The 230,686-nt window shown below is 45.6% G+C and carries 179 protein-coding genes, 2 tRNA genes, 1 other RNA gene and 2 pseudogenes (2 of these 184 only partly in view); 96 read left to right on the top strand and 88 right to left on the bottom strand.

Features of this window, described 5'->3' with window-relative positions:
* Both BQ9893_RS06355 and BQ9893_RS06350 read left to right on the top strand, forming a co-directional pair.
* On the top strand, positions 1-3 hold the final stretch of the coding sequence (locus tag BQ9893_RS06355) for a porin family protein (protein WP_075965234.1). 1,221 nt of this gene lie to the left of the window's left edge; the window shows 3 of its 1,224 coding nt (coding positions 1,222-1,224); its start codon lies off the left edge, out of view; the stop codon is at positions 1-3.
* A 49-nt stretch (positions 4-52) separates the two neighbouring features.
* Entirely contained in the window at positions 53-820 is a 768-nt protein-coding gene (locus BQ9893_RS06350) for a hypothetical protein (RefSeq protein WP_075965233.1), read from the top strand.
* Between the two features lie 68 nt (positions 821-888).
* Here the strand turns inward: BQ9893_RS06350 and BQ9893_RS06345 are convergent, their stop codons facing one another.
* Together BQ9893_RS06345 and BQ9893_RS06340 are read right to left on the bottom strand one after the other, a co-directional pair.
* Complete coding sequence (locus tag BQ9893_RS06345; protein WP_075965232.1) at positions 889-2,469, bottom strand: Rne/Rng family ribonuclease; 1,581 nt, start codon at positions 2,467-2,469, stop codon at positions 889-891.
* 228 nt (positions 2,470-2,697) lie between these two features.
* A complete protein-coding gene (locus BQ9893_RS06340) occupies positions 2,698-2,970 on the bottom strand; it encodes an HU family DNA-binding protein (protein ID WP_008148996.1) in 273 nt (90 codons plus the stop codon).
* Between the two features lie 193 nt (positions 2,971-3,163).
* Between BQ9893_RS06340 and mutY the strand changes: the two genes are divergently transcribed.
* From mutY to BQ9893_RS06315, 5 genes are read left to right on the top strand one after another with little or no spacing between them, the layout of a single operon-like run.
* On the top strand, positions 3,164-4,249 hold the full coding sequence (mutY, locus tag BQ9893_RS06335; RefSeq protein ID WP_075965231.1) for an A/G-specific adenine glycosylase: 1,086 nt from the start codon (positions 3,164-3,166) through the stop codon (positions 4,247-4,249).
* 43 nt (positions 4,250-4,292) lie between these two features.
* The gene (locus tag BQ9893_RS06330) at positions 4,293-4,793 is read left to right on the top strand and encodes a single-stranded DNA-binding protein (protein WP_075965230.1); all 501 of its coding nucleotides are present in this window, start codon (positions 4,293-4,295) and stop codon (positions 4,791-4,793) included.
* A 25-nt stretch (positions 4,794-4,818) separates the two neighbouring features.
* Positions 4,819-6,168, top strand: a complete 1,350-nt coding sequence (gene gldE, locus BQ9893_RS06325; protein WP_075965229.1) for a gliding motility-associated protein GldE — start codon at positions 4,819-4,821, stop codon at positions 6,166-6,168.
* A complete protein-coding gene (gene gldD, locus BQ9893_RS06320; protein WP_075965228.1) occupies positions 6,168-6,743 on the top strand; it encodes a gliding motility lipoprotein GldD in 576 nt (191 codons plus the stop codon). The genes gldE and gldD overlap by 1 nt, the downstream gene beginning before the upstream one ends.
* Positions 6,743-7,360 carry a 4'-phosphopantetheinyl transferase family protein gene (locus BQ9893_RS06315; RefSeq protein WP_075965227.1) on the top strand — a complete coding sequence of 206 codons (618 nt, stop codon included), beginning with the start codon at positions 6,743-6,745 and terminating at the stop codon, positions 7,358-7,360. The genes gldD and BQ9893_RS06315 overlap by 1 nt, the downstream gene beginning before the upstream one ends.
* A gap of 86 nt (positions 7,361-7,446) precedes the next feature.
* Here BQ9893_RS06315 and BQ9893_RS06310 read toward each other — a convergent pair whose 3' ends face one another.
* From BQ9893_RS06310 to BQ9893_RS06285, 6 genes are all read right to left on the bottom strand, one after another.
* Positions 7,447-8,187: a shikimate dehydrogenase family protein gene (locus tag BQ9893_RS06310; protein ID WP_075965226.1), complete on the bottom strand. Its 741-nt coding sequence runs from the start codon at positions 8,185-8,187 to the stop codon at positions 7,447-7,449.
* Between the two features lie 26 nt (positions 8,188-8,213).
* On the bottom strand, positions 8,214-8,954 hold the full coding sequence (gene ubiE, locus BQ9893_RS06305; protein ID WP_075965225.1) for a bifunctional demethylmenaquinone methyltransferase/2-methoxy-6-polyprenyl-1,4-benzoquinol methylase UbiE: 741 nt from the start codon (positions 8,952-8,954) through the stop codon (positions 8,214-8,216).
* Positions 8,955-8,966: 12 nt separating this feature from the next.
* Positions 8,967-9,914: a phosphoribosylaminoimidazolesuccinocarboxamide synthase gene (locus tag BQ9893_RS06300; protein WP_075965224.1), complete on the bottom strand. Its 948-nt coding sequence runs from the start codon at positions 9,912-9,914 to the stop codon at positions 8,967-8,969.
* Between the two features lie 23 nt (positions 9,915-9,937).
* Positions 9,938-10,960 carry a PhoH family protein gene (locus BQ9893_RS06295; protein ID WP_075965223.1) on the bottom strand — a complete coding sequence of 341 codons (1,023 nt, stop codon included), beginning with the start codon at positions 10,958-10,960 and terminating at the stop codon, positions 9,938-9,940.
* 123 nt (positions 10,961-11,083) lie between these two features.
* The gene (locus BQ9893_RS06290; RefSeq protein WP_075965222.1) at positions 11,084-11,398 is read right to left on the bottom strand and encodes a type II toxin-antitoxin system RelE/ParE family toxin; all 315 of its coding nucleotides are present in this window, start codon (positions 11,396-11,398) and stop codon (positions 11,084-11,086) included.
* Entirely contained in the window at positions 11,389-11,631 is a 243-nt protein-coding gene (locus BQ9893_RS06285) for a hypothetical protein (RefSeq protein ID WP_075965221.1), read from the bottom strand. The genes BQ9893_RS06290 and BQ9893_RS06285 overlap by 10 nt, the downstream gene beginning before the upstream one ends.
* 99 nt (positions 11,632-11,730) lie before the next feature.
* Here BQ9893_RS06285 and BQ9893_RS06280 point away from each other — a divergent pair, with 99 nt between their 5' ends.
* From BQ9893_RS06280 to BQ9893_RS06245, 8 genes are all read left to right on the top strand, one after another.
* On the top strand, positions 11,731-12,399 hold the full coding sequence (locus BQ9893_RS06280) for a DUF5715 family protein (protein WP_075965220.1): 669 nt from the start codon (positions 11,731-11,733) through the stop codon (positions 12,397-12,399).
* A gap of 30 nt (positions 12,400-12,429) precedes the next feature.
* Positions 12,430-15,918 carry an AAA domain-containing protein gene (locus BQ9893_RS06275; protein ID WP_075965219.1) on the top strand — a complete coding sequence of 1,163 codons (3,489 nt, stop codon included), beginning with the start codon at positions 12,430-12,432 and terminating at the stop codon, positions 15,916-15,918.
* A 137-nt stretch (positions 15,919-16,055) separates the two neighbouring features.
* Positions 16,056-16,640 carry an RNA polymerase sigma-70 factor gene (locus BQ9893_RS06270; protein ID WP_075965440.1) on the top strand — a complete coding sequence of 195 codons (585 nt, stop codon included), beginning with the start codon at positions 16,056-16,058 and terminating at the stop codon, positions 16,638-16,640.
* Positions 16,641-16,888: 248 nt separating this feature from the next.
* Entirely contained in the window at positions 16,889-17,911 is a 1,023-nt protein-coding gene (locus BQ9893_RS06265) for a FecR family protein (RefSeq protein ID WP_075965218.1), read from the top strand.
* A gap of 247 nt (positions 17,912-18,158) precedes the next feature.
* Positions 18,159-21,425: a SusC/RagA family TonB-linked outer membrane protein gene (locus BQ9893_RS06260; RefSeq protein ID WP_244155068.1), complete on the top strand. Its 3,267-nt coding sequence runs from the start codon at positions 18,159-18,161 to the stop codon at positions 21,423-21,425.
* 12 nt (positions 21,426-21,437) lie between these two features.
* Positions 21,438-23,141, top strand: coding sequence for a RagB/SusD family nutrient uptake outer membrane protein (locus tag BQ9893_RS06255; protein WP_075965216.1), 1,704 nt, complete (start codon positions 21,438-21,440; stop codon positions 23,139-23,141).
* Between the two features lie 38 nt (positions 23,142-23,179).
* On the top strand, positions 23,180-24,031 hold the full coding sequence (locus BQ9893_RS06250) for a sugar phosphate isomerase/epimerase family protein (RefSeq protein WP_075965215.1): 852 nt from the start codon (positions 23,180-23,182) through the stop codon (positions 24,029-24,031).
* Positions 24,032-24,062: 31 nt separating this feature from the next.
* Positions 24,063-25,496 (top strand): Gfo/Idh/MocA family oxidoreductase, encoded by a 1,434-nt coding sequence (locus BQ9893_RS06245; RefSeq protein ID WP_075965214.1) that lies wholly within the window; start codon positions 24,063-24,065, stop codon positions 25,494-25,496.
* Between the two features lie 166 nt (positions 25,497-25,662).
* Here BQ9893_RS06245 and BQ9893_RS06240 read toward each other — a convergent pair whose 3' ends face one another.
* Positions 25,663-27,156 (bottom strand): IMP dehydrogenase, encoded by a 1,494-nt coding sequence (locus BQ9893_RS06240; RefSeq protein WP_075965213.1) that lies wholly within the window; start codon positions 27,154-27,156, stop codon positions 25,663-25,665.
* A gap of 488 nt (positions 27,157-27,644) precedes the next feature.
* Positions 27,645-28,277, bottom strand: coding sequence for a transposase (locus BQ9893_RS06235; protein ID WP_244155011.1), 633 nt, complete (start codon positions 28,275-28,277; stop codon positions 27,645-27,647).
* Positions 28,278-28,910: 633 nt separating this feature from the next.
* Between BQ9893_RS06235 and BQ9893_RS06230 the strand changes: the two genes are divergently transcribed.
* The 4 genes from BQ9893_RS06230 to BQ9893_RS06215 all read left to right on the top strand — a co-directional run bounded on the left by BQ9893_RS06230 (position 28,911) and on the right by BQ9893_RS06215 (position 37,028).
* Positions 28,911-31,949, top strand: a complete 3,039-nt coding sequence (locus BQ9893_RS06230; protein WP_075965212.1) for a SusC/RagA family TonB-linked outer membrane protein — start codon at positions 28,911-28,913, stop codon at positions 31,947-31,949.
* 12 nt (positions 31,950-31,961) lie between these two features.
* Positions 31,962-33,683 (top strand): RagB/SusD family nutrient uptake outer membrane protein, encoded by a 1,722-nt coding sequence (locus tag BQ9893_RS06225; RefSeq protein ID WP_075965211.1) that lies wholly within the window; start codon positions 31,962-31,964, stop codon positions 33,681-33,683.
* Between the two features lie 117 nt (positions 33,684-33,800).
* On the top strand, positions 33,801-35,573 hold the full coding sequence (locus BQ9893_RS06220; RefSeq protein WP_075965210.1) for a DUF6057 family protein: 1,773 nt from the start codon (positions 33,801-33,803) through the stop codon (positions 35,571-35,573).
* A 3-nt stretch (positions 35,574-35,576) separates the two neighbouring features.
* Positions 35,577-37,028 carry a TolB family protein gene (locus BQ9893_RS06215; protein WP_075965209.1) on the top strand — a complete coding sequence of 484 codons (1,452 nt, stop codon included), beginning with the start codon at positions 35,577-35,579 and terminating at the stop codon, positions 37,026-37,028.
* 6 nt (positions 37,029-37,034) lie between these two features.
* On the opposite strand, the gene BQ9893_RS06210 is transcribed toward BQ9893_RS06215, so the two are convergent.
* The 4 genes from BQ9893_RS06210 to BQ9893_RS06195 form a co-directional block, all read right to left on the bottom strand.
* On the bottom strand, positions 37,035-38,252 hold the full coding sequence (locus BQ9893_RS06210) for a TIGR04157 family glycosyltransferase (RefSeq protein WP_075965208.1): 1,218 nt from the start codon (positions 38,250-38,252) through the stop codon (positions 37,035-37,037).
* Complete coding sequence (locus BQ9893_RS06205; protein ID WP_394333232.1) at positions 38,249-38,848, bottom strand: glycoside hydrolase family protein; 600 nt, start codon at positions 38,846-38,848, stop codon at positions 38,249-38,251. Before BQ9893_RS06205 ends, BQ9893_RS06210 begins: the two co-directional genes overlap by 4 nt.
* Before the next feature lie 286 nt (positions 38,849-39,134).
* Positions 39,135-40,418: a M64 family metallopeptidase gene (locus BQ9893_RS06200; RefSeq protein WP_075965206.1), complete on the bottom strand. Its 1,284-nt coding sequence runs from the start codon at positions 40,416-40,418 to the stop codon at positions 39,135-39,137.
* 193 nt (positions 40,419-40,611) lie between these two features.
* Positions 40,612-41,244 (bottom strand): peroxiredoxin, encoded by a 633-nt coding sequence (locus tag BQ9893_RS06195; protein WP_075965439.1) that lies wholly within the window; start codon positions 41,242-41,244, stop codon positions 40,612-40,614.
* A 194-nt stretch (positions 41,245-41,438) separates the two neighbouring features.
* Here BQ9893_RS06195 and BQ9893_RS06190 point away from each other — a divergent pair, with 194 nt between their 5' ends.
* The gene (locus BQ9893_RS06190; protein WP_075965205.1) at positions 41,439-43,286 is read left to right on the top strand and encodes a PAS domain-containing sensor histidine kinase; all 1,848 of its coding nucleotides are present in this window, start codon (positions 41,439-41,441) and stop codon (positions 43,284-43,286) included.
* A 95-nt stretch (positions 43,287-43,381) separates the two neighbouring features.
* Entirely contained in the window at positions 43,382-44,158 is a 777-nt protein-coding gene (locus BQ9893_RS06185) for an SGNH/GDSL hydrolase family protein (protein WP_075965204.1), read from the top strand.
* Between the two features lie 61 nt (positions 44,159-44,219).
* Here BQ9893_RS06185 and BQ9893_RS06180 read toward each other — a convergent pair whose 3' ends face one another.
* Positions 44,220-44,702, bottom strand: a complete 483-nt coding sequence (locus BQ9893_RS06180; RefSeq protein ID WP_075965203.1) for a ferritin — start codon at positions 44,700-44,702, stop codon at positions 44,220-44,222.
* A gap of 151 nt (positions 44,703-44,853) precedes the next feature.
* On the bottom strand, positions 44,854-45,282 hold the full coding sequence (locus BQ9893_RS06175; RefSeq protein WP_075965202.1) for an Hsp20/alpha crystallin family protein: 429 nt from the start codon (positions 45,280-45,282) through the stop codon (positions 44,854-44,856).
* A 339-nt stretch (positions 45,283-45,621) separates the two neighbouring features.
* Between BQ9893_RS06175 and BQ9893_RS06170 the strand changes: the two genes are divergently transcribed.
* The 5 genes from BQ9893_RS06170 (at position 45,622) to BQ9893_RS06150 (ending at position 53,207) form a co-directional block, all read left to right on the top strand.
* Complete coding sequence (locus BQ9893_RS06170; protein ID WP_075965201.1) at positions 45,622-47,115, top strand: DUF4153 domain-containing protein; 1,494 nt, start codon at positions 45,622-45,624, stop codon at positions 47,113-47,115.
* Positions 47,116-47,120: 5 nt separating this feature from the next.
* A complete protein-coding gene (locus tag BQ9893_RS06165; RefSeq protein ID WP_075965200.1) occupies positions 47,121-48,353 on the top strand; it encodes a sugar MFS transporter in 1,233 nt (410 codons plus the stop codon).
* Between the two features lie 301 nt (positions 48,354-48,654).
* The gene (nagA, locus tag BQ9893_RS06160) at positions 48,655-49,821 is read left to right on the top strand and encodes an N-acetylglucosamine-6-phosphate deacetylase (RefSeq protein WP_075965199.1); all 1,167 of its coding nucleotides are present in this window, start codon (positions 48,655-48,657) and stop codon (positions 49,819-49,821) included.
* 3 nt (positions 49,822-49,824) lie between these two features.
* The gene (gene nagA, locus BQ9893_RS06155) at positions 49,825-50,985 is read left to right on the top strand and encodes an N-acetylglucosamine-6-phosphate deacetylase (protein ID WP_075965198.1); all 1,161 of its coding nucleotides are present in this window, start codon (positions 49,825-49,827) and stop codon (positions 50,983-50,985) included.
* A 236-nt stretch (positions 50,986-51,221) separates the two neighbouring features.
* Positions 51,222-53,207, top strand: a complete 1,986-nt coding sequence (locus BQ9893_RS06150; protein WP_075965197.1) for a glucosamine-6-phosphate deaminase — start codon at positions 51,222-51,224, stop codon at positions 53,205-53,207.
* Between the two features lie 79 nt (positions 53,208-53,286).
* Here the strand turns inward: BQ9893_RS06150 and BQ9893_RS06145 are convergent, their stop codons facing one another.
* Positions 53,287-53,880, bottom strand: coding sequence for a DUF4251 domain-containing protein (locus tag BQ9893_RS06145; protein WP_075965196.1), 594 nt, complete (start codon positions 53,878-53,880; stop codon positions 53,287-53,289).
* A gap of 105 nt (positions 53,881-53,985) precedes the next feature.
* Here BQ9893_RS06145 and BQ9893_RS06140 point away from each other — a divergent pair, with 105 nt between their 5' ends.
* Positions 53,986-54,699, top strand: a complete 714-nt coding sequence (locus tag BQ9893_RS06140; protein ID WP_075965195.1) for a 2-phosphosulfolactate phosphatase — start codon at positions 53,986-53,988, stop codon at positions 54,697-54,699.
* 6 nt (positions 54,700-54,705) lie between these two features.
* Positions 54,706-55,746: a Gfo/Idh/MocA family protein gene (locus BQ9893_RS06135; protein WP_075965194.1), complete on the top strand. Its 1,041-nt coding sequence runs from the start codon at positions 54,706-54,708 to the stop codon at positions 55,744-55,746.
* A 437-nt stretch (positions 55,747-56,183) separates the two neighbouring features.
* On the opposite strand, the gene BQ9893_RS06130 is transcribed toward BQ9893_RS06135, so the two are convergent.
* From BQ9893_RS06130 to BQ9893_RS06120, 3 genes are all read right to left on the bottom strand, one after another.
* Complete coding sequence (locus BQ9893_RS06130; RefSeq protein ID WP_075965193.1) at positions 56,184-57,431, bottom strand: DUF3843 family protein; 1,248 nt, start codon at positions 57,429-57,431, stop codon at positions 56,184-56,186.
* A gap of 187 nt (positions 57,432-57,618) precedes the next feature.
* A complete protein-coding gene (locus BQ9893_RS06125) occupies positions 57,619-61,533 on the bottom strand; it encodes a beta strand repeat-containing protein (RefSeq protein WP_139322566.1) in 3,915 nt (1,304 codons plus the stop codon).
* Between the two features lie 229 nt (positions 61,534-61,762).
* Positions 61,763-62,971: an AraC family transcriptional regulator gene (locus BQ9893_RS06120; protein ID WP_244155066.1), complete on the bottom strand. Its 1,209-nt coding sequence runs from the start codon at positions 62,969-62,971 to the stop codon at positions 61,763-61,765.
* 247 nt (positions 62,972-63,218) lie between these two features.
* On the opposite strand from BQ9893_RS06120, the gene BQ9893_RS06115 reads away from it, so the two are divergent.
* From BQ9893_RS06115 to BQ9893_RS06105, 3 genes are read left to right on the top strand one after another with little or no spacing between them, the layout of a single operon-like run.
* A complete protein-coding gene (locus tag BQ9893_RS06115; protein WP_075965191.1) occupies positions 63,219-66,017 on the top strand; it encodes a TonB-dependent receptor in 2,799 nt (932 codons plus the stop codon).
* Positions 66,018-66,061: 44 nt separating this feature from the next.
* A complete protein-coding gene (locus BQ9893_RS06110; protein ID WP_075965190.1) occupies positions 66,062-67,702 on the top strand; it encodes an Ig-like domain-containing protein in 1,641 nt (546 codons plus the stop codon).
* A 5-nt stretch (positions 67,703-67,707) separates the two neighbouring features.
* Positions 67,708-68,184 carry a toxin-antitoxin system YwqK family antitoxin gene (locus BQ9893_RS06105; RefSeq protein ID WP_075965189.1) on the top strand — a complete coding sequence of 159 codons (477 nt, stop codon included), beginning with the start codon at positions 67,708-67,710 and terminating at the stop codon, positions 68,182-68,184.
* Between the two features lie 35 nt (positions 68,185-68,219).
* Here the strand turns inward: BQ9893_RS06105 and BQ9893_RS06100 are convergent, their stop codons facing one another.
* Both BQ9893_RS06100 and BQ9893_RS06095 read right to left on the bottom strand, forming a co-directional pair.
* Positions 68,220-70,097, bottom strand: coding sequence for an LTA synthase family protein (locus BQ9893_RS06100; protein WP_075965188.1), 1,878 nt, complete (start codon positions 70,095-70,097; stop codon positions 68,220-68,222).
* Between the two features lie 4 nt (positions 70,098-70,101).
* Positions 70,102-71,715, bottom strand: coding sequence for an ABC-F family ATP-binding cassette domain-containing protein (locus BQ9893_RS06095; protein WP_075965187.1), 1,614 nt, complete (start codon positions 71,713-71,715; stop codon positions 70,102-70,104).
* 330 nt (positions 71,716-72,045) lie between these two features.
* Here BQ9893_RS06095 and BQ9893_RS06090 point away from each other — a divergent pair, with 330 nt between their 5' ends.
* The 7 genes from BQ9893_RS06090 to BQ9893_RS06060 all read left to right on the top strand — a co-directional run bounded on the left by BQ9893_RS06090 (position 72,046) and on the right by BQ9893_RS06060 (position 80,561).
* A complete protein-coding gene (locus BQ9893_RS06090; RefSeq protein ID WP_075965186.1) occupies positions 72,046-72,393 on the top strand; it encodes a hypothetical protein in 348 nt (115 codons plus the stop codon).
* Between the two features lie 152 nt (positions 72,394-72,545).
* Positions 72,546-73,655: an efflux RND transporter periplasmic adaptor subunit gene (locus BQ9893_RS06085; protein WP_075965437.1), complete on the top strand. Its 1,110-nt coding sequence runs from the start codon at positions 72,546-72,548 to the stop codon at positions 73,653-73,655.
* Positions 73,656-73,660: 5 nt separating this feature from the next.
* Positions 73,661-76,786 (top strand): efflux RND transporter permease subunit, encoded by a 3,126-nt coding sequence (locus BQ9893_RS06080; RefSeq protein ID WP_075965185.1) that lies wholly within the window; start codon positions 73,661-73,663, stop codon positions 76,784-76,786.
* 28 nt (positions 76,787-76,814) lie between these two features.
* A complete protein-coding gene (locus BQ9893_RS06075) occupies positions 76,815-78,071 on the top strand; it encodes a TolC family protein (RefSeq protein ID WP_075965184.1) in 1,257 nt (418 codons plus the stop codon).
* 93 nt (positions 78,072-78,164) lie between these two features.
* Complete coding sequence (locus BQ9893_RS06070) at positions 78,165-78,938, top strand: EFR1 family ferrodoxin (protein ID WP_075965183.1); 774 nt, start codon at positions 78,165-78,167, stop codon at positions 78,936-78,938.
* Between the two features lie 18 nt (positions 78,939-78,956).
* The gene (locus tag BQ9893_RS06065; RefSeq protein ID WP_075965182.1) at positions 78,957-79,940 is read left to right on the top strand and encodes a TlpA disulfide reductase family protein; all 984 of its coding nucleotides are present in this window, start codon (positions 78,957-78,959) and stop codon (positions 79,938-79,940) included.
* Positions 79,941-79,943: 3 nt separating this feature from the next.
* On the top strand, positions 79,944-80,561 hold the full coding sequence (locus tag BQ9893_RS06060) for a hypothetical protein (protein WP_075965181.1): 618 nt from the start codon (positions 79,944-79,946) through the stop codon (positions 80,559-80,561).
* A gap of 9 nt (positions 80,562-80,570) precedes the next feature.
* On the opposite strand, the gene BQ9893_RS06055 is transcribed toward BQ9893_RS06060, so the two are convergent.
* The 12 genes from BQ9893_RS06055 to BQ9893_RS06000 all read right to left on the bottom strand — a co-directional run bounded on the left by BQ9893_RS06055 (position 80,571) and on the right by BQ9893_RS06000 (position 92,539).
* Complete coding sequence (locus BQ9893_RS06055; protein ID WP_075965180.1) at positions 80,571-81,005, bottom strand: RNA-binding S4 domain-containing protein; 435 nt, start codon at positions 81,003-81,005, stop codon at positions 80,571-80,573.
* A gap of 28 nt (positions 81,006-81,033) precedes the next feature.
* Positions 81,034-81,597, bottom strand: coding sequence for an aminoacyl-tRNA hydrolase (gene pth, locus BQ9893_RS06050; protein WP_075965179.1), 564 nt, complete (start codon positions 81,595-81,597; stop codon positions 81,034-81,036).
* 85 nt (positions 81,598-81,682) lie between these two features.
* Complete coding sequence (locus BQ9893_RS06045; RefSeq protein WP_075965178.1) at positions 81,683-82,267, bottom strand: 50S ribosomal protein L25/general stress protein Ctc; 585 nt, start codon at positions 82,265-82,267, stop codon at positions 81,683-81,685.
* 159 nt (positions 82,268-82,426) lie between these two features.
* Entirely contained in the window at positions 82,427-83,278 is an 852-nt protein-coding gene (locus BQ9893_RS06040) for an SDR family oxidoreductase (RefSeq protein WP_075965177.1), read from the bottom strand.
* A complete protein-coding gene (locus tag BQ9893_RS06035) occupies positions 83,278-84,504 on the bottom strand; it encodes an NADH:flavin oxidoreductase (protein WP_075965176.1) in 1,227 nt (408 codons plus the stop codon). Before BQ9893_RS06035 ends, BQ9893_RS06040 begins: the two co-directional genes overlap by 1 nt.
* A gap of 20 nt (positions 84,505-84,524) precedes the next feature.
* Complete coding sequence (locus BQ9893_RS06030; RefSeq protein ID WP_075965175.1) at positions 84,525-85,286, bottom strand: DUF1295 domain-containing protein; 762 nt, start codon at positions 85,284-85,286, stop codon at positions 84,525-84,527.
* Positions 85,276-85,977, bottom strand: a complete 702-nt coding sequence (locus tag BQ9893_RS06025; RefSeq protein ID WP_075965174.1) for a response regulator transcription factor — start codon at positions 85,975-85,977, stop codon at positions 85,276-85,278. Before BQ9893_RS06025 ends, BQ9893_RS06030 begins: the two co-directional genes overlap by 11 nt.
* A gap of 7 nt (positions 85,978-85,984) precedes the next feature.
* The gene (locus BQ9893_RS06020) at positions 85,985-86,278 is read right to left on the bottom strand and encodes a PG0541 family transporter-associated protein (RefSeq protein WP_075965173.1); all 294 of its coding nucleotides are present in this window, start codon (positions 86,276-86,278) and stop codon (positions 85,985-85,987) included.
* 44 nt (positions 86,279-86,322) lie between these two features.
* Complete coding sequence (locus BQ9893_RS06015) at positions 86,323-89,430, bottom strand: efflux RND transporter permease subunit (protein WP_075965172.1); 3,108 nt, start codon at positions 89,428-89,430, stop codon at positions 86,323-86,325.
* A gap of 12 nt (positions 89,431-89,442) precedes the next feature.
* Positions 89,443-90,468, bottom strand: a complete 1,026-nt coding sequence (locus tag BQ9893_RS06010; protein WP_075965171.1) for an efflux RND transporter periplasmic adaptor subunit — start codon at positions 90,466-90,468, stop codon at positions 89,443-89,445.
* A 37-nt stretch (positions 90,469-90,505) separates the two neighbouring features.
* Positions 90,506-91,861, bottom strand: coding sequence for a TolC family protein (locus BQ9893_RS06005; RefSeq protein WP_394333228.1), 1,356 nt, complete (start codon positions 91,859-91,861; stop codon positions 90,506-90,508).
* Positions 91,862-91,927: 66 nt separating this feature from the next.
* Positions 91,928-92,539 (bottom strand): TetR/AcrR family transcriptional regulator, encoded by a 612-nt coding sequence (locus tag BQ9893_RS06000; RefSeq protein ID WP_075965169.1) that lies wholly within the window; start codon positions 92,537-92,539, stop codon positions 91,928-91,930.
* Between the two features lie 220 nt (positions 92,540-92,759).
* On the opposite strand from BQ9893_RS06000, the gene BQ9893_RS05995 reads away from it, so the two are divergent.
* A complete protein-coding gene (locus BQ9893_RS05995; protein WP_075965168.1) occupies positions 92,760-93,668 on the top strand; it encodes a helix-turn-helix domain-containing protein in 909 nt (302 codons plus the stop codon).
* A 23-nt stretch (positions 93,669-93,691) separates the two neighbouring features.
* Here BQ9893_RS05995 and BQ9893_RS05990 read toward each other — a convergent pair whose 3' ends face one another.
* Positions 93,692-94,210, bottom strand: a complete 519-nt coding sequence (locus BQ9893_RS05990) for an HdeD family acid-resistance protein (RefSeq protein WP_075965167.1) — start codon at positions 94,208-94,210, stop codon at positions 93,692-93,694.
* Between the two features lie 329 nt (positions 94,211-94,539).
* On the opposite strand from BQ9893_RS05990, the gene BQ9893_RS05985 reads away from it, so the two are divergent.
* Together BQ9893_RS05985 and yidC are read left to right on the top strand one after the other, a co-directional pair.
* Positions 94,540-96,147 (top strand): CTP synthase, encoded by a 1,608-nt coding sequence (locus BQ9893_RS05985; RefSeq protein WP_075965166.1) that lies wholly within the window; start codon positions 94,540-94,542, stop codon positions 96,145-96,147.
* Positions 96,148-96,156: 9 nt separating this feature from the next.
* The gene (gene yidC, locus BQ9893_RS05980; protein WP_075965165.1) at positions 96,157-98,061 is read left to right on the top strand and encodes a membrane protein insertase YidC; all 1,905 of its coding nucleotides are present in this window, start codon (positions 96,157-96,159) and stop codon (positions 98,059-98,061) included.
* Positions 98,062-98,150: 89 nt separating this feature from the next.
* Here yidC and kdsB read toward each other — a convergent pair whose 3' ends face one another.
* Positions 98,151-98,915: a 3-deoxy-manno-octulosonate cytidylyltransferase gene (gene kdsB / locus BQ9893_RS05975; protein WP_075965164.1), complete on the bottom strand. Its 765-nt coding sequence runs from the start codon at positions 98,913-98,915 to the stop codon at positions 98,151-98,153.
* Positions 98,916-98,943: 28 nt separating this feature from the next.
* Complete coding sequence (locus BQ9893_RS05970; RefSeq protein WP_075965163.1) at positions 98,944-101,211, bottom strand: monovalent cation:proton antiporter family protein; 2,268 nt, start codon at positions 101,209-101,211, stop codon at positions 98,944-98,946.
* A 71-nt stretch (positions 101,212-101,282) separates the two neighbouring features.
* On the opposite strand from BQ9893_RS05970, the gene BQ9893_RS05965 reads away from it, so the two are divergent.
* Positions 101,283-101,921 carry an AlbA family DNA-binding domain-containing protein gene (locus tag BQ9893_RS05965; RefSeq protein ID WP_075965162.1) on the top strand — a complete coding sequence of 213 codons (639 nt, stop codon included), beginning with the start codon at positions 101,283-101,285 and terminating at the stop codon, positions 101,919-101,921.
* Between the two features lie 31 nt (positions 101,922-101,952).
* Here the strand turns inward: BQ9893_RS05965 and BQ9893_RS05960 are convergent, their stop codons facing one another.
* Positions 101,953-103,335 carry an NfeD family protein gene (locus tag BQ9893_RS05960; protein ID WP_075965161.1) on the bottom strand — a complete coding sequence of 461 codons (1,383 nt, stop codon included), beginning with the start codon at positions 103,333-103,335 and terminating at the stop codon, positions 101,953-101,955.
* Positions 103,336-103,593: 258 nt separating this feature from the next.
* Here BQ9893_RS05960 and BQ9893_RS05955 point away from each other — a divergent pair, with 258 nt between their 5' ends.
* Positions 103,594-104,103 carry an RNA polymerase sigma factor gene (locus BQ9893_RS05955; RefSeq protein ID WP_075965436.1) on the top strand — a complete coding sequence of 170 codons (510 nt, stop codon included), beginning with the start codon at positions 103,594-103,596 and terminating at the stop codon, positions 104,101-104,103.
* Positions 104,104-104,379: 276 nt separating this feature from the next.
* Here the strand turns inward: BQ9893_RS05955 and BQ9893_RS05950 are convergent, their stop codons facing one another.
* The 3 genes and pseudogenes from BQ9893_RS05950 to BQ9893_RS05940 all read right to left on the bottom strand — a co-directional run bounded on the left by BQ9893_RS05950 (position 104,380) and on the right by BQ9893_RS05940 (position 107,327).
* Positions 104,380-105,465, bottom strand: coding sequence for an alpha/beta hydrolase (locus BQ9893_RS05950; RefSeq protein WP_167369844.1), 1,086 nt, complete (start codon positions 105,463-105,465; stop codon positions 104,380-104,382).
* 10 nt (positions 105,466-105,475) lie between these two features.
* A pseudogene (locus BQ9893_RS05945) lies at positions 105,476-105,994 on the bottom strand (zinc-binding dehydrogenase); the annotation flags it as partial.
* A 70-nt stretch (positions 105,995-106,064) separates the two neighbouring features.
* Entirely contained in the window at positions 106,065-107,327 is a 1,263-nt protein-coding gene (locus BQ9893_RS05940) for a DUF418 domain-containing protein (protein ID WP_244155065.1), read from the bottom strand.
* Positions 107,328-107,655: 328 nt separating this feature from the next.
* Here BQ9893_RS05940 and BQ9893_RS05935 point away from each other — a divergent pair, with 328 nt between their 5' ends.
* From BQ9893_RS05935 to BQ9893_RS05910, 6 genes are all read left to right on the top strand, one after another.
* Entirely contained in the window at positions 107,656-108,483 is an 828-nt protein-coding gene (locus BQ9893_RS05935) for a helix-turn-helix domain-containing protein (RefSeq protein ID WP_075965157.1), read from the top strand.
* A 149-nt stretch (positions 108,484-108,632) separates the two neighbouring features.
* Complete coding sequence (locus BQ9893_RS05930; protein WP_075965156.1) at positions 108,633-109,676, top strand: threonine aldolase family protein; 1,044 nt, start codon at positions 108,633-108,635, stop codon at positions 109,674-109,676.
* 99 nt (positions 109,677-109,775) lie between these two features.
* Positions 109,776-111,644, top strand: coding sequence for an endonuclease/exonuclease/phosphatase family protein (locus tag BQ9893_RS05925; RefSeq protein WP_075965435.1), 1,869 nt, complete (start codon positions 109,776-109,778; stop codon positions 111,642-111,644).
* A 15-nt stretch (positions 111,645-111,659) separates the two neighbouring features.
* Positions 111,660-113,030 (top strand): nucleobase:cation symporter-2 family protein, encoded by a 1,371-nt coding sequence (locus BQ9893_RS05920; RefSeq protein WP_075965155.1) that lies wholly within the window; start codon positions 111,660-111,662, stop codon positions 113,028-113,030.
* Between the two features lie 2 nt (positions 113,031-113,032).
* Positions 113,033-113,599: a xanthine phosphoribosyltransferase gene (gene xpt, locus BQ9893_RS05915; protein WP_075965154.1), complete on the top strand. Its 567-nt coding sequence runs from the start codon at positions 113,033-113,035 to the stop codon at positions 113,597-113,599.
* A gap of 28 nt (positions 113,600-113,627) precedes the next feature.
* Complete coding sequence (locus BQ9893_RS05910) at positions 113,628-114,041, top strand: PaaI family thioesterase (protein ID WP_075965153.1); 414 nt, start codon at positions 113,628-113,630, stop codon at positions 114,039-114,041.
* Between the two features lie 34 nt (positions 114,042-114,075).
* Here the strand turns inward: BQ9893_RS05910 and BQ9893_RS05905 are convergent, their stop codons facing one another.
* Positions 114,076-114,600, bottom strand: coding sequence for a histidine phosphatase family protein (locus tag BQ9893_RS05905; RefSeq protein WP_075965152.1), 525 nt, complete (start codon positions 114,598-114,600; stop codon positions 114,076-114,078).
* Between the two features lie 13 nt (positions 114,601-114,613).
* Between BQ9893_RS05905 and BQ9893_RS05900 the strand changes: the two genes are divergently transcribed.
* Positions 114,614-114,844 carry a hypothetical protein gene (locus BQ9893_RS05900; protein WP_139322565.1) on the top strand — a complete coding sequence of 77 codons (231 nt, stop codon included), beginning with the start codon at positions 114,614-114,616 and terminating at the stop codon, positions 114,842-114,844.
* Positions 114,845-115,023: 179 nt separating this feature from the next.
* Here BQ9893_RS05900 and BQ9893_RS05895 read toward each other — a convergent pair.
* The 4 genes from BQ9893_RS05895 to BQ9893_RS05880 all read right to left on the bottom strand — a co-directional run bounded on the left by BQ9893_RS05895 (position 115,024) and on the right by BQ9893_RS05880 (position 116,701).
* Positions 115,024-115,095 (bottom strand) — tRNA-Met (locus BQ9893_RS05895).
* A gap of 135 nt (positions 115,096-115,230) precedes the next feature.
* Positions 115,231-115,548, bottom strand: coding sequence for a chaperone modulator CbpM (locus BQ9893_RS05890; protein ID WP_075965150.1), 318 nt, complete (start codon positions 115,546-115,548; stop codon positions 115,231-115,233).
* A gap of 14 nt (positions 115,549-115,562) precedes the next feature.
* Positions 115,563-116,468 (bottom strand): DnaJ C-terminal domain-containing protein, encoded by a 906-nt coding sequence (locus BQ9893_RS05885; protein ID WP_075965149.1) that lies wholly within the window; start codon positions 116,466-116,468, stop codon positions 115,563-115,565.
* Positions 116,469-116,629: 161 nt separating this feature from the next.
* Positions 116,630-116,701, bottom strand: a tRNA-Met gene (locus tag BQ9893_RS05880).
* A 277-nt stretch (positions 116,702-116,978) separates the two neighbouring features.
* Here BQ9893_RS05880 and BQ9893_RS05875 point away from each other — a divergent pair.
* From BQ9893_RS05875 to BQ9893_RS05860, 4 genes are all read left to right on the top strand, one after another.
* The gene (locus BQ9893_RS05875) at positions 116,979-117,572 is read left to right on the top strand and encodes a TetR/AcrR family transcriptional regulator (protein ID WP_005641117.1); all 594 of its coding nucleotides are present in this window, start codon (positions 116,979-116,981) and stop codon (positions 117,570-117,572) included.
* Positions 117,573-117,586: 14 nt separating this feature from the next.
* On the top strand, positions 117,587-118,531 hold the full coding sequence (locus BQ9893_RS05870) for a 3-oxoacyl-ACP synthase III family protein (protein ID WP_075965148.1): 945 nt from the start codon (positions 117,587-117,589) through the stop codon (positions 118,529-118,531).
* A gap of 18 nt (positions 118,532-118,549) precedes the next feature.
* The gene (gene fabG / locus BQ9893_RS05865) at positions 118,550-119,296 is read left to right on the top strand and encodes a 3-oxoacyl-[acyl-carrier-protein] reductase (RefSeq protein WP_075965147.1); all 747 of its coding nucleotides are present in this window, start codon (positions 118,550-118,552) and stop codon (positions 119,294-119,296) included.
* Positions 119,297-119,381: 85 nt separating this feature from the next.
* A complete protein-coding gene (locus BQ9893_RS05860; protein ID WP_075965146.1) occupies positions 119,382-120,065 on the top strand; it encodes an RluA family pseudouridine synthase in 684 nt (227 codons plus the stop codon).
* A 49-nt stretch (positions 120,066-120,114) separates the two neighbouring features.
* Here BQ9893_RS05860 and BQ9893_RS05855 read toward each other — a convergent pair whose 3' ends face one another.
* Complete coding sequence (locus BQ9893_RS05855; protein ID WP_075965145.1) at positions 120,115-121,044, bottom strand: DMT family transporter; 930 nt, start codon at positions 121,042-121,044, stop codon at positions 120,115-120,117.
* A 191-nt stretch (positions 121,045-121,235) separates the two neighbouring features.
* Here BQ9893_RS05855 and BQ9893_RS05850 point away from each other — a divergent pair, with 191 nt between their 5' ends.
* Genes BQ9893_RS05850 through BQ9893_RS05825 form a run of 6 tightly spaced genes read left to right on the top strand, consistent with a single transcriptional unit; the run spans position 121,236 to position 128,290 of the window.
* Complete coding sequence (locus tag BQ9893_RS05850) at positions 121,236-121,973, top strand: copper homeostasis protein CutC (RefSeq protein WP_075965144.1); 738 nt, start codon at positions 121,236-121,238, stop codon at positions 121,971-121,973.
* A gap of 30 nt (positions 121,974-122,003) precedes the next feature.
* Complete coding sequence (locus tag BQ9893_RS05845) at positions 122,004-124,082, top strand: alpha-galactosidase (protein WP_075965143.1); 2,079 nt, start codon at positions 122,004-122,006, stop codon at positions 124,080-124,082.
* Between the two features lie 50 nt (positions 124,083-124,132).
* The gene (locus tag BQ9893_RS05840; protein ID WP_075965142.1) at positions 124,133-124,327 is read left to right on the top strand and encodes a PspC domain-containing protein; all 195 of its coding nucleotides are present in this window, start codon (positions 124,133-124,135) and stop codon (positions 124,325-124,327) included.
* 16 nt (positions 124,328-124,343) lie between these two features.
* Positions 124,344-125,363, top strand: a complete 1,020-nt coding sequence (locus BQ9893_RS05835) for a hypothetical protein (RefSeq protein WP_075965141.1) — start codon at positions 124,344-124,346, stop codon at positions 125,361-125,363.
* 54 nt (positions 125,364-125,417) lie between these two features.
* Complete coding sequence (uvrB, locus tag BQ9893_RS05830; protein WP_075965140.1) at positions 125,418-127,445, top strand: excinuclease ABC subunit UvrB; 2,028 nt, start codon at positions 125,418-125,420, stop codon at positions 127,443-127,445.
* Positions 127,446-127,459: 14 nt separating this feature from the next.
* Positions 127,460-128,290, top strand: a complete 831-nt coding sequence (locus tag BQ9893_RS05825) for an N-acetylmuramoyl-L-alanine amidase-like domain-containing protein (RefSeq protein ID WP_075965434.1) — start codon at positions 127,460-127,462, stop codon at positions 128,288-128,290.
* A 2-nt stretch (positions 128,291-128,292) separates the two neighbouring features.
* On the opposite strand, the gene BQ9893_RS05820 is transcribed toward BQ9893_RS05825, so the two are convergent.
* Positions 128,293-130,470, bottom strand: a complete 2,178-nt coding sequence (locus BQ9893_RS05820) for a DUF5686 family protein (protein ID WP_244155064.1) — start codon at positions 130,468-130,470, stop codon at positions 128,293-128,295.
* A 163-nt stretch (positions 130,471-130,633) separates the two neighbouring features.
* Between BQ9893_RS05820 and BQ9893_RS05815 the strand changes: the two genes are divergently transcribed.
* Positions 130,634-131,335 (top strand): Crp/Fnr family transcriptional regulator, encoded by a 702-nt coding sequence (locus BQ9893_RS05815; protein WP_075965138.1) that lies wholly within the window; start codon positions 130,634-130,636, stop codon positions 131,333-131,335.
* A gap of 63 nt (positions 131,336-131,398) precedes the next feature.
* Here BQ9893_RS05815 and kdsA read toward each other — a convergent pair whose 3' ends face one another.
* From kdsA to prmA, 7 genes are all read right to left on the bottom strand, one after another.
* Positions 131,399-132,208: a 3-deoxy-8-phosphooctulonate synthase gene (gene kdsA, locus BQ9893_RS05810; RefSeq protein ID WP_075965137.1), complete on the bottom strand. Its 810-nt coding sequence runs from the start codon at positions 132,206-132,208 to the stop codon at positions 131,399-131,401.
* A gap of 230 nt (positions 132,209-132,438) precedes the next feature.
* Entirely contained in the window at positions 132,439-133,356 is a 918-nt protein-coding gene (miaA, locus tag BQ9893_RS05805; protein ID WP_075965136.1) for a tRNA (adenosine(37)-N6)-dimethylallyltransferase MiaA, read from the bottom strand.
* 73 nt (positions 133,357-133,429) lie between these two features.
* Positions 133,430-134,440 carry a type I glyceraldehyde-3-phosphate dehydrogenase gene (gene gap, locus BQ9893_RS05800; RefSeq protein WP_075965135.1) on the bottom strand — a complete coding sequence of 337 codons (1,011 nt, stop codon included), beginning with the start codon at positions 134,438-134,440 and terminating at the stop codon, positions 133,430-133,432.
* Positions 134,441-134,624: 184 nt separating this feature from the next.
* Entirely contained in the window at positions 134,625-135,002 is a 378-nt protein-coding gene (locus tag BQ9893_RS05795) for a hypothetical protein (RefSeq protein WP_075965134.1), read from the bottom strand.
* Positions 134,959-135,369, bottom strand: a complete 411-nt coding sequence (locus BQ9893_RS05790; protein ID WP_075965133.1) for a phage holin family protein — start codon at positions 135,367-135,369, stop codon at positions 134,959-134,961. Before BQ9893_RS05790 ends, BQ9893_RS05795 begins: the two co-directional genes overlap by 44 nt.
* A 6-nt stretch (positions 135,370-135,375) precedes the next feature.
* Complete coding sequence (locus BQ9893_RS05785) at positions 135,376-135,597, bottom strand: YtxH domain-containing protein (protein WP_005641080.1); 222 nt, start codon at positions 135,595-135,597, stop codon at positions 135,376-135,378.
* A gap of 90 nt (positions 135,598-135,687) precedes the next feature.
* Positions 135,688-136,539 (bottom strand): 50S ribosomal protein L11 methyltransferase, encoded by an 852-nt coding sequence (prmA, locus tag BQ9893_RS05780; protein WP_075965433.1) that lies wholly within the window; start codon positions 136,537-136,539, stop codon positions 135,688-135,690.
* Between the two features lie 386 nt (positions 136,540-136,925).
* Between prmA and BQ9893_RS05770 the strand changes: the two genes are divergently transcribed.
* The 3 genes from BQ9893_RS05770 (at position 136,926) to rpmA (ending at position 140,398) form a co-directional block, all read left to right on the top strand.
* A complete protein-coding gene (locus BQ9893_RS05770) occupies positions 136,926-139,661 on the top strand; it encodes an alpha-L-rhamnosidase (RefSeq protein ID WP_075965131.1) in 2,736 nt (911 codons plus the stop codon).
* A gap of 130 nt (positions 139,662-139,791) precedes the next feature.
* Positions 139,792-140,109: a 50S ribosomal protein L21 gene (rplU, locus tag BQ9893_RS05765; RefSeq protein ID WP_075965130.1), complete on the top strand. Its 318-nt coding sequence runs from the start codon at positions 139,792-139,794 to the stop codon at positions 140,107-140,109.
* A 22-nt stretch (positions 140,110-140,131) separates the two neighbouring features.
* Positions 140,132-140,398: a 50S ribosomal protein L27 gene (gene rpmA / locus BQ9893_RS05760; protein ID WP_005641071.1), complete on the top strand. Its 267-nt coding sequence runs from the start codon at positions 140,132-140,134 to the stop codon at positions 140,396-140,398.
* A gap of 80 nt (positions 140,399-140,478) precedes the next feature.
* Here the strand turns inward: rpmA and BQ9893_RS05755 are convergent, their stop codons facing one another.
* A complete protein-coding gene (locus tag BQ9893_RS05755; RefSeq protein WP_075965129.1) occupies positions 140,479-141,348 on the bottom strand; it encodes a helix-turn-helix domain-containing protein in 870 nt (289 codons plus the stop codon).
* Between the two features lie 149 nt (positions 141,349-141,497).
* Between BQ9893_RS05755 and BQ9893_RS05750 the strand changes: the two genes are divergently transcribed.
* The 8 genes from BQ9893_RS05750 to BQ9893_RS05715 all read left to right on the top strand — a co-directional run bounded on the left by BQ9893_RS05750 (position 141,498) and on the right by BQ9893_RS05715 (position 154,553).
* The gene (locus BQ9893_RS05750; protein ID WP_075965128.1) at positions 141,498-144,821 is read left to right on the top strand and encodes an SUMF1/EgtB/PvdO family nonheme iron enzyme; all 3,324 of its coding nucleotides are present in this window, start codon (positions 141,498-141,500) and stop codon (positions 144,819-144,821) included.
* 2 nt (positions 144,822-144,823) lie between these two features.
* Complete coding sequence (locus tag BQ9893_RS05745; protein ID WP_244155063.1) at positions 144,824-145,753, top strand: beta-propeller domain-containing protein; 930 nt, start codon at positions 144,824-144,826, stop codon at positions 145,751-145,753.
* Between the two features lie 51 nt (positions 145,754-145,804).
* Positions 145,805-146,353: a C40 family peptidase gene (locus BQ9893_RS05740; RefSeq protein ID WP_075965127.1), complete on the top strand. Its 549-nt coding sequence runs from the start codon at positions 145,805-145,807 to the stop codon at positions 146,351-146,353.
* A gap of 98 nt (positions 146,354-146,451) precedes the next feature.
* On the top strand, positions 146,452-147,726 hold the full coding sequence (gene serS, locus BQ9893_RS05735) for a serine--tRNA ligase (RefSeq protein ID WP_075965126.1): 1,275 nt from the start codon (positions 146,452-146,454) through the stop codon (positions 147,724-147,726).
* A gap of 785 nt (positions 147,727-148,511) precedes the next feature.
* Positions 148,512-151,712, top strand: a complete 3,201-nt coding sequence (locus BQ9893_RS05730; RefSeq protein ID WP_244155062.1) for a SusC/RagA family TonB-linked outer membrane protein — start codon at positions 148,512-148,514, stop codon at positions 151,710-151,712.
* 19 nt (positions 151,713-151,731) lie between these two features.
* Entirely contained in the window at positions 151,732-153,726 is a 1,995-nt protein-coding gene (locus BQ9893_RS05725) for a RagB/SusD family nutrient uptake outer membrane protein (protein WP_075965124.1), read from the top strand.
* 17 nt (positions 153,727-153,743) lie between these two features.
* The gene (locus BQ9893_RS05720; protein WP_244155061.1) at positions 153,744-154,025 is read left to right on the top strand and encodes a hypothetical protein; all 282 of its coding nucleotides are present in this window, start codon (positions 153,744-153,746) and stop codon (positions 154,023-154,025) included.
* Between the two features lie 294 nt (positions 154,026-154,319).
* Positions 154,320-154,553 carry a hypothetical protein gene (locus BQ9893_RS05715; RefSeq protein WP_075965123.1) on the top strand — a complete coding sequence of 78 codons (234 nt, stop codon included), beginning with the start codon at positions 154,320-154,322 and terminating at the stop codon, positions 154,551-154,553.
* Positions 154,554-155,015: 462 nt separating this feature from the next.
* Here the strand turns inward: BQ9893_RS05715 and BQ9893_RS05710 are convergent, their stop codons facing one another.
* Complete coding sequence (locus BQ9893_RS05710) at positions 155,016-155,411, bottom strand: hypothetical protein (RefSeq protein ID WP_008778294.1); 396 nt, start codon at positions 155,409-155,411, stop codon at positions 155,016-155,018.
* A gap of 144 nt (positions 155,412-155,555) precedes the next feature.
* Between BQ9893_RS05710 and BQ9893_RS05705 the strand changes: the two genes are divergently transcribed.
* Genes BQ9893_RS05705 through BQ9893_RS05685 form a run of 5 tightly spaced genes read left to right on the top strand, consistent with a single transcriptional unit; the run spans position 155,556 to position 159,341 of the window.
* Positions 155,556-155,762 (top strand): hypothetical protein, encoded by a 207-nt coding sequence (locus BQ9893_RS05705; protein ID WP_008620891.1) that lies wholly within the window; start codon positions 155,556-155,558, stop codon positions 155,760-155,762.
* Positions 155,763-155,769: 7 nt separating this feature from the next.
* The gene (locus BQ9893_RS05700) at positions 155,770-156,132 is read left to right on the top strand and encodes a hypothetical protein (RefSeq protein WP_075965122.1); all 363 of its coding nucleotides are present in this window, start codon (positions 155,770-155,772) and stop codon (positions 156,130-156,132) included.
* Positions 156,133-156,144: 12 nt separating this feature from the next.
* Positions 156,145-158,157, top strand: coding sequence for a hypothetical protein (locus tag BQ9893_RS05695; RefSeq protein ID WP_075965121.1), 2,013 nt, complete (start codon positions 156,145-156,147; stop codon positions 158,155-158,157).
* A 38-nt stretch (positions 158,158-158,195) separates the two neighbouring features.
* Positions 158,196-159,068, top strand: coding sequence for an AAA family ATPase (locus tag BQ9893_RS05690; protein WP_075965120.1), 873 nt, complete (start codon positions 158,196-158,198; stop codon positions 159,066-159,068).
* 3 nt (positions 159,069-159,071) lie between these two features.
* Positions 159,072-159,341 (top strand): hypothetical protein, encoded by a 270-nt coding sequence (locus BQ9893_RS05685; protein WP_075965119.1) that lies wholly within the window; start codon positions 159,072-159,074, stop codon positions 159,339-159,341.
* A 476-nt stretch (positions 159,342-159,817) separates the two neighbouring features.
* Here the strand turns inward: BQ9893_RS05685 and BQ9893_RS05680 are convergent, their stop codons facing one another.
* Together BQ9893_RS05680 and BQ9893_RS05670 are read right to left on the bottom strand one after the other, a co-directional pair.
* Positions 159,818-160,678: a sigma-70 family RNA polymerase sigma factor gene (locus tag BQ9893_RS05680; RefSeq protein ID WP_005641668.1), complete on the bottom strand. Its 861-nt coding sequence runs from the start codon at positions 160,676-160,678 to the stop codon at positions 159,818-159,820.
* A gap of 143 nt (positions 160,679-160,821) precedes the next feature.
* Complete coding sequence (locus tag BQ9893_RS05670; protein WP_075965118.1) at positions 160,822-162,393, bottom strand: Do family serine endopeptidase; 1,572 nt, start codon at positions 162,391-162,393, stop codon at positions 160,822-160,824.
* Positions 162,394-162,862: 469 nt separating this feature from the next.
* Between BQ9893_RS05670 and rnpB the strand changes: the two genes are divergently transcribed.
* The 3 genes from rnpB to BQ9893_RS05655 all read left to right on the top strand — a co-directional run bounded on the left by rnpB (position 162,863) and on the right by BQ9893_RS05655 (position 166,085).
* Positions 162,863-163,221, top strand: an RNA gene (rnpB, locus tag BQ9893_RS05665) — RNase P RNA component class A.
* A gap of 98 nt (positions 163,222-163,319) precedes the next feature.
* Entirely contained in the window at positions 163,320-164,678 is a 1,359-nt protein-coding gene (locus BQ9893_RS05660; protein ID WP_075965117.1) for a YihY/virulence factor BrkB family protein, read from the top strand.
* 42 nt (positions 164,679-164,720) lie between these two features.
* Positions 164,721-166,085, top strand: coding sequence for an MATE family efflux transporter (locus tag BQ9893_RS05655; RefSeq protein ID WP_075965116.1), 1,365 nt, complete (start codon positions 164,721-164,723; stop codon positions 166,083-166,085).
* 44 nt (positions 166,086-166,129) lie between these two features.
* Here BQ9893_RS05655 and BQ9893_RS05650 read toward each other — a convergent pair whose 3' ends face one another.
* From BQ9893_RS05650 to BQ9893_RS05595, 12 genes are all read right to left on the bottom strand, one after another.
* On the bottom strand, positions 166,130-166,675 hold the full coding sequence (locus BQ9893_RS05650; protein WP_075965115.1) for a nitroreductase family protein: 546 nt from the start codon (positions 166,673-166,675) through the stop codon (positions 166,130-166,132).
* Entirely contained in the window at positions 166,672-167,274 is a 603-nt protein-coding gene (locus BQ9893_RS05645) for a riboflavin synthase (RefSeq protein WP_075965114.1), read from the bottom strand. Before BQ9893_RS05645 ends, BQ9893_RS05650 begins: the two co-directional genes overlap by 4 nt.
* 174 nt (positions 167,275-167,448) lie before the next feature.
* On the bottom strand, positions 167,449-169,095 hold the full coding sequence (locus tag BQ9893_RS05640; protein ID WP_075965113.1) for a diphosphate--fructose-6-phosphate 1-phosphotransferase: 1,647 nt from the start codon (positions 169,093-169,095) through the stop codon (positions 167,449-167,451).
* A gap of 63 nt (positions 169,096-169,158) precedes the next feature.
* Positions 169,159-171,471 carry a GH92 family glycosyl hydrolase gene (locus BQ9893_RS05635; RefSeq protein WP_075965112.1) on the bottom strand — a complete coding sequence of 771 codons (2,313 nt, stop codon included), beginning with the start codon at positions 171,469-171,471 and terminating at the stop codon, positions 169,159-169,161.
* Between the two features lie 148 nt (positions 171,472-171,619).
* Positions 171,620-173,908, bottom strand: a complete 2,289-nt coding sequence (locus BQ9893_RS05630; protein WP_075965111.1) for a GH92 family glycosyl hydrolase — start codon at positions 173,906-173,908, stop codon at positions 171,620-171,622.
* Between the two features lie 17 nt (positions 173,909-173,925).
* Positions 173,926-176,253: a GH92 family glycosyl hydrolase gene (locus tag BQ9893_RS05625; protein ID WP_075965110.1), complete on the bottom strand. Its 2,328-nt coding sequence runs from the start codon at positions 176,251-176,253 to the stop codon at positions 173,926-173,928.
* Positions 176,254-176,268: 15 nt separating this feature from the next.
* Positions 176,269-177,375, bottom strand: a complete 1,107-nt coding sequence (locus BQ9893_RS05620) for a basic secretory protein-like protein (RefSeq protein ID WP_075965109.1) — start codon at positions 177,373-177,375, stop codon at positions 176,269-176,271.
* 410 nt (positions 177,376-177,785) lie between these two features.
* Positions 177,786-179,579 (bottom strand): RagB/SusD family nutrient uptake outer membrane protein, encoded by a 1,794-nt coding sequence (locus tag BQ9893_RS05615; protein ID WP_075965108.1) that lies wholly within the window; start codon positions 179,577-179,579, stop codon positions 177,786-177,788.
* A 19-nt stretch (positions 179,580-179,598) separates the two neighbouring features.
* On the bottom strand, positions 179,599-182,595 hold the full coding sequence (locus tag BQ9893_RS05610) for a SusC/RagA family TonB-linked outer membrane protein (RefSeq protein ID WP_244155060.1): 2,997 nt from the start codon (positions 182,593-182,595) through the stop codon (positions 179,599-179,601).
* 571 nt (positions 182,596-183,166) lie between these two features.
* Positions 183,167-184,960, bottom strand: coding sequence for a RagB/SusD family nutrient uptake outer membrane protein (locus BQ9893_RS05605; protein ID WP_075965106.1), 1,794 nt, complete (start codon positions 184,958-184,960; stop codon positions 183,167-183,169).
* A 19-nt stretch (positions 184,961-184,979) separates the two neighbouring features.
* Positions 184,980-187,973 (bottom strand): SusC/RagA family TonB-linked outer membrane protein, encoded by a 2,994-nt coding sequence (locus BQ9893_RS05600; protein WP_075965105.1) that lies wholly within the window; start codon positions 187,971-187,973, stop codon positions 184,980-184,982.
* Between the two features lie 360 nt (positions 187,974-188,333).
* On the bottom strand, positions 188,334-192,401 hold the full coding sequence (locus tag BQ9893_RS05595) for a response regulator (protein WP_075965104.1): 4,068 nt from the start codon (positions 192,399-192,401) through the stop codon (positions 188,334-188,336).
* A gap of 112 nt (positions 192,402-192,513) precedes the next feature.
* Here BQ9893_RS05595 and BQ9893_RS05590 point away from each other — a divergent pair, with 112 nt between their 5' ends.
* The 7 genes and pseudogenes from BQ9893_RS05590 (at position 192,514) to istB (ending at position 198,767) form a co-directional block, all read left to right on the top strand.
* A complete protein-coding gene (locus BQ9893_RS05590) occupies positions 192,514-193,632 on the top strand; it encodes a TlpA disulfide reductase family protein (protein ID WP_075965103.1) in 1,119 nt (372 codons plus the stop codon).
* 119 nt (positions 193,633-193,751) lie between these two features.
* The gene (locus BQ9893_RS05585; RefSeq protein ID WP_075965102.1) at positions 193,752-194,444 is read left to right on the top strand and encodes an iron-sulfur cluster assembly scaffold protein; all 693 of its coding nucleotides are present in this window, start codon (positions 193,752-193,754) and stop codon (positions 194,442-194,444) included.
* Positions 194,437-194,628, top strand: coding sequence for a hypothetical protein (locus BQ9893_RS05580; protein WP_075965101.1), 192 nt, complete (start codon positions 194,437-194,439; stop codon positions 194,626-194,628). The genes BQ9893_RS05585 and BQ9893_RS05580 overlap by 8 nt, the downstream gene beginning before the upstream one ends.
* A 9-nt stretch (positions 194,629-194,637) precedes the next feature.
* Complete coding sequence (locus tag BQ9893_RS05575; protein WP_075965100.1) at positions 194,638-195,639, top strand: GGGtGRT protein; 1,002 nt, start codon at positions 194,638-194,640, stop codon at positions 195,637-195,639.
* A gap of 372 nt (positions 195,640-196,011) precedes the next feature.
* Complete coding sequence (locus tag BQ9893_RS05570) at positions 196,012-196,413, top strand: Arm DNA-binding domain-containing protein (RefSeq protein ID WP_075965099.1); 402 nt, start codon at positions 196,012-196,014, stop codon at positions 196,411-196,413.
* A 303-nt stretch (positions 196,414-196,716) separates the two neighbouring features.
* Positions 196,717-198,081: an IS21 family transposase gene (gene istA, locus BQ9893_RS05565; protein ID WP_075965098.1), complete on the top strand. Its 1,365-nt coding sequence runs from the start codon at positions 196,717-196,719 to the stop codon at positions 198,079-198,081.
* An 11-nt stretch (positions 198,082-198,092) separates the two neighbouring features.
* Positions 198,093-198,767: pseudogene (gene istB / locus BQ9893_RS05560) on the top strand (IS21-like element helper ATPase IstB).
* Between the two features lie 742 nt (positions 198,768-199,509).
* On the opposite strand, the gene BQ9893_RS05555 reads toward istB, so the two are convergent.
* The 13 genes from BQ9893_RS05555 to BQ9893_RS05490 form a co-directional block, all read right to left on the bottom strand.
* Entirely contained in the window at positions 199,510-199,944 is a 435-nt protein-coding gene (locus tag BQ9893_RS05555) for a hypothetical protein (RefSeq protein WP_075965431.1), read from the bottom strand.
* Between the two features lie 9 nt (positions 199,945-199,953).
* A complete protein-coding gene (locus BQ9893_RS05550; RefSeq protein WP_075965097.1) occupies positions 199,954-201,681 on the bottom strand; it encodes a serine protease in 1,728 nt (575 codons plus the stop codon).
* 70 nt (positions 201,682-201,751) lie between these two features.
* Positions 201,752-202,936, bottom strand: a complete 1,185-nt coding sequence (locus BQ9893_RS05545; protein WP_075965096.1) for an ABC transporter permease — start codon at positions 202,934-202,936, stop codon at positions 201,752-201,754.
* 11 nt (positions 202,937-202,947) lie between these two features.
* Positions 202,948-204,168 (bottom strand): ABC transporter permease, encoded by a 1,221-nt coding sequence (locus BQ9893_RS05540; RefSeq protein WP_075965095.1) that lies wholly within the window; start codon positions 204,166-204,168, stop codon positions 202,948-202,950.
* Positions 204,169-204,170: 2 nt separating this feature from the next.
* Complete coding sequence (locus tag BQ9893_RS05535; RefSeq protein WP_075965094.1) at positions 204,171-205,166, bottom strand: HlyD family secretion protein; 996 nt, start codon at positions 205,164-205,166, stop codon at positions 204,171-204,173.
* A gap of 18 nt (positions 205,167-205,184) precedes the next feature.
* Positions 205,185-206,618, bottom strand: coding sequence for a TolC family protein (locus BQ9893_RS05530; RefSeq protein WP_075965093.1), 1,434 nt, complete (start codon positions 206,616-206,618; stop codon positions 205,185-205,187).
* Between the two features lie 453 nt (positions 206,619-207,071).
* A complete protein-coding gene (locus BQ9893_RS05525) occupies positions 207,072-207,605 on the bottom strand; it encodes an FHA domain-containing protein (RefSeq protein ID WP_075965092.1) in 534 nt (177 codons plus the stop codon).
* A gap of 253 nt (positions 207,606-207,858) precedes the next feature.
* Positions 207,859-209,661 carry a RagB/SusD family nutrient uptake outer membrane protein gene (locus BQ9893_RS05520; RefSeq protein ID WP_081415374.1) on the bottom strand — a complete coding sequence of 601 codons (1,803 nt, stop codon included), beginning with the start codon at positions 209,659-209,661 and terminating at the stop codon, positions 207,859-207,861.
* A 21-nt stretch (positions 209,662-209,682) separates the two neighbouring features.
* Positions 209,683-213,024, bottom strand: coding sequence for a TonB-dependent receptor (locus tag BQ9893_RS05515; protein ID WP_075965091.1), 3,342 nt, complete (start codon positions 213,022-213,024; stop codon positions 209,683-209,685).
* Between the two features lie 86 nt (positions 213,025-213,110).
* Entirely contained in the window at positions 213,111-214,097 is a 987-nt protein-coding gene (locus BQ9893_RS05510; RefSeq protein ID WP_075965090.1) for a FecR family protein, read from the bottom strand.
* 228 nt (positions 214,098-214,325) lie between these two features.
* Positions 214,326-214,901, bottom strand: a complete 576-nt coding sequence (locus BQ9893_RS05505) for an RNA polymerase sigma factor (protein ID WP_075965089.1) — start codon at positions 214,899-214,901, stop codon at positions 214,326-214,328.
* A gap of 336 nt (positions 214,902-215,237) precedes the next feature.
* A complete protein-coding gene (locus tag BQ9893_RS05495) occupies positions 215,238-216,116 on the bottom strand; it encodes an NAD kinase (protein WP_075965087.1) in 879 nt (292 codons plus the stop codon).
* A 24-nt stretch (positions 216,117-216,140) separates the two neighbouring features.
* Positions 216,141-216,800 carry a CBS domain-containing protein gene (locus BQ9893_RS05490; RefSeq protein ID WP_075965086.1) on the bottom strand — a complete coding sequence of 220 codons (660 nt, stop codon included), beginning with the start codon at positions 216,798-216,800 and terminating at the stop codon, positions 216,141-216,143.
* An 85-nt stretch (positions 216,801-216,885) separates the two neighbouring features.
* On the opposite strand from BQ9893_RS05490, the gene BQ9893_RS05485 reads away from it, so the two are divergent.
* The 5 genes from BQ9893_RS05485 to BQ9893_RS05465 all read left to right on the top strand — a co-directional run bounded on the left by BQ9893_RS05485 (position 216,886) and on the right by BQ9893_RS05465 (position 220,432).
* Positions 216,886-217,602 carry a pyridoxine 5'-phosphate synthase gene (locus tag BQ9893_RS05485; RefSeq protein WP_075965085.1) on the top strand — a complete coding sequence of 239 codons (717 nt, stop codon included), beginning with the start codon at positions 216,886-216,888 and terminating at the stop codon, positions 217,600-217,602.
* A gap of 71 nt (positions 217,603-217,673) precedes the next feature.
* Positions 217,674-218,384: a MotA/TolQ/ExbB proton channel family protein gene (locus BQ9893_RS05480; RefSeq protein WP_075965084.1), complete on the top strand. Its 711-nt coding sequence runs from the start codon at positions 217,674-217,676 to the stop codon at positions 218,382-218,384.
* Between the two features lie 69 nt (positions 218,385-218,453).
* Positions 218,454-218,864 carry an ExbD/TolR family protein gene (locus BQ9893_RS05475; protein ID WP_075965083.1) on the top strand — a complete coding sequence of 137 codons (411 nt, stop codon included), beginning with the start codon at positions 218,454-218,456 and terminating at the stop codon, positions 218,862-218,864.
* A 90-nt stretch (positions 218,865-218,954) separates the two neighbouring features.
* Positions 218,955-219,809 carry an energy transducer TonB family protein gene (locus BQ9893_RS05470; protein ID WP_075965082.1) on the top strand — a complete coding sequence of 285 codons (855 nt, stop codon included), beginning with the start codon at positions 218,955-218,957 and terminating at the stop codon, positions 219,807-219,809.
* A 77-nt stretch (positions 219,810-219,886) separates the two neighbouring features.
* Positions 219,887-220,432, top strand: a complete 546-nt coding sequence (locus BQ9893_RS05465) for a DJ-1 family glyoxalase III (protein WP_075965081.1) — start codon at positions 219,887-219,889, stop codon at positions 220,430-220,432.
* A gap of 162 nt (positions 220,433-220,594) precedes the next feature.
* Here the strand turns inward: BQ9893_RS05465 and BQ9893_RS05460 are convergent, their stop codons facing one another.
* The 3 genes from BQ9893_RS05460 to BQ9893_RS05450 form a co-directional block, all read right to left on the bottom strand.
* Positions 220,595-222,619, bottom strand: a complete 2,025-nt coding sequence (locus BQ9893_RS05460; RefSeq protein WP_075965080.1) for a RagB/SusD family nutrient uptake outer membrane protein — start codon at positions 222,617-222,619, stop codon at positions 220,595-220,597.
* Between the two features lie 11 nt (positions 222,620-222,630).
* Positions 222,631-225,876, bottom strand: a complete 3,246-nt coding sequence (locus BQ9893_RS05455) for a SusC/RagA family TonB-linked outer membrane protein (protein ID WP_075965079.1) — start codon at positions 225,874-225,876, stop codon at positions 222,631-222,633.
* Between the two features lie 462 nt (positions 225,877-226,338).
* A complete protein-coding gene (locus tag BQ9893_RS05450; RefSeq protein WP_075965078.1) occupies positions 226,339-227,238 on the bottom strand; it encodes a 1,4-dihydroxy-2-naphthoate polyprenyltransferase in 900 nt (299 codons plus the stop codon).
* An 89-nt stretch (positions 227,239-227,327) separates the two neighbouring features.
* Between BQ9893_RS05450 and BQ9893_RS05445 the strand changes: the two genes are divergently transcribed.
* The 4 genes from BQ9893_RS05445 (at position 227,328) to BQ9893_RS05430 (ending at position 229,440) form a co-directional block, all read left to right on the top strand.
* Positions 227,328-227,732, top strand: coding sequence for a hypothetical protein (locus tag BQ9893_RS05445; protein ID WP_075965077.1), 405 nt, complete (start codon positions 227,328-227,330; stop codon positions 227,730-227,732).
* A gap of 111 nt (positions 227,733-227,843) precedes the next feature.
* Positions 227,844-228,050, top strand: a complete 207-nt coding sequence (locus tag BQ9893_RS05440; RefSeq protein WP_075965429.1) for a hypothetical protein — start codon at positions 227,844-227,846, stop codon at positions 228,048-228,050.
* Positions 228,051-228,081: 31 nt separating this feature from the next.
* Complete coding sequence (locus BQ9893_RS05435) at positions 228,082-228,291, top strand: hypothetical protein (RefSeq protein ID WP_075965076.1); 210 nt, start codon at positions 228,082-228,084, stop codon at positions 228,289-228,291.
* A gap of 210 nt (positions 228,292-228,501) precedes the next feature.
* Positions 228,502-229,440: a calcium/sodium antiporter gene (locus BQ9893_RS05430; RefSeq protein ID WP_075965075.1), complete on the top strand. Its 939-nt coding sequence runs from the start codon at positions 228,502-228,504 to the stop codon at positions 229,438-229,440.
* A 6-nt stretch (positions 229,441-229,446) separates the two neighbouring features.
* Here the strand turns inward: BQ9893_RS05430 and BQ9893_RS05425 are convergent, their stop codons facing one another.
* Positions 229,447-230,686 carry the 3' portion of an NCS2 family permease gene (locus tag BQ9893_RS05425; protein WP_075965074.1) on the bottom strand. It continues 56 nt past the right edge of the window, so only the last 1,240 of its 1,296 coding nucleotides appear in the window; the start codon falls outside the window, past its right edge; its stop codon occupies positions 229,447-229,449.

Raw genomic sequence — 230,686 nt, 5'->3', positions numbered from 1 at the left:
TGAGCAAGAACAAATAAATAATAAACAATATAAAATTAAAGAACAATAAAAAATGAAGAAACTTAAAGCTTTAGGATTGGCAGCAATGGCTGCAGGTATGTTTTCGTTAACTTCTTGTTTGGATGGCGGCGGTAATACACAAAGTGGGTCGGCATTAGGATATGCTACCTTTAACATGGATGCTGGTGGAATTGTCGTGACAGATGATTTTGGCAGTGTTGTTGCTTCAAGTACATTCAACACTCAATTGTCCGGAGGTGAATATGTCGCTTATGCTTATTCTGTGGATTGGGATTCTCAAACTTCTAATAAATATACGGTCGCGACTGTTTCCGGAATAAACAAATTTACAGAAGTCTATACACAAAGTTCGATAACAGATACGACTGCTTTATTATCCAATGAATTGCCAGTGCAAAAGTTGGCGGTTCAGATGTATTCGGTCGATTATGCTTTTACAGCCAATAATCATATTTTTATGTCTGTCTATCATGAAGATGTCCCTTCCGATATGAAAACTCTATATGAATTATCGTATGATTCAAGTGCCGATCCGGTCATTGTTGGAGGAAAGAGGGTGTATGACTTTTATTTGCGTGCGATGAAAATCGCTGATGGTGAAAAGGTAAAAGAGAATGTTCCTTTTACGAATGTATATGATTTAAGTCAATTTTTGTCGCGGATGCGTTCTGTAGAGAAAGCGGCTGGAAATACTTCTGTTAATATCCGTATTAATTATATTAATAAATTAGGAGATGACTATTCAAGTTCAAAAAAGGAACAATCTGATGTTATTTCATTCATAATACCTAATGAATAAGCTTCTTGATAAGCTTTTCTATTTATAAAAAAGTCCCCGGACCTCTAAAGGTTCGGGGACTTTTTTGTTTACTTGATTTCTTTTTCTTCCATCATGTCCAGTTCGTTCTTGTCGGAGTCTATGAATTTATACTCCAGAAAACCCAGACTTTGATTCGGAATCACTTTAATACCGATCGAGTATTTCAGTTTCCATTTCCAACTGAGCGGGAATTTGCCGCTCTTGATAAATGCTGCAACATAAGGATGTACGTGCAGGGCGAATTTCTTCACATTGTGCTTGTTGACCAGGCAGTCGATCTTACCTTCCAGGCTGTCGGTAAACAGGATAGAGGGTTTGATGGTGCCTGTTCCGAAGCAGGTCGGACAGGCTTCGGATGTATCGACATCCATTGCCGGACGGACACGTTGGCGGGTGATCTGCATCAGCCCGAACTTGCTCAGTGGCAAAATATTATGTTTTGCCCGATCGCCGGCCATCGCTTTCGTCATGTGTTCGAACAGTTTCTGCCGGTTGGCAGCTTCAGCCATATCGATAAAGTCGACAACAATAATACCACCCATATCGCGCAAGCGTAATTGACGGGCAATTTCGTCTGCTGCTGCCATGTTCACATCGATCGCCGTTTTTTCTTGGGCATCACTGCCTTTGGATCGGTTTCCGCTGTTCACGTCGATCACGTGCATGGCTTCCGTGTGTTCGATAATCAAATAGGCTCCACTTTTGTATGTGACGGTGCGTCCGAATAAAGACTTGATCTGTTTTGTGATTGCAAAGTTGTCGAAGATGGGAAGTTCACCGGTGTACCGCTGTACGATCTCTTCCCGTCCGGGGGCAATCAAGCTGACATAATCACGGATGTTGTGATAGATGTCTGCATCGTTCACATAAATGTTCTGAAAAGAGGGGTTGAAAATGTCGCGCAACAAAGCCACTGCCCTTGCCGTCTCTTCGTAGATGAGCGCAGGGGCTTTTACTTTGGTGATCTTAGGAATGTTCTCTTCCCAACGTTTCAGTAATGTCTTCAATTCATGATCGAGTTCGGCAACGCGCTTTCCTTCCGAAGAGGTGCGTACGATTACACTGAAGTTCTTCGGCTTGATACTTTGAATGAGTTGGCGTAGACGGGCACGCTCTTCGCTCGATTTAATTTTTGTGGAAACCGATACTTTATCGGCAAACGGTATCAGCACGATGTATCTTCCGGCAAAGGAAAGCTCGGAAGTCAGTCTGGGACCTTTTGTTGAAATCGGCTCTTTGGCGATCTGCACCAGCACTTCCTGTCCGACTTTGAGCACGTTGCTGATACTCCCGTCTTTTTCGATTTCGGGAAGCAACTGCATTTTAGAGATGGTGGGGATTTTTTTTTCTCCTTTCTGTTCTCCTAATGCTTGCTTGAGGAATTTCTGCTGAGTGTTAAAATTAGGACCTAAGTCCAGATAGTGAAGAAATGCATCCTTTTTATAACCTACATCAATGAAAGCAGCGTTCAACCCCGGCATCAGTTTCTTAACCTTACCCAGATATATGTCGCCGACGGCAAAAGAAACGTTGCGAGCTTCTTTTTGGAGCTCGACAAGGTTCTTATCCTCCAGAACGGCTATGGATACCTCTTTGGGTTGTACATCAACTACTAATTCACTAATCACTATAAAAAGAGGTGTTTAAAATGTGAGACCTTATTAAATACGCAAAGAACAAACTTAAAAGGTCTCTTATTAAGTTTGTTCTTCAGAGTTGCTTAAATAGACTTATTTTTTCTTATGTCTATTCTTCTTTAGTCTCTTTTTGCGCTTGTGCGTAGACATCTTATGTCTTTTTCTTTTCTTTCCGCTAGGCATTGTTTTAAAATTTTAAATTAAACTATAATAACTAAATTACTTTACTTCGTTCAAGAAAGTTTTAGCCGGCTTGAATGACGGAATGTTATGTTCCGGGATGATGATCGTAGTATTCTTTGAAATATTACGAGCAGTCTTCTGGGCTCTCTTTTTAATAACGAAACTTCCAAAACCTCTCAGGTATACATTTTCGCCCTGAGACAATGAACTTTTAACGATATCCATAAAAGACTCTACACTGCTCAACACTGTCTGCTTGTCAATGCCAGTGCTTTTTGAAATTTCGCTAACAATATCTGCTTTAGTCATGTCTATAAATTAATTAAATAATTGATTTGGACCTATTAATTTTTTGGAATGCAAATATATAGCTTTTTATTTAAGTGAAAAAAGAATTGTCAGTCAAATTTTAAGAAAAAAGTTTCCTTGTAATTCGTCATAACTGCGTATGTTTGCAGTAATCAATTAGTTGCAAGTCTATAGAAGACTAAAAAAGAACTGTATGTCACAGATAGAAAACGATTTGGGAACCAGTCGTTTGTTGCGCGACTGGTATCGAATGCATAGAAGAGAGTTGCCTTGGCGGGAGTCTTCCGATCCTTATATCATCTGGATATCCGAGATAATCCTTCAACAAACGCGGGTAGCGCAAGGGATGGACTATTTCCTTCGTTTTACCGAACGATTTCCGGATGTGGCCTCGCTGGCTTCGGCAGAGGAAGACGAGGTGTTGAAATACTGGCAGGGCCTCGGCTATTACAGTCGTGCCCGTAATCTGCATGCCGCGGCGAAAGATATCATGGAGCGTTTCAGCGGAGTCTTTCCAGATCGCTATGAAGATGTGATCTCTTTGAAAGGGATAGGAGAGTATACGGCGGCAGCCATCGTTTCCTTTGTGTGGAACCGGCCGTATCCGGTTGTGGACGGGAATGTCTTCCGGGTACTTTCGCGTCTGTTTGCGGTAGACACTCCGATTGATACGCCCAAAGGGAAAAAGGCCTTTACGGAGTTGGCCGGCCTGGTAATGGATCCTCGGTACGCCGGACAACACAACCAGGCGATAATGGAATTGGGTGCCTTGCAATGCGTGCCGCAAAATCCGGATTGCGAAACTTGTCCGCTGAAGGGGCGCTGTACGGCCTATGGGACGGGCAATGTGCGAGCTTATCCGGTGAAACGGAATAAGGCCAAGACGCGTGACCGCTATTTTCATTATTTATACATTATATGTAAGGGGAAAACCTGGTTGTCACGCCGGAAAGGAAAAGATATTTGGGAAGGACTTTATGAGTTTCCGCTTATCGAAACGGACAGGGCTATGGATTTTACTGAGTTGCAGGCGACGGATGCCTTTCACCGATTGTTGGAAGGGGCAGGCCGACTGAATGTTTCGGTTGATTTGCAAGAGGTGAAACATGTCTTGTCCCATCAGACCCTGTATGCCACTTTCTATCGGATAGAGATAGAACGGGAAAACGATGCTCTGAAAGCTTTCCTTTCTGTGGCGACGAGAGATGTGGAGAAATATGCGGTTCCCCGCTTGATACATATTTATTTGGAGAAATTAAAAGGAAACTTGTCAGAATGATTGAATTTATGTTTCTTTGTAGACAAATAAAAAGAATAGAGCTATGTCATTGAATAAAGTAATATTGATCGGTAACGTCGGACGTGATCCGGAAGTACGTTACTTCGATAGTGGCGCTGCTGTTGCCAACTTTCCGCTTGCTACATCGGAGAGAGGTTATACGTTGGCCAATGGTACGGTTGTTCCGGAACGTACGGAATGGCACAATGTGGTTGTTCGCCGTGATTTGGTCTCCTTTGTGGAAAAATGGGTGAAGAAAGGTTCCGGACTCTATGTGGAAGGTAAGATCCGTACACGCAGTTACGATGATCAGGCCGGCGTGAAACGATATGTGACGGAAATTCATGCAGACCGTGTCGAGTTTTACAGTACAGGCTCGGGCAATCGTGATAATACAGCCGGAACAGGTATCGCCGGAGGACAGTCGCAGACCACTGCACAACCGGCAGGCGGATATCAGCAGCCGGCAGGTTTCCAGCAACCCGTATCCGGACAGCCGGACACTTCTCTTGATTCCAACAGTGCGGACGATCTTCCGTTCTGATATTGTTTAACTAATACTGTTCCCCTTGGACTCAGACTATTATTTATCGGGCTTATTCGATCAGGTTACCATACAGGCGCTCACAGCAGGCCCTGTAATAGCGTTAAGCCTTGCAATCCTTCTGCTGTTGGTTTCCGGCTTCGTGTCGGCTTCCGAAGTGGCGTTTTTCTCGTTAACCCCGGGTGATATTAACGACATCCGGGAGGAGAATTCGCCTTCCGATCCATTGATCCTGCGCCTGTTGGACCGTTCCGAGTACCTGCTCGCCACTATTCTGATAGCCAATAATTTTGTGAATGTGGCTGTCGTTATGCTTTGTACTTACGGTATCAACGCGATCGTCGATTTCTCTTCGGCCCCGATGGTGGGCTTTATTCTGGAAACGGTTGTCCTGACTTTCCTCCTTTTGTTGTTCGGCGAGATCATGCCGAAGATTTACGCACAGAAAAACTCGCTGCGGGTCGTGCGCAGTTCGGCTCCCGTGCTGAATGTCGTGGAGCGTATCTGCCGGCCGCTTTCGAAGATATTGGTCACGTCGACCAGTGTTATCAATAAGGCATTGGTCAAGAAGAAGTATGATCTTTCGGTCGATGAACTGTCCAAAGCATTGGAACTTACTTCTACCGAAATGCCGGAAGAGAAGGAGATGCTTTCGGAGATCATCAAGTTCTACAACAAAACCGCTGACGAGATCATGACGCCCCGTCTGGATATGGAGGATATCGATATCAAGACAAGTTTCCGCACCGTGATCGATTTCATCATCCAATCCGGTTATTCCCGCATTCCGGTCTATGCCGATTCGGAAGATAATATCAAGGGAATCCTGTATATCAAAGACCTTTTGCCGTATGTGGAGAAGCCTGATACGTTCCGTTGGCAGAGCTTGATCCGTCCGGCCTACTTTGTGCCTGAGACAAAGAAGATAGACGATCTGTTGGAAGAGTTCCGTACCAGTAAGATACACATGGCGATCGTGGTGGACGAGTTTGGCGGCACTTCCGGTATCGTGACGATGGAGGATATCCTGGAGGAAATTGTCGGCGAGATCTCCGATGAATATGACGAAGATGAAAAGTTGTTCATCCGCCTGGCGGACGGCAGCCTTATTTTTGAGGCCAAGATATTACTGACCGACTTCTTCCGTGTGATCGAGGCCGATCCTGCCGAATTCGGCAAACTGACAGAGGAGGTCGAAACCCTTGCCGGTCTTTTGTTGGAGATAAAGGGAGACTTCCCGCGTCGTCGCGAGATTATCGAATATAACGACTACCGCTTCCAGATCCTGGAGATCGATAACCGCCGTATCCTGAAAGTCAAGTTCAACCGTATATCGGATCAGCGAAAGGACCGACAGGACCGACAGGAGGAGTAATGCGTACGTCGGCCGTCATAGTATGTGGGGGGCTGTTGGCCTTGTGTGTTTCCTGTACGGAATATACACCGAAGCCACGTGGCTATTTCCGTATCGAACCGCCTGCCCCTTCCTATCAGGCTCTTGCGGTGAAGGATTTGCCTTATACATTCCGGCTTTCCAGATGGGCGGAGGTGGAACTGCCTCCGGCAGGGAGTCCGGCGGGATGGATCAACCTTTCTTATCCGCAGTTGAACGTGAAGCTCTATTGCAGCTATCTTCCTGTCACTTCGGCTACGTTGGGCAGGGCGGAAGAAGAATGCCGTGCGTTGGTCGTTCGGCAAGCGAAATATCCGGACCAGATCAAAGTGCAGACCTATAGCAACCCGGAGGCTTCGGTGTATGGCTCGCTTTTCATGTTGGATGGTGAATCCGCTTCGCCACTGCAGTTTATGTTGACCGACAGTGTCTCCCGCTTTTTCCGGGGAGCTTTGTATTACGACTGTATCCCGAATGCCGATTCGCTGGCTCCCGTCACCCGATACCTGAAACAGGATATCGTAGAACTGATCCAATCTTTTAAGTGGAAGAAATAATGTCTCTCCTGATGAAACATACCGGCCCGTTGTGGGGAGTCTGGAAGATAGAGGAATCTTCCGAGGTCCTTCTTTCCCTTTTGCGGAACAGGGAAGAATATCTGCCGCAGTTAGAACTGATCCGTATAGAGCAACGCCGTCGGGAATGGCTTGCCTGCCGTGTGCTTTTGCAGGAACTTACGGATGCTCCTGTCCGCATCGCCTACCGTCCGAGCGGTGCGCCTTACCTGCCGGACTCGTTTTTGCATATCAGCATCTCCCATACGAAAGGTTATGCAGCTGTTCTGTTGCAGGACCGTCCTGCCGTCGGCATCGACATCGAATACCGTTCCGAAAGGGTGTCGAAGATACGCAGTCGCTTTATGAATCCGGAAGAAGAGGCGGGTATCGACAAAGAGCACGAGACGGAGCACTTGTTACTTCATTGGTGTGCGAAAGAGACGCTTTTCAAGATGATCGGCCGGGAAGAGGTCGACTTCCTTCACCATCTGCATGTCTGTCCGTTTCCCTATGCGGAAGAAGGAAGTTTCACCGTCTATGAAACCCGTACGGAAGAAGGGGCGGTTTACCGGTTGGACTACCTTGTCACCCCCGATTTCGTATTAACCCGGAGTTGAATCGTTTTTTCAGTATCGGTATATATATCCTAACCCATAGGGTTACGCCTTCTAAAGCTATGGGTTAGGAGTCGTAAAGCAATGCTTTATTTCTGCCAGATTTCCCAAGCGGCGAATGCTTGAAGCAGGAGCATCTCGAGACCGTTTTTGACGACGGCTCCTTTTTCTTTCCCTTTCTTCATGAAGAGGGTTTCATCCGGGTTGTACAAGAGGTCGTACAACAGATGGTTGGGGGTGAGCAGGTCGTAGGGAATGTCGGGGCAGGCGTTGATGTTCGGGAACATGCCTAACGGAGTCGTGTTGACGATGACGGTGTACTGTTCCATCGTTTTCGGAGTGATCTCTTCGTAGGTGATACAGAAATCTTTCGGTTTGCGAGAAACCAGCGTGGCACCGACACCCAATTGTTTCAATCCTTGGAAGACGGCTTTCGAAGCACCTCCCGTTCCCAGGATCAAGGCTTTGCGATGTGTCTCGTTTAGGAGTGGCTCGATTGAGCGTTTGAAGCCTATGATGTCGGAGTTGTAGCCTTTCAGCTTTTTGCCGAAGAGTCCTTTGGTGAATTTGATGACATTGACAGCTCCGATCAGGCGGGCGTCTTCGTCCAGATCATCCAGATAAGGGATGACTTGCTCCTTGTAGGGGATGGTGACGTTCAGGCCGTTCAATTCCGGGTTCTCTTTCAATACAGTCTTCAGATCTTTGATGTTCGGGATCTCGAAGTTCAGATAAGTGGCATCGATTTTCTCAGATTCGAACTTCTGGTTGAAGTAGTTCTTCGAAAAAGAGTGTCCGAGGGGATATCCTATTAAACCATATTTTTGCATGATCGGTGAATTAAGATGATTAATGTTTATTTACTGCCCGTGTATAGCGAACAAATACCGAAAGTGAAAGTGCGCGAACGGGCTTCGCTGAAACCGACCCGGCTGAGCAGGTCGGTCATGACCTTCCCTTGCGGAACGACTTTGATAGAGGCCGGCAGGTAACTGTAGGCTGTATGCTCTTTTGAAAACAAGTGTCCGACGGTAGGGATCACGGCTTTCGAATAGATGGCATAGAGCTGCTTCATCGGGAAATGTTCCGGTGAGGAAAGTTCCAGGATCATCAGATGGCCTCCCGGTTTCAGCACCCGGTACATTTCGCTGATTCCTTGCTCTATGTTTTCGAAATTCCGTACTCCGAATGCAGCGGTGACGGCGTCGAACGAGTTGTCCGGATAGGTCAGTGCCGTGCAGTCCTGGTATTCGAACGAGATGTGGTCCGACAATCCCGCATCGGCGACTTTCCGGCGTCCGATATCCATCATGCCCTCCGAGATGTCGGCTCCGATGATGCGGTCGGCCTTCAGACGACGGTACATGGAGATTGCGAGATCTCCTGTGCCGGTGGCGATATCGAGAATCGAGACAGGAGAAAAAGGGCGCAGGAAGGCAATCCCTTTCCTACGCCATATTTTGTCGATACCCAGTGAAAGCGTATGGTTCAGCTGATCGTATGTACCGGCGATGGAGTCAAACATGCGCCTGACCTGTGTTGCTTTACGCTCCTCGTTGTTGTAAGGTAGAATCTGTTCTGAACCGTACTTCGCCATATCCGTTTATCTTTATTTGTTGAGATATTCGGTTACATTCTTTTCGATACGTGAAAGCAGGTTGTCCGTATCGCTTTTTTCGAACTTTTCGCCTGTAATGTGTTCATACAATTCGATGTAGCGTTCGCTGATACCTTCTACGATCGCCGGAGTCATTTCGGGAACCTTCTGGCCTGCCTTGCCTTGGAAACCGTTGTCCATCAGCCATTCGCGGACAAACTCTTTGGAGAGCTGCTTCTGTGGTTCGCCTTTGGCAAATCGTTCTTCGTAGCCTTCGCTGTAGAAATAGCGGGAAGAGTCCGGTGTATGGATTTCGTCCATCAGGTATATCTTGCCGTCATGTTTGCCGAATTCGTACTTTGTGTCGACAAGGATCAGGCCGCGTTCGGCAGCGATTTCCGTACCGCGTTTGAAGAGGGCGAGCGTGTATTTCTCCAACAGTTCGTATTCTTCGGGAGTGGCCAGGCCTTTAGCCAGGATTTCTTCTTTGGAAATATCGGCATCGTGTTCGCCGATCTCGGCTTTTGTCGTCGGGGTTATGATCGGTTCGGGGAAACGTTCGTTTTCACGCATACCTTCCGGCAGCTTTACACCGCAGATTTCGCGTACGCCGCTCTTATAAGCACGCCATGCGCTTCCGCAGAGGTAACCGCGTACAATCATTTCAACGGGGAATCCCTGGCACATTACGCCTACGGTCACCATCGGATCGGGAGTCGCCAGCTTCCAGTTCGGGCAAATGTCGGTAGTCGCATCCAGGAATTTGGCCGCGATCTGGTTCAGCATCTGTCCTTTGTAGGGAATACCTTCCGGCAAGATTACGTCGAATGCCGAGATACGGTCTGTTGCGATCATCACCAATACGTCGTCGTTGATGTTGTACACATCGCGTACTTTACCATGATAGACACTCTTCTGTCCCGGAAAGTTGAAGTCTGTTTTTGTTAATGCCTTCTTCATACCTTTGTTTTTATGAGGGGCGCTTATGGGGCGTCCTGAATGTTATTAATATTGTTCTTTATTTCTTCTTGTTGCTCCTTGGAAGCGGTTCGCGAACTGCCTTTGCTGTGTTTGCTGTCGAATTTGTCGTAGGCGTCGACGATACGCTGGACGAGCTTATGGCGGACAATGTCTTTTTTCTCGAATTCGACCTTGCCGATTCCCTTTACGCCTTTCAGGATTTGCATGGCCTGTATGAGTCCGGAGGTCGCAGTCGGCGGCAGGTCGATCTGTGTCACGTCTCCGGTAATGATCATCTTGGCGTTCATCCCAAGGCGGGTGAGGAACATCTTGATCTGGTGTGTCGTCGTGTTTTGGGCTTCATCGAGGATGATGACCGCATCGTTCAGCGTTCGTCCGCGCATAAAAGCGAGCGGGGCGATCTGGATCACGTTGTTCTCCATGTATTCCTTCAGCTTGGCTCCCGGAACCATGTCTTGCAGGGCGTCATACAGAGGTTGGAGGTACGGATCGAGTTTATCTTTCATTTCGCCAGGGAGGAATCCTAATTTCTCACCGGCCTCTACTGCCGGACGGCTCAGGATAATCTTGCGGATTTCCTTGTTTTTTAGCGCTTTTACGGCGAGGGCTATGGCAATAAATGTCTTACCTGTACCGGCGGGGCCTGTGGCAAAGACGAGGTCGTTTTCTTCAAATGCTTTGACAAGACGTTGCTGGTTTTCCGTGCGGGCGACGATCGGTTTGCCGTTCATCCCGTGGATGATCAGGTTCTCTTGTTTGGTGATCACCGGGGCTTTGCCTTTGATGATGTCCAGTATGATATCTTCGCTTAGCGAGTTGAATTCTTCGCAGTATTTTTCTACCTCGCGAATTTTCTTGAGAAAGAGTTCCGACTCATCTTCATCTCCGATCACTTTCATCACATTACCCCTTGCCACTATACGCAACTTGGGAAACAATGTCTTGATCAACTGCATGTTGACATTGTTTACTCCGTAGAATATAACCGGGTCTACGCTCTCAAGAATATAAATTCGTTCAATCATTCAATTCTTTTTAGTTCTGCCTTTGTCGCGAATTTTTACCATTTTCGTTCAGGCAGACAAAATTAGTAATATTCTTTATGTAAAAATAAATTGTGAGATATTTTTGTTGCCTTTTCAAGAAGATTATTTGAACATTTCTTGCAGACGCCATCCTTCCTGGCGGCAATCCCATACGGCATGGATTTCGATCAGTTCGTCCGTAAATGTATAAATCAACTTGTAATGTTTTTCGACGACAAGGGAGCGAAATTCGCAATCATATCCTTTCAATAGCGGTTCGATAGGACCTGCTTGCGGAAAAACGCGTAAAGGTTCTGCAGAATCCAATAGTTTGTTGTATAAACGGATAGCTGCGGTCTGGCTCTTTTCTCTGTAGAAACTGTAGATGTTGTCAAGTAAGGCAATGGATTGAGGTAACCACTTTATTATTATTCGCATAGTGGGTGTCGTTTACGTAACTCTTCCGTTGTCATACCTAATCCTTTTTTGGATTCTTCTCTCGATTTCTTCAACACTTCCTTCAATTCCTCCAGCGTCATCTGTGCCGGATAGCGCGTTTCTTTCTTATCTGTTGCTATGTTGATCAAATTTTTGATCTGTGTCAACAGCTTTACATCGTCGATCGTTTTCAGTTGTTCGATAAGTGACAGTTTTAATTCCAATGCGTCCATACAATTAACTATTTGGTTTATATTCAGAATTCACAAAAATAGTCATTAATATTTTGAAATCAGTGAATCTTGGTTACTTTTGTTTTCACTAAAAGAAAAATGATGAAAAAGATAGTATTTAGTATTTGGTTGATAGTGGCAGCTTGCTCGGTGGTAATGATATGTTCGTCTTGTGGAAAAAAGGAAAAACGCGGAGAGTTGAAACGTATTTGGTATGACGGAAGCTATAACCGTGATTTCAGAGATATGAACGATGTGCATCTGGCCGAAGCTGAACGTATCGGCATTAAGCCTGCATCGAACCGTGAGGAAGCGGAGAAAGTGAAAAAGGAGATGGAAGAGATCGAAACCAACGAATATTATGAAGTGGAAAAGTTGACACATTCCATCCCGTATTTGATTCCTTCGGCAGCACAGTTGCTGGAAGATATCGGACATAATTTCCAGGATTCCTTACGCAATCTGAATGCATCGATCTACAAAGTCAAAGTGACCAGTGTCACCCGTACGGTCGATGATGTCAAGAACCTGAAAAAAAGAAATACCAATTCCTCCCAAAACTCGGCCCACCGCTACGGAACGACCTTCGATGTCTCCTGGGTCCGCTATACCAAAGTGGACGAAAGCGATACCCTGAATATCGACAAAGACCGGTTGAAGATGGTGTTGGCAATGGTCTTGCGCGATTTGAAGCGGGAAGAACGTTGCTATGTCAAGCACGAACGCAAGCAAGGCTGTTTCCATATAACCGTCCGCGAAAAGAAATAGAAAGAGACTACGTAACAGCTTACTGATCGGATGGACAGAAAACTGCTGAAATACTGGAAAAACTGCCTGCTGGATGCCGAACGAAGGAGCAGGTCACTAAAGAAAGAAGCGCGAGTTACATTGCGGATAGGTGACAAGGTGCCGGAATTTATACTTCGCAAAGACATTCCCCTGCTTTTCCCGAAAGGGAAGCAAAAGGCGGATGACGAGAAACGTAAAATACAGATTGCCCCTTGTGTCTTTCTTCCTGAGTACGAAAACGGGTGGACTTCCGGACAGAATACTCCGGAATACCCCTTCCTGATTTCCGCGACATTGTTGCCGGACGGCACTTTTCAGGTCTGCGACAACAAGTCTGAACGTATTCCGGTTTTTGTCCGTAAGTTTTTGTCTCCAAATGCGCGTAATGACAGAACTGTTGCATCCCTTTCGAAAGTGGACCGGCTTTTGAGTGAGTTCGATACCGAAGAGACGGACTGGAAGAAATATTGGAGTGCTTGCGAAAACCTGTTCCAGAATGCGACCGGCTTGACTTTTCGGGAAATGAATTATGCCGACAAGCCTGAAATCATTGTCGTGAAAGCTCCCGGACGAGGAATGGCACAAAAGATCATCAACCTGTATGACAAATTGTTGGAAAGTAAATCTTCCCATCCGTTATTGGAACTCCTGATCCGTAAAAAGCTGGAAACATTGCTGCCTGTGCCGGATAGACAGCAAGTTTATTGCAATAAAGACCATTGGGCACAGATGAGTGGCGAGTTTCCGTTGTCCGTCTCCCAGCGTGAGACGCTTGCCATGTATACGGACCCGGACAGTTCCGATATCTTTGCCGTTAACGGACCTCCGGGAACAGGCAAGACCACCTTTTTACAGACGGTGATTGCCAACCGGATCGTCCATGCCGTACTGGAGCATCCTGATGATCCGGATATCATCGTAGCCAGTTCCGCCAATAACCAGGCGATTACCAATATCCTGAAAGATTTCAAGATTGAACAGCCTTCAGGTGATAAGCCTGCAAACCTGTTGACTCTCCGTTGGTTGCCCGGTTTGGATACGTTGGGATTGTATCTGTCAGGCAAAGACGAACAAAAGGATCAGTACAAAATGATGTTCAATACGAAAGGTGAAGGCTTTCCGAATGATTATGACGATCCTGCCCGGTTGGAAGAATATCGCGGGTTCTATCTGGAACATTTCAATCGTTTCTTTCAGACATCTTGCCGGGATGAAGTTGCATGCCAACGTTTCCTTCGCAGGCAAATGAGGAAGATGCGGGATGAGATTGGAACCTGCTTGAATGTTGCCAGTCTCAAACAATATGGAAAAGAGATGACGGATAAAGGTTTTCTGAGTAAACTGCTCCGTAAATTTCAAAAACTTCCAAGCTATGAAGATATGATATGCGGCTGGGAGCAGACGGAAGATTTTAAGGCACGCTATGACAAGTTGGTTGCCAATCCGGAATACAATGCCCTCCCTTATACGGAAGATATGGCGGTGCGGCTGGATATCAGTTACCGCTATCTTTTGTTCTGGTATGCCATCCATGACCGGGAAGCCGAGTTTATCCGCCGCTTGGCCGGATGCGACAAAGAGGGGGAGACGCGTGGCCGTGAAGATTATACCGAACGTTTGAAACGTTTGGCCTGTGTGATGCCTGTTTTTATTTCGACTTTCCATTCCTTGCCGAAATACATGGTTTGTGCGGACAACGGGGAGTGGGATGCCCCGCTCTATGATGCGATCGATTTGCTGATTGTGGATGAATCGGGGCAGGTCTCTCCCGAACTGGCTATTCCCTCTTTCAGCCTTGCCAAGCAAGCCATTTTAGTGGGAGACGTGGAACAGATCGAACCGATATGGTCCATCTCGGACGAATATTCCAGTATCAATCTGAAACGTTTTGGCTTAGTATCCTCCGAGTCTGATGATCGGTATGCGTTTCTGCATGAAAACGGTTTCCTGTCCTCGTCCGGAAGCATCATGAAGATGGCGCGGAAGAGTTGCAGTTTCGAAGTCGCCGGCGAAAGAGGCGCTTTCTTGACCGAACACAGGCGTTGTCTCGATCCTATCATTGCTTATTGCAACGACTATGTGTATCACGGCCGTTTGCTGCCGAAGAAAGGAAACAAGGTGAAGTATAAAGACTTGCCGCCTAAAGGATATGTCCATGTAAACGGAGTCAGTGAAAAAGGGGCGACGGGCAGTGTCTTGAACAGAGCAGAAGCAGCAGCAATCGTTTCTTGGCTGGAAACGGAAAAAGAGAAGTTGGAAAGTGCTTACAAGGAGCCGATCCGTAAAATAGTGGCTGTAGTCACCCCATTTAAGGCGCAGGAAGAGATCATCCGTAGTCTTGCGGAACAGTCGCCGGAGGCGGAAGCGTTTGCCGGTATGACGATCGGCACCGTTCATTCTTTGCAGGGAGCGCAGTGTCCGGTCGTGATCTTTTCATCGGTCAATTCTCCCGGTGATGCTTCTTATTTTATGGAGCAAGGTGGAAAGTACAATATGCTCAACGTGGCAGTTTCGCGTGCGCAGTATCATTTCCTTGTGTTCGGGAATATGAATATATTCCATCCCGAACGAAATACGCCCGTCGGCAACCTGGCAAAATGGTTGTTTGACGATCCTGCGAACGAAGTGTCCGGCAATTTCATCTATCGGCAAAAGGAACCGCTTTGCCGCTACCAACCGGCCGAACGTTTATCGACATTGGAGGAACACACCGGTTTGTTGCGGCAAGCCTTTAAAGATGCGACAAAAAGGTTGCTGATCGTATCTCCTTTTATATCGATCCAGGCGATTGAACATGATAATCTTATTCCCTTGATGCGGGAGGCGGTGGAGCGGGGTGTGGAAGTCGTGGTGTATTCGGATTTCCGCTTGGATTATGACAAACAAACCGGTTTGTTGCGGAAGGAGGCCGTTGCCGGGCGGAAGGCTTTAACCGAAAACGGTATTAAGTTGATTCTGTTGAAAGGCATTCATAACAAATCGCTTGCGATTGATGATTCGGTATTGGTGGAAGGTTCCTTTAACTGGCTTTCTGCATGTAGAAATGGGAGTTATTCCCGTCATGAATGTTCTGTGAAACTGATTTCTCCAGAAGCAACGAAGCATATTTCAAACTTAAGGAAGGAGTTAGATGCAATAGAACCGGAATCAGTTCTTTTCGAACCTATTCCTGTCTCAGTAACGAATCAGGTTCAGGTCGAGAATAAAATTTGTCCGGGTTTCTTTGATGCCGATCCGGTAAACAACTGTACGGATGAAGATTTGGCCGGTTTCAAAGAGCGTATCCGGCAATTGGGAATCAAGAAAACGGACGTATCCGAGTCGATAATGAGAGTTCGTAAGCAATATCCCCGTCATTATGAAACATGGTCGGATGAGGAATGCCGGATATTACAGGAGTTCATGCAAAAGACGAATGATCTGGATCTGTTTTGTTCCTGCTTCCAACGGACTCCAGGGTCGATCCGTATAAAAGTAGAAGGCAAGAATCAGAATTAGCGTTTGGCTCCTATTTCCAATATGTAAATGGTTGCATTGTGAATGGCGATATCACTTATTGAGTTATCAATATCCCCCCTTTAGCTAATGTAAAACAAAAAATATCCGTATTTTTGTATTGCTAAATGAAGAAGCACATGTCATCAGGAGTATATGTTCAAGATTTTACGGCGTTGGAGGTTTTGTTCAAACGGTTTTATAAACCCTTGCGTGCGTATGCTTTCCGTTTTGTTAACGACAAAGATATGTCGGAAGATATCGTGCAGGATGTCTTTTTTGAACTTTGGCAACGGCGTGAAAGCATTCGCTTTGAAGACGCTGCTGTGAAGTCCTATCTTTTCAGGGCGGTTTATACGCATGCCCTGAATGCGCTGAATAAAAAGCAGCAGGATGTATATACCTTGGAACCGGCAAGGGAGGCAGACATTTTGGATCAATATGTCACTTCTTATATGCAAAATTCCGAGCAGAGCCTGTTGTTGAAAGAACTGGAAGAAGAAATCTTGTCTTACATAAACACGCTTCCTCCTCAATGTCATAAGATATTTATGCTAAGCCGGAGCTATGGCTTGAAAAACCGCGAGATTGCGGAACAGTTGGATATTAGCGTCAAAGCGGTAGAAAAGCAGATAAGCAAAGCCCTTGCGGGGTTAAAGGAGCATCTTGTCCAAAAAGACTTATACCCTCTGTTGGTGTTGGCTGTCACTTGCCTTTCCCGTTAGGCCTTGGCGAGGAAAGTAAAAAATTTTCAGCAGTTTCATTTACGTGAAAATAAATTTTCTATGGCAGGAAAATTTATTTTCTACCGGTGGAAACAAAATTTTCCATAGGTGGAAACAAAAACTTCATCAGGGGAAACCAATCCCAAATGTCTGAATCGGGAGTTATTCCTTATTATTTTTTTTTAAAATTGTCAGGAAGAGGTAGGGTAAAACCTCCTTTTTTTGTATTACTAACAAACGATTCCATAATGAAAGAAGAAACAAACGATATCAACGAATTGATAATCCGTTATCTGGATGGTTCGGCTGAGCTGGAAGAAAAGGTGTTATTGCTTCAGTGGCTGAAACAATCGGATGATAATCGGGATGATTTTATTGCAACTCGCGACTTGTGGTTGTCTTGCAATGCCGTTGCCGGAAACGAATTGGAGGTCGATATCGCTTTGGCGAAGCTGAAAGACCGCATTTTGCAGGAACAAGGTCGGATGGAGAGGAAATCACGAACGGAAAGAAAAACATTATCGCTTGTTTGGCGTTGGACGCAAGCTGCTGCCGTGTTGTTGCTTTTGTTGGGAATCGGTTATGGTATCGGCAGGCGGAGTGAATATTCCGCCTCTGAGGTCATCGTGCAAAACCAATTGATAACGGCCAAAGGTAGCAAAGGCAAGTTCACGTTGCCGGACGGATCGGTGGTTTGGTTGAATTCGGAAACCAAACTGACTTATCCGGATCAGTTTACCGGTGACAAACGGTCCGTTTCTCTGGAAGGAGAAGCGTATTTCGAAGTGGCGAAAGATGCGAAAAAACCTTTTGTCGTGCAGGCGGGAGAGATAGATGTCGAAGTTTTGGGAACCCGTTTCGATCTCGATAGCTATTCTTCCGGCGAATTTGTGCAGACCGCCTTGCTGGACGGCAGTGTGAAGATATCGGGAAAAGCCATGAAAGAACCTGTTTTCCTGAAACCGAATGAACTATTCAGATACCGCAAGTCGGATCAGGTTGCTACTGTCGAAGACGCGAAAGTAGGTTTGTATGCCGACTGGATCAAGGACCGTCTGGTATTCGACAACGACTGCTTGGCTGATATCCTGATCAGTATGGGAGGACGTTATAATATAGATATCGAATGTCCGAAACAGTTTGCTGCATCCACCCGCCTCTCTTTTACGATCCGGCAGGAGAATATCGACGAGGTGATGGAGGCGATAAGTCTCATAGCGCCAATCAGATATGAAATGAAGAACGGGAAAGTATATATTATACCGAAATAATGTAAAAACGAAGTATTAACCTTAAAAAGTCATGAAAAATATGGGGAAGGAGGAATGATGTAAATATTATAGTAAAAAAATAGGTGAATGCTGGAACATCCACCTATTCAAGAATTCTATTAACCAATCGCTTCTCTTGGCGGAGTTCGGCGATAAAGTCTAACAAAAAAATCCATGTAAAAGTATGAATAATTTTAATAGGAAGGATGCCCTACACCCTTTCTTTGCACACAAAAATGTTCGGATTATGAAATTAGTCCTGATTATGTTGACCGTTATGCTATTTAGGGTTTCAGCTACAGAGTCTTATGCACAAAGCACTCGGATAAACCTCAGCATGGAAAACTCAACAGTAAAAGAAGTTCTGAAAGGAATAGAAAGTAGAAGTGAGTTTACTTTTTATTATAATGACAAGGTCATTAACACGAATAAGCGAGTCTCAGTGAATGCCGAAGATAAGAATATATCGGAGATATTGGCATTGATTTTACCGGATTGTGATTTTAAGATTTATAACAAGAATATTATAATCACAGAAAAAGAGGTTGGGGAAACAAAAGCTACTCAACAGGGAAAAAAGATCACAGGTGTTATTATGGATGCATTCGGCCCGGTGATCGGAGCGAACATTGTAGAAAAAGGCACAATGAACGGTGTGATTTCCGATTCGGAAGGACAATTTGTCCTTAACGTTGCACCGGGTGCAACGTTGGTCGTCTCTTATATCGGCTATGTCACTCAGGAAGTAAAGATTACAGACCAGGCCTCTTATACCATCACTCTTAAGGAAGACACGGAGACATTGGAAGAAGTGGTCGTGGTTGGTTATGGTACCATGAAAAAGAAAGACTTGACGGGAGCTGTGAAAAGAGTGAACTTGGAAAGTGCGCCGACTGTCGCTAACACCAATTTATCTCAGGCTCTTGTAGGATCTACAGCCGGTGTCAATACCGCTCAGAACGGATATGCCGGAGAGGATGTAAGTCTGAGTATCCGTGGTACGAACTCGTTTTCCGCTTCTCAAAATCCCTTGATCGTTTTGGACGGTATCATCTATAACGGAGCCATGTCTGACATCAACGTGAACGATATCAGCAGCATCGATATCTTGAAAGACGCAAGTGCAGCGGCTGTCTATGGTGCTCGTTCGGCCAATGGTGTCATTCTGGTAACGACCAAAAAAGGAAAAACGGATAAACCGACAGTTTCGTTCAATATGTCGATCGGAAGCCAATCCGCTTCTAACCACAAGGCAAAGTATATGAATGCGGAAGAATACACCATGCGTTTGGCTGACTATGCTTATCAGCAGGATCTGCACAAATGGTATCAAACGAAACCGACGAGCGAAGCCGGTCGTCCTACCTATCCGGATGTTTCGACAAGAGAGGCGAGAGCTTATTTTTTGAGATCGCAGGAAGAAAAAGATAACTATATGTTGGGTACGGATATCGATTGGATCGACAAAGTGATGCGTACCGGTTTGACACAGGATTATAACATCGGTGTCGGAGGAAGCTCTGAGAATGTCAATTATTATTTGTCGGGCGCTTATCATGATGAAGAAGGTCTCTTGCTCAACGACCAGTTCAAACGTTATACTTTCAATGCGAAAGTGGATACGAAAGTAACGGATTGGTTGAAGATCGGTGCAAACGTCAATTTCTCACACCGTGATTATTCAGGTATTCCGGCAAGTTTTGATTATGCAACCAAAGCAACGCCGATGGCTACCTATGATTTTGATACGCCGGGATATTACCGGATGGAGTTTGCCAACGAATCGGCCATGAAAGACCCGTTGCAGTATCTGGCAATCGACAATTCCGATTTGCGGAACACGCTCTTCCTGACATTGACCGGACGTGTGGATGTTCCTTTCATCAAAGGTTTGTCTTATGATTTCAACTATTCGACGACCCGCTATCACCGGGACAATAATACGTTCTATCCGGCAGATGTGGATGGTGGTTTTATCAATAACGGAAAAGCGGTGAAAGAACCGGAAAATGAAAATGCCTACTTGTTCAACCATATTTTCGCTTACCAAAGAGAGTTTGGCGATCATTCGGTGAATGCTACATTTGTTTATACGACGGAAAAGAGATGGGGAGATAAGACTACGGCTACAGCCGAATCGTTCGATACGGACAATTTGGGATATAACAACTTGGGTATTGGAACCTTGTTTACCGAAGCAAGCACGGCTTGGCAGGAATCTAATGTCGGTCTGATGGGACGTATCAATTACAGCTATAAGAATCGTTATTTGTTGACAGGTACGGTTCGTCGGGACGGTTATTCCGGTTTCGGTAGCAATAACAAATATGTGACGCTTCCTTCCGCTTCTATCGGTTGGGTGATTTCGGAAGAAGATTTCAATCCGTTTGAAGATACTTACCTGAAGCTGCGTCTTTCTTACGGACAGAACGGAAACCAGGGTATCGGCCGTTATGCTTCGCTTGCCAAGTTAGGATTAGGCGCTTACAATTATAATGACGACAAAGTGATCTCTTTGTATCCTTCTGCGATGGCTAACAAGGATTTGAAATGGGAACGCACCTCTTCTTGGAACTTAGGTATCGATTTCGGACTTTTCAACCAGCGTCTGAACGGTTCGTTAGAAGTGTATAAATCCAAAACGTCTGATGTGTTGGTTAAGCGTACGTTGCCGAATGTCACCGGATATAGTTGGGTTTGGGCCAACTTAGGCGGTGTGGAAAATAAAGGTGTGGAAGTCGAACTTAATTCCGTAAACATCCAGAACAGTAATTTCTCTTGGACCTCTGGTTTGACTTTCTCTTTGAACCGTGATAAGATTACGGAACTCTATGGTGACGGTGCAACACAGGATTTGACGAATGGTTGGTTTGTCGGCGAATCGATCGGAGCTATCTATTCGTATGAAATGATCGGCGTTTGGCAGGAAGAAGATTTGTATTCCGGTAAGATCTACGATGGTTGGTATCCGGGACAACAGAAATATGCCGACCTGAACGGTGATGGAAAGATCGATGCTGAACATGACCGTAAGATCGTCGGTAACAAGAATCCGAGCTGCCGTTTAAGCTTTAACAACACATTGACATGGAAAAACTGGTCTTTGTACTTTATGCTGAACTCTATGTTGGGCGGCGGTGGCTATTATATGGGTGGTAATGGCCTTTTGGCTCCGAATAATAGTTCTGACTATGTAATCCGTCTGAACCAGCCTTCCACTCGCGAGTATTGGACACCGGAAAACCGTACGAATGAAAGTGTCGCTTTGTTCAGAAACCAGCAGATTGCGACCGATATCTATCAGAGTAGAGGTTTTGTCCGCCTGCAGGATGTTTCTTTAATGTATACATTTGATAAGAAGTTATTGCAGAAAACGGGAGTCATCGGTCAGTTACAATTGTTCCTGACAGGAAAGAATCTTTATACATTTACCGGTTGGGAAGGCTGGGATCCTGAATATACGACATTCCCGTTGACCCGTAGTTTGCAATTTGGAATCAAGTTATCACTTTAATTATATAGAATCATGAAACACAATTTTATATCAAATACGATCTTTTCTAAATTGGTGGCCGTGACACACCTTTTGGGGGGTCTGTTTGGATGTAATGACGATTTCTTGGAAGAGAAACCGTTGGACTTTCTGTCACCGGAGAATACATATACCGAGGCATCGGGTATTAAGTTAGGAATAAACGGACTTCACAGTTATCTGCGTGATGCGTTGTTCTATGGAGATGATGCTATTGTCTATTTTTATAGTTCGATGGCTGATGTCAGCTATAACGGGGAAAACCCCGGCGGGGTGACGTATGAAGTGTTAACTCCGACTAACAGCTTGTTCTATAAATTATGGAAGAATATGTATATGCTGATCAGCCGTTCCAACGAATTGCTGTTCTATATCGACAATGATGCAACGACAGGCTGGGAAAGTTCGGAACAACAGGCGATGTACAAAGGAGAGGCTCTTTTCTTCCGTGCGTATGCTTATCGTTTGCTTACTTCATTCTACGGAGATGTTCCTTTGGTGACAGAGGCGGTGAGTACGCCTAAGACAGACTTTGTCCGTACTCCTTTGAAAGAGGTATATGCTCAGATAGAAAACGATTTGATTTTTGCAACCCAGCATCTTCCTGAACCTGGCAAGGAGGATGAAAAAGGACGTGTCACGAAAGGTGCTGCTTATCAGCTGTTGTCTGAAGTCTATTTGCAAGCCGGCGAATATCAGAAAGCGGTTGATGCTTCTACGCATGTGATTGAAGATTTTGGTTATCAGTTGATGACCGAACGTTTCGGTTCGACCAACGATGTGTTTGGCACGGGTGATGTCTTCTTGGATCTGTTTGCTTATGGAAATCAGAATTTGAATGAAAACAAAGAAGCCATTTGGGTGGCTCAGTTTGCAGCCAACTTGTCGGATGGAGGCGGACAAAATAACGGTCCTCGCCGTCATGGTCCTCGTTATTACTCTTTAGGAAATGACCCGGCCGGATATACTTGTATATTGGGTGAATTGATCAACGGTAAATATACCGGTTATACGGATACGTTGAGCCGTCCGGTTTCTTGGTCTCGTCCGACTTATTATGTCACAAATAGAGTATGGGAATCGGATTGGAACAATGATATCCGGAATGCTCCTCATAACATCAAACGAACCTTCTATTTCCAAAATCCGGAATCTCCTTACAACGGACAAGTGATCGACTTCAGCTTGTGGGGCAGCTATGAAACGAACGGACGCAACCGGATGAAGGATACATGTAACTATATTTATCCTTATTGGATCGGAAAGGTCGGCGATCCCTGCCATGTCCAGGCCGAACCTCTTCGTAGTGGTGCCGGATATACATGGAAAGATTGCTATTTCATGCGGTTGGCGGAAACTTATCTGGACCGTGCTGAAGCATATATCCAGTTAGGTGAAATGCAAAAAGCGGCAGATGACATCAATAAGGTCCGTGCGCGTGCGAATGCCAAACCGGTTGCGGCAAGTGAAGTTTCGATCGATTATCTATTGGACGAACGTGTTCGTGAATTATATACGGAAGAATTCCGCGAAGTGGTTTTGCGTCGTACAGGCAAATTCCTGGAATATCTGCGGAAGTATAACGATAACCCGCAGGCTCCGGCGATGAATGTGAAAGACTATAACGTCTTGTGGCCGATTCCTCAAACCGAAATCGATGCAACCGGAGGCGCATTGACTCAAAATCCGGGTTATTAATTGATGAATTCATGTCAATGACTTGTAAAAATAATCTGATGGAAAAATCAAGAAGATCATTTATACAAAAAGGATTGGCAGGAGCTATGCTTATTGCCACTCCGGGTTTAGTGAAAGCCAATGTAGCGGATATGGCTAAACCCGGTGTGGCGAAAGCTGCGAATCCTTTTCATTTGGGTATGGCAGGCTTTACGTTTGTGAAGTTTGATTTGGAAACCACGTTGAAAACGTTACAACGTTTGGATATTCATTATCTCTGTATTAAGGACTTTCATTTGCCTTATGATTGTACGGATGCACAGATAGAAGAATTGCACGCTAAATGTGCTTCCTATAACGTGAAAGGATATGCTGTCGGTCCGATTAACATGAAAACAGAAGCGGAAATAGACCATGCGTTTGAGTATGCGAGACGGGTAGGAGTAAAGACTATAGTCGGTGTTCCTACGTATGAACTGTTGGCATACGTGGATAAAAAAGTGAAAGAGTATGATTTCCACTATGCAATTCATTTGCATGGACCGGATCTGCCGGTTTTCCAGGATGCCAAGGATGTCTGGGAACATACTAAAGATCTGGATCCGCGTATTGGGATGTGTTTGGATATAGGCCATGACTTGCGCAACGGCCGTGATCCTGTCGCTGATTTGAAAAAATATCATACTCGCGTGTTCGATATGCATATTAAAGATGTGACAGATTCGACAAAGGCTGGACATAGTGTCGAATTAGGTCGTGGAAAGATTGATTTCCGGGCTTTAGTGCAAATGATGCGCAAAGTGAACTATACAGGAATGTGTAGCTTGGAATATGAAAAAGACAGGAATGACCCATTTATGGGAATTGCTGAATCGATCGGTTATTTCAAGGCTGTTAGCAAAATTGTTTAATTGATGTTTAATTTGAATCGAACTAAAAATAATGAAGTCAGATAATATTTCACGTCGTTCGTTTTTTAAGCAGGCATTGGCTCTTTCGGCTGTATCGGCAATGCCCGCATTTTGGATTCCTGGAGCAAAAGCTGCTTCGGGAGCTCCCCGTGTGAGTGCGAATGATAAAGTGAGAATTGCTTTTATAGGTATCGGTAACCGGGGTGCTGATATTTCACAACGCATGTTTAAGACCGGTCTGTGTGAAGTTGTCGCCCTTTGTGATGTCGATATGGGAGCTCCGCATACACAGAAGATTATTTCCATGTTCCCGGATGTTCCTCGTTTTCAGGATTTTCGCCAGATGTTTGATAAGATGGCGGATAAGATAGATGCAGTTACGGTTTGTACTCCGGACCATTCTCATTTCCCGATCACCATTGAGGCAATGGCACATGGGAAACATGTTTATGTGGAAAAGCCGATGGCGCGAACTTTCCAGGAAGTAGAACTGATGATGCGGGCTGAAAAGAAATTCGGTGTGGTGACCCAGATGGGAAATCAGGGACATTCGGAAGGAAATTATTTTCAGTTTAAAGCCTGGAAAGAGGCCGGATTGATAAAAGATGTCACGGCGATTACTGCTCACATGAATAACCCTCGCCGTTGGCATGGTTGGAATCCGAATATTAAGCATTTGCCGATGGGCGAACCTGTTCCTGAATCTTTGGATTGGGACACTTGGCTTGGCGTACGTCCTTATCATGAATATAATCATGATTATCATTTGGGACAATGGCGTTGCTGGTATGATTTCGGAATGGGAACTTTAGGCGACTGGGGTGCGCATCTTTTGGATACGGCTCATGAATTCCTTGATTTAGGTTTGCCTAATGAAATAAATCCGTTGTATCTGAAAGACCATAACCCGTTCTTTTATCCGATGTCGTCTACGATCTTATTTAAATTTCCTGAACGGAAAGATATGCCGGCAGTAGACGTAACCTGGTATGACGGTTTGGATAATATTCCTGCAGTTCCTGAAAATTATGGCACGTCGGAGGTCGATCCGAATATCCCGCCGGTAAATGGAGGTAAATTGCAGTTGGTGAATTTGAATCCCGGTAAAGAAATTTATACGAAAACATTGACGTTTAAGGGAGGATCTCATGGTAGTACATTGTCCGTTATTCCGGATAAAATAGCCAAGGAGATGAATCCTGTTTTGCCGGAATATGAAAAGAGCCCGTCCGATCACTATGCAAACTTCTTGTTGGCCTGCCAGGGAAAAGAAAAGACGCGTTCTCCTTTTTCTGTGGCTGGACCGCTGAGCCAGGTCTTTTGTCTTGGAGTACTGGCGCAACGTCTGAATAGGAAGTTGGTTTTTGACCGTGAATCAAAACAAATCAGCAATGATCCGGTTGCCAACCAAATGTTGATAGGCGAACAACCGCGTAAGGAGTGGGAACAATATTATAAGATATAAATCTTTTGTTTCTGAAGCTTCATGTGCGGGTTTGTCTAACGCATAGCTTTACGAGTGCTAACCCTATGCTTTATGATGGCTAAAGCATAGGGTTAGCTATCCTCAAATAAAAAGAGCGTATCCGGCTTTTGCCGGATACGCTCTTTTTATTTGAATGGTCTGTCTCTTAGTTCTGTTCCTTCAAGATCACGTCATGCGCTCCGCCTTCCACGATACTGGTTGAAGAAACCAATGTGATTTTGGCGTTCTTCTGCAGATCAGGGATAGTGATGGCACCACAACTGCACATCGTGGCGATTATTTTGCCCAGTGTGAGGTTGAGGTTGTCTTTCATCTTGCCGGCATAGGGAACATAGCTGTCGACGCCTTCTTCGAACTTGAGGGCTTCGCTGCCGCCCATGTCATAACGTTGCCAGTTCTTGGCGCGGTTCGAACCTTCGCCCCAATATTCCTTTACAAAATTGTTTCCGATCTTCATCTTCTTCGTAGGAGATTCGTCGAAACGGGCAAAATAACGTCCCATCATAAGGAAGTCCGCACCCATTGCCAAAGCAAGAACCATGTGGTAGTCATGCACCAGACCGCCGTCGCTGCAAATAGGCACATAGATGCCTGTCTTTTTCATATATTCGTCGCGTGCCTGTGCCACATCGATCAATGCGGTAGCCTGTCCGCGGCCGATACCCTTCTGTTCACGGGTGATACAGATGGAACCGCCACCGATACCTACCTTGATGAAATCGGCTCCGGCTTCGACCAGGTAGTCGAAACCTTCCTTGTCGACAACATTTCCGGCACCGACCAGCACTTTGTCGCCATAGTTCTGTTTGATCCATTGCAGTGTTGCCTGTTGCCATTCGGAGTAGCCGTCGGACGAGTCGATACACAATACGTCGACACCTGCTTCAACCAGCGCAGGAACGCGTTCCATATAATCGCGCGTGTTGATTCCCGCGCCTACAAGCAGTTTCTTATCGCTGCCGGACAACTCTTTCGGATTGTCGCGGTGGTTGTCGTAGTCTTTGCGGAAAACGAAATATTGCAAGTTCTGTTCCTTGTCGATGATTGGCAACGTGTTCAGTTTGTGATCCCAGATGATCTGGTTGGCTTCGCTCAACGTCATGCCCAGTTCGCCGACGATCAGTTTGGAGAACGGGGTCATGAATTCTTTCACCTTCTTGTCGGGCGAATCCTTTTCTGCACGATAGTCGCGACTGGTCACCATTCCCAGCAATTTACCGTTAGGAGTACCGTCGTCCGTCACGCCGATCGTAGAGTGTTCGGTGCGCTGTACCAGAGCGATTACATCTGCCAGCGTGTTATCGGGAGTCAGATTGGAGTCGCTGATTACAAAACCGGCTTTAAACTTCTTTACTTTCCGGACCATTTCAGCCTGGCTGTCGATAGGTTGCGAACCGAAGATGAAAGACAATCCTCCGTTGCGGGCCAGTTCGATAGCCAGCTTGGGGCCGGACACGGATTGCATGATCGCTGATACGAAAGGAATGTTTAATTCGATCGCAGGCTTTTCACCTACTTTGTGCTTCACAAGCGGAGTCTTTAGCGAAACGTTGGTTGGCACACATTGTTTGGTGGTTAAACCGGGAATAAGCAAGTATTCACCGAATGTTCTTGATACATCGTTTAAGTAAACTGCCATAGTGTTTATATTTACTGGATGATTTTTTATTAGGGTACAAAAGTACTTAATTCTCTTGTATCATGTATTGCCAGGGCTAAAGAAAATTATGTTTTTGCCGATTTTCCTTTCGTAGGGCGATTTTTTGAAAGATAAACTATGGTTCGGATAGGTTCAAATACTGAGTACTTAGAGAACTACGCGGATATTAAGGTTATTCCTGTTAAATTACGAGAAAGTATCAGTTTGTAGATGTTAATGCAGATAAATGTTTTATAACACTTTTTCTGTGGCAACTTGTTATTTATCAAAGGCTTATTAAACTCGAATCTTCCAATATCTTAATATTATGGTATTTTTTTATTTGATATTAATATTTTTTATTTACATTTGTATCCTGTACAAGATAAATCTAAAAAAAGATACGTTTTGTATTAAGACATTTATATGTGTTTTTACAAATGATTTATTTATAATGCGAATCAGCAGTTGGCTTTCTGATTCAAAAATTAAAAATTAACAAATGTAAGTAGAGCAATAGCCAACTTTCCAAAGGTATGTACCAACAGCCCTTTGGTAGCTCTTACTTTAGATGCTCTTTGAATTTCTGTTTTTTCATTCAGCCAGTTGAAAAAGGATTCGATAGGTTGTCTGACTTTAGAAACGGCTTGCGAGAAAAGGTCTCTTGCAGCTTTCTCCCTCTGTTTGAGAACTTCCGGTTCCCCTTTAATCTCTTTATGCGGAGTAAGCACTTTAACCGGATTGTTCTCATTAAAGAAAGAGAAATCGCTGTAAATCTTGTCTGCAAGCACCGTCTTTCCGGATAGGTATGGCACGCATTCGCTTTTGAATACGGTCAGGTCGTTGTCCGAAGCCGGTGTCAGAGTTATCATTTCCGGAAAAGGTAAGGTTCCCTCCCTACGCTGTCCTACCATATGCAGTTTCATGCCATAGTAGTACATGTTCTTAGTGGAGCAATACCCTTTTGATGTTATCTCCGTAGCTACTTTCCCCTCTCGGTTTTTCCCTTTACAGGTCACTATCGGCATAGAATCGACAATGGATATAATGGAGTCGCAATCCTTGGGCTTGAATGATTGTATCATGGTTTCCACCAGCACCTTAAATGTTTCTGAAAGCATATTTAGGCGTACGCAAAACGTTTGATAAGACGGCAATTTTGGAAACCATGATGACAGATACTCCTTAGCGAAGGTATGTATCTCCTTGATGTTGAAGTATCTCTGGCAGTACCCGCAGAACAGATAGATGGTAAGAACCTCCTCATCCGTAAACTCAGGATTGGAATTGTTACTGAATCTCTGGCAGTGGAAACGCAGAGAAGACTTATGGACATCACAGATATACATATACAAACCTATTAGTATTAACTTTTTCTCCTTGGGAATCATAATTAGAAAAATGAGTGGTTTTATTCTTCTAATTTACTGATTTTCAAGGAGATTACAAAATAAAATAATGAGATAATTAACTGAATTACAAACTTTTAAATCAAGAATCTGAAGATGTTTTCAACTGCTGATTCGCATTTATAATGTTTTATACATTATGCGAATGAACGTAGTTCTCTAAGAACTATAGCCTTGTTGGCTGGAAGAATTTGTTTGAAAATCAATATGGATAATTAAAATCTGTTAGCCTATGGAGTGAGATGTAAAATGTTTAAAATGAGTTTCTTAACCTTGGTGTTGATCTGATACAGATTATGGCTTAAATCTATTTATTATTAACCTTTTTATGATAATACAATAAAGATGCGAAAAAAACAGAATTGTGGCCTTCCCATAAGTTGGAACGGTTCAATATCTCGAATGACGAAAATCACCTGTGGATTGCTTTTCTGCTTGACAACAGGTGCATTTGCGACCAGTGAAAATGTAGAGTTGTTAACCTCGAATCGGATTGAAAGTGCAGTTCCTGATCAAGTAGGGAAAACAGTCACTATTACGGTTCAAGATGAAATGGGGCCGGTTGTTGGTGCCAATGTCGTAGTGAAAGGAACTACAAACGGTAACATCTCCGATATGGATGGTAAAGTTATCCTTCAGAACGTCCCGACCAATGCGACACTCGTTGTATCCTATATCGGGTATATTACCCAGGAAGTAAAAGTCGGAAATCTGGCAACAATCAATGTGAAACTGGTAGAAGACGCCAAGGCATTGGAAGAAGTCGTGGTGATCGGCTACGGCTCTTTGGACAAAAAACAGGTGACCAGTGCAATCACCTCGTTGAAGGCCGATGACCTGATGATCGGTGTGAGCGGTGCGGATATTACGACCTCCTTACAAGGTAAGATCAGTGGTTTGGTGATGAATAATTTGGGTAGTGCCAACTCCGGAACGACGATCCAGTTACGTGGTATGACCTCCATCAATTCCGGTAAAGCTCCGCTTATCGTGATCGATGGTTTCCCCGGAGGTGATATCCGTTCGCTGACACAGGAAGATATCAAGTCTATCGACGTCTTGAAAGACGGTTCGGCTGCTGCCATTTATGGTACACGTGCGGCCTCCGGTGTGATCTTGATCACAACGAAGAGCGGTTCCGACACAAGCGGAAAAGTGAAATTGAGTTATAGCAACGAGTTTTCGAAGAAACAAAACTATAATGCTCCGGAGATGTTGACCGGCCGCGAATATGCCGAACACAAAATCGGTACGGACTACGGATCGGACACGGACTGGTGGGATGAATTGCTCAACAAAGACAACTTCTCTCAGAAACACCATTTGGCATTGGAAATGGGTACGGAAAAGGCTCAGTTGTATACCTCTTTCTTCTATGAAAAAAATCAAGGTATTGCCAAGCAAGACGAACGTCAGGATTATGGAGGACGTGTGAATGCAATGTTCAAATTGTTCGACGATTGGTTGGAAGTCCGTCCGGCTGTAGATTATCGCCAGGCAAAGCGTAACAACCACTTCCCTAATTTCCAGCAGGCTATGCGTAACAACCCGACCCGTTCTCCGTATGATCCGGATAGCGAAACCGGTTATAACGTATGGACAAATGAGTCTTTGGATTATAACGTGGTGGCTGATGCAATGTTAGAAGATTATTTCGGATTGGATAAATGGTTTAAGCCGGAAGTAAACTTGAAATTGAATATCAAGCCGATCGAAGGATTGTCTTATCAGCAGATCGTCGGTTACGAAAACCGGCAGTGGGAAATTCACCAGTATTGGCCAAGTACACATCGTTCTGAAATCGAAGAATCTCGCAAAGGACAAGGATATTTAGGTTTCAGCAAGACAGAAAACCTGACTTCCGAAGGGTATTTCTCTTATGTAAAAGAATTAAAAGGCGGCCACAGCTTGAACGCAACAGCCGGTTATTCTTATTTCGAAACAAATGGAGAAGGTTTCAATATGCGTAACTATAACTTCTCTGTAGACGGTATCAAGTATTGGGATATGGGCCAAGGCAGCTATCTGTCGGATGGTAAAGCCAGCATGAGTTCCAGTAAGAATGTTACGGAACGTCTGTTCTCTTTGTTTGCCCGTGCCAATTATTCTTATCAGGATAAATATATGGCTTCTGCTGCTATCCGTCATGAGGGTTCTTCCAAATTTGCGTCAGACAATCGTTGGGCTAACTTCTGGTCTGCAACGGCAGGTTGGCGTATCTCGAACGAAGAGTTCATGAAAGATTTCGACTGGTTGGACGACTTGAAGTTCCGTTTCGGTTATGGTGTGACCGGTAATAACGACTTTAGTGCGACTTACATGGCCAATATGTTAGGTTCTGACACGAACTGGATGATGCCGAACGGGTCATGGGCTTATTCGTACGGAAAGTCTCAAAATGTCAATCCGAATTTAGGATGGGAAGAAAAGAAGGAATGGAACATAGGTGCCGATTACTCTTTCTTCAACGGCCGTCTGTATGGTAAGTTTGACTATTACCGTCGCAAGGTGGATAACCTGCTGTTTAGCGTGAAAGTTCCGCAGCCTCCTTATACGCAAGGCAGCCAGATGCAGAACATCGGTTCGATGGAAAGCAAAGGTTGGGAATTCGAAGTTGGTGGCGATATTATCCGTACGAAAGATTTTATTTGGTCTACCAATATAAACTTGAGCCATAATACAGGAAAGATCCTGACTCTGGAAGGCGATAACTCCTATCATAACGGGAATGGTTTCGTAGCTCCGGGTAGTCCGGGTGATGCCGCCCGTATAGAGGCAGGTTCGACAATCGGTTCTTTCTATATGTGGAAGTTTGCCGGATTCGACGATGAAGGCAGTTTCTTGTTGTATAACAAGGACGGTGAAGTGATCCCGGCTGCACAAAAAACGGAAAATGACAAACAGTTTATAGGCAACTATACTCCGAAACTGATCGTCGGATGGAGCCATACGCTGACATATAAGAATTTTGATTTGGGTATCAACCTGCGTAGTTGGATCGATTTCGATGTGTATAATACGATTAATATGTATTACGGTATTCAGGGACAAGGCAACTTGAACGTGTTGAAAGATGCGTACGGGAAGTTCAACCATATCAAGGGTGAAAAGCAAATCTGCGATTATTACCTGGAAGATGGTACGTTCTTGAAGATTGATGCCATCACATTGGGCTATACGCTTCCGATGAAGAAATACACGAATAACCTGATCGATCGGATCCGTATTTACGGTACAGTCGGTAATGTTTGTACGATCACCGGCTATAGCGGTATGAATCCGGAAGTCAATATCACCGGCTGGGATCAAGGTACGGAAAGATTCTGGAGCGATTTCTATCCGGTCGTTCGTACTTGGACATTAGGTATGCAGTTTAACTTCTAAACAGATTCTAAGATGAAAAAGAAAAATATATTCCGATTGTTTTTATCCGGAGTGATCTGCCTGCTGTGCGCAACATCTTGTAGTGTTGAACCTGATTTTTATTCGCAGGTGGTCCCGGAGACATTTTATAGTTCACAAGATGCTGTATGGCAGCGTTTCAATCGCCCGTTTACTCACTGGCGTTGGTACATAGCCCATGATGAACCCCGGTGGGCGTTGCAGGAATTGGGAACCGACGAGTATTGCTTGCCGACACGCGGTAGCGACTGGTATGACGGGGCAAACTATCAGAAGTTCCATCATCATGAATATACGGAAGACATGACCCGTGTGGAAACAGGCTGGACCAACTTTGCGATGGGTGTCGCTTTGGCTTGGGATGCATTGGAAGATTTGGAAAAGGTGGATTTCGATGCGTTGGGATTTCCGGAAGGTACACGTGAATCCATGTTGAACCAGCAGCGTGCATTGGCAGCGTCATTCTATATTGATGGTTTGGATTTCTTCGGAGGAGTGCCTCTGTATACGACAACGCAGAGCGAGGTGAAAGGACGTGCGACGGATGTTGAAACATTCAACTTCATCGACTCTTTGCTGAAGATTTCCATTCCTAACCTTCCGATCAAGGAAACATTGGGAGGAATGGAAACGGGTGCGATCAATCGTGCAGCCGGTGCTGCTTTACAGGCTCGTTTGTATTTCAATGCAAAATCTTACATCGGCAAGGAGATGTTTACGGAAGCGGCTCAGATTTGCCAGGATATCATCGACGGCAAATACGGTCAGTATGCATTGGATCCGGATTGGACGAATATTTTCGGGTTCGACAACGAACGTTGTCCGGAGATTATCTGGTCCGTACCGAGCCAGAACGCAAAGACCGAGACGGATGCCATGTATTGGACATGGCAGGTTCCTTACAACTATAAGAATTATTTAGGCGGTTTGGAAGGTTCCGGTTCCAATAACGGTATCGGTCTGATTCCGAGTTTGGACCCGACCGGCAAGCGTTATCCGTATAAATTGGGCGGAGCGTATGCCAAATTTAACGACAAGGATATCCGTAAGCAGCCGTATGTATACGAGGGCAATGGCAAATATCGCGGTATGTTTATCGTCGGAAAGCTGGTTAACCCATTGAATCCTGAATGGGTATGTACCGGTACGCGCGAGTATGCCGGAGAAGTGATCACGGTTGTTGACCAGGTGGCTTATTTTTCAAAAGTAGGGAAAGACCCGCAATACCCGGATTTGGCCTCCTTGCCATCGACGATTGCAACCGCAGAAGAAAATTCCTGTGTGCGTGTGACAAAACGCAGTCCGCGTCCTACTCAGGAAGAATTCAAGCGTAAAGGAGATCCAGACTGTCCGGTGATTCGTTTGGCCGAAATCTATTACATGCTGGCCGAATGCAAGATGCGTGCCGGTGACAAGCAGGGAGCAGCCGACCTGATCAATACGGTCCGCAAACGTTACTTCGAAGGCGGAGTCGATCCCGATCCTGTAACAGCAGCAAATCTGGATAAATACCGTATGCTGGACGAATGGCAATTGGAATTCTTGGCCGAAGGACGCCGCCGTACGGATTTGGTCCGTTGGGATGCTTATGTGACGGAAGACTGGTGGGACCATAAGGCAACGAATAATCCGAATTTCAATCGTTTCCCGATCCACTACAGTCTGATCGGAGCAAATAACCTGTTGGAACAGAACCCGGGTTATGGCGGAAAGTAGAAGAAAAAACGATGAAGTATAAATTCACTCTTTAGACCGGGGAGAGAGGAATAGCCACCGTAAGGTGAATTCCTCTCTTCTTTTGTTTCATTTCTCATTAATAAAAGCAATAGAATTATGAAAGGAAGGAAGCTTGTATTCTGGCTGTTCGTGTTTGCAGGACTCTGGGCTTTTTTTTGGTCGTTTGGCACTTCCACGTTCCAGCGGCAGGAAGAGGTGCAGCTGTTTATACCCGAATGGTCGGTTGTCCGGGATATGTTGTCTGTTCCCGGTGGTTTTTGTACGGTGTGCGGACAGGCCTTGGTTCAATATTATGCCTCCTCCCTGTTTGTCTTGTGTGTTAACAGTACTTTCCTGTGCATGGCGGGCTTCTTGTGTTATCTGCTTTTGCAGGAAATCGCCCCACGCGGATATAATCTATTGCTTTCCTTGTTTCCGGTTTTAGGATTGTTGAAGGCTCATACGAGCCCTTTTTATGTGTTGGACGGAACGGTCGGGCTTTTCCTGCTCCTGCTGTTTACTTATGTTTTTATCTGTATCCGGCGAACGGCGGTGCGGTCGCTTTATGGCGTGGCGAGTGTTGTCCTCCTCTATGGTTTGGCCGGGCAGTTGGCGGCGCTTTACGGCTTGGTCGTGGTTTTCATGAGTCTTTTGTGCCGGAGGAAAAAATGGTATGCTTCGCTTGCTGTATGTTTGACAGGGCTGCTTTTGACTTATATCGGCATTCGTTTGGCCACCGGCATACCGTTGACAGACGGGATTTACTCGGAAAGATATCAGGAGTCCCAGTTGCAGCCGGACTCTTATATGTATTATATCTGGATTCGTTTTGTTGTCTTGCTTTTGATTCTATTCGCAACGGCTTTTGTAATGAAAATTTTTCCCTGGGGAAAACGTCCGGTAAAAGTACTTGTTGCAGGCGGCTTGTTTGTCGTTCTGTTTTGTTTTTCCGCATTTTGCTTGCCCGGGCCGTATGAGGTACGGAACAACCGGATGAACGAGTTATCCGTTTTAGGGCAAAGAAACGATTGGGACACGATTATCCGTGAACACCCCAAGGAAGGGGTGTCGGATTATGCCGGCCTTAACTATCTGAATATGGCTTTGGCCCAGAAAGGCGTATTGGGCGACCGGTTGTTCCATTACGACCAGAAAGGACCGCAGAGTCTTTTGGCCTCCTGGGACCGTACATATTATATGAGCTGCCTGTTAAGCGATATCCATTATATGATCGGAGATATCAGCCTTTCGGAAGGATATGCGATGGAAGGGCTTACGCTTGCCAAGAGGGGAGGAAGCCCCCGTATGCTTCAACGCCTGGTTAAGATCAGCCTGATACGGAGAGACTATGCTTTGGCAGATAAATACGTAGGCCTGCTCGGCCGGTTGCCTGGCTACCGTCGTTGGGCGGAAAAGTATGCCGGCTATGTTCGTCATCCCGAAAGGATCGGACAGGATGAAGAGCTTGCCTCGAAGACGATGCCGGCCTTTCAGCCGGACAACTTGCTTTGCCTGATCGACATCGACAGCCTTTGGACGGGACATCTTTCGGAACCCGGCGTAAACCGGATAGCATGGGAATATTTAGGTTGTTCTTATCTGTTGGCGAAGGAAATGGAGAAGTTCAAGACATTCCTGTCGCGTTCCGGCACGTTTTTGTCAGGACTGCCACTCCCTGTCCATTTTCAGGAGGCGGCATTGGTATTGGCGGTAGAGAACCATTCTGTCCTTGACAAGGTTTCCGTCCGGCCAGAAATAGCAGGGCGGTATAAACAGTTCCAAAAAGATATATTGAAGATCAAGAATAGCAGTGACGGGCTTTCCTGGCTTTACCGGCAATATGGAGATACTTTCTGGTTTTATTATTATTGTAAAAAAGTGAAAGGATAGTCTATGAAGTATTTATATTACCTGTTGTGGTCTTGTATGGTGTCCTTCTTATCATGCAACGAAGTGTTGTCCGGAGCGGAGGATGCGGATGAAGAAATAGAAATCTTTCCTGATTATAAAGAGGTCGCGGTCCCCTGCAATATCGCCCCGCTGAACTTTAAGTTGAAGGTTCCTTGCGAAGCGACAGCCCTTTTCACCGGCAAGGGTTTGCAGGTGCGTGTGGATTCGGACAACGGTTCTTTCCAAATCCCGAAGAAGAAGTGGCGCCGGCTGTTGGACGCATCGGCAGGAGGAACCCTTACGGTCGGAATCTATATCCGTAAAGACGGCAGGTGGTTTCGATATCCTCCTTTTTCCATCCGGGTAGCCAAAGATAAAATCGATCCCTATTTGGTTTATCGCCGTATCGCGCCGGGCTACCGTATGTGGAACAGGATGGGGATCTACCAGCGTTGTTTGGAAGATTTTACGGAAGAGACATTTCTCGACAATAAGTTGACGAACAATAATTGCATGAACTGCCATTCCTTCTGCATGCAGAATCCGGACCGGATGCTTTTCCATCAACGTGCGCTACACGCCGGGACCTACCTGCTGACGGACGGCCATATAGAGAAACTGGATACGGAGACGGGACAGACAGTTTCCGCTTTGGTCTATCCCGCCTGGCACCCGTCCGGACGGTATGTCGCATTCTCGACAAACGATACGAAACAGGATTTCCACCTTTCGGATGCGAACCGGGTGGAGGTGTTCGACAACCGGTCGGATGTAGTGGTCTATGATGTAGAGAAGCACGAAATCATAACGGCTCCCCACTTGTCTTCGGAAGAGAATATGGAAACTTATCCAGCCTTTTCACCGGACGGCAGGCGGTTGTATTTCTGTTCCGCCCAGGCGAAGCTGATGCCTGAATCGTACCGGGAAATCCGCTACAACCTTCAAAGCATAGCTTTCGATCCTGAAAAACGTAGTTTCGGCCAGACGATAGATACGCTTTACAACGCGGAGAAAGAAGGACGAAGCGCGAAATTCCCGCGGGTATCGCCCGATGGCCGTTTCCTGATGTACACGGTTTCGGACTATGGCAACTTCTCGATCTGGCACAAAGATGCAGATTTGCGATTGTTGGATATGCTGGCGCGTAAGACGGATTTCCTTCTTCAGGTGAACAGCGACGATGTGGAAAGCTATCATTCCTGGAGCAGCAACAGCCGGTGGTTCGTTTTCAGCAGCCGGCGGGATGACGGCCTGTATACGCGGCCTTACATTTGTTATCTGGATGCGAATGGAGTACCTGGGAAACCCTTCCTGTTGCCTCAGGAAGAGACGGACTATTATGATCGTTCTCTCTTCTCATTCAATATCCCCGAACTTATTCGTGGAAAAATCAAGATCGATACTTCAGATTTGATCGACATCAGCAAAAATGGTGAAGCGGTCCGTTTGAAGTAATCTGTCTTATAAAGAGTTGTACAATGCAAGCATTTGTTTTTCGAAAAATCTTATATTGTAGTGGCTGTTTAATTTATTCCGGGCCTTTTCTCCGATGTTTTTTCTAATGTCCGGATTTTCTATTAAATAAATGATTTTGTCTACTAATTCCTTGCATGTGGTTTGACGGGAATGAATATGAACTTTGAATCCATTGATGCCGTCATCGATGAGCTCGGAAAGGCCGGTAGTATTATTGGCTATGATTGGAATCTTATGGTTCATCATCTCGATTGCCACATAACCGAACTCTTCATGTAACGACGGTATGATGCCGATATCGGCAATCGTGTATAATTCTTGCAGGCTCTTTGGAGAAAGAAAACCCGTGAATGTGATTTGGGTCCAAAGGGGGGATGATGCAGATAAGTATTTACTGAAATCTCCCTCTCCGGCGACAATAAGACGTAAGTCGGGATATCTTTTTATTAAATGTTTGACCGTATTGATTAGGAGATCGAGGCCTTTGACAATGTCTAACCTCCCGACAAAAAGGAGTATGATTTCATTGGGTGCTATCAACAGTTTTTTTCTGGTCTTCTCCCTTTTCTCATCGCTTGTAATACGGGATCTTTTTAAAGCGTTATTTATGAGTGTTATTTTTCTTTTGTCGACTTTATGAATTTGGATCAGGTCCCGATAAGAATGCTGGGATATTGCAACAACTTTGTCGCAGATGGCCAATAACTCTTTTTCTTGTGCCAGATTGCTTAAGATTGTTTGAGATCGGAGATCAAGTTCTTTGCCTTCTTTTCTTAGAATCTGTCGTAGCAGGGAACGGTTACCGGATAAAGATAAACTCCAATCCGTATAATGGACCGTTAAGATTATGGAACAGCCGGTGAATAATGAGCGGAGATATTGGGCGAGATATTTATCTCCCATGTAATTCAGATGAAAAATATTCTGTTCGTTTGGGGCTACGTATGGATATAGAATGAAAGGAATGCTTTTTTCAAATCCTTCATTGTTCAACCTCTTTTTAGGGATGATAGGGGCCGGTATTGAAATATATCTGATCGAATCCTTTAGGCAGATATCAAATTCGATATCTTGATAAATAATGTTGACAACGGTGACATTATACGCTGTTCGTCTTAAGACATCGACTAATTGCTTTATGTATGTCCCGATCCCATAATAGGCACCTCGGGCCGAAGAGTTGAATATGTAGACGTGTTTCATCTTGCCATGTTTTTTAAAATGAATCCGGTCAGCCCGTTATGAATACCTAAAGGATAGTTCGAAACCTTGTCTATTTGTTCCGGTATTATGCCAAATAGAAAATCCGGAAGGGTGGCCGGTGTATTGTAATCAATCTGGCCAGCCATCATCTTTTTGAAATCGTTTATGTTTTGGTGGAATAAGCGGTCTGTTGTGATTAGCGTATCTATTTTTGTTTTTAGCTCTGTCAAATACCGGAGATCGAAAGGCATTTCTCTTTTATAGGATTTGATTCTTGCGTTTACATAAAGCAAAATGCCTCCCAATCCGTTCTCCATGCTGTAATCATAGATTCTTAAAGGAGCTCTTTCCATTATTTTCCGGTCGATATTCATGAGTATTTCGTCGGAGTTCCCATTTACCAATTTGTTTTGAAGCAGATATTCGATTCCCCATCCGATACCGCATAAGCCTGTTTCGAAGTCAATGGGAATTTCTTCATTTATGTTATTGTAGATGTCTTCCATCAACATCTCGGCATACTCTTCGTAAATGTCGTTTCTTGTATAACGTGCATACAGGAAAAAGAATAGCACTCCTCCCATTTTGCCGTGCATTAAACCTATTCCGGAAGCATAGCTGTAATTTGTAAGGAGAAATGCTAATATTTTTTCTGTCAAATGGATTTTCCCCATAGATGATGATATTGCAAATCAAATTTGATTAATCATATTCCATCAGAAGCCATGTCGTTGGAAGAGGCAAAAAATAACTGTAAGTGTTATCGGAGGAAATATTATGGATGTACGCATATCCACCGTAATGTTTTTCTTGAATGTCTTTTGTCTCTTCTTTGTTGTGTTTACAAGAGTTGAACTCGATTTTCTTAAATGTTTTCATGTATTATTCCTTATCCGTCAGAAAATCGATCATCTGAAGAATGGCCCGTGAGCAGGCCGGGCAGAACGGGGCGTAATCGCGCATCATGCAATGATCCATCGGGCGATAAATGCCTTTGGACAAGTAGCCGCCTCCTTCGAACACTCCGGCTTTGTCCTTATGTCCGGCATCGAGCGGGGTAGGAACAGGAGTGCCCGTGGGCAACAAGTCTTTCCATTTGCTGTCGAAGTCGATCAGAGTCGTGATATTCGGTTCCCATGGTTCGTACTTCAGGTTATAGAAATCCTGGTAAGCGACTTCAGAAGAGAAATATTCGTCTGCCAGGCCGGCGAAACTATGTCCGAACTCGTGCGTAAAGACGACCGGTGTCCGCGGGTTGTCGGCTGTCCCGCAAGCATAGAAGTTATACATACCGCCACCGCCATACATATCTGTGTTTATCAGTAGGAAAATTGCATCACAAGGTACGTTCCAGACGGCATCGCGTATCGATTTCATATCCGGTGTTGTCAGATAGCGGTCCACGCCGAATGTATAATAACCGGAATTGAGAGCTGTGTTCTTGAAGATCCCTTTGCCCGAAACGTCCGTACCCGATTCTTCCGATACCAGGCAGACAGCCCATACGTTGAAGTCGTTGCGACGTGTCGTATAGGGAGGAGTTGCGAACAAGGCTTCTGTAAACCGTTTTGCATCAGCTACGAATTTTTCTTGTTCGTCTGCCGTGTATCCTTCTGCAATGAAAACAAGATCCACCTTTTCCGACGAATCTCCGTTGTTCTGTATCTGATGCACTTTATTGTCTTTCAGCTTGCCCCGGTCGATGAAGATACTTTTGGGGTCGACCTCCTGTTTCAGCAACGGGTGGAATTGCATGTCTGCCTTGTCTCGTGCCGTGATCTCGATATAGACAGGTGTTTTCGGGAAAGGAACGGAAGCACTGTTTGTCCAGGACTGTGTTTCTGTCTTGGCTTGTTCCGTCGAACGCCATTCTTCGAACAACGTATTGAAGCCGCGTGAATAAATAAGCTTATTCGTAGCCTTGTCATATACATTTATATAGTAGCCGCCGTAGCCCGACTTATCGATCAGGTTTTTGACCGGACCTCCCCATACCGGTTCTTCCCGTAGTTGTTGGATAGCAGCCGATTGTGATTTTAGGTTGCCACTCAAGGCAAAATCCACCCGGAGGCTTTTCTTTTCGAAATACTTATCGAAGTCACTCTGGGCAAATACGGAGAAGTTGCAGAGAACGGCAAGAAGCAATAGTGAAATCTTTATTTTCATATTAGTATGCGTTATTATGTGTGTAATTCTTATTCGCAAATATAAGACTTTTTGTAGATTAGCCGGGCAGTATCGTTAAATATATAGCAGTATGTTTTGTAAAATAAGAGAAAAAGACCGGATATTAAGCATACCAAAACAGAATATGCCCGATGAACGCCCGACTATCTACTGTTTTCTTATGAATGGAGGATTAATGCCTGCTCAAATAGCCGGAAACACCTTCGTTGGTCGCTTTCATGGCGTCTTTGCCTTTTGACCAGTTTGCCGGACATACTTCGCCGAACTCTTCGAAGTGTTGTAATGCGTCTACCATGCGGATCGCCTCGTCAACATTGCGTCCCAATGGCAAGTCGTTGATTACATAATGGCGGATTTTCCCCTCTTTATCAATCAGGAACAGGGCACGATAAGCTACAGGAGTCCCGGTTGCAACAACTTCGCCCTCTTCGTTAGTCAGATAATCGGCTGCCAATACACCGTAGTTTTCGGCAATTGTTTTTGAAAAGTCTGCAACAATGGGATATTTGACACCGTGAATTCCCCCTTTGTTCTTATCTTGGTTCAGCCAGGCGAAGTGTGAATATACGGAATCGACGGAGCAACCTACTATGGCTACGTCACGTTTTTCAAATTCGCTCAACTTCTCCTGGAAAGCATGCAGTTCTGTCGGGCAGACAAATGTAAAGTCCATCGGGTAGAAGAACATTACGACATGTTTTTTACCTAAGTATTGTTCCAAAGAGAAATCTTCGACAATCTGGTTTCCGTTGATTACGGCAGGGGCATGGAACTCCGGCGCTTTTTTACCAATTAATGCTTTCATATTATTATTCAGTTTTTGTTTTATTACTATCATAACAAAGTAATCCATCCCTTTGTTCCTTCCGTATTTTCAATTGTTGTACGGGAACAGATAAATTCAGGACATATCCCGGAATGTTATTTTATCACAATATGTACTCTTTATCCCAAACTTTGATTTACTTTGCATAAAATCCCTATAAGTCAAAAGATATCATGAATGAAGAATCAGTGAAACGAATACTTTTAACGGACTTTTTTTCTTACTATCCGGCTGGCGGTGCCTTGTATGACGAATCGGGGGCTCTGCTGGAGATGAATCGGGCTTTGTGTGAAAAATTTGGGGTGAAGGATCAGCATGATTTTATACTGAATAACTTGTTTGATACCGATTACTTGTCTGATTTGCAAAAGAACCATTTAAAGAACGGAAGTGTCTTGGTTGATAGCCTTCCGATAGGATATACGATTGTCCCGGGATTTGATAAGAAAGGAAATATCATTGGTTATACATTGTTGCTGACTGATAGTGATTTGTCGGACCAGTGTATGATCCGGTATGATAAAAAAATGCGGGAACTGAAAGATATTTCGGATAAGGTTGTTCAATCTGTCCCCGATACGATTCTTTTGATAAACAGCGCATTGGTTGTCGAACGTATTATTACCTATGCTTCCGAGACATGTATTACGCCGGCGGCTTTGAACTGCCGGATCGATGAGCTGCCGGGTTTTATTTATCCAGACCCTGTTAAAAGGAAGGTAACTTCGGTTGTGCAGGAAAGTTTGGATACTTCGGAGACCGTTAATGTCGAATTTTCTATTCCCGGACATAATGCGTCGGTTGTCTATTTTAAATTGAGGCTGGTACCGATTCATCATAAATATGTGGTCGCTTATATCCGTAATGTTTCGGATCTCGTAGAGAAAGAGAATGAAAATCGGAACTTATCTCATCAGTTGTCCGAAAGCCGCAGCATGATGGAACTTGCTTTGCATAATAGCCATATAGCGACTTACTCTTTCAATTTCAGATTGTTCCGTACGTGTGATAAAGAACATTGTAATCATTGTTTTCAATTCTACGGTGTGAATAATCATCTTCTGGAACGTAATCGTTATATCTGTCGTTCTCTATCTGTCTTGCGCCATCCTGAGGACCGGCAGGATTTCTTTCTTTTATTTAATGAGATCCGGGATAAGGACTTGAGAGAACATTCGGTTAATTTTCGCTTAAAAGATGATGATGGGAAGTACCGGAGTTATGAGGTTATAGGCAAAGCATTCGAAAAAGATAAAGACGGTAAAACGAATTTGATTGTTGGTTGTGTGATCGATAATCAGAAGTATGTGGAGTATGAAGAGTCGCTTATAAAGGCAAAAGAGAAAGCAGAGAATGCCGATCTGCTCAAATCGACTTTCCTTGCCAATGTGACGCATGAAATCCGGACTCCGTTGAATGCGATCGTAGGCTTTTCCGATCTTCTGAGCCTGGAAGAGGATCCCGAGCTTCGGGAATCATACATGAGCCTGATTAAAGCGAATAATGAATTATTGCTTAATCTGATTAATGATATCCTGGATATATCCAAAATTGAATCGGATATGCTGACTTTCAATAATGTAGATAATCATCTGCCATCGGTGATGCACGGTATATATAAAACCATGCAGTTTCGTGTACCCGAACATGTCACGCTGGTATTGGATCCTTGTCCCGAAATAGTCCTGAATATGGATAAGAACCGGATGATGCAGGTGCTTATTAATTTATTGACTAATGCAGCCAAATATACCGAAAAGGGTAGTATCCGTTTTGGTTGTGGAATCCGGGATCGTTTTGTCCGTTTTTATGTGACAGATACCGGTAGCGGAATACCGGAATCGGAGCTGGAAAATATTTTTGGCCGTTTTGTCCAGTTAAAAGGCTATAAACAAGGCATCGGTTTGGGATTAGCCATCTGTAAAGGTTTGGTTACGAAAATGGGTGGGACGATTTCTGCAACGTCTAAAGTCGGGAGGGGTTCTACTTTTAGTTTTACGTTACCTCTTTATCACGAATAATCGACCCAATCTTAGTTGTTATAAATTGGGGGGCGAACATCCGGAAGTAAATGAATTTTTTCCTACCTTTGCAGAAGGTAAGAAAAAAATGAATTATGAAAAATATCCGAAAAGTTATAGGCCTGTTGTTCTGTATGACAATCTGTTGTTATATGGCAGGAGAAGAAAAGAAGAATCTGAATATCGTATTTATCGGGAACAGCATAACGCAAGGGGCTTTGTTGGAAAATCCGCAACATGACGCACCTCCTGTGAAAGCAGCTTTATATTTGCGCAAGCAACCGGCTGTCGGAACTGTCCGCTATTCCAACCAAGGGGTAAGCGGAAGTACGACGACTGATTTCCTTCCCCAGACGGAGTCTCTTTTCCCGAAGGTAGTCCGGGTTGCCGATGAGTTTAAAGATGAAACCTGGGCGACTTTGATCTTTTCCATTATGCTTGGAACGAACGACAGTGCCATAACCGGGCCGAACGGTGCTCCGGTCTCTCCCGCCACGTATCATGAGAATATGAAAACGATTATCGATAAGTTGTTGGTGCTCTATCCGAACTGTAAGATCGTATTGCACCGGCCAGTATGGTACAGCCCGAATACATACAACGGAGCCAAATATTTGGAAGAGGGGTTGAATCGCCTGCAAAGTTATTATCCTGAATTGCAAGCATTGGTTCTCGATTATTCCAAACGCTTTCCCGGACAGGTCTTTATGGGAGATACGAATGGTTTCGATTATTTCAAGGCGCATTATAAAGACGAATACTTTCCCGAAGAGGGATATGCCGGAACTTTCTATTTGCATCCTAACAAAAAAGGAACTTCAGTCTTGGGAGAGTTGTGGGGAAAAGCGATACTTAATGTAATAGACAATTGACAATTAATAAAAATGCGTCAGAACTAATTGTCAATTGTCCATTATCAATTGTCAGTTGTTTTTATCTTTTGCCCAATTTGTGGTCAAGGATGCCGACATGACATTCACCGTAGTTCTTTAATTGTTCTACGATTTCTTTGGCAGTAGATTCTTCTTCAACCTGTTCACGGACGAACCCGAAGAGGAAGTCTCTTGATGCATGATCTTTTTCTTCTTCTGCGATATCGACCATTTTGTCAATCAATTCGGAGACGTAGCATTCGTGTTTGTAAACGTGTTCGAATAATTCTGTAACGCTTCCCCAAGCGGTAGGAACGACATTGATCTGGCCGATTGTGATGTCGCCGCCACGATCGATTGTGTAGTCGATCATTTTGTGGGCGTGTTCCATTTCTTCTTCAGCTTGTTTTTTCATCCAGTGGGCAAAACCGTTTAATCCTAATTTCTGGAAATGAACGGACATGGACAAGTACAAGTTGGATGACCACATTTCTGCATTTACCTGTGCGTTAAATGCTTCAGATAATTTCTTGCTTAAAATCATAATTCTGTTTCCTTTCTATCAATTAGATTTATAATACAAATTTTATATAGGCAAAGATAGAGATAAAAAAAATAATGGTTTGCTTTAACCGGTTATTATTTTCCCAATAAAACAAACCATTATAGCCTTTAGTTTATAAAGGACAAACAGATTATTTGATCTCAATAATCTTTTCAGCTTTCTTGGCTGCTTCCTCGCTCATTTTCGGGATGATGATGTTCAACACTCCGTGTTCGACTTTTGCTTCGATTTTATCTTTCTCAGCATTTTCAGGAAGAACCATTGTCTGCTGGAATTTGCTATAAGAGAATTCGCGTCTCAGATAGCGTCCTTCTTTTTTGTCTTCGTTCTTTTCATCTTTTTTCTCCATCGATACGACCAGATTGTCGTTCTCGTCAATACGGATGTTGAAATCGTCTTTTGTCATGCCCGGAGCAGCAACTTCTACTCGATAGTCCTTTTCCGATTCAATCACATTGATGGCTGGAGCTGTAGAGTTTGCTTTAATCATCCAGTCGTTGTCAAATAAATCATTGAATACATACGGTAACCAATTTTGACTTCTTCTCATCGGTGTCATAATACAGTCCTCCAATTATTTAGTTAAACATTTATTGTTCTTTTTCGCTCTCGTCTTTTCTAATCCGAAAGCACCATACCTACTTCAAAAGATATGCCAGAACGGCCCGGTGTGCGTTAATATGGATAAAGGATGATAAACGAAGTTGAAATTCCTCTCGAAAACGATGGTTTTAGTAGAAAAGGCTTACTCTAATCTCTTTTTTGATAGATGAAACAGCATAGCTAAGAGAGGGAAACTGTAAGATAATTTGGCAGAAAATGGACTATTTTGGCATGTAAATAGTGACAGAAATGTAATAACGCTTATCTTTATGGCCAAATCATAATTTTCAAAGGTATGAAAAAGAAAATAGAGGCTCTTCTGAAACGTCTGCAAGTGGCGGTGCGGTACAATCCGGCAGAGGTGTTTTTGTCTGTTTTATTTTGTTGTTTCGGTTGTGCATTGTACGAGATTTCTTGTGCAAGCCTGGCTGTTGTCGTTTATTATTTCCCGGTCTTATTTCTGATTACCTGTACCTTGAATTCGATGACGGGAGGAACACGTTGGCGGTTTGCCTATTATCTGTCTGTATTGTTTTTTATTCCGTTTTTCTGGAAGGATAAAGATTTTTGGTCTGTTTTCTATTGTGTGACGCTTGTTGTGGTGCAACTGTTGTATCTGGTATGTGACTGGAGACGGGATAACAATAGGTTTGTCAGGAAAGGGCTTTGTTATCTTCGGGCAATACTTTCTGCCGGATTGCTGGCTGGGATTGCTTGGCTGCTTTCTGTCTCCATCTATTTTTCTGTCCAGTATATTTTTGAGATATGGCAATATGGAGAACGGCGGTTTATGGCTTATTCGTCCAGTATTGCCTTTGCAGGAATATTACCGTTGTTGTTCCTTTTGTTTAACCGGGAGGAAGAGAAGGAGGCGGGTGTGAACAAATTGTTCAATGTATTGCTGAATTACGTGCTTTCACCGGCCTTGCTGATATATGCGGTTATTTTGTATCTTTATTTTGTCAAAGTGACCGTTTTGTGGTCCTTGCCCAAAGGAGCGGTTGCTTATATTGTCGTCAGCTTTATTTCGGCTACATTCATTCTGAAAAGTTGCCAACCGTTCTTGGAGAGAAGATATTATGAATGGTTTTATCGCTATTCCAGTTGGATTGTACTTCCGGCGTTGGCTATGTATTGGGTAGGGACTTTCTACCGGATTAATCAGTACGGATATACGGAAGCACGGGTGTATCTGGTGGTGGTCGGTGCTATCCTGACGGGGACTGTCCTGTTGTTCTTTTTCCGACGGACAGCTCATTATTTGTATGCAGTTGTGCTTGCAGTCGTTTTGTTGTCCTCTGTTACGTATATACCAGGCATAACGGCGAGAGATATAGAACGGATCTCGCAGGAAAAGCGGGGTAACTATCCGATATCGGAAAGTCAGGATAATTATTATGAATATGTAACTCTTACCGATTATTCGCCTTTAGATGTTACGGGATATGAAATGCTTCAGACTGTCGGGAGCTATGACGAAGGTGGCGTGAACAGCATGATGCGGATGGATACATTCTATTTATGCGATAAAAAACAACACGTTATTTTTGAAGCAAAGACAGACTCCTTGCTTTTCCGCCAGATGGAAAAGCAAGGGTTAGCACCTACCGATTCAATACCGAAAAGTTTGTATCCGGAAATACTCCGGTTGGATCTGGATTCAGCCTTGTATGTGTTCGGTGAGATTTCCGCTTATCGCAGTTCACCGGATTCGACTTATACGGTCTCTTATATGGGAGGAGGTTATTATCTGAAAAAAAGAGTATCTTTACAGGCTCGTAACAAATAGCAAGTATGAAAAAGAAGAATCAGAAAACGTTGTTTTCCGCTCCTGACGGGAAATCTTATCTTATCCCGTTTATATTGATCACCAGCCTGTTCCTGTTGTGGGGGTTCGCACATGGTTTGCTGGACGTGTTGAATAAACATTTTCAAGGTGTTTTTACGATGACGAAGGCGGAGAGCGGCCTTGTGCAGTTCTCTACTTATATCGCTTATTTTCTGATGGCTCTTCCTGCCGGATTGTTCATGAAGAGGTTCGGATATAAGAAAGGAATTATTTTAGGGTTATGCCTGTTTGCCGTTGGTGCGTTTGCCTTTATTCCGGCAGCCTATTTGCATTCGGCATTCCCGTTCCTGGTCGCCCTTTTTGTTATTGCCAGTGGACTTTGCATCCTGGAAACGGCGGCTAACCCTTATTCCACTATTTTGGGACCGGAAGAATCGGGGGCACAACGCCTGAACTTATCCCAATCGTTTAACGGGTTAGGTTGGATATTGGGGCCGTTGGTAGGAGGAATGTTGATTTTCGGAGGGGCGGAAGATGATCCGTTTACATTGACGAAGCCTTATATATTGGTTGGTTCGGTTGTTTTGCTGGTAGCCGTGCTTTTCTTTTTTACTAAACTGCCGGAAGTGCAAATGGAGGAAGAAGCAGACCGAGATGAAGGAGGAAATGTATCTGTGCCCGATACCGTTTCTATGTGGAGGCACCCGCAGTTTGTCAGGGCTATCATTGCACAGTTTTGCTATTGTGCCGCCCAGACGGGAATTTTCAGTTTCTTTATTAATTATGTGACGGAAGCCGATGCTTCCATGACGAATATCGAGGCCTCGCGTATCTTGGCTTTCGGAGGAATGGCTTTGTTTATGATCGGTCGCTTGTCCGGCAGTTTTACGATGAAATGGATGTCTCCATCCCGTCTTCTGACATGGTTTGCTCTGGCGGATGTGGTCTGCATGGCGTTGGTTGTCATTTCTGTCGGCACGATCTCTTTGTATGCGCTCTATCTTTCTTTTTTCTTTATGTCCATCATGTTCCCGACAATCTTTGCACTTGGCTTGGAAGGTATGGGACCTTATACGAAGAAAGCCTCTTCCTATATTGTTATGGGAGTGGCAGGCGGAGCTTTTGCCCCCATGCTGATGGGATATATCGGAGCCGATAACATGGCGGTCGGGTTTGTGATTCCGTTGTTGGCTTTTCTGTATATCCTGTATTTTGCTTTGAGGTGCAAGAGTGAATGATGCTTTTCGTGCCCCGGCTCATTTGCCGGTGGAGGCAACTGGAATAGGTGAAGGCACTTTTATCCTTTGGGTTCACCCGTTATAGTCTTATAATTAAACCACTATACGTAAAGGTAATGGCACTTCTCGGATTATGACGAAAAAATAATTTAGCCGGTTCTATGTTTTATTTTTAAAATCGCGGTGAAAATTTACCGAAGTATTGAGTAAATATTAACGCTTGAATTTTAACCCTCTTTGGATTTTCTTCCTACCTTTGCCTCTTCAAAAACTAAAAAAACACAAACTTAATTCTTGCGCTATGTTAACTCAGATTATAAATGGCAAGATCCTTACCCCACAGGGTTGGTTGAAAAACGGCTCTGTTCTGATAAGCGATAACAAGATTTTGGAAGTGACTAACTGCGATCTGGCAGTGGTAGGAGCCACTTTGGTAGACGCTAAAGGCATGTATATCGTGCCGGGCGGAGTTGAAATCCATGTTCATGGCGGTGGAGGCCGTGACTTTATGGAAGGTACCGAAGACGCCTTCAGGGCAGCAGTAGCCGCACATATGCAACATGGTACGACCAGTATTTTTCCCACGTTATCTTCTTCTACCATCCCGATGATCCGGGCAGCGGCGGCAACGACTGAAAAGCTGATGGCGGAAAAAGACAGTCCTGTCTTAGGGCTTCATCTGGAAGGGCATTACTTCAATATGAAGATGGCCGGAGGCCAGTTGCCGGAAAATATCAAGAATCCGGATCCTGAAGAATACATTCCCCTGTTGGAAGAAACACATTGTATCAAACGTTGGGATGCCGCTCCTGAATTACCGGGTGCCATGCAGTTCGGCAAATACATCACATCGAAAGGCGTATTGGCATCTGTAGGTCATACACAGGCAGAATATGAAGATATCCAGACAGCCTATGAAGTCGGATATACACATGCGACTCACTTCTACAACGCGATGCCCGGTTTCCATAAACGTCGTGAATATAAGTACGAAGGTACGGTTGAAAGTATTTACCTGATCGACGATATGACGGTCGAGGTGGTGGCTGACGGTATCCATGTGCCTCCGACGATCCTCCGTCTGGTTTATAAGATCAAAGGCGTGGAACGCACTTGTCTGATCACTGACGCGTTGGCGTGTGCCGCAAGTGACAGCCAGACGGCGTTTGACCCGCGTGTAATCATCGAAGACGGTGTTTGCAAGTTGGCTGACCGTTCAGCTCTTGCCGGTAGCATTGCGACGATGGACCGCCTGATCCGTACGATGGTTCAGAAAGCGGAGATCCCGTTGGAAGATGCCGTTCGCATGGCCTCCGAAACTCCGGCTCGTATCATGGGAGTTTACGATCGTAAAGGTTCTTTGCAACGAGGCAAGGATGCGGATATCCTGATCTTGGATAAAGACTTGAATGTCCGTGCTGTTTGGGCGATGGGTAAATTAGTGGAAGGAACGAATAAACTGTTTTGATTTATGCTGACACAAATAATAAATGGCCAGATCCTCACTCCGCAGGGATGGTTGAAGGATGGCTCTGTCTTGATTAGCGATGGGAAAATTTTAGAAGTGACAAACAGCGATTTGGCTGTTATCGGCGCTAAAGTGGTAGATGCAAAGGGTATGTATATTATTCCCGGTTTCGTAGCCATGAACGTTCACGGTGGTGGTGGCCATGATTTCAGGGAATGTACGGAAGAGGCTTTCCGGAGTGCGATTGCCGCCCACATGAAACATGGTGCGACCACTCTTTTCCCCACGTTGTCATCTTCTCCTAAAGAGTCGATCTGTAACGCTGCCTCCATTTGTGAAAAACTGATGGCGGAAAAGGACGGTCCCGTATTGGGACTGCATGTGGAAGGACCGTATCTGAATGCCAAGATGGCCGGTAACCTTTATGATGTGAAAAATCCGGATAAGGAAGAGTATGTCTCTATATTGGAAAGCACGAACTGCATCAAGCGTTGGGATGCCAGTCCTGAATTGCCGGGTGCGCATGATTTCGCTCGTTATCTCAGATCGAAAGGAATCTTGGCGGCCATTACGCATACGGAAGCCGAGTTCGGAGACATCAAAGAGGCTTATGCTGCAGGATTTACTCATGCGGCACAGTTCTACAATGCAATGCCCGGTTTCCACAAACGTCGTGAATATAAATACGAAGGAACGGTGGAAAGTGTTTACCTGATGGATGGTATGACAGTGGAAGTGATAGCCGATGGTAAACATTTGCCTTCCACGATCCTTCGTTTAGTGTATAAGCTGAAAGGTGTGGAACGTACGTGTCTGGTAACCGATGCGTTGTCTTATGCCGCGAGCGATGTGAAACCGACCGAAGGTTCACGTATTATCATTGAAGACGGCGTTTGCAAGTTGGCCGACCATTCTTCGCTCGCAGGAAGTATCGCTACGATGGACGTACTGGTTCGTACGATGGTTCAGAAAGCCAATATCCCATTGGCAGATGCCGTTCGCATGGCTTCCGAAACTCCGGCACGCTTGATGGGGGTATCCGACCGTACGGGTACGTTGCAGCGCGGAAAAGATGCTGACATCATCATCATGGACCGTAGCTTGACTGTCCGTGCCGTTTGGTCGATGGGACATCTGGTACCGGATGCCAATACGCTGTTTTAAGAATATTTGAACCGTAAATCATTATTTATCGGTATATAGGCGATCTGTAGGGGCGGGGTTCTACTCCGCCCATGCAATCAACATCCTCCTATTGGATACCAATGGGCAGAGCAGAGTCCTGCCCCTACGAAACGACAATCATTGATTTTTTTAAATGGTCTGTAACGTCTGAAATCGTTTATTAATTGTTATATTTGTGATTCAAGTTATGATAATTACTAAATCAAGAAGTAAACATGAAAACAGACCTTAGTTCGCAGATTACCCTGACACGAATACCGCAGCGGTATTATCGTCCGGAGAATGCTTTTGAGCATTCAGTTTTAACCCGTCTGGAAAAGATTCCGACAAACATCTACGAATCGGCCGATGAAGGTTCGTTTGCTATCGCTAAGGAGATAGCGGATCAGATTCGCAAGAAACAGAAAATCGGTGAAAACTTTGTGATGGCTATTCCCGGAGGCCGTTCTCCGTTGAGCGTATATAAGGAATTGGTCCGTATGCATAAGGAAGAACAATTGAGTTTCCGTAACGTGGTTCTCTTTGTCGAATATGAATTCTTCCCACTTGTTTCTCCTTCCGCCGGCAACGTGGCACAGCTGAAAGAGGCTTTGCTGGACCATATCGATATTGCCCCTGAGAATATTTATGCTCCCGATGGATGTATGCCGAAAGATGCCATCATCGATTTCTGCCGGATGTACGAAGAAAACATCCAGAAGGCTGGCGGTTTGGATTACATCCTGTTAGGTGTGGGACATGCGAGCAATATTATGTTCAATGGCGTAGGTGCGACTCTGAGTTCACGCACCCGTCTGGTCTTGCTGGAAGGGGCAGCCCGTAAAGAAGCTTCTCGTACATTCCCGTCACTGGACAATGTGCCGGCGGGAGTTATCACGATGGGTATCGCTACCATGATGAAAGCACGTAATGTGATCTTGATGGCATGGGGTGAAGATAAAGCGAAGATTATTGCAAAAACAGTGGAAGGCAAAGTGAGCGATGCCGTCCCTTCTTCTTACCTGCAGAATCATACGAATGCGAAAGTCGTTGTCGATTTGTCGGCCGCATATGATCTGACACGTATCAGCCATCCTTGGCTGGTTACCAATTGCGAATGGGATAACAAACTGATCCGTCGCGCAATCGTCTGGTTGTGCCAGTTGACTGGTAAACCGATCTTGAAACTGACAAACAAGGATTATGGCGAAAACGGGCTGGGTGAACTGCTTGCTCTGTATGGTTCGGCCTATAATGTGAATATTAGAGTATTCAACGATATCCAGCACACGATTACCGGATGGCCGGGCGGCAAGCCGAATGCCGACGACTCAAACCGTCCCGAACGTGCAACTCCGTATCCGAAGAAAGTCATTATCTTCAGTCCGCATCCGGATGACGATGTCATCTCGATGGGCGGTACATTCCATCGTTTGTGCGAACAGCATCACGATGTGCATGTCGCTTACGAAACTTCCGGCAATATCGCTGTGGGCGATGAAGAAGTAATCCGTTACTGCGAATATCTGCGTGACGTTTGTGCCAAATATACGGAAGACGAAACGGTTAAGAAGAAAGCTGAAGAAATCATACATTTCCTCCGTTATGAAAAGGTGGAAGGTGAAGCTGAAAAGCGCGATGTACTCTTTATGAAAGGTACGATCCGGCGGGAAGAGGCCCGTGCAGGTGCCCGTTACAGCGGAATCAAGAGTGACGATCATATTCACTTCCTCGACCTGCCTTTCTACGAAACAGGTTTGGTGAAGAAGAACGACCTGGGTGAAGCGGATATTGCCATCGTGAAGCAGTTGTTGACGGAAGTGAAACCCGATGAGATGTTTGTTGCCGGTGACCTTGCCGACCCGCATGGAACTCACCGTGTATGTCTGAATGCCGTTCTGGCGGCAATCGACGAACTGAAGGATGAAGAATGGTTGAAGAACTGCCGTATCTGGATGTACCGCGGAGCTTGGGCCGAATGGGAAATGGACCATGTGGAAATGGCTGTTCCTATCTCTCCCGAAGAATTGCGCCATAAGAGAAATGCGATCCTGAAACACCAGTCGCAGGCAGAAAGTGCACCGTTCCTTGGCGATGACGAACGTTTGTTCTGGCAGCGTGCCGAAGACCGTAACCGTGCTACTGCCGAACTGTATCATCAGTTAGGCCTTGCTTCTTATGAAGCGATGGAAGCATTCGTACAATATGTCCCGGTTCGATAAAGTAATCCCAAACTGTCATAAAAAAGTGAGGGCGGCTCGATCATCGGGCCGCCCTTTCTTGTTGTTTAATATATATGAATTAGTAAGTGGTTCCCTGGAAAACGTTAGATTCGGAATAAGGAAGTAATGTTCCGTTCATCGTCAGGTCGTTTCCGGAGAAGTTCGGGTCTACAGTAACCATTGCATTGTTGCTTCCACTGTATAATACCAGGTTTACGGTTGCAGAGATAAAGATGCCTTGTACGCTCATGGACAGATATACGTTCCCGTTATTTTCCTGTTTAACCTGTATATTGGATGCCGAACCTTGTACGGTGATACCGCCTAATCCGTTCGGGCCGGGATAAGGTGAGTTGGATGCGATCTGGACCATGGCCTGTCCGTCATTCAACGAAACGAAGTTCGTGTTTGAGTTTACATAGTAAACACGTCCGCTCAACGGTTGTACGGAGTTGGCTTCGAGTACGAACGACTGGTTTGTGATAGCCTGCATGGCATTGTTGAATGCTTCTTCGCCCATAATAGCGTCCTTAGCTAACCTTTCTTCTCTTTTCTCTTTTCTTTCCTGCTTTTTTTCAGCTTTTTCTGCGGCTTTACTTGTTTGAGCCTGCACATGTGTCATGCCACCCAACAGAAGGGTGAGGATCACCATCATAGATACAATTCTTTTCATACGACTTAGTTTAAAACGTTTATTCAAAAATGTACTAAAAGAACAAGCTGATGTGGGAAATGTTTAAAATCTCCCGTATTTTTGTAGTGATAATAATCGTTTGATATGAATATAGATGTTTGTTTTTCTCCGGCATTATATCCGGTCTATCATAATCCGGAAGCAATCGTGGTGGTCGTGGATGTGTTCCGTGCAACGACGACAATGGCTGCCGCTTTTAGTAATGGGGTTCGCAGTATCCGCCCGGTCGCTACCGTCGAAAAAGCCGAGGAATATAAGGCCAAAGGCTGGCTGGTTGGAGCGGAACGGAATGTGAAGCGATGTGAGTTTGCCGATTTTGGGAATTCCCCATTCGACTATACGCCGGAAAAGGTTTCCGGGAAAGATGTTGTGTTCACCACGACCAACGGTACGCGTGCGATCACGATTGCCAAGTCCGCTTTCCGGGTGATAACGGGCGCTTTCATCAATCTGCAGGCGGTGGCCGGTTACTGTGTCCGTCATAAGCGGGATGTGGTCGTGCTCTGTTCCGGCTGGCAGGATAAGGTGAATATAGAAGATACGCTTTTTGGAGGAGCTTTGACGGATGCGTTACTGAATACCGGTTTGTATGAGGCAGGCAGTGATGCAGCCGTGATTGCCCGTGATATGTGGACGGGCAACAAGGCGGACTTGCTTGCCTATCTGGACACGACGGACCATATGGGACGCTTGAAAGCAAACCATCTTGAAGATGCCGTTCCCTATTGCCTGACTTTGAGTATTACGGACAAGGTCCCTGAACTTTCGATAGAGGGAGATACATTAATATTACGCTGACAAGAAATGGAATATATGGAAAAACATACCGGAAAAGTACGTTTTGGAGTGGTCGGAACCAATTTCATAACCGACTGGGTGATTGCCGGGGCACGACAGGATGACCGTTTTGAACTGGTTGCTGTTTATTCCCGCAAGCAGGAGACGGCGGATGCCTTTGCCGCCAAACATCAGATACCTTATACTTTTACCTCTCTGGAAGAGATGGCAAAAAGCCCGTTGATCGATGCCGTGTATATCGCATCGCCTAATTTCCTTCATGCAGAGCAGAGTATCTTGTGCATGAAGCAGGGAAAGCATGTGCTTTGTGAGAAACCTTTTGCTTCGAACGCACGGGAAGTGAGGGAGATGATTGCTGCCTCGGCAGAATATGACGTTACGCTGATGGAGGCGATGAAACCGACTCTTACCCCGAATTTCCGGTCTGTGCAGCAAAACTTAGGACGCTTGGGGACGATACGGCGTTATTTCTCCTGCTATTGCCAGTATTCTTCCCGTTACGATAAGTTTAAGGAAGGGATCGTGTTGAATGCGTTCAAGCCGGAGCTGTCGAACGGGGCAATGATGGATATTGGGATTTATACCGTTTATCCGATGGTCGTTTTGTTCGGACGTCCGAAAAAGATCGATGCTTCCGGTATTGTCCTTTCGTCCGGTGCAGACGGACAGGGAGCCGTCAATTTCGAATACGAGGGAATGAATGCGACCGTTCTCTATTCCAAGATAGCCAATTCATCCCTGCCCACGGAGATACAGGGGGAAGAGGGAAACATAACGCTCGACCGGATCAATATAATCAGAGAGGTTAAATATACTCCCCGCCTGGTCGCCACTTCCGGTAAAGGCCCCTCTGCCGAACCGCAGGATATAAGTGCGGTGACAGATAATGATGAATATTATTATGAAGTGGCGGAGTTTATCGACCTGGTTCTGTCGGGTAAGCGGCAATCCGTGATCAACAGCCACGAGCACTCCCTGATCACGTTGGAAATCATCGATGAGGTACGCAGGCAGTTGGGGATTCGGTATCCGGCGGATCAATACTGATATTGTTACTTTTCTCTTGAAAGAAAAGTAACCAAAAGTTCAAGGCTTAAGCTGACTCGCTACTTCATTCCCTTCGTTCGCTGTCGTGTCTGAAACTCGCTTCGCTCAAACAACAGACACTCCGGGCGCTCACTGCGGTCTCTGCGCTTAACGCTCGCCAGCTTAGGCCGGATATAGAGCCTGACGACTCTTTGTGAATTGCCGATACCGACACTTATATGGCAGGCGGTATCGGCAATCCCAAGAGAAAGCGTAGCTTTTTAGGAAAGGCCTAAGCGGACGGTCGTCAAGCGGAGGGTAAAGGCGGAGCGTCCGGAGCCTGCGCTGTTTGAGCGAAGCGAGTTTCGCCGGCGACAGCGCAGCCTTTGCCCGGAGTAGACCGGACGGTTAAGCCTTGATTTTTTGGTTACTTTTGGATCAAGCCAAAAGTAACAATATCAATATTCTCGGAGGAAATACCGCATCAAAAACTCCCAGTTCTCGTGAACGATCGCTTTGCTGCGTTCCTCGCCGACCAGGCTTTTCGCCTGTGCATCGGCTAACATGCCTTTTTCTTCCAATATTCTCAGCAGATATGGGCTGCATTGCCGGATCATGAAGAAAGACAAAGCTTGGTCTTTGGCTTTTGCCTGGTCGTAGAAAGGATTATTTTCATCTTTGATATACTCGACACCGGTAGTCAGGACTTGCAAACCTTCTGTTGGAGTGGCATAAACGGCAAATTTCCGGGGGACGGTGTCGCCTGTCACTCCTTCCGTCTCGATACCGATCTTCGTCAGGAAATCCAGGAATTCCTGTTTGTTTTGGAAATAAAGGAGTGCTTTGCCTTCTGCTGCAGCCGTGAATTTTTCGAAATGCTCGGCCAGCTTTTTCTCGCTCTCTTCGGATATCGGTTCTTTGAATGCCTGTGACTTTTCACCTTCTTCAACGAACAGGCTGTGATCCGGATGGTCTGCCGGAAGGATCAACGAGAGCCATTTGGGGGAGGTGTAGGCCAGGAATGCACTTTTGGAAATATGTGCCAGTGAGTCGTGGATGACCATGATAAACTGTTCATCCTTATTTTCTGCCTGTTTCCAATATTCCTTGACTGTTTCCGTCAGTTCTTGTTGTGAGTCGGTAAACAGGTAGCATTGGTAATGGAACCAGTGGAGCAATTCATTGTATTTTTTGACATCCTCATAGCGGGTTTCCGGGGCGAAGAGCTGTTGCATGCGTTCGTTTTCCGGTGCAGTTGTCCATTCGTCGCAGAACATCCGGTAGATCAAGCTGGCTGTGTCGCCGTTCGCCGCATTGTCGGGACTGACGAATGTCCCTTTGCGAAAGCCGTGGTACTGTTGTGTGTAATGCCAGAGTAAAAACCGGATGTCTTCGTAGTTGACCTCGTCATCATAATAATGGTCGTCCGGTGTGTAAAACGGCAGGAATTTACCATACAAGGCTTTGTGTTCCGTGATGAACGAGCGCCAGATATTCAGGCCGGAAATCACATCCTCAAAATAAGCAGCCATGCGCATACTGATCTGCTTGACCTCATCCTTCTCAAAAGAATAGGCAAGGTGTGTCTCTTCCAGCATATCGTAAATACGGTTTGCGATATTTGTATAATAGAGATCTGTTGAATCTGACTGTTTATAGGGGTGTAGCAGCAACCATTCTTTAGGATAGATTTTAATGTTCTTCATACTATAAGATTATTTGTGCTCAATTAAGCAACCGTTTTAAGACTACAAATGTAAAAAATATTTTATAATTTGAGTAGTCCGTGTAAACGGCTATAATAAAATATCCCCCTCTCCAACGTGATAGTAGAGAGGGGGATTTCTTGTAAGGACGGTCCGCGGTCGTCCCGTTTCGCATATAATAAAAAGATTATAGGACTATTTTCTGCACTGTTTTCTCGGAGAGGCGGATGATGTAGACGCCTGCCGGCAGACCTTCGAGCCGTGTGTCGCCTGCCGGAATTTTACGGTAGAGGACTGTACTGCCGGTGAGGTTTACCACCTGCACTTGTTGTGGGGAAGAGGTGCGAATGAAGAGCGTGCCGTTGGCAGCCCATATCTTCATGTCCGTTTCGACAGCTTCGATGCCTGTCGGAAGATTCTTTACAATGCCGGAGATGGAGACGACGATGTCTTCCGTCACGTTGCCGATCTCGTATCTTCCGGATACGTCCGGGGTGATCGTCTCGCCACGGTCGGTGGTAACGATGGGAACTGATTCGCTGTAGCCTTCATCCAGGGTGATGGTGAAGGTAAAACTGTAGCCTTCCTCGACCGTATGATCACCAACTTTCTTGCTGAACGTCGCACCTTCCACAGATGGGAGAGTGACGGTGTAGTAGGAGGTTACCGGCGGAATATACGGCGGGTTATACTTGAAGGAGGCCGCGATGCTGATTGCCGCTGTTTCTATTGTATAACCGGCGTTGTTAGCGATATCTGTAGCGCTGCCGTTTTCGGATGTTACGGTTATCTTCTCCAACGAATAATTGGCAGCAGGTGTGGCGGTAAGCGTCAATGAGGTATTCTCTGTTACTTTGTCGCCGGATGCAATGGTGATGTTGCCTGCTTTTACGGTGAGGGTATTGCCGTTGTCCGGGGACGTGATCGTAACGCTTAGCAGGTCGCTTCCTCCGCTTGTACTGTTGCTGACATTCGAACCTTTCCGGGCAACGACTGTGCCGCCGGTGGCATTGTTGATCCCTGACGTTGTGAGGGTCGAACCATCTGTGAGGAGCAGTGTCGCTCCGTCGGAGACACTAATACCTTTGGTGTTATCGCTGGAATTTATTGCCGTAATGTTTGTATCGGTAGTTGTCGTGATACTACCGTTGTTGGCAATGGCAGGAGCTGTGCTGTCGGATGTTTTCGCTTCCAACGAACCTTTGATCCCGATATCAGTTCCTAAGGCTATCGTGATTGCCGTACCGGTACTGCCAGCATCTACTTTGACGTTATCGAAGGTCAGTTCGCCTTTGGCAGCTCCATCGATCAGGATGGTTTTGTTGTTGGGCAATGTCCCAGTTACAATTCCATTGAAATCTGTCAGGCCTGTGCTTTTCAAGTCTGATGCGAGGTATTGCCATTGGTCGCCTGTTTTGCTGATGGTTATGTCGGTAGTCTGGCTTGCGAGGTCAAGACCTCCGTCAATTGAGACTGTGAGGTTCACATCAGCTGTGACAGTGAGTACTCCATTCTCGACCGGAGTCCCATTGTTCTTGACTGTCAATGTGTTTCCCGTGGTGGTAGTCGTGACCGTCAATTCTGCCCCGTCAGGTATCTGGTCTCCGTTTTCCAATACTGTTTCATCCCATTTGACGGTCAGGGTTCCGATGATGGCCTCCGGTGTTTGGATGTTTACCCTATGGAGCGTGTTGTTGCCAGGATAGCGATAGGTCGGACCGGCTTTGTAGAGCGTCTTATTGTCTGTCTTGTGTATGAAACTGTATGTTCCCGACAGCTCTGGAGCACGGATAATAGTCTGATTGTCGGCTATTATCCCGCTCAGATTGATTATATGGAAGTCTCCGGTGAGTCCGTTTCCTTCTATTTCCATTGTTTCTTTATTTCCTATGTCGATACGGAAAGCTGTTTTAGAATCCTTTTCTTTGATAAAGGAATTATCCAAGGTGACTTTATCGATGGACCACAATTCGGAAATCGGGTAGGGGGTATCGGCTGTCCCGCAGTTTTTGTAGGTTAGATGCGTTTTGTGTTCGCCACTGCTGTCTATCTCATCAATGGAAGCATTACTTCCCTCTACGGTAATCCATACTGTCCTGTCGTAGGTGGGGGTAGGGGAGTCTGCGCTTAAGCCGCTCTGGATTCCGCCTATTCTTCTAATCTCCCCTCCTTTCACGTTTATGTCGATTTTCCCCCCGACAGCCGATGAGCTGCCAAACAGGTTTTGAGTGATTTTGCCGTTCAGGATAGTGACATTGACATCTCCCGTTACTTCCCCGTGCACTGTATTATTATAGTTTATACCTGCTCCATGTACTTCCTCGATGGGATTGTTCACGGATGTGTTAACCGTCACATTCGTGTTGCCTACCGTGCCGTTCCCTTCCGTACTTCCGAAGATAAAACCATTAACAGCCGTGTTTTCGCCGGAGACGCTCGTTGTTGCTGTTCCGGTGACATTTCCGCTCCAGCCGCCTCCGTAGACATTATTTACCACGGTACCGCCTGATATGTTTACTTTGGCTGTCTCTGTAACATAGCCTGCATTACCGCCACCGTATACCCAGCCGATTGTCCCGCCTTCGACGACTACTTCCGTGTTCCCGCAAGCAGCACCCGTATTCCATCCTCCGGCTCCTCCATATACGGTTTTATTGATGGTTCCGCTTTTGACGGTTACTTTGGCTAAACCGATGACACCTCCTTCTTCGCCACCACCGTACACCCAAGTGTTATTACCTAATGAGACGTTGGATAAGGTCATGTCCGTATTTCCGCACGTAGCGGAAGCATTTAATCCTCCACCGCATATGCTTCCGGCGTATGTTCCGCCGGATATATTCGTTTTGGCTGTTTCTGTTACCGGGCCGTTACCGCCTCCGCCATATACCCATTTATAGAATATCCCGCCGGTGATGGTTAGTGATGTGTTTTGGGTGGTTGCTTTGACATCGTTGCCACCGCATGCCAGGAAACCATTGAAAGTACCTCTCGAAATAAGCATCGTGATGGTTCCGGTTACCGGAGCGAGGTTACTGCCTCCGTAAACCCAATTGTTGGAACCAAGATAGAATGTTCCACCGGATATATTAACATTTATGTCCTTAACGGTAGCCTCTTCTGCCGAACTGCCACCGAATACATGCCCGTTGAATATGGCATTATCCGAAATCGACAGGTTGGCAGTTCCTTGTACCGAACCGCGTAAACAGGCTCCGAAAACATTCCCGTTAAATGTTCCGCCACTGATGGCGACTTCCGTATTTCCGGGTATGGCTTTGGCATCCGCATGACTGTTGCCGCCATAGATATCGTTGAATGTCCCGCCTTCTATCTTTACATACGTTGAGCCGGTGATCTCTCCGTCGGAACTTCCTCCGTATATATTAAAAAACGCTCCGCTTTTGATGGTTATGTGTGTGTTTTCAATAACATAGTCTTCCCGTCCGTTGATTGTGTGTCCTTCGTTACGATACTCTCCGCCCCAGACACTGTAGTTGCCGGATAGGGTTATGTCGCTTTCGAATACCACTTTGTGGCCCCAGGCAATCAGCCCGTCGAATAGTTTGATATTCTTGAACGTGATATCGGCATCGAGCACGAGTGTTTTCTCTGTTCCGTTTTGAGTGTAATGAAGTTCGTATCCGTTACCGTCTATCGTGCAGTCTTCGGCAGGTAGTACATGCACGGTGTTTGTCAGTGTGACATTCTGGTACAAGTGGATTTCTTCTCCCGGTTGTATCTGGTTGAAAGCTGTGTTCCATCCGACAGGATCGGATGTCGTGCCTTCTGTCGGATTATGGATTTTCACAAGGCTGTCGGGGGATATGCTTATTCCCGTATCGCCTGTTTTTGTCAGCAGGGTTGTACTTCCTTTCGTCAGCATGACATTGGGGATGTTTGCTGCCTGTACAGAAGACGACCGTAAGGCAGCCGTGCTTTGCAGGTCGTTTGGTGTTGTAGCCGAACTTCGCGTCCCAGGATCATTACCGAATTGTGGGTTTTGTGCCCATCCTTTTTGTACCGGCGTTAGCATCATGATGCTAACCAATACGGCAAGCACTTGCCGTATTGTCTTTTTACGTAATAAATCTCTTTTCATATACATATAATTATTAGAATTGTTTTTTCTTCGTTGGGCATGATGGTAATGTATTAGTGCCCGGTGGTAAGCCGGACGTTAACCGTTCGACGGCAAAGATGTGGGGAAAAGAGTGGAAAGGATGCCTAAAATCCGTAAAGTTATGGTCGAAATCCGCGAAAGATGCGCAGGGTGAGTCTTTTTCCCGAATGGATAGAGGTGTTTCTATCAGGAGACAGGGGTATTCCTATCAGAGGCGGTTCCGGAACAGAGAAGGAGTTGTTTTCATTAGTTTCATGAAATTCCGGTTATAGGTACTTGTAGACTGGAAACCGGAGGAGAAAGCGATGTCTTCGATCTTACGGTCGGCATTTTCGGGCAGTAACAGCAAGTCTGCAGAATGGCGGATACGGATGCGAAGTACATAATCCTGGACTGTCAGCCCTGTAGCGCGGCCAACGGCGGTCGATAGCTTGTGCGGGTTTGCACCGATTGCTTTGGGTAGGTCGGATATTTTGAAGTTCGGATCCAGATGGGGTTGCTCCTTCTTGAAGTAGGCTTCTATGTCTTTGAAGAGACGGTTGTTGTCGTCATCCGGTTGCAGGTAGCAGATCAATTCATCCATGTCTGCTTCAGCGGGAGGAGAAAAGAGAGTATTTTGTTCACGGATGCGAGTCCGGACATTCTGGTATGTGGAACTGAAATTCGCGTAGAAGATTCCGAAAGCAAAATAGAAGACAGCGAACAGGAAGGTCACGAAGATTTCGTGTGGCAAATGCGGATTCAAGGCGAGGCTCAGCGCACAAAGACCGATACCGGCTGCGAGGAAGAACGCGTTGGTCACCTGTCCGAGCTTGAGCCACCTGTCTTCGGGTTTCACTTCTCCCAAGAGGGAGAGGTAGATGTGCCGTTCGCGTAGGAACAGTTTCGTATAGAAGCCTAACTGGATGATATACGTCAGTAGATAGAGTGAGCGGATTAGGAAAGGCGGATTTATAACCAATGATTCCCATCCCTGATATATATAGACGGGATGATCCTTCCAGATCAAGGATGCGCCGATGTAAGCCAAGGTGAAGAGAAGGGAAGGGGCAGCGTACAGTAGGATTCGCCGCCGGGTGACATATTGCCCATTGAACAGCAGGATCAACGAAAAAGTGAACAACAGGGCTTGCGAAGAGGCGATCAGAACGACGGGAAACGAGGCGATGTCCAACACGACGGGTTGCCATTTTCTGACGGTAAGCGAGACGATGTGACCGGCAGCTACGAGGAAGGTCGCAAGTGCGAGGATGCGTCGTGCCTTCAAATAGACAGGGTTGGTCTCGATGTTTCCGTGGTTCAGGAACAGCAGGATGACACAACTGCCCAGGCATGAAGTGATGCTGGTGGCATACGCGATGATATATAAGATATGTATGTCCATTCTGCCGTTGATGCTATGTGTCTCATTCTTCACATAGCCATCTTACGATATTAATTGTTTCCAAAGATACTATAAAATAGCTTCTCGACTGTTCTTTTTTATTCAAATCTGTTATGGGGGAGGAGAGAAATGTTTTCGGTCGATGAAGGGATTATTTCTTTTTTTGTTGTAAACGGTTTGTAATAATCGTTTTTATAATGTAATCTCGTTTACATCATCCTGCAATACGTTCCGTCTACTTTTGCCAACGAATAAATGAATGTAACAAGTATTAAGAGGAATGGAAAACAAGTGTGAAACAGGAAATGTGAAGAGGTTCTTTCTTTTGTTGTTGGGAAGTTTTCTCTCACTGTCAGTCTGGGCGCAGACGGGCGTTATCTGCGGAACGGTGTCGGATGCCAAATTCAAAGATGCGCTGATCGGCGCTTCTGTCGTGATCGAAGGGACTACGGTGGGAGCGATTGCCGATGTGGAGGGAAACTTCCGTATAGAGAATGTCAAACCGGGAAAATATACGATTATCGCTTCTTATGTCTCTTATAAATCGGAAACCATCCAGGATGTCGTGGTGAAAGCACACCAGGAATCGGTGTTGAGGATCGAACTGTCCGATGCAGACCTGCAACTTCAGAACGTAGTGGTCGTGGCACAGCGGAAATTAGGAACAGAAACCGCTATAATCAATACGGTGCGGAAAAGTTTGCCGGTCGTAAGCGGCATTTCCGCCCAACAGATCAGCAAGACGCAGGATAGTGATGCTGCCGAGGTGTTGCGCCGTATTCCGGGCCTTACGATTGTGGATGATCGGTTTGTGGTGGTCCGAGGTTTGGCGCAACGATATAATAATGTATGGCTGAACAATGCGACCACTCCTTCAAGCGAGACGGACAGCCGGGCTTTCTCATTCGATGTGCTCCCTTCTTCGTTGATCGACAATATGATGGTCTATAAAAGTCCGTCAGCCAAATTGCCTGCTGATTTCTCAGGAGGATTTGTGCAAGTGATGACTAAGAATATACCGGACGGGAACACTTTCAATGTCTCTTATCAAATGGGATTCAATACAAATGCTACTTTCCAAAGTTTTCGGCTGACAGACGGGAGTTGGAAAGATTACTTTGGGTTTGGAGCCGGCGCACGGAGTCTGCCATCATCTTTCCCCTCTCATTTAGGGGATTATTCGATAGAGGAAGCCGCTGCCTTTACGCGCCGGATCAACCAGCGATGGGAGATCAATCGTTTTACGGCTATTCCGGACCAAAAGATATCGCTCACTTCGCATCGTTCGTATGATACTGGCGACTGGAAAATCGGAAATATTACGAATGTAAACTGGAGTACCGGCTACGATTATTCGGAAACGGTGAATAACAACTATATTGCCTATGATGTGGCGAACGATGTCTCACGTCCTCGCTTTGAATATAATGATGTTCGCTATAAGAATACTTCTAAGTTAGGAGCCCTGTTCAACTGGTCGTTTATGAAAGGTGGCCATAAGTATGAGTTCCGTAACTTTTTCAGTCAGCGTGGAGTTTCTGCTTTGACACAACGGGCTGGGATGAACTATTACTCCGACAAGGATATTCGCAAGTGGGAATCCCTTTATACCGGACGCACGACCTACTCAGGACAGCTCAGTGGCACACATACGTTGCAAGAGAATATCAACAAAGTAGACTGGACTGCCGGTTATGCCTTTGCATCCTATCGGGAGCCGGACCGTAAGATCGTGAATTCTATCCTCGATGAGACAAAGACAGACTTACCGAACTACTATGTCTCCGATCCGATGCGCTACTATCAAGACCTGAAGGATCACAGTGCTTCGCTTGCCGCTAATTATGAACATAAGTTTACGGTCTCCGATAAGTTCACTCCTGTGCTTAATGGGGGTGCCTACGGAGAATATAAGAACCGTACGTTTGATGCCCGCCGGTTCGGTTACAATCTGTTGGGCAAAGGATATGACCGGTATGCCGACTGGGATTATACAGGGTTGTTCTGCGATGAAAACATTTCGGCAGACCGGATATGGATGCGTGAGACGACGACAAACAGTGATTCCTATACATCCGAAAATATCTTGGGAGCAGCTTATGTCTCTGCCAAGTTGAACTACGGAGAGGCTCTGAATGCCAATATCGGTGTCCGCATGGAATACTATAACCTGAAAATGGATGGTTATAGTTCGGACGGTACGACTCCGGTCCACCTGGATAACCGGACGACCGATTTCTTCCCTTCCATCAATGTCTCTTACAACCTGTCTGCGAAACACCTTATGCGTGCTGCTTATGGTCGCTCGGTCAACCGGCCGGAGTTTCGTGAGGTAGTGCCATATGTGTATTTTAATTTCGAGCGAGATGCGAATATCGTCGGTAATACCGAATTGAAGAACGCCTATGCTGACAACCTGGAGGTACGTTATGAATTCTATCCGGCATCCGGCGAGATGATAACGGTCGGAGCTTTCTACAAACGATTTAAGGATCCGATAGAGGAAACCTATAACGAGGCGGGTTCCGGTTTGCAATATACCTATCACAATGCTAAGAATGCCGAGACGTTCGGTCTTGAGCTGGATGTGAAGAAAAAACTCGACTTTATCGGATTGAGAGGGTTGAGCCTGGTTTGCAATGCCGCCTATATCCATAGCCGTGTTCGCTTTGAGGATGGAGCGCCTGAACGTGACCGGCCGTTGGCGGGGCAATCTCCTTATCTGGTGAATGCCGGTCTGTTTTATCAACATGACGACAAAGGAATCTCAGCCTCGCTGCTTTACAACCGTATCGGGAAACGTATCGAGTCGGTCGGTGTTCCAATGCAGAACCAGAATGAAGATATTCCCGACATATATGAGATGCCTCGTAACTCTCTGGACCTGACCTTCTCGAAGAAGATAGGCAAGGTTGTCGAGATCAAGGCGGGAATCCAGGATATGCTGAACTCCAAAATCGAATACAAGCAGTTCGTGAAGCTGACGGACGAGAATGGAGGCAAGCGTGAACGGGAACAGTTGGTACGCAGCTATCGTCCGGGAGTGGATATTAATATCGGTGTTTCCCTTAAGTTTTAAAGTGAATCAGAATATATCTCTATTACAAACAAAATGTTTTTATTATGAACAGATTTCTATTGAAAAGTTTGGCCTCTGTATGTGCATTGGCCGTTATGTTTGGAACTGTATCTTGTAGTGAAGATGACAAGCCCGATGGTTCTATAGCAGTGTCGGCTGTTGCCGTAAGCCCTACGACTGCAACTGTCAAGGTGGGTGAGTCTGTGATATTGTCCGCCACGATTACTCCGGACGATGCAACAGATAAAACGATAATATGGAGTTCATCCGATGAAAAGGTGGCAACAGTAGATGCCGGTAAGGTGGTTGGGGTTGCTGAGGGTGCTGCAACGATCACCGCTACGACAAAAGACGGCAATAAGACAGCTACTTGCGCCGTGACTATTTCAAAAGATGCTCCGTCTTTCCATGAGGTGATTCTGGAGGGTGAGATCACATCCGATCTTACGTTGAATGCTGCAGATAAGAACTATCTGAAAGGTTTTGTTTATGTAAAGTCGGGGGCTACCTTGACAATCGAAGCAGGAACGATTATCAAGGGTATATCTGTTGCTCCCGGTGAAAAAGCTGCATCTTTGATTATCGAACCTGGAGCGAAGATCATGGCTGAGGGAACGGTTGACAAACCGATTGTCTTTACTTCCGATAAAGAACCGGGTAAACGTGTGACGGGAGATTGGGGAGGCTTGATTATTTGTGGCAATGCCCGTGTAAACCAAACTAAAAGACCGGTTATTGAAGGTGGACCGGGAACGGAATATGGCAATACGACCTCCGATGAATTTAACGGTGAAAGTTCAGGAAAGTTGAAATATGTCCGCATTGAGTTTGCCGGCTATCCTTTGGAACCGGACAAAGAGATCAACGGTCTGACATTCGGAGGAGTCGGTAGCGGTACGGAAGTGGAATTCATACAGGTGTCTTATTCCAATGACGATTCGTATGAATGGTTCGGAGGAACGGTCAATGCCAAACACCTGGTGGCATACAAGGGTTGGGACGATGATTTCGATACCGATTATGGCTATACCGGTAACTTGCAGTTCTTGTTGAGCGTACGTGACAAGGATATCGCCGATACTTCCGACTCTAACGGTTTCGAATCCGATAATGACGGAAGTGGTTCTTCCAACACTCCGCTTACGAAACCTGTCTTTTCAAACGTGACCTTGATCGGTCCGTTCTACGGAAAAGTATCCGATATGACACAAGCCGAGGTTGAAGCAAAGACAGCCGATGCCGCCAATGGTGCTAAAGGAGGTAAATTTCAAGCAGCTATGCACTTACGCCGTAATTCGAGCCTGAACGTCTATAACTCTGTATTCACAGGATGGCCTTACGGACTTCGTGCAACGGATAAGAAAGGTACGGCTAACGACGGTATCGCCGTGAAGAATGTAATCTTTGCCGGTATGTGGAAGAATTTCTATGATGATGAAAAGGTTAGCGAGAACTTCTTCAACCGCGCCGGCAACAATACGATTTTGGCAACAACCAACGAGATTATCTCAAAAGATGGCGATTATTCTTCTGTCGTTGCTTCTGTCGTACAAGGTGCCGAATTTGTTGATGAAGTTTTGAACAACGGATTCTTCGAAAAAGTAACCTACAAAGGAGCTTTTGACGGAACGAACGATTGGACAGCAGGTTGGACAAACTGGGATCCGCAGAACACTGAATATTAAAAAGGATGATAAAGAGATTATTATTAACATCGACATTGTTGGCAAGTTCTGCCCTGGTGATCCAGGCGCAGGACTTGTTCCTTAGCGAAGGCCAGTATTATACGGACAAGTCTCAAACAACTCCTTACACCGGCCGTTATACCGAGTTTTATGATGACGGTATGTTGAAGATGGAGCTTTTCCTCAAAGACGGCCGTCCCGAAGGAACTTATGTGATTTATTATCCTGACGGTAAGATTGCGGAAGTCCGTTCTTACTATCATGGCATCTTTCATGGAGAGTGGCGTACTTATAACGAAGCCGGACAACTGACAGGTATCGCTTCCTATAAAGAGGGGCTGAAAGACGGTCCTTGGCGGGTGTGGAACGATAAAGGCGTTCTCCGCTTCGAGATGTTTTATACCAAAGGAAGAAAAAGTGGTGTTTGGCGTACCTGGGATGATGATGGCACACTGTTGACGGAAGAGAAACAAGAGGAATAGGCGTGAGTCGCTATTGCAGAGAGTAATAGGAAAGGTTATCGGTTCCCTAAATCGTCGTACAGGGTTTGCAGGAGCGCCTTTCCTTTGCGGAGTCGCAGGTCACTGCCTTCGCGAGGCGTTTCGATCAGCGGTTTGTTCCCTTCGTTGTCATAGACGGAGATACCGGTGCTGTCGATAAACCCGAACCCGTTGGAATAAGTATAGAAAGCATATTCCGGATAATCGGGGCTTAGGATGTTCCGGCTGAAAGTGAATGCGTCGTGATCGATTCCTAACTGGTTCAACAAGGTGGCGGCAAGATCCGTCTGGTTGGCTAATTTGTCAATCACGACAGGTTCTTTCACCGCACCGCCGATCCAGAGCATCGGAATATGGTAGCGGCGAGGTTCATAGTTGACCACATCTTTCGGGTAAGGATATCCGTGGTCGGAAACAAAAATGACCAGTGTATTCTCCCATACCGGCAGCTCTTTCAGTTTGTCAATAAAGTTGCCGATACAACTGTCCGTGAAAGCAACCGAGTTCGGATACAGCCCCATTTCGTCTAACCGGTGGTAGGGTACTTCAAATGGCTCATGGCTGCTTAACGTCAGGAAGGTACTGAGCCAGGGTGCTTGGTTGTCCCGGTTTTTGATGTCTTCATACAGGTGGCGGAACGTCACATCGTCGTTCGCTCCCCATTTACTCAGGCGGCTGGTAAGAGGAAAATCACGGTCAGCCGTGATCCGGCTGTAACCGGAACTGAAGAAATAACTCTGCATATTAGTGAAGTTGATGTCTCCGCCATACAGCATGTCGGCAACATATCCTTCGTTTGTCAGGCTCTTGGCAATGGAAGGGAGCGTTTGGCTTTTTGCCGGATACTTCATGATGGAAGTAGTCGGCTGAGCCAGATATCCGTTCAGCACCGAAACGATTCCTCTGTCTGTTCGGAACGAATTGGCATACATGTTTGTGAAAAGTACTCCTTCCCGGCTCAACCGGTTCAGGTTAGGCGTAATGACGGAATCTCCGCCTACCGCTCCGATCGCGTTTGCCGAGAAACTTTCCATCAGGATAATCAATATATTCGGACGAGAGGTATTGAGAAGGGCTTGCGGAGGCTCTTGCCGTGAATCTGCATCTGTGGGGTTTGTCCCTTTGCCACTCCGTATCGGGTACGGGGACAAGGTTCCCATTATTTCCTTTCTTTCCTCCTCCGGGAAGAAATTGAATTGTGATGCAAAATCCTGTTGCTTGCTAAGTGAAGCAATCAGGCTGAAGCAAGGATTGATTGCCGAATGGTTGAGGAACTGGTTTTGGCTGAAATAGACCATCCCCACGTTTGCCGTCGAAGTCGTTACCCCTCCTCGTATCGGGATGAAGAGTATTCCTCCCGCCAGGATAATGATAAGACTTCCTACTAACCGTTTCCGTACCGGTGTTTTAGGAAAGAGCGGTACGATAAACCTCTTCAACGCCCCGTATATCCCGAAAGCATATACGGCAAACATCAGCAACTGGGCAAAGAACTGTCCCACCGGTACGCTTGCCATCGCATCGGCGGGTGATTGAAGATAGAAGAAAAGCGTCGCATCCAGCCTGAATCCCCAATAGCCGTATAAAGCCACATCCACGGAGAAGATCGCTGCGATCAATGTTGCCATGATCCCGAAATATCCTTTCAGCAGTTTCCTGTAAAAAGTTCCCGGCAACCAAACCGAAACCAACGTCATCAGCAAAGGTAACGCCGTCAGATAGCCCGCCATCGTGCAGTCCAACAACAACCCGTGTGTAATTACCTTCAGGTAATCGATTAGCGAGCATCCGCTCGCTAAGGTCTGATGGTACAACATAAACACAGGCTTCTGGATCGCCAGTAGCGGCAGCCACAAGCAATATAGGGCAAGGAGGAAGAGGATTCTTTTCTTCATTACATTATTTGTAAAGCTTTTCTCTCAGTTCGGCAACCATCGGATCGGTAATATAATCGTCATATTCCATCATCCGGTCGATTATGCCGTTCGGAGTCAGCTCGATGATGCGGTTGGCAACCGTCTGGATGAACTCGTGGTCATGGCTGGAGAACAGGATGTTTCCTTTGAATGACTGCAACGTGTTGTTGAATGCCTGAATGGATTCCAGGTCCAGGTGGTTGGTCGGCGTGTCGAGGATGATGCAGTTGGCATCTGTCAACATCATGCGGGAGATCATGCAACGCATCTTCTCTCCTCCGGAAAGTACGCTCACTTTCTTCAACAGTTCTTCGCCGGAAAACAGCATACGTCCGAGGAAGCCTTTCAGGAAGACTTCGTTCGTGTCGGGCGAGAACTGGCTCAGCCAGTCGATCAGGTTGTAATCCGAGTTGAAATACTTGGAGTTGTCGAGCGGCAGATAGGTTGTCGTGATGGTTTGTCCCCACTGATACGTTCCGGCATCGGCCTTTTCTTCTCCGTTGATGATCTGGAAAAGAGCGGTCATCGCACGCGGATCGTGACTGATGAATACGATCTTGTCGTCTTTCTCCACGTTGAAGTTCAGATCCCGGAACAGGACTTTTCCGTCGATGGACTTCGTCAGCCCTTTTACTTCCAATATCTGGTTGCCCGGTTCGCGGTTCGGTGTGAACAGGATACCCGGATAACGTCGTGAAGAAGGCTTGATCTCTTCGATGTTCAGTTTCTCCAACATCTTCTTGCGGCTGGTCGTCTGTTTGGACTTCGCTACGTTGGCGCTGAAACGGCGAATGAACTCTTCCAATTCTTTCTTCTTTTCTTCCGCTTTCTTATTCTGGTTCTGTTGCTGGCGGAGTGCTAACTGGCTGGATTCGTACCAGAAGCTGTAGTTGCCGGCGAACATCTGCAGTTTGCCGAAATCGATATCTACCGTATGCGTACAGACAGAGTCGAGGAAGTGACGGTCGTGGCTGACAACCAACACGGTGTGTTCGAAGTTAGCCAGATAGTTTTCAAGCCACATAACGGTTTCGAGGTCGAGGTCGTTGGTCGGCTCGTCCAGCAACAAGTTGTCGGGTTGTCCGAAGAGGGCACGTGCCAGCAGGACACGTACTTTCTGCTTACCGCTCATGTCTTTCATCAGCGTGTAGTGGAATTCTTCCGCGATACCCAAGCCGCTCAACAGGGCGGCAGCGTCGCTTTCGGCATTCCAACCTTCCATCTCGGCGAACTTCTCTTCCAGTTCCGATACGCGGATACCGTCGGCATCGTTGAAATCGGGCTTTGCATACAGGGCGTTTTTCTCGCTCATCACCTCCCAAAGGGTCGTGTGCCCCATCAACACCGTGTCCATTACGGTATATTCGTCGAATGCGAAGTGATCCTGGCTCAATACGGAAAGACGTTCACCCGGTCCTAAAGACACGCTTCCGCGTGTAGGGTCCAGCTGTTTGCTGATAACACGTAGAAATGTTGATTTACCGGCACCGTTGGCTCCGATGATACCGTAGCAATTGCCCGGTGTGAACTTCATATTGACATCCTGGAACAGGATACGTTTTCCGAACTGTACGTCCAGATTGTTAACCGTTATCATATCTTATATACCTAATTAATTTGCGATTGAGTTTGCAAAGGTACAAAAAATATCGAAATGATCTTGAGCTACAGTGAAAGTCTTGGCAAGACGAAGCCGTCTGACTGTTTGGTGAGCGGGCCGCCTCCGGAACCGAATGGGCAGCCATGCAAGCCATCGCTGCCCAGATAAAAAACTCTTTTCATATTATGTGTGTTATGGTGATGTAAATTAAGATATAAAAAAGTTTGTGTTTCAAGTGAATTTCAGCTAAATATCCGGTAAACGAGACGGATTTATATCTCGATAACGGAAATAAATAAATATCTTTGCAGGCAAAATTTTGGACAAGTGAGCGTGTTTCGCAATTCCATATTGAAATATCTGTTAGTGGTGCTTTTTATCAGCTACTACACAGGAAGTGTTGCCTTTACCCACGTCCACCATTTTCCTACCTACACGATTATCCACTCACATCCCTATCTGCCCGGACAGGACGGGCAACCCCAGCATACCCATAGTACTGCGGCTTTCGAGACGATCAATCTGCTGAATGATATTGTCCTGGAAGATACTCCTGTTTTTATATTGGGTATTGTTTGGGTCCTGCTTGCTACATTTCTGTTACAACGCGATTATACATTTGTTCTTCGGGTCATCCGTAGCAGAAATCTGCGTGCTCCTCCTGCATTCATATAATAGAAGTATACGGACGTATTTCTTTACGTCCTTCCTCGTGTCTGAAAGTTTCACCGTTGAAACGATTAAGAAGATGCGAAAAATATAAAAAAGCTTCCTGTGCTTTGCGAAAGATGCAGGGAGCATTGCCAAACACTATAAATACATATTATATGAAACGAATATTGTTACTATTGCTTCCGGCAATGGTATTGGGTGCTTGTCATGCCAACAAACAGGATGACGAGGTGTCTGTCACTGTCACTTTAAAAGGAGATACCATACAAATCGGTGCGAACTCGCCGATCCTGTCCCGTCTGAAAACGGAGAAAGTCGTACGTGAACCCTATTGTATGGAGTTCAGTACATCCGGGGTTGTAAAGGCGATTCCGGCTAACTATGCGGAGATCGCTTCTCCGTTTGCCGGACGTATCAGCAAGTCATTCGTCCGCCTCGGACAGAAAGTGGTACCGGGCAGCCCGGTTTTCGAGATCAGTTCCCCTTCGTTTTTCGAGACAGGAAAAGCTTACTACCAGGCAAAACAGGAGATGGAGTTGGCTTTGAAGAGCCTGAAGCGCGAGAAAGACTTGATCCGGAACCGGGTCGGTGTTCAGAAGGAGCTGGAAGAGGCTGAGGTGAATTATGAATTGAAGAAGAAAGACTATGAAAATGCCGAAGCTGCTTTGAAAGTTTTCCTGATCAATCCGGACGAACTGGTATTGGGACAGCCGCTTGTCGTCCGTTCCCCGATAGCAGGAGAGATCGTAAAGGATAATATTGTGATCGGTCAATATATGAAAGAAGATGCTGATCCGGTTGCGGTTATTGCCGACCTGAATAAAGTATGGGTGGCAGCTCATGTGAAGGAGAAGGATATGAACCTGGTGCAGGCACTCGACGATGTGGAGATCCGTCTGGTTGCCCTGCCAGAACAGCCGTTTACTGGAAAAATTTATCATATCAGCGAAATGCTGGACGAAGATACGCGTTCGGTGGAGGTGCTGATCGAATGCGACAACAGTGCGCGACTGATGAAACCTGCCATGTACGGCACGGTAAAGTTGAGCGATAAGGCCGCCGAGGTAATCCGTATTCCGACATCCGCGATTCTGCAGGAAGAAGATGACTGCTACGTGCTTGTTGCGCTGGGCAATAATAATTACCGGAAACAAAAGATCTCGACAGGTATTAACGATGGGAAGAAAACCGTTGTACAGTCGGGTTTGGCTCCCGGAGAGGAGATTGTCGTCGCCGGAGCTTTTTACTTAATTGATGTACGGTAAACGCTATGAAAAGGATTATTTATCTGGCGATACATCGGCGAGGACTGATGTTCGTCCTGTTCTTGTTTCTGGCAGTTGTCGGTTATTATTCATGGACAAAGTTGGCGATCGATGCTTATCCAGACATTGCCGATACGACTGTCCAGATTGTTACCCAGGTTCCGGGGCTGGCAGCCGAAGAGATAGAGCAACAGATCAGTATCCCGATCGAAAGGGCGATGAACGGGATGCCGGGACTGAACGTGATGCGCAGTAAGAATACGTTCGGACTTTCTACGGTCGTACTCGTTTTCGATGATGGCATAGAGGATTATTGGGCACGCCAGCGTGTACAGGAACGGCTTGTCGATGTGGAGCTGCCTTATGATGCAGTTCCGGGGCTGAACCCGCTGACTTCACCGACGGGGGAAATCTTCCGCTATGTGTTGGAAAGCGACCGCTTGGACCGCCGCGAATTGACAGACCTGCATAAATGGGTGATTATTCCGCGTCTGAAACAGGTGACCGGTGTTGCCGACGTCAGTAACTATGGCGGGATCACGACCCAATATCAGATAGAAGTGGACCCGCATAAGTTAGACCAATATGACGTGACGCTGGGTGATATCACCGAGAAGATCGAAAAGAACAACGTGAATGCTGGAGGTAGCATGTTGAGTCGGGGCGATCTTAGCTATGTAATCCGCGGGATCGGGCTGGTGAAGGATTTGGAAGACTTGGGGCGGATCGTGATCAAGACGGAAAATGGCGTACCGGTCTACCTGAATGATATAGGGCGTTTGAAATATGGAAATCTGGAACGTAAAGGCGTGTTGGGCTTTACGGACGGTGTACGAGATATATCCGACGGTGTTGAAGGAATCGTGCAAATGTTACGGGGAGAGAACCCTTCGCAAGTCTTGGAAGGTGTGCATGCTGCCGTTGAGGAACTGAACAACGAGACTTTGCCGGAAGGAACCCGCATCCATGTGTTTATGGATCGTACCGATCTGGTGAACACGACCTTACATACGGTGTCGCACACGCTTTTCGAAGGAATGGTGCTGGTCGTGCTGGTTCTGATCCTGTTTCTTGGAAGCTGGCGGGGTGCGTTGCTGGTGGCTTTGACGATCCCGTTATCCCTGTTGATCGCTTTTATCCTGATGCATATTACCGATATTCCGGCCAACTTGTTGTCGTTGGGGGCGATCGACTTCGGTATCCTGGTCGATGGGGCGATCGTGATGATGGAAACGGTGTTGAAAAAACGCGAGCAGAATTCGGACGAAATCTTGACAGAAGAATCCATACTGCGCCGTACAACTGAAGTTGCGCGGCCGATCTTCTTTTCCACCTTGATTATTATTACGGCTTATCTTCCGCTTTTTGCTTTCGAGCATATCGAGAAAAAACTGTTTACACCAATGGCCTATACGGTGGGATATGCTTTGATCGGGGCTTTGTGTGTGGCCTTATTGTTGATTCCGGGATTGGCCTTCTTTGCTTATTGCAAGCCACGTAAGCTCTATCATAACCGTTGGCTCGAAAAACTTTCGGAAGGATACAACAGGCAGATAACGACTCTGTTGGAAAAGCCGAAACGGGTTCTGATGCCGTTGGTCCTAATCCTGGTCGGCGCAGGTGTGCTGAGTTATACCGTCGGCAAGGATTTTCTGCCGCCTTTGGATGAAGGGGCGATCTGGATACAGGTGCAGCTGCCTCCGGGTATTTCTATCGAGAAGTCGAAAGAAATGGGAGCCGAGTTGCGCAAGACGTTGAAGCAGTTTGATGAAGTGTCGTATGTCATGACGCAGGTTGGGCGTGACGATGAAGGTGCGGAGGCGTTTTCTCTGTCTCATATCGAATGTGGCGTCGGCCTTAAACCTTACAGCACATGGAAATATGGAAAGACGAAAGCCGATCTGATCGAGGAAATGTCTGAAAAGCTTTCTACCATGCCGGGCTACTCCGTCGGTTTCTCCCAGCCGATCATCGACATGGTGATGGACCAGATTGCCGGTGCGCATAGCGACCTGGCTTTGAAAATCTATGGAGATGATGTTACCGAAACACGCCACATCGCCGAAAAGGTAGCCAATGTCTTGAAGACGATTCCGGGAGCGGCCGATGTCGCCGTGGACCAGGAACCGCCTCTTCCCCAGCTTCAGATTATTGCCAACCGCGACCGTATTGCACAGTATGGTTTGAATGTGTCGGATGTGGCGGACCTGATCGAGTTGGCAATCGGCGGGGAAGCAATCTCCCCGATTTTTTTTGGCAGCAAGAGCTATGATGTGATCTGTCGTTTCGACGATGCCAGCCGCAACTCACCCGAACGGATCGGGAATCTGTTGCTCACGACGGATGCGGGAACGAAGATACCGCTTTCGCAGGTTGCCGATATCAAGATGACAACCGGAGCCAGCACTATTACCCGCGAGATGAACAAGCGTCATCTGACGGTTCGTGTAAACTTGCGTGGAGTCGACCTGACTGCCTTTTTGAATAAGGCGAATAAGATAATTGACCGGGATGTGAAGTACGATCACGAACAGATGCATCTCAAATGGGCCGGACAATTCGAAAACCAGTATCGTGCCTATAGCCGTTTGGCCGCTGTCGTGCCGTTGGCTTTGGGAATTATGTTGTTGCTCTTGTTTGCCGCCTGTGGCAAGTTTCGGCAGGCGGCCTTGATGATGTGTGTCGTTCCGTTGGCCCTGTTTGGTGGTATGCTGGCGTTGAATGTGCGAGGAATGACGTTGAACGTCTCATCTGCGGTCGGTTTTATCGCTCTGATCGGAGTCGCCATCCAGAACGGAGTCATAATGATTTCGCATATCAACAACCTCCGTACGCGTGGACGCGATTTCAAGGAATCGGTTATTACTGGGACCAAGCATCGTTTTCGTCCGATCCTCATGACTGCTACGGTTGCCGTTCTCGGTTTGCTACCTGCATCCCTCAGTACCGGCATCGGGTCGGATGTGCAGCGCCCGTTGGCAACTGTTATTGTATATGGCTTGCTGTTCGCAACCGTTATTACTTTGTATGTGCTTCCTGCCCTATATTATATGGTAGAGAAGCGTTATCTCGACAAAGAGCCGCTTCGGGAAGTGGATAAAAGTATCGGAAGCGGGGAGTCGTTGTTATAAATTGAATAATCAATAAGATAGAATCGTAATGAAATTATATTTGTCTATAATCGGTTTATGTGGCACTTTGTCGCTTTCTGCCCAGCAAATCGTTCCTCTTTCTTATCGTCAATATATGGAGAAGGTTGTAGAAGGCAACCTGGAGTACGCCGCAGAGCGTCTGAACGTGAACGTATCGGAGGCTGAAGTGACGGCAGCCAAAGTTTTCAACGATCCGAACTTGTCCGTTTCCTATTTTAATAATGAGAATAACAGCCTCCAAATGGGTGAGGGGGTGGAAGTCGAGTTAAGCAAGACGTTTACTTTTGGCAAACGTAGTGCCGGCATAGCTCTTGCTCGCAGTGAAAATGAACTGACGAAAGCATTACTTGCCGATTATTTCCGCAATCTGCGTTCGGAAGCTACCGTTTCCTATCTGGAGGCATTGAAACAATACGAATTGTATAAAGTAAAGGAGAATGCTTACGAAAATATCCGGCAGTTGGCGGAAAGTGACAGTGTCCGCCATTCTTTAGGTAAAATCATGGAGATCGATGCTACGCAGAGTCGTCTGGAAGCCGGAATACTACATAACGAACTGTTGCAGGCTGATGCCGAGTTGCAGAATGCTTTCTCCAATCTGAACTTGCTGACCGGTACATTTGCACATGACACTCTTTTTCAGCCACAAGCTGACTTGCGTATATCATCCCGCGATTTCATAATGGCGGATCTGCTTTCTAATGCCGTGGAGAATCGTGCCGACCTGGTGGCAGCCCTAAAGAATAAGGAGGTCGCTTCTCGTGCCTTGAAGGTCGCCCGACGTGAACGGAATACGGATGTGGACCTGTCTGTTGCGGTCAGCCGTAATGCTCGCGTGTATAACGAAGAAGCGCCTGCTCCTCCTTTCACGGGAGTAACAGCCGGCATTGCCGTCCCCTTGAAGTTTTCCAACTTCAACAAGGGGGCTGTCCGTGCTGCCCGTTTCCGTGAACAGCAGGCCGAAACCCAATATCAGCAGGCGTTGCTACAGGTTCAGACAGAAGTTATGCAGGCATATCGTAGTTATCAATCTTTCTCCAAGCAGGTGGAGCATTATGAAAAAGGTATGCTCAGCCAGGCACGTGAAGTGATAGATGGTAAGATATACAGCTACAACCGAGGAGAAGTATCTTTACTGGAAGTTCTTGACGCACAACGAACTTACGATGAAGTACAAGCCCAGTACATCGAAACCTTGTTTAATTACAGCACGGCTTTGGTGGAATTGGAAAAGAGTGCCGGAATCTGGGATGTGGAATTGTAGTCATAACGTTGTTATTTAGGTTTCTTAATAAGGTAGAAGCAAGAGATATTCTTGATTTATCCGTATTTTTGTACGTCAAACAAGAATAGGAATATGATATTTTACTTTACCGGAACGGGAAACTCTCTTTGGGTGGCAAAGGCTCTGAGTGAGGCGTTAGGAGAACCGCTGATTTCTATCGCGGATGAACTGCATAAGGAAAAGAAAGACTTGATTTATCAGGTTCGTCCGGATGAAAAGATATTGTTCGTCTATCCCGTGCATTCCTGGGGGCCGGCAGTGCCTGTTACCCGTTTTATCTCCCGTCTGACTTTAAACGGATATGCCGGGCAACCGGTCTGTTCTGTTTCTACCTGTGGGGATGAATGTGGATATACGGATCGGCTGATCGGAAAGGCTTTAGGAAAAAGGGCGATATCGCTTACGGCTGCATACTCTGTCATTATGCCGAACAACTATATCTTGCTGCCTGGTTTCGATGTGGATGACAAAGAAGTGGAGGAGCGAAAATTGCAAGAAGCCCCAGTGCGTGTGGCGGGGATTATCGATGCAATTCGGGAACATCGGCCGGACGCTTTGTATCATACAGGAAGTATGCCCGGTTTGAAAAGCTACTGGATTTATCCTCTTTTTGCACATCTGGCTATCGGAAGTAATTCTTTTCGGGTGACGGATGCATGTGTTTCCTGTGGGTTATGCGAACGGATCTGTCCGACCGGAACGATCAGCATGCAGGCAGGGAAGCCTGTTTGGGCGGATACTTGTGTGCAGTGTGTCGCTTGCATCCACCGCTGTCCGGTTCGTGCGATCGAATATGGAAAGGGAACGCAGAAAAAGGGACGGTATCATCATCCTGAGATTAAATAATAAACAAAACAGATAGAAATGAAACGATTAGTAGCGACAGCCCTGGTGGCACTGACGTTGGCGAGTTGTCAGGAAGCACCGAAAGGTTATGTGATAAATGGCGAAGTGACCGGTAGGACGGATGGAAAAATCTATCTCAAGTCTTTCCGGAATAAGATGTTTTTTGATGTCGATACGGCAGAAGTGAAAGAGGGTAAGTTTACTTTTAAAGGAGAAGTCGACCAGCCGTTATTGTTTGGTCTGGCAACAGAAGATATGAATTATCCGGTTCAGCTCTTTGTCGAAAATACAAATATGGATGTGCAGATAAGTAATGACGGCGAAACGATTACGGTCCGGAACTCTCCTGTCAATGCTATCTTTCAGGAAAATGCCGGAAAGGTTTTTGAAGAAGGATATGACATAGACAGTCTGGTCACCAAGTATCCGGCTTCGCCTGCCGCTGCTTTTTTCCTGTATCGTTACTTCACTTATCAACTGCCGTTGGATGAACTGAAAGCGACTCGTGCCAAGATTTCTCCCGAACTGGCCGATTGCCCGTATGTGAAAGATTTGGATGGCATTATCAAGCAATTGGAAAATGTGCAGATAGGGAAGGTGGCTCCTGGATTTGCGTTACCGGATACAGCGGGAGTATCCGTGTCACTGTCTGACTTCAGAGGTAAATATGTATTGCTGGATTTCTGGGCTTCCTGGTGTCCTCCTTGTCGTCGCGAGAATCCGAATGTGGTGAAGGCATTTAATGAATATAAGGATAAGAACTTTACGATTGTGGGAATATCGTTGGATAAGGATAAGAGCAAGTGGCTGAAAGCAATTGCCGACGACAATCTGACTTGGACGCACCTTTCCGATTTGAAATATTGGGATTCGGAAATACCGGCTCTTTATGGTGTCCGTGGGATTCCGTCCAATGTCCTGTTAGATCCGGATGGAGTGATAATCGCTAAAAACATAACTGGCGAGGATTTGCATAAGAAACTAAAAGAAGTAATTAGATAAGCAATGCGGAAATACAGTTTTCTGACTTTATTCCTTCTTTTCTGTCTTTGTCTTTCAGCGACAGAAACAGAAAAGAAGGATTTCGAAAAAGCGGTGCGTGATGCCGTCTCCCGGCAGATGCAAACCTATCCGAAATCTACCTTGAAAGACTTATACAAAAATTTCTTTCAGGATAAATTCGGTCCCGGACATATCATCAGCGACACGACAGCTGCCGGCAACTACTTGCGTCGCGAACTTGCCTCCTATACGGAGTGTGCCGGAGATGTTGCGGAGCCGACCGGTTGGGAGGGTAACTTTCTCAGGGTAAACCTATCGGTTATCAAAAACGGCCGGATCTCTTATCAAACATTCTTTGATGCATTTGTCCGGAGCGTGAACGGTATCCGGCCTGTTACGGTTGCCGAGTGGCAAAAAGAATGGCTTCGGATAGAGTCTGTTATCCGTTCGATGGGACTTTCCCTGCCCGATTACGAAGCCGACCGCAAAGAAATAGAAGAGCGTTTGGACCGAGGTGAATATGTAGGGCATCACAGCCAGGTTTTCGAAGAATCCTATTCGCCGCATTATCGTATAATCAGCAGGCAGATATTCGAAAAGGAGCTACAACCTTTGTTGTGAGAAACGGGCCTATTCTTCATCTTCCGGATCCTCGAAGTCGAAATCGAAATCGAATCCGTCGTCCATCATTCCCGGATCGGTAAACTGTTCCAGTTCGCGACGGTCTTTCTTGGTCGGACGACCTAAACCTCGTGCACGGTCTACGAATCCGGATATGCGGTTCATTTCCAATATCTCGTATTGGTCGGGAGTCGTAACGTTTTCCAGATAATCGGGCACCAGTTTGGCTCCCATACGGCGCTCTGTTAAATCGAGCACCTTGAAGGAAAAGGTGACAGGCGGCTTTCGTACCTGAATCACTTCTCCGACCTTGATCATGCGGGAAGGTTTTACGTTGACCCCGTTTATCATCACCCTGTTTTTCTTGCAAGCCTCGGCTGCTATGGTACGTGTTTTGAATATGCGGGTGGCCCACATCCATTTGTCTATACGAACTTCATTCATAAACTTTTGACAAGAAACAATTGTCCTTTTATTTATTATTGTATTGGTTCATTGTATTCTGTACGCCGGCCAGGCAGAAGCTTTTGATGATTTCTACCGCCCGTTTTATCTTTTCCGGCATCTCCCGGAGTTCTTCCGGCGGAAACTTGCCAAGCACATAGTTGATTTGTCCTCCACGCGGGAAATCGCTGCCGATACCGAAACGAAGACGGCTGTATTCTTGAGTGCCTAACAACTGTTGGATATTTTTCAGTCCGTTGTGTCCGGCATCGCTGCCTTTCGGTTTCAGACGGAGTGTTCCGAAGGGGAGTGCCAGGTCGTCCACTACGACTAACAGGTTCTCAACCGGAATGTTTTCTTTCTGCAACCAGTAGCGGACGGCATTGCCGCTCAGGTTCATGAATGTGTTAGGCTTCAGTACGATCAGCTCACAGTTCTTGACACGCATCCGTGCGATTGCACCATAACGTTCTTCCGTGAAAGAGACGCCGGCATCTTCAGCCAATGCGTTTACAACGCGGAATCCGATGTTATGACGGGTCCCTAAATATTCGGAGCCGATATTTCCAAGTCCTGTTATCAGATATTTCATCGTTATGTTGTTTTTAGTATATAACAAAGGGAAGAATACTCTGCTGAATATTCTCCCCTTACATTATTTAGGAATAATAATTTTATTATGCCTTAGCCTGAGCACCACGAGCGGCACGAGTCAACTGAACGGCGCAAACAACAGCGTTCTTAGCGTTCATCAGTTCAAGACCGTCGAAGTGTAATGCGCCAACCTGCATAGTCTTACCTAATCCCAGGTGATCGACGTTGATGTGTAATTTCTCAGGAATTGCTGTGTAAAGGGCTTTTACTTTCAGCTTTCTCATCTGTAAGTTCAGTTTACCACCGGCTTTAACACCTTCGGCGTGACCTTCCAAAACAACCGGAACTTCCATTACTACCGGTTTGCTTTCTGATACTTCCATGAAGTCCATGTGCAGGATAGCGTCGGTTACAGGCTGGAACTGGATGTCTTTAACGATGGCCATTGTCTTCTTGCCGTCGATTGTCAGTTCTACAACAAAGATTTCAGGGCTGTAAACCAAGTTACGGACACTGTCTTTTGCGATAGTGAAATGAGATACTTTTTCACCGCCGTACAGTACAGCAGGAATTTCGTCGTTCTTACGCATAGCCTTCAAGGCTCTCTTCTGGTCTGCAGAAGTAGCGGCTACTTCTCTAGACTTTCCTTCTAATTGAAATGTCTTCATTTTGTTTTAATTTTTGTGTTACTCAAAATTAGATGTTTATGCTTTCTAATTTCCCATCACACGTACGGGGGTTAAAAGCGGTGCAAAGGTACGATTTATATTTATATCTGCAAAATCTTGCCTGCATGAATTTTTAGTTTCATAAAAGAACATGCCGGTTCAGAACCGGAATCCTTTTTGTCGGAGCCAGGTTTCCGTATCGTCCCAGAGTTGTTTTTGCTGTACATGATGCCGGATGCGTTCCGAGACATTCCTTTTTTTGCAGTTGGCGTAGCAACAACCGTTTTTATCTTTCGCTTCATCCGAAAGAGCCAGATGGATGGCGGTTGCCGCACCTTGCTCCGGTGTTTTGATAAAGGGGCGGAACAGGATGTCGGTAAGCGGGTCGAACCAGGCCTGCATCGTGATCATGTTCGTACTGACAATTCCCGGGTCTGATGCATTTATGGTGATATCTTTGTCTTGGAGCCGTTCGGCAAGTTCTTGGGTGAATAATAGCAGCGCCAGTTTGGTATTGCTGTATACCGGGATACGGAAAAAGCGTCCGTTTCTTCCTTTTTCAAAGAAATCCGGTTCGATCCGGCCGATAGCATACGTGCAGGACACCGTGTTTACAATGCGGCAACCCGGTTGCATCAAAGGCAATAACTGGCGGGTGAGCATGTAAGGAGCCATATAATTGACACTTACGATTGTCTCCAACCCGTCTTCGGTTCTGCGTACCGGTGTCGTCAGGATTCCTGCATTGTTCATCAGACGGCTGATGGGACGCCCTTCTTTTAGTAATTGACCGGTAAAATTGTTTACGGACGAGAGGGAAGCGAGATCGATTGCTCGTACTTCAATCTGCGTGTTGCCGGTTTCTTGCTGAATCCGGGTGCATACGGGTGCGGCTTTTTCCGGATCGAGGCATGCCATAATCACCGGATAGCCCGCTTTAGCGAGGGCTGCCGTGATTACTTGTCCCATGCCTCCGTCGGCACCGGTTATGATGGCTAATCCTTTTTCCATTACTTATATTCTAACTTTTCTATTTCTTTGACAATACTCTTGGGTAAATTCTGAATATGTTTGTGGCATGCCATTTCGATGGAATACATGCGGGCAATGCAATAGTTGCTATGTCCGCAATCGCAACGGGCATGTTCGTCTTCTTTCATCTTGTTTACGAATGACGGATCGTTCAGCAAGGCGCGTGCCATGCTCACGAATTCGAAACCGTCGTTCAAGACTTCGTCTATCTTCTCGCGTGAGATCAGACCGCCTACATAGACAAGCGGCATTTTTAAAGCCGCCCTGAACTTCAGGGCATCTTCCAGGAAGTAAGCCTCTTTGAACGGCACGGACGGGATCATGAACCGTCCCGCCATTTTGACACCGATCGGCAACCAACCGAAAGGCATATAATGAGTCAGTGCATGGATCGGCATGGAACCCCGCATCACGTACATCGGGGCACGGCTGACAAAGCCCCCGCTGAGTATCAAAGCCTGTGCTCCACATTCGTCCTGCAGGGTACGGGCCACTTCGAGTGTCTCATCAAGTTCCATTCCGCCTTTGAAACCGTCGCGCATATTCATCTTTACCAACACGGCCATATCCTGTCCGGCTGCTTTCATCACTTCGTCCATGCACATTTTCATAAAGCGCATCCGGTTTTGCAAACTGCCGCCATATTCGTCCTTCCTGTGGTTGGTATAGGGAGAAAGGAACTGGCTGATCAGATAACCGTGGCCGGCATGTATTTCCACAGCATCCATCCCTGCTTCGCGTGCCAAATGAACTGCTTGTCCGAAAGCTTTTGCCATAGCCACGATTTCGGATGGCTTCATTCCTCGTACAAGAGTGGGAGAATAGATGTTGAAACCGCTGGATGCAGAGATTGGCGTGCATCCGCAGATGTTTTTGTGGGACATGTTTCCGCAATGTCCGAGTTGTATGGAGGCGGCCGCGCCTTCTTTATGGATGGCGTCGGTGATACGTTTTACTCCGGGAATGATATCCGGGCGCATCCAAAGTTGGCGTTCGAAAGAAAGCCCGCTTTGCGTAACAGCCGCATAGGCCAAAGTCGTCATGCCGATCCCGCCGGCGGCAACCGATTTGTGGTAGTCGTACAACATGTCGGAAGGTGCGTTCCCGGGGCACATGCTTTCAAATGCAGCTGCCCGTATCGTCCGGTTTCTTAGGGTCAACGGCCCGATTTTACCGGGCGTGAACAGTACAGATTCTTTTTCCATTATCTATATGAGTTTTTCATTCAATATATAAAAGGGATAATCCGTTTCCGGTTTCCCAGCTCGTTGCCAAACATCGCTTTGTATTTATGATAGATGGTGTTTGCGCGAGGTACAAGGTTTGCAAATGTCCACCATGCGAAAATAGCTCCGCTTGCACTCCAGGTCAGGATTGCAAATCCGCACCATTCCACGATCTCCCCGAAATAGTTGGCTGACGTCACATATTTGAACAGGCCTTTTTTAGGTAGATAATGGTTCGTGTCGCCGGGTTTTCTGAGGTGGCGGACAATATGGTCCGACTGGATGTTGATTGCCATTCCTGTGAAAAACAAGATTGTCCCGATAATGAATTGAGGGCTGTACAACCAGCTTTCCGTATACATATCCTGCGGTGCCAGGTGAAAAATCCATTCTCCCTGCATATAGCCGTTCAGGAGATTGAAAGTGATTCCCATAAGCATGATACCTGCCGGCATTTTACTTTTGCCTTTTATCAGCAAAGGAAAAATAAAAGACCGTTGGAAATAGTGCAGCTCGAAGAACAAGAATATCAGGAGCGGTACTGTCTCGAACTGGCGTTCCGATCCGTTCCATAATAAAAACATGACGATAAAAACCGGCGCTTCCATACAGATCCAAGCAATCTTGTTCGGTATCGGAAATCCCCATTTTTTATCGAACAACATTCCATAACCGGCTTCAACGAAGTAAAGGGCTATGAAGACAATGGCGGCGATCACAGCCATTACGATTAGAAATAAGGTAAAATGTTCAGTTGCCATCTTCGTGTGTTGATAATTTATAACCTCTCCCGTGGACGTTTATAATTTTGATGGTAGGATCGTCTTGCAATAATTTGCGTAGCTTGGTGATATAAACATCCATACTTCGGGCACTGAAGTAATTGTCGCTTTTCCATATGACTTGCAGGGCATACATCCTCTCTATCATATTGTTTGCGTGTTGACATAGCAACGTCAGCAAATCGGCTTCTTTGGTTGTCAGTTTGGTTGTTTTGTCTTCTATGGACAAGAGTTGTTTGGACAAGTCGAATTTGAATTTTCCGAAAAGATAGATTTTTACCTCTTTTTTGTTTTGAGGGCGGTAACGATTCTGTATCGCCTTAATCCGGGCTTGCAATATCTCGGCGTCAAGAGGTTTGCGTATCACATCATCCGCATGGAATGAAAATAGTAAGGCTATTTCTTCTCTCGTCGGATGTTCACACAGAAAGATGACAGGGATGATGTTCTCCGAACTTTTGATCATAGCAGCCAATGTCCGCGTTTCTTTCCTGTCCATATCGTGGTCGATGATACAGAGGGTGAAATTTCTGGAAAGGAAACCCTCATACGCCGCTTCTTCCTGGTCGAATACTTGTGAGTCGTATCCGGCAGCTTTTATAGAGTCTTGAATGGTAGTACCCTGATTATAGTCCTTGCTAAAAATAAGAATATTAAAAGAATCGTTCATTATGTTTTTAAATTGTTTTTTCGATGTTCCAGACAAAAGCGCGTAATCCTTGCGCTTCTGTCTTCTGATCCATCTGATGAAGTATCTCCAGGAAATGGTCGACTTTTTCGTCATCAACCATTGCCAGGATTGCTGAGTTCAGTGTAGGCCAGGCATGATTTCCATAATGCGGCTCTCCGGTCTTGCTTCCACGTCCCTGAACTTCATCCCAATATGTGAAGCCCCGGATGTTATTCCGGTCCATCGCATTCAGGATCATTTCGTAATATGCTTGATTAAATGATACAAATATAGCTTTCATATTAACTTATTTCTATTTGTTGTTTATTTTTTTTGGAAAATATATTATTTTTTTACCATTTTGCGATGTTTGCGTCGGACTCCGTTCCCGGCAAACACACTGTACACGACCGGTACGATGACCAAAGTGATCAAAGTAGACACTGAAAGTCCCCATGCGACTGTCATACCCATCGAACGCCACATTTCCGAACCTTCTCCCGTCCCGACAGCCATCGGGATCATGCCCAATACGGTAGTCAGCGTGGTCATCAATACCGGACGAAGACGGGATTTTCCGGCTGTCACTACTGCGGTCAGGATTCCCATCCCTCTTTCCCGGCAAAGGATCGTGTAGTCGATCAGCACGATACCATTCTTGACAACGATTCCCATCAACATGATCAGGCCGATCAGCGCCATAACGCCCAATGGTGTCTGCGTGATTGCCAGTCCCAAGATTATACCGGTGAAGGCAAAGGGGATGGAGAACATGATTACAAACGGATCAGTCAGTGATTCGAACTGGGCGGCCATTACGATAAACACCAAAATGATGATCAGGATCATCAGAATTGTCAAGTCGAAGAAGGTGTCCATCTGGTCTTCGTATGTCCCGCCTAACTGCCAACTGACATCCGATGGTATGTCCATCTCCTTCAGTTGGTTCCGGGTGGCTGTTACAATATCGCTCATGGCTGCTCCTTTCCCGACAACCGCCGATACGGTAATGACGCGTTCGCGGTCTTTACGTTCGATGGTCGGAGGTGTCATTCGTTCTACTACTTTGCCCAGGTCGCGGATACGGATTCCTTGACCGGCACTGTTGTAGACCAGGATATTTTCGATATCTTCGACAGACTGGCGGAATTCAGGGGCGTAGCGTACCTTTATGTCATATTCGTCACCGTCTTCACGATACTTGGATGCGGTCGAGCCATTGATGCGGTTACGCAAAGCCATGGCAGCCGTTGTGATATTCAATCCGTTGATCGCCAGCTTTTCTCGGTCGAAATCGACTTGATATTCTGGTATGTAGTCCTCGCGACTGATGTTAACCTGTGAACAACCTTTCACCCGGCGCATCCTTTCGGCCAGTTCGGCTGCTACGGCATCGGTCCGGCCGAAGTCGAAACCATAGATTTCGATGTCGACGGCGTTCTGTCCGCCCATACCTTCTTCCTGTCCGCCTTCGATGACCTTGAATGTTTTGATCTCCGGATATTTAGCCAGATCCTTACGCATCTCTTCGCAGATTTCAACCATGCCGCGTTCGCGATCGCCGACGCTCAGCATATTGATATAATAGTCGATGATATGTGTCCCGTTGTTGCTCAGTTGTGCCCAGGTATTATCGGAGTCGGCCTGCCCTTCGGTGAAGTTGCTGGTCTTTATTTCCGGATATTTCTGTCGGAACAGTTCATCGATTTCCAATGCCAGTTTACGGGTAATGTCTTGACGGGTCCCGACCGGCAATTCGATGTGGACACTGATCTGCGCGTTATCCTGTGTAGGGAAGAATTCCGTCTTGATGGTCGGAATCAACAACATGCTTCCAGCAAAGATCAAAGTTGCACCGAATATGACTGTTTTGCGGTGGCGTACCGCCCAGTAAAGGAAACGGGAGTAGCCATGATCCAAAGCATCCAGGGCCTTTTCAATCGGTGTGAAGAACAAAATGTACAAACGGCCTTTTTTAGGGTTTTGCTTGAGTAATTGCGAACTCAACATCGGAGTCAGTGTCAGTGCTCCGACCGTCGAAACAATCATGATGATACTGACGATCCAACCTAACTGTTTGAACAAAATACCCGCCATACCCGTCACCATGGTCAAAGGCAGGAATACGGCCAACATGGTCAGAGTCGAGGCAATGACGGAGATAGCCACCTCGTTTGTCGCGTGTACGGCAGCCTGTTTCGGCGCACTGCCTTTTTCGATATGGGTCGTAATGTTTTCCAATACTACGATCGCGTCATCCACGACCATGCCGATAGCTATGGAAAGTGAACTCAGCGAGATAATGTTCAGAGTATTGCCGGATGCAAGCAGGTATGCGAAGGAGGCTATCAACGAGATCGGGATGGTCAGGATGATGATAAACGTCGCTCTCCATCGTCCGAGAAACACGAACACCACCAGCATAACGATGATGAAGGTGATGAAAATGGTCTCCTTCAGGCTGTCGATCGTATTCAAGATGTTAGTGGAGGTATCCAGAATTACCCCTAACTTGACATCCGAAGGCAGGCTTTCCTGGATTTCAGGCAGTTTCTGGTGGACCTTTTTGGCTATATTCACCGAGTTGGCTCCCGATTGCTTCTGGATAACGATCATACCGCCTTTCTTGCCGTTGTTGTAAGTCTCTTGGGCACGTTCTTCGATGCTGTCTTCTATACGGGCAATATCACGCAGGTAGATGGTCTTGTTATCTTTATGGCCGACCACGAGATTATCCATCTGGTGTGCATCCGTAAACTCACCCTGTACGCGAAGCGCATAAGAATTGGAACCGATATCCACGCTGCCACCCGGAGTGTTCCGGTTTTCCTGTGCGATGATAGCGGATATTCCTTCGATTGAAATCCCGTATGCTTCCAGTTTGTACGGGTCGCAATAGACCTGTATTTCACGTGTCGGCGTGCCGGAAATGGAAACCGCTCCTACGCCGCTGATACGCGCAAGCGGGTTCGAGACCTTGTCGTCCAGAATCTTGTACAGGGCGTTCGTGCTCTCTTCCGCCGTAACCGACAGGATGATGATCGGAATATCGTTTGTGCCGAATTTGAAAATGATGGGATTGTCCACATCATCCGGCAACATCGGCTCGGCGACGTCCAGTTTGTCGCGCACGTCGTTTGTCGCCACGTCGATGTCCGTGCCATAGTCGAATTCGAGTGTGATGATCGAGATGTTTTCACGCGACTGTGACGTGATGTGCTTCAGGTCGCTGACGCTGTTCAACACGTTCTCCAACGGCTTGGAGACGTTCATTTCGATATCCGCAGCGCTGGCGCCGGCATAGGAGGTCATGACCATGATCGTGTTTGTCTCGATCTCCGGCAGCAAGTCTACTGATAATCTGGTTAATGAAAAAAGACCGAAGATCACGATCGCCACAAAGACAAGGGCTGTCGTAATCGGTTTTTTTACCGCTGTTGCATATAAGCTCATAATGTTTGTCTCTTACTTTTCGATTTCTACTTCCATTCCGTTGTTCAAGCGGCTCTGGCCGGATACTACTACCTGGTCGCCGTTGTTTACACCCGAAATGACTTCATATTTGTTTCCCATGCGACGTCCGAGTTCCACTTTTTCGTAAGAGACTTTGCCGTCTTTATATACATATATATAACGATCCCCTGCACCGGACTGTTTTACGATTGCGAGGTCCGGGGCGACCACATGGTTTTGTGTGCCGAAACCGATCGTCACGCGGGCAAACATCCCCGGGCGGACCCGTTCATCGCTGTTGTCGATTTTGATTTCGACAGGGAATGTGCGTGTATTCGGATCGATAGTCGGGTAAACCAGGCTGACTTTTCCTTTGAACACTTCGTCTCCATATACATCCAGCCGGATGTCGACATCTTTTCCTTTTTTTACTTTCGTGAAGAGGCTTTCGGATACGTTGATCAGCAGTTTGACCGGACGGATCTGTTCTACGGTGAAAATCGGCGAGCCTCCGCTATACATATCGCCGCTATCGTAGTTACGGGCAGTTACGATACCGGCGACCGGACTCAGCAGCTGTGTGTTCTCCTGTAAGTTCTTGTAGGCGGCACGGCTTATGTCCAGCTGTGTTTTCTGTGCATCCCAGGCTGATTTGGATGCACCGCCGACTTTGTATAGCTCGTCGATACGTTTGAATTCCAGTTCCTGGTTGTCCAATTGTATTTTTGCCTGTTTGAGATTCGTTTCGTCCATCTTGACCAAGAGTTGTCCTGTTTTTACATGGTCGCCGACTTCCGCAAACAACGTCTCTATGCGTACCGGAGTTTGCGGTGCGATATTGTTGGAAATGTTGGCTTCGACAGTTGCTGTAAATTCACTGAGTTGCTCTACCTCTTGTGCAGAAACAGTTTCTACTCTCACTAAGACTTTATTGCTGACGCTTTCCGTTTGTGCCGGATCTTTCTTTTCTCCTGAACAGGACAGCAATAATGGTAGAATGAGGAGTGATATGAAGTGTTGTCTTTTATTTGTTTCCATCTTGTGATAATTTTATTCTATGTCTATTTTCTGTTCTTTAAAATTCTTGCTGGCCTAACACCTTTTCCAGGTCAGCCTTTGCAACCATATAGTCGTAGATGGCCTGGTTGAAATTCAGTTTGGCCTGTGTCAGTGCCAATTCCGAATCGTTCATTTCGAGTAGGGTCCCGGCGCCTGTGTCGTAACGTTTCTGTGAGATCATATATCCTCGTTCGGCTTGTTCCACTCCCTTCTGTGAAGCGTCGAACCGTTTGACGCAGGTATTCATATTGTCTATGTATTGCTTGATTGCCAGTTGCAGGTTCCGCTGTGTATCCTCTCTTTGCAGGTTCAACTGTTCGAGCGAATTTCTTGTTTGTTTGATCTTATAGAACTTGCTGCCGCCGGAAAAGATCGGAATGGAGAGTGAGACGCCGACCATGGAGTAGGGGTTCCACCGATAGTCTTTGAACTTGAAATCGTTGTTCATAGCCGTCCACTGATATAGCCCTGTGAGCGACAGTGTCGGCAAATAATCAAACTTTTGCATGGTCAGTGTATTTTCCAATTGCTTGGCCTGCAAATCCATCTGCTTCAGGTCTGTATTGTTGGCCAGTGTTGTGTCTGTCGAAAGAAAATCGCCGAATAAATCCTTTTCAAAGTCGGTCAGTTGTCCTTTACATTCGATATTTATGTCCAGATCCATGCCCAACAGTGCTTTCAATTGCCATTTGGCAAGGACCAATGCGTTTTCTGCCTGCAACATATTGGGTTCGCTGTTTTTTACGGTGACATTGGCGCGTATCAGGTCATATTCGGCAACAATTCCCTGTTCGAACTTGCGCTTGATATCCAGGTAATTTTCCATCGCGTTGTCATAGCTCTCCTTAAATACGCGGTATGAATCGCTTGCAAGAAGTACGCCGTAATATCCTTTTTTTACTTGGTTGACCATCGCTATTTTAGACGAACGAGCCTGTTCGATAGCCAGTTCCACGTCGATGGCCGAGATGCTCAAGCTTTTCCAGAGGGTGGCATTGACAATCGGCATCGAGGCGTTGAAACCGAGGTTCCAGTTGTTGTCACGTCCCACTTCGATTCCTTCGTCCATATTCGGCATGTCTTCCATGCCGGGGATTTCGGTGCTTCCCATGTCGAAGCCATCCATATACATCACCTGTTTTTTCAAGGTCCGGTTGTAGTCGGCTGCAAAACTGACTTGGGGGAATAGAGCGGCATATGAACCTTTTTGCGCATATTTTTTCTTCTGGATTTCCTTATTTGCCACTTTTACAGTAGGATTTTCACTTAGCGCGATTTCAAGGGCTTTCCCTATATCGAGAACGAGTGTGTCCTGAGCTTTAGCAGAGGGGAAGGGTAAAGATGGAAGTAGCGCTATTACTATCCATATCATCTTTTTTGTCATTAAGAATAGTTTCATTTAAAATAGGTAAATTTGATTTCTAATAAAATTGTTTGTTCAAACAAATTGTTTCTGTGTATATTTCAATAAATAACGGTCTAAAATGGCAATGCCTTTTTCCGTAGAGATTCCCCGAAGGAAGGCATAAAGAATCGTATTGGACACTTCAGCCACGGAGTGATTGGAGAGAGCTTTGGACGGGCAAACCATCTTCATCTGCTCTTTTGCCAACAAAGCGACAATCTCGAAGTTGATATTCGGTTGAAAGACACCTTCTTTTACTCCTCGTGACAGCAGTTTTATGCATTTCTTCAAAAAGCGGGATTTCTCATCTTCTGTTTTTTGCAATGCTTTCGGATAACGTTTCAGGTCATCATAGAATTTGCGGTTAAACCAACGAGGGCGTCTCATGAGTTCTTCATAGAAAAGCAACGCAACCTCAAGGGCTGTTATCGGCTCGGATTCGAAATGCTTCATGGATAACTTCATTTGGGTATAACTCAGGTTTATGCATTCTGTTAGCAACGTTTCCTTATCCTCAAAAAGTTCGTAAAGGGTCCGCTTAGATATACTCGCGTTATGGGCGATGTCATCCATGCTGACATTCTTAATCCCGTGTTCGGAAAACAAGTCGAATGCCGTTAACATTATTTGTTCTTTTGTGACCATCTGTTTTAGTGATTGCTGTTTATATGATCTGATGTTGCAAAGGTCTGTCTAATTTGGAAAACTAAAAAGGTTTATTCTGTTACGGAATTAGTCGGAAACGAATAAAAATAACCTTTTATATTCCTGAAAAACCGTTATTCATTGGTAAAAAATGAAACATTTTTCCGTTTATTGAAAAAATATATACCTTTGCAAATACACGATTAGTAAATATGTAAAGATGGAGAAGCTTCCTTTAGTTGAATTGGCGGAGTTAAATAAGAGTATTATTTTCCGTGATAGTTTTCAGGATATTTTTTCGATCGCAGATCTTGACGGAGGTATGGATATCGGGGATCCCGACTCGCCGGAGCATTTTGTCCCGATGCGGTTGAATGCGCTTTTGATGGTGTTGACTTTGGAGGGAACGCTTGAAATACAGTTGGATTATGTCTCTTATACGGTCAAACCGAATAGCTTTATAACGATCATGCCTACTCATGCGCTCCAGCTTGATAAAATCAGTAAGGATTTTAAAGGCCGCTTGCTGATTGCGGCCAAAGAGTTTTTGGACGATTGCAATCCCGGTGGAGGCAACCGGACTCAGGCGATTGCGAACTATATGGAACTTCGTAAGAATCCTTGTACGGAATTGGAACCGGAAGAAACTGTAAAGCTGGCCGATTGCATGCAGTTTATGCGGAATAAGATGAGAGAACGTACCCATTTCTATCAGAAAGAGCTGGTGCAGAACGCCTTTATTGGTTTCTTGTTGGAGTTGGGGAATATATTCTTGAATAAGAAAGACCGTTTGATCCGGCCGACGCTTTCCCGTAAGGAAGAATTGTTCGAACAGTTTCTGCAATTGTTGTTTGAACATTGCAAGGAACAACATGTGGTTACTTTTTATGCTGAAAAGTTATTTATCACGCCACAGTATCTGTCGTTGATCCTGAAGGAACTGACGGGCAAATCCGCTAACAAGTGGATAGACGATGCCCTGATCGTCGAGGCAAAAATCCTTTTAAAAGCCCCGCAAGCAACCGTCCAACAGGTGGCGGATGTCCTTCATTTCTCCGATCAGTCGACTTTCGGGAAATTCTTTAAGAAACATATGGGGATTTCTCCGATGGAGTACCGTAAGTCCTGAAACAGGCGGTACTCCGGGCTCTCTTATCTTTTACTGAACTTATACCAGTTGATCAATTCGGACAGGCCGTAGATCAGACAGGCGACTCCGAAAATCACAAATGTGTTGGCCGCTGCTCCGAACGGGTAGGCGAGGATCATAACTCCTGTTATCAGGATCAAGGACGGTATGATATAGAATCCGTAGGGAACCGTACACCATTTGCGGGCGGAAATCAGGGAAATCAACTGTTGCACACCTGCAATAACCAGTAAAGCTCCTAAAATATACATGAGTATGCTGACAAAAAACTGAGGCATGATCACTAACCATGCTCCGAACAAGATGCTGCCCGCTCCGTCGATCGGAAACATTGGACTCGGCTCGCCTTCCACTTTCTCACGGGTGAAATAATTTAAGAGCGAGAATAAGCCGGGTATGATAAAACAGATACCGATCGTTATCACGAGGTAAGTAACGGCCGCTTCCGGCCAAAGAACCAAGACAAGCCCCAAAACGATTGCAAATATGCAACGCAGGACTGAACCATTTAAACTTTTCATCTTATGTGTATTTTATATCTTTCTTTTATAACAACGAAGATACGTTATTTTCTTTGGAATGAAAATAAAAATGAAAGATATGCCTCTTTTTCGATTGACAAAATGCTACAGTCCTATCCTGAAAATCTATTTTCTACCCCATGAAAATGAAATTACTATCACGGGTAATATTTTTTAACATATCTATATGGAGAGGATCAACCCTCTTTTGCTGTCAAAAAGACAAAAGATGTTTTTTCTTTCCTCCCTTGTTATATGAATGAAATTGTGTAACTTTGCAGTTTTGAAATGCGAGTGTGCAATTAAAAGATAATTAAAATATTACTATCGTGGCAGATACAAAGTACATCTTCGTTACGGGCGGCGTGGTCTCTTCTTTAGGTAAGGGAATTATTGCCGCATCATTGGGTAAACTGCTTCAGGCAAGAGGCTACAAGGTTACCATTCAGAAATTTGACCCCTATATTAATATCGATCCGGGAACGTTGAACCCGTACGAGCATGGGGAATGCTATGTTACCGTAGACGGACATGAAGCGGATTTGGACCTCGGACATTACGAACGTTTCCTGAATGTTCAGACAACCCGCGCAAATAACATCACTACAGGGCGCATCTATCAGAGCGTTATTAACAAAGAACGTAAAGGGGATTACCTGGGAAAGACTGTCCAGGTGGTGCCTCATATCACGGACGAGATCAAACGCAATGTGAAATTGCTGGGAAATAAATACAAGTTTGATTTCGTGATCACAGAGATCGGTGGTACGGTTGGCGATATCGAATCTCTTCCGTTTATCGAAAGCGTACGTCAGCTGAAATGGGAATTGGGTAAGAATTGTATATGCGTACATCTTACTTATGTGCCTTATATCGCGGCTGCAAAAGAATATAAGACAAAACCGACACAGCATTCCGTAAAACAACTGCAGGAGTTGGGTATTCAGCCGGATGTCCTGGTGTTGCGTACCGAACATGAGTTGAGCGCTAATATATTAAGTAAGGTAGCCCTTTTCTGTAATGTGGCGCAGGATGCCGTCATACAGTCGATCGACGTCCCGACGATCTACGAAGTACCGCTGGTATTGCAGCGCCAGAAGATGGACGAAGTGATCTTGCGCAAAGTCGGGCTGGAAGTCGGGCCGACACCGGAAATGAAACCTTGGCATCAATTCTTGCAGCGTAAGGCTGACGCTACCGAAACAGTCAAGATAGGGTTGGTCGGTAAATATGTCGAACTGCAGGATGCTTATAAGTCGATCGACGAATCTCTGTTGCAGGCCGCTATTTATAATGATCGTAAGTTGGATTTGCATTTGTTCCATTCCGAAAAACTGAATGACGGCAATGCTGCCGAATTGTTGAAAGATATGGACGGAATCCTGATTGCTCCGGGATTCGGACAGCGTGGTATTGAAGGTAAATTTGCCGCATTGAAGTATGCCCGTGAAAACGATGTCCCTTGTCTGGGTATCTGTTTGGGTATGCAGTGCATGGTGATCGAATTTGCCCGCGATGTAATGGGACTGAAGGATGCCAATTCGACAGAAATGGAACCGAACACTCCGTATAAGGTGATCGACCTGATGGAAGAGCAGAAGAACGTAACCAATATGGGCGGTTCTATGCGTTTGGGCGCATACGACTGTGTTCTGAAGAAAGGTTCTAAGGTTTATGAAGCATATGGACAGACGCATATTCAGGAACGCCATCGCCATCGTTTTGAATTCAACAGCGAATATCGCGATAAGTTTGAAGCTGCCGGTATGATGTGCGTAGGCGAAAATCCGGAATCGAACTTGGTTGAAGTCGTTGAGATACCGGCCTTGAAATGGTTTGTTGGCGTTCAGTTCCATCCGGAATATAACAGTACGGTCGTTAATCCGAACCCGCTTTTCGTCAGCTTTGTTAAAGCTGCAGTTGAAAATAAAAAATAAGAATCATAGATGGATAAAAACACGATAATAGGTTTCCTGCTTATTGGACTTGTCTTAATTGTATTTACCTGGTTGAACAGACCTACACCGGAGCAGATAGAAGCACAACGCCGGATGCAGGATTCGATAGCCCAGATAGAATACGCAAAGCAGCTGGAGCAGCAGAAAGAGTTGAATAAAGAAGCAAAAGCGGACGATGAACTGGCCGGTTTGCCCGATTCCGTACGGCTTGCCCGTTTACAAAGCACATTTGGTGTTTTCGCCGATGCAATGACAGGTGAGGATGGTTCCACTGTTTTGGAAAACGAACTGATTGAAGTCCGTTTGGATAATAAGGGAGGACGTATCGGGTATGTCCGCCTGAAAGAGTACGATAATTATAAAGGCGAACCTTTAGTGCTTTTTGATGAAAAGGATTCGAAGTTCGATTTCACATTGGTAACGGCCGATAACCGGGTGGTGAGTACCGGCGATTTGTATTTTACCCCTGTAAAAGGAAATGATCCGAACAGCATCACCATGCGTCTGAATACAGGCGAGGGCAGCCATCTGGATTTTATGTATACCTTGAAACCGGACGATTATATGTTGCAGTTCTCCATTAAGGGAACTGGTTTGAATGGTGTCCTGTCACCGGGTACGACTGCTTTGGACCTGTTGTGGCAGCAAAAAATAACCCAGCAGGAGAAAGGCCGTAAGTTTGAAGACCGTTATGCAACGGTGTACTATAAATTTATGGCTGACGATGTGGAATACTTGAGCGAGACCAAGAGCGACAGCAAGCAATTGTCTAACCGGTTGAAATGGATCGCTTATAAAGACATGTATTTTTCTTCTATCCTGATTGCCGGGAACGAAGGATTCGAGTCGACGACTATCGATTCGAAGATGCTGTCCGAAGACGGTCCTTTCCTGAAAGAGTATAAGACGACGACTTCCGTTCCTTTCGACTTGAAGGGGAATGAAGCGACGGATATGCGCTTCTATTTTGGTCCCAACCTGTTCCCTCTGTTGAAATCTTACGATGAAGGAGTGGAAAAGGCCGGCCAGTTGGATCTGGAAAAGATCGTTCCGCTGGGATGGGGCATTTTCCGTTGGGTGAACCAGTATTTCGTCATTCCGTTGTTTAACTTCCTCGGGCAGTTCATCCATAGCTACGGTTTGTTGATCTTCCTGCTGACGGTTATCGTAAAGCTGATCCTGTTCCCGTTGACGTATAAGTCTTATATGTCATCAGCCAAGATGCGTGTGTTGCGTCCGCAGGTGGAAGAGCTCAATGCCAAATATCCGGGACAGGATAAGGCCGTAGAGCGCCAACGTGCGACAATGGAGCTGTATAGCCGTGCCGGGGTGAGCCCGATGGCAGGATGTGTTCCGATGTTGTTGCAGATGCCGATTCTGGTCGCCCTGTTCATGTTCTTCCCGTCGGCAATCGAATTGCGTCATCAGAGTTTCCTTTGGGCGCACGACTTGTCTACCTATGATGCGATTGTGAGCTGGAATACATATATTCCTATAATCACACCGTACTTCGGCAATCACATCAGTTTGTTCTGTTTGTTGATGACCGTAACGAACATTATATATACGAAGTTCAATATGGATCAGACCAACACCGGGCAGCAGCAGATGCCGGGAATGAAGGCGATGATGTACATGATGCCGCTGATGATGTTGGTATTCTTCAACCAGTATGCATCCGGTTTGACCTACTATTACTTCATCTCTACATTGATCACGATCTTACAGACGGTGATCTTCCGTTATACGATTAACGAAGATAAGCTGTTGGCCAAGTTGGAAGAGAATAAAAAGAAACCGATGAAGAAATCCGGTTTCATGAAGCGTCTGGAAGAGGCTCAGAAAGCACAACAGGCCCAATTGGAAAGACAAAAACAGCAAAGAAAGAGGTAAGATTACATTTCTTGAAATAGTTTGATAATAGAGATATGACAGGCAAGGAACGAATTTGCGTTCTTTGCCTGTTTTCATATACGGAGAATTTATTTTGCAGCATGCTGGTTTTTAAGGAAAGCCAATGCCTTTTCCATATCTTCCGGTGTGTCGATTCCGATTGTTTCCTGTTGGGTAATTCCGACTTTAATCTTGTAGCCGTTTTCCAACCAGCGCAGTTGTTCCAGGCTTTCTGCCAGTTCCAGAGGGGACTGGGGAAGATGTGTGATCTCTTTTAATGTGTCGGCACGGTAAGCATATAGTCCGATATGCTTGTAGTAGGTGTGGTTCGGCAACCATTCGGTGTATTTCCTGCCTCTCATATAAGGAATAATCGAACGGCTGAAATACAGGGCTTCATTATTCTTGTTCAAGACTACTTTCGGCGAATTGGCGTTGAATAGGGTTGTTTCGAAATCGTCATCCGGGCGGAAAGGTTTTACCAGAGTGGCGATTTGGACGCTGTCATCGATGAAACATGCTTTTAATGTTTCGATCTGTTCCGGTTGGATGAAAGGTTCGTCGCCTTGTATGTTGACAACCACGTCGTATCCGTCTCCTATTTTACAATACGCTTCATAGCAGCGATCCGTACCACTCTTGTGTTGGTCGGAGGTCATGACGACATTTCCTCCGAAAGCCCGGACGGCTGTTTCTATGCGGCTGTCGTCCGTAGCCACACAAACAGCATCAAGTACGTTTTGGACTTGTTCGTATACCCGTCGGATCATCGGTTTGCCTGCCATATCGGCAAGTGGTTTCCCCGGAAAGCGGGTAGAGGCGTAACGCGCTGGAATAATACCTATAAACTTCATGATTTATGATTTATGAATTATGAATTTGTCAATTGCTCACCGTTTTCCCTTCACTCAACCGAAGAACTTTCTCATGTTCTCCGACAATCCATACAATATCCCCCTCCTCAAAAACAGTTGATGGAGATGGGTTCTTGATAGAAGACGAACCTCGTTCGATACCGATGACCAGACAGGCAGACTTATCTCGTATACCGGATTCCAGGATTGTCCGTCCGATCAGGTGAGAGCCTTCGGCGATGGTGAATTGCTCCATGTTGACTTCGTGTGTCTTCTGCTCCTTGTTGGTTTCGGCCTTTTTGTATCGTTCGACCAGATATTGGCGGAAATGTTCGAGATCGTCATCCGCACCGACTACGACCAGTTTGTCAAACGGATAGAGGCGCTCTTCTCCTCCGGGAATATTAATCCGCTGTTCTCCTCGGATAATAGTCACGATGTTGACATTACATTTTTGGCGGAAATTGAGTTCTTTCAAAGTTTTTCCCATGCTGGGAGAATTCTGCTTCACTTCAAAATCGGCCAAGTGAAGGTCGCGTTCCAACAGGTGGTTGGCAAACCGTTGGTTGATCGGGGCTTTCCGTTCGTTTTCCAATTCGCGTGCGGACAGGTTGCTGAAGAAATGCCGTTCCATCAGGATAGACTGTCTTTTCAGCCGTTTGGACAAAATGACAATAACGATGACTGTGGCTGCGATCGCCAATACGATACCGACTGCGGCATTTAGCAAATGAGCGACAGGCAGCATGACCAGGCCTATACATAATATAATACGTAGAATAAACAGCGAAACCAATGGGCCTCGGTTGTATTTACTGTCCAGCCATAATTGTTGGAATTCGGCTGAATGATTCTTCTTCATCATGATCGCACGCAACATGGGGGCTATTATTAGCAGAATCAGCACGAGTGAGATACCGGCTCCCCGTATGCCGGGGAGTTCCTTCATGATAAAAGGTGCTACGAACTGAAGCCAGATGAAGATCAGGACAAGGGTGACGGCTGTATAAGTGCCGACTATACGGAGCAGGGCTTTCAATAATTTATTCCAGGCGCTTTTCTGATGTATGGTGTTGGAGCCGGAGGAATAGCGTTCGAGAAACTTCATCCATGACTTCGGGATAACCCGGTCGGCAATCCGGCATGCCGGTTCTGCCATGCGAATCATGTAAGGCGTAAAGAAAGTCGTAACGACCGAAACCGCCACGACAATGGGATAAAGGAATTTGTCGGTTACCCCTAATGAGAGTCCTAATGATGCGATAATAAAAGCGAATTCACCTATTTGGGCGAGTGAGAAACCGGACTGTATGGCTATTTTGACCGGTTGGCCGGAAAGCAATACGCCAAAGCTGGCAAATAATATCTGTCCGACTATAACGACCAATGTGAGGATCAGGATCGGAATTTTGTATTCCCACAGCAAGGCCGGATCGATCAGCATTCCCACGGAGACAAAGAATATGGCTCCGAAAAGATCCTTTACCGGTTTAATAATGTGTTCGATATGTTCCGCATCGATGGTTTCTGCCAGAATAGATCCCATGACGAAAGCTCCCAAAGCGGATGAAAAGCCTGCCTTCGTAGCTATGATAACCATGCCGAGGCATAGTCCCAGACTGACGATCAACAAAGTCTCGTCATTCAGGAAAGTCCTGGCTTTTTTCAAAAAAGAGGGAATCAGATAAATGCCGATAACGAAACAGAAAAGCAGAAAAACACCCAATTTGATCACACTGTTGAGCAGCTCTATTCCCTCTACGTGCTTGCTGACTGCCAATGTTGATAGCAAAACCATCAGCAAAACGGCAAACAAGTCTTCGACAACGAGGATTCCGAATACAACCCCCGCAAACCGTTGGTTGCGCAGTCCCATATCGTCGAATGCTTTAAAGATAATCGTTGTGGACGACATGGAAAGCATTCCTCCGAGGAAAAGACTGTTCATATGCCCCCAACCTAAAGACAATCCGGTAATATAGCCGAGTGTCATCATGCCTATCACGATGGTGATAGCCCCGATCACTGCTGTTCCGCCGACTTTCATCAGCTTTTTGAAACTGAAGTCGAGCCCTAAAGCGAACAAAAGGAAGATAACGCCTATATCCGCCCAGATACGGATACTTTCTACATTCGTGACGGTAGGAATCAGTGTGATGGACGGGCCGGCAAGAATTCCGGCAACAATATATCCAAGTACGACCGGTTGCTTTAATCTTTTGAAAAGCAAGGTAATCAATCCTGCTGAAATCAGTATGACAGCAAGGTCCGATATAAGTGATGGTATTTGAGACATGCTTTCATTGTTTTTTCCGTTGGCAAAGTTATGTATTTATTTTAATTTTGCCGACCTAAAAAATTGCCAAAATGAAGAAGAAACATCCGATAGAAGCGTTGATAGAGCAGGGGGAACACCAGCAACTTGATTTTAAGTTCGAAGTGAGCGACAGTAAAAAAATTGCGCGTACGCTGAGTGCTTTTGCCAATACAGACGGCGGGCGTCTTTTGATCGGAGTGAAAGATAACGGGAATATCTCCGGTGTCCGTAGCGAAGAAGAATATTATATGATTGAAGCTGCCTCCAGGATGTACACCCGGCCGGAAGTGCCTTTTGAGGCGACACGTTGGGAGGTGAATGGCAAGACGGTTCTTGAAGTATACATTGCTCCCAGTCCGGATAAACCGTATACCGCTCCCGATAAGGATGATAAGTTTAAAGCCTACATAAGGGTCGCCGATGAAAATATATTGGCAAATGAAGTGCTGGTACTTGCCTGGCAGAAAAAACATGAACCGGACGGGACTTTATTGAAGATAAGCAAACCCGTAGAACGTTTGTTTGCCTATCTTGATAATCATCCTCATATCAATATCAGCCAGTTTTGCCGGATCGGGCGGATCAATTATTATACAGCGAAAAACATCCTGAGCGATCTCCTGGCCATGGACGCCTTACAGTATGTCGTAATCGACAAGCATATCTTATACAGGCGCGTCCTGGCGTAGGTGGGGCGTCAAAAAAACTTGTACCCGTGGCTTAAAGTTTTTCCACATACACTTGTGCATTCTCGAAGCGAACGACCTTGACCTTGTCCCCTTTTTCTATAAAGCCCGATTCGGAAACTCCGTCATAATATTCTCCGTCGATCGAAACTTTTCCGGAAGGACGCAATACGGTAGCGGCTATTCCCTCTTTCCCGGTCAGCGAAGATAAGTCTGGAGAGGATATCGCGTCTTTCAAATCTGTATTCAGTGCGACTTTCCGGAACATTCCCCGGTGTCCGATTTTATTGGAGAGCCAAATCATCAGACCGAAACCGGCCACTAATCCTACCAAGACTGTCAACGTCGCTTCTCCTATCTCTTTTCCGCTGACTCTTTCGAAATCGAAGTTGTCATTGTTCAGCAAACCCATGACCAAGCCGCCGATAACCAAAATAATGCCGCTTATTCCGGCAACCCCGAATCCCGGAATGATAAATATTTCCACCGCAAGTAATAGAATGCCGGTAATGAAGATCAAAATTTCCCAGTTTGCCGCTAATCCGTCTATATAGAGTGGTGCAAAGTAGAGGATTGCCGCCAGTAATGCAGCTGCAGAGGGAAAGCCCAGTCCTGGTGTTTGCATTTCAAAGTAAATGCCACCGATGATAATAATGATCAGGATAGACTGAAAAATAGGGTTCATCAAAAATCCTTTTAAATCATCCTGCCAACTGGGGGTATAACTTTTCATTTCGTAGTCTTTATATCCCAAATATTGCGTGATTACTTCATCCGGATTTTCGGCAATGCCGTCGCAATACCCCCATTTTTGAGCTTCCTGCGCGGTGAAAGTAAGGACTTTTCCTGTATCTATCAGGTTCGGAATGGCAACCCGTTCGTCTACCATAGCTTCGGCAATTAGCGGATCTCGCTTCCATTTGTATAGGGTGTCGTTTTTTTGTATGATCGTATCCTGTCCGTGTGCCTCGGCTGTCGAGCGCATCATGGAACGCATATAGGATTGGTATTTGTCCGGCATTGCCGCTCCTGTTTGGTTCACGACGGTGGCTGCCCCGATATTAGCGCCCTTTCGCATATAAATTTTCTTGCAGGCGATGGAAATGAGCGCCCCGGCAGAAGCTGCATTGTTGTCGATGAAGACATATACAGGGATAGGGCTGTACAGAATGGCCGTACGCATCGAGTCGGCCGCATCCACTTGGCCGCCGTATGTGTTCATATGGATCAGGACGGCTTCTGCTCCTAAAGCGTTGGCTTCCGCTAAACCATTGCTAAGATACAGGCGCGTGGTGCTGCTGATTTCTTTTTTTATGTCGATTTTATATACTAACGGGTGTGAGGAACCTGCCGCCGATATGAGTGGTGTTATCTGAATTAATATGACAGTTAAAAAAAGTCCTAATTTTTTTTTCATTTATATTATTCTCCCTTTCTTTTACATGTTGTACGAATTTGTAACAAACATGTCGTGAATTTTGTATTTTAATCGCTCGGAAACTTATAAATACTGCTCATTTTCAATACAGTTTGTTATAAATGTATTAAGTTACGATTTTTAATATTAATAATCATCAAACTGCATTGTATTTAAAATATTATTCCTACATTTGTAATGTCCTTCAATGCTGAGGATAGTGCCAAACCGGTATTAAACATTAAAAAAACAAGTAATATGAATGCGTTGCAATTTCAGAAAAAATTATTGAGCATGCAAGAAAATATGATGAATTTTGCATTAATGCTCACCGCAAATAGGGATGACGCCCAAGATTTGATGCAAGACACAACGCTGAAAGTTTTAGACAATCAGGAAAAGTTTGTAGATAATATTAATTTTAAAGGGTGGGTCTTAACTGTGATGCGTAATATCTTTATTAATAATTACCATAAAATCGTTCGTACACAGACAGTCGTCGACCAAGGGGTCGACTTGTATAATCTGGATGTTGTGAATGACTCAGGTTTTGACTCTCCTGACGGTGCTTATCAAATTAAAGAAATCACAAAAGCAATAAATGCTTTGAATGACGAGTTGAAAGTTCCTTTCTCTATGTTTTTGAGTGGCTATAAGTATAATGAGATTGCAGAAAAGCTTTGTGTACCCTTAGGAACGGTAAAAAGTCGTATCTTTTTTGCCCGTCAGGAATTACAGAAAGTATTGAAAGATTTTCATCAGAGTTGAGTGAAGTTTAAAATAAACACATAGCAAAAAAGTAAATTTGGGAAAAGCGTAGCGAATTGGCTGATACAGCGTTCGTTACGCTTTGTTTTTTATGGGACAGAGCCAATGGAATACTACCTCGAAGCTAAACGGTAACCAGCCTTTGATGTGCCGTATCACGGTGGAGTTCCCCCATGCTTGTGGGACGTGAAGAACAGCCGTGCTTTGGTCCCCGAAAAGTTAAGGCAGAACATGCGCCGACCTATACAACCGCAAAGGAAAGGCAAGGGATTCAGGTTATAAATTGTAATGGTCACCCCTCGCCACTTGCTTTCCCGTAGCAAAGGTGTTGTTGGAAATTTCCGAAGGCTCGTCAGTCGGAGGAAACAGATGTGGCAGGATGGCATAGAAATAGTCCGTCACCCAGTCGTAATTGTGCTGCCCTCCTTGTGCCAGCAGGAAGTAGAGATTTCCCACAGACGGGCGGTAATCATAGGCGAACATATCCGTCAGTCGCTGCATAGCTTCTATGTGGGTGTGCAACGGATAGGCGATGTCGTTTGTACCTGTGGCAGCGAAGATGAAGAAATCGTCTTTTGTGTAGCCTTGGTCGATGACGCTTTGGCGCATTAGTCCGGCAGTAGCATCGGCAAGTTCTTCCTCCGCCATGTGTCCCAATGCCCAGCTTGTGCCGCTTATCGGGATGAACGTGCGGAAGTATGCCAAATCAAATTCAAACACGTTCCATGTGGTTGTGCTCCCCATCGAGAAGCCTCCGAAGGCGCGGTGGTCGCGTGATGCTATCAGATCTTCGGGCGATGTGCTCTGGGCGTAGGTGGAATATCTGCCCTCCACGGCAGGGATGATGTCCTCGCGCAGTTCTTTCGGGAATTGTGTCCAGTTTTCCTCAGTCTGATAATTCGTGATAGTCGGGGTCACTACTATCATCGGGCGCATCCTGCCATTGGCAATGAGGTGGTCTACTACGTTTTGCAGCTTGCGCCTGTTGGTCGTTCCCTCGAATATGGTGCGTATTCCTCCGCCATAGCCGTGCATCAGATAAAGTACTTCGTATTGCTTGCCACTGTCATAGCCGTAGGGCAGGTACACGCGGCATTGCTTGTCTCTCGGCGAACCGTCGGCATCGTGCGCCACGTAATCCAGCGTCTCAATCGTCCCGGCTTCTGTGCAGGTTGTCCTATACTCGTCGGGAACGGGGGCATATGTTGGTGCTCCGTCCTGCTCTCCCGTGTCGTTCGGGGTATCGTCCGGCGTAACAGGTGTCCCCTGTTCCATAAGAGGCTTTTCGTTCTCTTGTGTTGTGCAAGAGGCTGTCCCGAACAGGGGGACAGCCGTCAGAATGGTAAGTAATAAATGAGTCATCTTTTCCATTTTATTTTAACGTTGACATATCTATCACATAGCGGAACTTCACTTCTCCGGCAGCCACCTTACGGTAGGCTTCGTCGATGGCAAGCTCGCCGTCCTTCTTGAGCATGGAGACGTACATCAGCGGCTCGTAACGGGCAGGGATAGTGCTAATGATGAAGTCCATCGTGTTGTTCAATCCTTTCAGTTCTTCTGGATTGTTCACGTTCACATAGCGGGCTGCCCCCATGCGCAGGGCATCCTCTCGCTTCTCTTCCGTGACGTCGAACACGGTAACATCCGTCCCGAGCGATACGGCGTACTGCACCGCCATGTGTCCCAATCCTCCGAAACCTGCCACGCCCACCTTGTCGCCTTTCTTCACGTGGCTGAACATGATGGGCGAATAGGTGATGATTCCGGCGCAAAGCAGCGGGGCTATACGCTTCAGGTCAGCCCCTTCGGGAATCTTCACAGCGAAATGCTCGTCCACCACGATGTTGTTCGAGTAGCCGCCCATCGTTATCTCCCCACCGTGGAACAATAGACAATATGTCAAATAAGGTTTTAGAACGTTGAAAATAAGCACTCCTATTCCTTATTCTGTATAAATTTTAATGTGTTTTGCTGGATTTTTTTAACGGCTGTCTTTGTAAATAGGTTGCCGAACGCCATAGCCATTCCAACGGACCATACAGAAAGGATCTTAGCCAGTACCTGCTAATTACTATTTGCAAAATATAAATGCTCAATCCCAGTAGGAAGACCTCCGTTGCTCCCCAATTACCGAAGACAGTACCGAACGCCCACGGAGAGAATACAAGACAACCCGTGATGTTTTGCAATTCATAGTTGGTTAACCCCATTCGTCCGTAAGGTGATAATACATTCAAATATTTCCCGATACCGTTCAGATGATAACAGATAATAAATCCCATGACCAACGCTCCGGAAAATAACACGGTACTAATGTCACCCAACATTGCCACCATTAGTAATGACGGCGTTACTTCCACATTCGGCATCATAAAAGTGAAATAGCCTACATTATGTGCGGGGAATAATTTAATAAGCCCATCTATCAGCAACGTTCCTAACGTAAATCCTATGAATAATAAAACATTTCTCTTTTTCCGCTCATGTACTGTTTCAAAGAAACGGAAACGTCCTGCTATCAAACCTAAGATGAAAAGAGCCATCGTGAGATAGCCACGACCATATTTCCCGAATTGGATATTCATTTTCATCTCCAAGCCATTAGTCAGGTTGTTTTTGGCTGAATTGATGAACGATGGTTTCTCCATTTGCATAGATGGTCTGACGGACGGACGCTCCTCTGATGTTCTTTGTATGCCGTTTTGCACCAACTCTGTTTGGTTTAATCGGTCATATCCTACCATCAACAATCTCGGAGTACCCAGCAACAGCAATGCTGTTATTACGACTAATACCTGATTCTTGAATCTTGACAAAAAAACAAGGACTATTCCGAGTATCGCATAAATGGGTAAAATATCCGCTGTATAAAAACAGTTACCAACGATACCAATCACAAACAGGATAATCATCCTCCAAACAAATCGTTTATGAAAATCTATCCCCTTTCTCTTAGCTCTGTCTATTTGGATGAAAAAACTCAATCCGAAAAGGAAAGAGAAGATATTAATGAAACGTCCGGACAAGACATTCGCTGTAAGCCATCGGACAAACTCGTCAAAAGCGGGGGATAATGGTTCGCTCATCCCTCTGTTCGAGAAAGAAAAGATGCCATAATGCTGCGTCATGTGTACAAGCACAACGCCCAACAAGGCAAATCCGCGCAATGCGTCAATGACCGTAATACGACCTAATGGTGTGGATAATGATACTTTTTCCATGATTCATCGTTTTATTATTGTTAAATATTTCATAATACTCACAGGTAATGTGCCTAAAATTTTTCTCGTTTCCTTTGTTTGTCGGTGGCAAAGTTAGGGCGAATAGGAGGAAAGGATTTTCCTGTCAAGTCCATTGTTTTTTTCTGTGAAGCTCAAATGACTTGTGAACTTCTTAAACAACAAAAATGAACTGCACAGTCAAGCCTCATTGGTTTCTGGTCGCTAAATTTGCAGTATCACAATAAGACAGTATATCATGTTGAAAAGAAATTCGGGTTTATCCTCTAATCTATTCTTTTTTAGCTACCTTTGTGGAAAAGAACGAGGCATGGAAGAATATAAGATAATAAACTACTCGAACATATTTCTCACCTATCTGCACGAAACAGACAGGGTATGTACCTTTACAGTCAAAGATCATACACTGTTTTATCTGCATTCAGGTGAGATGGAAATAGAGGAAAACGGGAGGTTTACCCGTTTCCATGAAGGGGAGTGTGCTTTTGTCCGGAAAGACAACCGTGTCAGTATGCACAAACATTGCGCGAAGGACGGCAAGCCGTATACTTCCGTGGCATTGGCGTTCTCCCGGAATTTCTTGATGGACTACTATCGAAAGATGGACAAGGACTCTTTGCCCACTGATGCCAAACGTAGCAAGGCAAGCGTGTTGAAAATCCCCGTCCGTCCCGATGTGGTCAGCCTTTTCGAGTCGATACGTCCCTATTATGATTCCCTTACCGCTCCCGATGAGGAATGGATAAAACTGAAAATAAACGAAGGGTTGCGTGTCGTACTGAAGACAGACAAGAACGTTTACGCATCTCTGTTCGATTTCACCGAACCGTGGAAAATAGACCTTATGGCTTTCATGAACGAGAATTATATGTACGATCTCAGCATGGAGGAACTGGCAAACTATACAGGGCGTAGCCTTTCCACGTTCAAGCGCGATTTCAAGAAAGTGACGAACACCTCTCCGCAGAAATGGCTGATAGACAAGCGGCTTTCAGAAGCCCACCGGATGCTTTCGGAGGGAAAAAGGAAGATACAGGATGTGGCGATGGAGGTCGGTTTCTCCGGCGTGGCTTTTTTCTCGCGTAGCTACAAGGCGAAGTTCGGTTACTCGCCCGCAAGTACGGAATCGGCACTATGATTTTTCATTGTTTGATGCTGTTTTTTATTGAATTATGCACTTGCATCCTCTTTTATATTACAAAATTGTCGCTGATAGTTCGTACTTTCGGAAAAAATGTCATATTTGCAAATATTTTTATTACTTTTGGCGCAAAATTTTAAACTGAGATGAGAAGTTTTGCAAGTGATAACAATTCAGGAGTTCATCCTTTGGTGATGGAGGCCGTAATAAAGGCGAACGATAATCATGCGGCAGGATATGGCGATGATCCTTGGACAGCAGCTGCTACTGCGAAAATAAAAGACGTGTTTGGCGAAATGGCATCGCCTTTTTTTGTTTTTAACGGAACGGGTGCCAACTCTGTGGCATTGCAGGCTGTGACACGTCCGTTCAATAGTATTTTGTGTGCTGAAACGGCTCACATCAATGTGGACGAGTGTGGCGCTCCTGCCCGTATGACCGGCTGTGCTGTCGTGACGATTCCGACTCGGGATGGAAAACTGACGCCGGAATTGATCAAATCTCACCTGCATAATTTCGGCGTCTGCCATCATTCGCAACCGAAAGCCGTTTATATTTCACAAGTTTCCGAACTGGGGACGGTTTATACGATCGAGGAGGTAAAGGCAATTGCCGATCTGTTGCATGCTTATGATATGTATTTGCATATGGATGGGGCACGTCTGGCAAACGCTTGTGCTTACCTGAATTGTTCGATGCGTGAGGTGACTGTCGATGCCGGGGTGGATATCCTTAGTTTGGGAGGAACCAAGAATGGAATGATGATGGGGGAAGCGGTCGTTTCTTTCCGTCCGGAGATAACCGGGAATTTGCAGTATTTTAGAAAGCAATCTGCTCAATTGGCTTCCAAACTACGCTATCTTTCCTGCCAGTTTATCCCTTATCTGGAAAATGACCTGTGGCTGGAAAACGCACGGAATGCCAACAATCGTGCTTACCGGTTGGCAGAAGCCTTGAAAAAGTATCCGCAGATACGGTTTACCCAGAAAATAGAATCCAACCAGCTTTTCTTTACCATTCCTACGGAACCATTAAAGAAATTGCAAGAAAAATATTTCTTTTATATGTGGAATGAAGAGGCCAATGAGGCGCGCTTTGTTACTTCATGGGACACGACGGATGAGGATATCGACGAGATGATACGGACGTTGGATGGCATATTTAAAGAATCCTCTTCTTCGTTATTGTAAAATAAAATATCGGTGTATGGAGGCCCGACAATGATTTATCTTGTCGGACTCATGGAAAGTTGTTACTTTTGTGTCCTAATCTATAAATCTGGCGATAAAATGAAACAGGCGGTTTGGTTGGCTGCAGTATTGATATTGCTGTTGCCTCTGGGGAGAATCCATTCTAAGGAGAGAAGCGAGCGCGAGAATAATACGTTGCGTATTATGAGTTATAACATCCGTAGTGGCAGGGGAATGGACAATGTGGCCGATTTCCGGCGTACGGCGGAAGTGATTAATAAGGTTTGTCCGGATGTCGTGGCTGTCCAGGAGATTGACAGTGTGACAGGCCGTAGCGGAGGAAAAGATGTCTTGCGCGAAATTGCCGAACTCACTTTGATGCATCATATGTACGCTCCGGCAATCGATTATGACGGTGGAAAGTACGGAATCGGTATGTTGAGCAAGGAGAAGCCCCTCGGTTATCACTACCTGTCCTTGCCGGGAAGAGAAGAAGCCCGTGCACTGCTTGTCGTGGAATTTGAAAAGTATATCTACTGTTGTACGCATCTTTCGCTGACGGAGGAAGACCGGATGCTTTCCCTGCCGGTCATCAAGCAGGTGGCGGCTTCGGCAAACAAGCCTTTCTTTATTGCCGGTGATATGAATGCACATCCCGATTCGGAATTTATCCGGCAGTTACAGAACGATTTTGTGATTCTGACGGATACGAAGAAACCTACTTTCCCGGCGGATAAACCCGACGAAACAATTGATTACATCGCTGCCTATGCCAAAGATACGACAGCCTTTACCCGTATTTCAGCCCGTGTATGGGACGAACCGGCTGCTTCCGACCATCGTCCGGTCCTTACGGATATTATCTTCAACCAACCTGCAGCCAAGATATTCCGTACGGAACCTTACTTGCAGAATCCCGTAGGAAACGGGATTACGGTCATGTGGCAGACTACTGTCCCTACTTATAGTTGGGTGGAATATGGAACCGATAAGGAACATCTGCAAAGGGCTCGTACGATTGTGGACGGGCAAGTGATCTGCAACGGTCTGCAAAATAAAATCAGGTTGGACGGTTTGGAACCGGGAAAAACCTATTATTATCGGATTTGTTCGCAGGAAATCATGCTTTATCAGGCTTATAAGAAGGTGTTTGGCGAAACGGCCGTCTCCGATTTCCATACTTTTACCTTGCCTGCTGCGACAGATACCGATTTTACTGCCATTATATTTAACGATCTGCACAAACATTCCGAGACTTTGCAGGCGTTATATAGACAGGTGAAGGATTTGAAATATGATTTTGTTATTTTTAATGGCGACTGCATCGATGACCCGGCCAACCATGACGAGGCGACCCATTTTCTCAGCGAACTGAATGAAACGGTTGGAGCCAGTCGGGTTCCTGTATTCTATATCCGCGGAAACCATGAAATACGCAATGCCTATTCGATCGGCTTGCGCAGCCTTTTCGACTATGTGGGCGATAAGACTTACGGTGCTTTCAACTGGGGTGATACGCGTTTCGTCATGTTGGATTGCGGTGAAGACAAGCCGGATACGCATTGGGTGTATTATGGGTTGAACGATTTTTCGGACTTGCGTAAGGCACAGGCGGGTTTCCTCAAGGAAGAGTTGGCGTCCAAGGCTTTCAAGAAAGCAACCAAACGGGTGCTGATCCATCATGTCCCAATCTTTGGAAGAGGAGATGATTATGATTCGTATAATCCTTGTCGTGACGAGTGGGGAGCACTTCTTGAGAAAGCTCCGTTTGCAGTCGGTCTAAATGCGCACACTCATCGTTTTGCTTATATTCCCAAAGGTGCGAATGGCAACGGTTATCCTGTCATCGTGGGAGGCGGTTACCGGATGGATGGCGCTACGGTGATGGTTTTGCAGAAGAAAGGAAAACAAATGACTCTTCGTGTGCTGAATACGAAAGGGGAAACATTAAAAGAATTGAATTTGTAACAGACGTATAGAAGTATGAATTTGAACCCGAAAGAACTGGATGAAACGATTAAGCCAGTTGGAAAAACCGATCTGATTTACGGTATAGACGACCGTCCTCCTTTTAAGGAAGCAATGTTTGCTGCTTTACAACATTTGTTAGCGATCTTTGTGGCGATCATTACTCCGCCGTTGATTATTGCCGGTGCCTTGAAACTGGATCTTGAAACGACCGGTTTCTTGGTTTCGATGGCTCTTTTTGCTTCCGGTGTCTCGACATTCATACAATGTCGTCGGATTGGTCCGGTAGGAGCGAAGTTGCTTTGTATCCAAGGGACGAGTTTTTCTTTTATCGGCCCGATCATAACGGCAGGGTTGGCAGGTGGATTACCTCTTATATTCGGGGCGTGTATTGCGGCTGCTCCGATCGAGATGGTGATTAGCCGGACATTTAAGTATATGCGGTCCATCATTACTCCGCTGGTATCGGGTATCGTGGTGCTGCTGATCGGGCTTAGCCTGATCAAGGTAGGAGTCGTTTCTTGTGGCGGCGGGTATGGCGCGATGGATAACGGAACGTTCGGAAGCATCCGGAATATAGGGGTGGCTGCGATAGTATTATTGAGTGTCTTGTTCTTTAACCGGTGCAAGAACAAATACCTTCGTATGAGTTCGATTGTGTTGGGATTGTGTATCGGTTATGTGCTGGCCTACTTTCTCGGTATGGTCGATATGGCAGCCGCTTCTTCGCAAAGTTTGATGGGATTCAATATCCCGATGCCTTTCAAATATGGTTTGGACCTGAATTTTTCCGCCTTTGTCGCTATTGGTCTGGTGTATCTGATTACGGCGATCGAGGCTACCGGCGATGTGACGGCCAACTCGATGATTTCAGGTAAGTCAATAGAAGGAGAGGGCTACCTGAAGCGTGTTTCGGGGGGTGTGCTGGCGGATGGGGTAAACTCCTTTATTGCCGGAGTTTTCAACTCTTTTCCCAATTCGATCTTTGCACAGAATAATGGTATTATCCAGTTGACGGGAGTTGCCAGCCGGTATGTCGGATATTATATTGCCGGTATGCTGGTGCTGCTGGGACTGTTCCCGATTGTCGGAGTAGTCTTTTCCTTGATGCCGGATCCCGTGCTGGGTGGGGCGACTTTGTTGATGTTCGGTACGGTTGCGGCTGCCGGCATACGGATTATCGCCTCGCAGGAAATAAACCGGAAAGCGACTTTGGTTTTGGCAGTCAGTCTTTCGCTTGGTTTAGGGGTGGAGCTGATGCCGGATATCCTGAATACGGCACCTGAAGCTATAAAAGGCATCTTTTCTTCCGGGATCACGACCGGAGGGCTTGCCGCTATTTTCGCGAATGTATTGATACGAGTCAAAGAAGATAAAACAGAATAAAAATGGAATTACTTAAACAACGTATTCTGCAGGATGGCAGATGTTTTCCGGGTGGAATTTTAAAGGTTGACAGTTTTATCAATCATCAGATGGATCCGATGTTGCTTTATAAAGTGGCAGAAGAATTTATTTACCGTTTTCGGGATACAGATATCAATAAAATTGTGACGATAGAAGCAAGTGGCATCGCTCCGGCTATCATGGTGGGATATATCATGCATCTGCCGGTTGTTTTCATAAAGAAAAAACAGCCGAAGACGATGGAGAATATGTTGTCTACCGTTGTTCATTCGTTTACGAAAGACCGCGATTATACGGTGTGTATCAGTAATAACTTTCTGACCCCCGACGACCACATTCTCTTTATAGATGACTTCCTGGCGTATGGCAATGCAGCTATGGGAGTACTTGACCTGGTGAAACAGTCTGGAGCCAAGTTGGAAGGAATGGGCTTTATCATTGAAAAGGCATTTCAAAAAGGACGCGATGTGCTGAATGCAGCGAATGTTCGTGTGGAGAGCCTTGCCATTATCGACAGCCTGGAAAATTGTACGATCACCTTTCGCTAAGGATTTAAAGAACCGGATAATATAATATATGGATCAGGAAGTAAAGGAACGGCTGATAAGCCGTGTGAATACGAATCCGTATGTCAATCATTTAGGAATTGATTTTACGGTGGTGGAAGAGGGAAGGGTAGAGGCCCGCATGCCTTTGCACGATGAACAGCGGCAGTATAGCGGTGTTATTCATGGGGGTGTCCTGGCAGCTCTTGCCGATACGATTGCCGGTTTTGCCGCTTACACGATGCTGCCTTTGGATCGCGACGTACTGACCGCCGAACTTAAAATATCCTTTTTACGGGCGGCTTGGGGAGAAGAATTGATTGCAAAAGGCTATGTGGTGAAACCGGGAAGACATCTCCACTTTTGTGAATGTGAGATTTATTGTGATGATAAGTTAGTTAGCAAATCATCGGGTACTTTCTGTGTAGTTCATCCCCAGATATAAAAGCATATTGCTGAAAAAATAGACCATCTGAAGATTACGGCAGCGTGAAACGCAGGCATGCCGTGTTCTTCATGATCGGTAAAGTCAGTATCTTCTCCGTAGGCAGTTTCTCTAACTGCGCGATGATGGCACGATTGAAGCCGCCATGTCCGATTGCCAGAATCCGTTTCCCCGGAAATTCCTTTTTCAGGAAATTGACAAAATCCCCCGCTCTTTTATACAAGGCGTCTATAGTCTCCACGCTTTCGGGTAGTGTCGTAAAATCCATTTCATCCGCTATTTTTCCGGTATATATGCCCCAGTCCATTTCACGAAGGAGGGGTGTCGCCACCGGTTGTAATCCTTTCCGCCGGGCAACGGCCATTGCCGTGTCATAACTGCGTGCGAGGTCGCTGCACACGATCACGTCCAATTCTTCCTTGTCCAGCATTTCAGCCAGTGCCTCGGCCTGCTGTTTACCCTGTTCCGACAGGTGGCCGGGAAGTTGGCCTTGCATAATATGTCGTTTGTTTTCTTCCGTCTCGCCGTGGCGGCTCAGGATCAATTCTATCTGACTCATGTTCCTTTTTTATATGGAAACAAAGGTAAATAAAAAAAGGAAACCTTTCTTATTTTCAAGCTTTGAAACAAAAATGTCTGCGGTCGAAACAAAAGTGTTCGCGGTCGAAACTGAAATGTCTGCGGTCGAAACTGAAGTGTTCGCGGTCGAAACAAAAGTTTCAACCGAGGAAACAAAAGTTTCGACCGATGAAACAAAAGTTTCCTCGGTTGAAACTAAGGTTTCAAAGGCAGAAACTATTTGAAACTTTAGTTTCACGAAAAATATTTATTGAAACTTTTGCGTTCATCCCTACATGTAGGTATCATCCCTACATTATTTTTGCGTGTAGAAGAGTAAGCTAAGCATTTGATATGCCGTAAAATAACAAAAAGGCGACATACATTGACTGTACGTCGCCTTTTATGCTTATTCCTCAAAAAGTTGCGGAGGCAAGACTCGAACTTACGACCTTTGGGTTATGAGCCCAACGAGCTACCACTGCTCCACTCCGCGATATAGTTGTTATCATTCCTGATTGCGTGTGCAAAGGTACAAAAATATTCTTATAATCCAAATTTATTTACAAATAGATTGTAAAATATTCTTGTACCCCGACTCTGATGCCTTTATAAACTGCATTTTGATAGTTTATAAATCTTCTATCGAATCATGATTTTCTGTTTCGTATAGCCTCAGTTTACTTTTCAACCGATTAACCTCCTGTTGCAAGGACTCTACCCGGCCCAGTAAATGATGAATGGCATCTATTCCCTCTATGTTGATAGACAGGTCGTAATACATACGCGTATATCGTTCTACGTCATACAATTGGGAGGCGGGCAGGTAGCTTTCCCCTTCTACAGTATCGATCTCTATCAGGCCGCCTTTTTGCAGCAGGTAGAGAAACGATGGCTCGATATGGCATATCCGGCAGTATTCATTGACTATGATTAAATCTGTTTGCATAACAATCTCGTTTTTTAATTAAGACTTTGTATTTCGCGGAACAAATCTTTTTGTTTGTCCGTCAGATTGGTCGGGATGTCGATAGAGTAGGTTACTATCATGTCACCGAACTTCCCTTCTTCCTTATAAACAGGGAAACCTTTTCCTTTCAACCTCACTTTCGTGTTGTTTTGGGTTCCCGGTTTAATCTTGAGCTTGACTTTGCTGTCCATTGTCTCGACAATCTGCTCGCCACCGAGAATTGCCGTGTACAGATTTAAAGGAGCGGTAACGTACAAGTCATCGCCTACCCGTTTGAACCGACTGTCTTCCGGAATGTGGAAGGTGATATACAAATCGCCTGCCGGTCCGCCGTTTACACCCGGTCCGCCCTGTCCTTTCAACTTGATGGTCTGTCCGTCGGCAATACCTGCCGGAATTGTGATACGCAGGTTCTTGCCGTTTACGCTGATGATCTGTTTGTGCGTTTTGGCAGCATCTGACAAAGAGACCTGCAACTCTGTCGTGTAATCCTGTCCGCGGAAACTATAACTGCTTCTACTGCTGCGTCCACTTCTGCCACCCATACCTCCGAACATCTGTTCGAAGAAGTCTGAGAATTCGCTTCCATCGCCTGAACTGCTCCAGTAGGTTCCTCCGCCTTGTCCGTTCTGGTATTGGCGATATTGCTGTTGCTGGGCTTCGAATTCATCGGCGTGTTTCCAGTTTTCTCCATACTGGTCGTATTTCTTCCGTTTCTCCGGGTCGCTGAGCACCTCGTTGGCTTCATTTATTTCCTGAAACTTGCGGTGAGCATCGGGGTCATTCGGATTCAAATCGGGATGGTATTTCCGCGCAAGCTTTTTGTACGCCTTTTTGACGTCATCCTGCGAAGCGCTTTTGTCTACTCCCAAAATTTTGTAATAATCTATATAAGCCATATTTATATATGTTATTAAGTCTACTTCTTTTTTTGATTTTTAATACATATATAGAATAACAACAAATGTGCCGGAGAGTTCATTTCAAATTTAAATAGGTCTAATAAATTTTAGGGAAAGTAAAAAAGCCTCCGATTCTAAAGAATCAAAGGCTTGATGAGTTGCGGAGGCAAGACTCGAACTTACGACCTTTGGGTTATGAGCCCAACGAGCTACCACTGCTCCACTCCGCGATATAGTTGCTATCATTTCCTGATTGCGAGTGCAAAAGTACGATTTCTTTTTAAGAAAACAAATTTTTCGGCAATTTTCTTCGTTTTTTCATCTTTATTTTTCAGTTGGAAGAAATATCGGGAACGATTTTAGGGGAATAACCCCGTTCTTTTAGCAAGCAATTGGTCCATATCTCTATTATAAAGGTTCGTTTGGATAAAATGTAAGTATGTTTTTGGTAGTTATTATTTTTTCCGGTACTTTTGCGCACAGTTTTAATCAAAATGTGCAATACGAATGCCGATGACAGTTTCTAAAACACGTGAGATGTTGGTGGATGTGGCCAGACAATTGTTTGCCCGCATGGGGGTGGATAATACGACAATGAACGATATTGCACAGGCATCCAAAAAGGGAAGGCGCACGCTTTACACCTATTTTAAAAGTAAAAATGAAATTTATCTGGCTGTAGTCGAGTCCGAGCTGGACCAACTATACAAGATGCTGCAGGATGTAGCGGCGAAAGACTTACCGGCAGACGAGAAGTTGATGACGTTTCTTTATGCAAGATTGGATGCTATCAAGGCGCTGGTGTTTCGTAACGGGACATTGAAAGCTAATTTTTTTCGTGATATTTGGCGGGTGGAGAAGATCAGGAAGAATTTCGATATCCGTGAGACGGAACTGATACAGGGAATTTTGGAAGCCGGGGTGAAGGAAGGTATTTTTGCGATGCCTGATACCGAGATTACGGCGGTCGTCCTTCACCATGCCTTGAAGGGGTTGGAAGTTCCGTACATACGTGGAATCATGGGGGATAATATCAGCCAGCGGATTAAACGGAGAGATAATGTAATGAATTTGATATTCAATGGTATAAAGATAAAGTAACACGAAACTGAGGAATGTTTATTAATGCAACAGGGTTTTATGTACCTGAAGAACGGGTCGATAACCAACATTTTTTAGAGTTAAACGGGCTAACCAGTGAATGGATTGAACAGCGTACAGGGATTCGTTCCCGGTCTAAGGCGAAAGCGGAGGAAAATATCAATACTATGAGTATGGAAGCTGTTCGTAACGCTCTACCTAAATTACCGTATGATATTACGGATGTGGATTTGATTATTTCAGCCTCTTATTCTCCGTACGATACGGTAGCGACTGCGGCTCATCTTGCTCAGCATGAATTCAATATTGAAAATGCAAAAGCGCTCTATCTTTCTTCCGCCTGTTCTTCATTTTTGAATGCACTGGAAGTTGTGGAAGGATATTTTGCCATGGGAAAAGCGACAAAAGCATTGGTCCTTTCTGCCGACAAGAACTCTGCCTACTATAACGAAACAGATCCGAAAGCAGGCCATCTTTGGGGCGATGCGGCAGCGGCTTTCTTCATTTCGAAAGAGCGCATTTCGGAAAAGGATTCCGAAATTGTAGAAGTATATACACAAGGACTCGGTTACCTGGGCAAGGCACCGGATGCGGTTCATCTTCGTCCGCGAGACGGCGGCATCATGATGCCGGAAGGACGCGATGTGTTTATCCAGGCTTGCACCTATATGCCGAAGAACGTGCTCTATCTGTTGGAAAAGAATGGCTATACGTTGGACAACCTGACATATTTCATCGGTCATCAGGCCAATATGCGTATCATGTCCAATATAGCTAAACAGCTCAATTTGGCGGAAGAGAAATTTCTGCATAATATTGAAGAATTGGGAAATACCGGTTCGGTAAGCTCTGCACTGGTATACGCCCAAAATGATCATAGTTTCAAGAATGGTGACCTGGTGGCCATTACCGTGTTCGGCGGTGGCTATTCTACGGGTGCATGCTTGATCAAGTGTTGAATTTAAATTGGAATTAATATGAAATTATTAGAAGGTAAAGTGGCAATTGTTACCGGTGCCGCACGTGGTATTGGCAAGGCGATTGCATTGAAGTTCGCTTCTGAAGGAGCAAACATCGCATTCACAGATTTGGTGATTGATGAAAATGGTCTGGCTACCCAGAAAGAAATCGAAGCATTGGGTGTTAAAGCAAAAGGCTATGCTTCCAACGCTGCCAATTTCGAAGAAACACACAATGTCGTAGCTGAAATCGTAAAGGATTTCGGCCGTGTGGATATCCTTGTGAACAATGCGGGTATCACGAAAGACGGTCTGATGATGCGTATGAGCGAAGGCCAATGGGATGCTGTTATCGGTGTCAACCTGAAATCGGCTTTCAACTTTATCCACGCTTGTACTCCGGTGATGATGAAACAGCGTTCGGGCAGCATTATAAATATGGCTTCCGTCGTAGGTGTACACGGCAATGCCGGCCAGAGTAACTATTCGGCATCCAAGGCCGGTATGATTGGTTTGGCTAAGTCTATCGCACAGGAACTGGGTTCACGCGGTATCCGTGCCAATGCAATCGCTCCGGGCTTCATTATTACCGATATGACAGCCGGTCTGCCGGAAGAAGTAAAGGCCGAATGGGCAAAGAAGATTCCTCTGCGTCGTGGCGGTACGCCTGAAGATGTGGCAAACATCGCTACATTCCTGGCTTCCGATATGTCTTCTTATGTATCAGGCCAGGTGATCCAAGTTGATGGCGGCATGAATATGTAAATAAATTTATGATTTATAATTTATGATTTCAAACATCACCAATATAAATCATAAATTATAAATCATAAATCATAAATCTGAACTCATGGAGGTTATTTACGAAGATAATCATATCATAGCGGTGAACAAGACTTGCCGTGAGATTGTACAAGGAGATAAAACCGGTGATACTCCTCTTTCGGACATGCTGAAGGTATGGCTGAAAGAAAAATATTGTAAGCCTGGAAATGTTTTTGTCGGTGTTACGCATCGTTTGGACCGCCCGGTCAGCGGTGTCGTGTTATTTGCCAAAACGAGCAAGGCGCTCGCCCGTCTGAACGAGATGTTCCGGGTTGGCGAGGTGAAGAAGACTTATTGGGCTATCGTGAAGAACTGCCCGCCGGCAGAAGAGGGCGAGTTGGTAAATTGGTTGGTCCGCAACGAGAAGCAAAACAAAAGCTATGCTTACGACACGGAACGCCCGAATGCCAAGAAAGCAATCTTGCATTATAAGCTGATTGCCCGCTCAGACAACTATTATTTGTTGGCTATAGACCTGAAGACAGGCCGTCATCATCAAATTCGTTGCCAACTTGCCAAGATGGGGTGCCCTATCAAAGGCGATTTGAAATACGGTTTTCCCCGTTCCAATCCGGACGGCGGCATCAGCCTGCATTCCCGCAGTGCCGAATTCATCCATCCTGTATCGAAACAACCGGTCAGTATTGTTGCTCCTGTGCCTGCAGATCCCCTTTGGAAAGCGATGGAGCAGTTGAGTGTAGAATGTTGAAAGTAGTTTCGACTTTCTGCCGATTTATAAACAGGATGCGAAGTCGCTTTTATTTTTCTCCTTTTAGCTGTTTTAGCTGTTCCCTTGATTTACTTCGTGTAACGATATAAACTCCAAGGAATACTAACGCGATTGCAATGCTTTTCATCAATCCGAACGTATCCAGGCCGACTATAACCGTAATGATGGATGCGATGATCGGCTGGACATAATTGTACATGGTCGCAACTGTCGGGCGTAAAATCCGTTGGCCGATCGGGACGAGAAGGTAAGCGAAGAATGTTCCTCCCAATACGACAATCGCAATGTTCAGGTAGATATTCAGGGGCAGAGTGGCGAAGTCGATGCTTGCGACACTGTTGTAGGAGAAGGGAATCGTGCAGATTGCCGAATAGGTGAACATCCATTTCATCAGCGTCACCGGTGAGTACCGTCCGATCAGTCCTTTGTAGACAACTACATAAATTGAAAAACTGCATTGTGCGATCAGACAAAGGATATCCCCCCACACGTTACTGCTGCCATTCCCGGTTGTAGCCGCCTGCTGTCCGCTCAATATAAGTGTCAGGGCACCTGCCGCTCCGACAAAGATACCGAGTATCTTTGTTCCCGTAATCGGCTCTTTCAAATAGAAAGCGGCGATGACCATGGTGATGATGGGCGTGGAAGTGGCAACGATCGTTGCGTCTATAGGTGAAGTCAACGACACGCCGAATATATAGGTTCCCTGGTTGAATACGATTCCGAAGAGGGCGGCGAAGAACAGATGTTTCAAGTCTTCATGAGGAACATGTTCCTTACGGGTGAAGATCGATGCGATCCAAAATACGATTGCTGCGCCCAACATTCGGAAGGTCGTTAGAGAGACTGCATTTACTAATCCACTGGATAAGACAATTTTGGAAGAGGGCGACATACATCCCCACAATACGTTTGCCATCAGCATGGCCAAATGCCCTTTGTAAGCTTCTGATTTCATGATAACCTGTTTATCTTTGGGGGTACAAAAGTAGAAAATCCGTCAAATTAGCCAAAGCGACCTTCTGATTTTTTTGGTGTATTGGGAAACTATTTAGGGTGATGTCCTTACGTATAGATTGGGAGTATAGAAAAGTTTCGCATAATAGTTTTATCTTTGTGACTAATAGAAACAATAAAGGTAAGATTCTTATGAAACCGACTCGTGTTATCGAAATTTGTGCAAACTCCGCGCAAAGCTGTGTGGAAGCAGAAGCCGGAGGGGCTAAGCGTGTGGAACTTTGTGCCGGTATTCCGGAAGGGGGGACGACTCCCAGCTACGGGGAGATCCGGACGGCACAAGTACTCACTTCGTCTATCGATATAAATGTGATTATTCGTCCGCGTGGAGGCGACTTTCTCTATACACCGGCAGAGATTCAGTCGATGTTGTTGGATATCGAACTGTGCAAACAGTTGAAGGTGCACGGTGTGGTCTTTGGTTGCCTGACGAAAGACGGGGATATCGATGTCCCTTTGATGCGCCGGCTGATCGAGGCTGCCAAGCCGCTGTCTGTCACCTGCCATCGCGCTTTTGATGTTTGCCGAGACCCCTTTGCCGCTTTGGAGCAGTTGATTGGATTAGGTTGCGACCGTATCCTGACTTCCGGTCAGCAGTCCGATGCCGTGAAAGGGATTCCCCTCATTGCCGAACTGGTGAAACGTGCGGCAGGACGCATCATTATCATGCCAGGATGCGGGGTTCGGGAGAATAACATCGCTCGTATCGAAGCGGAAACTGGAGCGAAGGAGTTCCATACATCCGCGCGCAGCATCGTCTACAGCAAGATGGAATACCGGAACGAGAATGTCCCGATGGGAAGCAGTATCGTATCCTCCGAGTTCGAGACGGTCGAAACGGACCGCAAGAAGGTGTCTGCCTACCTGTAAGGAAACCATTTATAATATTTCAATATCAATATGAAAAAACAGTTGTTGGGGGTAACCCTGTTCTCATTATTTTTGACCGCTCCGACTTTTGCAGTCCAATCATATAAGAAGGTGGCGGAAGATTGTAAGATAGAGTTGAAACAAGACACGCTGACAATCGAAAACAGTTTGATCAAGCGTAGCTGGCTCTGGAATAACGGCAATCTGATTACTTGTAAACTGGAAGATAAAGGGAATGGCTTGGTTTGGCGGCTTCGGAACAATCAGCCAGACCTCTCCCTCCCCGGCGAGGAAAAGGAGGGGAGCGAAGCTTCTGTCCGGATAGAGGAAGTACCTGCTTCTTTGCAATATACAAACCATCTGCGTGCAACGGTGGAGTATAAAGCCGGGAATTTGCAGGTGAGGAAAATTCTCAAGATATATCCTGGTTGTCCAGCCATCGCCTGCGAATTGTATCTGAAAGGACAGGCTTCGCAGAAATGGATAAAGGCGTTGGATAATCCTGCCGACTTGCAGAATATAGAAAAACTGACGCAAAATTCGCAAGGCGGGAATGTCCCGGTGATGGAACAGCTTATGCTGGAAGGAAAGCACTGGCAGTTGGAGGCAGTGGAGTTTTTTGACGTCACCGACCGTTTTAATACATTGGTTCGCCCTGTTCATGCACTTTCTTATCGGGATTGTCTCTATCGTGGCAATCTGCTGTTTGCAGAGAATATGGAGAAAGAAGCCGGCTTTTTCATGTTGAAAGAGGCGCCTACGTCAAATGTGCAGCTCTACTATCCGGGTGGTGATTATCTGGTGAGCGAGGGAACTTTCCGGATGGTCGGTTTGGGGGTCGACAGTGCGGATATAAAGACTGATGAGTGGACAAAGGCTTATAGCTATGTGACCGGAACCTACCGTTCAGGTGAGAAACAGAAACGGATGGCGCTTCGTAATTACCAGATGCGCATTCGCCCGTTCCTCGAAGACCGCGACGAGATGGTGATGCTGAATACCTGGGGCGACAGGGGACAAGACACACGTGTGAACGAGGCTTTCTGTCTGAAGGAACTGGAACTGGCAGCCAAGTTGGGAATCACTCATTTCCAGATCGATGACGGATGGCAGGCCGGACGTAGTGCAAACTCTGCCTATGGTGGCAGTTTCAAGAATATTTGGGATAACCCGGATTACTGGACACCCGATCCGATCCGTTTTCCGAATGGCCTGGCGCCTATCGTGAAACGTGGTAAAGAGTTAGGAATCGAAGTGTGTCTTTGGTTCAATCCCAGCATACAACATGATTATGCCGATTGGCAGAAAGATGCTGATGCGCTGATCGCCTTGTATGAGAAATATGGTATCCGTACCTTTAAAATCGATGGGACTTTTTTTGATAACAAATTGGCAGAAAGCCGTCTGCGCAGTCTCTATAACCGGGTGATGGAAGCGACCGGATGGAAAGCTGTCTTGAACCTGGACGCGACAGCCGGACGAAGGGGAGGATATTTCTTCTTCAATGAATATGGAAACATCTTTTTGGAAAACCGTTATACGGATTGGGGTAACTATTATCCGTACTGGTCGCTGCGTAACCTGTGGATGCTGTCACGCTATGTCGCTCCCCAGTCGTTGCAGATCGAATTCCTGAACAAATGGCGTAACAAGGAGAAATATACCGGTGATAAATTCGCTCCGTCAACTTATTCATTCGATTATTTGTTTGCAATAACGATGGCAGCCCAGCCATTGGCCTGGTTTGAAGCAGCTAACTTGCCGGACGAAGCTTTTTCGACAGGCGAAGTGATCAAGAAATATAAAACGGTACAGCATGATTTCCATACCGGATATGTCTTTCCTGTGGGAGATGAGCCTTCGGGTAAGTCATGGTGTGGTTTCCAGTCCGTGAAGGACAAGAAAGGATATTTCCTGTTGTTCAGGGAGTTTAACAAGGAGGAGTCATTCGATATGGATACGTTCTTCGAACCGGGCGAACAGGTCGAATTTACTCCGGTTCTCGGTGCAGGAAAAGCATTTCGCAGTATGGTCGACAAGGACGGGCGGATTCGTTTTTCCCTTTCGGAACCGAACAGCTATGTGTTGTATAGTTATCGAGTATTATAAGTATATTTGTAACGTAAAATAAAGGATAAACAATAAAAAACGAAAGAACAATGGAAGAACCTAAAAAACTTTACCGTTCGAATAACGGGATGATAGCAGGTGTTTGTGCGGGTATCGCCGATTATTTCGGTTGGGACCCTACATTAGTGCGTATCGGGTATATATTATTAAGTATCTTTACGGTGTTTTCCGGTGTGATCGCTTACCTGATCCTCTGGATGGTTATACCTAAACAACTTGAATAATGAAAGGAAAGATGGAATGAGCCGATGGAGCGGGGTGATTTGGGGCTTGATGGTGCTGGGCTTGTCTTGTACGCAACCGCCGGTGCAGGAAAAATATCAGAAAAGCCGGGACAAAGTGGTCGATGTGCTGGACAAGGTGGTGGAGATCGGGACCGGAGACGTGCTGGTCGGCAATAACAATCAACTGTATGTGCTGGGCGATTATTTAATTGTCGTCGAGTATAATTGGACGGCTATCGATAAGATCGTGCACCTGTTCGACAGGTTTACCTATAAACCTGTTTTGAGTACGGTAAACAAAGGACAGGGGCCGGGAGAGATAGCCAATCCCGGAGTGTTGATTATGAATGAACAAAAGGGGTGTTTCTACTTCCCTGATAATGCTCGGATGAAATTGTACACCTATGTCTTGGATAGCCTGCTGGTCAATCCCGACTATATGCCTGCGGTCAAATGTACTTTCCCGGAAGACCGTGTGCCGAGCGATGTCGTCTATGTTTCCGACACGCTTTGTATCGGTAGGACGATCGTCCCGATCGGGACAAATGATTTCAAAACTGCTGTCGGATGTTGGAATATGCAGACGGGGAAAGTCCGTCTGATGCCCTACGAACATCCTGAGATTAAAAAGAAACGAGCGGCTTGCATCGTTTCGATGGAGCATGGCATCTATGTGGATGTTTATTCGCGGGACGACCTGCTGACGATCTGTGATTTGGATGGAAATCTGAAATACAATGTTTATGGTCCGGTATGGCGGCATGGCGAGTGGAATGATGTCTATCAACATATCGATGGCGTGTTTTGCGGTGACAAGATCGTGACGGCTTATTCCGGAAAACATCGTCAGGAGGAAGACGGATTTACGGCTTCTCTGTTGCTGGTATTCGATTTGGATGGTAATTATCTGAAGACGCTTGATGTCGGCCGTCCTGTGGTCAGGCTTTGCTATGACGATCGCAATAAACGTTTGCTGTTGAGCATGAACGACGAGATGCAGTTTGGTTATCTCTCGTTGGACGAGTTACTCCGGTAAAACGAAGGGCCGGATTTCCCTGAATGCGTAACTGTATAACCTATTAAATAAAGAATGAATTTTGAATTATCTTCTCCATTCAGTCCGACAGGCGATCAGCCGGAAGCGATAGCCGCTTTGTCTGACGGTATAAAGAATGGTGTGCCTTTCCAGACCTTATTAGGGGTGACAGGGTCCGGAAAGACTTTTACTATCGCCAATGTGATCAAGGAAGTGCAGAAGCCGACCTTGATCCTGAGTCATAACAAAACCCTCGCTGCCCAGTTGTACAGTGAGTTCAAGGCCTTTTTCCCGAACAATGCCGTCGAATATTTCGTCTCCTATTACGATTATTACCAGCCGGAGGCTTACCTGCCGACGACGGACACCTATATAGAAAAGGATTTGCAGATCAACGACGAGATCGATAAACTTCGCCTGCGTGCAACCGCTTCGCTGTTGTCGGGGCGGAAGGATGTTATTGTCGTTTCGTCTGTCTCCTGCCTGTATGGCATGGCAGACCCGACAGCTTTTGCCGAGAAGGTGGTGCATCTGGAGAAGGGAATGCGGATAGACCGGGATAAACTGTTGCGTCGTTTCGTGGATGCCCTTTATGTCAATAATAAAATAGAGTTCAACAGAGGCTGCTTTCGTGTAAACGGCGATACGGTTGATATTTTTCCGGCTATCGAAACTTTTGACGGAGCAGCCTATCGTATCGAGTTCTGGGATGACGAGGTAGACCGTATCTCTTCGTTCGATCCGCAGACCGGGCAGGAGATAGACGAGCAGGATGAACTGAATATCTATCCGACCAACCTCTTCGTGACCACCCAGGAACGTATCAACACCGCTATCGGACAGATCGATGTCGATCTGGGGACGCAAGTGAATTACCTGCGGGAGATAGGCAAGCCTTACGAAGCGAAACGTTTGTATGAGCGTGTCACGTTCGACCTGGAAATGATACGCGAACTGGGGCATTGCTCCGGTATCGAGAACTATTCCCGCTATTTCGACGGTAGACAGGCGGGCGAACGGCCTTTCTGCCTGCTCGATTATTTCCCGAAAGACTTTCTGTTGGTGGTCGATGAGAGCCACGTGACGATTCCGCAGATACGGGCGATGTACGGAGGTGATTATTCCCGAAAGAAAAACCTGGTGGATTATGGTTTCCGTCTGCCGGCAGCGATGGATAACCGCCCGTTGACATTCGATGAGTTCGAGTCGCTGACTCCGCTGGCGATTTACGTGAGTGCGACGCCTGCCGACTACGAGCTGGCTAAGAGCGAAGGGATCGTGGTGGACCAGGTGATCCGTCCGACTGGCTTGCTCGACCCGGTTATCGAGGTGCGTCCGACGCTGAACCAGATCGACGACCTGATGGAGGAGATCACGCAACGTGCCGCTGTAGACGAACGGGTACTGGTGACGACCTTGACGAAACGTATGGCGGAGGAACTGACTACATACCTGACACGCATGGGAATCCGCTGCAACTATATCCATAGCGATGTCGATACGTTGGAGCGCATTCAGATCATGGACGATTTGCGGAAAGGGCTGTTCGATGTGCTGATCGGTGTCAACCTGCTACGTGAAGGGCTTGACTTGCCGGAAGTCTCTTTGGTTGCCATCTTAGATGCCGATAAGGAAGGTTTCCTGCGCTCGCACCGTTCGCTGACGCAGACAGCCGGGCGTGCCGCCCGAAATGTGAACGGGAAGGTAATCTTCTACGCTGACAAGATAACAGACAGCATGCGCCTGACGATGGACGAAACGGCCCGCAGGCGTGAAAAACAGCTCGCTTATAACGAAAAACATGGTATTACACCTAAGCAGGTCATTAAAAACAGTGTTTCCCTGGTAGCGGAGAAACAACAACCGTCTACCGGCGAACCGTATGCTTACGTGGAACCGGAGCCCAGTCTGGTTGCAGATCCGGTAGTTCAGTATATGAACCGTAAACAGCTTGAAAAAGCGATCGAACGGACGAAGAAGCAGATGATGGAGGCGGCCAAGAAGCTGGACTTTATCGAAGCTGCGCAGTTCCGTGACGAGTTGGTGAAGTTGGAAGACCTGTTGGCGGCAAAGAAGGATTGAATTTGAATCAAGAAATGAAACGAACACTATTTTATTTATTCTTTTTAGCCTTTCTCTCCTTGTCCGGGAAAGCCCAGGAGGATAAGGACATTTACGAACGTTATTGTGCCGCAATGAAAGAGGAAGCGGCTTTGCCTACAGGTGACCTGATGGTGGAGACCGCCCGTTTCTTCTTGGAAACTCCTTATGTGGCAGGGACATTGGAGGATGTTCCCGAAAGACTGGTGGTCAACCTGCGTGGTCTGGATTGTATGACTTTGGTAGAGAATACGACCGCTTTGGTCTGGTCTGTCAAACATCGCCTCACATTTGACGGGTATGCTTCAGTCTTGAAAGAGATGCGTTACCGGAATTCCGGCAATGCGACACTCGATTATACGGATCGTCTTCATTATACGGCCGACTGGATATATGAAAACGAAAAGAAAGGTTATCTGAAGGATGTCACGAAAGAGATCGGGGGGCGGCCGCTTCAGCTCGACCTGTCCTTTATGTCCACACACCCCGATAGCTACAAGCAGTTGAAAGGCAATCCGGAACGTATCGCGATAATGGCGGCGAAGGAAAAGGAAATCAGCGCCCGTCCGCACTATTATATCCCGCAGGATGAAATCAATGCGCATGCCGGTCAAATCAGGAATGGCGATATCGTTTGTTTTGTCACGACGGTGAAAGGGCTGGATATCTCACACGTCGGCATTATCTGCCGGGAAGGAGATAAACTTACTTTTATCCATGCCTCGACCACCCAAAAGCGAGTGATCGTGAACGAAGACCCCTTGCAGGAGTATGTGCAAGGCATCAAGCGCAACTGCGGTATTCGGATTGTCCGTCCACAGTTTTGAACCTATTGGAAGAGTTCGAATGCAAACTTGAATCCGATCCCGTCATATTTTAATTTGTCGAACCCGACGAAAGCGGCTACGTTGAAGATATGGTTACCGAAACCGTATCCGATTTCCGTGTAGCTGGGTTTGACCGGCATCCATAACTGGCTGAGGTAAAAACGTTCGGAGATGACATGTTTGGTGGCCTCCGGTTTGAATAGTTGGAAAAGCATGAACGGGCTTTCGTACATGACATGTGTCTGGACATATTTGTCGGAAGCATTGAACCACACGTTTCTTAGCTGGTGGAAGACGCCCCCGAAATCATCCCCTCCCCATGATTCGGGAAAGTTGTGGCGTGTGAAATACCGGTAGTCGGCAAAGTAGGTTGACTTTTGGGCCGTATAGAATCCTCCACTGATATGGTAGTTGAACCGGCGCGACAAACCCAGATAAATGCTCTGGTGGATATCGGCTTCCACACGTCCGTAATTGCCGCTGCTTTTCCATACGCCTGGTATGGCCCGCCCGAATTCGATGGAGACGGTCGGATAGTAGGAGTAGAGATATTCTTTCCGGTAACCGTCCATCCAGTAGTATTGTCTGGGGGTGTAGGAAAAACCGATTGTAGGGATAAAATCGTGATAGTTTTCGTTGATGATCTCCGTAACGCCGTTTCCTAAACTTATGGTGCTTTTTCGGGTGGGCATGCGACGGTGATAGGAAATTCCGGCCGTCATTTGGAAACCGTTGAACAGTTCGATCCGGTTCTTGAGTTCTATATAATAGTGCTTGAAGTATTCCTGGTCCAGGTCCTTGAAATTGAAGGCGGAGTCTTTCAGCTGTTCGTTGATTTCGTTCATGATCCTGGATGAATATCCCTGGTTGGTGTTTCCGAGGCTAAGGCTCAAGGCACCTTGTTTTTCCGGGAGATATTCCCAGTCTCCCTCGAACTTGAAGAAAAATTCTTTCCGTTTAAATACGAAACCGACTTCCGGTCGGAAACGCAACTGGCGGTCCTTATTGAAAGTCTTGCTGAAACGGAGTTGTTGCCTGTAGGTGATACCGTTCCGCCCGGAATAGCCCAACTGGAAAGGATTCAGGATACCGGAGTATTTCAGACGAGTTGTTTTGTAATCCAGGTTGATGGTGTTGGTCAGGCGTTCTGTTATTTTCAGGTATTTCTGAATGTTGCTTGTGTCGCCGGCTTGAGTTGTCCTGATGATTGTCTTTTCATATTTTTTTTCTTCTTCCTGCGTCAGTGGAATGTCCCGTTTTTTCTTCCAGTAGCTGCTGTCGCTGAGGATCGGGATCGTATCGGAAGACAGTTGGTAATATCCGGTCAGGTCGAGAGAGTGGTGTTTTTTATCCTCATAGTCTTCTTCAACCCATTCAACGGCTTCGTATTTGAATGACGTATGATAGTAACTGGCGATGGCATTTCCCAGCACATGGTACCGGAGAAAGAGGTCTGCCTTTTGCGGCAGGATGAAATGGCGGTAATCCCGTCCGAATGTCATGACCAGGTTAAATTCGGCAAAGGAAAAACGTCCGTTTACGTCGATCTTGTCGATGTGCCAGTCTTTGTCGGTGATGTACAGATCTCCGCAAATGAGCTTTTGGCTCCATAGCTTGGGCATGAAACGTATCTTATAGATTTTCAGGTTGTCGGTTATTTCGATGCTTTCCAGGTTGAAGTTGTAGTATTTGAATGCTTCATGGGCTACCGGCATGATGATTCCTTCGTTGTAGATGGTTGGCGAATAGACATTCAGATTCAGGAACGTCAAGACTTCCTGCTGCTTTGTACCGTTGGGGATGCTGTTCCCGTTTATCGCTTCGAAGCTGTGCAAGTAGTTGTTCGGAGTGTTGAATTTGGAGTGGCTGACCATCTCGAAGATCATATCCTTGTTCTTTCGGTCTACCGGGAAAAGATGGTGGGCGAAACGCATCAAGAAATTTTGTTTGAGGATTTCCGCCTTGCCTTTGATATATATTTCCGCTTCGTACCGCGAAACGATTGTCTTGTATTTGTCGGCATGTTTGATCACCTTCTTCATAATAGAATCCCCTTGCTGGGAGGATGCTGTTTTAGGAGACCGGCCCAACAATAAAAGATTTCCATAACTACCGTCAGGGTTAGCTAAGGCATTTACTGCGATAAAAAGCAGAATGATTATTTTAAAATGCTTTTTCAACAAATTATCATCTCTTTCTTTACAAACGTAACGAATAAAATCGAAATTCCGGGTGAAAGAGAGTAAAAATGTTCTGATTTTATTAATTTATCATATTAAACTTATTCACCTTTTAAAAGAAAAGTATTACATTTGTGCTTCATAAGTATGTTATATAGCAGTCGTGGTTAAACAACAAAAAGAAGAGGTCGATCTATCGGCCAGTTTGGCAGAAGTGTGGAGAGTCCTGACCGAAAAAGAGCGGGATGTTCTCCGTAATAATTCGACGATCCAGCATTTCAAACGTAACGAGTTGATATATTGCGAGGGCGACGAACCGAGAGACATGATGTGCTTATTAAAAGGCAAGGTTAAAATCTTTAAAGAAGGTGTTGGCGGACGAAGCCAGATCATTCGGATGATTAAACCGGTGCAATACTTTGGCTACCGGGCAAACTTTGCTCAGGAAAATTACTTGACGAATGCTTCCGCTTTTGAAGCTTCGACGGTATGCCTGATTCCGATGACTGTTGTTACGGATCTTTTAATGGGCAATGCGAACCTTGCCATGTTCTTTATCCGCCAGCTTTCTCTTGATTTGGGAATTGCTGACGAGCGAACAGTCAACCTTACTCAGAAACATATCCGGGGTCGTTTGGCAGAATCCTTGTTATTCCTGAAAGACAGTTACGGTTTGGAGGAAGATGGGGCGACATTAAGTATTTATCTTTCTCGCGAAGATTTAGCCAATCTTTCAAACATGACGACGTCTAATGCAATCCGTACATTGTCTACATTTGTTGCTGAGCACATTATCGCAATCGATGGTCGAAAGATCAAACTGATAGACGAAGACAAGCTCAAGAAAATAAGCAAGATGGGGTGATATAATTGACAATTGACAATTTTTTGTTTCGCACTTTAATTGTCAATTGTCAATTCTCAATGGTCAATAACCCCTGACCGCTTCCCGTATCCTCACCAACTTAATTAGCAGTCCTTCCAATAAGTCGAGTTGCAGCATATTCGCACCGTCGGATTTGGCTTTGGAGGGTTCCGGATGGGTTTCGATGAATAGTCCGTCAACACCAACGGCAATGGCTGCTTTGGCTATCGTCTCGATCAGAGCAGGGAGTCCGCCTGTCACGCCTGAAGTTTGGTTGGGTTGTTGCAGAGAGTGGGTCGCATCCATGATAACGGGATAGCCGAACTGCTGCATTTGAGGAATGCCCCGATAATCGACAACCAGATCCGTATAGCCGAAAGTTGTGCCCCTTTCCGTAATCATGATGTTTTCATTTCCTGCATCGGCCACTTTTTGTGTGGCAAATTGCATGGCTCCCGGTGAGAGGAACTGTCCCTTTTTGATATTGACAATCTTTCCCGTCTTGGCAGCAGCGACCAACAAGTCTGTTTGCCGGCAGAGGAAAGCCGGGATTTGCAGGACATCCACATACTCGGCAGCCATTGCCGCTTCAGCCGTTTCATGAATATCGGTTACGGTCGGGATGCCGAACGTTTCGCCTACCTTACGGAGAATTTTCAGCGCTTTCTCATCACCTATGCCAGTGAAGGAATCCAGCCGCGAGCGGTTGGCTTTCCGGTATGATCCTTTGAATACATACGGGATATTCAGTTTATTCGTGATGCCGACAGCTTTCTCTGCAATACGCAGTGCCATATCTTCTCCTTCTATTACGCAGGGACCTGCCATCAGAAAGAAATTATCTTTATTCTTTAAATCATTAACTGTTATCATAGCAATGTATATAAATTGTTTTGTTTCAAAATTCAACAGGTTTGATTTGTAAATACTGATTTATCTAAAACATGGATGACATGGTTATGCAAAATGATTGTCGTTTCGTAGGGGCAGGGCTCTGCTCTGCCCATGGCTTGATTACATGGGCGGAGTAGAACCCCGCCCCTACGGATCGCCATTATTTTTATTATATACCGATAAATCACCATTTAAAGGTTCAAATATCTCTATAAATTCAGTAACTCCAATGCCATCTCTATCTTTTCTTCTGTCGGCAATGTCGCATCTATCCAATGGATGGTGCTTCCCCGGCGTTCCATGCCCCTGAACCAGGTCATTTGTCGTTTGGCAAACTGGTGTATGGCGATTTCCAGTTGGGAAACCATTTCCTCATAAGACAGTTTGCCGATTATATATAAAGTAAGATATTTATATTCCAGCCCGTAGTAGATAAGATCTTCCGGCTTGACTCCCGAATCTATGAGCTTCCGCACCTCGTCCACCATTCCTTCATCCAGGCGGTCACGCAGGCGGCGGGAAATCTTTTCGCGGCGTAGCTCCCGGTCTATGTCGATGCCGATGATCAGGCTGTCAACCGGATCATATTCATTGGCATCCGGCGCTTCGTTTTTATAATATTCTTCTATTTCGATTGCCCGGATGGCCCGTTGGGCGGTATCCACATCTGTCTTGTTATGGAGGACCTTGTAGCCGGCAAGTATCTGTTCCAGTTCGGGAAGCGACTTGTCTTTCAAGGACTCTCGCAACTCAGGGTTCTGGGGTACATCCAAAAGCTTATATCCTTTCAGGACGGCTTCTATGTACATGCCCGTACCACCGCATAAAATCGGCAGTTTCCCTGTTTTCCGGATTGCTTCATAAGCCCGGAAGAAATCATGCTGATATTCGAATACGTTATATTTATATCCCGGATCGCAGATGTCGATCAGATGGTAAGGAATCGCTTTCCCGTTTACCGTATAGTCTGCCAGGTCCTTTCCGGTCCCGATATCCATCGAACGGTAGATTTGTCTGGAGTCGGCGCTGATGATCTCCGTGTCCAGCCGGGCGGCAAGTGCTGCGGCAAATGTGGTTTTGCCGGAAGCAGTCGGCCCTAAAACAGTGATAAGTTGATAGGCATCCATAGTGATGCAAAGATATACAAAAAAAGCCGCACCTCGAAAGATGCGGCTTTCAAACTATGTAATCTTGTTTTGATTAGCAGTTTACAGATGCCATGTGAGCGATCAGGTCGAGAACCTTGTTAGAATAACCGATTTCGTTATCATACCAAGAAACAACCTTTACGAATGTATCTGTCAGAGCGATACCAGCTTTAGCATCGAAGATAGAAGTACGAGTGTCACCCAAGAAGTCAGAAGAAACAACTGCATCTTCAGTGTAACCCAGTACGCCTTTCAGTTCGCCTTCAGAAGCTTCCTTCATAGCAGCGCAGATTTCAGCGTAAGTAGCCGGTTTAGCCAAGTTAACTGTCAAGTCAACAACAGAAACGTCCAAAGTCGGAACACGCATTGACATACCAGTCAATTTGCCGTTCAGTTCAGGAATAACTTTACCTACAGCCTTAGCAGCACCTGTAGAAGAAGGGATGATGTTGCCGGAAGCAGCACGGCCACCTCTCCAGTCCTTCATAGACGGACCGTCAACAGTCTTCTGAGTTGCAGTTGTAGAGTGAACAGTTGTCATCAAACCGTCTGTGATACCCCATTTGTCGTTCAGAACCTTAGCGATAGGAGCCAAACAGTTAGTAGTACAAGAAGCGTTAGAAACGAACTGAGTACCTTTAACATATGTTTTTTCGTTTACACCGCAAACGAACATAGGAGTTGCATCCTTAGAAGGAGCAGACATAACTACATATTTAGCACCAGCTTCGATATGAGCCTGAGCCTTTTCCTGAGTCAGGAACAAACCAGTAGATTCTACTACGTATTCAGCACCTACTGCATCCCACTTCAAATCAGCCGGGTTGCGTTCTGCTGTTACGCGGATTTCTTTACCGTTTACGATCAGCTTGCTGTTTTCAACGTCAGCTTCGATAGTTCCGTCGAACTGACCGTGCATTGTGTCGTATTTCAGCATGTATGCCAAGTAATCAACCGGGCAAAGGTCGTTAATACCTACGATCTGAATATCGCTTCTCTTCTGAGCAGCACGGAAAACGAAACGTCCGATACGGCCGAAACCGTTAATACCTACTTTAATCATTGTAATAAAACTTTTATGGGTTTATTAAAAATATTACTTATCTCCAATTTAACTTAAAACAGTTGCAAGGAAAATACATTCGCCACACTCTGTTTTTAACGACTGCAAATTTAGTCATTTTTTTTATTGTACGGGAATTAGATCAAGAAAAATATGCTCTCTAACATAAATTAATTGTTGGGGCTTATTTCTTTTTCTTAAAAAGTTTCTTTATTATCCACGCTTGGACTTTTTGGATGCCCCATGCGGTCAATAGTGGACGTGCAACTTCCCAAGCAACGGGCAATAATCCTTGTGCCACAGAAAGATAGTCGGCAAGGCCCAGCGACATGGATGGAACATCCGATACCTGCGCCGGCTGGCTGTTTTCCGTCTCTTTGGATTTGGCTTTTGTGTTAGGAAGCAAGAGGGTGGAGAGGCCTGACAGCAACAAAGTCCCGGCGTTCTCCTGTATGTAAGAGAAATCGGCATTCAATTTCTGTTCCTGTACCATGCATTCCTGTTGGATGCGGCGACGCTCAGAAATCAGTTTCTCCAGAGGTGTCTGTTGCGGATTGTCCATTGTCCGTCGTATTTGTTTTATCATCATTTGTTGTCAATGCGGAGATCACAACGTTTAATACTTTATTGCTGATTCTGTCTTTGTTCATGACAATAAGGCCGATCAGCAGCAGATAGAGCACGGCTACGACGCCGAATCCCGAACTAACCGAACCGAACAGTTCCCCCAGGAAAAATCCTAAAGCGAGGAAAATGAACAGAATCGCAAAGAAAGCCAGAAATAATAAAATAACACCATACGAGAGAACGGCAATGACCTTTCCCGTTCTCTCGTATGTGTTTAATTTTAGGAGTTCGAGCTTCAACTCCACGTAAGCTGAAAGATCTTTTTTCAGTTCACGGAAGATTTCACCTGAGTTTTTCTCCATACAAAATTATTCGGCTACGATTTCTTCTGTCGTTTTTGCAATTTCAGCTTTTCCTTCTTTATATTTGGCAAGAGCAGAATTGAAGCCTTCTTTTACTTTTCCGACTACACCATTCAATTCTTCCAGTAGTTGTTCTCTTTTATCTGTTGCTGCCAGATAACCGACTGCGGCGCCAACGGCTGCACCAACTACTAATCCCAGTAATAATTTAGAATCTACGTTTTTCATAACTTTTTCTTTTTATAATGTTGCTACTAAGATAACGAATATACTTGAATGATAGTTTATTTGGACCTTAACTTTTAGGGTTATTTAATGTTATTGCTTCAGGACTTTCACTGCGGCCCAATTATTCTTCTCCGTGTGCGACAACAATGCCAATCCGTTGCGTTTGCATTCTTCTTCGATGGCAGGAATGTCTTGCACATAAAAACCGCTCATGTAAAGGATGGCTCCGGGTTTCATGCATTCGTTGTAATGGCGGATGTCGTTCAGCAGGATATTCCGGTTGATATTGGCGAACACGAAGTCGAACTTCCCGAAGGCCGGGATCTGTTCAGCTCCTCCGAGGGCGATTTGGATATCGTTCGTATTGTTGAGGCGGATGTTTTCGAGTGCATTGTTGTAAGCCCATTCGTCGATGTCGATGCCCACCACGCGTCCGGCTCCTTTCATGCGGGCGAGTATGGCCAGTACGGCTGTCCCGCACCCCATGTCGAGCAGCTCCTTACCGGTAAGGTCCAGTTTGAGCATCTCGCTGATCATCAGAAATGTTGTCTCATGGTTGCCGGTCCCGAACGCCATCTTCGGGTCGATGATGATGTCATAGGTGTAGCCCGGTTCGTATTCGTGAAAGGAAGCGCGGATGATGCAGTCCTTGCCGATGCGGATCGGCTTGAAATAGTTCTTTTCCCATTCTTCGTTCCAGTCCTTGCTTTCCACCAGTGTCTCGGTAAAATGGATTTCCACGTTTTCCAACGGAAATTCGGCAAGTTTGTCCTGCAATCCTTTTACATTATATAATTGGTCGGAAATGTACCCTTGCAACCCGTTTTCGTTTTCGGTAAAACTTTCGAAACCGATCTCTCCCAGTTCGGCAGCCAGAACGTCATTGATAATGCCGGTCTCGACCGGGGAGGTGTATGTGAATGTAAGTTCGTAATAATTCATATTGATCTCTTTTTTATTCATTAATTACAGGCAAAAGTACTTAAATTGCTTTAGGAATGCAACCTGATGTATTCTCGATTTGATGTAAGTGTAATTTGTTTTCTGCCTTGTCGTGTATGTTTTCTGCGTTGTCGTATATATTCTTGTCCTTGTCGTGTATGTTCTCGACAATGCCAAAAACAGATTACACTTGCATAGAATTGAAAACGGACCGGGACCGAGCCGGTTCTCCCTTTCGATCGGTCTTGTAAATGGTAGCAAGGCCGCTTGATTCTCTTTTTATCAAAATCATAAGATATAAAATCATTTTTAGAAATGGAGTTTATGGGAAAAAACATTTTCTTTGAGAACAAAGTCATGCTATTAACAGATTAAATCGCAACGATATGAAAAAGATAGTTCTATTGTTTCTGGCCGCTTTGGCCTTGGGATGGGCGGGATGTTCGTCCGATTCGACCGTCAAAGTGAAGAACCTCCGGTTGGAGATGAAAGAAAATCCATTGGGAATCAATGTGGTGCAACCTCGTTTTTCTTGGCAGCTCGCTTCCGGCAAGCCGAATTTGAAGCAGGCAGCCTATCAGATACAGGTGGCAGCTTCTCCTGGACAATTGGAATCCGGTGACGATCTTTTGTGGGATTCGGGTGTTGTCCGTTCGGATGAGTCAATCTTGGTCCCGTACGGCGGTAAGCCTTTGGAATCTGGAAAGCCTTACTATTGGCGTGTGAAATTGACGACTAACCAGGGTGATACTCCTTGGAGCGATGCCGGCAGCTGGTCGATGGCTTTGCTCGATGATTCGGAATGGAAAGCAACTTGGATTGGTGAAGATTCCCTCTCTAATCCGGGCGAAGAGCTCGGTGTGGCAGGAGGAAACAACAAGACACGTTTGGCGGCCCGTTATCTGCGAAAAGAGTTTACGGCGGATAAGGCGGTGAAAAGAGCCGTCCTCTATGTCTCCGGCCTCGGCTCGTATGAAGCCTACCTGAACGGAAAGAAAGTGAGCGAGGATGTGTTTGCCCCGATGCCGTCCCTGTATGATGAACGTATATATTATAATGTATATGATGTGACGGCTTTGGTGGCTCCGGACAAGAACACGTTGGGCGTGGTTTTGGGAAACGGACGTTTCTTCTCGATGCGTAATCCGGGGATGAAGACATTCGGTTTGCCCCGTTTGCTTGCGCAGCTTCAGATCGAATATGCAGACGGGTCGCAGGCGACGGTTGCCAGCGATGCGTCTTGGAAAATCACCTCGAAAGGCCCGATCGTCGCCAATAACGAGTTTGATGGCGAAGAATATGATGCCCGCCTCGAAATGGAAGGTTGGAATACGAATGGCTTCGACGACGGCGCATGGAAGACACCCGATGTGATGGAAGCTCCAGCCGGAAAGCTGACCGCACAGCAGAACCCGAATCTCCGCGTACAGGAAACATTGAAACCGGTTGCCATTTTTGAACGTCCCGATGGAAAGTATATCCTGGACATGGGGCAGAACATGGTCGGTTGGCTCTCTGTCGACTTGAAAGGGGAGAAAGACAAACCTGTGTCGATGAAGTTCGCCGAACTGTTACAGAAAGACGGTTCGCTCTATCTGGCAAACTTGCGGACCGCACAGGTGACAGATATCTATACACCGGCGAAAGACGGCGATTTCAGTTGGCAGCCTCGTTTCGTTTATCATGGTTTCCGTTTTGTGGAAGTTTCTGGGCTCGATTATAAACCGGAGTTGTCTGCGTTTACCGGGCATGTGATTTATGACGAGATGGCGACAACCGGACGTTTTGAAACATCCAACCCGCTGGTCGATCGGATCCATAAGAACGCGTATTGGGGGATCCGGGGAAATTATCGCGGAATGCCGACCGACTGCCCGCAGCGTGACGAACGTCTCGGCTGGTTGGGCGACCGTGCGACGGGAGCTTACGGGGAAGCCTTTATTTTTAATAATGCCCAGCTGTATAACAAGTGGTTGCAAGATATCGAGGATTCCATGAGCCCAGAAGGAAGCATCTCGGATGTCTCTCCGAATTACTGGGTGATCTACGCCGACGACGTGACCTGGCCGTCCGCATTCTTCAATGTTGCCGACATGCTGTATCGCCAGTTTGGCGACGACAGTGCGATCCGTGCCCATTATCCGGCCATGAAACGCTGGATGGAACACATGGAAGAGACGACCATGAAGGATTATATCATGACGAAAGACCAGTATGGCGACTGGTGTATGCCTCCCGAATCGCAGGAGCTGATCCATTCCAAAGATCCTTCCCGCAAGACGGACGGCGCTATTCTCAGCACGACGGTCTATTATGATTTGTTGAATAAGATGATCGGTTTTGCCCGTATCTGCGGACAGGATGCCGATATCCCCGGCTACGAATCCTTGGCGGCAAAAATGAAAGCGGCCTATAATGCCCGGTTCTTTAATGAAGAAACGGCGGAATATGGCAATAACACGGTTACGGCTAACATTCTCTCTTTGCGTCTCGGACTTGTGCCGGAAGGATATGAAGAAAAAGTTTTCAATAATATCGTGAAAAAGACAGAGGGAGATTTTAACGGGCATGTCAGTACCGGAGTCTTGGGAATCCAGCATCTGATGCGCGGGCTGACCGAGTACGGGCGTGTCGATATGGCCTACAAGATACTGACGAACGAGACTTATCCGAGTTGGGGGTATATGATTAAGAACGGTGCGACAACCATCTGGGAACTTTGGAACGGCGATACGGCTGATCCGGCCATGAACTCCGCCAACCATGTGATGTTGCTCGGCGACTTGCTGATCTGGTACTACGAAAACCTGGCCGGCATCAAATGTGCTCCCGATGCAGTCGGTTTCAAGAAGCTGGTGATGGCGCCTGTTTTCCCCGATGGCCTTGACGAGGTTTCCGCCTCTTACGGTTCGGTGTACGGGGAGATCAAGAGCGCATGGACCAAGAAGGATGGTAACTTTGGCTGGGACATCACGTTGCCGGGCAATACGTCGGCTATCGTCCGGATTCCGAAGAAATATAACGTGACGGTCGGTAAGCAGCCGGGTGTGCTCAGAGTTTCGGCAACGGAAGAATATATGGAAATCGAGATTGGTTCGGGAAGCTACCATTTTGGAAAATAGTTTCGAAAAGATTTGGATGATACGTCAAGAAACCGTAATTTTGCGCTCTGAATTCTGCAGGAGGTAAACAAGTGATGCTTAGAAGTGTATCCACCTCCGGGACATAACCTGTTTAAATATAAAAAGACAGATGTACGTAATCGTAGAAATTAACGGACAGCAGTTCAAGGCTGAAGAAGGAAAGAAGTTGTTCGTTCATCACATTCAGAACGCAGAAAGCGGTGCTGTTGTGGAATTTGAAAAAGTATTGTTGGTTGACAACAATGGCGAAGTTAAAGTAGGCGTTCCTACCGTAGAAGGCGCAAAGGTAGTATGCGAAGTACTGTCTCCGCTGGTAAAAGGTGAAAAAGTGCTGATCTTCCACAAGAAGAGAAGAAAAGGTTATCGTAAACTGAACGGTCACCGTCAGCAGTTCACTGAAGTGAGTGTAAAAGAAATTGTTGCTTAACGTTTAAAGGAGAAAAGAAGAAATGGCACATAAGAAAGGTGTGGGTAGTTCTAAGAACGGCCGTGAATCACAAAGTAAGAGATTAGGTGTTAAGCTTTTCGGTGGCGAAGTTGCTAAAGCAGGCAACATCATCGTTCGCCAGAGAGGAACAGTTCATCATCCGGGTGAAAACGTAGGTATCGGTAAAGACCATACGTTGTATGCTTTGGTTGATGGCGTAGTAACTTTCCGTAGAGGCAAAGAAAACCGTTCTTTCGTTTCTGTAAAAAAAGTTGTAGCAGAAGCATAAGAAAGAGTTTCTAAGATAACAAAAGCGGTATATCCGAAAGGGTATACCGCTTTTTTGGTTGATAGCAGAGCGTGTTTCTTTTAAATCGTATCCCGATATTCACGTGGGGAATGATTGGTCTGTTTGGAAAACAGTTTGGAGAATTGGGAAAGGTTGGAAATGCCGACTGTCTCTGCAATCTCCTTGATGCTGAGGCGGGAAGTCAAAAGCAGAGTCTGGGCGCGTTCGATCCGTTTGGCCTGGATGTATTGGCAGGGCCCCATGCCTATAACCCGCCGGAAAATGCGCGAAAAATGGTCAGCGCTGATGCACATCAATTCAGCCAGGTCGCTCACGAGGATGCTTTGTTGCAGATGATTGTCGATATAATTGAGGGCGAGATTGAGCCGTTCATACTGATTGCGGGATTCCGGCTCCAGAAACTTCGTTTCCCCCAAGAAACGTGAGAAGAGCTGCAAAAGGATACCGTTGCTCTCGATCTCGGTAGCGAGGTCATAGTTGGAGCGGCTTTGGTTGACAGTGTAAAGGTTGTCCTTGTTGTCGTATGTTTTGGGGTTCGGATTGCGGATGGCGCAGTCGGGGTTCAGTTCGAGAAAACGCAACATAAGCATCCGGTCTATCTCCTTGGCCGGAAGCTGATAGCGGATAGTCGTGTTTTCAAACAGGCTTCTACCTCCGATCAGTTGGTCGAAAAAGCAGATGTAATAATGATTCATAAAGTTGTCGCATTCGTATGTGTGGAACGTGAACTTTGGGATAATGAACAATTCGCCGGCTGATAATTCATACTTTTTCTTGTTCATGTAAACAGCCGCTTTTCCTTCGTTTATTAAATACAGGCGAGAGAAAGGGCTGATGATGTTTTCATAACACCATTCCTTTCCGGCACGATGGTAACCGGCATATATCATTTGGAGCGATAGCGTATTTCGGTTATTAAGTATCTTCATATTAGCAGACTAATAGATAATATATGAGGCAAAGATAAAAGGTTTCCAGGAGAATATATCGGATTTTGCAAAGTATTGTACATATATTGTTAACTTTAGGGGAAGTGAAACCTTTATCTTTGCAGCTAATCATCTGAAAATTTAAAACCATGAAACGTATTAATCTGATCGTTTGTTTACTGGCGACAGGAATAATGACCTCCTTTGCCGCAGCACAAGGGCTGGATATGCGCCTGCAACATTATCAGGCGAAGAAATTCCAGGCGGCCGTCCGTTCTCTGCAAACCCGGTATAAAGCGGATTTTCAACCCGGAACCGACTGGGAGAAAGCGTTACAAGAACTTGAAGAAAACCGTTCCCGGCTGATTGAAGGAATTCGTAAAGGCGATAAGAAAGCGATACGGCAGGCTGAAGACATCTTGCGCGAACTGGATGCCACTTTGCTTGCCAATCCGTTGATCCGCGACAAACAAGTGGTTGCCGTCCGTCGGACATTGGGTGACAAGGCTCGGACTGCCATAGGAGGAGCGCTTGGCGTTGCTCCTGATAATTTCCATAACAACTTTGCCATTCCTCATCCGGCGGAGGGTTGGAATAATGAATTTGTCTCTTTCCGGATTAAGCCGGGGCATATCGAACAGAAAACGATATACAAACCTCAGAAAGGCACGATTATTGCCGATCCGGAACCTCATTTCGATGGTGATCGCATGATGTATTCGTCGATTGGCACGAATAATCGTTGGCATCTTTTCGAACTTAACCTGAAAGACGGTACGTCACGCCAGTTGACACCGGAAGCATATCGTGATTTTGATTCTTTCGAAGGATGTTATGCGCCTGACGGCAGCTACATATTCTGTTCGACCGGGACATTCCTCGGTCTGCCTTGCACCGATGGAGGCAGCAACATGAGCGGACTGTTCCGTTATGATCCTTCGACCGGCAAAACCCGGCAGTTGACATACGATCAAGATAGCAATTGGGGACCTGTGGTGATGGAAAACGGCATGATCCTGTATCAACGCTGGGAATATGCCGATCTGCCACATGCCAATTCGCGTATTACTTTCACGATGAATCCGGACGGTACGAACCAGCGTGCTTATTACGGTTCCAACTCCTATTTCCCTACTTCTTATTTCGATGCACGTCCTATTCCGGGACGGCCTTCGGCAATGGTCGGGATTGTGACCGGGCATCACAGCACGCCTCGCAGCGGTCGCCTCGTGATTATAGATGTCAATAAGGGACGCCGTGAAGCCGAGGGGGTAGTGGCCGAAATCCCTTATTCCGGACGTAAAGTGCTGCCCGAAGTCCGGGATCGTCAGGCTGATGGATGTTGGCCTCGTTTCCTGCAGCCCTGGCCGTTGAGCGATACCTATTTTCTTGTTGCCATGAAAGCGTCTCCCAAATCGCTTTGGGGGCTTTATCTGGTGGATAGTTTCGATAATATGACCTTGATCCGCGAAGATGAGGGAGTGGCCTATCTGGAACCGGTTTTGGTGGAGAAGCGGGCTACGCCGCCTGTAATCCCCAATCAGGTGAAACCCGAACTTACGACCGGGACGGTTTTCCTGCAAGATGTATATGCTGGTGACGGGTTGAAAGGAATTCCCCGGGGCACGGTAAAGAAGTTGCGCGTCGGCACATACGATTTCAGCCCTTGGCGTCAAGGTGGCCTTTTAGGAACGATCGGCATGGATGGACCTTGGGATATAAAACGGATTATCGGCGAAGTGGATGTCGAAGATGATGGTTCTGCCATCTTCCAGGTTCCTGCCAATACGCCGGTCTTTATCCAGCCGCTTGATGCCGAAGGTAAAGCATTGCAGATCATGCGGAGTTGGTTTACGGCCATGCCGGGCGAGGTCCTTTCTTGTATCGGTTGTCACGAAGACCGGAGCATGGTTGCCATTCCCCGCAAAGTGAAAGCGTTCGGGAAAGTGCCGCAAAAGATACAGGAGTGGCAAGGCAAAGAGCGCGGTTTCAGTTATCGCCATGAAGTCCAACCGGTACTTGATCGTTATTGTGTGGGTTGCCATAGCCGTGAAGACAATAGCCGTCCTTATCTGAAAGGGGATAAATGGATCACCGACTGGACATCTCAGATATCGGGCCGTGCTTCCACTGAGTACGGAGGGCATTTCACCCGTTCGTATGCCGATCTGCACCGCTATGTGCGCCGTCCGGGAATCGAGAGCGATATGCATATGCTTACTCCGATGGATGTACATGCCGACCAGACCGAACTGATGCAGCTCCTTGCTAAAGGACATTATAATGTGAAGCTCGACTCGGCTTCTATGCTCCGTCTTGCTTGCTGGATCGATTTCAACGCTCCTTTCCATGGACGCCGGAAGGATATCTCGACTTACGACAGGACGGAAAACAGCCGCCGGCTTCGCGAACTCTATCGTGAGATGTTCGGTGCGCCGGCACACGACATGGAGTGGCTGCCCGAATTGCCGACCGGGATAGCCTACGAAAAGCCTGACCGCCCGATGGTAAATGTCGGCGATACGGTTCTCAAAGGCTGGCCGCTTTATGATCCGGAGACTAAACCATATGTCGCTTGGGAAGAATCGCAAAATCGCCAGATCGCACTTGGCAATTTTCAGATGACGATCGAAATAGCCGATGGCGTGGAACTTCGGATGATCAAAGTGCCGGCTGGTAGCTTTATTATGGGAAGTACGCGTCAGCCGGACGAAATGCCGCAAACAGCCGTTACCATCGACAAACCTTTCTGGATCGGGCAGTTCGAAATCACAAACCGGCAATTCCGTGTTTTCGATCCGGCACATGACAGCCGCGACGAACATCGCCACGGTTACCAGTTCGGACGCCGAGGCTATTCGTTGAACGACGATAATCAACCAGCCGTACGCCTTTCCTGGCAACAGGCGATGGATTTTTGTCACTGGCTTTCAGGAAAGACCGGACTTCAATTCACCCTCCCTGACGAAGCACAGTGGGAATGGGCATGCCGTGCAGGCAGCAGCACGCCTTTTTGGTTTGGCGGACAGGACGCAGACTTTTCTCCTTATGCCAATATGGGGGATATCAAGTTGAAAGAATTTGCCGCTTGTACGGCTTATAAGTTCTATGAAAGTGCCCGGATTATAGAAAATCCCAATAAGTATGACGATTGGATTCCGCGCGATACGACTTACAATGACGGAGGGTTTGTTTCCGAACCGGTCGGGCGTTACATCCGTAATCCTTGGGAGTTGTTCGATATGCACGGAAACGTATGGGAGTGGACACGTTCTGCTTATAAACCTTATCCTTACCGGGCGGATGACGGGCGGAATGACCCGGCGACGGTTCCGGGTGTGAAACGGGTCGTTCGCGGTGGTTCCTGGTATGACCGTCCTTTCCGCAATACCTCCTCTTTCCGTCTGCCTTATCGGGATTATCAGAAAGTATATAATGTGGGATTCCGCGTTGTGATGATGGAAAATGAATGAATATGATACGATTTTCAAACCAAATACTCATGTCTGTCCTTCTTTCCTGCCTGATTACCTGTACGGTACAGGCAGGAAAACCGGAGGATTCTTCTTTTTCTTTCCGGAAAAAATATAAAGGTGAAAAGTTTTTGCTTGCCGGCTGCGGCTGGGATAAGGTGGCTGTTGTCGATAGGCGGACTTGCCGTTTCGAATGGGTGCATACGATTGGCAAAGGGGAAGACTGTAACGACGTGGAAGTCACTCGTGAACGGAATATCCTTTACGCCTATACCGCCGGTGCACGGCTTATCACACCGGAACAACGCGTTATCTGGGACTATAAGGTCGACCGGAACGAAGAACTTTTTACGGCTACACAGCTGTCTGACGGAGGTTACCTGCTTGCTATTTGCGGGCATCCGGCAAGGATAGTCGAGTTGGACAAAGAAGGATATCCTGTCAAGGAGATTCGTTTTGAAACGGGTATTAAAACTGTACATGACCAGTTTCGCCAGATTGAGAAAACGAAGCGAAACACGTATCTGATCCCTCTTTTCGGTTCCGGTGAATTGATTGAGATGAACGTCTCCGGGCAGATTATAAACCGAGTGGAGGTGGGTGGTGCTCCTTTTTCTGTCAAGCAATTGAAAAGAGGCAAGCGTTTGTTGGTCGGATGTGGCGATGGGCATCGTTGGGTTGAAATAGATACCAAAACATGGAAAATCGAACGTTCGGTTACGTCTGACGATTTGGAAGGCCTGTCTCTTCTGTTTGTCGCCGAGTTATCCCGTTATGGCGACGGGACGACGCTGCTCTGTAACTGGAACGGGCATAGCAAGGATAAATCCCAGCCGAAACTTGTGGAAATAGATCGCAACAACCGGATCGTTTGGCAACTTGACGACAAAGGCTCGATTCGTAATATTTCGGCAGTCTGGCGCTTACCTTAAAAAAGAGAGATGGCGATTATCGGGGAATGATTTTTTGTTATCTTTGCCATCATGACGCGTAGAAATTTTATCACATCTTATTATATCGGAATCCTGTTGCTTTTGATCCTGACGCTTACGTCTTGCGGCAGCAAGAAGCAGCAGGTTGCCTTGCCGGCAGATTTCAAAGGGCCGAAGGAACTCTCCCGGCTCTACGGTGTCCGTCTGACTTCGGACGATAATATATATCTGTATAATGAAGGGGCCAGATGGCTTGGTGTCCCTCACCGGCTGGGAGGATTAACAAAAAAAGGAGTGGACTGCTCCGGTTTTGTGGCGATCGTATTCCGTGAAGTATATGGAAAACAATTGGCTCGTTCGTCGGCCGATATGCTGAAACATAATTGCAAGAAAATCAGTCGTGCCGATTTGAGAGAAGGCGACCTTGTGTTTTTCCGGACGGGCAGGGGAAAGAAGAATGTGCCCAATCATGTCGGTATCTATCTGAAAAACGGAAAGTTCATCCATACCAGCACTTCGAACGGCGTGATCGTCAGCAGCCTAAGCGAACCTTATTATGTCCGGTCGTGGCTTGCAGGCGGACGGGTGAGGAATTTATGATTTATGATTTATGCGTCGATGATAAATCATAAATCATAAATCATAAATCATAAATCTTGATTATCTTTGCAACTCAAATAAAAAAACATCATTGAAGTATGTTGACACTTAAAGTAATTACGGAAGAAACAGACCGGGTGATCCGTGGTCTGGAAAAGAAACACTTTAAAGGTGCACGGGAAAGCATAGCAAAAGTGATCGAACTGAACGATAAAAGACGTGGTGCGCAAAATCAATTAGATAAAAACCTGGCAGAGGTGAACCAGGCTTCGAAGGCCATCGGCATGCTGATGAAAGAAGGTAAAAAAGAAGAAGCCGAGATCGCTAAGCAACGTGTTGCCGAGATCAAGGAAGCCAACAAGACTCTCCAGGCAGAAATGGATCAGGCAGCCGAAGATATGCAGAACCTGCTCTATACAATCCCGAACGTCCCTTACGAAGAAGTGCCCGAAGGTGTGGGTGCTGACGATAATAAGGTTGAAAAGATGGGCGGTATGGAGACGGAACTGCCGAAAGACGCACTGCCTCATTGGGAGTTGGCAAAGAAATATGACCTGATCGATTTCGACCTGGGCGTGAAGATCACAGGTGCCGGTTTCCCGGTTTACAAAGGACAGGGTGCGCAGTTGCAGCGTGCGCTGATAAACTTCTTCCTGGATGAAGCCCGCAAATCCGGTTATACGGAAGTCATGCCGCCGACAGTCGTGAATGCAGCTTCCGGTTATGGTACAGGCCAGTTGCCCGATAAAGAAGGACAGATGTATCATTGCGAAGTGGATGACCTTTATCTGATCCCGACAGCCGAAGTTCCGGTCACCAATATCTATCGTGATGTTATCCTCGATGAAAAGCAGTTGCCGATCAAGAATTGTGCCTATACGCAGTGTTTCCGTCGCGAAGCCGGCTCTTATGGAAAAGATGTACGCGGACTGAACCGCCTGCATGAATTCTCCAAAGTGGAATTGGTTCGTATCGACAAACCGGAACATTCCAAACAGTCTCATCAGGAAATGCTGGACCATGTCGAAGGGTTGCTCCAGAAACTGGAACTTCCTTATCGTATCTTGCGCCTTTGTGGTGGTGATATGAGTTTCACGGCAGCTATCTGCTTCGACTTCGAAGTTTATTCGGAAGCCCAGAAACGTTGGTTGGAAGTAAGTTCGGTTTCAAACTTCGACAATTACCAGGCAAACCGTCTGAAATGCCGTTACCGTGACGAAAACAAAAAGACACAGCTCTGCCACACGCTGAATGGAAGCGCATTGGCTTTGCCGCGTATCGTAGCCGCCTTGCTCGAAAACAACCAAACCCCCGAAGGTATCCGCATCCCCAAAGCGTTGGTTCCGTATACGGGATTTGATATGATTAAGTAAATAAGATATTATAATCAAGAGCAATTCATTTGCTCTGAAGAAAAACGGGATAAAAGTAAAAATACTTTTATCCCGTTTTTCTTTTAGTTAAATTCCTATTGCTATCTAATAGGATTATGATCGAGAAGCATACCGGAAAAATGCAGGGTGATATATCTATGCTCGGATTGTTTAGGGGCTAAGAGGCCAATTGTTGGTGTTGATTTGTTGATATTTGTTTATTCTTTACTTGTAAATGTTAAAATAAACTTGCGTTTAATTAGTTCCATAAGAACTACGATATAAAATTTGTGACAAATATACAATAACGCTTTGATAAAAAGCGAAAAAACATTCTGTTTTTTATAAATTAACAAATCTACTCTTGAAAATACGCTGATTTAGTTAATTGGTGTGAATAAAAAACCACAGTTCTTATGGAACTAATTAAACAAATATTGATATGACAACGGAAAAAATAAAAATTCATGGCAATATAGGAAATTTAACTTTTTATGAGGATATGTGAATGTGAATGTATTTACGGTTGCAACGTAATATCCCGAAATATAATAAATTAATGATACGGGTGAAAAGAAAATAAAATGTTTTGGAAGACATGAATAACATTGCTTATGATGCATGAACTGCGTAGTTTGTGATATATAATCAGTTTTGTTTATTATGAAAAAACACAATTTATACCTATTTCTAATTAATATCAAACTAAATTAATTATGTTGAAAAACTTCAATCCAATTGGTTTAATGCTACTTGCCGGTGCATTTTGTTCGTCAGAGAACATAATGGCAGACATAGTTCCCATTAAACCAAACGTAAACATTTCCCAGCAAAATGGGAAGGTGACGGTTTTTGTTGTGGATGATTTCGGTCCTGTAACCGGAGCATCTGTAGTTGTAAAAGGTACAACTAATGGTAATATCACCGACTTAGACGGTAGAGTTGTATTAGAAGATGTCAAGAATGGAGCTACGATTCAAATTTCTTTTGTCGGTTACACAACTCAAGAGGTCAAGTACACAGGAACTTCTAACTTGAACGTCAAACTTCAGGAAGATTCACAGGCCTTAGACGAAGTTGTGGTGACTGGTTTTAGTGGCGTTCAGAAAACCAAAACACTGACTGCGGCAGCCGTAAACGTCAAAATCGAATCAATAGCCAAATTACCGGTAACTTCTCCCAGTGACGGATTAGGTGGTCGTGTATCAGGTATTATCTCACAAGCACGGTCGGGAGCCCCAGGTGAAACATCCAAAATTTGGATTCGTGGTGGTAGCCAAATACTGTATGTAATTGACGATGTGGTAATGGAAACCAGCCAAGGTGAAGTCTTCTTCAACCGTTTACGTCCGGATGACATTGCTTCTATGAGTATTCTGAAGGATGCGTCAGCTACAGCTGTATACGGTCCGCGTGCAAAAGACGGTGTTGTGGTGGTGACTACCAAAAAAGGACAAGATGGCATGCTGGAAATATCGGTAAGCCAAAAAATGACCATAATGACGCCGTCTTATAAGTTCAAGCCTATGAGTACTTGGGACTACGTGAATAAAAAGAACGAATTGTATGCAGCAAGCATGGCTGAAAGCCCGGCATACAACGCAACGGAAATGTCCAAATACTACATGGCTCACCTCTCTTCTCAAGGATATGGCCGTCAGGAAATCACCGACATGGTTAACCAAAAATACGGTTTAGGGTTTACACAGAATGAAATCGCCGACTATTTCAATCCATTTAAAACACAAGGTGGGGACATTGAAAACTATTATGGCGACTATGACCCATGGGATTGGTTCGACCATGTTCAACCCATGTCACAAACAAACTTGAGCGTAAGAGGCGGTAGCGAAAGAGTTAGATATTATTCGAGTTTGGGATATATGAACCAATCTGGTATCAGTGATTCTTACAACTATGAACAGTATAACGCCATTGTCAATACGGATGCTTATCTTTTGAAGGATAAAAGTTTAAGATTTACATTGAATTTGAATGGAGTGATGGCTAAAAATAAAAAACCGTATGGCGGTGATAATATTTTTAATAACATCTTGATTGAAGACAATGAAGCGAACAATATTCCTCGAAACTGGACAACAGGATTGGAAAGATCCAATAGCTTGGATGCCCGCTTACGAACAGGTTTCAATAATACAGATGACTATCGTTTGCAAAGTAACATCGGTTTAAAATGGAGTTTACCGTGGGTAGAAGGATTATCTGTTAGTACAAGTGTCAACTTCAACTACAGCAATTCCATGAATAAGACATTCGAATATCCGCAAATAGGCGTATACAGTGCTCCGTATTCAACTCAGGAAAACAGCTATAACCCCAATAATGCCAAATTGTCTCAGACTTGGAATAATTATTCGTTGACAACCGGTATTGTCCAAGCCGACTATGTCCGTTCGTTTGGCAAACACAACTTGAGTGCGATGCTCAACTATACCAGTCAAAAGAGAAGGACTAATTCGACAATGGCTAAAAAATATGGTTATCCGGCTATTTATAATACGCAGATAAACGGAGGATCGACCATGGACTCAATGAGCGGGGACGAAGGGCTATGGGGGTCAGCTTCTTTGGTTGGTCGTCTCACTTATGATTACGACAGCAAATATATGTTACAATTGAGTGCCAACTATAACGGATCGTTGTGCTACCACCCGGATAAACGTTGGGGATTCTTCTACGCTGCATCAGCAGGGTGGATGCTTACGGAGGAAACATTCATCAAAGACATTCTGAACACTGATTTGATCAACTCATTCAAGATACGTGTCGGCTATGGTATTGTGGGTAACGAATTGTCCCAACCATTCAGCTATATGAACCAATATGGCCTGACTAATACGATTCTGTTAGGAGAAAACATGGGGGCAAATTCAGCTTGGACAGAAACCAATGTATCCAGCAATCTGACATGGGGCGAGTCACAGCAAATTAGTGGAGGTGTTGATTTCAGTTTTTTGAAAGACCGTTTGTCCGGATCATTCGATACCTACCTGTACTTGGATAAGGGTGATGAAATAGATATGAATCCGGAGCTGACTTATACCCCGATCTTAGGTTTGCCTAATACGCCGAAAATGAATGCTCCATACGTGACAACTCATAAAGGCGGTGTGGAATTTTCTTTAAATTGGAACGACCGTATCGGCGACTTCACTTATAGGCTTGGTGCAAACTATACGCATTGGGAAGAAGTAACAGTAAGACATGCTGATAAAAGTACCGATTATTACTATGCCAACCTGAATGATTTGGGGGTAAATGCTCATGCGGAAACCTATAGAACTTCATGGCAGACAAATGGTATTTTCACTTCTTACGATGATATGTATAACTCCTATTTGCATTTTAAACGCAACCACACGATCGGTACGTTCCGTATGGATGACCGTAACGGCGATGGTGTGTTAGGTATTGCCGACTATGCATATAATGAAGGTGGAGGTACGACGCCCCAAACATTGTATGGTGTCACATTGGGTATGGGATGGAAAGATTTTAGTTTTGAAGTCTTTTTCCAAGGAGCGACCAGTGTCTCCGGTGATGTGACATCTCCGGCTCGTTCGCAACAGGATTATTACTGGAAATATGGTAAATATTTATTCCAAGAATCTTATACGCCAAGCAATCCTATTGCCAATAAACTTCCATTGCCGACAAATTCCAGCTACGGATGGGGGTATAATTATGTCGATGTATGGGCATACGATGCTTCATATCTGAAATTGAAGAACATCAGTGTCAGCTATGATTTGAAACGTCGGGTTCTTAAAAAAGTAGATTACATCAAAGGGTTAAGCGTAAACTTCATTGCCAACAATGTTTGTACATGGGTGAAGAAAAGCAACCCGTTCCATAACATGACAGATCCTGAATATTTGCCCGCTAACTCTATTTGGGGAGGTAACAAATTGGGAAGCTATCCGACTCAACGTTCATTCACATTGAGTGCAACATTAACATTGTAATACATTAGAAAAGAATAAGATGAAGAAATTAAATATATTAGCCTTATGCGCTGCGGTTAGTCTTTCTGGTTGTGATCCGTTAGGAATAGAACCGACTAACAAAATTGGCGAAGAACAATTTTGGTCAAATGCTCAATTGACGCGCACATTGGTCAATCAGTTTTATTTGTGGAGTCCGGCAGGTGCAAATATTGCATTTCAATCGGAACAATGGTCCGACAATGCTTGCGGTAATATTGACCGCGACCAGAATACGTTTCGCCAGTATAGCTTCAATTATAGGGAATATGATGAACTCAACAGCGTCACCGGTCTAATCGGAGCCCCATGGGATGCCGGTTATAAAAAAATCCGTCAGGCGAACTTGGCTATCGAACGTATACCGGAAGTTCCCAATATGACCGATTCGGAACGCGCTCAACTGTTGGCGGAAAGCTATGCTTTCCGTGGATTATTCTATGCCGACATGGAAAGATTCTGGGGGGTCATGCCGATCATAACAAGAACAATGACTATTTTCGATGAGACCATGCTGCCACAAAACAGTCGCGAAGAGGTCTTTGATCAAATTTTGTCTGATTATGACAAAGCATTGGAATATTTTAAGCAGACAACCGTTACGCCTACTTTGGGATTGATAAACGAGCAGGCTGTACAAGTGTTAAAATCGCGTTCTGCATTAGCTGCTGCTTGTGCTGCCGAAGCGTCAGTAAAAGGCCTTTACGATAGGCTATCGGGATCAACGGAAAGTAAGGCTCTTTATAGATTCTCAAAAAATGCGGACCATTATTATCAACTGGCTTATGACGCTGCAAAATCAGTGATTGGCAAATATCAACTGGATCCGGATTATAGTAATCTGTTCAATACTTCTACCGGACATCAATCGGTAGAAGCCATTTGGCCGGTCATGTTTAACGAAGCAAATAGATCTGGGTTCAGTCCGATGAAGTATTCACATCCGGAAGGACGTATGTATGGTGCGACTACTAATTTCTCTCCTGATTGGGGAGGGGATCGTGGCGGTTCATACCCTACGCAGGAATTGGTTGATTGTTACTATCAGAGAGATAAAGCTACAGGTAAATGGATGCAATGGTGGAAAACAACTCAAGCAAAAGAAATGGGTGTAACTCTAAATGAAAATGGAGAATTGGCCGCTGAAAGCGAAAATTACCTACAAATGTATACTGACCGTGATAAACGTTTCTATGCCACGATCATTTATGACAGTAGTTATTTCGCTAATAGAAATGAACATCGGTATTTGGTTCGTACATGGATCGACTTATCGGTACCGACCCGTTCGGAAAGATATAGTGCGCTTCATACAGAATTCAGGAATTCTGAAAAGTTAGCGATTACAGGACGTGCACAATCGACTGTAACAAGCTATTATCCGACGAAATATACGGTAGGGCGTTTTAATGAAGACGGAACGGTTAATTACACTCAATCTGCGCTTTCTTATTTTCAAGTCCGTTATGCTGAAGCATTGTTAAACTATGCAGAAGCAGCCTATAAGTTGGGTGGAAGAGAAAACGAAGTACGTGATGCTGTTGACCAAATTCGTAATCGCGCAGGCTTGGATAGTTTTGACGAATCGGTGGTTGGTCACAATCTGTGGGAAGAATACAAATTACAACGTCGTATCGAATTTGCATTCGAAATTCCTGGATTCCGTTATTTCGACTTGCTGAGATGGGGCGAATCGGAAGGTAAAACAACCATTGAAGAGTTAAACCAATCGTCTAAGGGCATGTTCATTTTTCGTAAAGGAATTGAAAGTTCAGAAGTAGAAGAAAACGGATATTTGGCCTCTAAAGATGACCCCCAATATTTCACGCCTCATTTTGATATCCGCCAAATTACATCTCTGAGTGGAAATGTGGTTTACTATGAACGTAAATTTAATGATGCCGTATACTATAAATTACCTTTTGCTCGCACAACATTGGATGTAAATGGCAATTTTGTTCAAAACCCAGGGTGGGAAAACAGAAGTTATCAATAATGTAAAACAAGAAAATCATGAAAATAAAGAATTTAATATTTACGTTCGTTTTGGGTATAACTGTCCTTTCCGGCTGCCAAAGCGGTATTGTTTGGGATGAAGTGCCCGAATCGGTCTATTCAAATTTGGAATTGGCAGGATCCATGGTGAGAAGCCGGCCACGTGAACTTTTCGTAAACAAAGTATGGCAGGTCAACCATAATGATGGTAAAGGGCAATGGCTGGAAAATTATCTTGCTCGTTCTGTTATGGATGCTATATACGGGGCACAGAACGAAGCGTATAAAACGATATATTGAATAAAACAACACATCGCTTTATAATACAATAGGTTACGGGGAAGGATAGAAGGAACTCCCGCAAAACGAAACGTTTACGCAGGTTTAATTTCTGTTTACGAGGGGGGCTGTTTGGGTTTCATCGGTTTGGCGATTGCTTTAAATGGGCTTACATGAAGTTTACATGGTGTGTAAGTAGGAGAGGAAGATAGCGGTTGTAGACCGCTTTTTTTATGCCTTGTTTTTGGATTATATGTTTATAAAATATTCCATATAATGATTATTTAGTATATTTGCACTATAAAATATAGTGATATGGCAAAGGTTATACATGTGCATTTGACGCACGGAATAGACGGAACAAAGCGAAGAGATTGGTATTTTAGTAGTATTTCGGCTGTTTATACGGTTTTGACGGCGGAACAGGTGGGTGCGACCAAGAATTATCTGTTACATGCCGGTCTGTCCGGTAATGGAACAGTATGCACTAAAAGGGCTATAATCAAGCAATCTACGCTTATTTCAGGGAGTAGGAGAGGAGATAGGTGAATAGATTAGAATGGCATTAGAACGAAAGAAAAACACCATTCTGCAGTTATTCTTGTAGGGGAGACTTATGGTCTCCTTTTTTTGTGCTCTCAGATGGCGATTTCTACATTTGGTGTGACACTTGGAGTGGCAATTTTGGAGGTGGGGATAGTATTGGGGTTAGAAAGTGGGGTTAGTTTTTATAAGAACTGGGGTTAGTAAACACGGTTTTGAGAGGGGGTAGTTGGAAGTATGGTAAAATATGGTTTTTTGAATGATAGGTGTAAAAGATGCCTTGATACACCCACCCTAAAAACCACCACCTATAAAAAGCATACATTATTATATAACGGATTATCAGTCCTTTTCAGGCGATTATATGGGGTGGATGGAGGGGGAATACTGAGAGAGGGGAGTCTGAAGGTATAATCGGGGGTATCCTCAGGGTAACGTTTCATGTTCTCCGGATGGTAAAAGTGCGCTCTACCCTACATTTGCATCTCCAGAAGTGTACGCATCCGATGCAGGTTTCCCTTTTTCAAGATTCATTTGGCGAATTTGTTCTTTGAGACGGCCGATTTCTTCCGCTTGTTGGGTTATGGTTTGTACGAATAAGTGTGCATCTGTGGTTTCCTGCTTCTCTTTCATTGTTATGAAAGCATCCCCTGTTCCCATGATGATCCAATCAATCGAAATATTAGGGTATGAATATTTCAGACTTCTGAGTAGCTCTATTGATAATTTCTTCCGACCACTTTTTATGTCGCTTATGCCAGCTTTATTTGTGCCAAGTATGCTTGCTGCTTGTACATAATCGGTTATTTGCCCTTGAGCTTTTAACTCGTCAAGTATTTGAATGAATCTGATATTTTCCTCCATAAAATGAGTTTGGTATGAAAAATTACACTTAAATATTTTGTAGTATGAAAATCTCACACTATATTTGCATCGAGTTAATAAATTAACGAGCGGCCAAAGATACAGAAAAGGGTCGAGAATAACGAATTTTAGCACTTAAAGAAAATGAACGAAGAAATCAAAGAATGGCAGACACAAAGCGTGAAGCACAAAGTCGCTTACGTGTTGATGATGGACGGTATCAGTTTCAGATACACTGAAGAGACCGGGATTGTGTTTTCCGCACCTGATTTTTATGTAAAGAATCTTATTCGGCGCTTGATGAGCTGCTACGGCGTGAGTTTGAAACCGATTATAAACGAATTTAAATAAGTGGAATATGAAGAAGTATATTCATGTAACAAGTGAGGATCGTCAGTTTTTGGCCAAGAAATTCAAAGTAAGCAGCGTGACGGTTTGGAAAGCCCTGCGTTTTGAGCAGGATACGGATACCATCCGTAGGATCCAGAAGACCGCCCGTGAGCGTGGTGGTATTTTAATGGCGGTTGCTCCGGTTATGGAGACACTACACGACCATGATAACGTGATACGCCAATATTTTCCGAACGGCGCATTGTTAGAGATCAGTAAAAACGACAGCACGGGTGTGGTGATTTATAAAGGGGAAGAGGTGAGACATTATGATAATGTGACATTTTCCAATATAGACAGCATCCAAAATTTTGCGGCCGCATTGAAATAAGGAGGTGTGAGTATGGAATTTTTCGATAACAAACTTTGCATATCGTTTCGTGAACTTGTTGATGGCGGAATAATGACTGTTCCGAATTACAAGTATATGGCATCCAGTGGCCGGATAAAGGTAGCACGTCGTGGTGGTGGAGCGAAAGGAAATGGAGCTTTGATTGTTATTGATAGTCTGCCTACCTCTTACAAAGAAAAAGTCGAGGAGAAATATCCTGGTGGCAATGCCGTGCTTTTGCGTGGCTGGATAATATCGAATTACGAGCTTGATCAGGCTGCCGTCGCTTTCTTTATGGATTGGGCTGCCCGGCAGTCCAGCGATAAGGCTTCTGACGAGCTTGCCAGAAAGTATGCGATAAATGCTTCAGTACTGAATACTTGTATCAAGTTGTACAATCGTAGTCGTGATTATCGAAAGTTAATGGGAGAGAAGTATGATTGGAGCATGATGGCTACTACCATTGAGACGCTGCGCGAAGAGTTCGGGCATGATTTGCCGGCGAGTACCTTGCGTTTCCGAAAGAAGGTGAACGAGTACAAGCAGTACGGTTATGAGTGCCTTATCAGTGGAAAGTTCGGTAACCAGTGTGCGAGGAAAGTGGATTACAAGACCGAGCGTCTCGTGCTGAGCATCACGGTGCTGCCGAACCAGCCTTATGGCAGTGACGTACACGAGATGTATATCTCCTTTGTGTGCGGTGAGTTGGAGGTATGGGATTTGGAAACCGGGGAAATATTCAACCATAACGATTTTACGGATAAGAACGGTGATCCGAAAGAACTGAGCGAAAGTACCATTCGCAACATCTTGAACAAGCCGGCCAACCAGGTACTCATAGAGAAAAAGCGTCGTGGGTGGTCGGAATTCTACCACGAGCAAATGCCACACATGCACCGCCACAGTGGAGAGTTCTCCTTGTCCCAGATTACGATGGATGACGTGGATCTTCCGCGTCGCATGAAGGGTGGTGAATACGTACATGCTTATTATGCCTACGATGTGGTGAGCCAGTGCCGTGTGGGGCTTGCTTACGGCCGTGATAAAGACGAAGCTCTTGTGGTTGCCTGTTTCCGGGATATGTTCCGCCTGATTGAGCGTAACGGGTGGGGGATGCCTGCCGGTATCGAGGTGGAGCAGCATTTGATGAGCAAGTACAAGGAGGGCTTCCTGAAAGCCGGTGAGGTGTTCAAGTTTGTGCACTTTTGTGCACCGTTGAACTCTCAGGACAAATATGCTGAACCGTTGAACGGCGCGTTCAAGACTACCATCGCCCATAAGAACCATGAAGGAGTGGGTCGTTGGTACGGTAAAGGGGCACGGCGTGTGGATCAGAAGAAAATCAGCGACAGTGGGAACCATACCTACGAGGATAGGAAATATTATACGTTTGAGGAACTTGTGGCAGATGACCGCAGGGATTGTGCTGAATGGAACAACACGCTGCACCCCAACCAGAAGAAATATCCGGGCATGACCCGCTGGGATGTGCTTGTGTCGAGAATCAACCCGACTCTGCGCCCGCTTGATAAACTGACCCTGAGCCGTTATATTGGCGAGAGGGTGGAAACAAGCGTAAGACGGAATAGTACGGTACGTGTGGCATGCGCTGACTGGTGGCTGAGCGGTCCGGAGGTTCTTGAGAAGTTGGAGTCTAATAACCGCAAGGTGACGGCTTTCTATTTGCCGGATGAGGAAGGCAAACCGACCGATGTGTTCCTGTATCAGAATGACCGCTATATCGACAAGGTGCGCCCGGTTGTGACTTATAGCCGTGTAATGGCGGAACAGACCGAAGAAGATAAGGCAGCTTATACGGAACAGGCAAAGATAATGAGTCACTTTGACAAATGGGTACGTGATAACGCTATCGGTCAGGTAGGTGTGGCACCGGTCCAACGTGAGGAAGAAGATGAGGAAACGGAAAGCCTTGTATTATCTACGGCACCTGTTCCTGAAGAACTCGATGAAGCTTACGAATGGCAGCCGACCAATATGGCGGCAATGGCTATTGGAGATATGTAAGAATACGATTAGAATAACATTATAACAGCGTTTGAATTATGATTACAGAAGCGCAAAAACAGAAGATTTTGGGAGCGATAGCTGCCAACCGTGCGAACTATCCGAGTGACGCGAAACATGCCGCCTCCCTTGGCATCAGCACATCGGTGTACAGTGCCATTAAGAACGGACAGACGGATAAAGCCCTTAGTGATGCCAACTGGATAAGTATAGCCCGTCGTTTGGGTGTGGGCCTCCGTGCCGATATGGAGTGGAAGGTTGCCAAGACCGCCACGTTCGAGTATATAACCGCCCAGCTTGAGTTCTCCCAGCAGTCGAGCCTGTCGGCTATCCTATGCGACATTCCAAACATCGGAAAGACTTTTACTGCAAGGTATTATGTGCAGAACCACAAGAATGCCGTGTATATCGACTGCTCGCAGGTGAAGACTAAGCTGAAGCTGGTGCGTAAGATAGCTGCGGAGTTCGGAGTGGATGCCAAAGGTAAATATAGCGATGTATACGAGGATTTGACTTATTACCTCCGTTCCATTGAGAATCCGCTTATTATTTTGGACGAGGCCGGGGATTTGCAGTATGAGGCGTTCCTTGAGCTGAAGGCTTTGTGGAATGCCACCGAACGCAGTTGTGCTTGGTATATGATGGGTGCGGATGGTTTGAAAGAAAAAATCAATCGTTCGATAGAATGTAAGAAAGTGGGCTATACTGAGATGTTGAGCCGTTATGGAGACCGTTACAGCAAGGTGACACCTGATGACGGCAAGGAGCGTGAGGCGTTTTTGAATACCCAAGCTCGGACGGTGGCTAAAGTAAATGCTCCGGCAGGTGCGGATATAGCGCAGATTGTACGCAAGACACGTGGAGGTCTGAGGCGAGTATATACCGAGATAGAGAAACTTAAAATGGCATAGGCGATGGTTAAGATAGTTTTAGAGGACAAAGGTCAAGACCTGTTATGGCTCAAAGTAAATGAAGGTGGTCTTGTGGAGGAAGCCGGACCATTTCAAAATGAAATATGGAAAGATGCTTATGTCCCGTATTGGGGGCTTCACATAGGGCAATTCTGCCCGATACACCATCCTCCGCATATCATCAAAGGGTTTCTGAAATATAGGATTGAATCAATAGAAAAAGAGTTTTTTATACCTTCGCTCAGAATCTCGTCTCTTTATTGTAGTCCTTGACGGTATGTTTCGTATTATTAATACGTCTCTTGTACTACTTGTTGATATGTAAATCTTTCAAAGAACTTGTGCGTTCATTTAACGAACGTGGGTGCAAAGATAACAACTTTTATTTTTAACTTCCAAATTTCTTCGGAACTTTTTTCAAAAGTTTTTTGTTTCATCATTTAAACACCTGCGTTCTCTCTCGAATGCGGATGCAAAAGTAATGCTTTACAACATACGCACCAAACATTTTTGCAACTATTTTTTATCCCTCTTGTGATGTTTTTACGATAACTTCTGAAACACTGACTGTTACAACCCAAACTTTTTTCTGTATGATACAGGCCGCTATTTTCAATTCATGCAAACGGACTTTTTATATGTATAATAATGTACGTAAGAAAGACTGAACCGAGGTCATACCAATAAGAAAGCCCCTTACCCTGACGGATAAGAGGCTTTTAAATCCTTTTGTTTTTCTCCTAAGGAGATTAACCTAAATACGATTTGAGGAGCTTGCTACGTGTTCCTTGCCTTAATCTTCTAATTGCTTTTTCCTTGATCTGGCGGACGCGCTCTCTTGTGAGGCCAAATTTGTCGCCAATCTCTTCCAATGTCATTTCCTGACAGCCTATACCGAAAAACATTTTGATTATCTCACATTCTCTTTCGGTTAATGTAGCAAGGGCTCGATCAATTTCTTTTGCCAATGACTCGTTCATTAACGACCGGTCAGCGATAGGAGCATCATCGTTAACAAGCACATCCAAAAGGCTGTTGTCTTCGCCTTCCACAAACGGGGCATCCACCGAGATATGCCTTCCCGATACTTTTAAGGTATCCGAAATCTTATCTACCGGAATATCCAATTCGTCTGCAAGTTCTTCAGGAGAAGGTCTTCGTTCATTTTCTTGTTCGAATTTAGAGAAGGCTTTGCTGATTTTATTCAACGAACCCACCTGATTCAACGGAAGACGTACGATTCTTGACTGTTCTGCCAAAGCCTGCAAAATAGACTGACGAATCCACCACACAGCATAGGAAATAAACTTAAAGCCTCTGGTCTCGTCAAATTTTTCAGCTGCCTTAATCAACCCCAGGTTACCTTCATTAATAAGATCCGGTAAACTTAACCCCTGATTTTGATATTGTTTAGCTACAGATACAACAAAACGCAGATTCGCTCTGGTTAATTTTTCCAATGCTCTCCGGTCGCCTCTTTTGATAGCCTGTGCCAATTCTACTTCTTCTTCTACTGTGATCAGATCTTCACGGCCTATTTCCTGAAGATACTTGTCAAGAGAAGCGCTTTCGCGATTGGTAATGGACTTTGTGATCTTTAACTGTCTCATCCAATGTTTTTATATTGAGAATATCAGGGTGCAAAGATAATATTATTTTTATTGACAGAATTGGCTGGATGCACCCTACACCCAGCCAATTATAAACCTTTAACAATCTTCCCGCCAAATAAGACGAATATAACGTTATTTTATTATTCGGCCAGATCTATAGCATATACTTTCGTACGTCCATTCGGATAAAAACCTTTCACTACGATGTAACGATCGTTTTCACTGCCTTTCAAAACCTTGTCAACTATTTTCTCCAGTTGTTCGGGCGACGAAATCTTCTGATCGTTCACAACCATGATAATGAATCCTTTTTTGATTCCGGCATCTTTCAGTTTACCATTAAGCAAACCGGTCACTTCAATACCATAGCTTACACCCAATTCACGTTTTTGCTCGTTTGTCAACGCACTAAAAGCAGCTCCTAAAACTTCGCCACTGTCGGCGGCACTTTTTACAACGGCCGTACTTCCCTGTGCATTACGAAGTTCTACATTAAATGTCTTGGTGCTACCATTACGGTCTACCGTTACCTGTACTTTGTCACCCGGACGATATTTACTGATCTGTTCCTGCAAAGCATTTGCAGATTTCACTTTTGCACCATTTACGGCTACAATCACGTCGCCCTTCTCAATTCCGGCTTCCTTAGCAGTACTGCGATCTGCGAAATCAGACACACACGCACCTTCGGAAACTTTTATTTTAGATTTCAAGGCGCTCAGTTCTTCCTTCTGCTTAGCCGGCAGATTCGGATAACCCAGCATGTCGGCAATGTCACCCACGCTCATAATCTGTACGCCCAGGATTGCACGCTGTACCGTACCATACTGTTTCAAGTCGTTTGCCACTTTCCCCGCAATGCTGATAGGTACAGCAAAAGAGTAACCGGCAAAGTTCCCTGTTTCGGAATAAATAGCGGTATTGATACCTATCAACTCACCTTTCGTATTCACCAGCGCTCCACCACTGTTACCAGGGTTCACGGCAGCATCAGTCTGGATAAACGACTCGATCTTGCTCTTATCTCCACCTCCCATCGAGATGCCACGCCCTTTCGCACTCACAATACCGGCTGTAACCGTGGAAGTAAGATTAAACGGGTTACCTACAGCCAACACCCACTCTCCTACTTTCAGTTTTTCAGAATCACCGAACGGAATGGTAGGAAGGTCTTTCGCATCGATCTTAAGCAAAGCGATATCCGTCGTCGGGTCGGTTCCGACCAATTTAGCAACAAACTTACGGTTATCATTCAATGTCACTTCCAATTCATCCGCTCCATCAATCACATGATTGTTCGTTATGATATATCCATCTGTCGAAATGATCACCCCTGAACCAGCTCCTACCTTTGGTTGCGGTTGCGGGCGTTGAAAACCTCCACGTCCTCCAAATCCGAAGAAGTATTCAAACGGATCGACATACTGCTGCTGATTCCCTCCGTCGGCATATTGTTTGGCATTAGTCGTGGCCTTAATATGCACAACGCCATGAACCGTACTTTCTGCAGCCGTAGTAAAATCCGTATTCTCTGCAGCAACCGTATTATAACCGGCTAACCGGATCGGCTGATTGAAGGTATTGGTTGAGCCGGAAGTACCATATACCGATTGATTCTTATTAATCAAGTAAGCACTTGTCCCAACTGCCGCACCCGCGCTGATTGCAGCTACGAGAACTACACCAAGCACATTTTTCCACATCTTTTTCATACTCTTACTATTTTATCAAACATTTAAATTTAACACTTTTCTTTCGACAAAGAAAGCTCAAAAAACGTGCGATTATTCCATTTGGGACTGTTTTTTTATCACTTTTAACGGCACTCTGCGAGGGCTTAACTGCGATTAACAGTACTGTGTAATGCAAAGTACCTTTTTAACAATCGACCGTCTGACAAATGGTCATATATTCAATACTATAACAGCAGGAAAGGCAGAATGTTCCCTATGAATCTGCCATTAGATGCCTATGTAATCTATTTTCGACAATGTCGAAAACATATACGACAATACCGAAAATATACATGACAACGTCGAACATATACATGACATCATCAAAAACAAATTAGACTGGCAGAAAATGAAAAGAGAACCATATCGAACTATTTTGATGTGGCTATCCTAATTTTCAATTTTCAATTGCCAATTGTCAATTAAAAGAATTACCTTTGCCCCCATCGCAGTCTGCCGGTCTGTCGCTCATCTTTCAAGGTGGGAGGAACGTCCGGGCAACAAAGAGCACCATACTTCTTAACGGGAAGCTGTCCGCGAGGGTGGAGTAACGTAACAGAAAACGACCGCCGGATTCGTCCGGTAAGGGTGAAAAGGTGAGGCAAGAGCTCACCGGGTCCTATAGCAATATGGGATGCCGTACGTCTTATGGGTTGTAAGGTCATGTATACCGGCGCATGTAGGATTGCTCGTCCGATGCCGGGGGGTAGACCGCTAAAGCTTACTGGTGACAGTAAGACGAGATAAATGGCAGACGCTCCCGCACAAGCGGGAGTACAGAACCCGGCTTATAGGCAGACTGCTTTTTTATAATGTGCCAATATACCAATTCAACAATATGCCAATTCAATGGTTTTTCTATTGGTATATTGGCACATTCAATTTATTGGCACATTATTATATATATGAAGACTACCGATAAAAAGACGCTTGGAGAACGGATCAACGCCTTATTGGCAAGAACAATCCGTTTCGTCACTTACGACATTTGGCGGATAACCGAAAATGAAGTAAGCGGTCTGAAAGAACTTTATATCAATATAATCAAGACCATCATTCTTGCTGTCAGAGGATTCCAGAGCGAAAACCTGCAGACAAAAGCATCAGCCCTCACCTACTGCACGTTGCTATCCATCGTCCCTCTATTGGCCGTATTGTTAGGGATAGCCAAAGGGTTTGGTTTCCAAGGGACAGTACGCCAGGAGCTGTTCGACTATTTTCCCGGACATGAAGCCGAACTGAGCAAAGCATTCGAGTTCGTGGAAAGCTACTTGGCGCAGGCACAGGGAGGCGTAATCATCGGGGTCGGTTTAATCCTGTTGTTTTACACGGTTATCAACCTGATTTCTTCGATAGAAGATACATTCAACGATATTTGGCAGATACAAAAATCACGCCCGTGGTACCGGAAAATATCCGACTATCTGGCCTTATTCCTGATCCTTCCGGTGTTGATGACGGCCTCCAGTGGTTTGTCCATTTTCCTGTCAACTTTGCAAAACTCGTTTATCAGCCAATATTTCTTTTTTACGCCGTTAGTCGAGCTCATACTGAACATAACACCTTATATCATTACGATTCTTGCATTCACGGGGCTTTATATTTCATTACCCAATACGAAGGTTCGGTTTGTAAACGGGCTGGTTGCCGGAATCCTGTCTGGCATCGCTTTCCAGTTCTTTCAGTTTATCTACATCAGTGGACAGATTTGGGTGAGTAAATACAACGCTATTTACGGTAGTTTTGCCGCCTTGCCCCTGTTGTTGCTGTGGTTGCAACTGTCATGGCTGATCTGCCTGTTCGGAGCGGAAATTTCGTATGCTTCCCAGAACGTGAAAAAATTCAGTTTCGAACGGGACAGCAAGAACATCAGCCGACGATATAAAGATTTCCTCACGTTGCTGATTGCTTCCCTGATCGTAAAACGATTCGTAAAGGGAGAAAAACCTTATACGGCGGATGAACTGTCGGACGCTTACCGCATACCGATCCGCATCACGACACAGCTACTCTATCAGTTGGTCGAATTGCACATTATTATCGAAGTCAATTACGGGAACGATGAACGCGTTGTCCACTATCAACCGGCGATCGACATAAACAAGATCACAGTCAGCTACCTGTTGACCCGCATGGACGAATACGGATCGGAGAACTTCAAAATCGATACATCCAAATTGTTCAACAAAGAATGGAAAGCCTTGCTGAAAACCCGCGAAGACATGATTAAGGCAAATGATAACATTTTATTGAAAGACCTTTGAACAATTGACAACGGGAAATTGACAATTGACAATTATTAGGGGATGGACAAAAAAAAAGGAAATACGGATCTGACGAAGGGGAAGGTATGGAAAGTGATCGTTCGCTTTGCATTACCGTTGTTGATCGGGAATCTGCTGCAACAGTTCTATAACATAACAGACAGCATTATTGTCGGACAGTTTCTGGGGAAAGAGGCATTGGCGGCTGTATCGGCTTCCTTCTTCATCTATTACTTCATCATTTCATTCGTGATCGGTGTCGGAAGTGGAACGACGGTAGTCATTTCTCAACTTTTCGGAGCTAAACTGTACCAGAAGGTGCAGCTTGCATTTTCGTCCTTCTTCATCTTCATGTTAGTCGGGGGCGTGACATTGTCCATTGCCGGGATTATTTTCGCCGAACCGGTTTTCCGCCTGACCAATACACCGGAAGAGGTCATTCCGCAAGCGGTGGCTTATTTCCGTATTTATATAGGAGGGACATTTCTGTTCGTGACCTTCAACAGCATCATTTCGATTTTGCGAGGTGTAGGCGAGTCTGTCCGTCCCATGCTGTTCATTCTGATCACGACAATCCTGAACATTGTGTTCGACCTGCTTTTCATACTCGTATTCGAATGGGGCATCGAGGGAGCGGCACGGGCGACGGTCATTTCGCAGGGGATCGGTATGTGTATCGCTTTGGCGTATGTAAACAACACGCACCCTTTGTTGTCCATCAAAAAGCAAGATATGCTGTTCGACTGGAAGCTATTCAAAGAGAGTCTGAAAATCGGACTACCGACAAGCGTACAGCAATGCGCGATCGCCCTCGGGTTGATCGCCTTGTTGGGGATTGTGAACAGTTTCGGGACCAACACGCTGACAGCCTACGGAGCCGCCGGGAAAATAGATACGATCATCACACAGGCCGTCCTCACCCTGTCTGGAGCATTGGCCGCTTTTTGCGGACAAAATATCGGAGCAGGGAAGCTGGAACGGGTGAAAAAAGGGGTACGGTTTACTATGTACACAAATGTAGTCTTGGGGCTATTGACTTTTACTGCCGTTTATCTGTTCGGCGACGAGATGATGAAGGTTTTCACGAAAGACGCGGATGTCGTGGCGATCGGAAAGGAATATCTGCTGATTATCGGTGGTTTCTTCATCATACACGGAGCGCTGAATGTGTATAACGGGGCGCTCAGGGGAGCCGGAGACACTCTATTTCCAATGATAACCAGCTTGGTTTGCCTCTGGCTAATCCGTATTCCTCTTGCCTATTATCTCAGTTCGTGGTTGGGACGTAGCGGAATCTGGTGGGCGATCGGTTTCAGCATCACAATCGGGTTGATCGTGACCTTCGTTTATTACAAGACGGGGATCTGGAAACGGAGATGTATTATCAAGGAAGGGACAAAACAATAAATAATGAAGGCTGTTTTGACACCTTCATTATTTACCTGTAGAATTCAATACCGATTATAGCTGATCACCTCTTTCGGATCTTTGCGCTTCTTGGGTCTGTCCGGCTGGGTGGAATAGCCGATGACGATATCCAACAGAACGCGTTTGCCGGAGGGGATATCCAATAGTTTACGGACTTTCGTTTCATCGAACCAACCGACTATGCAACTTCCCAACCCTTCGTCTTCGGCAGCCAGCACAAGATGGGCAGCCGTTATGCCGATATCCAGATGGGAGAAATTCTTGTCCTTGATCCACGAGCCTATACCTGCCGTCAGGTTCGGTTTCTCCTCCACGACCAAGATATGTACGGGCGCCTGTTTGGTGAAATGATTCATTCCCAGAACACGGTTCGAAGTTGCGTCCGCCACCCGGTTCTTCAGTTCGGGATCATCCACCACGATAAAATGCCAAGGTTGCGAATTACAGGCAGACGGCGCGAGACACGCCGCCTCCAGAATACGTTGCAATTTCTCCTTCTCAACCGGACGCTGCGGATCAAAAGCCCGGTCACTTTGACGCCGGCTTGCTAAAGAGAGGAAATCTTTCATTTGAACTGCATCATTTTACTGATATACTTACCTACGATATCGAATTCAAGATTGACGACCGTACCTTTTTCGATCTGGCAGAAGTTGGTGTTATCGTGCGTATACGGAATGATCGCCACCTGAAAACTGTTCTGTTTCGAATTGCAGACGGTCAGGCTGACACCGTTGACACAGACGGAACCTTTCTCGACAGTGATATATCCCTGCTGTGCCATTTCCTTATCGAACGGATATTCGAAGGTATAATACCAGCTTCCGTTGGCATCTTCCACGCTTGTGCAAACGGCGGTCTGGTCAACATGTCCCTGTACGATATGTCCGTCCAGGCGTCCGTTCATCATCATACTGCGCTCCAGATTCACGAGCGAACCGGGTTTTAGCAGCCCCAGGTTGGAACGTTCCAGGGTTTCGCGCATAGCTGTGGTAGTGAATGTATCACCATCTTTGCGGACCACTGTCAGGCAAACCCCATTATGGGCCACACTCTGGTCAATCTTCAATTCATCGACAAAAGAGCATTTCATCGTGATATGAATGTTGTCCTTATCATGCTCGATCGCCACGACCTGAGCTGTTTCTTCTACAATTCCTGAAAACATAAGATTGTTGTTTTAATGATTATCGAAGTCCAAAGATACGGAAAAACCTTATATTGCCACATATTAAAATAATACTTAATTATTATATGGAAGCAGATAGTATGAAAAAAAATAGAGGTAAAGCGGAATGCCTTACCTCTATCATTTATTGATAATTATATATCGTCGGATATATTATTTTGCCTGTTCCAACTGCAATGTCTTGGTCGGTTCGTCGCAAACTTCAGTCGGACCGAAGTACTGGATAGGACCGGGATAAACATAGCTTGTCGTCATAGCCCATTCGTCGCGGTTGGCTGCGAATTTCTTGAAAGGAGCACCATCGAGCTTAACCAGCGCTTTCTGGATAACCGGTTTCATTTCGCCGTGACGTTTTTCCATGTTCATCATCATGGTTACAGGGATACCGCCAGCGATCCATTTGTCAGCCGGAGCAGTCGTGTTACGTACGGAAGACATATAACCGGTCTTGCCGGCAGCGATCAGGCAAGAAGCCGTGTAGCCCAAAGAATAGCAATAGTCTGCATCGTAGTTGGACGGAGCTGCGCAACGGCCTTCATATCCGAAGAAGTGGTGCTGTGCAGCGAACTTACCGTTATATTTGCCTTCTGCTTTCCATTCAGCCAACTTCTTGCCTACCATTTCAGACAGCAGCTTTTCTGTTTCGATCAGAGAAACCTGAACGTTTCCGTGCGGGTCACGATCCAAAGACAACTGACGAGCCACGCCTTCTGGCAGAGAAGCATACAGGTCGGAATTTTCTTTTGTCAGCTTGCTGATGATGTAAGCACGCTGTTCGCTCTTCTTGATCATCTTGAATTCTGCATCGTGTTTAGCCAGGAAGTCATTCAGCTCGGCAATCAGGCGTTTCATGGCCGGGACGAATTCGATCAGACCTTCGGGGATCAGCACCGTACCGAAGTTATGTCCTTCGGCAGCACGTTTGGCAACGATTCCGGCAATATACGTCACGATATCGTCCAAAGACATGTTCTTTTCTTCCACTTCTTCGGAGATGATACAGATGTTCGGCTGAGTCTGCAAAGCACATTCCAAAGCGATATGGGAAGCGGAACGTCCCATCAATTTGATGAAGTGCCAGTATTTCTGTGCAGAGTTACAGTCACGCTGGATATTACCGATAACTTCGGAATAGACCTTGCAAGCAGTGTCGAAACCAAAAGAAGTTTCGATCTGCTCGTTCTTCAGGTCACCGTCAATCGTCTTCGGACAGCCGATTACCTGAACGCCGGCACCTGTAGCCTTGTAATATTCGGCCAATACGCAGGCATTTGTGTTGGAGTCATCTCCACCGATGATAACCAGAGCTTTGATGTTCAGCTCTTTCAGGATTTCCAACCCTTTGTCGAACTGTTCTTTTGTTTCCAGTTTGGTACGACCAGAACCGATCATATCGAAACCACCCGTGTTACGGTATTCGTCGATAATGTCAGCTGTCAGTTCCATATATTTATGATCGATCAGACCGCCAGGTCCCAGGATAAAGCCATACAGACGAGAAGCTGCGTTATTAGCCTTGATACCGTCGAACAGACCTGCAATCACGTTATGGCCACCAGGAGCCTGACCTCCGGAAAGGATCACACCGACGTTCATTGCCGGCAGCTCTTTCTTCTCGTTACTCTTTTCGAAAGTAACGACTGGCATTCCGTACGTGTTCGGGAACAATTTCTTGATTTCGTCCTGATCGGCAACTGATTGTGTATACTCACCATCTACGGCTTTCACAGCGCCTTTCAATGCAGCGGGAACCTTTGGCTGGTAAGCTGCTCTTGCAATTTGTAATGCACTCTTTGTCATTTCTTAATCTGATTTATTTAGAAAGTATCTGATTCCTAATTAAAGGCGGTGCAAATATAAAAATTATTTCTGATAAAACATCGTTTTGCCCGGCAAAGACAATGAAGCCGGACGGGCGTCCGCTGAAACGGCACGCTTGTAGTTCGGCCTGTCGCTCATCACGAAATGAAGCGTGATACCGGCTTGCACATCTTCGTAAGTCAGATACGACTTGTCGTATTTCTTTCCGTTCACATACAATTCTTTTACATAGACATTCTCTTTCGACCAGTTTTCTGTTGTCATACGGATCTCCTTCCCGTTGCTCATGGTGATGGAAAGCGCCTCGACACAAGGTGAACCTACATTATATATATTACTGGACGGAGCAACCGGATAGAAACCTGCGCAGTTGAACATATACCAGGCCGACATCTGCCCACAATCGTCATTACCGCTCAAAGAACCGGGTTCGTTACCATAAAAACGATCGACTATCTCACGTATCCACTTCTGGCACTTCCACGGTTTACCCAGATAGTTATACAGATAAGCGACATGATGACAAGGTTCGTTGCCATGCCAATAGCCCCCGATACGCCCCTGGATATCGTGAGCGCCCGGTATATCATCCGGCAACTCAACGGTAAAAAGTTCATCCAAACGTTTCTCGAACAATTTTTTCCCTGCCAGATTGATGTATCCCTGCACATCATGCGGAACTGTCCATGTATATTGCATCGTAAAACCTTCGGTAATATCTCCCCAACCGTTCACCGAGCCCGGCCCCTGATAAGCTATCGGAGTAAACGGAGTACGCCAATTACCCTGACTGTCACGGCCACGCATATACTTCGTTTCCGGATCAATCAAGGTCTGATAAGAAAGAGAACGGTTCAGGAAGTAACGATAATCGTCCGTCTTACCCAAAGCTTTGGCAGCCTGTGCGATACAATAATCGTCATAGGCATATTCCAATGTTTTGGAAACAGATTCAGCTTCCTTGTCAAACGGGACGTAGCCATTCCGCATATAGTCGGGCAAACAGTCGTAATGTTCGTTCAAGGCAGTTGTTTTCATCGCCTCATACGCCCGTTCGTAATCAAAACCTTTTACACCTTTGACTATCATATCCGCCAGAACGGAAACCGCATGATAGCCAATCATGCACCACGTCTCGTTTCCGTAAAAAGACCAGACAGGAAGCATCTTCTCCACGCTTTTGTCAAAGTGGGCCAACATTGAATTGGCGATGTCAGCATTTATGTCCTGATGCACCAAGTTGAACCAAGGATGCAAAGCCCGGTAGGTGTCCCACAAGGAAAAAGTCGTATAGTTGGTAAAACCTTTCGCCTGCTCGATATTCTTGTCCAAACCTCTGAAACTGCCATCCGCATCCTGGAAAACAAACGGATGAAGGGCGGCATGGTAGGCAGAAGTATAAAACGTTTCCTTTGTCTTCCGATCGGCGGTTATCCGGTATTTTTGCAATTCTTTCTCCCATAGGTCCACCCCTTTTTCCTTTAGTCCATCGAATGTCAGTCCGTCCAGTTCTCGCATGTTCATTTTCGCTCCGGCGGTACTGACGGAAGAGATAGCCGTTTTCACGATCACCTCATCCCCTTCCTCGGTTGCGAAAGAAAGACACGCCATCAGATTTTTCCCCCAGGCCTCACGGTCACTCCTGAACCGGGATGTATTATAAATCACCGGCTTTTTATCCTGCATGAAGCGCAGCCCCGTCAATTTCCGGGAAAAGACAGCCGTAAAATAGACATGGCGTTCGGGTCCCCACCCTTTCACCAACTTATAGCCCGTGATGGTCGAATCGTTTTCCATGCGCAGATTGGCCCATTCACACGACTGCCAAAGCGTATGGTTCATATCGATCATGATAAATGACTTTTCCGATTCGGGATAAGTGAAACGAAACATTCCGCTCCGCAGGCCTGCCGTCATCTCCGCCTTCACACCGTAGTCCTGCAGGTGGACGGCATAATAGTTTGGAGTGGCCTGTTCCTCATCGTGCGTGTATCGGGAACGATAGCCCTCATCAGGATTTTCACGGCTTCTGGGTTCCAGTTTCATATCTCCGGTTCCGGGAATAAACAGGAAATCTCCCAGGTCGGGAATACCGGTTCCGCTAAGATGCGTCAGGCTGAACCCTAAGATCGAAGTGTGGTTATATTTATAGCCGGCAGCCGCGTCATAGTATTTGGCATCCGTATCCGGACTGATCTGAATTCCCCCGAACGGGATCTGCGCCCCCGGATACACATTACCGTAACCATCTGTTCCGACCATCGGATTGACGTATTCCGTCAACTTTTCATTCTGTGCCGTGCCGGATAAGGCGACGCACGATGCAGCGATCAAAGTACAAATTCGTAATTTCATATTCAAACTATTGTTAGTATAAATAAAAAGGACTATCTGAAACAAGATCCAAACAGTCCTTTTGATTATAGTCAAGCTGAAAGTTCTATTATAATTAAGTGCTTATGTTAATATTAATGCTTCCAGCCTGCGCTATATGCAATCTTATTTATTTCCCCAATTCTTTGGAGAAAGAGTAAGGAGCGTCACTGTCCTGCGTACCCCGGCTTTTGTTAGGTGTAGCCGACATATTATAAAGAATGTTCATGCCACGCATCAAGTCGCCGTGTGTCAGATAATTCTTCGTATAGTTCTTGCCATTCACTTTCATGGACGAAATGTAACGGTTCGCCTCGCCATTATTGTTGGCCTTGATCACAACCTTCTTGCCGTTTTCCAGATTCAGCGTCACACTTTTGAACAGCGGAGATCCCAAGATATACTGGTCCGTACCCGGACAAACCGGATAGAAGCCGAGAGCCGAGAATACATACCATGCCGAAGTCTGCCCGTTATCCTCATCTCCGCAATAACCGTCAGGAGTCGCGAAATAGAGCTTGTCCATCACTTCACGCACCCAATACTGCGCTTTCCAGGGTTCGCCGGAATAGTTGTACAGGTAGATCATGTGCTGGATCGGCTGGTTGCCATGCGCGTAGTTTCCCATGTTCATAATCTGCATTTCGCGGATTTCATGGATCACGCCGCCGTAATAGCTGTCATCGAACAAAGGCGGGACATTGAATACGGAATCCATCATGGCGTTGAAACCGACCTTTCCTCCCATCAGGTCGATCAGCCCCTGCGGATCATGGAAAACCGACCAGGTATAATGCCAGCTGTTGCCTTCCGTAAAAGCATCGCCCCATTTCAGCGGATTGAACGGAGACTGGAATGAGCCATCCTCGTTACGGCCACGCATCAACTTGGTTTCAGGATCGAACAGGTTCTTATAGTTCATCGCATGTTTGGCGAAAACGGCAATTTCGGATTCCGGTTTGCCTAAAGCCTTACCTAATTTATAAATGGCCCAGTCATCATAAGCATATTCCAACGTACGGGCGGCACTTTCATTGATTTTCACGTCATAAGGCACATAGCCCAATTCGTTGTAATATTCATATCCCAGACGTCCGGTCGATTTCACCTTCGGATGTACGCTGTTAGCTCCATGTACAACAGCTTCCCAAAGCGTCTCGATGTCATATCCGCGAAGTCCTTTCAGGTAAGCATCCGCCACAACCGAAGCCGAGTTATTGCCGACCATGCAACCACGATGTCCCGGACTTGCCCATTCCGGCAGGAAACCGCTTTCCTTATATGTATTGGCTAAACCCTCCTGCATCTTCGTATTCATATCCGGATACATCAGGTTCAGGAACGGGAACAAGCAACGGAACGTATCCCAGAAACCGGTATCGGTGAACATATAACCCGGCAGCACTTCTCCGTTATACGGGCTGTAGTGCACCACTTTGCCATTGGCATCCAATTCATAGAAACTGCGTGGGAACAGCAGCGAGCGGTACAGGCATGAATAGAATGTGCGCAGTTTGTCCACATCATCGTCTTCCACGGCGATACGTCCCAACGTTTCATTCCATACCTGACGACCGGCTTCGGCCACTTCGTCAAACGAACGGCCTCCCAATTCTTTCAGGTTCAATTCCGCCTGTTCAGGGCTGATAAAAGAAGAAGCTACACGAGCATGAACAATCTCGCCTTTACGGGTTGAAAAACCAATAATGGCACCGGTATGATTTTCTTTCGCTTCAGTTTCACCTTTGCGGATTTCATCGTCACCGACAGTCGCCTTATAGGTAAACGGTTTGTCGAACACGACAACGAAGTAGTTGCGGAAATTCTGAGGAACCCCACCGCTGTTGCGAGTCGTGTAGCCGATGATCTTATTTTCTTCGGGTATGATCTTGACATAAGAACCACGGTCGAAAGCATCGACAATCACATACGAGTTGTCCGATTCGGGGAAAGTGAAGCGAAACATGGCGGCACGTTCCGTCGGCGTGATTTCCGTCACAACGTCATGGTCAGCCAGATACACCCGGTAATAGTTCGGCTTTGCCACTTCTGCCTTATGGGAGAACCAACTGGCGCGTTTATCCTGGTTAAACACCACTTTTCCGGTAACCGGCATGATGACGAACTGTCCGTAATCGTTGATCCACGGACTGGGCTGGTGAGTCTGCTTGAAACCACGGATCTTGTCCGCGTCGTATGTGTACGCCCAGCCGTCTCCCATCTTTCCGGTCTGTGGCATCCAGAAATTCATACCCCAAGGCATGGCAATCGCCGGATAAGTGTTACCTGTCGAGAGAGAAATCTTCGACTGGCTTCCAACCAGCGGATTCACGTAATCCACCAGGTCCTTTTTGTCGGCCGCATCCACCGTAAAGAGGCTGCTGCAAAACGTAATCGCTAAAATAAATAATTTCTTCATGGATAGAATATGTTTAATTAATTTGAAGACAAAGAATAGGGTCTGTCTGTCCCGTTAAAAACACGTTTTTTATTGGGAGAAGAGGTCATTTCGAATGTCAGCGTACCGCCGTCCATAATATCCTGCTGAGTAATGAACCCTTTCGTATAGGGCTTGCCATTCAGCTTGACCGACTTGACATAGCGTTTTTTGTCGCTTACCTTGTCGGCCTTTACCTCAAATGTCTTGCCGTTTTCAAGCGTTACCTTTATATAAGGCAAGTAAGGAGCCCCCAACACATACTGGTCCGTTCCCGGACAAACCGGATAGAATCCCATCGAAGACAGTATATACCAGGCGGACATCTGCCCGCAGTCATCGTTGCCGCACAAGCCGTCAATATTATTGCGGTACATCTTATTCATTATTTCACGCTGCCAATATTGCGTTTTCCAGGGTTGCGAGGTCCAGGCATACAGGAACGGGATATGATGGCTCGGTTCGTTGCCATGCACATAGCCACCCAGCAAGCCCTCCTCCGTCACATCTTCGGTCTGGGCGAAAAATTCGGCAGGCAGATGCATCATAAACAGAGAATCGAGCTTGGAGACAAAGGACTTCTCCCCTCCCATCAGGCGAATCATGTTGTTCACATCCTGCGGCACATAGAAAGAATAGTTCAATGCGTTTCCTTCGATAAAACCTTCACCATGCGTACTCAGCAAATTGAAATTCTCTTTCCAGCGTCCGTCGGCATAACGCGGACGGGCATACCCGATATTCGTATCGAAAACATTCGTATAATTGGCCGCCCGTTTTTTATACGTATCCGCAACAGAACGATTGCCGGCCAAAAGAGCCGTGTGATAGATCGTCCAGTCGTCATACGCATACTCCAACGTCAGAGAAGCGGCGCTGCCGTTATGGTCGAGGGCGACATACCCTTTTTCCATATATTCGCCGGTCCCGTCCAGATAAGGAATCGTGGAACTGCTCACCATCGCTTTCAAAACCTCTTCCTTGTCCAACGGAAGACCTTTCGCTACGGCATCGGCCAAAACAGAAACGGAATGATATCCGATCATGCACCAGTTTTCATTTGCCATGTGGCTCCAGATAGGCAAAGCCTTATGTACACTCTGCTCGCAATGTTTCAGCATGGAGCGGGCGATATCCGTATTAACCCGGCGATTGATGATGTTGAACAGCGGATGCAGGGCACGATAGGTGTCCCAAACGGAAAAAACCGTGTAGTTCGTGAAATCGTCCGCTTTATGAATATTATGATCCAATCCGCGATACTGTCCGTCCACATCCGTATAGACGCAAGGATTGATCATGGTGTGATACAAAGAAGTGTACAACATCGCCAACTGATCGTCCGTACCGTTAGCTTCGAGAACGGACAATTCCTTATTCCAGGTTTCACCGGCACGAGCCGCCAATTGGTCGAAACTATAGCCGGAGGCTTCAGCCCGCAGATTTTTCAAAGCGCCGTCGGTACTGACACCCGAAAGGGCGACTTTCACTTCCAAACCTTCGGAAGCCGCTGGATCGAAATCAAAATAAGCAACGATCTTGCGTCCGCCTATATCCGGAAAGTTTTCTTTCATATTGAATTTACCGTATCCGCCCCGGTAATTGACCTTTGCCTTTTCTTCGCACCCGTAATGAACGACCGGTTTGGAGAAAGACATGGCGAAATAGGTATAGTTGGTACGAGCCCATCCGTTCGTGATACGATAGCCCGTGACCAGCGTATCGTTTTCAACCCGGATATTTGTCCAAAGGACTTTCCCGTCGTAATTGTAGATACCGTGGATCATATCCAAGATAATCCGCTGGTTCCCGGCATCTTTCGGGAACGTATATTTATGTACGCCCACCCGCTTGGTTGCCGTCAGCTGTGCTTTCACGCCGTAGTCGGCCAGCATCACTTCATAGTAGCCGGGACGGGATACTTCCGTATCGTGTGAGAAACGCGAACGGTAACCACCGTCCGGATCGGTTGCCGTTCCGGGATTCAGTTTCAATTCGCCGGTGACCGGCATAATCAGGATATCGCCAAGATCGGAATGTCCGGTTCCGCTGAAATGCGTATGGCTGAACCCGACGATACTGCTGTCCTTATGTTGATAGCCGGCACAATATTCATAAGCACGCGGCTGGTACTTGCCATCCACGTTATGAGGGATCGTATCCGTGTCCGGGCTCAACTGAACCAGTCCGAAAGGCACGCAAGCCCCCGGAAACGTATGTCCCATCCCGTTCGTCCCGATAATCGGGTTTACCCATGCGGTCTTATCCTGTGCGGACAAGCTCCCAAGGGTCAGCAATGCAGAAAATAAAAGAATTGTCTTCTTCATGGATCTTTTTCTATTTTATTTTGATAAAAAAGCCTGATATTCATTCCACAGCCCTTCAATGCTGGCATCTTCGCCAAACATACGCTTCATCGCTTTGTCGAAACTCCATTCGTCGAGGTCGCGGACCGTCTCATGGAATTTGCGGATGGCATCCGAGTCTTTGGTTGTCAGCCATTGGATAAAAAAGCCGGTCGTACGATAACCGTCCATCCAGTTGCCGCCCGGTTTGCGGGTACTCATATCGAAATATCCGGCCTGGGCACGGACAGCATCCGCCAGTCCTTCGATACAAGCCCAGAAAGTCTTGTTGGTCGAGTAGGAACCGATACCTTTCGGTTCGAACTGATAGGCGTGCACCAATTCGTGGTACAGAACGCCACGTGTTTCGAAATCGAGCTTATAAAGGGATTCGTTTGCCGATTTCTCGATATGCTGTGTGCTGTAGACAATCGAGATGACAGGCGGGGTACCACCTTTGGCTGACACTCCGTCATAATCTTTCAATGTATATTCGATTTTCTGTACGTCGTTCATCGTATCCTTATCCGTATAGAACAGTATCTCCGCCACTTTGCGTGCATGAAAGCGGATGTAGGCATCCGGATCCTGTACCAGTCCGGTATAAACAGAAGCACCCTTCGTCTCCGGATCGAGCACTTTAAAGTCGACATCAGGATAGTTGAAATTTTCCCAATTGGCATCTAAATTGGTATCGAAGAACAGGACATCGCCCAGCACCAACGTGTCACCGGCAGCCGTACTGGCTTCCAGCATATATTGTTTGTAATTGGATGGTTGGGTTATCGGGCAAAGGATTTCCTGATAGCGAGAGCAGAACGTCTGATCTTTCCGTTCATCCACAACCACCCAGTTCTTTCCGTCGAACGACCCTTTCAATGTCCAGGCAGACGGATCATGTGCAGGCGTCTCGCCGGATGAATAGATTTTATAACTTTGGAAGGGAGCCGTATATTGCTGATCAAAAATCACTTTGTTTACCCCTTTCGTTCCCACAAAACAAGTTGTCGGATTCCCATCTGACAATTCTGGAACATTCACCGGTAATTTTGCCTGACAAGAACATAATAATAAACCTATCGACATTAACACATAACTCTTCATACTTCACAAATATTTCAGTTTTTCCTTTATCCGACAATTAGTAAAAAGAGTCCGCTGGAGATACTAAATCATCTCCAGCGGAGATTAAAACTAAAAACACAAACTCCCTTATTATTTTTTCACATCAGCTATAATCTTTTTTTCTCTTTCTCAAATCAACGGCAATATTAAAAAATATTCTTTTATGCAAGAGTAACACTCAAATACCTAAAGAATACCACAATCAACATTGGTCATCCATGACACTATTCAGGAAAATTATGACACCCTTGATCTTTCGTAAAGCCGTACAAGCCTGCCAAGAAAAACTTAGCAGGCTTGTCTGATTATTCCCTCAAAATAGCCTATATCTATAATTAAGTGCTACGTTAATATTCAAAACAGCTATTCTTTCGGTCGGTCATGCATTTTCAGTCCCAACCCGGAGTCGTTTGCTTCAGGACCGGACTTGCGTTCAACTGTCTCTGAGGAATCGGGAAATAGCTATACTCTTTGTCCGTAGCGTCTTTCTCCTTATTCCACCATTCTTCATGGAACTTGTTCCAACGGATCAGATCGACACGGCGGCGGCGTTCACCGATGAACTCGCGTCCCCATTCATCCAAAAACTCGGCGTCTGTCAACTTATCCGGATTTGCCACATAGCTATATTTCGGCCATTCCTCCGCAGGGTAATTCCTTACCCGTACATAATCCAGCAGTTCTGCTGCCTTTGCCTTATTCCCTTCTCTGTAATAGCATTCTGCCAAAGAGTAATACATCTCGGACAAACGCATTTCAGGAGTGGACTGAGAACGGAACAGACCGTCATGATCCGGCAAATAAGGGAATTTATTGAAACGGAAACCTGAGTTCTCTTCACCGGTTGTCACCTGAGACCCTTTGGATATCACATCAGCATCATTACAAATGAAATAACCGCCACGGGCAGCGACCTCCAATAAATACTGCTTCTTGTTCTCACTATTCAAGGATTTGTCTTCGGAGAAACGTCCTACCTGGTCGACAAAAATCAACGGGAAACCGGTCCATTCCTCTGATCCGTTTACATTTTCATCCGTAAAACCAAACTGTTTCGCTTCATCGTATTTCATCTGCGCACCTTGCAGGAAGAAACCTTCATAACCTCCCTTTGCATCCGTGGTATGGAACGGGATCACGCGGTAATCGCATTTTGCATACTTTTCAAACGGATTTCCAAGTCCGCTCGCAAACTGGTAGACATTCCCCTGGAAGTCGCGTGAAGGCTGCAAATGGATACCGTTGTTTCCGCCACCGTCACTACCGATTGTCTGGGCTGCCGAATAGTGCATACCATCTGCCCACATCGTCTGTTGTTCCAAACGGCCACGTTCATGCCAGAATTCAAACATGTTTTCTGGAGACTGGTAGTTATTGATACCGGAACGGAACGGATCACGATAGTCTTGCTGGTTGATGCTATACGTGCCATACTTCCCGGCGATAATATCTTCAGCCCACTGCTTGCAATCCTGATAATGGTCTTCATTTACCCAAACATTTGCATTCAGGTAGAGGCGAACCAACAGGCCCGCTGCCGGTCCTTGTGTCCAACGACCAAGACGTTTTTCTTTCGGTAATGTCGGGATAACTTCCTTTAATTCGGATTCAATAAAATCAAACACTTCTTTCGTCGTGCTTTGAGATACGATCTCATCTGTAGCTTGCTGTTCAGTTGCAATCGGAACCTGACGGAAGAAGTCCAGCAAAAACATATAATACCAGGCACGCAATGTACGCAGATCACTGTAATAAGCGCTTTTTTCCTCTTCTGTAATACCAATCGCCCCGAAATCAATTGTATTGAAATCGCGTAGAACCGTATTCACCTGGCTGATGCACTGATAAGAGTTCACCCAGGCACCATTGATCTGCCCCTGGATATAGTTCCATTTGTGTTCGTGCAGGCGAATCCACTGACCGTCATCATATCCATGACGCCCTTTCTGCGTCCAAACAAAATGGTCGCCGGTCAATTCCTGCAATTTCCAGATATCACCACGCCACGTAACATTGTCACTATGTTCGAAACAACGGACTACGGCTGCTTCAACAGACAATTTATCCGTATAATAATTGTCTCTCACCAAATCCGAATATACTTTTTCTGTCAGGTCCGTACAAGATGTCATGGCAAGAGCACCCAACAAACCGGCAGCGCATAATAATTTTATCTTTTTCATGTTCTGTCTCCTAATTTGATTAATAAGTGATTTGTACACCAAACGTCATATTTCTTGCGGTCGGATATACTTCCATGCCACCGATTCCCGGCCACAAACCAGTTGTCGTCACCGTCGTCGGATCCACACCCGAATACTTTGTCAATGTAAATACATTCTTCAACGTACTATACACACGTAAATTGGAAACCCACTTAGTTTTCAATTTCGGAGTCCATCCCAACGTGATATTATCCAAACGCAAATAATTACCATTCTGCAAGAAGTAGTCGCAAATCACTTTCGGCCCCTTGATATGAGCATTTTCTTCGTATGCGGAAGCCAACTTGTTATCAGAAGCTATCACTTGCAAGCCATAATACATTTCATATTGGTTCATTACCTGATAGCGGAAACGGCCACGGAAGAACAACGACAAATCAAAATCTTTGTATCTGAACGTGTTGCCCCAAGACAATTCCCATTTGGGAACGCCTGTTCCTTCCAGATAAACTTTGTCTTGTTCGTCGCCATCAGCCCCTAACTTCGTTGTGCCACCTTCTGCACCTTTTTCCCAAATCATGATATTTCCGGCATCATCTACGCCTGCATAACGGAACCCATAGAAAGAACCGATCTCGATTCCGTCTTCCAAACGCTGGGCCGAACCCGGATTACCCGGAGAAGGGAAACCGTCGCCCTCGATATAACCCAACTGGTACTTTTCATTGGAGAAAGATTTCAACTTGGATTTTGTATAGGCCAAATTCAAGTTTGTCGAATAAGAGAAATCCTTCGTCTGCACAGCATCCCAATTCACCTGTAATTCAAAACCTTTAGAGGTCGTCGTACCTACATTGGCATAGATTTTATCATGCAGATACGGAGGTAAAGGAACCGGATATTCACCGATTACATCACGACCTTCACGAACGAATGCATCAAAGCTACCGGACAAACGAGAGTTGAACAAGGTATAATCGATACCTAAATTGTAAGAGATTTGTTTTTCCCAAGCCAAGTCATAGTTCGGGTTGTTGCCCGGTCCATATCCCATGATAAACTTGCCGTAGGTATCACTATAATACTGCCCGTATCCAGAATATTTAGCTTGTGCCGTATAACGGTCGAATCCGGAACGTCCGGTCACACCATACGAAACACGAAGTTTCAAATCGTCAACGGCAGAACTGTTTTCGAACACCGGCAATTTGGACACGCGCCAAGCAGCGGATGCCGCCGGGAAAAGCCCCCACTTATGGTCTTCACCAAATTTGGAGTTACCTTCATGACGCAGAGATCCGGTAAACAGGAATACATCATTCCAATTATAGTTGATACGTCCCAAAAATGCAATCGTTTTTTCTTCTTCCTTATGAGATTCCATACCCAAACGGCCGTTCACCTTTTCGTACTCGCCACCTTGGATATAATTATATAAGAAAGCATCGGAAGGAAAATCACGGTTCGATGCCGAAAACCATTCGTAATCGAATTGCTGGTAGGAATAACCGCCCATGATTTTGAAATCATGTTCGTCATTGATCTTGAACGAATAGTTGCCCAACCATTCCAACGTCCAGTCTGTCCAGGCTTCCTGTTTCAAGAACGCATAACCATTGTAATTTCCATTGATACAATCCTTATGTGTCTTAAACTTATACTGAGACTGTTTCTTGTTGTGCCCCTGACGACCAAGCTTCAACTCGGTGTTCAGATTTTTAAGAATGTTCAGCTTTAAGTTCAAGTCGATCGTGGAATATTCCTGTCTTGCTCCATTTTCCTGTTCCGTCAAGTTCTTGATCGGGTTGAAAGAGTAGCTGTTACCTTTGAATATATCCATTTCGTCCACGCTGTAAGTCGGGTTTAACTGGACAGCTTGCTTGAACGAAGCATAGTCCGTATAATCCTCGTCGGCGACACGGTAAGAAAAATTTCCACCGACTTCAACCAAGCCTTCCAGAGTAGTATGTTTGAAGTTTCCACGCAGCCCATACTCTTTACGATTGGAAGCGATATCCAAACCCTCCTTGCCCTTGAAATTCGCAGACATACGGAAAATCGTCGATTCGCTACCGCCGGACAAGGAAATATTGTGATTGTGGCCGAAATTATTTTTATTGATCAATTCGTCATACCAATTGGTACGATGTCCATACTCGACAGCACCTGTAACTTTTTCCAGATATGCATCCGCCCCCAAAACATCCGGCTTACTCGCGACAAAGTCATGTTCGACATATCCGTCATACGTGATGGTCGTCTTTCCTGCTCTTCCTTGCTTGGTCGTTACCAATATTACACCGTTTGCACCGCGAGAACCGTAGATAGCTGCGGCAGAACCGTCTTTCAATACAGTAATGGATTCGATATCCGACTGCGCCAAATTACGCAAATCTCCGCCCGGCATACCGTCAATCACGATCAGCGGGCTGTTGCCGGCTTTCAAAGAAGAAGCTCCACGTACCTGGATGCTACCGCTTGTGTTCGGGTCGGCTGCGGCAACACTGTTAACTACAACACCGGCTACTTTACCATCGACCATCTGCATCGGGTCGTTCACTGCGCCGGCCAAGAAGTCTTTGCTACTGACACTCGTAACCGCTGTTGTCAAGTCTTTCTTCACGGAAGAACCGTAACCGACTACCACGACTTCTTGCAATTGCTCAAGGTCTTCCTGCAAAGTGATCCGAAAGGTAGTCTGACCTTTTACCGGAACTTCTAATGTTTTAAAACCAATATAAGAAATTTGTAATACAGCATTAAGCGGTACATTTTCGACAGTAAATGTACCGCTTACATCGGTAATATTACCGATCGTTGTTCCTTTAACGATAACATTGGCTCCAATAATCGGATCGCCGAAGTTATCGACTACAGTACCCGTCAAAGTCCTATCCTGCTGCATGACCATCACATCACTATCCGATAACGGAATGGCAAATGCGGTACTAACAGAAAAAGCAGACATTAACAAGCACAAGACTGAGGCCTTCACCATCCCTTTTGGGGATAATAGCTTAGATTCTTTCATCATTTTTTTGCTTTTTAGTTTAACACTATAACATGGTTACATTATAAAAGACAGGGGGAATCTCTATTCTGCCTTTTCTTCTATTTTTGTAATTCGACAGCAATATTAGAAGATCTTAACATGAAAGAAGTAACACTAAAACGCCAAAAGAGTACCATTTTTACATAGCTGTTGATTATGACACATTTTTGAACATCCATGACACCTTTGCTACTGGATTCTCCACCGATCCCCTCCCTGTTCAAAAAAATGACAATATCCCCCTCCTTAAACAGCCATATATCATAAAATCCTTAATCTAAGCATTATACAAAAAACCTTGTTTGTTAAAAAATATTACCCTATAGGGAAAATTGAATTAAACAGGGTAGAAAACCGAATTAGATGCAGTAGTAGTTTCGATTTGAACCAATCGTTTTTTTTAAGAATATGAAAATATTTGACAATAAGGGATAGGATTACAAATAAGAAGCAAGGGTATATCAACAAAAAAGTCTGCCAAGAATAACGCTCTTGGCAGACTTTTCCTATTTATTCTGAAAAAACAGCTGTTCCTTCAGGTTTGACCATCATATTATTCCCAACCCGGAGTCGTTTGCTTCAGGATCGGACTTGCGTTCAACTGTCTCTGAGGAATCGGGAAATAGCTATACTCTTTGTCCGTAGCGTCTTTCTCCTTATTCCACCATTCTTCATGGAACTTGTTCCAACGGATCAGATCGACACGGCGGCGGCGTTCACCGATGAACTCGCGTCCCCATTCATCCAAAAACTCGGCGTCTGTCAACTTATCCGGATTTGCCACATAGCTATATTTCGGCCATTCCTCCGCAGGGTAATTCCTTACCCGTACATAATCCAGCAGTTCTGCTGCCTTTGCCTTATTCCCTTCTCTGTAATAGCATTCTGCCAAAGAGTAATACATCTCGGACAAGCGCATTTCAGGAGTGGACTGAGAACGGAACAGACCGTCATGATCCGGCAAATAAGGGAATTTATTGAAACGGAAACCGGAATTCTCTTCACCGGTTGTCACCTGAGACCCTTTGGATATCACATCGGCATCATTACAAATGAAATAACCGCCACGGGCAGCAGCGTCCAACAATACCTGGCGTTTATTATCGGCATTCAACGACTTGTCTTCGGAGAAACGTCCTACCTGGTCGACAAATACCAGTGGGAAACCAGTCCATTCCTCTGACCCGTTTACATTTTCATCCGTAAAACCAAACTGTTTCGCTTCATCGTATTTCATCTGCGCACCTTGCAGGAAGAAACCTTCATAACCGCCCTTTGCATCCGTGGTATGGAACGGAATCACGCGGTAATCGCATTTTGCATACTTTTCAAACGGATTTCCAAGTCCGCTCGCAAACTGGTAGACATTCCCCTGGAAGTCGCGTGAAGGCTGCAAATGGATACCGTTGTTTCCGCCACCGTCACTGCCGATTGTCTGGGCTGCTGAATAGTGCATGCCGTCTCCCCACATCGTCTGTTGTTCCAAACGGCCACGTTCATGCCAGAATTCAAACATATTTTCGGGAGACTGGTAGTTATTGATACCGGAACGGAACGGATCACGATAGTCTTGCTGGTTGATGCTATACGTGCCATACTTTCCGGCGATAATATCTTCTGCCCACTGCTTGCAATCCTGATAATGGTCTTCATTTACCCAAACATTTGCATTCAGGTAGAGGCGAACCAACAGGCCCGCTGCCGGTCCTTGTGTCCAACGACCAAGACGTTTTTCTTTCGGTAATGTCGGGATACATTCTTTCAACTCCGACTCGATAAAATCAAACACTTCCTTAGCCGTGCTTTGAGGAACTATTTCATCGGCAGCCTGCTCTTCCGTGGCAATAGGCACTTGGCGGTAAAAGTCCAACAAGAACATATAATACCAAGCGCGTAGCACACGCAAATCGCTGTAATAAGCACTCTTTTCCTCCTCCGTAACGCCAATTGCACTGAAATCAACCGTATTGAAGTCACGCAATACGGTGTTTACCTGGCTGATACACTGATAAGAAGCCACCCAAGCACCATTCACCTGCCCTTGGATATAGTTCCATTTGTGTTCGTGCAGGCGAATCCACTGACCGTCATCATATCCATGACGCCCTTTCTGCGTCCAAACAAAATGGTCGCCGGTCAATTCCTGCAATTTCCAGATATCACCACGCCACGTAACATTGTCACTATGTTCGAAACAACGGACTACGGCAGCCTCTACGGATAATTTATCGGTATAGTAATTGTCTCTCACCAAATCCGAATATACTTTTTCTGTCAGGTCCGTACAAGATGTCATGGCAAGAGCACCCAACAAACCGGCAGCGCATAATAATTTTATCTTTTTCATGTTCTGTCTCCTAATTTGATTAATAAGTGATTTGTACGCCAAACGTCAGATTTCTGGCAGTCGGATATACTTCCATGCCACCGATTCCCGGCCACAAACCAGTTGTCGTCACCGTCGTCGGATCCACACCCGAATACTTTGTCAATGTAAATACATTCTTCAATGTACCATACACACGTAAATTGGAAATCCACTTCGTATTCAATTTCGGAGTCCATCCCAACGTGATGTTGTCCAAACGCAAATAATTACCATTCTGCAAGAAATAATCGCAAATCACTTTCGGTCCCTTGATATGAGCATTTTCTTCGTATGCGGAAGCCAACTTGTTATCAGAAGCTATCACTTGCAAGCCATAATACATTTCATACTGGTTCATAACCTTGTAACGGAAACGGCCACGGAAGAACAACGACAAATCGAAATCTTTGTATCTGAAGGTGTTGCCCCAAGACAATTCCCATTTGGGAACACCTGTTCCTTCCAAATACACCTTGTCATGTTCGTCACCGTCGGTACCCAACTTCGTAGTGCCGCCTTTTTCTCCTTTTTCCCAAATCAGAATGTTGCCGGCATCGTCTACACCCGCATAACGGAATCCATAGAAAGAACCAATCTCGACACCATCTTCCAAACGCTGGGCAGAACCGGGGTTACCCGGAGACGGGAAACCATCACCTTCGATATATCCCAACTGGTACTTTTCATTGGAGAATGATTTCAGTTTGGATTTCGTATAAGCAAAATTCAAGTTTGTCGAATAAGAGAAATCCTTCGTCTGTACAGCATCCCAATTCACCTGAAATTCAAAACCTTTAGACGTAGTCGTACCTACGTTTGCCACAATCGTCGAATGCAAATACGGAGGAAGCGGAACGTTGTAGTCGCCGATAATGTCACGTCCTTCACGCACGAACGCATCGAAGCTACCGGACAGGCGAGAGTTGAACAAAGTGTAGTCAATACCCAAGTTATAAGATATCTGTTTTTCCCAAGACAAATCATAGTTAGGATTGTTACCCGGTCCGTATCCCATGATAAACTGGCCATACGTGTCGCTATAATACTGACCGTAACCGGTATATATAGCCTGTGCCGTATAGCGGCTGAATCCGGAACGCCCGGTCACACCGTAAGAAAAACGAAGCTTTAAATCGTCAACAACCGAACTGTTTTCGAATACCGGCAATTTGGATACACGCCAAGCGGCAGATGCTGCCGGGAAAAGCCCCCACTTATGGTCGGCTCCGAACTTGGAGTTTCCTTCATGGCGCAAAGATCCGGTAAACAAGATCACGTCATTCCAGTTATAATTGACACGCCCCAAGAATGCGATCGTCTTTTCTTCTTCCTTATGAGATTCCATACCCAAACGGCCGCTTACCTTTTCGTAATCACCACCTTGGATATAGTTATACAAGAAAGCGTCTGATGGGAAATCGCGGTTGGAAGCCGAGAACCATTCGTAATCGAACTGCTGGAAAGAATAACCGCCCATGATCTTGAAGTCATGCACGTCGTTGATCTTGAAGGAGTAGTTGCCCAACCATTCCAACGTCCAATCGGTCCAAGCCTCTTGTTTCAAGAAAGCATAACCATTATAGCCTCCGTTGATACAATCCCGGTGTGTTTTGAACTTGTATTGGGATTGTTTCTTGTTGTGTCCCTGACGCCCCAGCCTCAACTCGGTGTTCAGGTTTTTCAAGATGTTCAACTTCACATTCAGGTCAACCGTGGAATATTCCTGTTTTGCGCCGTTTTCCTGTTCCGTCAAGTTTTTGACCGGGTTATATGAATAACTATTACCTTTGAATATATCCATTTCATCCACGCTGTAAGTCGGGTTCAACTGGACAGCCTGTTTGAACGAACCGTAGTCCGTATCATCTTCGTCGGCCACACGATAAGAGAAATTACCGCCCACTTCCAACAGGCCTTCCAATGTCGTATGCTTGAAATTACTCCGCAAACCATATTCCTTACGTTTGGAAGCGATATCCAAACCTTCCTTGTCCTTGAAATTGGTTGACAGACGGAAAATCGTCGATTCGCTACCGCCCGACAAGGAAATATTGTGGTTATGACCGAAATTGTTCTTGTTGATCAGCTCGTCATACCAGTTGGTACGATGTCCGTAATCAACAGCTCCCGTAACCTTCTCCAAATAGGTGTCCGGATCCAAAACATCGGGCTTGCTTGCCACGAAGTCATGTTCGACATATCCGTCATATGTAATGGTTGTCTTGCCCGACTTACCCTGCTTGGTGGTAACCAAAATAACGCCATTGGCACCGCGAGAACCGTAGATAGCCGCGGCTGAACCGTCTTTCAATACAGTAATGGATTCGATATCGGACTGCGCCAAGTTACGCAAGTCGCCACCCGGCATACCGTCAATCACGATCAGCGGGCTGTTGCCGGCTTTCAAAGAAGAAGCTCCACGTACCTGGATGCTACCGCTTGTGTTCGGGTCGGCAGCAGCGACACTGTTCACGACAACACCGGCCACTTTACCGTCGACCATCTGCATCGGGTCGTTCACGGCACCGGCCAAGAAATCTTTGCTACTGACACTCGTCACGGCTGTCGTCAAGTCCTTCTTCACGGAAGAACCGTAACCGACAACCACCACTTCTTGCAAGTTTTCGGCATCCTCCTGCAATGTGATATTTAAAGAAGTCTGTCCCTTTACCGGAACATCCAAAGTCTTAAATCCGATATAAGAGATCTGCAATATTGCATTATCCGGTACATTTTCAACTGTAAATGTACCATTCACATCGGTAATATTACCGATTGTCGTTCCTTTGACAACGACATTAGCACCAATAACCGGATCGCCGTAATTGTCAACCACGGTACCTGTCACTTTCTTATTCTGCTGCACAATGTTTATCTCCGGCATACCCGACGCATTCACGTCCAGCGGACTTGCGGAAAAAGCCGAAACCAATAAACAAAATGTAGAAACTTTTGCGATGCCCATCAAGGACATCTGTTTGGAAGTTTTCATGATTCTTGAAACAATTGTTTAAATTAATAATTTTAAATACTTTCGTGTTTGACACATTCTTTTCAAGTTGTTTCCTTCATAGGCATTAATTTGTTTTACAATTCGGCACAATATTAAATGGTTTTAACTAATCCGGTAGTAACCTCAAGACACAAAAAAATAGCATAATTAACAAATGGTCAATTATAATACCTTTTTATACAACCGGGACACTTATTATATTTCATAGGATTTTCACTGGATCATAAGCATTTATAATCACAGCAACATGAGAAAACAAAGAAAGAGTGCCATATTTATCCGTAGATAATCATGACACTCTTTTGTTCAATTAAGACATTTAAATGAATAAATAATGTATCAGCGGTCCTCTATTCCTCTGGTTCTATACTGTCGGGGGGTCATTCCGTATTTGGCTGAAAACTCACGATAGAAATAGGATTTGTTAGAGATTCCGACCTGGTAGATGATTTCCTGCACGCTCAGATTTGTCGTGACTAAAAGCCGGGCTGCATGCATCATACGGTAGTCCTTGATGAAATCGCTCGGCGTTAACGGTGAAATTTTTTTAAAACGGCGATACAAAGCACGCGTATTCAAGCCTAATTTACCGGCTATAAACTCAGGACGTAACGTATCCTGTGCAAGATTTTCCTTGATTATGGCTGTCACGGAATCCATAAACTCTTTATCTTCCTGATGGATCAACTGCCCACCGGACTGTTCGTATGCACTTTCCGGGGAATAATAATAGTCTTTCAGTTCTTTTTTATTCGAGATCAAACGATTCACGACAGAATGGAGTACTACAGACGAGAACGGCTTGGTCAGGTAAACATCTGCTCCCAGATCCAGACCTTCTGCCTGCTCGTTTTCCGAAACTTTTGCAGACACAATAATCAATGGTATATGCCGGGTAAACTTGTCGGACTTGATACGGCTGATCAATGCAAAACCATCCATACTCGGCATCATGATATCCGTAATAATCAAATCCGGTGTTTGCTGCTCCATCAAAGTCAAAGCTTCTTCTGCACTAAATGCTTCCCGGACGACATATTTGGACGATAGCGTTTCCTTGATCAACCAAACAATATCCCGGTTGTCATCGACCACCAATATAACCGGATTATCGGTATTCACTTCAGCCTCGGATGTGGTTGCTGAAACCACCGGTTTAACAATCGGGACATCCTCCTCGGCTTGCCCTTCCGATTCTGCCTCCTCTGCCTCCAAATGAGGCAGTGTAACAATAAACTCTGCATATTCGCCTTCCTGGCTTTCCACCCTTATCTCTCCATGAAGCAGTTGAACCATGCTGTGGCTGATAAAAAGCCCCAACCCGTTTCTGGATGTCATCTGAGTATAATTATTACCATCCAAATCTCCTAAAATATGGAAACGGTCGAATATCGTTTTCAAGTCAGCTTCCGCAATTCCCTTACCCGTATTATATACCTTTATTATTAAAGAATCATTTTCTACCCGGACAGAAACCTCGATCGTGCCTTTCTGAGCCGTGTACTTGAATGCATTCGACACCAAATTTCGTATAATCTTCTTCAGGCTGGGGACATCCGTATTCCAATAAACAGGTTCACCGGTCTCATCGAAAATAAAATTGATCCCGTTCTGCTCGGCAACAGGCATAAATGATTCGCATTGTTTCCGGATCAAACCGCTTATAGACACCCGTTTGATATGTATACGGCTGAACCCGACTTCCTCAATCTTTCTGACATCCAGAATTTCTTGGATCAATTCATTCAAGTTTGTGACATTCTCGCCCAAGATACGGGCATATTTCTCCAGTTTTCCGTCAGTCAACCGGCCGGCGGAAGCTTTGATATAATCGTTCACACCATTAATTAAGGTCAAAGGCGTGCAAAGCTCATGCGTAATATTGGCAAAGAAATTCAGTTTCGCTTCATACAGTTTTTCTTTTTGTTCTTCGCTGATCTTCCGGGCGACTTCGGCTTGCTTTTCCACAATCCGGCGGCGCAACCAATACACGATGCCCAAACATGCGGCGGCCAACAACAGGCCATAAATAATCATAGCCCACGAACTGCGATACCAAGGAGGCAACACTCGTATATGCAAAAAATACTCTTGGCCATCCGAATCGAACACATCATTCTTGTAACGGACTTTCAAAACATAATTGCCATAGGGCAACTTCGTAAAAGTGACCTCGTTGTCTTTTTGCAGTTCAGTCCACGATGTATTATAGTTTACCAATAGGTACGAATACTCATAGTTTTCCCCGTGTATATAGTCGGTCGCCACAAAAGAAATCGAAAATGTGGATATGTTTGGAGGAATAGTCACATATCCGGTTTTCTGATCCGTATAGTCGTACAAACTATGCGTTTCATTCCCCATCTTCAATTCAAAAAAATGCAAGGCAGGCTTATAATTTTCCTGCCAGTCGTTTTGCGGATCTACCCATATCAACCCGTTAATTCCACCGAAGAACAATTTTCCCGTGTAAGGACACTTCCAATAAGCATCATCCGAGAATTCCGTCACATTCAGATCGGGACTTTCATAATTATGGAAAAAACGATTGTGAGGATTATATCTGGTCAGTCCTTTATTCGTGCTCATCCAAATGCATCCGTCAGAATCTTCCAAAATACCATGAACCATATCATTCTTGATGCCATCGACCCTGCCATACTGGCGTACCTCCGCCGAGTTTCCCAAACGCAATTTCATCTGCGTCATACCTGAACTGGCTCCCAGATAAAAAGTTGAATCTCGGCTATAGCACATGCAAAGCACATCGCCTACCGCCCGGTTACCGGCATTATTCATCGGAATAAATTCGTATTCCTTAGTCAGCAGATTAAAACGAACCAACCCATATCCTCCACGGCTCCCTAAATAAAGAAGAGAAGCCTCGTCATCATAATTCATAGAATGGAACTCATTACAAACTTTTCCATCCTTTTCAAGGACAAAAGACTTTACATACTTAATGACAGGCATTCCTTCTTTTCTGCCAATGACCACTTCCAGCAAGCCATCTCCGGTCGTTGCCATCCATAATGTCGAATCATTCACTTCACGGATGGCATGGACATACCTGATCTTTGTATCAACAAGGCTTGCCATCGTATGAACCTGCTTATCCACCAAAGAATAATAGGACAATCCCGGCCCTTCCGTCCCAATCCACACCCAGGGATAATAATCGCTTTTACGGAAACAATAGACACGGTCACTGGACAAGCCGTTCGAGGTTGTGAAATGTTTGATCTTCTCTGTCGGTATTTTCCCCTTTTCGTAAGAATCATAATCTTCCACACGTACAAAACCATTTCCTTTCGTTCCGAACCAGATCACTTTTTCATCTTCAGTATAGATCGAACGGACCGGATTTCGCATGACAATCGGCAAATCTTCAAGCAGAATTCCTGAAAACAGGTTATACTTGTCATAATACATCTGGATACCCTGCCCGTCTGTCCCGACCCAAAGGATGTCTTGTTTCCTGTCAGGCAAAACACAGAACAACCCGACATCAAACTCCAAGGCTTCTTCGGGATTATCGATGTTTAGTAAAAGCCCATTCCTGAAAACCAGATACGGAGCAGAATGAAACAATACGATGCGGGAAAGTTTTCCATATTTATCCATCCAACCGGTAAGATCGGCCAGGAACTCTTTCTTGCGTTCTTTCATCCGGTAAGAATAAATACGTTTTTCTTTATCCACATAGTACAGACTGCCATCGAGATAGTAAGCGCAGTCTATCTTCTTCTCATGGATCAGGGTTCTCTTTATATCCAATGTAATAGGGAAGGATTTGAAGTCGGGGGATATCTCTAACAGATAGCCGTCGCTGTCAAGAATAAAAAACTTTCTTTCTCCGTCGACAAACAAGACTTTGGCTGCATCTTCACTCATTCCTTGAACATGTATATCCAAAAAAGAACCGGTTTGGGGAGAATAACAGGAGATAAAATTCTTTTGTTTTATAAGCAACGTATTACCGGCTGAATCAGCCACAACATTCAAACATTCGGGATATTCCGTATAAGACTCTGTTACTTTCCTGTCTATCAACGAGAACCTATTTAAACCCATAGAAGTCGATATCCACAAATAGCCATCTCCGCCATACATTATTTTATTAATGATATTGCTGCATAAAGTATTTTTGTTGTCCGGTTCAAAGCGAAACACACGCGTGTCTTTGCCATTGTACAGGTTCAGGCCATCATAAGTACCGATCCACATGTAACCGTTCTCATCCTGGTACATATCAAGTATGGCGTTGTTCGACAAATCGATGTTATCCGCAACATGCAAGGAAATCTCCGCCGATGCCGGACTGGCAAACAGGTACAAACAGACAATGACAGACCTAATTAAACGGAAAAACGCCGCATATCTGGTATCTATATAGAATAAATTCATAATAACGGTTATTAGACTGCAAATATAGCAAATAATGTGTCAATTTTTTCTTACTTTTGCACCAAACGTCTGTAACTATAAAGTATTAATCGTTTTAAGACAACGTAAGTATATGAAAAAGTATCTTCCTATCGCCGCTTCCATCCTGCTTCTTGCAGCCTGTAGCGAAAAACCGGGTTACGAAATCACCGGTACCGTTTCAAACAGTGATTTGAACGGTAAGTATGTATACCTTTATGAATATGGGGTAAAAGAAGCTGTACCACAAGACAGTGCTTTAGTTCAAAACGGGATTTTCACCTTAAAAGGCACGCAGAATGTTCCGGTCCTACGTATCCTCCGCTTTTCGGAAGAAGTGGTTGAACCTGTACGTGTCGCTCCCGGAGAGAACGCTCCGTTCACGGCGACTTTCGTGCTTGAAAACGGGAAATTGACTGCAGTACTGGATTCGACCTCCACTGTTAGCGGAACTCCTGAAAACGATGACCAAAGCGAGCTACAGGCCAAGATCAAAAACTTACGTTCCGGCATAGATAAATTGATCGCTGATATGAAGTCGGGCAATGAAAGCCTGATCAAACAGGCGGAAGCCAAATATGATGAAATCGACAGGAAGATTACCGATGCCGTTGTCAACTACATCCTAACTCATACGGACAAACAGTCTGCTGCCAAGAATCTCTACGATTTTCGTTACAACATCGACGAAGAACAGCAAAATGAAATCATCTCCAAAGCTGATTCATCTTTTAAATCCGTTCCGGGAATCAGCTACATGATCGATCACCTGAATGTGCTGAAAAAGGTTGCCGTAGGACAGAAGTTTACGGATTTTGAAATGCCGGATGCCAAAGGCGAAATACACAAGCTCTCCGAATACGTCGGTAACGGCAAAGTCGTCCTGATTGATTTTTGGGCCTCCTGGTGTCCTCCCTGCCGCGCAGAAATGCCGAATCTGGTCAAAGCACACAAAGATTATAAAGGAAAAGGATTCGATATCGTCGGCATCTCACTGGACAGCAAAGCCGATGCATGGGCCAAAGGTGTAAAAGACCTGAACATCACCTGGACACAGTTGTCCGACTTGAAAGGCTGGCAGAACGGCGGTGCGGCCCTTTATGGCGTCAACAGCATTCCTCATACCGTTCTGGTCGATAAAGATGGCACGATCATCGCCAAGAACCTGCACGGCCAAGAACTGGAAGATAAAATTAAAGAAGTTTTGAAATAACCCGACCTGTTGCACGGCTGAATTTAAAATTTTATCTTTGTGCAGTCTTTTAGAAAGCGATCTTACATAAAAATTAGCATAAAGTTTTATTATCACTTTAATATAATAAATTAGCGATTATGATTTATTCACAAGAAGTTCAACACATGTGTGTTGTAAAGAAGGGAGCTAACCACCAGTGTGCTCCGATTCCTGAAGAAGGAAAGTGGGTTAGAGCGACTCAGATTTCTGACATTTCTGGTTTGACTCACGGTATCGGCTGGTGTGCACCGAAACAGGGTGGATGTAAGCTGACACTGAACGTTAAAGAAGGAATTATCCAAGAAGCACTTGTAGAAACTATCGGTTGTTCAGGTATGACTCACTCTGCTGCAATGGCTTCTGAAATTCTACCGGGCAAAACACTGCTGGAAGCATTGAACACGGACCTTGTTTGTGACGCTATCAACACTGCAATGCGCGAATTGTTCCTGCAGATCGTTTACGGTCGTACACAGTCTGCTTTCTCTGAAGACGGTCTGCCTATCGGTGCAGGTCTGGAAGACTTGGGTAAAGGTCTGCGCAGCCAGGTTGGTACAATGTACGGAACATTGGCTAAGGGTACTCGTTATCTGGAAATGGCTGAAGGCTACTGTACTCGTATGGCTCTCGATGCAGACGACGAAGTAATCGGTTACGAATTTGTTCACCTGGGCAAATTCATGGATATGGTAAAGAAGGGTATGGATGCTAACGAAGCACTGGAAAAAGCTAAGGGCTCTTACGGTCGTTTCAAAGAAGCTGTAAAATATATCGATCCTCGTAATGAATAAGAAAACACTGACACGCGTCCTCTCCGGGCTGATTGCCATCACCATAGTGGCAACGGTTATCGCTTACTTCCTGATTAAGCCGGACCGTCCTTGGATGGCTTTTTATGTGGCCTGCTGCGGTGGTGTGCTTGTTTTCAATTTTCTGATATCTTTATTTCTGGTAAATAAGAATTTAAAAAAGTAAATAAATAATATGGCTTTATTTGAAAGTTATGACCGCCGTATCGATCATATCAACGCGGTTTTAAAAGAATATGGTATCAACGGCATCGAAGATGCAAAGGCTATCTGCGACGCTAAAGGTATCGACCCTTATACAATGTGTAAGGAAACACAACCTATCTGTTTCGAAAATGCTTGCTGGGCTTACGTTGTAGGTGCTGCGATTGCAATCAAGAAAGGCTGCACAAACGCAGCCGAAGCTGCTGAAGCTATCGGTATCGGTCTGCAAGCATTCTGTATTGCCGGTTCTGTTGCTGACGATCGTAAGGTAGGTATCGGACACGGTAACTTGGCTGCCCGTCTGCTTCGTGAAGAAACAAAATGTTTCGCATTCTTGGCAGGTCACGAATCTTTCGCCGCTGCAGAAGGCGCTATCAAAATTGCCGAAATGGCAAACAAAGTTCGTAAAGAACCGTTGCGCGTTATTCTGAACGGTCTGGGTAAGGACGCTGCTAAAATCATTTCCCGTATCAACGGCTTCACTTACGTTCAGACTCAGTTCGACTATATGACCGGTGAAGTAAATGTAATCGCAGAAAAAGCATACTCAAACGGTCTGCGTGCAAAAGTTAAGTGCTACGGCGCTGACGATGTTCGCGAAGGTGTTGCTATCATGCGTAAAGAAGGCGTTGACGTGTCTATCACAGGTAACTCAACTAACCCGACTCGCTTCCAGCACCCGGTTGCAGGTACTTACAAAAAAGAATGTATGGAAAACGGCCACCCGTATTTCTCTGTAGCTTCAGGTGGTGGTACTGGTCGTACACTGCACCCGGACAACATGGCTGCAGGTCCTGCTTCTTATGGTATGACCGACACTATGGGCCGTATGCACGGTGATGCTCAGTTCGCGGGTTCTTCATCTGTTCCTGCTCACGTGGAAATGATGGGATTCTTGGGTATGGGTAACAACCCGATGGTTGGTGCTACGGTTGCAGTAGCAGTTGCTATAGAAGAAGCCATGAAGAAGTAATCAAACAATTCTCATATATAAACTCCTGTGATCGTTATGATTACAGGAGTTTTTGTTTATAGGAATATCTTACATACTTCTTCTTTCTTGCCCAATCAGATGCTCCTTTAAACAACAAATATTCTTTGTAAAGTATTGGGGTTAGGATATAGGAAACATAGAAAGCATTCATGATTTTTCATTTTTAAGAGAAAACAGGAAAAGATATTTCCTACCTAAAAACGATTAGTTTGAAAGTTTTTTGTGACCAATTTGTGACCATTTTTGCTTTTTCATAAAAACGGTCACAAAAAATCATTACAACAATCTAATCCTCAGCAATATACGTAAATAAAAGAACTTCTAAATGTCTAATTTTAAAGATTAAACAAGATGGTTAGAAGTTCATTTTCTATTCTCTTCTTTATAAGAGAAAGTAAAGTTCGGAAAAATGGGAATGCTCCTATTGAAGTTATAATCACTATCAATGGTGAAAGATGTTCCTTTTCTACAGGGAAACAGGTTCATATTGATAAATGGGACAAAACCAAGCAACAAATAAAAGGTAAAGATGAGGAAGCCAAAAGCCTCAACAACTATCTGAAAGCCGTAAAAGCCAAACTGTATCAGAAAGAAGCAGAATTGTTGGATAGAGGTTTTATCATTACAGCCAAACTTCTATGTGAAGCGTTTCAAGAAAAGATCGAATCTTTAAAAGAGAAAAGTTTATTTGAGGTCTTTACAGAACATTGCATAATTCGGAGCATCCCCACCCAGTGTTTCCTCCTCAATTAGCATCTTTTGAATTGTAACTCATAGCATTCAAAATCGCCAAATTGCACCATATTCACCCAATTTAGGAGTAAATTCGGGTAAAAATGAAAGAAAACAGTTTCAAAAATCAGTTATTTCGGAGCATATACACCCATCCGGATGAGTGTTTCGACCCTATTTCGGAGCATTGCCACCCACCTGGTACCCCTGATTGCATTTCGGAGCATTGCCACCCAGTCAAACACTACTTCCCTATACCTTTGTGCCCTAAATTTAACAGGTAACAAATTAATGCACAAAACGATGGCTGGTAAAATAACAGAAATGAGTAAACTTAAGCAAATTCTTCAATTACATGAAAGTGGAGTTTCTAACCGTTCAATCGCTTCACAACTGGGAATCTACAAAGAAACGGTCAACAAGTATATACGTCAATTTAAAACCTTGTCAGTGGGTGTTAAAGAGCTATTGGAGAAAGACGAACCGGAATTGGAACGAATCTTTAACGGTGGCGCCCCGGCCTATACGGACAAGCGCTTCGATGATTTTTCCAAGCGCTTACCCTATCTGGAAAAGGAACTTGGACGTAAACATGTGACCCGGATGCAGCTTTGGGAAGAATATATTGCCGAATATCCTGCCGGCTATGGCTTCACCCAGTTTTGCTTCCACCTGAACCAACACAGAATCGCCCAACAGCCTTCTACGGTGTTAGTGAACAGTTATGTTGCCGGTGAAAAGTGCTATGTCGATTTTGCCGGCGATACGATGCAGTACGTTGATATGGATACCGGAGAAGTCATCAAGGTACAGACCTTTGTAGGCTGCCTTCCCTATACGGACTATGCGTTTGCCATCTGTGTCCCTTCACAGAAAAGCGAGGACTTTATTTATGCCATCACCCGTATGTTTGCTTTTTTCGAGGGTGTCACCAAAATAGTTGTACCGGATAACCTGAAGTCCGCCGTAGTTAAAAGCGACCGCTACGAGCCTGAAATAAACCGTTTGATGGAACACCTGGGCAATCACTACGGTTTTGTAACCCTGCCGACAAGGCCGGGCAAACCAAAAGATAAATCCCTGGTTGAGAATCAGGTCAGGCTGATATACCAACGGGTATACGTTCCTTTGCGTAAGCGGGTTTTCTTCTCTTTAGAGGAACTGAACAAGGCCGTCCTGGAACAAGTCAGGCTACACAACCGCAAACGGATGCAGCAGCGTCCATACAGCCGGGAGGAACACTTCATCAGTGATGAGAAGAAGACGCTCAAACCCTTACCCGGTACCCCTTTCGAAGTGCAGTATGACACAGAACTGACTGTCAGTGCCAACTGCTGTATCTACCTGGGCAGGGACAAACATTACTACTCTGTCCCTTATCAACATATCGGGCAGAAGGTAAAGGTAATCTATACCCGCACGTTGGTCAAGGTGTACCTTAAAGGCGAGCGCATAGCTACCCACCCGCGTATAGAGAGTTTTGGCTACAGCATGAAGGAGGAACACCTGGCTTCACACTCGAATGCATACACAAAGCGTTCCATGGCATACTACAATCAAAAAGCGGGTGAGAAGTCCGCAGTGCTGAAAGAGTTCTTCGAGTTGATGTTCGCTTCACAAAACGTGCCGCCGGAGTTCTTTTATAAACGCTGTGACGGCCTGTTGCGCCTGCAAAGGATAACTCGCTGAAGTTATCAGGAATGGCGCGTTTATGGGCTTCACTCGGTGAAACCAAACGCCTGGACAAACTCACGCTTGTTGATGGATTAATGTTGCTTTTACAAGCGGAGAAAGACACCCGTACCACCAATCGGAACGCCCGCCTTATAAAAGAGGCGGACTTCCGCTACGGTGCTACTCTGGAACAACTCGAAGCCGGCAGCCATCGGGGAATAGACCCTAACATGCTGGCTCTGTTAGGCACGGGAAGCTATGTGGACAAAGGCGAATCCGTCCTGATCACCGGTGCCGCAGGAGTAGGCAAAAGCTATCTGGCTACAGCGTTGGGAAACAAAGCCTGTAATCAGGGATACAAGGTCAACTATTTCAATATGCAGAAACTTTTGGGCAAGCTCAGGTTGGCACGGGTGGATGGAACCATTATCAAGCTGATTACCAAAATATCCAAGGTGGACTTGCTTATCATCGATGATTTTGGCACGAAGGCGCTGTAGGGACAGCAACAGAATGACTTCATGGAGATCATAGAGGACAGGCATGGAAGAAAGGCCACTATCATTGCCAGTCAATTACCCGTCAGCAAGTGGTATGATGTCATCGGAAATGAAGTCATTGCTGATGCGATCCTGGACAGAATTGTACACTCTTCGCATCGTTTTGACTTAAAAGGTGAGAGTTTAAGAAAGAAATTATAAATTTGTAACCCAATGCCATTTTATAGGAAACAAACTGGGTGGATATGACCGAAATGCCTGGGTGGGTATCACCGAAATATGCACAGAACATAATAAGGGACAAGAAAAATTAATTGGTAACGGAGTTTCTAAAGCTACTCACCCTGTCTTTCTATATGTAGAAAATCAAGGGATAGAAGGGTGAGGGCTGTTCTCGGATTATGACGAACAAATCATTTCTCCAGTTGGAACCCGGTTTTGTAATAATCCGAAACTTCACGCTCATCCTGCGGGATTATAAAGGACTGCGTCATTCCTAAAGCGGCTAATTGCATGAAATGAAAATATAATCAGAAAAATAGGTCTCAAATCAAAACAAAAATGAATGTCAGTTGTTATTTTATAAACAACACAATTATAAAAGTTCATTCAATAAAACAATGATAACAGGAATCAGATATTCCAAGAAGCAAGTAAGTCGAAACACAGATATATCCATGCGCCAACCGCTGTTCATCTGCAATCGTCAACTAATTATCCAGGAGTCATTCCAAGACAAATCATTTTTACTGAAAAGACTTAAAAACAGATTAGTACACATACCAAACATTGAAAGTCCCTTTTTCCCTAACACTAACCCTTCTTTCTTATAAGCCGGTCCGGTTCACTCGATAAGAGACATCAGATGTTTCGGACAATCGCCACCAGTCATCCGGTTCGCCTATCGAATGAACCCCGGCAAAATATCAGACTGTGATACAAGCTATTTTCTAACCAATGTATATTTATATCCTGTTTTAGAGCAATCTTGCAGGATAAGAGTATCACCTTTGATAGAGACAGGATAGGCCGGGTTGGTCTCGTAGAAGACATCCATCAGATAAGCTTCATATCCGGCTCCCGTATCCGCTTTGCGCCAGTTCAAAGCACCCGGTTCGGCTTTGCCGTCTTCCGTCCAAACATACTGGTCGTCAGCAAACTTGATGAATGTATTCTCATACTCGCAGAACTCACGGGCATTCTTGCCACTCACCAACTCCCACTCGCCGTTGACCAGTGTCTTGATCTCCGGCAGCTCCTTATCGAACAACGTCACATTCACGTTCTCCGCCTCCTTCTTCTTATTGTTCTGGCAAGCCGTACCAAACAACAGGACAGCGACAAACAGCAACGACAATACATTCATCAGTTTCTTCATATTCATCTCTTATTTACAATGTTCCTTTATCAGTTTTTCGGCAAGCGGGTCACCCAATTCCTTCGCTTTGTTAAATGCCTCGCAAGCTTCTGCTTTCTTCTCCAAACGAACGTAACAAACGCCCCTTAAACGGTAGCAAGCTCCGAAATCAGGAGCAATCGCGATAGCCTTCTCTATGCTTTTCAGTGCATCTTCATACTTCTGCTGGCGAACGTAAATAGAGGCTTCTTCCGCATAGTAGTCGGGCGTATCGGGACTTCCCTGTATAGCAGTCTGGATATCCTTCAAAGCCCCCTCCAAATCACCAGCGCGAAACTTGGCCTGTTCGCGCAGAAAGAAAAAGTTTGGAAACACCTGGCCACCGACCAATGTATAATAGAGATCATAATCGGTGATAGCCTCCGTGTATTGTGCAAGGCGCAAGCGCCAATCGATCCGTTCCAACACATAAGCTGCCGCCTCGGCATTCATGTTCGTCCCGCATTTCTCGATCGCCTTGTCGAGTAGGTCGATCACGTCACCGATATTAAAACCGGTAACCCGTTCCTTTGCCTTTGCCGCCCAATAATAGGAAGAAGCAGAGGCGACATCGCTGTTGTTAACGATCATGTATTCATCAAACGCCTGTTGGAATTCTCCTTTATTGAACAGGATATCCGCCCTTAATTGGTGGTAGGCAGGCAAGTTGTTCTCTTCGATCGCCTTGTCCAACGCCTCCATGGCGGCTTCGATTGTCCAGGCAGGATCGGTCAGCGTACTGTCGGCCGAAGCAACACCGTAGATCAGCTTAGCCTGGTTATACCAGAAATCACCTTTCTTGTCGCTATATCTGGAAGCGGTTTTTATGTCGTCCAATGCCTTTTGCAGGTAAACGGCCTGTTCAGCCGTAGAGTTTGCCAATTCCGCACGATTATAGGCATAAAGATCGGAACGGTTCAGGTAACCGTCGGGGACATTCGGAAAAGTGGCGATAAAATCGTTGACCGTTTCCAAGCGTGTCTTTGCATCCTGCGTCCCACTGATCAAATAAAGAGCTACGGTTGCCTGATCCAATTCCTTCGGCCATCCTTTCGGCATATAGATATTGCGGTATGCAGAGTTCAGATAATCAGCAGAACCTATTGCCAGACTCCCTACATATCCGGCGGAAAGACCGTAACAAATATCTTTCTTTCCACCGGCATCCGCCTGAGCGAGCCCGAACACTTCACCTTCGGGAGTCAGCAATGGAGCATTGAGTTCGTTTTCCTCCAATGCGATTGCCATCTTATAATATTTATACGGATCTTTCAGTTTGCTTACTTCGGTAATAGCACCAGATTTAAAGACCACGTTCTTACCGGTAGAATACAACAGCAGATAGGCATTCGTCCCGTTTGCTACCGGATCGGCGGCGATCGGCAGGAAAGCAGCCTTCTTCGGCACTTCGACCTGAAACTTCACGGCGTCATACAGTTCGTCCGCACCTTGGATATTCTTAACCGGAAAAGTCTTTCCCTCGAAGTCCGTAACCATTGCTTTCTCAGCTCCCTTAAAGATATCGTATGCTGAGACAGCCTCGCCTGTTTCAGAGATAAAGAATCCCGTACTGGTCGCGAGCTTATTTCCATCCTTTCCATAAGTGGTAATTGTAAAGACCGCCCTCTTGGCTTTATCCATCCATTTAGGGGCGTTTTTCTGTGCTGCCGCCGAGAAGCACAGGCAGCTGATCAAGATCAAATGTAGTATTCGTTTCATTTCTTTTTCATGTTATCAGAGATACAGACGCAAATGTAAGTATTTATCTTAGAATATACGCATCATGGTGTTAAGAAAGCGATTTTGACATCGCTTTCCGGATATTATACCTATAAACCAGACATGCCGTCACGAAATAAAACGCACACTGTATCCACAGAGTAATATATTCAGGTTGTATCTCGCTCATCGAAGCGCCCATCGAGTTCAGCTTGACATAAGCCATAGTCGCCGGAGCCGCCGGAATGAGATAATGAGCCAGTTTCCAGTACCAGGGCATCAATTCCATCGGATACGAGACACCGGAGAGGAAAATGAGGCCGACAGAGAAGAAAGCAATCATCAGAAGCGGCGCGTCAGAATCCGTAAAGAATAGGGATGCTGTAAGTCCGAAGAAGCTGGTCGCCAACAGGAAAGGAATCATCAGCATGATAACATAAAGCGGGTTGCCTATATCCGGCAGACCGAACATCAAGGGGATCAGTCCCAAGAGAAACAAAGCGAAAACCGCGTATAGCATGCCATAGACAAACGTTTTGCCTATCACCACCTGTGCCATCCGCCCCCAAGAGAGATTCACGGGATTGCCGGCAAAACGGACAATCGAGCCACTGTGCCGTTCATCACCGCTAATCATGGCGATCACCATCATCAACGTCTGGAAGATGATCACAACCAAAACCGAAGGAATCAGATAAGTCCTATACCCTTCAGTCGGATTGTACAGGGCGGTCCCGACTACCCCGACAGCCTGGACAGAGGCGAGTTTCGGGGCGGCCTGCTGAGGTAGGAACACCAGCATTTCCGACCGGTAGCCATCGTTCAGTGCCAACATGGAGGCGGCCGAAGCTTCCTGCATAGCAAGGTAGTAGAGGAAAGCGCTCGTCGTCTCGTACATAATGAAGACAGATTCTTCGCCACGGGCAACACGGTCCTCGAAGTTGTCCGGCAGATAGAGAATACCGGCCACCTGGCCTGACTTCATCATATCCTGAGCCTCAGGGTAACCGGTAGCCGTAGTCACGACATCGACTTGCGGGGTGGCATCGAGCAGGCGGACGTAGTGGCGGCTCAATTCACTATGGGAATGATCGACAACAGCGACCGGGACTTTACGGACCAGGTCGGGAGCATACATATAATTGTACAGCAAGCCATAGACAAAGATACCGCCCATCAGCACGAGCAGAATGGGAAAACTGCCGGCAATCGTCTTGAACTCATTGTGTATAACAGATATTACTTTCATATTCATTTTCCTTTTTTTTAAGAGACGAGATGCCTCCATTTCTCTTCGTTCACAATTGCTTTCTTCAAACGAGGCAACATCAGCAGCGCAGGAATAAGAAAACAGAGCAGCGCAGCATAGTTAACCCAGGTCCAGGCAAAACCGTAATCTCCATAAAGCAAGTTCTGGTAGATCTCGGTGAAGTGACGGACAGGGAACAGGTAGGAGGCATAATGTACCGGTGCATACATCGAAGGCACAGGAAAAGTCACACCTGACAGCGTTGCGCCAAGCGAGCCGACCATTGACACGATGCTGATAATGAGACTGAGCGCAGGAAAGACGGAGAAGATGAAGACCGCCAGCGCTTGTGTCGAAACGACAAACAGGATCGCCGTAAGATTGAGCGGCCAGAAACCGCATGAAAACGGTATGTTCATAAGACCGAACATGACGTAGTTCGCCAATATGCCCATCAGGCTGAAGATAACAGTGTAGGGCAACAGCTTTCCCGCTACCGCCGTCACGATATTGCCGCCTGCCGACAAGAGCCACTCCGCCCCCGTCCCGAATTTGATCTCACTGCCGACGATATAGACCGTTGCCAGCAAGATAATGACCTGAAAGAAGATGAAGAAGAAAGGGTTGCTCAAGTAAACCGAGTAGTCCAGATCGGGATTGAACAAGGGATGATTGCTGGCCTTGACAGGGAGCAGGAATGTGGAGATCCGCTCCTCCCCGATTCCCAAGGCGGTAGCCTGCATCACAATCGGGGCCATCGATAGTTGGCGGAGGACGGTTTCAAAAGCGCCACGCACCTCACCGCCGACGCTCAGGAGAGCATAGTGGTAGTAGTAGGCAAGCGTCGCCTGCCGTCCAGCAGTGGCATCGGCCGTGAAACCAATGGGAATCACGAGGTATCCGTATATTTCTTTTGACTGGGTGGCACGCCGAGCAGCCGCTTCGTCAGCATAGTGGCGTGTGACCTTGAAAGTAGGGACAGCCTCGACAGTCCGCACGATTTCTCTCGACATAGAGGTATTGTCTTCATCGACAATGCCAACGGGTATGTTCTCCATCTGCCCATTCCCGAAGATAGTGGACATGAAGAAGATACAGAACAGTGGCAACACGATGCACACCCCAAAATAGAGACGCCGCGAAACCATCCGTACAAGTTCCCTTCGAAGAACTCGTACGAATGGGCAATGAACAATGAACAATGGACAATTCATCATACTATTCTTAAAATTATCCATTCTCAATTATCCATTGCCAATTCAACCAAAGCCGACATTCCGGGACGTAACCCATCCACCTTTTCAACCGGCAAGGCATGTATTTCGAACGTACGGAGGTCATAGCTACCTGTCTGCTTGGTCGACTTCCAAGTGGCAAAGCTGCCTAAAGGACTGACATAATTGATCTTGAACTCGATGTTCTTCTTATTGATTGCCGGGACATCAGCGACAAACGTCCCTCCCATCGGAAAGAACGGCAGGCGGTCTTCGCGAACATTCAGTACGATATGCACGTCGTCAAGCACGATCAGGTTCATGATGGGCATCCCGGCTCCTACCAGCTCTCCCCTTTTCGGGAAGATTGTCGATATCTGGCCGGATTCCGGTGCTGTCAGGCGAGCGTCCTGCAAGAGGGCGGCGACCTCGTCGACCGTTCCTTTAGCAGCGTTCACCAAGGAGCGGGCACTCTCTTTGTCCTGTATCTGGGCGCCGTCGAGCGCCATCTGGTATTGGTTCCAGGCCGCCCGTTCACCAGCCACGGCGGCATCATACAAGGCTTTCACCTCATCCCGCCGTTGCGAAGAAACAACGCTGTCCTTATACAAGGCCTCTATACGGTTGTAAGTGGTCTTTGCCAGTTCGAGGTCCGACTTCGATTTGTTCCAAAGCTGCTGGACGGTGGCAATAATCTGCTTACGCGTTCCCTCGTCTACCTTCTGGTTCTGGAAACGGGCGATATTTTCGAAAGCATTCACTTGTTGGTATTTGGCGAGCGCTTCAGGGCTGTTGATGACGACAAGCGTGTCGCCCGCCTTTACGTTCTGCCCTTCCTTTACCAAGAAAGTGTCGATACGGCCAGGTAGCTTCCCGGAGATGCGTATCTCGGTTGCTTCGATCTGCCCCTGCAAAATCACAGGTTTGCTCTTCAACAGGAACATGCCCGCGAAAGATATAATGATTACGGCGATCAACACTACTATGAAAGAGATCGTCAGGTATTTCTTTGATTTGTCCATGATTATACGGTTTTATGTTTACAATATCTCTGTTTTACCATCCATCCGGTATTGGTGAAAAGCTTCGGGAATGCCACAAATGGACAGCAGGTTGGCGAGTGCCACATCGTACTGGTAGTAGGCAAGCAGAAAGGCAGTCTTTACCTTCGATAACACCACTTCGGCGTCTACCACATCCGAGGAGGTCGCCATTCCCTCCTTGAAGGACTTCTCGCGGATGCGAACCAGTTCGTTGCTCATTTCAAGTGTTGTATTCAATGCTTTGACATTATCCATCGCATTCTGCATCTGGGAGTAGAACTTATCGACCCCTACCTGCAAATCGGTCACGGCTTTCTCTTTGCCGATGGCGAGCGACTGGCTGGCCAGGCGTGCCTGGCGGATGCGTTTCTCCCGGTCGAGGCCGTCGAAGATATTCCAGGTAAAGCCAACCCCGATCATCGTGCGCGGCATGAGATATTTGTCGAGTCCGTCCGCATAGAGGGTCTGCTTGCCGATCAGGGCGATGTTGGGAAGATAGCCTGAACGTCCGATCTTCAACTGGTCACCGGCGATGTTTTCCTGTAGCTTCAGTTGGTTGACCAAGTAGTTGTTAAAAGGGATCATCTCCTTGAAGTAGTCAGCCGAAGGAATGTTCTCATTGATAAAAAGGGAGGTCGTCGTGCGGATTTCTTGTCCTTCCCCTATGTTGATCAAGCTCTTGAGTGCCTGGCCAGCAACTTCGAGATCTTTCCGGGCTGATTCGAGCTCACGCTTCGCCTCCTCCATGCTTACCTGGGCGACAAGGCGCTCGGCCCGGTTGATCATTCCTTGCTTTTCCAGCTTCAGAGCCTGGTCGTAATGGGTTTTCAGGGAGTTGTAGGTTTCCGTCTTTACCTCGACAACCCGTTGGCCGAGGCGCAAGCCGAAATAGCTTTCGATCAGCAATGCTTGCTGGTTCGCCCTTACCTGTTCGCGGTTGACTTCGGCGACGGATACGAGTTTCTTACCGATCTTACTGGCATAGATGCGTTTGCCACCTGTAAAGATGGGCCAGGTCAGATTTGCATCGATCGACGTGACGTTCTGCGAGATGAGCGGCAGCGTCAATATGTTTTGTCCGATCTTATCGAGAAGAGATGAGACAAACTGGTCGTTGGGCAGGATGGAATGAACATACTCTTTTGCAGGATCGGTAAACTGGTCCAGGGACTGGCGTACCTCAACCGGGTTCGACATATGTACATAAGCTCCCGCGGCACTGACCGTTGGATACCAGAAAGCATTGAGTTTCTGATGTTCATTCTTCGCCAGCTCCACTTCCTTTCCGGCAATCCTGAGACTTTTGTTCTCGCTCTGCAAGAGCGCAAGAGATTGCTCCAGCGACAAGTCCATCGGCTCTGTCTGAGCAGAGGCAAAGGCAGGAAGAAACCACAACAGGGCGATGCTGAAGTAAGTAAAGTTACAAATCATAAATACGTCTAAATTTAGTTTTTTGCGAAATTTATGACTTATAACAAGGTGGCCACCTCTATTGTTTCCCAGCCCTTAGAGTTTCTTTTTAAGGCCTGACAAGAACCTCGTGAGTTAACACTTGCCTTTTCAACACAAAACAGGATTACAAGCTAACATACAGTTATTTAAGGTCTATTCTACCATAATTAGTAAAACTTTCGTTTAATATCTTTGTGGTTCTTTATGTAAAAGAGCATAAGCCAAACCCGGTATGAGTTGTTTTATACTCGAAGTCAAAAACAAAAAGCATGAATAATGATTCTTTAGCTTAGTTCACTGTCCCGGAGTCGAAAAGGATTTTTTGCATCCATCTCTCCCGAAACCTACGCCAAATTCCCCTTATCTCCCTTATCGCCCTGATGCAGGAGGTCGGTTTCACTCCGGACAGTTTCTAAGTTCCAATCGCAACCCCTACTCTTCCTCTCCTCCCGGCACATGTAGAATAAAGGTGGTAGCGCCGATCGTCACAATGGCTCCTTCCCCGATCCGTACCTGTTCTTTCTTTCCGACAAGGACGCTGCACAGGAATGTTCCGGTAAGGCTTGGAAAATCGCGCAATGTGTAAACGAGTTTTCCTTCCTTATCTTCTTTTACATTTATCACGCAGTGTTTACGGCCCATGCTGGGGTCACTCGTGATGATGGGTACATCGACTCCATCGGTATCTTTGTTACGACGGCCGATTACGTTATCGCCCATTATGAGGGGAAGTTCCTGTTTGAATCCGAAGGTATTCTCGATTACTGTAATATAACCGCAGGAAAAATCCGGTTCCTTCACCTCTTTCTCCTGTCCGGACTTGGTACGGACAACTTTTCGTCCTAACTTGATTTTAAACTGAGAACCACATTGCGGGCATACGAATGCCAACACTTTACCATCCGGATATTTTGTTTCGTCAAACGCTAACTGATTATCACACTTGGGGCAGAAAACTCTCTTCATATCTTATTTTTGGATCTTGACATAAATCATGTGTACAACATTTACATAAAAATCAAAACCACTCGTTCTAATAAAAACCCGTAGTCCGTGATCTTGACGTACACAAAGATAGCATCTTTGCCTGTGTCATGAAAGAAAACGGATAAAAAACACAAAAAAGCCGACTACGAACGGAATATCATCTATTCCATCGCAGCCGGCCACTTTTTGACTAATACCTATATTTATATCGCTTAATCTCTAAACACAGACATTAATAATAACCTTCATTCTGCTCTTCGCTGAGTTCGCCGACAGGGTTCAGACGATCGATGTGTTTCTGCGGGATAGGACGAAGTTTGTGATACGGTTTGATATAGATCGCATCCGGATTGTACTTCTTCACCCAGTCGTACAACAGTTCACAACGAACCAAATCTTCCCAACGGTTGGTCTCTCCCAACAATTCACGTCCGCGTTCGTTCAGGATAAATTCGACAAAATCGCCTTGCAGGTCGGCAGGAGAAACCTTCAGAGCGTCATATGTGCTCTGCGTATCGTTCGCGCCACCTTCGAAAAGCCAAATCTGTTGGTCTTTCTGTTCGCCTTCGGCCCAAGCGGCACGCTTGCGGATCACGTTGATATATTCGGCGGCCTTGTCGAAATCGCCTTTACGGCCGGCTGCTTCCGCTGCCAACAGATATGTTTCGCCCAAACGCATACGTACCCATTCGCGAGATCCCTTTTCTTCGGATACGGAAGGACGGCTCGGATCAAGATATTTCACCAGTGACGGATAATAACGGATCGAATGCATTTCGCGAGGGAAATAAGAATACGTATAGTTGGCACGGAACTTACGCATTTCATCACTGTTCGACTGGTATCCGGTTTTTTCCATCGTATAATAAATCGCCGTATCGCCATGCTGGAATTTCAGCTGGCCGGCAATCTGTCCTTTAGACGGATCCGGGGTAAAATAGACAGAACCATCATAAGAGAGGGATTCCCAAACAGGCAGCGTATTTACGTTATTGGCATAATATACCCACTTGAAACTCTTGTAAAAACGAGAATCATGCAGACGGTCATACAGATCGTCCATTGTCTTCTTTGTCGCCACATGACGACGGAACGGACGGCCGTTCGCAATGTCGCGCAACATACCCGGCTGGTCTTCATACCACGACAACCAATAAAGGTGTTGTTTATTACCGTCCCCGTTAAACATCGGCTCGGTTGTGAACTGCACGGCAAACACGACTTCGGAATTTCCCTGGTTGCTGATATCCCACAGGGAAGAGAAGTTTTCCTGAAGAGCAAAAACACCACTGTTGATCACCTTCTCGGCATAGTATAGCGTACTGTCCATATCGGTCGCCTTTTGTCCACGCTGATCACTGACGGCACTGCCACGGGTCAGATACACTTTGGACAACAGATGTGCAGCCGAATAGCAGGTGGCACGGCCTTTGGTGGAGACCTTTTCCGGCAGATTCTCCACCGCATTACGTAAATCGCTTATAATCAAATTGTAGATATCGGCCACCGGTGCGCGTTTGAAGCTCGTACGGATATCAAAACTACCTTCGGAAACCAATGGTATGCGTCCGAACTGCTGCACCAGGTCAAAATAGAGATAAGCACGGATAAACTGCATTTCCGCATAGCTCTGCGATTTCACATTCTCAAGCAAATCCCGTGAATCCAGAATCTTCTGCATGGCGATATTGGCATCGCTGATTCCCTTGTAATGGTTTTGCCACATCTCGTACAAAATACCGTCATCCGGGTTCAACTGCGTCGCATACTTATTGTACGATTCGCGGTGGCTGCCATCTTCGCCTTCCGTGAACAGATCCGTACCATGTTCGGTCAAAACATCGAAACGTTCGCCGCCGACACCCCAACGGAGGAAACCGTAAGCCGCCGTAATAGCCGCATTTACTCCGGCTTCGGTTTCATAATAATCGTACGACATCACCGGAGCGTCGTCTTCGCTTAACCAGCTGCTGCAGCCTGATGTAGAAAGCGTCAGACCTGCCAGCATATAGTAATATATAGATTTCATTTTCATTCTTTATTTATAAGATTAAAATTACAAAGTCAAGTTTATACCAAAAATCCAGGAGCTGACACTCGGAGTACCAAAACCGCTACCATCTGTTTTAGGATTACCGGCATCGTCCACTTTTGCAGCTTCCGGGTCAATACCCGTATAATTGGTGAAGACAAACGGATTCTGGGCCGTAAAATAAACACGCAGTTTCTCAACCAAGAACTTCTTGGTCAGGTCCTTCGGCAAGGTATATCCCAATGTCATTGTCTTCACGCGCAGGAAATCTGCCTTTTCATAATAGGTGGACGTGATATAAATCGGGCGTTCTTCGTCGATACTCGGACGAGGATAAGCGTTCGTCGGGTTGTTCGGTGTCCAGTAGTCTACTTTCACCCCTCCGTTACGCCCGCAATGTTCCACTGCATAAATATCGTTATACAACATAGCGCCGAAACTCGCATATAAAAAGACAGACAGGTCGAAACCTTTATAGTTGAATGTATTCACCATACTGGCAATCAGTTTCGGACGCGGGTTACCCAGAATCTGCTTATCGGCATCCGTGATCTTATAGTCGCCGTTCACATCCTGTATCTTGATATCGCCCGGAGCGAAGTCCGTACCGTTGGCGGCAAATTTCGCCATCTCGGCAAGGTCTGATTCCGTGTTCTGCCAGATTCCCACTTTCTTGTAATCGTAATGAACATTCACCGGCTGGCCGATAAACCATTTGCTACCGATATCATCGTTCTTGCCATTATACAGTTCCACGATTTCTTCCTTGTTCGAAGACAACATCAAATCCGTTGTCCATTGGAAATCTTTCGTATTGATGTTCACTGAATTGATAGAGACTTCTATACCTTTATTGCGTGTCTTGCCTACATTCGAAAGCACGTCCGAGAAGCCAGAGACAACCGGTAACTGGCGTTTCAACAGCAGATCATGCGTGTTCTGCATATACAAATCGATCGTACCGTTGATGCGCCCTCTCAACACACCGAAATCGATACCCAAGTTCCACTGGTCCGTCGTTTCCCAAGTCAACAAACTGTTCGCCATCGCATTCGGAGCATACCCGATCGTTCCGGACGCACCGTTATCGAACGGGTAACGGATCAACGACAACGTACCTTTCGTCTGATAAGGATCCACGGCCGAGTTGCCGGTCTTACCGAAACCGAGTCTCAGTTTCAAGTTATCCAACCATCCGGATGTACTCGACATGAAAGACTCTTCATTGATACGCCATGCCAATGCGGCAGAAGGAAAAAGCACCCATTTGTGTCCGTCGGCCAAACGGGAAGAGCCGTCATAACGGGCGGAAACCGTCAACAGGTAACGCCCTAAATAGTTATAATTGATACGTCCCATGAAAGAAGCCATATTCCACTTAATCATCGAACTGCCGATCGTGTTGGTCACCAACCCCGATCCCATATCATAATATTTCAGGTTATCTGCCGGCAGGTTCTCCACTGCGACATTCACATTCTCTTTTTTATCTTCCTGGACGGACTGCAACAAAGTCACCCCCAACGTATGCTTGTCATTAAAGGTCTTATCGTAGAAAAGCATGTTTTCCAAGGTAAACATCGTGTATTTGTCCACAGCGTTCTTGGCATAAGAAGTACCCATGCCCCGGTTGCTGGTTTTGGCAGACCTGAACTCATAGTCCTGCACGGTACGGGCATCGATACCCAAATTCGAACGGAATTTCAGGCCGTCGACCGGCAATTTGATATCCAGTGAGTAGCTGCCCAAGTAGCGGGTAGTCTTCAACGGACGATCCACAGCTCCCGGAACAAGGTCCATCATCGTGTTATATACATTATAAGAACCCGGCAACGGAATAATCTCGCCGTTTTCATCCCACAACTGAGCCAACGGGCTCAAACGCCAGCCACCGGCAAGCCCGGCCCCGCGTTGCTGGATGGCATGCGAATATTGTGTCTGCGCCCCGATCTTTACATATTTATTAATCTCATGGTTCAGGTTCAAACGGATCGAATAGCGTTCATAATCCTCATCTTTGAAGATACCGTTATTCTTATTGTAAGTAGCGGAAGCCAGGAAGTTCGTCCGTTCTCCACCGCCGCGGATGCTCAACTGGTGGTCGGTCACCATTCCGGTGCGGGTCACATGGTCCATATAGCGGGTCGTACGGACACGGGATGGATAGTAAACGCCATCATCGCCCCAACCCATCATGACAGATTCCATGATCGACGGGTCGCGTGTGAATCCCGGGCAGACCATATCCTGTTCTCTTGAAGCCACATCCGAATTGTAGCGAATCGAATTATTGCTCGTATTGCGATAAGCCTCACGCGTATATTCGGCATATTCCGGACCATCCCAAAGCTCAAGTTGGTTCAGGATTGTCTGTGCTCCGACATATCCGTTATAGTCGATCTGCGTCTTGCCTGATTTACCTTGCTTGGTCGTGATCAGGATCACACCGTTCGCACCACGAGCACCATAGATAGCTGTTGCCGACGCATCTTTCAACACTTCCATAGATTCGATATCCGACGGACTGATTTCACCGATGCCCCCGGTAACAGGAACGCCGTCGATCACATACAACGGGTCGTTACTTGCCGTGATCGAACGTTTACCACGAATCATCACGTTCGGAGTTGAGCCCGGTGACCAGTTGGCATTTGAAACGACAACCCCCGGAATACGTCCCTGCAAGGCTTCCGATGCTGTAGAGGTCGGGACGGCTGCAATCTTGGCCGCGCCAACAGAAGCCACCGCCCCTGTCAAGTCTCTCTTCTTCACCGTACCATATCCGACCACGACTACTTCATCCAACCCTTGTGCATCCTCTTTCATCAGGATGTCAAGCGTATTCTTGTTGTCGACCTTTACCTCCATCGGCAAAAAGCCGATATAGGATATTTCCAGCAAATCTCCCGGAGCAGCCTCCAAAGAGAAGTTACCATCCATGTCCGAGATGGTCCCACTGGTCGTACCCTTGACCACGATGTTCGCTCCGGCTACCGGAAGTCCCGTCTCATCGGTAATCACACCGGATATTTTCTTTGCTTTTTGCTGTTTCACCGGAGTCTGTGCTTCGGCTTTGACAATGACAATCGTCTTGTTGCTCACCTTGTAGGAAAGGCCATGTTTTTCCAATACCTGAGACAGGATATCCTTTAACGGGCGATTGGAAACGGAAACGACGACATCCGGATTTTCGCTTAGAATAACATCCCGATAAACTACTGAAAAAGAAGTCTGTGCCTCCAGATTCTTAAAAAATTCTTTCAATGTGACATTCTGCAAATTCATTGACATGGTTTGCGAAATGTCCTGTGCGTACACGGTCGTACACAAAAACAGGAGTGCTGCACTCCGAAATACTTTCTTCATGACTATGATAAATAGACTTAAGTTAGAATTAAACAATTGATTTAAAAAACACTTTTTCTCTTATTTCACCTGTTCATCTCATAGGCTTATTTTATTTTTAATTGATTTGATTTATTGATCGTAACCTTGTTTCCTGTGATTTCATAATCAAACCCATACTGGATTTTCAGAGCTTCCATGACGTACGGAAGTTGTTCGCCCCTAAACGAACCGGTAATCGGGTCGTTCACAATCTCCGGACAAAGCAGCTCGATATGCACACCATACCATCTTTCAATCTTTTGGAACACCGAACCCAACTTTTCCGATTCGAACACCAGACGATTTTGTATCCAAGCGGTTTCTTTTACATTGTCTGTATTGTGGAAACTGATTTTTCCATTATTTTTCGAATAGATCGCTTTCTGCGACGGCTTCAGAATTATACTTTCAGAAGGCGACTTGGAGTCGTAAAGACGTACAGAACCTTCAATCAGAGAAGTCTCCACAAAGTCGTTCTCTTTATACGAACAGACATTGAAACAAGTTCCCAACACTTCGATATTCAAGCTGCCTACCTGCACGACAAACGGATGTCTCGTATCTTTGGAAACCTGAAAATAACCTTCGCCTTCCAAGCGGGCAATACGCTTGCCTCCGACATAGGCATAAGACAAGGAACTTTCCGAATTCAATTTGACAGAACTCTTATCCGGCAACGTCAACTGCACTCTATCCCCGGCCGGGACTTCCGCAAGGAAAGAAGCATTCCCGTTCTGCAATTCATGCAACAGAGAAAAATTCCACGCCGTAACGGACAAGACGGCAACCACGGCCACCGCCGCCACAATACGAGACCAGCGAATGGAGGTCTTTGATGGATTTATCTGTGAACGAAGCCTCCGCTGAATTTCCTGCTTACGCCCGACCTCCAGAGACGGATAGACGGTATGCTCATTCCAAAACGACTCCATCCTTTCGGACAGTTCCTGATCCGAAAGATGATTCAAGGATTCCTTGAAGCTTCTGAATTCTTGCCGATTGATCTTTCCTCTTAAAAATTGAGAATATAATCTGTCAAATAATTCGGTCATAATTTGTCGATTGTTTATAGTTACACGAAGAAGCTCCGGAAAAGTACCAGACATTTTCATGTGTTCTAAAACATATTTTTTGTTTCATGCTGAAGAAAAAATTTTTTCACCCCGGTGAAAATTTATTTTCTCCGGCATGAAAATTTATTTTCACCAATATGAAACAGCTGAAAATATTTAGAGAGTCACTCGAAAGACTTAAAAGAGAGGATGTGTTTTTCGATTCCCTTATATGAAAAGGGCAAAAAGGAAATTATATTTCCTGAGTTCTTCACGCAGGATCTTTAAGGCGGCGGACAAATGGTTCTTTACCGTTTGCTCAGAGACATCCGAAAGAACGGCAATCTCGGCATTACTCATTCCTTCCTCACGGCTCATTTCAAAGATGTTCCGCTGTGCAGGAGTCAGTTTTTGCTTGGCAATCGCCAGCTTGTCGATAAAATCATCGTAATATATTTTTTCAACGGAAGTGTTATCCAAAAGGTTCTCGTCTTCACAAAAACGAATATAATCTTCAAAATCCGGGCGGTTGATTTGTTGGCGGAAAACGTCGATCACATGATTCCTGGCGATCGTGAATAACATGGATTTGAAAGAGCCCTCGACAGACAAGGAGGCACGCATGTTCCACAGCTTGAGAAACGTCTCCTGCACGATGTCTTCAGCCTGGACAGCAGACTTGGTATGCAACAAGGCAAATCCGTACAAAGAATCCGCGTACATATTATATAATGTATCAAACGCTTCATAAGAACCTTGTTTAAGTTTTTCTATAGTATCGCTATGTATTGATATTTCTCGCATATTCACCTCATTCGGCCCTTACATTGAACTCGCAAAGATAATCAAATAAACTATCAAACGGTGACATTTAAAAGCCTGTTTAAATTTTCTGCAGGTACCCTGCAAATCCATACCGCCATAGCAAAAGCAAAACAGCCGGTATGTTGTAAATACCATATACAAAAAAAGGCCATCCTCACGGACAGCCAATCTTCATTGTTAACCTTAAATCTAATACCATGAAAAACACAGTGCAAATATATGCACTTTATGTTATGTAGCATACATTTTTGTTTGGAAAATTCATTTACTTAACCATGTTTAACAAAATCATGCTGCAAAACATAGTTTTAAGGCTTATTTCATCCTCGTATCAGCGCCCCACATGAGTTTTTCACGGAGAGTCTGATAAAAAGTATGATTGTATCGTTTGATCACCTTGGTCGTATAATCCGCTTTACTCACCCGTAGTTGTATGCCGGTCGGAAATATCTCGGAACGCCCGTCAAGGGCGATCAGGAAATACTTATTCCGGCTTTCCACTCCCAATGTGATCGTAAAAGAATCCGGGATGACCAACGGACGGACATTCAACGAATGCGGCGCGACCGGACTCAACACCAAATTCTTACTTTGTGGAATGATAATCGGACCGTTCACGCTCATCGAATAGGCCGTCGAACCTGTCGGTGTGGAAATAACCAGACCGTCGGCCTGATAAGAAGTCAGGTATTCCCCGTTAAGCGCCGTATGGATTGTAATCATGGAAGAGGTGTCCCGTTTCAGGATCGCTATTTCATTCAAAGCATAATTATAACCGTGAAATACGCGGTCTTCCGTATGAAGGCGCAACAATGTACGTTCTTCCGTCTTATAATAGTTTTTGAATAATTCATCCAATGTATCTTCTATATCGTTGCTTGCCACATCTGCCAAAAAACCGAGGCGCCCGGTATTGATGCCTAAAATGGGGATATCCTGCTTATTCACCCTGGCGGCAGTACGCAGGAATGTTCCGTCTCCTCCCAAGCTCAATGCCACATCCAGATCAAACTCGTCGTTTGTCAGAATGCCCGATACCGGCGGTTCATAATTCAAAGCATCCGTAAGGAAGAGAAAAAAGTCACGATCCACAAAAACTTCTGCTTCCAAAGAAACCAGTTTTTCAAACAAACGCTTAATCACAAGTTGTTTGTCTGCCTGATATTCACTTCCGAAAACTCCTACTTTTTTCATTTTAAATTCTCAATTTTCAATTTCCTATATGTTCATATAACGGACCAACTCTTCCATTCGTTGTTGTAAAAGGTCATCCACTACCCCTTTTTCCAAGAAATAATAGAGGACGGTATAATTGAAACGTTCGAAACTCCGGATCACAGGAGAAGCATCTTCCAGATCGATCTTGACAACCAGGTGCAACCGTCCGGTTTTCTTATCCGTATAGGAAAGCAGACTCAGGACATGCGCATTATTCGCCTCGACCAGACGGGCGATATCCGTCAGCGAATAATCTTGCGGCATCACTTCCAGCACAAATACGCTTCCGGCCGTATCGGCGTTACAAAGTTCGGACAGGATATCGATCAGTGTATCGCGCGTAACGGCTCCGCGATATTCTCCCTCCGCGCTCACGACAGGAAGGAGGCTCAACCGATAGCGGGTGACCAACGCAAGCGCCTCATGGATATGGGAATCTTCTTGAACACTCGGTGAAAACAGTACCGGATCTCCGATAGTAGCAGTCGGATCCGGCATCGCCAACAGGTCTTTTTCAGAAACCAGACACCGATATACGTTTTCGCTTAACAACGGCAGATGCTTTAACTTAAAATCATCCATCAAGGCTAATGCATATTCTCCGGTGTCAAAACTTTTTAACACCGGAATTTCCTTCGTTATGAAATCTTTCACCAACATTCTTCTGTATATTCCCTAAATACTGCTAAATTTGCCGATACTTTTGTGCAAATGTAATGAAAGAAAAAAGATATAACGATATACGATGACAAATTTAAGTGTAAACATTAACAAGGTCGCAACCATTCGTAACGCACGCGGTGGCAATGTACCAAACGTATTAAAAGTAGCATTAGACTGTGAAGCTTTCGGTGCACAAGGAATTACCGTTCATCCCAGACCGGACGAACGTCATATCCGATACAGCGATGTATATGCCTTGAAACCTGAAATAAAAACAGAGTTTAACATAGAAGGTTATCCTTGCGAGAAGTTCATAGACCTGGTTCTGAAAGTAAAACCGACGCAGGTGACACTTGTGCCGGATGCACCCGACGCCATCACCTCAAATGCAGGTTGGGATGTGAAAGCCCACTTCGACCAGTTGAGCGAGTTAGTCGATACTTTCACTTCACACGGTATCCGTACTTCCATTTTCGTCGGGACGGACCTTGAAAACATCAAGTTGGCCGCCAAGACAGGGACCGACCGTATCGAGTTATACACGGAACCATATGCGAGCCTCTATCCCGTAAACCGCGAAGAAGCAATCGCTCCCTTCATCGCTGCCGCCGGACTTGCCAAGAACTTGGGATTAGGCGTAAATGCCGGTCATGACCTGAGTTTGGAAAACCTGGCTTATTTCCATCAAAATATTCCGGGACTGGATGAAGTTTCCATTGGCCATGCGTTGATCTGCGATGCACTCTATTACGGGCTAAAAGAAACAATCCGCTTATATAAAGAATGTCTTATCAATTGACAATGGATAATGGATAATTGACAATTAATAGATAATTCATTAAATCATAATTCATAAATCATAAATCAAATATGAGTATTTTACTTTCCCTGCAGGCAGTAGGGACACAAACAGCAGAACAGATGCCGGACCTCACGGCAGTAACAGCACCCACGGAAGCAGAAATCAATGTAATCGACCTGGCTTTTAAAGGAGGTTGGATTATGGTTGTCTTATTGTTACTGTCGCTGATGGCATGTTATATATTTATCCAACGCCTGATGGTCATCCGCCGTGCCGGCAAGGAGGATGAAACATTTATGAACCGCATCAAGGACTATATCCATGAAGGAAAGGTCGATTCGGCCCTGAACCTGTGCCGGAGCACCAACACTCCTTCCGCCCGTATGATCGAGAAAGGCATCACCCGCCTGGGGCGTCCGATGAACGACGTGCTGGTTGCTATCGAGAACGTGGGTAACCTGGAGATTGCCAAACTCGAAAAAGGATTTCCGTTGATCGCCACGACGGCCGCGGGCGCTCCCATGTTGGGATTCTTAGGGACGGTGACCGGTATGGTACGTGCTTTCTTCGATATGGCCAATGCCGGAACAAACGTAGACGTATCCCTGTTGTCCGGGGGTATCTACGAAGCATTGGTAACGACGGTAGGCGGTCTGGTAGTCGGCATCATCACCCTGTTTGCTTACAACTACCTGGTTTCGCAGGTAGACAACGTGGTAAACAAGATGGAAGCCCGCACCATGGAATTCATGGATTTATTGAACGAACCGGCAAACTAAAGATTCATGATTTGTGATTTATCCCGACACAGATACAATCACAAATCATAAATCATAAATCAAAAAGTTATGGCTTTAAAACGAAGAACAAAAGTAAACGAAAGCTTTAGTATGGCCTCTATGACGGATGTCATATTCTTGCTGTTGATTTTCTTCATGGTTACCTCCACTGTGGTGATTCCGAATGCCATCAAGGTGACACTCCCGCAAGCACAAAAGCAAACAGCAGCCAAGCCGCTTACGCGTGTCACGATAGATGCGAATCTGAATTACTACGTCGCTTTCGGTAACCAACGGGAAAAACAGGTGTCATTCGAAGAGATCACACCGTTCCTGCAAGACAGTTATGCAAAAGAACCGGAAATGTTTGTAGCCTTGTATGCAGACGAAACGGTCCCTTATAAAGAAATCGTACGTATTCTGAACATTGCAAACCAGAATAAGTTTAAAATGGTGCTTGCCACCCGACCACAGAAATAGTTGAGATTTATGAATTCTGATTTCTGATTTAGGCGTCGATGATAAACCATAAATCAGAATTCATAAATCATAAATTATAATTCATAATTCATGAAGTTAAATAAAGATGACATATATGGTATAGCAGGTTCGGTGGCCTTCCACCTGTTCATCCTGCTGATTCTGGGTTTCACGGTCCTGAAGACTGTCGTGCCTGATGAGGACGGCGGTATTCTGGTGAACTTCGGGAATGTCAATGCGGCGGCAGGAACATTCGAACCTAAATATACCGGACAGGAACTTCCTCAGGAAACGACCACTCCTCCTCCTCCAGTGCCCAAACCGAAGGTTGAAACTCCCAAGGAAGAACTGGTAACGCAGGATATGGAGGAAAGCGTTGCGATCGAAGAAGCGAAAAAGAAAAAAGAGAAAGAAGAGCTTCGCAAAAAAGAAGAGGAAAAGAGACGGAAAGAGGAAGCTGAAAAAGAACGCATCCGCAAGGAAGAAGCCGAAAAGAAACGGCTCGCCGAAGAGCGCCGTAAGAAAGAACAGGCCATCAGCAACAAAGTTGCAGGTGCTTTCGGTATGGGTAGCCAGGCCGGAAACAGCCAGGGAGATGCCGAATCAGGAACCGGCAACCAGGGCAGCCCGTTCGGTAATTCCGACCACGGAGCCAATGAAGGTGTGGGTGGCTACGGCTCATTCAACCTGAACGGACGTTCGATCGGTGCAGGAGGCCTTCCCCGCCCTGCCTACACGATCCAGGAAGAGGGACGGATCGTAATCAACATTACGGTAGATCCGAAAGGTAATGTTATATTTGCAGAAATAGGCAAAGGTACCAACATCGACAACAATTCCATGCGCAAAAGTGCTTTGGATGCGGCCAAACGCGCCAAGTTCAACAGTATCAGCGGAGCGAACAACCAGAGTGGTACAATCACCTATCTGTATAAACTTAAATGATTTATGAATTATGATTTATCTGTAGCTCATAAATCATAATTCATAAATCACAAATCATAAATTATAATCCATAAATCATGAAGAAAGCAATTGTATTCTTAGCGAATGGTTTCGAAGAGATGGAAGCCTTGGGTACTGTCGATATTCTGCGTCGCGGCGGAATCGAAGTTACAACCGTTTCCATCACATCCGATCCGGTTGTCATTGGCGCACACCATGTTCCGGTCACAGCCGACACGACATTGGACAACGCCATATTGAACGACGCGGATGCCCTCATTCTCCCCGGAGGTATGCCGGGCGCATCGAACCTGAACAATTCGGAGGCAGTCAAAGAAGCATTGCTCGGGCAATACCGCGAAGGCCGTATCGTCGCTGCAATCTGTGCCGCTCCGATGGTATTGGGCGGACTCGGCTTATTAAAAGGCCGTAACGCGACCTGCTATCCGGGTTTTGAACCGAAACTGATCGGTGCGAACGTCACAGGCGAAGCTGTTGAAGTTTCCGACAACGTGATAACCGGTAAAGGTCCCGGATTAGTCATGAATTTCGGTCTCGCCTTGGTAGCCGCCATCAAGAACGATGCGGTTGCGGAAGAGGTAGCCGCCGGATTGCTTTTGTAACCTAATTATAACCGAGGCCGTAATTTGGACTGCGGTCAGCAAATTTATCTTTACTCACATTGCTGACAAAGTTCAAATTACGGCCTCGATGTAATTATAAAGGTCGTGAGTATTCTCACGAACTCTCACGACCAAACACAAATTATATTATATGTTGAAAAATTATTCCAACGCAGTGCCACTGGCTACTGTCGGCCAATATGGATTCTGATACAAATTAGAAGTTTCCAATTGTCCATCAGGAGAAGCCAATGTCAGTTCCAAAATGGAATAAGGCTGCAGATAATAAGCTTTCTTCCACTGGTAGCCATCCCATACTTCGTTATTTTCTTTTACAACGTGATACGGACGGATATACTTGCTATCGTTCCGGTTTGAAATGTTAGCAGAAGGAAGACCGTCTTTCTGTTCTATCAAAGCAGACTCGGTCGTAATCTCGCCGGCTTCGTTCTTTTTCAGATAAGCTTCATTCTTGTACATCTCAGTCCAGAAATTAACACCTTCCGGAATATATCTACCCATGTTTTCCGGGAACAAAGCATCGAAAGATCTCCAACGAATCAAATCGTCTTGTCTTCTACCTTCACCGATAAACTCACAACGACGTTCGCGACGGATGTTATAAAGCGTTGCATCCACTTTCTGCGATCCTGAATAGACAGCCCAATCCGGTTCTTTGGAAAGATCGGTTGCAGCGATCGTCTTATTGAAGTCGGGATCGATGCCTGCACGTTCACGCAATTGTCTCCAATATGAAGAAGCCGTTCCATCGATAGATCCGTTTTTCATATAAGAAGCTTCGATATAATTCAGGTAAGCTTCCGTTGCACGAGCAATGACAATACCGTTCGTACCACGCACACCGTTACGGATCTGCGTCAGATCGTAGCAATACCACTTACGCTGGCGGAAACCGGTACGGTCGCGATGTTCTGTCAAAGCAACGACTTCAGGCGTTTTAAAGTAACCCAACGAATCTTCGTTCGTCAATACGGTCGACTCGCCGAACAAGAACAACTGCAAACGACCGTCGCGGCCTGCTTTCTGCTGGTCGATAGTCACATCTCCCTGATAGCCGGAATTGCTTGCATAGATAGGCAAACCGTTTTCCATCAGAAAGGCATCTACATAGCTCTTCGTCATACCATTGTTTCCACCTTCCAGGATATAAGCCATGAAACCATGAGTCATACTAAGATCCGCATCAAAATCGCGCCACAGCAATACCTCGTCGACAGTACTGGGATCCGGCATGGAGAACATCTCGAAATAAGGGTTCCATCCGTAAACCTGGTTAACGGCAGGGTTCAACACTTTTGTGTTCTGCGCCAAACTGTGATTATCGGCCACCTCTTTGGATGCGCTCATCGCTTCGGTCAGGAAGAAATCAATATCACTGTCGATATTGAAAGTCTTGCCGGCATTATATTCTTTATTCGCTCCCGGCCAACCCTGTTCTCCCGGAACACGCGGAGTACCTTTATGGTATCTTTCAAAAGAGGCTTCATACAAAGCGACTCTTGACTTCATCAACAAGGCCATCTCCTTGCCTATCCGTACTTTGTTATATGCTTTTCCGGATTTCAACATCGAAATTGCTTTATCCAGATCGCTTAGGATGAAACGGGCCACTTCGTTACGAGGTGCACGTTTGCTCAGTTCGATCAGCTCGTCCGACTTATCTTCAGGGACAGTCGTGATGATCGGGAAATCACCATAGGCTTTCAATCGGTCAAAATAGACCGATGCACGCATGAAATAGATCTCACCGATATATTGGTTGATATCTTCCTCCGATCCGGAAATATTGCCGGCTTCATGCTTCGGCAATACTTGTTCCAAAAAGTAATTCATAGCACGGATCAAAGTAAAGTCAGGTCCTCCGGATGACGGAACCAGCCAACGGTTAGGAGCAAAAAGAGTCGTGTTGGCTTCTCCATGCACCATGTTATCGGTATCGCTATCCATATTCAACGGACCGGCAGCATAGGCATCGGCATAACTGGGTATGACCGACGTATAATAATTGGCAGCATAAGCACCTAATTCATCAGCAGAATTAAAATATTGCGCTGGAGTAATGCTTGAAATCGGCTCTCTATCCAAAAAATCGTTACAAGACAGTGGCAAAAACCCCATGGTCGCTACGATCGGATAAATATATAGTTTTTTTAAATTCAGTTTCATGATTTAATTTTTTAGAAATTAACGTTTAAACCAACGGAAATCGTTTTACACAACGGATACAATTTTCCATCTCCCCAAGCTCCACCTAAAGTTTCAGGGTCGAATATACCCGTAATATCGGATATCGTCAGCAAATTGTCACCGGATACATAAACTCGAACAGAAGACATGCCGGCTTTAGAAACCCACTGCTTCGGCAATGTATATCCTAACTGGATATTTTTCATACGGATGTAAGCTGCGTTCTGCAAATAACCGCTTTGAACGTATTGGTTCTTCGTACCATCGAAACTGGCTCTCGGATAATAAGCGTTCAAGTTTGCTCCTAAAGGATCGCCTTCCGGACGCCAGAAGTCCCAATGCTGCTTGAATCCGGCAGACTGCCACATACCACCGGAAGCACCCCAGAAATACGGGCCGGACAACCAGTAATCACGTTTGCCTACTCCCTGGAAGAAGACAGAGAAATCAATGCCTTTCCAAGCAGCATCCAATGTCAGACCGAATTTATAACGAGGAGTACTGTTACCGATGATGGTACGGTCGCCCGGATTATCAACCGTATTGGCTCCGGAATTGACAACGCCGTCACCGTTCAAATCTGCATACATGATATCGCCCGCACTCCAATTGGAACCCCAGCTCGGTCTGTTGTTGGCAATATGAGCATCCATCTCTTCCTGTGATTGTGCAATACCGACAGTCGTATATCCCCAAATGGAATTCAACTTCTTTCCACTGTAGTGAGCGATATCCAAAGATTTCGAATCATTTGGATAATTGGTTATCACCTGTTGGTCATCAGACAAAACGAATTTAGCTCCGTAGCTGAAATCCCCGATACGATCTCTCCAGGAAAGTTCCAGTTCAAAACCGTACGATTTCATGTCCGAGTTGTTAATCTTCGGAGGAGTAGCACCTAACACGCTTGGCAATTCAGGAGCCGGCCCAATCATGTCGTAAGTATAACGGGTAAAGTAGTCAAATGAACCTGTCAAACGGTTATTCAACAAAGCCCAGTCCAGACCGACGTCCCAAGATTCGATCGTTTCCCATGTTTTCAGAGAACTTACGATACCCGGAAGCCCTGCAACATTCGGTTTCACACCATTGATCAACCATCCGCCACTGGCCGTTCCTGTCGGCATCGTCTGGTAGAACGGATACCATGCATCTTGTGTATCGGTATTTCCCAATTGTCCCCAAGAACCTCTCACTTTCAATGTGCTGAACAATTCGCTTAAATCACCCACAAATTCTTCACGCGCAAGGTTCCAACCTACAGAAACCGAAGGGAAGAACCCCCAACGCTTGTCACCGACAAAACGGGAAGATCCGTCGTAGCGGCCATTCAATTCAATCATATACCGTTCCTTGTAGTTATAATTGATACGCCCAAAGAAACCGGCTACTGCATTTTCAGCCCGTCCGCCACTGACTTTCTGTTCAGAGGTAGTCTGACCTAAATACGGGGTTTCAGCAGATATCAGTTTATCACCTTGACCGGACATCGTGTCGTATTTCGTCAATTCGGCATTGAAACCGACCATGACTTTGAAATAATGGTCACCGATCGTTTTTGCGTAGTCCGTATAAAAGTTGGTCGTGAAATAATCTTCTATATAACGGCTTTCCATAACGCGGCTGGCTCCCGGAGAATAGGAAGCGCCACCATCCCAACTAATCGCATAAGGAGCGCCATCTGCATCATGAGCATAAACCGGCAATACGGCCCAATGTTGATTATTGGTATGTGTACGCATATTACCATCAATATTGATCGTCCAATCCTTAATTGGTTCCAACCTCAATCCTAACTGCTGTGTATAATAGTTCTTCTGTTGTGTTTGCACACCGCCATCACGCATCTGAAGCAACTCCATGCCCTCTGCCAGATAACCATTATCGTCATACACCGGGCAGGTCGGCCAGCGACGTGCGATGTTGTGGAAGAACAAACCCGTCATATAGGTAGGACGACTGTAATCTTCACGAGACCATTTACTCGTGTAATTCAAACTCGCCCAACTTGCCAACTGTGCCGAGATTTTAGCATCCATCGTATAACGTTTGAAACGGTCTTCGCCATAACGGATAAGGCCTCGTTGGTTTAAAAAGCTACCGCTCACACGATAAGTGACTTTCTCAGAACCACCACTCACACTCAAATTATGTTCATGCGAAGGGACCCAATCTCGATAAACTTCACTGAACCAGTCTGTATTAGCATTTGATCCACTATACATATTCCATTTGTTCTGCGAATTGGCAGTCGAAACGGTACTGATCTTGCCAGCCTGATAATCTTGAATACGCTGCATGACTTCTGCACTGAAGACGGCACTTTGACCGGCATTTGCAGCAGCCGCATTAAAATATTGGGCAAACTGATAGGAATCCATCATTTCCGGAACCTGCAAGGCATCCGTGAAACGGACGTTTCCTGTGTAGTTAACATTGACTTTGCCTGATTGCCCGCCTTTGGTCTTAATCAAAATCACACCGAAAGAAGCACGAGAACCATAGATAGAAGAAGATGCGGCATCTTTCAATACAGATATAGATTCAATATCCGCAGGGTTAATCGTATTCATATCCCCTTCGATACCATCAATCAGGACTAACGGCGAAGAACCGGATCCGTCACCGATAGAACCTGTACCACGAATATTGACATTCAGCTTATTGTCCAATGTTCCTCCACCCGTATTCACTGAAAAGTTCAAGCCGGGAACAACCCCCTGTAATGCTTGAGAAACATTTTGAACAGGTCGTGATTCAATCACATCTGCGTTGACCATGCTCACTGCACCTGTCAAATTCACCTTTTTCTGTGTACCGAAACCAACAACAACGACTTCATCCAATTGTTGTGAATCTTCTTTCATTTTCACATTTAAGGTTGTTTGTCCGGTGTAAGTAATCTCCTGGGTTGCAAAACCGATGTAGGAAATAACTATTACATCCCCTCTCTTTACACCATTCAGGACAAAACTTCCGTCCATTCCGGTCATAACACCATTAGTTGTGCCTTTAACTACAACAGAAGCACCTGCTACCGGTCCAAAATCGTCCGATACGACACCCTTCAACGTAGATGCCTGCTGAGTGACATTAGTTCCAGCATGTGGCTTCAACAAGGAAACATCTTCTGCATACAAAGACGAAGAAAAGGCTAATAACATCAAGCCTGCCATCCCCATTGTCTTCAGTGTTTTTTGTCGCAGAAAATCATTACGATCAAAAAAATTTTCCATCTTGATTTAAGTTTATCTGTGATTAATATGTACTATCCCTCCAAGAGAGAGATATTTTTTCAGCGTTTAAAAATTTCTTCAGCCTAATGCTACTTCACCATTATTATATACTTTAATAATAAAATATCACAATCTGTCATAGTTCCATTAGGACTGTGGCTTTTTTAACACTGCAAATATATATACAATATTTCAAATAATAAAAATTAAGTTAGAAATATAATAATCAAACGCTAAAAGATAAAAAAGTGTTTAATCCTCATTATGCAATAACCATCTAATAATCTTCCTATTAGCACCATCCATATATAACTTAGTCCTAATGGAACTATGTTGCAAAACATAATTTATTAGTTTCTTTTAAACATCGTTTAAAGGATTACGGCAGACAGATTGAATAACATCTCTTATATGCGACATTGGCCTTGGCAGGCATTGAGAAAAGAACTTACGGCGTCCTGATTACAGGCCGGCACCTGCATATAAAAATAACAAAGAAAGAATGGCTGCAAAAAGAAAAACATTGCGTGCAGTATGCCCCAACGTGCGATTTAAAGCTCTCCCTTCCAATGTAAACAATTCCCGCGTCGTGTAAAAGCAAAGGGCGAACAGGATTCCAAATAAAAACAGAATCCACCAGGGAGCATCCAGGATAAGCGGAAGAACCAGGAGAAACGCAATACATTCATTCAAAATATAAAATACCCGGCCAAAACGGCGACCGAACAAAACGATTGTCGTCCGTTTACGAGTAACCTTGTCCTGTTCGTAATCCCGATAATTATTGACAACTAAAATATTCACAGACAAAAGCCCCAAGGCCACAGATAATAAAAAAGACAACAAAGAGAAACTCAACGTTTGTATATAATAGGTAAAACAAACCGGTATAACTCCGTAAAACAACAATACGCAGACATCTCCCAGCCCGTTATAAGCCAAAGGAAAAGGCCCGGCAGAATAGGCCAACACACATACGGCGATCGCAATTCCCACCCATATCAGCCGCCAGTCAGCAAAACAGATCAGCAACAAACCGAACAGGCAAGCCAGCCCTAATGTAACAAATGTACCAGCCAGCATAGCCTTCGGCGTGATCCAGCCCTGCGCAACCGCCCGCTCCGGCCCTAACCGGTCTTCGCGGTCGGCTCCCTTCTTGAAATCGAAATAATCATTTGCAAAGTTACTGGCTATCTGGGCGAAAAGAGCCACAAAAAAACACAATACTGCCGGCATGATATCGAACATCCCGTCATAATAGGCCAATGCACTCCCCAACAAAACCGGACTGACAGAAGCCGGCAAAGTCCTGGGGCGTGCTGCCTCCATCCAAGCTCCAACAAGAGATTTTTTATCTTTCATAATCTGTTTTCAGTATAATTGCATGCAAAATTAAAAACAAAAAGGGCACATATTTGTTTTTTACGTAAAAATTCATATATCTTTGCAGCATGAAGAATTTCCTATTCATATTGACTCTGCTGTTCGGTATGTTGCTTTTTGTACCCGAAGACGTACAGGACAATGATACTATGCTTGATTTGCAGGCACAGAAAGAGGCTGTTATGATGGAAAAAGGGACCGCAGACATGCAGCATAATCTGGAAATCTTAGGTAATGACTTGAAAGGTAGCAATTGCCTGACACCTCGTAGAACCATTCAGAATGTCAGCAACACATTTAACATACGGTTACTAAAAATTGAAGAAAGAGCTACCCAGTATTTTCGCTTGAAAGAAATCAATCTTTTAAGGAAAGTATCAGAAGTGGTAACAACACATCAAACCATTAACTTTTCAACTCTCCTTTGCCGCATGGGATATCACGTGTACGCCTTGCGGAAAATCATTATTTGATTGTAGGTGAATAATCTCCAATTTTGTATGGGATACATATTCCATACTGTTTTCCTATTGCATTTACAAAAATGCAAACAATTCATTATTCACTTTAAAATCAAAATAATTATGTCTACTAAAAAGAATAAATTCAGTATCTATATTTATATCGTTATTACTATTATTGGTTGTATACTCGCTTGCAGTTCCATCATTCCGAATGATTATCTGAAACTGGTAATCGTTATGGGAGCCCTCGGCGTGGGTCTGTTTGGTATCATGAAAGGCCTTAGCACTCCTTCCACAACGGAAGAAACAGCCACTCCCGAAAAATAAAGGATCGTTTCACAGCCAAAAAAGTACAGATATGAAAATTAATAAAGATCTTGTGGATGCAACTATGATGTTGTCATTCATCATTTTGGTATTAATCGGGACTTCCGACTTCTCTAATGTGTTATTAAAAGAGATAACAATGGGTGGTCTTGCCCTGCTGAGTGTAGCAATGATTGTTTTACGAATCATACACATGCGACAGGAAGCCAACAGTCCGAAGGATGAAGAATACGAATATTAAAAGAATAACCCTTAACTGCCCTTAACTATCAATCAATGTCTGGTAGCTTCCTGTTGTTTGCTTCGTGGTGATCGCGAGGTTTTCCAAGGTACGTTTTTCTGCCTATAAAACAACTTGCTGTTTACTTGGTTACGGCAAATATCCTTTGCCGGGCGACAGGAAGCAGGACATTTTTTTAACAATTAACAAACTAATAAGAAAAAAGAGACCATGATAACAAGTCTGACGTTATTGATTCTCTCTCTGATGGCGCTTTACATTGGGGCCGGTTGGTTGGTTCAAGGGAGTTCCGCTTTAGCCCTCAAAGCCAATATTTCACCATTGGTAATCGGTCTGACCATTGTTGCATTCGGGACAAGCGCCCCCGAACTGGCGGTAAGCTTGGGCGCCACGCTCAGGGGACAGGGGGATATAGCAATCGGGAACATCGTAGGTTCGAACATCTTTAATATCGGGGTTATATTAGGAGTTTCAGCAACCATTTGCCCGCTTCAGGTAAAAAAACAATTGCTCCGAATTGACATCCCGATCATGTTGGCCGCAACCATACTGTTCACCATCCTTTTCTGGAACGGGACATTAGGCCGGATGGAAGGACTTTTCTTTCTAACAGGAATCATTATTTACACATTATTCAGCCTACTTTACTCTCGTAAACAGGAAGAAGAGCCGAACTTGGAACTCGAAGAGCAGCCTAAACACTGGGCTGTTGATACACTGACCATCATCGGCGGCCTGGTCGTTCTGGTCTTTGCATCCCGATTATTGGTGGACAATGCTGTTTCCATTGCCAAAGAGCTCGGTGTGAGCGAGGCGGTTATCGGACTTACAATCGTTGCAGCCGGAACCAGCATGCCGGAACTGGCAACATCCGTCGTTGCCGCCTACAAACACAAAACGGATATTGCCATCGGGAACATCGTCGGCTCAAACCTATTCAACATACTGGCCATAGCCGGTTCCTGTTCGCTTATGCATCCCATCGAGGCCAAAAATGTAAACTACATCGACCTGCTGGTCATGCTGGCTATATCCATTTTGTTATTGCCGCTGATGAAAAGCGGACAAAAAATATCCCGGACAGAAGGGGCCGCTTTGATTCTCATCTATGTGATTTACCTGTTCTGGTTACTTCGCGACACCTTCTGACGGCTTTTATGCAAAAATAAATTTCAAAATAAACAGGGCTGCCAACACATACATGGTAGGGCTTATCTCCTTATGTTTACCACATCCCAACTTGACCAACACATAGCACAGTAGTCCCAAGACCATTCCATCGGCAATAGAATAGGTCAGCACCATCATGATCATGGTAATAAAGGCAGGAAGAGCCTCAGATATGTCGTCCATATCGATTTTAGTGATAGAATCCATCATAAAGACCCCGACCAGCACCAAAGCTCCTGTTGTTGCCGCACTCGGGATCAACAGAAACAGGGGTGCAAAAAACAAAGCCAACAGAAACATCATACCCGTCACCAGCGATGTGAACCCCGAACGTCCACCCTCTGCAATGCCGGAAGCACTTTCCACATAGGTGGTAATCGTAGAACTTCCCATCATGGATCCGACCGTCGTACCGATCGCATCGGACATCATCGCCTCCTTTACGTGGGGTATCTGCCCGTCTTCCTCCATAATACCTGTTTTCGAAGCCAATCCGACCAGCGTACCGACCGTATCGAATATATTCATAAACAGCAAAGTAAAGATAACGATTGCCATATCCAGCGTAAAGAACTCGTTAAAATCGAACTGACAAAACGTTGGTGCCATCGAATGAGGAACGGAGACTGGCAGAAACCCATCCGGGATTTCTGTCACGCCCAACGGAATGCCGACCAGTGTACAGATCAATATGCTGTAGAACAAGGCTCCCTTCACCTTTCTCAAGATCAGGATACCGCTCAACAGAATTCCGACCATCGCCAAAACCGAAACCGGAGTAAACGATCCGAACATCACGAAAGTCGCCGGGTTTGAAACGATAATACCGGCATTCTTCAAACCGATAAAAGCAATGAACATACCGATCCCCGCTGAAATGGCGAAGCGTAAATTCTTCGGTATGCTATTCAATATCACCTCCCGAATGTTCAGGAATGTAATCAAGATAAAAATCACTCCTTCCACAAACATCGCCGTCATGGCGGTTTGCCAAGAATATCCCATACCTTGCACCAGCGTAAAAGCGAAAAAGGCATTCAGCGCCATACTGGGAGCCTGAGCAAAAGGCAATTTTGCCATAAAAGCCAGCAGTAAGGTAGCAAGAGCCGATGCCAAAGCGGTTGCGGTAAAAACAGCACCTTTGTCCATCCCCGTCGTTGCCAGGATAGAGGGGTTGACAGCCAGAATATAACTCATTGTCAGGAATGTCGTAATTCCGGCAATA

The sequence above is a fragment of the Parabacteroides massiliensis genome (assembly GCF_900155425.1).
Lineage (GTDB): Bacteria > Bacteroidota > Bacteroidia > Bacteroidales > Tannerellaceae > Parabacteroides > Parabacteroides massiliensis.
Note: the sequence above shows the minus strand (reverse complement) of the source record. Positions and strands in the feature narration are given on the sequence as shown.

Excerpts from the sequence above, each read along its gene's own strand:
- BQ9893_RS06350 (WP_075965233.1), top strand. The coding sequence starts at position 53 with ATGAAGAAACTTAAAGCTTTAGGATTGGCAGCAATGGCTGCAGGTATG.
- BQ9893_RS06340 (WP_008148996.1), bottom strand. The coding sequence starts at position 2,970 with ATGACTAAAGCAGATATTGTTAGCGAAATTTCAAAAAGCACTGGCATT.
- mutY (WP_075965231.1), top strand. The coding sequence starts at position 3,164 with ATGTCACAGATAGAAAACGATTTGGGAACCAGTCGTTTGTTGCGCGAC.
- BQ9893_RS06330 (WP_075965230.1), top strand. The coding sequence starts at position 4,293 with ATGTCATTGAATAAAGTAATATTGATCGGTAACGTCGGACGTGATCCG.
- gldD (WP_075965228.1), top strand. The coding sequence starts at position 6,168 with ATGCGTACGTCGGCCGTCATAGTATGTGGGGGGCTGTTGGCCTTGTGT.
- BQ9893_RS06315 (WP_075965227.1), top strand. The coding sequence starts at position 6,743 with ATGTCTCTCCTGATGAAACATACCGGCCCGTTGTGGGGAGTCTGGAAG.
- BQ9893_RS06310 (WP_075965226.1), bottom strand. The coding sequence starts at position 8,187 with ATGCAAAAATATGGTTTAATAGGATATCCCCTCGGACACTCTTTTTCG.
- ubiE (WP_075965225.1), bottom strand. The coding sequence starts at position 8,954 with ATGGCGAAGTACGGTTCAGAACAGATTCTACCTTACAACAACGAGGAG.
- BQ9893_RS06300 (WP_075965224.1), bottom strand. The coding sequence starts at position 9,914 with ATGAAGAAGGCATTAACAAAAACAGACTTCAACTTTCCGGGACAGAAG.
- BQ9893_RS06295 (WP_075965223.1), bottom strand. The coding sequence starts at position 10,960 with ATGATTGAACGAATTTATATTCTTGAGAGCGTAGACCCGGTTATATTC.
- BQ9893_RS06290 (WP_075965222.1), bottom strand. The coding sequence starts at position 11,398 with ATGCGAATAATAATAAAGTGGTTACCTCAATCCATTGCCTTACTTGAC.
- BQ9893_RS06285 (WP_075965221.1), bottom strand. The coding sequence starts at position 11,631 with ATGGACGCATTGGAATTAAAACTGTCACTTATCGAACAACTGAAAACG.
- BQ9893_RS06280 (WP_075965220.1), top strand. The coding sequence starts at position 11,731 with ATGATGAAAAAGATAGTATTTAGTATTTGGTTGATAGTGGCAGCTTGC.
- BQ9893_RS06275 (WP_075965219.1), top strand. The coding sequence starts at position 12,430 with ATGGACAGAAAACTGCTGAAATACTGGAAAAACTGCCTGCTGGATGCC.
- BQ9893_RS06270 (WP_075965440.1), top strand. The coding sequence starts at position 16,056 with ATGTCATCAGGAGTATATGTTCAAGATTTTACGGCGTTGGAGGTTTTG.
- BQ9893_RS06265 (WP_075965218.1), top strand. The coding sequence starts at position 16,889 with ATGAAAGAAGAAACAAACGATATCAACGAATTGATAATCCGTTATCTG.
- BQ9893_RS06260 (WP_244155068.1), top strand. The coding sequence starts at position 18,159 with ATGAAATTAGTCCTGATTATGTTGACCGTTATGCTATTTAGGGTTTCA.
- BQ9893_RS06255 (WP_075965216.1), top strand. The coding sequence starts at position 21,438 with ATGAAACACAATTTTATATCAAATACGATCTTTTCTAAATTGGTGGCC.
- BQ9893_RS06250 (WP_075965215.1), top strand. The coding sequence starts at position 23,180 with ATGGAAAAATCAAGAAGATCATTTATACAAAAAGGATTGGCAGGAGCT.
- BQ9893_RS06245 (WP_075965214.1), top strand. The coding sequence starts at position 24,063 with ATGAAGTCAGATAATATTTCACGTCGTTCGTTTTTTAAGCAGGCATTG.
- BQ9893_RS06240 (WP_075965213.1), bottom strand. The coding sequence starts at position 27,156 with ATGGCAGTTTACTTAAACGATGTATCAAGAACATTCGGTGAATACTTG.
- BQ9893_RS06235 (WP_244155011.1), bottom strand. The coding sequence starts at position 28,277 with ATGCTTTCAGAAACATTTAAGGTGCTGGTGGAAACCATGATACAATCA.
- BQ9893_RS06230 (WP_075965212.1), top strand. The coding sequence starts at position 28,911 with ATGCGAAAAAAACAGAATTGTGGCCTTCCCATAAGTTGGAACGGTTCA.
- BQ9893_RS06225 (WP_075965211.1), top strand. The coding sequence starts at position 31,962 with ATGAAAAAGAAAAATATATTCCGATTGTTTTTATCCGGAGTGATCTGC.
- BQ9893_RS06220 (WP_075965210.1), top strand. The coding sequence starts at position 33,801 with ATGAAAGGAAGGAAGCTTGTATTCTGGCTGTTCGTGTTTGCAGGACTC.
- BQ9893_RS06215 (WP_075965209.1), top strand. The coding sequence starts at position 35,577 with ATGAAGTATTTATATTACCTGTTGTGGTCTTGTATGGTGTCCTTCTTA.
- BQ9893_RS06210 (WP_075965208.1), bottom strand. The coding sequence starts at position 38,252 with ATGAAACACGTCTACATATTCAACTCTTCGGCCCGAGGTGCCTATTAT.
- BQ9893_RS06205 (WP_394333232.1), bottom strand. The coding sequence starts at position 38,848 with ATGCACGGCAAAATGGGAGGAGTGCTATTCTTTTTCCTGTATGCACGT.
- BQ9893_RS06200 (WP_075965206.1), bottom strand. The coding sequence starts at position 40,418 with ATGAAAATAAAGATTTCACTATTGCTTCTTGCCGTTCTCTGCAACTTC.
- BQ9893_RS06195 (WP_075965439.1), bottom strand. The coding sequence starts at position 41,244 with ATGAAAGCATTAATTGGTAAAAAAGCGCCGGAGTTCCATGCCCCTGCC.
- BQ9893_RS06190 (WP_075965205.1), top strand. The coding sequence starts at position 41,439 with ATGAATGAAGAATCAGTGAAACGAATACTTTTAACGGACTTTTTTTCT.
- BQ9893_RS06185 (WP_075965204.1), top strand. The coding sequence starts at position 43,382 with ATGAAAAATATCCGAAAAGTTATAGGCCTGTTGTTCTGTATGACAATC.
- BQ9893_RS06180 (WP_075965203.1), bottom strand. The coding sequence starts at position 44,702 with ATGATTTTAAGCAAGAAATTATCTGAAGCATTTAACGCACAGGTAAAT.
- BQ9893_RS06175 (WP_075965202.1), bottom strand. The coding sequence starts at position 45,282 with ATGACACCGATGAGAAGAAGTCAAAATTGGTTACCGTATGTATTCAAT.
- BQ9893_RS06170 (WP_075965201.1), top strand. The coding sequence starts at position 45,622 with ATGAAAAAGAAAATAGAGGCTCTTCTGAAACGTCTGCAAGTGGCGGTG.
- BQ9893_RS06165 (WP_075965200.1), top strand. The coding sequence starts at position 47,121 with ATGAAAAAGAAGAATCAGAAAACGTTGTTTTCCGCTCCTGACGGGAAA.
- nagA (WP_075965199.1), top strand. The coding sequence starts at position 48,655 with ATGTTAACTCAGATTATAAATGGCAAGATCCTTACCCCACAGGGTTGG.
- nagA (WP_075965198.1), top strand. The coding sequence starts at position 49,825 with ATGCTGACACAAATAATAAATGGCCAGATCCTCACTCCGCAGGGATGG.
- BQ9893_RS06150 (WP_075965197.1), top strand. The coding sequence starts at position 51,222 with ATGAAAACAGACCTTAGTTCGCAGATTACCCTGACACGAATACCGCAG.
- BQ9893_RS06145 (WP_075965196.1), bottom strand. The coding sequence starts at position 53,880 with ATGAAAAGAATTGTATCTATGATGGTGATCCTCACCCTTCTGTTGGGT.
- BQ9893_RS06140 (WP_075965195.1), top strand. The coding sequence starts at position 53,986 with ATGAATATAGATGTTTGTTTTTCTCCGGCATTATATCCGGTCTATCAT.
- BQ9893_RS06135 (WP_075965194.1), top strand. The coding sequence starts at position 54,706 with ATGGAATATATGGAAAAACATACCGGAAAAGTACGTTTTGGAGTGGTC.
- BQ9893_RS06130 (WP_075965193.1), bottom strand. The coding sequence starts at position 57,431 with ATGAAGAACATTAAAATCTATCCTAAAGAATGGTTGCTGCTACACCCC.
- BQ9893_RS06125 (WP_139322566.1), bottom strand. The coding sequence starts at position 61,533 with ATGAAAAGAGATTTATTACGTAAAAAGACAATACGGCAAGTGCTTGCC.
- BQ9893_RS06115 (WP_075965191.1), top strand. The coding sequence starts at position 63,219 with ATGGAAAACAAGTGTGAAACAGGAAATGTGAAGAGGTTCTTTCTTTTG.
- BQ9893_RS06110 (WP_075965190.1), top strand. The coding sequence starts at position 66,062 with ATGAACAGATTTCTATTGAAAAGTTTGGCCTCTGTATGTGCATTGGCC.
- BQ9893_RS06105 (WP_075965189.1), top strand. The coding sequence starts at position 67,708 with ATGATAAAGAGATTATTATTAACATCGACATTGTTGGCAAGTTCTGCC.
- BQ9893_RS06100 (WP_075965188.1), bottom strand. The coding sequence starts at position 70,097 with ATGAAGAAAAGAATCCTCTTCCTCCTTGCCCTATATTGCTTGTGGCTG.
- BQ9893_RS06095 (WP_075965187.1), bottom strand. The coding sequence starts at position 71,715 with ATGATAACGGTTAACAATCTGGACGTACAGTTCGGAAAACGTATCCTG.
- BQ9893_RS06085 (WP_075965437.1), top strand. The coding sequence starts at position 72,546 with ATGAAACGAATATTGTTACTATTGCTTCCGGCAATGGTATTGGGTGCT.
- BQ9893_RS06080 (WP_075965185.1), top strand. The coding sequence starts at position 73,661 with ATGAAAAGGATTATTTATCTGGCGATACATCGGCGAGGACTGATGTTC.
- BQ9893_RS06075 (WP_075965184.1), top strand. The coding sequence starts at position 76,815 with ATGAAATTATATTTGTCTATAATCGGTTTATGTGGCACTTTGTCGCTT.
- BQ9893_RS06070 (WP_075965183.1), top strand. The coding sequence starts at position 78,165 with ATGATATTTTACTTTACCGGAACGGGAAACTCTCTTTGGGTGGCAAAG.
- BQ9893_RS06065 (WP_075965182.1), top strand. The coding sequence starts at position 78,957 with ATGAAACGATTAGTAGCGACAGCCCTGGTGGCACTGACGTTGGCGAGT.
- BQ9893_RS06060 (WP_075965181.1), top strand. The coding sequence starts at position 79,944 with ATGCGGAAATACAGTTTTCTGACTTTATTCCTTCTTTTCTGTCTTTGT.
- BQ9893_RS06055 (WP_075965180.1), bottom strand. The coding sequence starts at position 81,005 with ATGAATGAAGTTCGTATAGACAAATGGATGTGGGCCACCCGCATATTC.
- pth (WP_075965179.1), bottom strand. The coding sequence starts at position 81,597 with ATGAAATATCTGATAACAGGACTTGGAAATATCGGCTCCGAATATTTA.
- BQ9893_RS06045 (WP_075965178.1), bottom strand. The coding sequence starts at position 82,267 with ATGAAGACATTTCAATTAGAAGGAAAGTCTAGAGAAGTAGCCGCTACT.
- BQ9893_RS06040 (WP_075965177.1), bottom strand. The coding sequence starts at position 83,278 with ATGGAAAAAGGATTAGCCATCATAACCGGTGCCGACGGAGGCATGGGA.
- BQ9893_RS06035 (WP_075965176.1), bottom strand. The coding sequence starts at position 84,504 with ATGGAAAAAGAATCTGTACTGTTCACGCCCGGTAAAATCGGGCCGTTG.
- BQ9893_RS06030 (WP_075965175.1), bottom strand. The coding sequence starts at position 85,286 with ATGGCAACTGAACATTTTACCTTATTTCTAATCGTAATGGCTGTGATC.
- BQ9893_RS06025 (WP_075965174.1), bottom strand. The coding sequence starts at position 85,977 with ATGAACGATTCTTTTAATATTCTTATTTTTAGCAAGGACTATAATCAG.
- BQ9893_RS06020 (WP_075965173.1), bottom strand. The coding sequence starts at position 86,278 with ATGAAAGCTATATTTGTATCATTTAATCAAGCATATTACGAAATGATC.
- BQ9893_RS06015 (WP_075965172.1), bottom strand. The coding sequence starts at position 89,430 with ATGAGCTTATATGCAACAGCGGTAAAAAAACCGATTACGACAGCCCTT.
- BQ9893_RS06010 (WP_075965171.1), bottom strand. The coding sequence starts at position 90,468 with ATGGAAACAAATAAAAGACAACACTTCATATCACTCCTCATTCTACCA.
- BQ9893_RS06005 (WP_394333228.1), bottom strand. The coding sequence starts at position 91,861 with ATGATATGGATAGTAATAGCGCTACTTCCATCTTTACCCTTCCCCTCT.
- BQ9893_RS06000 (WP_075965169.1), bottom strand. The coding sequence starts at position 92,539 with ATGGTCACAAAAGAACAAATAATGTTAACGGCATTCGACTTGTTTTCC.
- BQ9893_RS05995 (WP_075965168.1), top strand. The coding sequence starts at position 92,760 with ATGGAGAAGCTTCCTTTAGTTGAATTGGCGGAGTTAAATAAGAGTATT.
- BQ9893_RS05990 (WP_075965167.1), bottom strand. The coding sequence starts at position 94,210 with ATGAAAAGTTTAAATGGTTCAGTCCTGCGTTGCATATTTGCAATCGTT.
- yidC (WP_075965165.1), top strand. The coding sequence starts at position 96,157 with ATGGATAAAAACACGATAATAGGTTTCCTGCTTATTGGACTTGTCTTA.
- kdsB (WP_075965164.1), bottom strand. The coding sequence starts at position 98,915 with ATGAAGTTTATAGGTATTATTCCAGCGCGTTACGCCTCTACCCGCTTT.
- BQ9893_RS05970 (WP_075965163.1), bottom strand. The coding sequence starts at position 101,211 with ATGTCTCAAATACCATCACTTATATCGGACCTTGCTGTCATACTGATT.
- BQ9893_RS05965 (WP_075965162.1), top strand. The coding sequence starts at position 101,283 with ATGAAGAAGAAACATCCGATAGAAGCGTTGATAGAGCAGGGGGAACAC.
- BQ9893_RS05960 (WP_075965161.1), bottom strand. The coding sequence starts at position 103,335 with ATGAAAAAAAAATTAGGACTTTTTTTAACTGTCATATTAATTCAGATA.
- BQ9893_RS05955 (WP_075965436.1), top strand. The coding sequence starts at position 103,594 with ATGAATGCGTTGCAATTTCAGAAAAAATTATTGAGCATGCAAGAAAAT.
- BQ9893_RS05950 (WP_167369844.1), bottom strand. The coding sequence starts at position 105,465 with ATGACTCATTTATTACTTACCATTCTGACGGCTGTCCCCCTGTTCGGG.
- BQ9893_RS05940 (WP_244155065.1), bottom strand. The coding sequence starts at position 107,327 with ATGGAAAAAGTATCATTATCCACACCATTAGGTCGTATTACGGTCATT.
- BQ9893_RS05935 (WP_075965157.1), top strand. The coding sequence starts at position 107,656 with ATGGAAGAATATAAGATAATAAACTACTCGAACATATTTCTCACCTAT.
- BQ9893_RS05930 (WP_075965156.1), top strand. The coding sequence starts at position 108,633 with ATGAGAAGTTTTGCAAGTGATAACAATTCAGGAGTTCATCCTTTGGTG.
- BQ9893_RS05925 (WP_075965435.1), top strand. The coding sequence starts at position 109,776 with ATGAAACAGGCGGTTTGGTTGGCTGCAGTATTGATATTGCTGTTGCCT.
- BQ9893_RS05920 (WP_075965155.1), top strand. The coding sequence starts at position 111,660 with ATGAATTTGAACCCGAAAGAACTGGATGAAACGATTAAGCCAGTTGGA.
- xpt (WP_075965154.1), top strand. The coding sequence starts at position 113,033 with ATGGAATTACTTAAACAACGTATTCTGCAGGATGGCAGATGTTTTCCG.
- BQ9893_RS05910 (WP_075965153.1), top strand. The coding sequence starts at position 113,628 with ATGGATCAGGAAGTAAAGGAACGGCTGATAAGCCGTGTGAATACGAAT.
- BQ9893_RS05905 (WP_075965152.1), bottom strand. The coding sequence starts at position 114,600 with ATGAGTCAGATAGAATTGATCCTGAGCCGCCACGGCGAGACGGAAGAA.
- BQ9893_RS05900 (WP_139322565.1), top strand. The coding sequence starts at position 114,614 with ATGGAAACAAAGGTAAATAAAAAAAGGAAACCTTTCTTATTTTCAAGC.
- BQ9893_RS05890 (WP_075965150.1), bottom strand. The coding sequence starts at position 115,548 with ATGCAAACAGATTTAATCATAGTCAATGAATACTGCCGGATATGCCAT.
- BQ9893_RS05885 (WP_075965149.1), bottom strand. The coding sequence starts at position 116,468 with ATGGCTTATATAGATTATTACAAAATTTTGGGAGTAGACAAAAGCGCT.
- BQ9893_RS05875 (WP_005641117.1), top strand. The coding sequence starts at position 116,979 with ATGCCGATGACAGTTTCTAAAACACGTGAGATGTTGGTGGATGTGGCC.
- BQ9893_RS05870 (WP_075965148.1), top strand. The coding sequence starts at position 117,587 with ATGTTTATTAATGCAACAGGGTTTTATGTACCTGAAGAACGGGTCGAT.
- fabG (WP_075965147.1), top strand. The coding sequence starts at position 118,550 with ATGAAATTATTAGAAGGTAAAGTGGCAATTGTTACCGGTGCCGCACGT.
- BQ9893_RS05860 (WP_075965146.1), top strand. The coding sequence starts at position 119,382 with ATGGAGGTTATTTACGAAGATAATCATATCATAGCGGTGAACAAGACT.
- BQ9893_RS05855 (WP_075965145.1), bottom strand. The coding sequence starts at position 121,044 with ATGAAATCAGAAGCTTACAAAGGGCATTTGGCCATGCTGATGGCAAAC.
- BQ9893_RS05850 (WP_075965144.1), top strand. The coding sequence starts at position 121,236 with ATGAAACCGACTCGTGTTATCGAAATTTGTGCAAACTCCGCGCAAAGC.
- BQ9893_RS05845 (WP_075965143.1), top strand. The coding sequence starts at position 122,004 with ATGAAAAAACAGTTGTTGGGGGTAACCCTGTTCTCATTATTTTTGACC.
- BQ9893_RS05840 (WP_075965142.1), top strand. The coding sequence starts at position 124,133 with ATGGAAGAACCTAAAAAACTTTACCGTTCGAATAACGGGATGATAGCA.
- BQ9893_RS05835 (WP_075965141.1), top strand. The coding sequence starts at position 124,344 with ATGAGCCGATGGAGCGGGGTGATTTGGGGCTTGATGGTGCTGGGCTTG.
- uvrB (WP_075965140.1), top strand. The coding sequence starts at position 125,418 with ATGAATTTTGAATTATCTTCTCCATTCAGTCCGACAGGCGATCAGCCG.
- BQ9893_RS05825 (WP_075965434.1), top strand. The coding sequence starts at position 127,460 with ATGAAACGAACACTATTTTATTTATTCTTTTTAGCCTTTCTCTCCTTG.
- kdsA (WP_075965137.1), bottom strand. The coding sequence starts at position 132,208 with ATGATAACAGTTAATGATTTAAAGAATAAAGATAATTTCTTTCTGATG.
- miaA (WP_075965136.1), bottom strand. The coding sequence starts at position 133,356 with ATGGATGCCTATCAACTTATCACTGTTTTAGGGCCGACTGCTTCCGGC.
- gap (WP_075965135.1), bottom strand. The coding sequence starts at position 134,440 with ATGATTAAAGTAGGTATTAACGGTTTCGGCCGTATCGGACGTTTCGTT.
- BQ9893_RS05795 (WP_075965134.1), bottom strand. The coding sequence starts at position 135,002 with ATGGACAATCCGCAACAGACACCTCTGGAGAAACTGATTTCTGAGCGT.
- BQ9893_RS05790 (WP_075965133.1), bottom strand. The coding sequence starts at position 135,369 with ATGGAGAAAAACTCAGGTGAAATCTTCCGTGAACTGAAAAAAGATCTT.
- BQ9893_RS05785 (WP_005641080.1), bottom strand. The coding sequence starts at position 135,597 with ATGAAAAACGTAGATTCTAAATTATTACTGGGATTAGTAGTTGGTGCA.
- prmA (WP_075965433.1), bottom strand. The coding sequence starts at position 136,539 with ATGAATTATTACGAACTTACATTCACATACACCTCCCCGGTCGAGACC.
- BQ9893_RS05770 (WP_075965131.1), top strand. The coding sequence starts at position 136,926 with ATGAAAAAGATAGTTCTATTGTTTCTGGCCGCTTTGGCCTTGGGATGG.
- rplU (WP_075965130.1), top strand. The coding sequence starts at position 139,792 with ATGTACGTAATCGTAGAAATTAACGGACAGCAGTTCAAGGCTGAAGAA.
- rpmA (WP_005641071.1), top strand. The coding sequence starts at position 140,132 with ATGGCACATAAGAAAGGTGTGGGTAGTTCTAAGAACGGCCGTGAATCA.
- BQ9893_RS05755 (WP_075965129.1), bottom strand. The coding sequence starts at position 141,348 with ATGAAGATACTTAATAACCGAAATACGCTATCGCTCCAAATGATATAT.
- BQ9893_RS05750 (WP_075965128.1), top strand. The coding sequence starts at position 141,498 with ATGAAACGTATTAATCTGATCGTTTGTTTACTGGCGACAGGAATAATG.
- BQ9893_RS05745 (WP_244155063.1), top strand. The coding sequence starts at position 144,824 with ATGATACGATTTTCAAACCAAATACTCATGTCTGTCCTTCTTTCCTGC.
- BQ9893_RS05740 (WP_075965127.1), top strand. The coding sequence starts at position 145,805 with ATGACGCGTAGAAATTTTATCACATCTTATTATATCGGAATCCTGTTG.
- serS (WP_075965126.1), top strand. The coding sequence starts at position 146,452 with ATGTTGACACTTAAAGTAATTACGGAAGAAACAGACCGGGTGATCCGT.
- BQ9893_RS05730 (WP_244155062.1), top strand. The coding sequence starts at position 148,512 with ATGGCAGACATAGTTCCCATTAAACCAAACGTAAACATTTCCCAGCAA.
- BQ9893_RS05725 (WP_075965124.1), top strand. The coding sequence starts at position 151,732 with ATGAAGAAATTAAATATATTAGCCTTATGCGCTGCGGTTAGTCTTTCT.
- BQ9893_RS05720 (WP_244155061.1), top strand. The coding sequence starts at position 153,744 with ATGAAAATAAAGAATTTAATATTTACGTTCGTTTTGGGTATAACTGTC.
- BQ9893_RS05715 (WP_075965123.1), top strand. The coding sequence starts at position 154,320 with ATGGCAAAGGTTATACATGTGCATTTGACGCACGGAATAGACGGAACA.
- BQ9893_RS05710 (WP_008778294.1), bottom strand. The coding sequence starts at position 155,411 with ATGGAGGAAAATATCAGATTCATTCAAATACTTGACGAGTTAAAAGCT.
- BQ9893_RS05705 (WP_008620891.1), top strand. The coding sequence starts at position 155,556 with ATGAACGAAGAAATCAAAGAATGGCAGACACAAAGCGTGAAGCACAAA.
- BQ9893_RS05700 (WP_075965122.1), top strand. The coding sequence starts at position 155,770 with ATGAAGAAGTATATTCATGTAACAAGTGAGGATCGTCAGTTTTTGGCC.
- BQ9893_RS05695 (WP_075965121.1), top strand. The coding sequence starts at position 156,145 with ATGGAATTTTTCGATAACAAACTTTGCATATCGTTTCGTGAACTTGTT.
- BQ9893_RS05690 (WP_075965120.1), top strand. The coding sequence starts at position 158,196 with ATGATTACAGAAGCGCAAAAACAGAAGATTTTGGGAGCGATAGCTGCC.
- BQ9893_RS05685 (WP_075965119.1), top strand. The coding sequence starts at position 159,072 with ATGGTTAAGATAGTTTTAGAGGACAAAGGTCAAGACCTGTTATGGCTC.
- BQ9893_RS05680 (WP_005641668.1), bottom strand. The coding sequence starts at position 160,678 with ATGAGACAGTTAAAGATCACAAAGTCCATTACCAATCGCGAAAGCGCT.
- BQ9893_RS05670 (WP_075965118.1), bottom strand. The coding sequence starts at position 162,393 with ATGAAAAAGATGTGGAAAAATGTGCTTGGTGTAGTTCTCGTAGCTGCA.
- BQ9893_RS05660 (WP_075965117.1), top strand. The coding sequence starts at position 163,320 with ATGAAGACTACCGATAAAAAGACGCTTGGAGAACGGATCAACGCCTTA.
- BQ9893_RS05655 (WP_075965116.1), top strand. The coding sequence starts at position 164,721 with ATGGACAAAAAAAAAGGAAATACGGATCTGACGAAGGGGAAGGTATGG.
- BQ9893_RS05650 (WP_075965115.1), bottom strand. The coding sequence starts at position 166,675 with ATGAAAGATTTCCTCTCTTTAGCAAGCCGGCGTCAAAGTGACCGGGCT.
- BQ9893_RS05645 (WP_075965114.1), bottom strand. The coding sequence starts at position 167,274 with ATGTTTTCAGGAATTGTAGAAGAAACAGCTCAGGTCGTGGCGATCGAG.
- BQ9893_RS05640 (WP_075965113.1), bottom strand. The coding sequence starts at position 169,095 with ATGACAAAGAGTGCATTACAAATTGCAAGAGCAGCTTACCAGCCAAAG.
- BQ9893_RS05635 (WP_075965112.1), bottom strand. The coding sequence starts at position 171,471 with ATGAAATTACGAATTTGTACTTTGATCGCTGCATCGTGCGTCGCCTTA.
- BQ9893_RS05630 (WP_075965111.1), bottom strand. The coding sequence starts at position 173,908 with ATGAAGAAATTATTTATTTTAGCGATTACGTTTTGCAGCAGCCTCTTT.
- BQ9893_RS05625 (WP_075965110.1), bottom strand. The coding sequence starts at position 176,253 with ATGAAGAAGACAATTCTTTTATTTTCTGCATTGCTGACCCTTGGGAGC.
- BQ9893_RS05620 (WP_075965109.1), bottom strand. The coding sequence starts at position 177,375 with ATGAAGAGTTATGTGTTAATGTCGATAGGTTTATTATTATGTTCTTGT.
- BQ9893_RS05615 (WP_075965108.1), bottom strand. The coding sequence starts at position 179,579 with ATGAAAAAGATAAAATTATTATGCGCTGCCGGTTTGTTGGGTGCTCTT.
- BQ9893_RS05610 (WP_244155060.1), bottom strand. The coding sequence starts at position 182,595 with ATGATGAAAGAATCTAAGCTATTATCCCCAAAAGGGATGGTGAAGGCC.
- BQ9893_RS05605 (WP_075965106.1), bottom strand. The coding sequence starts at position 184,960 with ATGAAAAAGATAAAATTATTATGCGCTGCCGGTTTGTTGGGTGCTCTT.
- BQ9893_RS05600 (WP_075965105.1), bottom strand. The coding sequence starts at position 187,973 with ATGAAAACTTCCAAACAGATGTCCTTGATGGGCATCGCAAAAGTTTCT.
- BQ9893_RS05595 (WP_075965104.1), bottom strand. The coding sequence starts at position 192,401 with ATGAATTTATTCTATATAGATACCAGATATGCGGCGTTTTTCCGTTTA.
- BQ9893_RS05590 (WP_075965103.1), top strand. The coding sequence starts at position 192,514 with ATGAAAAAGTATCTTCCTATCGCCGCTTCCATCCTGCTTCTTGCAGCC.
- BQ9893_RS05585 (WP_075965102.1), top strand. The coding sequence starts at position 193,752 with ATGATTTATTCACAAGAAGTTCAACACATGTGTGTTGTAAAGAAGGGA.
- BQ9893_RS05580 (WP_075965101.1), top strand. The coding sequence starts at position 194,437 with ATGAATAAGAAAACACTGACACGCGTCCTCTCCGGGCTGATTGCCATC.
- BQ9893_RS05575 (WP_075965100.1), top strand. The coding sequence starts at position 194,638 with ATGGCTTTATTTGAAAGTTATGACCGCCGTATCGATCATATCAACGCG.
- BQ9893_RS05570 (WP_075965099.1), top strand. The coding sequence starts at position 196,012 with ATGGTTAGAAGTTCATTTTCTATTCTCTTCTTTATAAGAGAAAGTAAA.
- istA (WP_075965098.1), top strand. The coding sequence starts at position 196,717 with ATGAGTAAACTTAAGCAAATTCTTCAATTACATGAAAGTGGAGTTTCT.
- BQ9893_RS05555 (WP_075965431.1), bottom strand. The coding sequence starts at position 199,944 with ATGAAGAAACTGATGAATGTATTGTCGTTGCTGTTTGTCGCTGTCCTG.
- BQ9893_RS05550 (WP_075965097.1), bottom strand. The coding sequence starts at position 201,681 with ATGAAACGAATACTACATTTGATCTTGATCAGCTGCCTGTGCTTCTCG.
- BQ9893_RS05545 (WP_075965096.1), bottom strand. The coding sequence starts at position 202,936 with ATGAATATGAAAGTAATATCTGTTATACACAATGAGTTCAAGACGATT.
- BQ9893_RS05540 (WP_075965095.1), bottom strand. The coding sequence starts at position 204,168 with ATGGATAATTTTAAGAATAGTATGATGAATTGTCCATTGTTCATTGTT.
- BQ9893_RS05535 (WP_075965094.1), bottom strand. The coding sequence starts at position 205,166 with ATGGACAAATCAAAGAAATACCTGACGATCTCTTTCATAGTAGTGTTG.
- BQ9893_RS05530 (WP_075965093.1), bottom strand. The coding sequence starts at position 206,618 with ATGATTTGTAACTTTACTTACTTCAGCATCGCCCTGTTGTGGTTTCTT.
- BQ9893_RS05525 (WP_075965092.1), bottom strand. The coding sequence starts at position 207,605 with ATGAAGAGAGTTTTCTGCCCCAAGTGTGATAATCAGTTAGCGTTTGAC.
- BQ9893_RS05520 (WP_081415374.1), bottom strand. The coding sequence starts at position 209,661 with ATGAAAATGAAATCTATATATTACTATATGCTGGCAGGTCTGACGCTT.
- BQ9893_RS05515 (WP_075965091.1), bottom strand. The coding sequence starts at position 213,024 with ATGAAGAAAGTATTTCGGAGTGCAGCACTCCTGTTTTTGTGTACGACC.
- BQ9893_RS05510 (WP_075965090.1), bottom strand. The coding sequence starts at position 214,097 with ATGACCGAATTATTTGACAGATTATATTCTCAATTTTTAAGAGGAAAG.
- BQ9893_RS05505 (WP_075965089.1), bottom strand. The coding sequence starts at position 214,901 with ATGCGAGAAATATCAATACATAGCGATACTATAGAAAAACTTAAACAA.
- BQ9893_RS05495 (WP_075965087.1), bottom strand. The coding sequence starts at position 216,116 with ATGAAAAAAGTAGGAGTTTTCGGAAGTGAATATCAGGCAGACAAACAA.
- BQ9893_RS05490 (WP_075965086.1), bottom strand. The coding sequence starts at position 216,800 with ATGTTGGTGAAAGATTTCATAACGAAGGAAATTCCGGTGTTAAAAAGT.
- BQ9893_RS05485 (WP_075965085.1), top strand. The coding sequence starts at position 216,886 with ATGACAAATTTAAGTGTAAACATTAACAAGGTCGCAACCATTCGTAAC.
- BQ9893_RS05480 (WP_075965084.1), top strand. The coding sequence starts at position 217,674 with ATGAGTATTTTACTTTCCCTGCAGGCAGTAGGGACACAAACAGCAGAA.
- BQ9893_RS05475 (WP_075965083.1), top strand. The coding sequence starts at position 218,454 with ATGGCTTTAAAACGAAGAACAAAAGTAAACGAAAGCTTTAGTATGGCC.
- BQ9893_RS05470 (WP_075965082.1), top strand. The coding sequence starts at position 218,955 with ATGAAGTTAAATAAAGATGACATATATGGTATAGCAGGTTCGGTGGCC.
- BQ9893_RS05465 (WP_075965081.1), top strand. The coding sequence starts at position 219,887 with ATGAAGAAAGCAATTGTATTCTTAGCGAATGGTTTCGAAGAGATGGAA.
- BQ9893_RS05460 (WP_075965080.1), bottom strand. The coding sequence starts at position 222,619 with ATGAAACTGAATTTAAAAAAACTATATATTTATCCGATCGTAGCGACC.
- BQ9893_RS05455 (WP_075965079.1), bottom strand. The coding sequence starts at position 225,876 with ATGGAAAATTTTTTTGATCGTAATGATTTTCTGCGACAAAAAACACTG.
- BQ9893_RS05450 (WP_075965078.1), bottom strand. The coding sequence starts at position 227,238 with ATGAAAGATAAAAAATCTCTTGTTGGAGCTTGGATGGAGGCAGCACGC.
- BQ9893_RS05445 (WP_075965077.1), top strand. The coding sequence starts at position 227,328 with ATGAAGAATTTCCTATTCATATTGACTCTGCTGTTCGGTATGTTGCTT.
- BQ9893_RS05440 (WP_075965429.1), top strand. The coding sequence starts at position 227,844 with ATGTCTACTAAAAAGAATAAATTCAGTATCTATATTTATATCGTTATT.
- BQ9893_RS05435 (WP_075965076.1), top strand. The coding sequence starts at position 228,082 with ATGAAAATTAATAAAGATCTTGTGGATGCAACTATGATGTTGTCATTC.
- BQ9893_RS05430 (WP_075965075.1), top strand. The coding sequence starts at position 228,502 with ATGATAACAAGTCTGACGTTATTGATTCTCTCTCTGATGGCGCTTTAC.